The sequence below is a fragment of the Sorangium sp. So ce693 genome, assembly GCF_051521375.1.
GTDB lineage: Bacteria > Myxococcota_A > Polyangia > Polyangiales > Polyangiaceae > Sorangium > Sorangium atrum.
Genome location: NZ_CP150347.1, coordinates 12,807,613 through 13,036,229, shown reverse-complemented (window position 1 = coordinate 13,036,229; position 228,617 = coordinate 12,807,613). Strand labels below are relative to the sequence as shown.

At 71.7% G+C, this 228,617-nt stretch carries 181 protein-coding genes, 1 tRNA gene, 1 other RNA gene and 2 pseudogenes (1 of these 185 running past the window's edge); 89 read left to right on the top strand and 96 right to left on the bottom strand.

What is annotated here, in order from left to right; genetic code table 11:
• From WMF14_RS48750 to WMF14_RS48740, 3 genes are all read left to right on the top strand, one after another.
• Window positions 1-912, top strand: the 3' portion of a protein-coding gene (locus WMF14_RS48750) for a hypothetical protein (RefSeq protein WP_437797821.1). 99 nt of this gene lie to the left of the window's left edge; the window shows 912 of its 1,011 coding nt (coding positions 100-1,011); its start codon lies off the left edge, out of view; its stop codon occupies window positions 910-912.
• Window positions 812-2,269 (top strand): HTTM domain-containing protein, encoded by a 1,458-nt coding sequence (locus WMF14_RS48745; RefSeq protein ID WP_437797819.1) that lies wholly within the window; start codon window positions 812-814, stop codon window positions 2,267-2,269. Before WMF14_RS48750 ends, WMF14_RS48745 begins: the two co-directional genes overlap by 101 nt.
• 206 nt (window positions 2,270-2,475) lie before the next feature.
• Window positions 2,476-7,593, top strand: a complete 5,118-nt coding sequence (locus WMF14_RS48740) for an AAA family ATPase (RefSeq protein ID WP_437797817.1) — start codon at window positions 2,476-2,478, stop codon at window positions 7,591-7,593.
• 75 nt (window positions 7,594-7,668) lie between these two features.
• Here the strand turns inward: WMF14_RS48740 and WMF14_RS48735 are convergent, their stop codons facing one another.
• Together WMF14_RS48735 and WMF14_RS48730 are read right to left on the bottom strand one after the other, a co-directional pair.
• Window positions 7,669-11,196, bottom strand: coding sequence for a PHP domain-containing protein (locus tag WMF14_RS48735; RefSeq protein WP_437797815.1), 3,528 nt, complete (start codon window positions 11,194-11,196; stop codon window positions 7,669-7,671).
• 157 nt (window positions 11,197-11,353) lie between these two features.
• Window positions 11,354-12,862 (bottom strand): porin, encoded by a 1,509-nt coding sequence (locus WMF14_RS48730; protein ID WP_437797813.1) that lies wholly within the window; start codon window positions 12,860-12,862, stop codon window positions 11,354-11,356.
• A gap of 474 nt (window positions 12,863-13,336) precedes the next feature.
• Here WMF14_RS48730 and WMF14_RS48725 point away from each other — a divergent pair, with 474 nt between their 5' ends.
• Window positions 13,337-13,792: a hypothetical protein gene (locus WMF14_RS48725; RefSeq protein ID WP_437797811.1), complete on the top strand. Its 456-nt coding sequence runs from the start codon at window positions 13,337-13,339 to the stop codon at window positions 13,790-13,792.
• A 293-nt stretch (window positions 13,793-14,085) separates the two neighbouring features.
• On the opposite strand, the gene fumC is transcribed toward WMF14_RS48725, so the two are convergent.
• The gene (gene fumC, locus WMF14_RS48720; protein ID WP_437797810.1) at window positions 14,086-15,483 is read right to left on the bottom strand and encodes a class II fumarate hydratase; all 1,398 of its coding nucleotides are present in this window, start codon (window positions 15,481-15,483) and stop codon (window positions 14,086-14,088) included.
• A gap of 189 nt (window positions 15,484-15,672) precedes the next feature.
• On the opposite strand from fumC, the gene WMF14_RS48715 reads away from it, so the two are divergent.
• A complete protein-coding gene (locus tag WMF14_RS48715) occupies window positions 15,673-16,665 on the top strand; it encodes a fatty acid desaturase family protein (RefSeq protein WP_437797808.1) in 993 nt (330 codons plus the stop codon).
• 113 nt (window positions 16,666-16,778) lie between these two features.
• On the opposite strand, the gene WMF14_RS48710 is transcribed toward WMF14_RS48715, so the two are convergent.
• A complete protein-coding gene (locus WMF14_RS48710; protein ID WP_437797806.1) occupies window positions 16,779-17,633 on the bottom strand; it encodes a hypothetical protein in 855 nt (284 codons plus the stop codon).
• 147 nt (window positions 17,634-17,780) lie between these two features.
• Between WMF14_RS48710 and WMF14_RS48705 the strand changes: the two are divergent.
• The 3 genes and pseudogenes from WMF14_RS48705 to WMF14_RS48695 form a co-directional block, all read left to right on the top strand.
• A pseudogene (locus tag WMF14_RS48705) lies at window positions 17,781-18,209 on the top strand (hypothetical protein); the annotation flags it as partial.
• A gap of 65 nt (window positions 18,210-18,274) precedes the next feature.
• Window positions 18,275-19,399: an RHS repeat-associated core domain-containing protein gene (locus WMF14_RS48700; RefSeq protein WP_437797804.1), complete on the top strand. Its 1,125-nt coding sequence runs from the start codon at window positions 18,275-18,277 to the stop codon at window positions 19,397-19,399.
• A gap of 8 nt (window positions 19,400-19,407) precedes the next feature.
• Complete coding sequence (locus WMF14_RS48695) at window positions 19,408-21,843, top strand: hypothetical protein (RefSeq protein ID WP_437797802.1); 2,436 nt, start codon at window positions 19,408-19,410, stop codon at window positions 21,841-21,843.
• 112 nt (window positions 21,844-21,955) lie between these two features.
• Here the strand turns inward: WMF14_RS48695 and WMF14_RS48690 are convergent, their stop codons facing one another.
• Window positions 21,956-22,531 carry a TetR/AcrR family transcriptional regulator gene (locus tag WMF14_RS48690; RefSeq protein ID WP_437797800.1) on the bottom strand — a complete coding sequence of 192 codons (576 nt, stop codon included), beginning with the start codon at window positions 22,529-22,531 and terminating at the stop codon, window positions 21,956-21,958.
• A gap of 335 nt (window positions 22,532-22,866) precedes the next feature.
• On the opposite strand from WMF14_RS48690, the gene WMF14_RS48685 reads away from it, so the two are divergent.
• The 3 genes from WMF14_RS48685 (at window position 22,867) to WMF14_RS48675 (ending at window position 25,958) form a co-directional block, all read left to right on the top strand.
• Window positions 22,867-23,961 (top strand): NADH:flavin oxidoreductase, encoded by a 1,095-nt coding sequence (locus WMF14_RS48685; RefSeq protein WP_437797798.1) that lies wholly within the window; start codon window positions 22,867-22,869, stop codon window positions 23,959-23,961.
• A gap of 49 nt (window positions 23,962-24,010) precedes the next feature.
• A complete protein-coding gene (locus WMF14_RS48680; RefSeq protein ID WP_437797796.1) occupies window positions 24,011-24,862 on the top strand; it encodes a ketopantoate reductase family protein in 852 nt (283 codons plus the stop codon).
• A gap of 265 nt (window positions 24,863-25,127) precedes the next feature.
• A complete protein-coding gene (locus tag WMF14_RS48675) occupies window positions 25,128-25,958 on the top strand; it encodes a mobilization protein (RefSeq protein ID WP_437797794.1) in 831 nt (276 codons plus the stop codon).
• 140 nt (window positions 25,959-26,098) lie between these two features.
• Here WMF14_RS48675 and WMF14_RS48670 read toward each other — a convergent pair whose 3' ends face one another.
• From WMF14_RS48670 to WMF14_RS48650, 5 genes are all read right to left on the bottom strand, one after another.
• Window positions 26,099-26,581: a hypothetical protein gene (locus tag WMF14_RS48670; protein ID WP_437797792.1), complete on the bottom strand. Its 483-nt coding sequence runs from the start codon at window positions 26,579-26,581 to the stop codon at window positions 26,099-26,101.
• Between the two features lie 201 nt (window positions 26,582-26,782).
• A complete protein-coding gene (locus WMF14_RS48665) occupies window positions 26,783-28,027 on the bottom strand; it encodes a formylglycine-generating enzyme family protein (RefSeq protein WP_437797790.1) in 1,245 nt (414 codons plus the stop codon).
• On the bottom strand, window positions 28,024-30,249 hold the full coding sequence (locus WMF14_RS48660) for a M20/M25/M40 family metallo-hydrolase (protein WP_437797788.1): 2,226 nt from the start codon (window positions 30,247-30,249) through the stop codon (window positions 28,024-28,026). The genes WMF14_RS48665 and WMF14_RS48660 overlap by 4 nt, the downstream gene beginning before the upstream one ends.
• Window positions 30,246-30,626 (bottom strand): hypothetical protein, encoded by a 381-nt coding sequence (locus tag WMF14_RS48655; RefSeq protein WP_272096831.1) that lies wholly within the window; start codon window positions 30,624-30,626, stop codon window positions 30,246-30,248. Before WMF14_RS48655 ends, WMF14_RS48660 begins: the two co-directional genes overlap by 4 nt.
• A 294-nt stretch (window positions 30,627-30,920) precedes the next feature.
• On the bottom strand, window positions 30,921-33,611 hold the full coding sequence (locus tag WMF14_RS48650; RefSeq protein WP_437797786.1) for a HEAT repeat domain-containing protein: 2,691 nt from the start codon (window positions 33,609-33,611) through the stop codon (window positions 30,921-30,923).
• A gap of 228 nt (window positions 33,612-33,839) precedes the next feature.
• On the opposite strand from WMF14_RS48650, the gene WMF14_RS48645 reads away from it, so the two are divergent.
• Entirely contained in the window at window positions 33,840-34,385 is a 546-nt protein-coding gene (locus WMF14_RS48645) for a TlpA family protein disulfide reductase (protein ID WP_272096829.1), read from the top strand.
• A gap of 11 nt (window positions 34,386-34,396) precedes the next feature.
• Entirely contained in the window at window positions 34,397-35,560 is a 1,164-nt protein-coding gene (locus tag WMF14_RS48640) for an SUMF1/EgtB/PvdO family nonheme iron enzyme (RefSeq protein WP_437797784.1), read from the top strand.
• A 198-nt stretch (window positions 35,561-35,758) separates the two neighbouring features.
• Here the strand turns inward: WMF14_RS48640 and WMF14_RS48635 are convergent, their stop codons facing one another.
• Window positions 35,759-36,376 carry a leucine-rich repeat domain-containing protein gene (locus WMF14_RS48635; RefSeq protein WP_437797782.1) on the bottom strand — a complete coding sequence of 206 codons (618 nt, stop codon included), beginning with the start codon at window positions 36,374-36,376 and terminating at the stop codon, window positions 35,759-35,761.
• 56 nt (window positions 36,377-36,432) lie between these two features.
• Window positions 36,433-40,326, bottom strand: a complete 3,894-nt coding sequence (locus tag WMF14_RS48630) for an RHS repeat-associated core domain-containing protein (RefSeq protein ID WP_437804434.1) — start codon at window positions 40,324-40,326, stop codon at window positions 36,433-36,435.
• A 626-nt stretch (window positions 40,327-40,952) separates the two neighbouring features.
• Between WMF14_RS48630 and WMF14_RS48625 the strand changes: the two genes are divergently transcribed.
• Complete coding sequence (locus tag WMF14_RS48625) at window positions 40,953-41,825, top strand: helix-turn-helix domain-containing protein (protein WP_437797780.1); 873 nt, start codon at window positions 40,953-40,955, stop codon at window positions 41,823-41,825.
• A gap of 123 nt (window positions 41,826-41,948) precedes the next feature.
• On the opposite strand, the gene WMF14_RS48620 is transcribed toward WMF14_RS48625, so the two are convergent.
• Window positions 41,949-42,176 carry a hypothetical protein gene (locus WMF14_RS48620; protein ID WP_437797778.1) on the bottom strand — a complete coding sequence of 76 codons (228 nt, stop codon included), beginning with the start codon at window positions 42,174-42,176 and terminating at the stop codon, window positions 41,949-41,951.
• A 309-nt stretch (window positions 42,177-42,485) separates the two neighbouring features.
• Between WMF14_RS48620 and WMF14_RS48615 the strand changes: the two genes are divergently transcribed.
• The 6 genes from WMF14_RS48615 (at window position 42,486) to WMF14_RS48590 (ending at window position 45,612) form a co-directional block, all read left to right on the top strand.
• The gene (locus tag WMF14_RS48615; protein ID WP_437797776.1) at window positions 42,486-43,010 is read left to right on the top strand and encodes a hypothetical protein; all 525 of its coding nucleotides are present in this window, start codon (window positions 42,486-42,488) and stop codon (window positions 43,008-43,010) included.
• 235 nt (window positions 43,011-43,245) lie between these two features.
• The gene (locus WMF14_RS48610; protein ID WP_437797774.1) at window positions 43,246-43,758 is read left to right on the top strand and encodes a hypothetical protein; all 513 of its coding nucleotides are present in this window, start codon (window positions 43,246-43,248) and stop codon (window positions 43,756-43,758) included.
• Window positions 43,759-43,923: 165 nt separating this feature from the next.
• Window positions 43,924-44,127: a hypothetical protein gene (locus WMF14_RS48605; RefSeq protein ID WP_437797772.1), complete on the top strand. Its 204-nt coding sequence runs from the start codon at window positions 43,924-43,926 to the stop codon at window positions 44,125-44,127.
• Window positions 44,128-44,166: 39 nt separating this feature from the next.
• Window positions 44,167-44,643, top strand: coding sequence for a hypothetical protein (locus WMF14_RS48600; protein WP_437797770.1), 477 nt, complete (start codon window positions 44,167-44,169; stop codon window positions 44,641-44,643).
• Window positions 44,644-44,801: 158 nt separating this feature from the next.
• The gene (locus WMF14_RS48595) at window positions 44,802-45,134 is read left to right on the top strand and encodes an ArsR/SmtB family transcription factor (RefSeq protein ID WP_272096821.1); all 333 of its coding nucleotides are present in this window, start codon (window positions 44,802-44,804) and stop codon (window positions 45,132-45,134) included.
• A complete protein-coding gene (locus WMF14_RS48590; protein ID WP_437797768.1) occupies window positions 45,118-45,612 on the top strand; it encodes an SRPBCC family protein in 495 nt (164 codons plus the stop codon). Before WMF14_RS48595 ends, WMF14_RS48590 begins: the two co-directional genes overlap by 17 nt.
• A 48-nt stretch (window positions 45,613-45,660) precedes the next feature.
• Here WMF14_RS48590 and WMF14_RS48585 read toward each other — a convergent pair whose 3' ends face one another.
• The 11 genes from WMF14_RS48585 to WMF14_RS48535 all read right to left on the bottom strand — a co-directional run bounded on the left by WMF14_RS48585 (window position 45,661) and on the right by WMF14_RS48535 (window position 60,949).
• On the bottom strand, window positions 45,661-47,010 hold the full coding sequence (locus WMF14_RS48585; protein WP_437797766.1) for an ABC transporter permease: 1,350 nt from the start codon (window positions 47,008-47,010) through the stop codon (window positions 45,661-45,663).
• Entirely contained in the window at window positions 47,007-47,969 is a 963-nt protein-coding gene (locus WMF14_RS48580; RefSeq protein ID WP_437797764.1) for an ABC transporter ATP-binding protein, read from the bottom strand. The genes WMF14_RS48585 and WMF14_RS48580 overlap by 4 nt, the downstream gene beginning before the upstream one ends.
• On the bottom strand, window positions 47,966-49,372 hold the full coding sequence (locus tag WMF14_RS48575) for a TfuA-like protein (RefSeq protein ID WP_437797762.1): 1,407 nt from the start codon (window positions 49,370-49,372) through the stop codon (window positions 47,966-47,968). The genes WMF14_RS48580 and WMF14_RS48575 overlap by 4 nt, the downstream gene beginning before the upstream one ends.
• Window positions 49,369-50,658, bottom strand: a complete 1,290-nt coding sequence (locus WMF14_RS48570) for a YcaO-like family protein (RefSeq protein ID WP_437797760.1) — start codon at window positions 50,656-50,658, stop codon at window positions 49,369-49,371. The genes WMF14_RS48575 and WMF14_RS48570 overlap by 4 nt, the downstream gene beginning before the upstream one ends.
• A 58-nt stretch (window positions 50,659-50,716) precedes the next feature.
• Window positions 50,717-53,359 (bottom strand): thiopeptide-type bacteriocin biosynthesis protein, encoded by a 2,643-nt coding sequence (locus WMF14_RS48565; protein ID WP_437797758.1) that lies wholly within the window; start codon window positions 53,357-53,359, stop codon window positions 50,717-50,719.
• Window positions 53,356-55,905, bottom strand: coding sequence for a lantibiotic dehydratase (locus WMF14_RS48560; protein WP_437797756.1), 2,550 nt, complete (start codon window positions 55,903-55,905; stop codon window positions 53,356-53,358). Before WMF14_RS48560 ends, WMF14_RS48565 begins: the two co-directional genes overlap by 4 nt.
• On the bottom strand, window positions 55,902-56,681 hold the full coding sequence (locus WMF14_RS48555) for a nitroreductase family protein (protein WP_437797754.1): 780 nt from the start codon (window positions 56,679-56,681) through the stop codon (window positions 55,902-55,904). The genes WMF14_RS48560 and WMF14_RS48555 overlap by 4 nt, the downstream gene beginning before the upstream one ends.
• Window positions 56,668-58,473, bottom strand: a complete 1,806-nt coding sequence (locus WMF14_RS48550; protein WP_437797753.1) for a SagB family peptide dehydrogenase — start codon at window positions 58,471-58,473, stop codon at window positions 56,668-56,670. The genes WMF14_RS48555 and WMF14_RS48550 overlap by 14 nt, the downstream gene beginning before the upstream one ends.
• The gene (locus tag WMF14_RS48545) at window positions 58,470-59,210 is read right to left on the bottom strand and encodes a hypothetical protein (protein WP_437797751.1); all 741 of its coding nucleotides are present in this window, start codon (window positions 59,208-59,210) and stop codon (window positions 58,470-58,472) included. Before WMF14_RS48545 ends, WMF14_RS48550 begins: the two co-directional genes overlap by 4 nt.
• Window positions 59,188-60,504 (bottom strand): YcaO-like family protein, encoded by a 1,317-nt coding sequence (locus tag WMF14_RS48540; protein ID WP_437797749.1) that lies wholly within the window; start codon window positions 60,502-60,504, stop codon window positions 59,188-59,190. The genes WMF14_RS48545 and WMF14_RS48540 overlap by 23 nt, the downstream gene beginning before the upstream one ends.
• Before the next feature lie 88 nt (window positions 60,505-60,592).
• Window positions 60,593-60,949: a hypothetical protein gene (locus tag WMF14_RS48535; RefSeq protein WP_437797747.1), complete on the bottom strand. Its 357-nt coding sequence runs from the start codon at window positions 60,947-60,949 to the stop codon at window positions 60,593-60,595.
• Between the two features lie 429 nt (window positions 60,950-61,378).
• On the opposite strand from WMF14_RS48535, the gene WMF14_RS48530 reads away from it, so the two are divergent.
• From WMF14_RS48530 to WMF14_RS48520, 3 genes are all read left to right on the top strand, one after another.
• Window positions 61,379-63,439: a hypothetical protein gene (locus WMF14_RS48530; protein ID WP_437797745.1), complete on the top strand. Its 2,061-nt coding sequence runs from the start codon at window positions 61,379-61,381 to the stop codon at window positions 63,437-63,439.
• Between the two features lie 198 nt (window positions 63,440-63,637).
• Window positions 63,638-65,095, top strand: a complete 1,458-nt coding sequence (locus WMF14_RS48525) for a fibronectin type III domain-containing protein (RefSeq protein WP_437797743.1) — start codon at window positions 63,638-63,640, stop codon at window positions 65,093-65,095.
• A gap of 301 nt (window positions 65,096-65,396) precedes the next feature.
• The gene (locus tag WMF14_RS48520; RefSeq protein ID WP_437797740.1) at window positions 65,397-66,008 is read left to right on the top strand and encodes a hypothetical protein; all 612 of its coding nucleotides are present in this window, start codon (window positions 65,397-65,399) and stop codon (window positions 66,006-66,008) included.
• Between the two features lie 18 nt (window positions 66,009-66,026).
• Here the strand turns inward: WMF14_RS48520 and WMF14_RS48515 are convergent, their stop codons facing one another.
• Complete coding sequence (locus tag WMF14_RS48515; RefSeq protein ID WP_276597009.1) at window positions 66,027-66,251, bottom strand: hypothetical protein; 225 nt, start codon at window positions 66,249-66,251, stop codon at window positions 66,027-66,029.
• Between the two features lie 36 nt (window positions 66,252-66,287).
• Here WMF14_RS48515 and WMF14_RS48510 point away from each other — a divergent pair, with 36 nt between their 5' ends.
• The 3 genes from WMF14_RS48510 to WMF14_RS48500 all read left to right on the top strand — a co-directional run bounded on the left by WMF14_RS48510 (window position 66,288) and on the right by WMF14_RS48500 (window position 68,459).
• The gene (locus WMF14_RS48510; protein WP_437797738.1) at window positions 66,288-66,719 is read left to right on the top strand and encodes a hypothetical protein; all 432 of its coding nucleotides are present in this window, start codon (window positions 66,288-66,290) and stop codon (window positions 66,717-66,719) included.
• Between the two features lie 190 nt (window positions 66,720-66,909).
• Window positions 66,910-68,037, top strand: coding sequence for a hypothetical protein (locus WMF14_RS48505; protein WP_437797736.1), 1,128 nt, complete (start codon window positions 66,910-66,912; stop codon window positions 68,035-68,037).
• Window positions 68,031-68,459 carry a hypothetical protein gene (locus tag WMF14_RS48500; RefSeq protein ID WP_437797733.1) on the top strand — a complete coding sequence of 143 codons (429 nt, stop codon included), beginning with the start codon at window positions 68,031-68,033 and terminating at the stop codon, window positions 68,457-68,459. Before WMF14_RS48505 ends, WMF14_RS48500 begins: the two co-directional genes overlap by 7 nt.
• A 96-nt stretch (window positions 68,460-68,555) precedes the next feature.
• Here WMF14_RS48500 and WMF14_RS48495 read toward each other — a convergent pair whose 3' ends face one another.
• Genes WMF14_RS48495 through WMF14_RS48480 form a run of 4 tightly spaced genes read right to left on the bottom strand, consistent with a single transcriptional unit; the run spans window position 68,556 to window position 71,355 of the window.
• Window positions 68,556-69,722, bottom strand: a complete 1,167-nt coding sequence (locus tag WMF14_RS48495) for an NADH-quinone oxidoreductase subunit D (RefSeq protein ID WP_437797731.1) — start codon at window positions 69,720-69,722, stop codon at window positions 68,556-68,558.
• Complete coding sequence (locus WMF14_RS48490; protein ID WP_437797729.1) at window positions 69,719-70,267, bottom strand: NADH-quinone oxidoreductase subunit C; 549 nt, start codon at window positions 70,265-70,267, stop codon at window positions 69,719-69,721. Before WMF14_RS48490 ends, WMF14_RS48495 begins: the two co-directional genes overlap by 4 nt.
• Window positions 70,268-70,297: 30 nt before the next feature.
• A complete protein-coding gene (gene nuoB / locus WMF14_RS48485) occupies window positions 70,298-70,846 on the bottom strand; it encodes an NADH-quinone oxidoreductase subunit NuoB (RefSeq protein WP_012241670.1) in 549 nt (182 codons plus the stop codon).
• Window positions 70,843-71,355 carry an NADH-quinone oxidoreductase subunit A gene (locus WMF14_RS48480; protein WP_437797727.1) on the bottom strand — a complete coding sequence of 171 codons (513 nt, stop codon included), beginning with the start codon at window positions 71,353-71,355 and terminating at the stop codon, window positions 70,843-70,845. The genes nuoB and WMF14_RS48480 overlap by 4 nt, the downstream gene beginning before the upstream one ends.
• Before the next feature lie 168 nt (window positions 71,356-71,523).
• On the opposite strand from WMF14_RS48480, the gene WMF14_RS48475 reads away from it, so the two are divergent.
• Together WMF14_RS48475 and WMF14_RS48470 are read left to right on the top strand one after the other, a co-directional pair.
• The gene (locus WMF14_RS48475) at window positions 71,524-72,348 is read left to right on the top strand and encodes an undecaprenyl-diphosphate phosphatase (RefSeq protein ID WP_437797726.1); all 825 of its coding nucleotides are present in this window, start codon (window positions 71,524-71,526) and stop codon (window positions 72,346-72,348) included.
• A gap of 94 nt (window positions 72,349-72,442) precedes the next feature.
• Window positions 72,443-73,585: a mannose-1-phosphate guanylyltransferase gene (locus WMF14_RS48470; protein WP_437797724.1), complete on the top strand. Its 1,143-nt coding sequence runs from the start codon at window positions 72,443-72,445 to the stop codon at window positions 73,583-73,585.
• 5 nt (window positions 73,586-73,590) lie between these two features.
• Here WMF14_RS48470 and rsmI read toward each other — a convergent pair whose 3' ends face one another.
• Together rsmI and WMF14_RS48460 are read right to left on the bottom strand one after the other, a co-directional pair.
• A complete protein-coding gene (gene rsmI, locus WMF14_RS48465) occupies window positions 73,591-74,466 on the bottom strand; it encodes a 16S rRNA (cytidine(1402)-2'-O)-methyltransferase (protein WP_437797721.1) in 876 nt (291 codons plus the stop codon).
• Between the two features lie 3 nt (window positions 74,467-74,469).
• Entirely contained in the window at window positions 74,470-75,753 is a 1,284-nt protein-coding gene (locus tag WMF14_RS48460; RefSeq protein ID WP_272096792.1) for an RNA polymerase factor sigma-32, read from the bottom strand.
• A 137-nt stretch (window positions 75,754-75,890) separates the two neighbouring features.
• Here WMF14_RS48460 and WMF14_RS48455 point away from each other — a divergent pair, with 137 nt between their 5' ends.
• The 3 genes from WMF14_RS48455 (at window position 75,891) to miaA (ending at window position 79,536) form a co-directional block, all read left to right on the top strand.
• Window positions 75,891-76,562 carry a hypothetical protein gene (locus WMF14_RS48455; RefSeq protein WP_437797719.1) on the top strand — a complete coding sequence of 224 codons (672 nt, stop codon included), beginning with the start codon at window positions 75,891-75,893 and terminating at the stop codon, window positions 76,560-76,562.
• On the top strand, window positions 76,559-78,592 hold the full coding sequence (gene mutL / locus WMF14_RS48450; RefSeq protein WP_437797717.1) for a DNA mismatch repair endonuclease MutL: 2,034 nt from the start codon (window positions 76,559-76,561) through the stop codon (window positions 78,590-78,592). Before WMF14_RS48455 ends, mutL begins: the two co-directional genes overlap by 4 nt.
• A gap of 89 nt (window positions 78,593-78,681) precedes the next feature.
• Entirely contained in the window at window positions 78,682-79,536 is an 855-nt protein-coding gene (gene miaA / locus WMF14_RS48445) for a tRNA (adenosine(37)-N6)-dimethylallyltransferase MiaA (protein ID WP_437804432.1), read from the top strand.
• A 68-nt stretch (window positions 79,537-79,604) separates the two neighbouring features.
• Here the strand turns inward: miaA and WMF14_RS48440 are convergent, their stop codons facing one another.
• The gene (locus WMF14_RS48440; RefSeq protein ID WP_437797715.1) at window positions 79,605-80,336 is read right to left on the bottom strand and encodes a hypothetical protein; all 732 of its coding nucleotides are present in this window, start codon (window positions 80,334-80,336) and stop codon (window positions 79,605-79,607) included.
• A gap of 490 nt (window positions 80,337-80,826) precedes the next feature.
• Between WMF14_RS48440 and WMF14_RS48435 the strand changes: the two genes are divergently transcribed.
• A complete protein-coding gene (locus tag WMF14_RS48435; RefSeq protein ID WP_437797713.1) occupies window positions 80,827-81,279 on the top strand; it encodes a nuclear transport factor 2 family protein in 453 nt (150 codons plus the stop codon).
• A 12-nt stretch (window positions 81,280-81,291) separates the two neighbouring features.
• Here the strand turns inward: WMF14_RS48435 and WMF14_RS48430 are convergent, their stop codons facing one another.
• The 5 genes from WMF14_RS48430 to WMF14_RS48410 all read right to left on the bottom strand — a co-directional run bounded on the left by WMF14_RS48430 (window position 81,292) and on the right by WMF14_RS48410 (window position 89,520).
• On the bottom strand, window positions 81,292-83,664 hold the full coding sequence (locus WMF14_RS48430) for a methyltransferase domain-containing protein (protein ID WP_437797711.1): 2,373 nt from the start codon (window positions 83,662-83,664) through the stop codon (window positions 81,292-81,294).
• Between the two features lie 140 nt (window positions 83,665-83,804).
• Complete coding sequence (locus tag WMF14_RS48425; RefSeq protein ID WP_437797709.1) at window positions 83,805-85,094, bottom strand: DUF1552 domain-containing protein; 1,290 nt, start codon at window positions 85,092-85,094, stop codon at window positions 83,805-83,807.
• 100 nt (window positions 85,095-85,194) lie between these two features.
• The gene (locus WMF14_RS48420; protein ID WP_437797707.1) at window positions 85,195-86,520 is read right to left on the bottom strand and encodes a DUF1552 domain-containing protein; all 1,326 of its coding nucleotides are present in this window, start codon (window positions 86,518-86,520) and stop codon (window positions 85,195-85,197) included.
• Window positions 86,521-86,571: 51 nt separating this feature from the next.
• Window positions 86,572-88,305 (bottom strand): DUF1592 domain-containing protein, encoded by a 1,734-nt coding sequence (locus tag WMF14_RS48415; RefSeq protein WP_272096780.1) that lies wholly within the window; start codon window positions 88,303-88,305, stop codon window positions 86,572-86,574.
• A 672-nt stretch (window positions 88,306-88,977) separates the two neighbouring features.
• Window positions 88,978-89,520, bottom strand: coding sequence for an inorganic diphosphatase (locus tag WMF14_RS48410; protein ID WP_272096779.1), 543 nt, complete (start codon window positions 89,518-89,520; stop codon window positions 88,978-88,980).
• A 284-nt stretch (window positions 89,521-89,804) separates the two neighbouring features.
• Between WMF14_RS48410 and WMF14_RS48405 the strand changes: the two genes are divergently transcribed.
• Window positions 89,805-91,310, top strand: a complete 1,506-nt coding sequence (locus tag WMF14_RS48405) for a hypothetical protein (protein WP_437797705.1) — start codon at window positions 89,805-89,807, stop codon at window positions 91,308-91,310.
• Window positions 91,311-91,403: 93 nt separating this feature from the next.
• On the opposite strand, the gene WMF14_RS48400 is transcribed toward WMF14_RS48405, so the two are convergent.
• The 3 genes from WMF14_RS48400 to WMF14_RS48390 all read right to left on the bottom strand — a co-directional run bounded on the left by WMF14_RS48400 (window position 91,404) and on the right by WMF14_RS48390 (window position 96,260).
• The gene (locus tag WMF14_RS48400; protein WP_437797703.1) at window positions 91,404-92,735 is read right to left on the bottom strand and encodes a phosphoribosyltransferase family protein; all 1,332 of its coding nucleotides are present in this window, start codon (window positions 92,733-92,735) and stop codon (window positions 91,404-91,406) included.
• Window positions 92,736-92,874: 139 nt separating this feature from the next.
• A complete protein-coding gene (locus WMF14_RS48395) occupies window positions 92,875-94,080 on the bottom strand; it encodes a hypothetical protein (RefSeq protein WP_437797701.1) in 1,206 nt (401 codons plus the stop codon).
• Between the two features lie 188 nt (window positions 94,081-94,268).
• Complete coding sequence (locus WMF14_RS48390; RefSeq protein WP_437797699.1) at window positions 94,269-96,260, bottom strand: DsbA family protein; 1,992 nt, start codon at window positions 96,258-96,260, stop codon at window positions 94,269-94,271.
• A 170-nt stretch (window positions 96,261-96,430) separates the two neighbouring features.
• Between WMF14_RS48390 and WMF14_RS48385 the strand changes: the two genes are divergently transcribed.
• The 4 genes from WMF14_RS48385 (at window position 96,431) to WMF14_RS48370 (ending at window position 102,947) form a co-directional block, all read left to right on the top strand.
• Window positions 96,431-97,717 (top strand): GNAT family N-acetyltransferase, encoded by a 1,287-nt coding sequence (locus WMF14_RS48385; RefSeq protein ID WP_437797698.1) that lies wholly within the window; start codon window positions 96,431-96,433, stop codon window positions 97,715-97,717.
• Between the two features lie 63 nt (window positions 97,718-97,780).
• Window positions 97,781-100,636 carry a DUF4175 family protein gene (locus WMF14_RS48380; protein WP_437797696.1) on the top strand — a complete coding sequence of 952 codons (2,856 nt, stop codon included), beginning with the start codon at window positions 97,781-97,783 and terminating at the stop codon, window positions 100,634-100,636.
• On the top strand, window positions 100,633-102,198 hold the full coding sequence (locus WMF14_RS48375) for a hypothetical protein (RefSeq protein ID WP_437797694.1): 1,566 nt from the start codon (window positions 100,633-100,635) through the stop codon (window positions 102,196-102,198). The genes WMF14_RS48380 and WMF14_RS48375 overlap by 4 nt, the downstream gene beginning before the upstream one ends.
• A 143-nt stretch (window positions 102,199-102,341) precedes the next feature.
• On the top strand, window positions 102,342-102,947 hold the full coding sequence (locus tag WMF14_RS48370) for a hypothetical protein (protein WP_437797692.1): 606 nt from the start codon (window positions 102,342-102,344) through the stop codon (window positions 102,945-102,947).
• A 103-nt stretch (window positions 102,948-103,050) separates the two neighbouring features.
• On the opposite strand, the gene WMF14_RS48365 is transcribed toward WMF14_RS48370, so the two are convergent.
• Entirely contained in the window at window positions 103,051-104,556 is a 1,506-nt protein-coding gene (locus WMF14_RS48365; protein ID WP_437797690.1) for a sigma-54-dependent Fis family transcriptional regulator, read from the bottom strand.
• Between the two features lie 32 nt (window positions 104,557-104,588).
• Window positions 104,589-105,431 (bottom strand): MBL fold metallo-hydrolase, encoded by an 843-nt coding sequence (locus tag WMF14_RS48360; protein WP_272096768.1) that lies wholly within the window; start codon window positions 105,429-105,431, stop codon window positions 104,589-104,591.
• A gap of 549 nt (window positions 105,432-105,980) precedes the next feature.
• On the opposite strand from WMF14_RS48360, the gene asd reads away from it, so the two are divergent.
• The 3 genes from asd to WMF14_RS48345 are packed head-to-tail and all read left to right on the top strand — an operon-like array spanning window position 105,981 to window position 111,159.
• Window positions 105,981-106,703, top strand: a complete 723-nt coding sequence (asd, locus tag WMF14_RS48355) for an archaetidylserine decarboxylase (protein ID WP_437797688.1) — start codon at window positions 105,981-105,983, stop codon at window positions 106,701-106,703.
• A complete protein-coding gene (locus WMF14_RS48350) occupies window positions 106,700-109,084 on the top strand; it encodes a methyltransferase domain-containing protein (RefSeq protein WP_437797686.1) in 2,385 nt (794 codons plus the stop codon). Before asd ends, WMF14_RS48350 begins: the two co-directional genes overlap by 4 nt.
• 20 nt (window positions 109,085-109,104) lie before the next feature.
• Complete coding sequence (locus WMF14_RS48345; protein WP_437797685.1) at window positions 109,105-111,159, top strand: FAD-binding protein; 2,055 nt, start codon at window positions 109,105-109,107, stop codon at window positions 111,157-111,159.
• A 40-nt stretch (window positions 111,160-111,199) separates the two neighbouring features.
• On the opposite strand, the gene WMF14_RS48340 is transcribed toward WMF14_RS48345, so the two are convergent.
• From WMF14_RS48340 to rpmE, 5 genes are all read right to left on the bottom strand, one after another.
• Window positions 111,200-111,538 (bottom strand): histidine triad nucleotide-binding protein, encoded by a 339-nt coding sequence (locus WMF14_RS48340; RefSeq protein WP_012241641.1) that lies wholly within the window; start codon window positions 111,536-111,538, stop codon window positions 111,200-111,202.
• Between the two features lie 9 nt (window positions 111,539-111,547).
• The gene (locus WMF14_RS48335) at window positions 111,548-112,147 is read right to left on the bottom strand and encodes a hypothetical protein (protein WP_437797684.1); all 600 of its coding nucleotides are present in this window, start codon (window positions 112,145-112,147) and stop codon (window positions 111,548-111,550) included.
• On the bottom strand, window positions 112,147-113,244 hold the full coding sequence (prfA, locus tag WMF14_RS48330; RefSeq protein ID WP_437326626.1) for a peptide chain release factor 1: 1,098 nt from the start codon (window positions 113,242-113,244) through the stop codon (window positions 112,147-112,149). Before prfA ends, WMF14_RS48335 begins: the two co-directional genes overlap by 1 nt.
• Before the next feature lie 62 nt (window positions 113,245-113,306).
• The gene (locus WMF14_RS48325) at window positions 113,307-114,482 is read right to left on the bottom strand and encodes a DUF1385 domain-containing protein (RefSeq protein WP_437797682.1); all 1,176 of its coding nucleotides are present in this window, start codon (window positions 114,480-114,482) and stop codon (window positions 113,307-113,309) included.
• A 273-nt stretch (window positions 114,483-114,755) separates the two neighbouring features.
• Window positions 114,756-114,962: a 50S ribosomal protein L31 gene (gene rpmE, locus WMF14_RS48320; protein WP_012241637.1), complete on the bottom strand. Its 207-nt coding sequence runs from the start codon at window positions 114,960-114,962 to the stop codon at window positions 114,756-114,758.
• Window positions 114,963-115,530: 568 nt separating this feature from the next.
• Here rpmE and dnaK point away from each other — a divergent pair.
• The 3 genes from dnaK (at window position 115,531) to WMF14_RS48305 (ending at window position 120,299) form a co-directional block, all read left to right on the top strand.
• Window positions 115,531-117,450 carry a molecular chaperone DnaK gene (dnaK, locus tag WMF14_RS48315; RefSeq protein WP_272096762.1) on the top strand — a complete coding sequence of 640 codons (1,920 nt, stop codon included), beginning with the start codon at window positions 115,531-115,533 and terminating at the stop codon, window positions 117,448-117,450.
• 168 nt (window positions 117,451-117,618) lie between these two features.
• Window positions 117,619-119,646 carry a hypothetical protein gene (locus WMF14_RS48310; protein WP_437797679.1) on the top strand — a complete coding sequence of 676 codons (2,028 nt, stop codon included), beginning with the start codon at window positions 117,619-117,621 and terminating at the stop codon, window positions 119,644-119,646.
• A 149-nt stretch (window positions 119,647-119,795) separates the two neighbouring features.
• Complete coding sequence (locus WMF14_RS48305; RefSeq protein WP_272096760.1) at window positions 119,796-120,299, top strand: TraR/DksA family transcriptional regulator; 504 nt, start codon at window positions 119,796-119,798, stop codon at window positions 120,297-120,299.
• 166 nt (window positions 120,300-120,465) lie between these two features.
• Here the strand turns inward: WMF14_RS48305 and def are convergent, their stop codons facing one another.
• A complete protein-coding gene (def, locus tag WMF14_RS48300) occupies window positions 120,466-121,041 on the bottom strand; it encodes a peptide deformylase (protein WP_272096759.1) in 576 nt (191 codons plus the stop codon).
• 104 nt (window positions 121,042-121,145) lie between these two features.
• Between def and WMF14_RS48295 the strand changes: the two genes are divergently transcribed.
• Window positions 121,146-122,069, top strand: coding sequence for a hypothetical protein (locus WMF14_RS48295; RefSeq protein ID WP_437797677.1), 924 nt, complete (start codon window positions 121,146-121,148; stop codon window positions 122,067-122,069).
• Between the two features lie 91 nt (window positions 122,070-122,160).
• Here WMF14_RS48295 and WMF14_RS48290 read toward each other — a convergent pair whose 3' ends face one another.
• Window positions 122,161-122,949, bottom strand: coding sequence for a hypothetical protein (locus WMF14_RS48290; RefSeq protein ID WP_272096757.1), 789 nt, complete (start codon window positions 122,947-122,949; stop codon window positions 122,161-122,163).
• Between the two features lie 332 nt (window positions 122,950-123,281).
• Between WMF14_RS48290 and ffs the strand changes: the two genes are divergently transcribed.
• Window positions 123,282-123,371: signal recognition particle sRNA small type (gene ffs / locus WMF14_RS48285), an RNA gene on the top strand.
• A 91-nt stretch (window positions 123,372-123,462) separates the two neighbouring features.
• Here ffs and WMF14_RS48280 read toward each other — a convergent pair.
• Both WMF14_RS48280 and WMF14_RS48275 read right to left on the bottom strand, forming a co-directional pair.
• On the bottom strand, window positions 123,463-124,932 hold the full coding sequence (locus WMF14_RS48280; RefSeq protein WP_437797675.1) for a hypothetical protein: 1,470 nt from the start codon (window positions 124,930-124,932) through the stop codon (window positions 123,463-123,465).
• Between the two features lie 55 nt (window positions 124,933-124,987).
• On the bottom strand, window positions 124,988-129,343 hold the full coding sequence (locus WMF14_RS48275) for a serine/threonine-protein kinase (RefSeq protein WP_437797673.1): 4,356 nt from the start codon (window positions 129,341-129,343) through the stop codon (window positions 124,988-124,990).
• A gap of 378 nt (window positions 129,344-129,721) precedes the next feature.
• Here WMF14_RS48275 and WMF14_RS48270 point away from each other — a divergent pair, with 378 nt between their 5' ends.
• On the top strand, window positions 129,722-131,131 hold the full coding sequence (locus tag WMF14_RS48270) for a sigma 54-interacting transcriptional regulator (RefSeq protein WP_437797671.1): 1,410 nt from the start codon (window positions 129,722-129,724) through the stop codon (window positions 131,129-131,131).
• A gap of 78 nt (window positions 131,132-131,209) precedes the next feature.
• Here WMF14_RS48270 and WMF14_RS48265 read toward each other — a convergent pair whose 3' ends face one another.
• Window positions 131,210-131,650, bottom strand: a complete 441-nt coding sequence (locus WMF14_RS48265; protein WP_272096750.1) for a deoxycytidylate deaminase — start codon at window positions 131,648-131,650, stop codon at window positions 131,210-131,212.
• 320 nt (window positions 131,651-131,970) lie between these two features.
• On the opposite strand from WMF14_RS48265, the gene purD reads away from it, so the two are divergent.
• The 4 genes from purD to WMF14_RS48245 all read left to right on the top strand — a co-directional run bounded on the left by purD (window position 131,971) and on the right by WMF14_RS48245 (window position 135,660).
• Window positions 131,971-133,263 carry a phosphoribosylamine--glycine ligase gene (gene purD / locus WMF14_RS48260; protein WP_437797670.1) on the top strand — a complete coding sequence of 431 codons (1,293 nt, stop codon included), beginning with the start codon at window positions 131,971-131,973 and terminating at the stop codon, window positions 133,261-133,263.
• A gap of 9 nt (window positions 133,264-133,272) precedes the next feature.
• The gene (locus WMF14_RS48255; protein ID WP_272096748.1) at window positions 133,273-133,722 is read left to right on the top strand and encodes a hypothetical protein; all 450 of its coding nucleotides are present in this window, start codon (window positions 133,273-133,275) and stop codon (window positions 133,720-133,722) included.
• A 207-nt stretch (window positions 133,723-133,929) separates the two neighbouring features.
• Complete coding sequence (locus WMF14_RS48250) at window positions 133,930-134,808, top strand: FHA domain-containing protein (RefSeq protein ID WP_272096747.1); 879 nt, start codon at window positions 133,930-133,932, stop codon at window positions 134,806-134,808.
• A 3-nt stretch (window positions 134,809-134,811) separates the two neighbouring features.
• Complete coding sequence (locus WMF14_RS48245) at window positions 134,812-135,660, top strand: FHA domain-containing protein (protein WP_272096746.1); 849 nt, start codon at window positions 134,812-134,814, stop codon at window positions 135,658-135,660.
• Here WMF14_RS48245 and WMF14_RS48240 read toward each other — a convergent pair.
• The 3 genes from WMF14_RS48240 to WMF14_RS48230 form a co-directional block, all read right to left on the bottom strand.
• Window positions 135,551-136,213: a DciA family protein gene (locus WMF14_RS48240; RefSeq protein WP_437804430.1), complete on the bottom strand. Its 663-nt coding sequence runs from the start codon at window positions 136,211-136,213 to the stop codon at window positions 135,551-135,553. The genes WMF14_RS48245 and WMF14_RS48240 overlap by 110 nt on opposite strands.
• Before the next feature lie 277 nt (window positions 136,214-136,490).
• Window positions 136,491-136,573, bottom strand: a tRNA-Leu gene (locus WMF14_RS48235).
• A 185-nt stretch (window positions 136,574-136,758) separates the two neighbouring features.
• Window positions 136,759-137,622, bottom strand: coding sequence for a Crp/Fnr family transcriptional regulator (locus tag WMF14_RS48230; RefSeq protein ID WP_272096745.1), 864 nt, complete (start codon window positions 137,620-137,622; stop codon window positions 136,759-136,761).
• A gap of 377 nt (window positions 137,623-137,999) precedes the next feature.
• Here WMF14_RS48230 and WMF14_RS48225 point away from each other — a divergent pair, with 377 nt between their 5' ends.
• A complete protein-coding gene (locus WMF14_RS48225) occupies window positions 138,000-138,986 on the top strand; it encodes a hypothetical protein (RefSeq protein ID WP_437797667.1) in 987 nt (328 codons plus the stop codon).
• 11 nt (window positions 138,987-138,997) lie between these two features.
• Window positions 138,998-140,917, top strand: a complete 1,920-nt coding sequence (nadE, locus tag WMF14_RS48220) for an NAD(+) synthase (protein WP_437797665.1) — start codon at window positions 138,998-139,000, stop codon at window positions 140,915-140,917.
• Window positions 140,918-140,995: 78 nt separating this feature from the next.
• Here nadE and add read toward each other — a convergent pair whose 3' ends face one another.
• The gene (add, locus tag WMF14_RS48215; protein WP_272096742.1) at window positions 140,996-142,189 is read right to left on the bottom strand and encodes an adenosine deaminase; all 1,194 of its coding nucleotides are present in this window, start codon (window positions 142,187-142,189) and stop codon (window positions 140,996-140,998) included.
• A gap of 57 nt (window positions 142,190-142,246) precedes the next feature.
• A complete protein-coding gene (locus WMF14_RS48210; RefSeq protein ID WP_437797663.1) occupies window positions 142,247-143,641 on the bottom strand; it encodes a vitamin K epoxide reductase family protein in 1,395 nt (464 codons plus the stop codon).
• A 103-nt stretch (window positions 143,642-143,744) separates the two neighbouring features.
• Between WMF14_RS48210 and rnr the strand changes: the two genes are divergently transcribed.
• The 9 genes from rnr (at window position 143,745) to WMF14_RS48165 (ending at window position 153,179) form a co-directional block, all read left to right on the top strand.
• Complete coding sequence (rnr, locus tag WMF14_RS48205) at window positions 143,745-146,117, top strand: ribonuclease R (protein ID WP_437797661.1); 2,373 nt, start codon at window positions 143,745-143,747, stop codon at window positions 146,115-146,117.
• Window positions 146,118-146,500: 383 nt separating this feature from the next.
• On the top strand, window positions 146,501-146,983 hold the full coding sequence (locus WMF14_RS48200; RefSeq protein ID WP_012241614.1) for an MSMEG_0572/Sll0783 family nitrogen starvation response protein: 483 nt from the start codon (window positions 146,501-146,503) through the stop codon (window positions 146,981-146,983).
• A gap of 14 nt (window positions 146,984-146,997) precedes the next feature.
• Window positions 146,998-148,026: a Nit6803 family nitrilase gene (locus WMF14_RS48195; RefSeq protein ID WP_272096739.1), complete on the top strand. Its 1,029-nt coding sequence runs from the start codon at window positions 146,998-147,000 to the stop codon at window positions 148,024-148,026.
• Window positions 147,971-149,302: an MSMEG_0568 family radical SAM protein gene (locus tag WMF14_RS48190; protein WP_437797658.1), complete on the top strand. Its 1,332-nt coding sequence runs from the start codon at window positions 147,971-147,973 to the stop codon at window positions 149,300-149,302. The genes WMF14_RS48195 and WMF14_RS48190 overlap by 56 nt, the downstream gene beginning before the upstream one ends.
• Complete coding sequence (locus tag WMF14_RS48185) at window positions 149,199-149,705, top strand: MSMEG_0567/Sll0786 family nitrogen starvation N-acetyltransferase (protein WP_373372214.1); 507 nt, start codon at window positions 149,199-149,201, stop codon at window positions 149,703-149,705. Before WMF14_RS48190 ends, WMF14_RS48185 begins: the two co-directional genes overlap by 104 nt.
• Complete coding sequence (locus WMF14_RS48180; RefSeq protein ID WP_437797656.1) at window positions 149,705-150,730, top strand: sll0787 family AIR synthase-like protein; 1,026 nt, start codon at window positions 149,705-149,707, stop codon at window positions 150,728-150,730. The genes WMF14_RS48185 and WMF14_RS48180 overlap by 1 nt, the downstream gene beginning before the upstream one ends.
• Window positions 150,727-151,923, top strand: a complete 1,197-nt coding sequence (locus WMF14_RS48175; protein WP_437797654.1) for an MSMEG_0565 family glycosyltransferase — start codon at window positions 150,727-150,729, stop codon at window positions 151,921-151,923. The genes WMF14_RS48180 and WMF14_RS48175 overlap by 4 nt, the downstream gene beginning before the upstream one ends.
• Before the next feature lie 16 nt (window positions 151,924-151,939).
• Window positions 151,940-152,227: an MSMEG_0570 family nitrogen starvation response protein gene (locus WMF14_RS48170; RefSeq protein WP_012241608.1), complete on the top strand. Its 288-nt coding sequence runs from the start codon at window positions 151,940-151,942 to the stop codon at window positions 152,225-152,227.
• 40 nt (window positions 152,228-152,267) lie between these two features.
• Window positions 152,268-153,179 carry a methylenetetrahydrofolate reductase gene (locus tag WMF14_RS48165; protein ID WP_437797652.1) on the top strand — a complete coding sequence of 304 codons (912 nt, stop codon included), beginning with the start codon at window positions 152,268-152,270 and terminating at the stop codon, window positions 153,177-153,179.
• A gap of 77 nt (window positions 153,180-153,256) precedes the next feature.
• On the opposite strand, the gene WMF14_RS48160 is transcribed toward WMF14_RS48165, so the two are convergent.
• From WMF14_RS48160 to WMF14_RS48140, 5 genes are all read right to left on the bottom strand, one after another.
• Window positions 153,257-154,420 (bottom strand): flavin reductase, encoded by a 1,164-nt coding sequence (locus tag WMF14_RS48160; RefSeq protein ID WP_437797650.1) that lies wholly within the window; start codon window positions 154,418-154,420, stop codon window positions 153,257-153,259.
• 140 nt (window positions 154,421-154,560) lie between these two features.
• Window positions 154,561-154,929, bottom strand: coding sequence for a cupin domain-containing protein (locus tag WMF14_RS48155; protein ID WP_272096728.1), 369 nt, complete (start codon window positions 154,927-154,929; stop codon window positions 154,561-154,563).
• A gap of 14 nt (window positions 154,930-154,943) precedes the next feature.
• Window positions 154,944-155,393, bottom strand: coding sequence for a 1,2-dihydroxy-3-keto-5-methylthiopentene dioxygenase (locus tag WMF14_RS48150; protein WP_437797648.1), 450 nt, complete (start codon window positions 155,391-155,393; stop codon window positions 154,944-154,946).
• Window positions 155,394-155,464: 71 nt separating this feature from the next.
• The gene (locus WMF14_RS48145) at window positions 155,465-156,463 is read right to left on the bottom strand and encodes an FHA domain-containing protein (protein WP_437797646.1); all 999 of its coding nucleotides are present in this window, start codon (window positions 156,461-156,463) and stop codon (window positions 155,465-155,467) included.
• A gap of 34 nt (window positions 156,464-156,497) precedes the next feature.
• Window positions 156,498-158,486 carry a methyl-accepting chemotaxis protein gene (locus WMF14_RS48140; RefSeq protein ID WP_437797644.1) on the bottom strand — a complete coding sequence of 663 codons (1,989 nt, stop codon included), beginning with the start codon at window positions 158,484-158,486 and terminating at the stop codon, window positions 156,498-156,500.
• 407 nt (window positions 158,487-158,893) lie between these two features.
• Here WMF14_RS48140 and WMF14_RS48135 point away from each other — a divergent pair, with 407 nt between their 5' ends.
• Complete coding sequence (locus WMF14_RS48135; protein WP_437797642.1) at window positions 158,894-160,687, top strand: sensor histidine kinase; 1,794 nt, start codon at window positions 158,894-158,896, stop codon at window positions 160,685-160,687.
• 288 nt (window positions 160,688-160,975) lie between these two features.
• On the opposite strand, the gene WMF14_RS48130 is transcribed toward WMF14_RS48135, so the two are convergent.
• From WMF14_RS48130 to WMF14_RS48115, 4 genes are all read right to left on the bottom strand, one after another.
• Window positions 160,976-164,863, bottom strand: a complete 3,888-nt coding sequence (locus tag WMF14_RS48130; RefSeq protein WP_437804429.1) for a DUF4215 domain-containing protein — start codon at window positions 164,861-164,863, stop codon at window positions 160,976-160,978.
• A 425-nt stretch (window positions 164,864-165,288) separates the two neighbouring features.
• The gene (locus WMF14_RS48125) at window positions 165,289-165,498 is read right to left on the bottom strand and encodes a TOBE domain-containing protein (RefSeq protein WP_272096723.1); all 210 of its coding nucleotides are present in this window, start codon (window positions 165,496-165,498) and stop codon (window positions 165,289-165,291) included.
• A 134-nt stretch (window positions 165,499-165,632) separates the two neighbouring features.
• The gene (locus WMF14_RS48120; protein ID WP_437797640.1) at window positions 165,633-166,562 is read right to left on the bottom strand and encodes a phosphatase PAP2 family protein; all 930 of its coding nucleotides are present in this window, start codon (window positions 166,560-166,562) and stop codon (window positions 165,633-165,635) included.
• Window positions 166,563-166,601: 39 nt separating this feature from the next.
• Window positions 166,602-168,794 (bottom strand): beta-propeller domain-containing protein, encoded by a 2,193-nt coding sequence (locus WMF14_RS48115; protein ID WP_437797638.1) that lies wholly within the window; start codon window positions 168,792-168,794, stop codon window positions 166,602-166,604.
• Window positions 168,795-168,889: 95 nt separating this feature from the next.
• On the opposite strand from WMF14_RS48115, the gene WMF14_RS48110 reads away from it, so the two are divergent.
• From WMF14_RS48110 to WMF14_RS48085, 6 genes are all read left to right on the top strand, one after another.
• Complete coding sequence (locus WMF14_RS48110; RefSeq protein WP_272097940.1) at window positions 168,890-169,159, top strand: DUF4291 family protein; 270 nt, start codon at window positions 168,890-168,892, stop codon at window positions 169,157-169,159.
• 88 nt (window positions 169,160-169,247) lie between these two features.
• Window positions 169,248-170,171, top strand: coding sequence for a DMT family transporter (locus tag WMF14_RS48105; protein WP_437797636.1), 924 nt, complete (start codon window positions 169,248-169,250; stop codon window positions 170,169-170,171).
• Window positions 170,172-170,317: 146 nt separating this feature from the next.
• Window positions 170,318-170,473, top strand: a complete 156-nt coding sequence (locus tag WMF14_RS48100) for a hypothetical protein (protein WP_437797634.1) — start codon at window positions 170,318-170,320, stop codon at window positions 170,471-170,473.
• Window positions 170,474-170,509: 36 nt separating this feature from the next.
• Complete coding sequence (locus WMF14_RS48095) at window positions 170,510-171,223, top strand: hypothetical protein (RefSeq protein ID WP_437797632.1); 714 nt, start codon at window positions 170,510-170,512, stop codon at window positions 171,221-171,223.
• A 19-nt stretch (window positions 171,224-171,242) separates the two neighbouring features.
• Entirely contained in the window at window positions 171,243-171,758 is a 516-nt protein-coding gene (locus tag WMF14_RS48090) for a hypothetical protein (RefSeq protein WP_272096718.1), read from the top strand.
• A gap of 4 nt (window positions 171,759-171,762) precedes the next feature.
• Window positions 171,763-172,260: a hypothetical protein gene (locus tag WMF14_RS48085; RefSeq protein WP_437797631.1), complete on the top strand. Its 498-nt coding sequence runs from the start codon at window positions 171,763-171,765 to the stop codon at window positions 172,258-172,260.
• Between the two features lie 15 nt (window positions 172,261-172,275).
• Here WMF14_RS48085 and WMF14_RS48080 read toward each other — a convergent pair whose 3' ends face one another.
• Complete coding sequence (locus WMF14_RS48080) at window positions 172,276-172,704, bottom strand: MarR family winged helix-turn-helix transcriptional regulator (protein ID WP_437797629.1); 429 nt, start codon at window positions 172,702-172,704, stop codon at window positions 172,276-172,278.
• A 93-nt stretch (window positions 172,705-172,797) separates the two neighbouring features.
• Between WMF14_RS48080 and WMF14_RS48075 the strand changes: the two genes are divergently transcribed.
• The 4 genes from WMF14_RS48075 (at window position 172,798) to WMF14_RS48060 (ending at window position 177,472) form a co-directional block, all read left to right on the top strand.
• Complete coding sequence (locus WMF14_RS48075) at window positions 172,798-173,883, top strand: aldo/keto reductase (RefSeq protein ID WP_272096714.1); 1,086 nt, start codon at window positions 172,798-172,800, stop codon at window positions 173,881-173,883.
• A 93-nt stretch (window positions 173,884-173,976) separates the two neighbouring features.
• A complete protein-coding gene (locus WMF14_RS48070; RefSeq protein WP_437797627.1) occupies window positions 173,977-175,827 on the top strand; it encodes a DUF459 domain-containing protein in 1,851 nt (616 codons plus the stop codon).
• A 306-nt stretch (window positions 175,828-176,133) separates the two neighbouring features.
• Complete coding sequence (locus WMF14_RS48065; protein WP_437797625.1) at window positions 176,134-176,748, top strand: RNA polymerase sigma factor; 615 nt, start codon at window positions 176,134-176,136, stop codon at window positions 176,746-176,748.
• Complete coding sequence (locus WMF14_RS48060; protein WP_437797623.1) at window positions 176,735-177,472, top strand: hypothetical protein; 738 nt, start codon at window positions 176,735-176,737, stop codon at window positions 177,470-177,472. Before WMF14_RS48065 ends, WMF14_RS48060 begins: the two co-directional genes overlap by 14 nt.
• A gap of 157 nt (window positions 177,473-177,629) precedes the next feature.
• Here WMF14_RS48060 and WMF14_RS48055 read toward each other — a convergent pair whose 3' ends face one another.
• Entirely contained in the window at window positions 177,630-178,130 is a 501-nt protein-coding gene (locus tag WMF14_RS48055) for a VOC family protein (protein ID WP_437797621.1), read from the bottom strand.
• A 154-nt stretch (window positions 178,131-178,284) separates the two neighbouring features.
• Here WMF14_RS48055 and WMF14_RS48050 point away from each other — a divergent pair.
• Window positions 178,285-179,154 (top strand): annotated as a pseudogene (locus tag WMF14_RS48050) (PA4780 family RIO1-like protein kinase); the annotation flags it as partial.
• A 333-nt stretch (window positions 179,155-179,487) separates the two neighbouring features.
• On the opposite strand, the gene WMF14_RS48045 reads toward WMF14_RS48050, so the two are convergent.
• From WMF14_RS48045 to WMF14_RS48025, 5 genes are all read right to left on the bottom strand, one after another.
• A complete protein-coding gene (locus WMF14_RS48045) occupies window positions 179,488-179,829 on the bottom strand; it encodes a hypothetical protein (protein WP_437797619.1) in 342 nt (113 codons plus the stop codon).
• Window positions 179,829-180,782 (bottom strand): esterase/lipase family protein, encoded by a 954-nt coding sequence (locus WMF14_RS48040; protein ID WP_437797617.1) that lies wholly within the window; start codon window positions 180,780-180,782, stop codon window positions 179,829-179,831. The genes WMF14_RS48045 and WMF14_RS48040 overlap by 1 nt, the downstream gene beginning before the upstream one ends.
• 191 nt (window positions 180,783-180,973) lie before the next feature.
• Window positions 180,974-181,555 carry a hypothetical protein gene (locus WMF14_RS48035; RefSeq protein WP_437797616.1) on the bottom strand — a complete coding sequence of 194 codons (582 nt, stop codon included), beginning with the start codon at window positions 181,553-181,555 and terminating at the stop codon, window positions 180,974-180,976.
• An 879-nt stretch (window positions 181,556-182,434) separates the two neighbouring features.
• The gene (locus WMF14_RS48030; protein WP_437797614.1) at window positions 182,435-183,280 is read right to left on the bottom strand and encodes an alpha/beta fold hydrolase; all 846 of its coding nucleotides are present in this window, start codon (window positions 183,278-183,280) and stop codon (window positions 182,435-182,437) included.
• A gap of 184 nt (window positions 183,281-183,464) precedes the next feature.
• Window positions 183,465-184,253, bottom strand: a complete 789-nt coding sequence (locus WMF14_RS48025; RefSeq protein ID WP_437797612.1) for an SDR family oxidoreductase — start codon at window positions 184,251-184,253, stop codon at window positions 183,465-183,467.
• A gap of 118 nt (window positions 184,254-184,371) precedes the next feature.
• Here WMF14_RS48025 and WMF14_RS48020 point away from each other — a divergent pair, with 118 nt between their 5' ends.
• Entirely contained in the window at window positions 184,372-185,358 is a 987-nt protein-coding gene (locus WMF14_RS48020; protein ID WP_437797610.1) for a LysR family transcriptional regulator, read from the top strand.
• A gap of 19 nt (window positions 185,359-185,377) precedes the next feature.
• Here WMF14_RS48020 and WMF14_RS48015 read toward each other — a convergent pair whose 3' ends face one another.
• A complete protein-coding gene (locus WMF14_RS48015; RefSeq protein WP_437797608.1) occupies window positions 185,378-186,586 on the bottom strand; it encodes a winged helix-turn-helix domain-containing protein in 1,209 nt (402 codons plus the stop codon).
• A gap of 210 nt (window positions 186,587-186,796) precedes the next feature.
• Here WMF14_RS48015 and WMF14_RS48010 point away from each other — a divergent pair, with 210 nt between their 5' ends.
• Window positions 186,797-187,231 (top strand): VOC family protein, encoded by a 435-nt coding sequence (locus WMF14_RS48010; RefSeq protein WP_437797606.1) that lies wholly within the window; start codon window positions 186,797-186,799, stop codon window positions 187,229-187,231.
• A 195-nt stretch (window positions 187,232-187,426) separates the two neighbouring features.
• Here WMF14_RS48010 and WMF14_RS48005 read toward each other — a convergent pair whose 3' ends face one another.
• Both WMF14_RS48005 and WMF14_RS48000 read right to left on the bottom strand, forming a co-directional pair.
• The gene (locus tag WMF14_RS48005) at window positions 187,427-187,732 is read right to left on the bottom strand and encodes a hypothetical protein (RefSeq protein ID WP_437797604.1); all 306 of its coding nucleotides are present in this window, start codon (window positions 187,730-187,732) and stop codon (window positions 187,427-187,429) included.
• 319 nt (window positions 187,733-188,051) lie between these two features.
• The gene (locus WMF14_RS48000; RefSeq protein WP_437804428.1) at window positions 188,052-189,248 is read right to left on the bottom strand and encodes a glycosyltransferase; all 1,197 of its coding nucleotides are present in this window, start codon (window positions 189,246-189,248) and stop codon (window positions 188,052-188,054) included.
• A gap of 346 nt (window positions 189,249-189,594) precedes the next feature.
• Here WMF14_RS48000 and WMF14_RS47995 point away from each other — a divergent pair, with 346 nt between their 5' ends.
• The gene (locus WMF14_RS47995; protein ID WP_437797602.1) at window positions 189,595-190,707 is read left to right on the top strand and encodes a hypothetical protein; all 1,113 of its coding nucleotides are present in this window, start codon (window positions 189,595-189,597) and stop codon (window positions 190,705-190,707) included.
• Between the two features lie 8 nt (window positions 190,708-190,715).
• Here the strand turns inward: WMF14_RS47995 and WMF14_RS47990 are convergent, their stop codons facing one another.
• The 3 genes from WMF14_RS47990 to WMF14_RS47980 are packed head-to-tail and all read right to left on the bottom strand — an operon-like array spanning window position 190,716 to window position 193,315.
• The gene (locus tag WMF14_RS47990) at window positions 190,716-191,690 is read right to left on the bottom strand and encodes a metallophosphoesterase family protein (protein WP_437797600.1); all 975 of its coding nucleotides are present in this window, start codon (window positions 191,688-191,690) and stop codon (window positions 190,716-190,718) included.
• The gene (locus WMF14_RS47985; RefSeq protein ID WP_437797598.1) at window positions 191,687-192,199 is read right to left on the bottom strand and encodes a hypothetical protein; all 513 of its coding nucleotides are present in this window, start codon (window positions 192,197-192,199) and stop codon (window positions 191,687-191,689) included. Before WMF14_RS47985 ends, WMF14_RS47990 begins: the two co-directional genes overlap by 4 nt.
• Window positions 192,200-192,241: 42 nt before the next feature.
• Window positions 192,242-193,315 (bottom strand): ABC transporter substrate-binding protein, encoded by a 1,074-nt coding sequence (locus WMF14_RS47980; RefSeq protein WP_437797596.1) that lies wholly within the window; start codon window positions 193,313-193,315, stop codon window positions 192,242-192,244.
• 405 nt (window positions 193,316-193,720) lie between these two features.
• On the opposite strand from WMF14_RS47980, the gene WMF14_RS47975 reads away from it, so the two are divergent.
• Both WMF14_RS47975 and WMF14_RS47970 read left to right on the top strand, forming a co-directional pair.
• Window positions 193,721-194,569, top strand: coding sequence for an SDR family oxidoreductase (locus WMF14_RS47975; RefSeq protein ID WP_437797594.1), 849 nt, complete (start codon window positions 193,721-193,723; stop codon window positions 194,567-194,569).
• Between the two features lie 33 nt (window positions 194,570-194,602).
• Entirely contained in the window at window positions 194,603-195,169 is a 567-nt protein-coding gene (locus WMF14_RS47970; RefSeq protein ID WP_437797592.1) for a hypothetical protein, read from the top strand.
• Window positions 195,170-195,280: 111 nt separating this feature from the next.
• On the opposite strand, the gene WMF14_RS47965 is transcribed toward WMF14_RS47970, so the two are convergent.
• Window positions 195,281-197,302 carry a hypothetical protein gene (locus WMF14_RS47965; RefSeq protein WP_437797590.1) on the bottom strand — a complete coding sequence of 674 codons (2,022 nt, stop codon included), beginning with the start codon at window positions 197,300-197,302 and terminating at the stop codon, window positions 195,281-195,283.
• A gap of 345 nt (window positions 197,303-197,647) precedes the next feature.
• Here WMF14_RS47965 and WMF14_RS47960 point away from each other — a divergent pair, with 345 nt between their 5' ends.
• From WMF14_RS47960 to WMF14_RS47950, 3 genes are all read left to right on the top strand, one after another.
• The gene (locus tag WMF14_RS47960; RefSeq protein ID WP_437797588.1) at window positions 197,648-198,874 is read left to right on the top strand and encodes a hypothetical protein; all 1,227 of its coding nucleotides are present in this window, start codon (window positions 197,648-197,650) and stop codon (window positions 198,872-198,874) included.
• A gap of 220 nt (window positions 198,875-199,094) precedes the next feature.
• The gene (locus WMF14_RS47955) at window positions 199,095-200,018 is read left to right on the top strand and encodes a nucleoside hydrolase (protein ID WP_437797586.1); all 924 of its coding nucleotides are present in this window, start codon (window positions 199,095-199,097) and stop codon (window positions 200,016-200,018) included.
• 140 nt (window positions 200,019-200,158) lie between these two features.
• Window positions 200,159-201,841, top strand: coding sequence for a DEAD/DEAH box helicase (locus tag WMF14_RS47950; RefSeq protein WP_437797584.1), 1,683 nt, complete (start codon window positions 200,159-200,161; stop codon window positions 201,839-201,841).
• Window positions 201,842-201,868: 27 nt separating this feature from the next.
• Here the strand turns inward: WMF14_RS47950 and WMF14_RS47945 are convergent, their stop codons facing one another.
• The 4 genes from WMF14_RS47945 to WMF14_RS47930 all read right to left on the bottom strand — a co-directional run bounded on the left by WMF14_RS47945 (window position 201,869) and on the right by WMF14_RS47930 (window position 207,461).
• Window positions 201,869-202,450 carry a hypothetical protein gene (locus WMF14_RS47945; protein WP_437797582.1) on the bottom strand — a complete coding sequence of 194 codons (582 nt, stop codon included), beginning with the start codon at window positions 202,448-202,450 and terminating at the stop codon, window positions 201,869-201,871.
• Window positions 202,451-202,580: 130 nt separating this feature from the next.
• Window positions 202,581-203,939, bottom strand: coding sequence for an LLM class flavin-dependent oxidoreductase (locus WMF14_RS47940; protein ID WP_437797580.1), 1,359 nt, complete (start codon window positions 203,937-203,939; stop codon window positions 202,581-202,583).
• Between the two features lie 271 nt (window positions 203,940-204,210).
• Window positions 204,211-206,655, bottom strand: coding sequence for a cellulose binding domain-containing protein (locus WMF14_RS47935; protein WP_437797578.1), 2,445 nt, complete (start codon window positions 206,653-206,655; stop codon window positions 204,211-204,213).
• A gap of 596 nt (window positions 206,656-207,251) precedes the next feature.
• Window positions 207,252-207,461, bottom strand: coding sequence for a hypothetical protein (locus WMF14_RS47930; RefSeq protein WP_437797577.1), 210 nt, complete (start codon window positions 207,459-207,461; stop codon window positions 207,252-207,254).
• Between WMF14_RS47930 and WMF14_RS47925 the strand changes: the two genes are divergently transcribed.
• Entirely contained in the window at window positions 207,460-208,224 is a 765-nt protein-coding gene (locus tag WMF14_RS47925) for a hypothetical protein (protein ID WP_437797575.1), read from the top strand. The two genes, WMF14_RS47930 and WMF14_RS47925, sit on opposite strands and share 2 nt — an antisense overlap.
• 4 nt (window positions 208,225-208,228) lie before the next feature.
• Here WMF14_RS47925 and WMF14_RS47920 read toward each other — a convergent pair whose 3' ends face one another.
• Window positions 208,229-209,476 carry an MFS transporter gene (locus WMF14_RS47920; protein WP_437797574.1) on the bottom strand — a complete coding sequence of 416 codons (1,248 nt, stop codon included), beginning with the start codon at window positions 209,474-209,476 and terminating at the stop codon, window positions 208,229-208,231.
• On the opposite strand from WMF14_RS47920, the gene WMF14_RS47915 reads away from it, so the two are divergent.
• The 5 genes from WMF14_RS47915 (at window position 209,449) to WMF14_RS47895 (ending at window position 214,395) form a co-directional block, all read left to right on the top strand.
• Window positions 209,449-210,504 carry a LysR family transcriptional regulator gene (locus tag WMF14_RS47915; RefSeq protein ID WP_437804426.1) on the top strand — a complete coding sequence of 352 codons (1,056 nt, stop codon included), beginning with the start codon at window positions 209,449-209,451 and terminating at the stop codon, window positions 210,502-210,504. The genes WMF14_RS47920 and WMF14_RS47915 overlap by 28 nt on opposite strands.
• A 114-nt stretch (window positions 210,505-210,618) precedes the next feature.
• Window positions 210,619-211,839 carry an FAD-dependent monooxygenase gene (locus tag WMF14_RS47910; RefSeq protein ID WP_437797572.1) on the top strand — a complete coding sequence of 407 codons (1,221 nt, stop codon included), beginning with the start codon at window positions 210,619-210,621 and terminating at the stop codon, window positions 211,837-211,839.
• 189 nt (window positions 211,840-212,028) lie between these two features.
• Window positions 212,029-212,625, top strand: coding sequence for a DUF4291 domain-containing protein (locus WMF14_RS47905; RefSeq protein WP_437797570.1), 597 nt, complete (start codon window positions 212,029-212,031; stop codon window positions 212,623-212,625).
• A 31-nt stretch (window positions 212,626-212,656) separates the two neighbouring features.
• Window positions 212,657-213,340, top strand: coding sequence for a hypothetical protein (locus WMF14_RS47900; RefSeq protein ID WP_437797568.1), 684 nt, complete (start codon window positions 212,657-212,659; stop codon window positions 213,338-213,340).
• Window positions 213,337-214,395: an AraC family transcriptional regulator gene (locus tag WMF14_RS47895; RefSeq protein WP_437797566.1), complete on the top strand. Its 1,059-nt coding sequence runs from the start codon at window positions 213,337-213,339 to the stop codon at window positions 214,393-214,395. Before WMF14_RS47900 ends, WMF14_RS47895 begins: the two co-directional genes overlap by 4 nt.
• Here the strand turns inward: WMF14_RS47895 and WMF14_RS47890 are convergent.
• From WMF14_RS47890 to WMF14_RS47850, 9 genes are all read right to left on the bottom strand, one after another.
• Window positions 214,371-215,669: a tyrosinase family protein gene (locus tag WMF14_RS47890; protein ID WP_437797564.1), complete on the bottom strand. Its 1,299-nt coding sequence runs from the start codon at window positions 215,667-215,669 to the stop codon at window positions 214,371-214,373. The two genes, WMF14_RS47895 and WMF14_RS47890, sit on opposite strands and share 25 nt — an antisense overlap.
• Before the next feature lie 97 nt (window positions 215,670-215,766).
• On the bottom strand, window positions 215,767-216,546 hold the full coding sequence (locus WMF14_RS47885) for a hypothetical protein (RefSeq protein ID WP_437797562.1): 780 nt from the start codon (window positions 216,544-216,546) through the stop codon (window positions 215,767-215,769).
• Window positions 216,547-216,829: 283 nt separating this feature from the next.
• Entirely contained in the window at window positions 216,830-217,405 is a 576-nt protein-coding gene (locus tag WMF14_RS47880; protein WP_437797560.1) for a hypothetical protein, read from the bottom strand.
• A gap of 316 nt (window positions 217,406-217,721) precedes the next feature.
• Window positions 217,722-218,552: a DUF4328 domain-containing protein gene (locus WMF14_RS47875; RefSeq protein ID WP_437797558.1), complete on the bottom strand. Its 831-nt coding sequence runs from the start codon at window positions 218,550-218,552 to the stop codon at window positions 217,722-217,724.
• A gap of 126 nt (window positions 218,553-218,678) precedes the next feature.
• Entirely contained in the window at window positions 218,679-219,689 is a 1,011-nt protein-coding gene (locus WMF14_RS47870) for a UDP-glucuronic acid decarboxylase family protein (RefSeq protein WP_437797556.1), read from the bottom strand.
• Window positions 219,690-219,758: 69 nt separating this feature from the next.
• On the bottom strand, window positions 219,759-220,958 hold the full coding sequence (locus tag WMF14_RS47865; RefSeq protein ID WP_437797554.1) for a CgeB family protein: 1,200 nt from the start codon (window positions 220,956-220,958) through the stop codon (window positions 219,759-219,761).
• Window positions 220,949-222,139: a glycosyltransferase family 4 protein gene (locus WMF14_RS47860; protein ID WP_437797552.1), complete on the bottom strand. Its 1,191-nt coding sequence runs from the start codon at window positions 222,137-222,139 to the stop codon at window positions 220,949-220,951. The genes WMF14_RS47865 and WMF14_RS47860 overlap by 10 nt, the downstream gene beginning before the upstream one ends.
• Complete coding sequence (locus tag WMF14_RS47855; RefSeq protein WP_437797550.1) at window positions 222,126-223,418, bottom strand: TIGR04295 family B12-binding domain-containing radical SAM protein; 1,293 nt, start codon at window positions 223,416-223,418, stop codon at window positions 222,126-222,128. Before WMF14_RS47855 ends, WMF14_RS47860 begins: the two co-directional genes overlap by 14 nt.
• A complete protein-coding gene (locus WMF14_RS47850) occupies window positions 223,415-224,503 on the bottom strand; it encodes an SDR family NAD(P)-dependent oxidoreductase (protein WP_437797548.1) in 1,089 nt (362 codons plus the stop codon). Before WMF14_RS47850 ends, WMF14_RS47855 begins: the two co-directional genes overlap by 4 nt.
• Window positions 224,504-224,927: 424 nt before the next feature.
• On the opposite strand from WMF14_RS47850, the gene WMF14_RS47845 reads away from it, so the two are divergent.
• On the top strand, window positions 224,928-225,113 hold the full coding sequence (locus tag WMF14_RS47845; RefSeq protein WP_437797546.1) for a hypothetical protein: 186 nt from the start codon (window positions 224,928-224,930) through the stop codon (window positions 225,111-225,113).
• A gap of 167 nt (window positions 225,114-225,280) precedes the next feature.
• Complete coding sequence (locus tag WMF14_RS47840) at window positions 225,281-226,765, top strand: IS4 family transposase (protein WP_437792250.1); 1,485 nt, start codon at window positions 225,281-225,283, stop codon at window positions 226,763-226,765.
• Window positions 226,766-226,772: 7 nt separating this feature from the next.
• Here WMF14_RS47840 and WMF14_RS47835 read toward each other — a convergent pair whose 3' ends face one another.
• Both WMF14_RS47835 and WMF14_RS47830 read right to left on the bottom strand, forming a co-directional pair.
• Window positions 226,773-226,910 carry a hypothetical protein gene (locus WMF14_RS47835; RefSeq protein ID WP_437797545.1) on the bottom strand — a complete coding sequence of 46 codons (138 nt, stop codon included), beginning with the start codon at window positions 226,908-226,910 and terminating at the stop codon, window positions 226,773-226,775.
• 170 nt (window positions 226,911-227,080) lie between these two features.
• Window positions 227,081-228,436 carry a hypothetical protein gene (locus WMF14_RS47830; RefSeq protein ID WP_437797543.1) on the bottom strand — a complete coding sequence of 452 codons (1,356 nt, stop codon included), beginning with the start codon at window positions 228,434-228,436 and terminating at the stop codon, window positions 227,081-227,083.
• Window positions 228,437-228,617: the final 181 nt, after the last annotated feature.

The window sequence follows — 228,617 nt, the reverse complement described above, 5'->3', positions numbered from 1 at the left end:
ACCGAGGAGTCGGTCGAGGCTGTCCCCGTGGCCATCGAAGATCCGCTGACCGAGGAGCACGACGGCGGCTCGGTCGGGTGGGATTTCGCGCCCGATGGCACCGTGAAGGCGATCGTGAAGGCGCCTGACGGCAAACCCATCGACAAGGACGTGAGCGGCACGCTCACGTGGAAAGGGCCGAACGGCGACGCGCAGGCCCCGCTGGCGCTCGACGCGAAGACTGGGCTCCTCGTCGCGACAGGGCCCAAGCTCGAGGCCGATCTCACCGAGGTGAAGTACAACATCATCGTCGCCGGGAAGCCGTGGAACGGCACGCTCCACCTGCCCTCAGGGGGCACGAAGGTCATCGTCGAGGGCGCGAGAAAGGCCGAGAAGAGGCCCATCCCCCCGGGCAAGACGGGCCCGAACGGCGGCGTGATCCAGGTGGTCGGCGACGACACGATCGAGGTGGTCGCGGACAAGGCCTCCGGCCAGGTCAGGGTCTACGTCCTCGACGCGGATCTGAAGCCGGTCCCGGTCGGCGACCGCAAGATCAAGCTCGGCTTCGTGGGACAGGGCTCCGAGCTCGTCGTGCTCACCCCCGGCCCGGGCGGCCTGTACTGCGTCGGCAAGGTCGCGGCAAAGGTCAACCCGGTGAAGCTCACCGTCGTCGTGGCGCACCCGACGCACGCCGACGTGGTGCTCGTCGGCTATCGCCCCGGCGTGCACGTCATCGTCGGCTCGAGCGCGCCTGCCCTCAACGTCGTGGTGGCGACGACGTGGAACGTGGATGTGAGGGTCAAGACGACTCCAGGCGTGGTGGTGGTCCACGATGACGACGACGACGATGACGACGGCCGACCGGTCCACATCCACGTGCACGGCAAGCACAAGCACCACAAGCACGGGCACGCGCACGGGCACTGGAAGTGACCTCGCGCGGCGCTGGGCGGCCTACCTCACCGCCGAGGTCGACGCCGCCTCGCTCGCCGTCTTCCGCGCGAGTTATGGCGCCCTGATCGCATGGGAGGTCGTCCGATACGCCCTCCACGATCGGATCTACCGCTATTACATCGAACCAGGCTTCTTCTTCAGCTTCGTCCCCTTCGTCCGTCCGTGGGGCGGGACAGGGATGTACTGGCACTTCGGCGCCCTCTTCGTCCTCGCGCTGCTCTGCGCCGCCGGGCTCTTCTACCGGGTGAGCGCCGCGCTGCTCTGCGCCGCGCTCACGTACGTCTTCCTCCTCGACAAGGCACAATACCTCAACCACCTCTATCTCCTCTGCCTCCTCGGCCTGCTGCTCGCCGCCGCCCCGGCGCACCGCGCGCTCTCGCTGGATCGCCGCCGCGCGCGCCGCGCCTCGCCGGGCGGCGCGCCGCGTGACACGCCGGCGGAGTCCGTGCCGCGCTTCTATCTCTTCGCCCTGAAGGCCCAGATCGCCATCGTCTACTTCTACGGAGGCGTCGCGAAGCTGAACGGCGACTGGCTCCGGGGGCAGCCGCTCACCATGTGGCTCGCCGAGCACGGCGACGCGCCCCTCGTCGGGCCGCTCCTGGCCTCATCGACAACAGGGCTCGCGCTCTCGTATGCGGGGCTCTTCATCGACCTCTCGATGGGCTTCCTGCTCTTCTCCCGGCGCACCTTCCCCTTCGGCGCGGCGCTCGCCGTGGCGTTCAACCTCTCCAACGCCCTCCTGTTCAAGATCGGTATCTTCCCCTACGCGATGATCGCCGCGCTCGCGCTGTTCGGCGATCCCTCGTGGCCGAGGCGGCGCCTACCCTTCCTGTTCGAGGAAGCAAACGCCCCCGGCGACGAAGCCGGCGTCCCCTCGCCCGCCGCGCCGCGCCGGCCCACGCTGCCGCTCGCGCTGCTCCACGGGTATCTCCTGTTCCACCTCGTGGTGCCGCTCCGCCACTGGGCCTATCCGGGCGACGTCGCCTGGAACGAGGCCGGACACCGCTTCTCGTGGCGCATGAAGCTGCGCGACAAGAGCGTGAGTGAGCTTCGCATTCACGTGCTGGATCCGAGGACCGGCGTGCGCGAGCCGCTCGACGTCGAGGCGTGGCTCACGAGCCGCCAGGTCGGGGAGATGTGCACGCGACCCGACATGCTCGTCGACTTCGCGCACCACGTGGCCGATCGCCTGCAAGAGGACTCCGGGGTGCGGCCCATCATCACGGCCAGGGTCGTCGCGTCGCTCAACGGAGGTCCCCCCCGCGACCTCGTCGATCCGACGCTCGACCTCGCGTCGCAGCCGCGCGGCCTCCTCGCGCTCGTGCAACCCCCCTAGCTCCGCGTCGCCAGGCTGTTCCTTGCTTGCGCACACACCGTAGGCCCTCGTCCACGTTGCAGCGTGACACAGCACACGCCGAGCCCCCTTCTTTGCACTCCCTGGGTGAATCCACAGAAGACCGCCTTATACTGGTCTTCCCCGGACGTAATCGCCCGCACGATGCGCGCGGACGAGGCCATCACGAGGTGGAGCGCTAGCACGTCATGACCACCACAGCACCGTTCGATCTGCCAGGACACGTCGTCGAGCAGCTGATCCATGAGGGCGGCAAGACCCACGTTTACCGCGGCCGCCGCGCCGCGGATCAGCGGCCGGTCGTCATCAAGACGCTGAAGGGGGAGCACCCGAGCGTCCGCGATCTCGCCCTGCTGCGGCACGAGTTCGGCCTCCTGCGCGATCTGGACCTCGAGTCCGTGGTGAGGGTGTGCTCGCTCGAGAGGACGCGCGGCGGCCTCGCCCTCGTCACGGAGGCGGTCGAGGGCACGACGCTGAGGGCGATCCTCGACGATCGCCGGCTGGATCTCCGCGCGGCGCTGGCGCTCTCGGCGGCCATCGCCGACGCCATCGGCGCGGTGCACCGCTGTCACGTCACGCACAAGGACATCAATCCCAGCAACATCATCGTCAGCTCGGACCTGCGCCGCGCCACGCTCATCGACTTCGGCGCCTCGTCGCGGCTCAAGCAGGAGTTTCAACAGTCGACCTCGGCGTCCACCCTGCAAGGCACGCTCGCGTACATGTCGCCCGAGCAGACAGGGCGCATGAACAGGGGCATCGATTACCGCGCCGACCTCTACTCGTTCGGTGTCACGCTGTACGAGATGCTGACCGGAGCCCTGCCGTTCCCGGACGGCGATCCGGTGGACGTCCTCTACAGCCACATCGCGCGGCAGCCCGCCCCGCCGCACGAGCGCCGCGAGGACGTCCCCCAGCCGGTCTCCGAGATCGTCATGAAGCTCCTCGCCAAGGCGCCCGAGGACCGTTACCAGAGCGCGTACGGCGTCAAGGCAGACCTCGCGGAGTGCCTGCGCTCCCTCGAGCAGACGGGCCGGGTCCACCCCTTCCCCATCGGTCAGCGCGATCGCAGCCACGAGCTGCGCGTCCCGCAGAAGATCTACGGCCGGGACGAGGAGCGGGACCGGCTCCTGGCCGCCTTCGAGCGGGCCCGCGCGGGCGCCGCGGAGCTCGTGCTCGTCTCCGGCTACTCGGGCGTCGGCAAGAGCGCGCTGGTCCACGAGACCTACAAGGCCATCGCCAGGGTCGGGGGCCACTTCGCCCACGGCAAGTTCGATCAGCTGAACCGCGGCGTGCCCTGCGCCTCGGTCGTCCAGGCGTTCAGGGGGCTCGTGCAGCAGCTCCTCTCCGAGCGGACAGACGCGCTAGCCCACTGGAGAGCGGAGCTCGGCGCGGCGCTCGGCCCGAACGCCGGGCTCCTCGTCGACCTCATCCCCGAGCTCGCGCTCATCGTCGGCGAGGTGCCCCCCGTCGCGTCGCTCGGCCCCTCCGAGTCGCAGAACCGCTTCGACATGGTGTTCCGGAGCTTCCTTGGCGTGTTCGCCGCTCCGTCGCGCCCGCTCGTCCTGTTCCTCGACGACCTCCAGTGGGCGGACCCGGCGTCGCTCAGGCTGCTGCGGCTCCTGCTCACCGACGCCGATACACGCCATCTCCTGGTCGTCGGGGCGTACCGCGACAACGAGGTGAGCCCGGCGCACCCGCTCGTCATCACCCTCGACGCCATCCGCGCCGCGGGCGCGGCCGTGACCGACATCCCCCTCGCGCCGCTCTCGCACGACGACGTGACGGCGCTCGCCTCGGACGCCCTCGGCCGCGCGGCGCAGGACGTCGCCCAGCTCTCCGAGCTCCTCCACGACAAGACGCTGGGCAACCCGTTCTTCCTCGGGCAGTTCCTGCGCATGCTGGGCGACGACGGGCTCCTCCGGTGCGACCCGGAGACCGGCAGATGGACATGGGATCTCGCAGCCATCGAGTCGCGGGCCGTGACGGACAACGTCGCCGACTTCATGATCGCCAAGCTGCAGAGGCTCGCGCCGCCCACCCAGCGCGCCCTGACGCTCGCCGCGTGCATCGGGCACCGGTTCGACCTGCGCACGCTCGCGACGATCTCCGAGCAGCCGGCCTCGCGGGCGGCGCAGGATCTCTGGGCGGCCATGCAGGAAGGGGTCCTGCTCCCCATCGACGCCGACTACCGGCTCGTGCACCCGGAAGACCCGTCCCACGGCGAGACGGCGACCGACGCGTCGCTCGCCGTCTCCTACCAGTTCTTGCACGATCGCGTCCAGCAGGCGGCCTATGCCCTCATCGCGGACGAGCACAGGTGCGCCGCCCACCTGCGCGTCGGCCGCCTGATGCTGGCCAGCCAGCGCGGCGAGCCGCAGGAAGAGCAGCTCTTCGACACGGTAAACCATCTTAACTATGGCGCCGCCCTCATCGCCGATCCCGGCGAGCGCGATCTGCTCGCGCGCCTGAACCTGCGCGCCGGGAGGAAGGCCAAGGGCTCGACCGCGTACGGGGCCGCGGCGGAGTACTTCAGCGCCGGGCGGAGCGCGCTCGGGGACGACGGCGCCTCGGGCGATCACGCGCTGCGCTGGGCGCTCACGCTGGAGGCGGCCGAGTGCGAGTACCTGTGCGGCCGCTTCACCGAGGCCGAGGCGCTGTTCCAGAGGCTGCTCGAGGTGGCGGCGTCGAACCTCGATCGGGCGCGGGTCCAGAGCCTGCGGATGAAGCTCTATCAGGTCGCCGGCCGCTACGACGAGGGCGTCACCGTCGGGCAGGAGGCGCTGCGCCTGTTCGGCGTCGAGATCCCCGGGGCGAGCGAGGAGATCGGCGCCGCCGTCTCCGCCGAGGTCGCGCAGATCCCGGAGAGCATGGCGGGCAGGAGCATCGAGGACATCCTGCACGCGCCGCTGCTCGCCGACGAGCAGATGCGCGCGGTCATCAACCTGCTCGCCGACTGCGCCCCCTGCGCGTACATCGGGCGGCCGGGCGTGTTCCCGCTCATCGCGCTGAAGATGCTGAACCTGTCGCTGCGGCACGGCAACACCGAGGCGTCGTGCTTCGCCTACAGCGTTTACGGGTTCATGCTGGTCGCGGCGTTCGGCGATATCCCGTCGGGATTCCGCTTCTCGGAGATGTCGATCCGGCTGAACGAGAAGCTCGGGGACGTCTCGCTGCGGGGGACGCTGCTGCACCTCCACGGCGATCACATCAACTTCTGGGTCCAGCACATCCGGAACGATCTCCCCATCCTGGAGCGGGCGTTCCTCGCGTGCATCGAGGCCGGCGACCTCGTGTACGCGAGCTACCTGGCCTTCGAGACCGTCTGGCAGGTCTACGAGAAGGGAGATCCGCTGGCGGAGGTCCACCGCGTCGCCGAGCGCTTCGCGTCGTTCGCGCGCAAGACAGGCAATCACGCCGTCCTCGAGACGATCCGGCTGGAGCAGCAGTTCCTCCGCAGCCTGAAGGGGCTCACGGCGGCCGACGCCTCGCTGAGCGAGGAGGGCTTTGCCGAGGAGGAGTGCCTGGCCGCGCTCACCCGGGCGAGCTTCGGGTGCGGTATCGCCTTTTACCACATCATCCGGCTCATCCTCCTCTATTCCCACGGCCGCCCCGCGGAGGCGCTCGCCGCGGCGGAGGCGGCGCGCCCGGTGCTCGGGGCCGTCATGGCGATGCCGATCGAGGCGACATACCACTTCTATCTGGCGCTCACGCTGGTCGCGCTCGGCGAGCACGACGAGCGCGAGCGCGAGCGGCACGCCGGGGCGCTCTCCGCGTCGCTCGAGAAGCTCGAGCTCTGGGCCCGCCATTGCCCCGACAACTTCCGCGTGAAGCACGCCCTCGTCCTGGCCGAGGCGGCGCGCGCCTCCGGCCGCGACGTCGAGGCGATGGGGCTCTACGACGACGCCATCGACGCGGCCCGCCAGAGCGAGTTCGTGCAGTACGAGGCGCTCGCGTCGGAGCTGGCGGGCCTTTACTACGCTCGCAAGGGCCGGCGGCGCATCGCCGCGCTCTACCTGGACGCGGCGACGCACGCCTACCGGCAGTGGGGGGCAGAACGAAAGGCCACGGAGCTCGTCCGGCAGCACGGGCTCGACCCGCTCCCCATCGCTCGAGGGCCCGCGGCGGAGCACGAGAAGGCCGCCGCGCGATCGAGCAGCCTGTCGGTGAGCCACCCGCTCCTCCACAAGCTGGCCGACGTCGCGGCGGTGCTGCAGACGACGCAGGCGATCTCCAGCGAGCTCGTGCTCGGGAAGGCGCTCGACCGCGTGATGCGCGCCGTCCTCGCGAGCGCCGGCGGCCAGCGCGGCTTCCTGGTGCTCGCGCGCGAGGAGCGGTTGTTCATCGAGGCGTCCGTCACCATCGATCCTGCGTCGATCGAGGTGGAGCTCAGGCGTCCGCTGGAGGAGTCCTCGGCCCTGCCGGTCAGCGTGGTCCATTACGTGGCGCGGACGCGAGAGCTGCTCATCCTGGACGACGCCGCGGCGAGCCCTCGCTTCGCGGCGGATCCCTACCTCGCCGCGCACCGGCCCAAGTCGGTGATGGGCCTCCCGCTCGTCCACCAGAACCGGCTCACGGGCGTGCTGTACGTCGAGAACACGCTCGCGAGCGGCGCCTTCACCCCGGAGCAGACGGAGCTGCTCCGCCTCCTGGGCGCGCAGGTCGCGGCGGCGCTCGAGAACGCGCTGCTCTACGGCCGGCTGCAGGAGGCCTCCGAGAGGCAGCGCGCCATGAACGATCGGCTCGAGAGCGAGGTGCAGCGGCGCACCGAGGAGCTGTTCTCGGTCAACGAGCGCCTGTCGCAGAAGGCAGATGAGCTGAACCGGGCCAATGAGCTCTTGCTCGAGGAGCTCCGCGAGCGCGAGCGCGCCGAGCAGGCCCGGGCAGCGCTCCAGGAGGAGATCATCGGGGTGCAGCGGCTGCGCCTCTCGGAGATGGCGACGCCCATCATCCCGATCACCGATCGCGTCCTGGTCATGCCGCTCATCGGGACGATGGACGCGGCGCGCGCCGCGCAGGTGCTGGAGGCGACCCTCGCCGGCGTGGAGCGCCACAACCCGTCGATCGTGATCATCGACATCACCGGCCTGAAGCACGTCGACGCCGGGGTCGCCGACTCGCTGATCCGCACCGCCTCGGCGCTGCGGCTGCTCGGCGCGCAGGCGATCTTGACCGGGATGCAGCCGGAGGTCGCCCGTGCGCTCACGCAGGGCGGGATCGACCTCCGAGGCATCGTCACGCGCTCGACGCTCCAGAGCGCCGTCGCCCACGCGATCACGCCGTCCCCTGCCGCGCGATCCCGCTGAGCGCGCGGCGCGCTCCGCGGGCGCTCCCGCCCGCAGGTGAGGTCTGCGCGGCGGCCCCCGCCCGCCTTTCGCGCGCTACGGCGACGCCTGCTTGTCCTCGCAGCGGCCCAGCACGAAGATCCCGCAGACGCGCTCTTTCGCGAGGCACTGCTGCCCTTCCGGGCACTGCGATGGATCGAGCACGGCAGGGTCGCACGGCCTCGCGCAGAACGGGGGCGGCCCGCGCGGGGCGTCGTAGACGCCGTTCCCGTCGCGATCGAGGAAGATGGGGTTCGTGACCGCGTAGGGCGCCACCGGGTACCAGTCGGGGACCGGCGGCGACGCCGTGAAGAACCGGGAGAGCGCCTTGACCTGCGTGAACGCGAGGCTCGCGACCCGGGGCAGCTGGAGCTCGCCGAACGACACAGGCAGCGCGACCGGCGTGAGGAGGTCCTCGTCGCGCAGGCCCATCGCCACCACCACGACCCAGCCGTCCGACGGCGGCGCCGGCAACATGAGCCGCTCGTCGACGTCCACGATCGCCGACGGCCCCGAACGCGGCTCGAGCACCCGGACCAGGCGGCCGCTCACGTAGATCTCGACGCGATCCACGCCGAACCAGCTCGCCGTCTCGATCCGCAGGTCGAGCGGCACCGCGTCGCCCTCGACGCGCGCCACGCCGCCGAACGTCGCGCCGCCGACGCTCGCCCGGATGAAGGGTCCGTAGGTCGCGAACGCGCTGCCGGCGCGGAGCGACGCCGTCGCCTCGGCGAGATCGAGCGCCGCCGGCTGGTCGGTCCGCGCGCGGAAATAGGTGCGCGGGAAGCCCGGCTCCAGCGAGGCGCCGTGGCTGTCGCTGCTCCCTACCTGCGTCGGCGAGAAGCCGTGGTCGAGGTAGCGGAACAGGTCGTCCACCTGGCCCGCGTGGAAGGTGCACGGCCGATCCGCGTCCTCCGGCGGGACCGCGCCGCCCTCGCCTCCCAGGCAGAGCGCCTCCCCGTCGGCCGCGGTCCTGTCGAAGTCCCAGACGGCGTCCTGCTCCTCGGGCGTCCTCGTCAGGATCCGCTTGGTCACGCTCCAGGCCAGCGCCGAGCGGGCGCGCTGCTGGCACACCGCGTACCGCTCGCCGGGCTTGCACGCCGGCAGGCCGCCGGGAAGCTCGGCGCACGCCGCGCGGAGCGACGCCTCGTCGTGCGCGGCGTCGATCTGGGACAGGCACCGGTTGAAATCGACGACCTCCTGCACGGTGGGGGTCCGGAGCAGATCGAACCGCTTCGCGTTGAAGACCTCCATCGCGTCGAAATCGCAGCTCCCCGCCTGGAACAGCGGGTTGCTCGCCTCGAGCGTCGGGATCGACCGGCGCAGCGTGAAGGGGTCGACGCCGAGCTGGTCGATGTACCCGATGAACCCGTCGCGCGGGTGAGCGACGATCACGAGCGCGTCCTCGCCCTCCGCCGCCGTGCCGCGCACCCCGTCGATCACGTCCCCGCCCGCGCGGCAGACCCAGTCGAAGACGCCGTGATCCGGCACGTCGAGCTCGTCGTAGCGGAGCGGGAAGCCGATGAAGTGCCCGAGCTCGAGCGTCGAGACCTCGGCGCCGACCGCCGTCTTCAGGTGCTGCGCGAGCTGGAGCTGCCTCACCGCGGGCTCGAGATCCGTGTGCACGTCGTGGTCGGTGGCCACCGCGACGTCGAGCCCCTCGACGACCGCCGAGGTCACCCGCTCCTCGAGCGGCAGGCCGCTGTCGAAGCTCGGGCGCTGGTGCAGGTGCATGTCGATCGACATCCAGCCCGTCGAGTCGACCTCGCGCGGCACGACCGCCTCGATCCGCCGCACCTCCCCGGTGCGCACCTCGAGGTCGGGGACCTCGAACCGGCCGAACTCGGGCCCGCGCGTGGCGAAGACGCGGTAGCGCCCGGGCTCGATCTCGACAGCGCCCTCGCCCGTCGCCGAGCGCTCGATCTGCCGGACGCCGCTGCCGAGGCGGCCATGGCCGAGGTAGACCCGCCTCCTTCCGTCGCCCTCGAGCGGCTGCCCCGCGGCGTCGAGCGCGACGAACGTCAGCTTGGCGGGCGCGAGCCGGCCGCCCTCGTCGACCACCCGGTACGCGATCCGCGCGGGGCTCGGCAGCTCCGCCGCCACCGAGACCATGGCCCCGGCGCCGAGCGCCACGCGGATCGGCGCCGACACGGCGGTGCCCTCGGGGTTCTCCGCGACGAGCAGGTAGCCGCCCGGCGGGAGCCGCGCGTGGAAGTCGCCGTCCTCCACCGGATCGAGCCCGAGGTCGGCGTCGATGGAGCTGAGCAGCCCCACGTCCCCCGAGCGCGCGAGGTTCGCCTCGACCAGCGCGTCGACGCTCGCGAAGGCGGCGCCCGGGTCCGGGTCGCGGAAGACGTGGACGCGCGCGTTCGGCACGGGCGCGCCCGTCGACCGCCACCGCACGGCGCCCTCGAGCGCGCCGGTCGGCGTGCCCCGGGCGCCGTACACCACCTCGGCGACGCTCGCGACGTCGCCCTCGCCCACGGCGAAGTAGCGCTCGTAGGTGAACGCTCGCTTCCTGTCGCACGCCTCGTCGTCGGAGTCCGCCGCGAGGCAGCTCCGGCCGGCGCTCAGGAAGGCGGTCGCCGCGCTCGTGAAGACGGGGACGTTGACCGTGGAGGGCGGGCCGCCCTCTGTGGCCTTCGTGAAATAGCCGTAGCTGACGTCGCCGCCCGCCGCGGCGACGAAATCGAAGCTGAGCGGCTGCTGGAACGTGTCCCTGCCGGAGAAGAGGGCGTCGAACACCGCCTTCTCCTCGTCGAAGCCCATACCGGGGCCGAAGATGTCGTTCTGGTTGCCGAAGAAGACGAAATCTCCGGCGACGATGCCGCCCTTCCGCTCGGGATCTCCGTTCCGCTCGTCGCCAAGGATGCCCCTGAAGATGTCCGAAGGACCCGTGTAGTTGTCGAGCGAGAGCGGCTCTCCGCAGGCGCACGTGGGGCAGCCGTCGGCGCCTGCCGCGAGGCCGTCCTCGCACTCGAGCGCGCACGAGGCCACGCTCGGGCACCCGAGCACTTTGTCCGGCAGGAGGAGCGTCGTGCGGATCGTGACGAACCGCTCGCCCGGGCGCAGGACGTAGTCGGTGCGGAAGCGCATCGCCGGCTTGAGGCCGTCGAACAGGAGGCCGAGCAGGTCCTCCTGGGTCTTCAGCACGCCGAGCGCGTGGAAGAGGAAGCCGCCGTCGCCCTCGACCCGGACGATCGCCTCCTGCCCGTCCGAGCCGTCGTTGACCACGAAGACCTCGGTGGCGCCCGGGTCGGGCACGAGCAGGTTGGCGACCGGGAACGACTCGGCGAAGCGGTCGCGGCCCGACGCGCTCGCGAAGCGCGGATCGGGGCGGCGCAGGTCGGCGTCGACCAGCGAGCCGCCGTAGACGCCCGGCCCCGGCGAGTGGCGCGGGCCGAGGATCGCGACCCGGATCTCGTCGTTCTCCAGGAGGAAATCGCCGACATCGGCCATCGCCACCGGGCCGCCGACCAGCTCGAACCGGTTCTCGATCGGCTTGGCGCGCAGGAGGTTCGGCTCGTCGCAACCGACCAGGCCGACCAGGCCGAACAACGCGAGGGCGGAGCGGCGTTTTCGCATGGCGGGCCGCTAGAACGACAAGCGGGTTGAAGCCGCATGCAAACAGCAAGAAGTCGAACCGCCAAGGCGCCATAAGACGCCAAGATTTTTTTGTTTTTCTTGGCGTCTCATGGCGCCTTGGCGGTTCATCTCTCTGGTTTCCTAGCTGTTCGGTGCTCTAGAGGTTGAGCTGCAGCTGGAGCGCCACGGCGTCGTTGTCGAGCGCGACGCCGTGGCGCTCCTGCCGGTGGGTGAAGTCGGCCTGCGCCTTGAGGATGTTGTCGATGAAGTGGTAACTCGCGCCGGCGGTGAGGGCCCAGCTGTCCGTCTCGTCCGAGAGGTCGAGGTTGGGATCGAGCCACTCGAACCGCGCGTTCACGCCGAGCTTGATGCGCCTCACGAAATAGCCCACCTCGCCGACGAGCCCTATCGACGTGACCGGGGCGAGCTGGCCGAGCGGCTGCGTCGGGGTGCTCTCGGGGTTGCTCTGGTTCCAGAGGAGCTCGGCGAGCGCGTGTGCGCCCTCGACGTGGACAAGGAGGTCGGCGCCGATGCCGTGGATGTCGCGCGTCCCGCCGTCGCTGAAGAAGTAGCTCGCGCCTGCGCCGACGCGGAGGCGCGAGACGGCGAGGTCCTGCACCGAGCGAGGGAGGGGGCCGAGCGGCTCGGTGGCGAGCCGCGCGACATAGGCGATGTGGTCGAAGCGGTTGCCGAAGCTCGCGGCGTTTTCGACATAGCCGGCGAAGAACTGATCCGAGCGCTGGAAGCCGTTGAACATGCCGGCGAAGTAGCTGAACGCCCTGCCCCGGAAGTGCCCCTCGACGTGGAGGCCGACCTGGCGTGAGGGCGCCATGGCGCGCACGGCGAGCGGCCGCTCGATGAGCGCGCCCTCGCCGGCGCCCGCCATCGCGGAGCGGCTGAACGGCACGTCGTGCGCGCCGAAATAGAGGTTCGCGAACGGGAAGTGGGCGTAGCCGATCCACGCCTCGGAGAGCCGCGCCGAGCCGTCGGCGCCCCCGGCGAGCTCGCCCGAGACCGCGAACGGCACATATCCGGCGAGCCTCCCCGCAAAGCCGACGCGGGCGCGCCGCAGGCGGAACCCCTGCCCCTCGGCGACGTCGCCCGCCTGGAGGAAGGCGTCCTCGCCCACGTAGGGGACGGCCTGCGCCTGCACGAGCACGATGGGCGAGAGCACGAGGCGGCCGATCGTGAGCTGGAATGGCGGTCCGCCCGCGCCGCCTGCGACAGGCGCGGCGTCCGACCCGGCAGAGGACGGAGCGCCCGCGGCCGCGGCTGGCGGCGCGGCCCCGGCGGACGGCGCGGCCCCGGCGGACGGTGCGGTGCCCGGCGGCGCGGCGCCTGCCGGCGACGTGCTGGCGGCGGGTGCGCCGGGTGCCGCGACAGCGGACGGCGCAGCGCCGGCGGGCGATGCGCCCGGCGTGGCCGCGGGGGTGCCGGGCGCCGCGACGGCAGGTGGCGTGGCCGGCGTGGCGCCGGGCGGCGCGGCCCCGGCAGGTGGCGTGGCCGGCGCGGCGCCGGGGGGAGCCGCGGTGGGCGGCGGCGCGACAGGGAGGGTCGGCGCGGCGGGCGGGGGAACCGGAAGCGCGTCGGCGGCCGGAGGCTGGACCGGCAGCCGCTGGGCGGGTTGCGCGCTGGCCTGCGGACACCCGAGCGCCACGGCGGCCACGAGGACAGCGGCGATCGCAGCGCCGTCCGGCGCCGAGCTGCGTCCGCGGCGCCATGGCCGGGCACATCGAGGATCCGCACCGCGACGAGTCCATGCGCAAGGTGTCATTGGCGTCCGAGCTGGCCGGCGGGCGAGAGGAATCGCAACGAACACGGCGACAGCGCCGCTGGCAGGCGCCTTCGTCTATCCCACGTGTCGACAGGGTGTCAACGCGCCGCCTCGCACCCGCGCGCACCAGGCATGTTGCCCTTTCCGTGCACCTGCGATGGGCGTACACTGATTGCTCCCGAACCCCGCGGCGATCGACGTCGATCGCCGCCCGTTCCCGGAGGCGGGCTCGCCCCGCCGCCGCGCGGAAGGCCGGAATGACCGGCGCTCCGCGCGGTCGACCTCTCGCTGGATGTCCGTCAGCCGCGTCAAGGCGCGCAAAGGAGGTGGTGAATGAGGGTGTGCAGGAGAGCGCACGGAGCTGCCGTGGCGCTGCTTGCGGTGCTGGTTGCGCCTGGCCTGGCGCAGGCTCAGGAGGTGGTACCGCCGCCCCGGACGCCCGTGGAGCGGCCAGCGTCGGTGCTGTCCGACGCACAATTCAAGGCGCGGTTGGAGGCGCTCGCAGCGGAGCTTCCGTCCGCGCAGATGGGACGTAACTGGAAGCGTGTGGTCGACGAGGCGCTGCGGCGGGTGAGCGACCTGCCGCAGGCGAGCGCGCCGGCGCTTCCGTCCTCGGACATTCTTGTGGATCCGGGGGCGCAGGTGGAAATCGACGACCCGACTCAGGGGTTTCCGGAGGCGGGCGCGACATTCGAGTTTGGCCCCTATGAGGTCACGCTCGCCCCGGTGGTGCTGCCCGTGTCGCCGGTGGTCTGGAACCTGCCTGGCGAGCAGGGGATCCTTCCCGGCGCGCACGTCCGGCTGCCGTGGGCCGTTCCTTAGTCCAGCTTCCGGATTGAAAAGAATTCAGACCGGAGGGTCGTTTACGTAGTCGTGGTCGTGGTCGTGGTCGTGGTCGTGGTCGTCAACGGTAGGCCGTAAACGACCACGGCCACGACCACGGCCACGACCACGTAAACGACCACGTAAACGTTCGCGTTGGTGACCGATGGTGGGGCGGAGGGGAGCGGGCTTCGGGCGCGGAGCGTGACCGAACGAGCTTGGTTAACGCCTAGGCCCCCCTCTCCGAGCGCCGGGCAACTCGGTACGACCTCTTCTCCTTGGCATCCCCAGCCTCACCCGTTCCCGGAAGGCCCGATCATCCTCTCCGGCCGCACGATCTCGTCGAACTTCTCCCCGTCGAGGATCCCGAGCGCGACCGCCGCCTCGCGGAGGGTGCTCCCTTCCGCGTGCGCCTTCTTGGCGATCTTCGCTGCGTTGTCGTAGCCCACGTGCGGGTTCAGCGCGGTCACCAGCATCAGGCTCTCGCGCAGGTTCCGCTCGATGCGCTCGCGGTTCGGCTCGATGCCCCGCGCGCAGTGCTCCTCGAACGACGCGCAGCCGTCGGCGAGCAGCCGGATCGACTGCAGCACGTTGTGCACGATGAGCGGCTTGTACACGTTGAGCTCGAAGTTGCCGCTCGCCCCTCCGACGCCGACCGCGACGTCGTTGCCGAGCACCTGAGCGCACAGCATCGTCATCGCCTCCGCCTGGGTGGGGTTCACCTTTCCCGGCATGATCGAGCTGCCCGGCTCGTTCTCCGGGATCGAGATCTCGCCGATCCCGCAGCGCGGCCCGCTCGCGAGCCAGCGGACGTCGTTCGCTATCTTGGTCAGGCTGCAGGCGAGCACCTTCAGCGCGCCGTGCGCCGCGACGAGGGCGTCGTGCGACGCGAGCGCCTGGAACTTGTTCGGCGCCGTGACGAAGGGCGCCCCCGTGAGCTCGGCGATCTTGGCGGCGACCTTCACCGGAAACTCCGGGTGGGCGTTGAGCCCCGTCCCGACCGCCGTGCCCCCGAGCGCGAGCTCGTGGAGCGGCGGGAGCGCGCGCTCGATCGCGGCGATGCCGGCGTCGAGCTGCGCCACGTAGCCGGAGAACTCCTGCCCGAGCGTGAGCGGCGTCGCGTCCTGCAGGTGCGTGCGGCCGATCTTGACGATGTCCGCGAACGCCGCGCTCTTCTGCGCCAGGGTGTCCCGCAGCCGGCGGATCTCCGGGAGCAGGCGGCGCTCGATCTGGAGCGCGGCGACGACGTGCATGGCCGTCGGGAACACGTCGTTCGAGCTCTGCGACCTGTTCACGTCGTCGTTCGGGTGGACCGGCGATTTCGAGCCCATCACGCCGCCGCTCATCTCGATCGCGCGGTTCCCGATGACCTCGTTCACGTTCATGTTGGTCTGGGTGCCGCTGCCCGTCTGCCAGACGACGAGCGGGAAGTGGTCGTCGAGCTTGCCCTCGATGACCTCGTCGGCCGCCGCGACGATGAGCGCGCACCTGTCCGCCGGCAGGAGCCCCAGATCGCGGTTGACGAGCGCCGCCGCCTTTTTCACGGTGGCGAGCGCGGCGATCATCTCCCGCGGGAAGCGCTCGCCCCCGATCCGGAAGTTCTCGAGGGAACGCTGCGTCTGCGCCCCCCAGTAGCGGTCGTCCTGCACCGCGATCGGCCCGAAGCTGTCCTTCTCGATGCGCGTCCCCATGGCCGCGTCTTAGCGGCGGCGAACGCGCCCCTCAAGCGGCGCGAAGCCCTGTCGCCGGTCCCTGCGCAAGCGCGTAGGCGCATTCGCGCCGCGGGGGTAAAAAGCGGGCGTGCTCTTGTTTTCCCGCCTGTTTTTTGCGAAGTTCCGGGCCGCGCACGCGCGAGAAACACGGAGATCAGCATGGCCGGCATGGACACAGTACCGCGGGAGCTGCTGCAGGCTGCCTACAGGCGCAACCCGATTCACCTGCTCAAGATCCCGCTTCATTTCGGCATCTGGGCCGCTGTCACGTGGGTGCTCTACGCGACGCAGCACCACGCGCTCGCCATTCCGATCGGGGTCGCCTGCTCGTGGTTGATCGCCAACCTCGTCCGCGGCCTCGGCGCCGTGGCGCACGACGCCGTCCACGGCAGCTGCTCGCGCTCGAAGCTCGCCTCGTACGTCATCGCCCTGCTCTGCTGGGCGCCGACCGGCATGAGCGTGACGCTGTACACGAACTACCACCTTCATCACCACAAGATCGCGAACACGTACCCTGACGTCGACAACTTCGTCGTCACGGATTACACGCGGAACCCCGTCCTCGCGAGGCTCCTGCTCCTCGCCGTCTACACGTTCGCCTATCCGCTCTACTTCCTCGGCTGCATGGCGCGGTACGTGAAGCGGCTGTCGCCGCTCCAGCGCGTCAGGATGAACCTGGAGCTCCTCGGCTTCTACGGCCTCATGGCCTTCTTCTTCTGGGTCATGCCGCGCCAGGTGTTCTTCTTCTTCTATGTCCTGCCGTTCGTCTTCGGCGCCATCCTCGCCAGCGTGACCTCGATGATCGAGCACTACGAGATGCTCCCGGGGGAGGACGCCTACAGCTCTCGCACCTACGGGACGGGCGCGCGCGTCACGAACTTCCTCTGGAACAACGTCACGTACCACAACGAGCACCACAAGTTCCCGGGCATCCCGTTCTACAACCTGCGCAGCTTCCACGAGGCGGCGTATCCCCACTACGATGAGCGGGTGAAGTCGGCGTGCCACCCGACGATCGTCGGCGTCGCCCTCTCGCTGTACGGCCGTATCCTGAAGCTCGACATCGCGAAGCTCGACGAGCGGTACCGCGACCTCAACAAGGACGACGAGCGGCGGAAGATGATGGCGCTGAACGGCATCCAGCCCGGCGCGACCGCCTGAGCGTCCCGCGCCGCGCGGCCGAAACCCGCGCGGCGCCGTCGATCATCCGCAAGACCCAACGATGGACGGTCCCTGAGGGCGCAGCGAGGCCGCGCGCGCCCGACAGGCCGGCCTCAGTCCGCGGCGAAGCAGTAGAATCGGCCCGCGCCGCCCACCGCCACGAGCTGCTGCTGGCTGCACCCGGAGGGAGCGTGCACGGAGTTCCACGAGTTGTACGGGGCTCCGCCGTTCATGTTCGGACCGAGCCCGTCGGAGTGTCCCACCTGCGGCCCGGGCGTGGCGGTGGACGACGTCCAATCGTTGCACGTGTCGGCGAGGGCCGTACCGTCCGCTGCAGAGCCGGTGAGCATGTCGTGCTCGTTCGGCGTGGGAGAGCCCTGCCACTGGCCGTTGATGCGGTTGCCTTCGTGATCGACGAAGAGCTCCGGGTTGCCCCCGGGCAACGCATGCAGCGCCTCGACACTGGCGGCCACCGTGACGCCCTTGGCGTTGACCCAGGGCCCCTTGCCGATGCGATCACGGGCATTCTCCGTGCTCGTGCTCAGGTACGCGCGCCACGTGCGACCGCCGGCGCCCACTTCGGCCGCCAGCGCCTGGCAGGTCGCGTCCGCGCCGGCGATCCCTCCGAGATCGCCGCCGCTGTCGCTCGGGGTGGAAACGAAGAAACCCAGGGATGACGTGCCCGGGTCCCCGCCGGCCCCGGTAGCGGGCCCGCCAGCGGTCCCCGCGCCGCCCTCGCCGGCGCCGCCCGAGCCGCTCGTCGCGCCCGCCCCACCAGCACCGCCTTCTCCGACGCTCGAGCTCCCCGACCCGCCGCTGCCCCCGGTACCACCGCTCGAGGCGCTGCTGGTCGAAGCGCTGCTGCTGCTGGCCTGGTCATTACTCGTACCGCCAGAATCGGATTCATCCGAGCAGGCCGTAGAGGTGACGAGGAATGCTGCGGAAAGGACGAGGTAGATCTTGTGCACGGCAGAGCTCCTGAATGGGCGAATGGCGCGCACGATACCGACAGCTCGCCCTTTGCCGCAACCTCGAGCGCGAAAAATGCGCGAAACGCGCGGAAATGCGCGAACACGCCAGCGGGATTGAGACGGGCCGAACGAGGAGGCAGCGCGATGGGCCTCGAGGCTGCCCGGTCGGGTCAACGTGCTCTCCTGTGCGCCCGTGGAGAGTACGATGCGCATTTCCAGTGCTGTTGCCGCCCTGTTACGCTCGTTCCCATGGCGCGCACAGCCCCCGTCCCGAATATCCCCGCGATCCCCGGCATGAACCCCGGCGTCTTCATCATGGGCGGCGGCGGCAGCGGCGGAGGCGGCAATGGCAAGGGTGGCAAGGGGAGCGGCAAGGACCAGGGCGCTGACGGCTCCAACGGGGGTAACGGCGCCGACGGAGGGGGGAAGTCGGCCTGCGGCGGCGCGGGCGGCGACGGCTCCGGCTGCCCGAACCACCACGGGTCGAAGAAGAGCGGGAAGGTGTCGAAGGGCGACCCCGTCGACGTCGCCACAGGCCGCGTGTTCACCGATCCCGTGGTCGACCTCGAGCTGCTCGGCCCCCTCGGCTTGCGGTTCGTGCGCCGCTACAGCACGAGCAGCAGCGCGAGCTGTCGAGCGTGCGCTTCGTGTGGGACGGCGGCGTGCTGGTCCACGAGATCAAGCGCGTCGCGCAGGTGTCGGGCGATCCCGTCGTGGAGGAGCGCACGTACTGCTTCGAGGAGGCCCGGTACGCCCCCTGGGCCCACCGCGACACGCGCGTGGCAGGCGGCCGCCGCGAGGAGAGCCCGTGGTTCCATTACCTCAACGACGACGTGGGCGCGCCGGAGCGCCTGGTCGGCCCCGCGGGCGAGGTGGTGTGCGAGCTCGACCGGTCCGCGTTCGGCGCGAAGGTGAAGGAGGGCGGGCGGACCACGACGCCGCTCCGCTTCCCGGGCCAGTACGAGGACGAGGAGACGGGGCTCGTCTACAACCGCTACCGCTACTTCGACCCGGCGCTCGGCCGGTACCTGAGCGCGGACCCGGCGGGGCTCGACGGCGGGTTCAACGGCTTCGACTACGCAGGCAATGCGCCGACGCGGTTCGTCGATCCGAGCGGGCTGATGCCGTTCTCGACCGTCCGGAACGCGGCCGGGAACAACCCGGAGGGCAAGGATTTCACCGATCCGAAGAACCGCCGCGGGGTGCCGGGCGAGATCGAGGGCAAGAGCCAGCGAGAGCGCGGCGGGCCGAGCGCAGAGGCTCAGCGCAACAGGTACAAGGACCCGGCGATCACCGAGGCCGTCAAGAACGCGCAGAGGGCGCGCGACTCGAAGACGACCCCGACGGGAGACACAACGTGTGCAGAGGTGGACGCGCTGCACAAGATGGCGAGCCAAATCCGCGCCGAAGGAAACGCCCAGCGAACCGCGAAGGGGAAACCTGAAATGACGAATGAGGAGGTGCGCGCCGAGCTTCAGAAGCGCTTCAGGAACGGCGCGACGATCGAGACCACGAACGAGGATGGCGAGGGCATGGCGCCTTGCCCCATGTGCGCGCAGATCTTCCGAGAGCTCGGCCTCCATCCGGCCAACATCGGAGAGGACGCGAAGGGCGGCGTGATCGGCCCGAATCAAAAGAAAGAGACCAAGGTGAACAAGATGGGTCGGTGGGACGGTACTTTCACGCAGAGCAGCCAGGATACAAACTCTCGACGAGAGAACATCCGGACGGTGCGCTCCACGACCCCCCCGTTCACCACCTAACGCGTGCGATGACAACCCCCCCGCCCCGGATCCCCGCCCCCGCGCCCGTCGAGCGCGCCTTCCGCTGCGCCTGGCGCGAAGCGTCGCGCACCAAGCTCGACACCGAGGAGCACACCGCGCTAGCCGCGCTCGGCCGGTGGCTCGACGAGCCGGACCTACCCTATGCGATCTTGCACGGCCCGCGCCCGAGCCGACGCGCGGTCGTGGCCGCCCACCTCGTCCGTGCGCAGCAGCAAGGCACCGCCTACGCTGCGCAGCTCGTGCCGATCGGGCCTGATCTCAGGCTCGAGCGCGACCTGGTCGCGCTGCTCACCTCGCGGCTGCGCGCCGATTATGTGGGCGGCCCACCTCGGCTATTGCGCGCGCGGATCGCGGAAGAGCATCTGCGCGTGGGGCCGACAGAGGGCGAGCCGTCGCTGCTGCTCGCGATCACCGACGTCGAGGAGGCGGAACCGCTCGTCTCCTGGCCACCGCTGTTCTCCGCCGTGGGTCCCCGCGTCAAGGTGCTCGCCACCGTCGAGGGCGACGACGCCACAGCCCGCGCGTGGATCTCGCGCCTCGGCTTCGATCCGGCGCGCACGCGGATCCATCCGCTGCCGGTGCGGCCCTGGCCTGTGCCGGGCGATCCCGCGGAGTTCCTCGAGACCGCAGGCGCCGCATCAGCCAAGCTCCTCGGCCTGCTCTCGGTCGCCTACGGCCGACTTCGCGACGACGAGATCACGACCGCCCTCGGGGCCCGCATCGAGGGTGCCCTCCCCGGGATCGAGCCGCTTGTCACGGTCATCAAGGGCACGTACGCGTTCCGCTCGAACGCGGCCCGCCGCGACGTAGAGGCGCACCTCGACCACGACACGCGGGACGCGTCACGCCGCCGTCTACTATCGCTCCCGCCGGCCGGCTATCCGTGCGCCTACGCGCGCGCCCACTTGGAACAGGCCACCGCGCCGCTCCAGGCATTCGCCGCGCTGGTCACCGAGGAGCACCTCGCCCGCTGGATGGCCCGGCCCGAGGCCTACCTCGGCTTCGTCGCCGACCTCGAGCGCGTGCGCCGCCACGCCATCGAGCCGCTTCCAATGAGTCACGAGGCAACGGCCCTCGCGGTGCGCGCGGCCCTTGTCGAGGCGAGCGTGAACCAGTGCGCCCGCCGCAAAGACCACGGTGCCCCGGTGGGCGTCGAGCCGTTCGCTCGGAAGGCGCCGATCGCGGACGAGCGAGATCAGGCCAGGGCGCTCACCGCGCTCGGCGCGGCGATGACGGCCGGCCCGGCGCGCGCCGAGGTACTCGCGTGGGCCACGGACGCCGCACGGCGCACCCCGGCGGCCGAGTTCCGCGGGGATGGCCTCCTGAGCCTCGCCGACGTCGTCGGGGGCGAGGCGGGATACGCGTTCGCGCGGGAAGCGCTCGCCGCGTATCGGACCACGGAGAACGCGGAGGAGCGAGCGCGCCAGATGCTCTTCGTGGCGAAGTGGTTGCCTCCAGAGGAAGGGATCACCGTCGTGCGCGAGGCGCTCGCCGTCCTCCGTGACAGCGGCGGAGATCCTGGCGATCTCGACCTGTTCGCCGACCGCTACCCGCGTGCGGTCGCCGAGGCGCTCTGGCCCGACGCGGAGGCGCTGCCTGGGTCCGCGCGGGCGCGAGCGCTCGCCGCGCTCGCGCGCGGCCTCGGCGATCCCGAGCGCGTACGCGCCGCCTTCGCCGCGGTGGAGCAGCACGTCAACCCGTACGACCTGCTGATGCAACGGACTCTCGCGGAGCTCGTGCCGTTCCTTGACGCCCCGGAGACACGCCGCGCCGCAGCGCTCGCACCCCAATTCGGCGAGCGCGCCGCCGAGCTCCTCGAGAGCCTGATCCCGCGCCTCCGGGCGCTGGGCGATCCCGCCGAGGACCTGCTCGAGACGCTGCCGGAAGCGGCGCGCGTGCGGGCGCTGGCCCGCAGCCTCCCGTTCGCCGCGGAGCCGGCGCGGCTGCTGGCGCGGATCGACGAGGCCATCCAGCAGGCCGAGCCGCGCGAGCGCGGCTGGATGCTCTTCGACGTCTGCCCCTGGTTCGCGGCGACGGGCCAGAGCGACGCGCTCCTCGCCGAGGTCGCGCTACTCAGCGACGGTGGCCGCCTGGCCGCCCTCGCCACCCTGGCGCGCCACGATCCCGCGCACGCCCCCGAGTTCACGCGTCAGGCCCTCCCACTGGCCCTGCGCTTCGGCGCCGACGAGCCGAGCCGCCTGCTCGACCTGGTCCCCCTGGCCCGCCATTTCCCGCCCGAGGGCGCCGCCGCGGCGCTCGGCATCCTGCTCGACGCGCTCGCCGACGAATACCGCGGTGCCGCGCTCGCGGGCGACGGCGTGACCCTCGTGAAGCTCGCGCCGCTCATCGCCGCCCTCGCGGGCGACGACGGCCTGGCCGGCGCGGCGCGCGAGGTGGTGCAGGTCGCGGCGTGGTTCCCCTGAGCGCCGCGGTGGTCGTGGCCTGCCGTCATGGACTGCCGAGCACCCGCGTGCCCTGGCGGCGCGGCGTCGGCGCCCTCGGCGGCAGCTAACGCCGAGGCTCGGCACCGACCAGCTATCGCTTCTGCTTCGCCATCGCCTTCACGACCGCGTCGGCGGCCGTGACCAGCGAGTTCCTGAAGGCATGGAGCCGATGCTCCGCCGCCGATCCCTTCGCGGCCGGCTGGTTTGGCGCGAAGCTGAACCAGGACATCGACAGCCCGAGGAGGATGACGAACAGGTCCTCGGCGCACGGCTTCGGTGTCGCCCCGAGGTCGTAAGCCGCGGCGAGCTCCTGCACCTTGGCGGTCGCGACGTCGTGCTGCACCTCGTCGGGGAGCTCGAGCTGCCTCCACATCATCATCCGCACGCTCTTCGGATTCTCGACGAGGTGGTCGAAGACCCCGGCGACGAAGGCCGGCAGGTCCGACGGGTCGAAGGGCACGGCGTCGAACGCGATCTGACACCGCTCCTCGAGCACGCTGCGGAACAGGCCCTCTTTGGAGCCGAAATAGGCGTAGATGGCCTGCTTGTTCGCCGAGGCCCGCTCCGCGATGCGGTCCACGCGCGCGCCAGCCAGCCCTCGCTCGGCGAACTCGTCGAGCGCAGCGTCGAGGAGCCTCTTCTTGGTCGCCGCCGAATCGTAGGGCATGGGTGGATCCTTCATGGAGCACACGCCGTGGCGCGCGGCAAGGAGAGCGCACCGCCGACGTGCGAGCCGCAACCTTCGGCCTACCTCGCACGGCTCGCCCGCGGCCGTTCGCCAGGCGCAGCAGCGACGCCGCTCCGCCAGTTGACACGGCCCAGACCGCTCCCTATGATTTAAACCATCCAGTTGGTTTAACACAGAGGCGTGCGCTGGCGAAGGCGATGGCGTCGCGCGGTGTCGAGATTGCAGGCGCGGGCGTCGCAGGAGCGCCACGGGCGCACCCGGCCGCGGCGCGGTGATGACGACGACGCCCAGAGAACGGAAGAAGGGACGGAGCGATGGCGGATCCGCAACAGAACAAGAACGACGACGTCGGCGCGCTCTTCAAGCCATTCGAGCTGAAGGGGCTGAAGCTCAAGAATCGGTTCGTCATGGCGCCCATGACGCGCCAGCGATCGCCGGGCAACGCGCCTGGCGAACCGAACGTCGATTACTACACCCGGCGCGCTGCCGGAGACGTCGGGCTGATCCTGTCGGAAGGAACGGTCGTCGAGCGGCCGGGCAAGCTTCACCTCCGCGACGTCCCCCACTTCTACGGCGAGCGGGCGCTGGACGGCTGGAAAAAGGTCATCGACAGCGTGCACAGGGCAGGAGGGAAGATGGCGCCCCAGCTATGGCACGTCGGGCTCGCGAAGCAGGATCCGAACGGCCACGAGGAGCCCGCGGCCCTGGAAGGCCCGGCGAACATGTCGCGCGACGACGTGCACGCCACCGTGCGGGCCTTCGGCAAGGCGGCGGCCGACGCGAAGCGCCTCGGCTTCGATGCTATCGAGCTCCATGGCGCCCACGGGTACCTCATCGATCAGTTCTTCTACGAGGTGACGAACCAGCGCACGGACGAGTATGGGGGAAAGACCATCGGCGAGAGGAATCGCTTCGCCGTGGAGGTCCTCGAGGCCGTTCGAGAGGCCGTCGGGCCGGAGATGGTGGTGATCCTCCGCCTCTCGCAGTGGAAGATGGGCGCGTACGATCACAAGATCGCGAAGACGCCGAAGGAAATGGAGCAGTGGCTATTGCCGCTCGTAGAGGCGGGCGCCGATGTGCTCCACCTCTCCCAGCGACGCTACTGGGAGCCCGAGTTCGCCGGCTCCGATCTGAACGCCGCGGGATGGGCGAAGAAGATCACCGGCAAGCCCACCATCACCGTGGGGTCGATCGGCCTGTCCGGCGATCTCTTCGGGAACTTCGCAGGCGAGGCCTCCGTACCGCAAGGGCTCGGTGAGCTCGTGCGCCGCTTCGAGCGCGGCGATTTCGATCTCGTCGCCATCGGGCGCCCCCTGCTCAGCGACCCGGCCTGGGTGGAGAAGATCAAGACCGGCCGGACCTCGGAACTGACGGAGTTCACCAAGGAGAGCCTTGGTCGGTACTTTTGAGTCGGACCGTCAATCTATGGAGCTTCCCACAGGAGCTACGGTGTAACGCATGAAGATTGCCATTGTCGGCGCCGGTAGGATTGGAAGCACCTTTGCCTTTCAGCTCGCGCGAGCGGGGCACGAGGTGACGGTGATCGCCCGTGGAGAGCGGCTGGAGCAGCTGCGGCGGGACGAGGCGATCGTGAGCGCCGCGGGGGAGCGCGCGGCGGTGCGCGTGAGCGCTGCGCTCGATACGACGGCAGGGTGGGATCTGGTGCTCGTGACGGTGCTCGCGCACCAGGTGGACGCGGTGCTCCCTGCGCTGGCCGAGAGCGCGGCGAAGTCCGTGATGTTCATGTTCAACACCTTCGAGCCGCTGGGCCGCCTCCGAGATGCGGTGGGCCCGGCGCGCTTCGCCTTCGGCTTCCCTGCGATCCTGGCGACCCTCGAGGACGGCAAGCTGACGTCGAAGGTCGTCACCCGAGGCCTGGTCACCACGGTGACGGACGCGGCCTGGGCGAAGGTCTTCACGGACGCCGGCATTCCCGCCGTCGTGCACTCCGATATGGAGAGCTGGCTGCGCACGCACGCGGCGCTCGTCGCGCCGGCGATGGTGGCTATCATCAAGGCGCACGCGCGAAAGGCAGGCGTGTCGTGGGCAGAGGCGATGACCCTCGCGCGCGCCGTGGAGGAAGGGCTCCGCGTGGTGCGTCGCCTCGGAAACACCATCACGCCGGAGCCGATAGGGACGCTGAGCCGCTTGCCAACGCCGGCGACGGCCGCGCTCCTGTGGGGGCTCAGCAGGGTCGACGCCGTCCGCAAGACGGGCGCCGTCGGGCCTGGCGAGCCGCGCGCGCTGATCGACGCGATGGCCGCCGCGGCGCCGGGTCAAACGCCGACGCTGCTCGCCATCAGGCCCTGAAGAGACCAGAGAGAGCAATTCGACGACCCCGGTACGAGCGGTGCCGGCGGCGGAAAGACCGGGATGATGCGGCTCAGGGCGCCGGGCGCCCCCTCGGCGGGTCGAGCGCGTCGATCTTGCACGTCATCCCGAGCGTGCCCCGCCACGTCATCGAGCGAGATTGGCAGCCGTTCAATCCGCGCCGGCGGAGCGCGGTCGATCCAATGGGCCGCCGCGCATATCGCCGGCACGTGGCGACGCCGAACCGCCATTTGTAACGAATGGCTTGACTCCCGCGGCACGGTGGCCGAAGGGGAGGCGCATGAGCAGTTTACATTTTGTGGGCGGCGAGAAGGGCGGCGTTGGCAAGAGCGTGGTCGCTCGGCTGCTGGCGCAGCTCTTCATTGACCGAGCGCTTCCCTTCACGGCGCTCGACGCGGATCTGTCGCATCGCGCGCTCGCTCGTTATTACGCGGACTACACGCGGAGCGTGGATCTCGATCGGCTCGATAGCGCCGATCAGATCCTGGACAGCGCGCTCGGAGCCGATCGCCTGGTACTCGTCGACCTGCCTGCGCAGAGCCATCGGGCGCTCCAGCGCTGGATCGAGTCGACGGACGTCCTCAACTACGCGCGCGAAATGGGTGTCCAGCTGGTTTCCTGGCACGTCACCGACGGTGGTTTCGATTCGGTATCCTATATCGAGCGGGTCCTCGCGGCGCCGGGCGACGCGCTCCAGCATGTCGTGGTGAAGAACCAAGGGCGCTCGAAGGACTTCAGCCAATTCGACGCGTCCCCCGCGTACCAGCGCCTGCTCGAAGGCGGCGGGCACATCGTGACATTGCCCGAGCTCGACTCGTCGGTGATGTACAAGATCGACCGCTTCGGTTCGAGCTTCTGGGCCGCCATCAACACGAGCGAGGGGCAGCAAGCGCTGTCCGCCTTGGAGCGTCGTCGCGCCAAGCTCTGGTTGGAGCGCGCGCAGGCCGCGCTGGAGGCAGCGTGCAGCTTGCGGCCAGCGACGGAGCGCGTATCTGCCTCGGGCGCGCCGCAGCGTCCCGAGTCGGCGGAACAGCAGCTCGAACCGGCCGCGAGCAACGAATTGGTCGCGACCTGACCAAGGCGCCAGGGGCGCTTGCGATGAATCGGCCAGCGCGAGCGCGGGTTGGATTCCCGCTGTGAGGCGGCTTTCGCTGCGTCACAAGACAGGGGGGAGGTCACGCGTCACGAATCGATCAGCGCGAGACCAGGCGCCCGCTACTGCCCGCCGGGCACGCAGATCGCCGTCGCCGAGCCCGCGCCCATGCACGAGAAGCCCGCCGCGCAGTCGGTGTTCGCCGCGCAGGGGAAGGCGCACTTGCCCACGGCCGTGTTGCACTTGTGTGTGCCGCAGACCATGTCGTTCGTACACGGGAGAGCCAGCGGACCCGGCTGCCCCGTCGTCGCCGGAGCGGTCGTGCCCGGCTGCTGGTACTGCCCGGGTTGCTGGTACTGCCCGGGTTGCTGGTACTGTCCGGGTTGCTGGTACTGACCAGGCTGCTGGTACTGCCCGGGCTGCTGGTATTGCCCAGGCTGCTGGTACCCCTGCTGCTGCTGGTTGTACGCGTTGTACTGCGGATCCGACGGATCCTCGGCGTCTCGGCCCCGGCTGCACGCGGACGTCAGGAGCCCGAGGCCTCCGAGGGCAAGGACGACCGAGGCGGCCGAGCGCGCGCTGGTGAACCACATGGATCGCTTCATCAAGGTCTCCTCGAGATGCGGGGCTCTCCCCGCGTGAGCGACGGGCCGGTGCCGGCCCGCCGCTGAGATCTGAGCCCCGGCCCCCGGAGGAGGAACCGCAGGCCCTTCGCCGGCGAGCGCCGCGTCGCGGGGCCCGCTGGACAGGAGCGTACCCCCGGTCGGCGGCCGCGCGCCCCTCAAAAAGGACGCGCCACCGCGCGCTCACCGCGGAGCCGCATCCTTGCAGCAACGAAACCCTTGCTCGTAGCCGTAGTCCTCTTCCTTGTGGAACCCCACCGTCGGGCGGCAGCGGCCGCGCATGGGGCCCCACCAGCCGCCCTTCAGCCCGCTCCGCTCCGGCGACTTGTGGCCGGGCCGGACGACCCACTCGTTGATGTTGCCGTTGAGATCGTAGACGCCGAACGGCGACACACACGCCGGCATCGAGCCCGCAGGCTTGCGCTGATCGAGCCGCTCGAGCTCCGCCTTGCACTTGGGGTGCCGCATGCACCGCTCGTAGTGGTAGAGCGTGACCTCGCGCTGGCGAAAGGGCCGGTCGATGTTGCACTTGGTCGCGTCGCGGGCGTAGCCGTACGTGTACGGGAGCATCTCCTCGCCCTCGCAGGCGAAGTTGAACTCGTCCTCCGTGCAGAGGCGCTTGCCGACGCCCTCGCACGCCTTGACGGCCTGGCGCCACGAGACGAGCACCGCCGGGAGCTCGCCCTTCCTGTTGGGCCACTCGTAGCGGTCGACGCAGAACCGCATCGGCGCGCGCTTCTTCGAGAGGCACTCGGTCGGCCGCCTGTACTCGAGGCACCGCTCGCTGACGCTGGTCGGGCCCTCGGCCTCGTTGTAGGCCGTCGCCCGTCGCTCCTGGTCCTTCTCGTACTCCTTGTGGTGCTTCAGGCAGATCTGATCGACCACGGGGCAGTAGTCGCCTTCGACGAGGACCATGTCGCCCGGGCACCCCTCGGAGCTGCCGGGCAGCCCCGCGTCCGGAGCGCCGCCGTCGAGGGCTTCCGCTGCGGCGTCCGGCGAGCCGCCGTCGGGGGCTGCCGCTGAGGCGTCCGGCGAGCCGCCGTCGAGGGCCACTGCCGAGGCATCGAGCGCCGCCGCGGCGTACGACATCGCTGCCCCGGCGTCCGGCAGCTCCGCCGGGGTGTACGCCAGCGCCGCCGCGGCGTCCGGCGGCTCTGCCGGGGTGTACGCCAGCGCCGCCGCGGCGTCCGACAGCTCTGCCGCAGCGGCGTCGGGCGGCGCGGGCTCGGCATCCGCAGCGGCGCCGGCGCGCTCGGGCCCCCCGGGCGTCGCGGCGTCGGCCGCCGCAGGCGGCGGGCTGTCGCAGGCGAGGAGCGCGGCCGTGAGGCCGCAGAGGAACGCGAGGCGGACCGCGCAGGGCCCGCTCGGGGCCCTGCGCCGTCGAGGTGGCGCGGCCGGCGGCGCGGCGCGGCGAGGGCGCCGGCTCATCGGCCGGGGGCGGGGATGACCTTGAGCGGCACCCGGGTCCCGCCGCGATCCACCTCGATCTCGACCTCGCGGCCCGGCTCGAGATCGCCGAGCGCGAACATGAAGTCGTGGATGTTGGTGACGGCGTGGGCGCCGATGCGCACGATCACGTCCCCCGCCTGCATGCCGGCGCGGGAGGCCGGCGCGTCGGGCCGCACGCCCGTGAGCTTCACGCCGGGCCCCTGGTACGCGTAGTCCGGCATCGTGCCGAGCGACGCCCGGAAGCCGCCGCGCATGCTGCGGTGCGGGTCGGCGGGCGGATCGGTGAAGGCGAGGCGCGCGTCGCGCCGCGACAGGGCGAGCGCCATCCGCGCCGCGAGCACCGAGCACCGCGAGACGCCCGCGGCGTTGATCTTGTCCGCCGTGTCGCTCGGCCGGTGGTAGTCCTCGTGGACGCCCGTGAACAGGAAGGCGATCGGGACGCGCGACGCCGTGAACGACGCGTGATCGCTCGCGCCGAAGCCCTCGACGCCGAACTGGAGCGTGAGGCCGAGCCCGCGGGCGGCGTCGTCCACGATCAGCTGCCAGTCGGGCGAGGTCCCCAGGCCGTCGACGAGGAGTTTGTCGTCCCGCATCCGGCCGACCATGTCGGCGTTGATCATGGCCACGACCGGCTTCATCCCCGCGAGCGGGGCCGGCGGGTGATCGACGAAGTGGCGCGAGCCGATGGTGCCGAGCTCCTCGGCGCCGAACGCGATGAACAGGAGGTTCCGCGCCGGCCGCTCGGGGAGCGAGGCGAACCGCCGCGCCACCTCCAGGAGCATCGCGGTCCCCGAGGCGTTGTCGTCGGCGCCGGGGTGGACCGCATGCACGCCGGGCGCGCGCGAGAACGACGTGCCCCCGTAGCCGAGGTGATCGTAGTGGGCGCCGATGACGACGTACTCACCGGCGTGCGGCGAGCCGTCCTTCGCCGAGAGCAGGCCGATCACGTTCGACGCCGGCGCCGTCCGCGCGGTGACCTTGGTCGTGATCTCGACCGTCGTGCCGGCGAGCGGCTTCGGCGCGACGGCCTTGGTCGCGGCCGGCTTCACGGCCGCCTGCTTCTCCGGGGCCGCGCCTGCGGGCTTCACCGGCGGCGCGAGCCCGGCCGCCGGGAAGAGCGCGCGGGCCGCGGAGCGCGTGATCACCACGGCCGGGATGCCCATGCTCGCCGCGTCGTCCGGCACCCGCGGGAGCTCGTCGCCCGCCGCGACAAGGATCACCCCGGCGGCCTTGTGCTCGCGGGCGGTGCGGAGTTTGTAACGGACGCTGCCGAAGTCGCGGAGCGCGTCCGCCGGCCGCGCAGGATGATGAGGATCGTCGGGCGCAGCGCCGCCGTGCGCTGCACCGGCATGAGCTGCACCCCCGTGCGGACCCGCGGGCGCAGCGCCGCCGTGCGGACTGGCAGGGGCGGCGCCGTGCGGACCCGCGGGCGCAGCGACGCCGTGCGGACTGGCAGGGGCGGCGCCGTGCGGACCCGCGGGCGCAGCGACGCCGTGCGGACTGGCAGGGGCGGCGCTCTGCGGACCCGCGGGCGCAGCGACGCCGTGCGCGCCGGCGTGCGCCGCTCCACCCGAGCCGCCGTCCAGCGTGGGCACGCCGTCGAGCACGATCGCGATCTTCCCCTCGATCTCCCGGCCGGCGTAGTCGTCCCAGGAGAGCGCCGGCGCGGTCACTCCATGGCCGACGAGCACCGCGGCCCCGGACACCGTGCCGCTCGCGCTCCCGTCGGCCGTGACCAGCTTGCCGGCCTCGACGCTCTGCTTCCGGCCCGCGCGCTGCACCGCGAGGGCCGCGGGCGCCACGTCGGCGCCGACCCGCGCGTCGAACACCTGCCGGTACGCCTTCGCGTCGCTCCCCGGCCCGCCCAGCGGCGAGAGCTTGAGCTCGGCGAACCGGCGCGCGATGAACTCGGCCGCCAGATCGGCGCCGGGCTCGCCGGTCCCGCGCCCCGCGAGCTCGGGCGACGCGAGGTACGCGACGTCCGCCGCGATCCGCGCCTCCGCGGCGGGATCGAGATCGATCGAGGCCGGCGCGGCGGGCGCCGGCGCGGCCGGCTTCGAGGCCGGCGGCGCGGCAGGCTGGCGAGGCGGCGCTGCCGGCGGAGCGCACGCGGCGACCGCGGCAAGGAGGCCGGCGGCGAGGCCGCGGCGAAGACCCCATGCGCGGGACGACAGCGGGGCCGCGGCGCGCCGGGCGCTCACCACGGCGACGCCTTCTGCGCCGCGCGGACCAGCTCGAGCGCGCGACGGCCGATGTACTCCTCCACGTCGGCGGGCGCGATGTGGCGGTCCTTCGCGAAATCGAACTCGCGCGGCTTGCCGTCGCCGAACGTCACCCGGACGATCGCGGACTCCCGCAGGAGCTCCAGGGAGAGGCTGAAATCGCCGAGCGCGAGCCGGTGCTTGTCCTGCTCCTGGGTGAGCACGATGGACTGCCCCTTCTCCTGCAGCCTCTCGTGCGCGAACTTCAGCGACTCGGCCCCCAGCGACACGGCCGACTCCGCGGCCGCGAGCGCCTCGGCGACCCGCTTCTTGTGCCGCGCGAGCTCCTCGGCCTCGCGCTCCGCCTTCGATTTCACGGCTTCGATGAGCTCATCACGCCAGGTAGGCACAGTGCACCTCGGCGCGAACACTCTTCCGAAACGTGCGTTTTGTCCAGCCCGACACGCGCCGGTCACCCGGCCCCCCTGGCCAGACCGACGCGCGCCGGAGACGGAAATGGGCGCGCTGCCAGCACAAAAACAGGAAGCCCGGGAGCTCCGGAGAGGACGACCTCCTCTCGTGCGCTCCCGGGCTCCCCGCCCCTGCATCGCGCGCCGGGGCTTCGTGCGCGGGCGCGGTCCGCGAGATCGGCCGCGCCGCGCCGCGCGCCGCTACTGCGTGTCGTCGCCCCCGGCCTTCGCCGGGGCGAACTTGCTCAGGTCCTCGGCCACGGTGGCCTTCGGGTTCATGAGCTCGTGGAACGCGCGCTTCGCGAGCGCGCCGGTCTCGCCCTGCTCGTGCCGCAGCGCCATGAGCACGCCCTTCTCCTTCATGAACTTGAGCGTGTCGATCGCGCCCTTCTTCTTCGCGCCGTCGCCGCTCTTGGCCTCCTGGTAGAGCCGGTAGCGCAGCACGACGCGCGTCTCCGAGTGCGGGCCGTTGTCGTACTTCAGGTTGTCGAACTGGGCCTGGAGCCGCTGCCGCGCCCACTCCTGCGGCGCGTCGGCGACCTTCACCCGCGTGATCGCCTCGGCGTTCGCGACGTACCGGTAGAGGTTGCCGCGCTTGAAGTCCTCGTCCGACCAGTAGCCGAAGGCGCGGTAGTAGTGGTCCTTCAGGTCGTCGAGCGCGGACTTGTCGAAGTCGGCGTACATCGCGATCGTCCGCGCCGCGGTGTCGCTCGTGCCGCCGAGGATGAGCGCGAGCGCCGCTGCGTTCCGGACCTCGACGTCCTTCAGCTTCTCGAACAGCTGCCCCTGCACCGCCTCGTCGAAGCCGCCGATGCCGATGGCGCGCGCGATGGCCATGCGCACCCCGGGGTCGACGTCGGCCGCGAGGAGTGAGACGAGCTCGGCGGCCGCGCCGGGCACCGGCCGGAGCGCGAGCGACGACGCGTAGCAGGCGCCGATGAGCTGCTTGCGCGGCTCCTTCTTGCTCGCGAACTCCTTCGCCTTCTTCGCCACCTCGATCATCGTCTTGTCGTCGGCGCACCAGGCGACGGCCTCGCAAGCGGCCTGGCGGGCCTCCTCGTGCCACGTCTCGTCCTCGATGAGCTTCGTCAGCCTCTCCACCGCGCGCGGATCGCCCCACTCGGCGAGCCCCTGCGACGCGCCGTAGGCGACCGCGCGGAGCGCCATCCCCAGCATCGCGAGCCCCGCGCCCTGGAGCGCGTCCTGGGTGATGTCCAGCTTCGGGTCCTTCTTGCGGTTGAACTGATCGAGGAGCTTCGGGTACGAGGGCTCGTCCTTCATGCGCCCGATGTACCGGAGCGCGCTCTGCGCGGTCTCGAAGGCCGCGGGGAACGGCGGCTGCTGCCCCTCCTTGGGGAGCGGATCCGTCGGGAAGGCCCAGTCGCGCATGTCCTTCAGGATCTTCTCGGAGCGGACCGTGGCGAGGAAGCGCAGGCCGTTCGCGTGCGGCTGCGGGCGATCCTTGAGCCACAGGATGACCGGGGCCTCGGCCGCGGCCTTGAGCTCGGCGGCCTTGTCCGCGTGGATCACGGCGAGATCGGCGAGCATGCGGGCGCCGACGACGCGCGGCAGATCGGTGCGCGACAGGTGCCCGCCCTCGTCCGCCTCCCAGAACTTCTCGAGCTTGTAGAGCTTGAGCGGGTCGGCCAGCATCCGCTCGCCGATGAACTTGGCGGCGCGGATGTCGCCGACCTCGGCGAGCCGCGTCCCCGCCTCGCCCTGCCAGTGCAGCGGCGGCTTCCTGGCCTCGATCCACTTCACGAGCGGGTCGGCCGCCCGAGGATCGGCGAGCTCGCGCAGCATCTCCATGATCTGCTTCGTCTGGAACCAGGTCGTCTCCTCGGGATCCTGCTTCACGCTGTCGAGCGCGAGGACGAGCCCCTCGCCGCCGATGCCGTCGCGCAGCGCCTCGAGGAAGCGCTGGCGGCTGGTCTTGTCGGCGTTCGCGAGGGCCTCGAGGAGCGGGGCGCGCGCCGTCTCGTCGCCGATCCTCCCGAGGCCGTTCGCGGCCTCGCGCGCGACCTCGACGTCCTTGTCCTTCACGAGCGTGATGAGCGCGCTCGTCCACTTGGGCTCGGCGTTGCGCGACAGGACGGTCGCGACCAGCTGCCGCACCGACGAGCTCTCGTCGGTCGCGAGCTTCGAGAGCTCCTCGAGCGACACGAGGCCGGCGAGCTTCTCGGGGTCGAAGGCGATGCCGCCGCCGAGCCGCTCGACCTTCGAGAGGAACCCCTTCCTGTACTGGTCCATCGCGTCCTTGAACGCGGCGGGCTCCTTCAGCTCGACGAGGGCCCAGACGATCTGGGGCCGGTCGCTCTCGTCCGCGACCTTGAGCGCCTCGAGCAGCGCGTGCTTGGCGCCGTCGGCCTTGGGCGAGCCGTAGTACGCGAGCACCTGCGCGGCGACGCCCTTCACGCGGTGGTCCGAGAGCGCGAGCGCGTTCTGCGCGTGCGTGACGCCCTCCGGGTCGTCGGCCCACGCGAGCTGCATGAGCGCCTCCTGCTGGAGCGACAGCTCGGAGCTCGCGGCGGCCCACTTGCGCCACAGGGGCAGCTGGTCCTTCTTGGGCAGGACGAAGATGTTCTTCTTCTCCTTGGAGACGGCGTCGACCGTCATCTTCTGGCCGTCCTGCTTGACGCCGAGCCAGATGGCGCCCGCGGCGCCGAGCGCGACGACGAGGCCGACCACGATCGACACGGGGCTGAACCGGCCGCGCTTGAAGTTGCCGTCGTCCGCGAAGCCGCCGCCCGCGGGCGCCGGCGGGGCGCCGGGCAGATCGTTGTCATCGGGGGGCCACTTGGCCGCCTGCTTGGCCGGAAGGGGCCCCGGCGGCGGGCGCCGTCCGCGCGGCCCCGCGGGATTCTCTCGTGAAAGATTCGGACGATCGAGCATGGTTCCTCCAGCGCGCGGGCGACGACGTGACCCGAACGGCGGTGGCATCGCGCGGCGTGCCGCGCTGCGCCCCCGACCCCTCCCGGAAGCGGCGGCGTCGCGCGGCGTGCCGCGCTGCGCCCCCGACCCCGGGCCAGGCGGCGAAGCGCCCGGCCGGTCGAGGCGCCGGACCGTACCAGAGCCGCTCGGACGTAGGCCCAAAGATTTGCTATGAAGCCCAGGGCCCGTATGGCCGAACCCCAGCCCAATTCCGGCAAGATTCTCTATCCTGCAGTCGCGTTGCTCATCGCCCTGAGCGCGCTCTTCGGACTTGTGATCCTGCCGCGCCTCGCCCCCGGGGTCGGGGGCATGGTCGGCGCGGAGGCCCCCGACGTGACGCTGCCGGTCGCGGCCAACGGCGAGCCCGGCGCGCGCATGCAGATCGCCGAGCTGAAGGGCCAGCCGGTGATCCTGGACTTCTGGGCCACGTGGTGCGGTCCCTGCGCGGTCCAGGCGCCGATCCTCGACCGGATCGCGCGCCGCTACGAGAAGAAGGGGCTCGTGGTGCTCGGCATCAACGTGGACGACCCGCCCCAGGTGGCCAGCCAGTACGCCGTCAAGAAGGGCCTCTCGTATCCGATCCTCATCGACGACGCGAAGGAGGCCTCGGCTCGTTACGGGGTGGACAAGCTGCCGAGCCTCGTGGTGATCGACCGGCAGGGGAAGGTCGCGGCCTACCTGACGGGCGTCGTCGACGAGGCGAGCCTCTCCGAGATCATCGCGGCCGCCCTCTGATCTCGCTCCACGTGCCCCTCTCGCTCCACGTGCCCCCTCCCTCCCGTCCCTTGCACCTCGTGCTGGCGGCGCTCGCCGCCGCCTCGCCCGCCTGCTCCCGCGGCGACGCCGATCGCGGCCGCGACGCCGGCGCGCCGCCTTCGGCCAGCGCCTCCGCGCCGCCTTCGGGCCCGGCGGCCTCCGCCCCGGAGGCGCCTGCCCCACGGGCCTCCGGCGAGGCCGGCGCGCCCGATGCGGCCGGCGGCGACGCTGGCGCGCCCGGGGCGGTCGGGGATCCGATGGCGATCCACTACGAGGCGCGCGAGGATCTGGTGCGGCTCTTCTCGCTGAAGGAGTTCTCGGAGCGAGAGCGGAAGTTCAAGAACCCCGAGCTCTTCCTGGAGAAGAACTTCGGCGGCGGCTCGCCTGCCCGGCTCAACCAGGGCAACAAGGAGCTCGCGCGGCACACGCGATCGAAGGAGCAGTGCCTCGAGGGCCTCCGGGGCGTCGTCCTCCAGACGGAGGAGCAGCGCGCCCGCTGCGGCGGCCAGGAGAACATGGTGCCGGTGTACCGGCGCGGGAAGCCGGCGTCGGCCGAGTTCTGCATCGACATCTTCGAGTTCCCCAACAAGCCGTGCGAGCTGCCGATGGTATGGGCGAGCCCGACGCAGGCGGCGACCGTGTGCAGCCTGCAGGGCAAGCGCCTCTGCACCGAGGACGAGTGGAGCCTCGCGTGCCGTGGCGATCCAGAGGGCGGCAAGCCGAGGACGTACGCTTACGGCGACGAGCTCGATCTCGCCATCTGCCACACGCAGACGCCGCACCGAGACATCGACGGCAAGCCGTGCGACGGCGACACCGCGCGCTCCGCCTACCAGACCTGCGCGACCGACACCGAGCCTGCGGGGTCCTTCCCCGCGTGCCGCTCGCGGTTCGGGGTGTTCGATCAGCACGGCAACGTGGCCGAGATCATGACCCGCCGCGACCGCGACGACGGCAAGCTGTACAGCCAGCTCAAGGGGAGCGCCTGGTTCTACGTCGAGGTCGCCCGCGAGCACGACGCCCCGAGGCCGAAGGGCCGGGAGACCTACCCCGATCACTGCGCCTACAGCCCGCGCTGGCACGTCGAGCCGATGGAGGACGCGTGGCACGCGAATTACCACCTCGGGCTGAGGTGCTGTAAGACGATCCGCTGACGCGCCCCGCCCTGCGCGCGGCTGGCTCGCGCCAGCGTGCCGCCGGCGCGATCTTCCACCAGGCGGGTGGAGCACACCCGCGGGGTTGCGCCTGGCATCGTCGGGGCCGTCGACCTCCGCGGCGCGCGGCAGAGTGTCCGTGCGTCATCCGCCCGACGCCTTACCGGCGCGGTGCGGGACCGCCCGCCCCGCGAAGGGTTATACGACCTGCAGGGTCGGCTTTCCTCGCTTGCGCACGGCTTCCGGGACCTGCCCGAACTGCTCGCCATCCAGGTGAAGCCAGGAAAGCTTCGGTAGAGTCCATATCTCTTTGGGCAGAACCGAGAAGGGGTTGTCGACAACCCAGAGCTCGACGAGCTCCTTCATCTGCCCCACTTCCCGTGGCAAAAGCTTCAGCTGATTGCCGCTCAGCTCCAGCTTGCGCAGCCTCGGGAGGGCGAAGAGCTCCATCGGCAGTCGCTCAAGCTTGTTGAAGCCGATATCGAGCTCCTCGAGCGCGATGAGCGTGGAGATCGAGGCCGGAACGTCCTTGATGGCGTTGTCGCTCGCGTTCAAGCTACGCAGGCTGGTCAGGCCGCACAGCTCCGAGGGGAACCACTTCAGCTGATTCCGGCTCAGATCCAGCTTCGCGAGCTGGTCGAGCCCGACGAGCGACGGCGTTAGCTGTCTCAACGCGTTGCGGGACAGGTCGAGCTCCTCCAGCGTGGTGAGGGTCCCGATCTCCTCGGGCAGATCGTCCAGGCCCAGCGCGCGAAGATTGAGCGTCTTGCTCCCTTGATCCGCGGCGGCGGAGATCCGCTTGAGCGCGTCATTCACGGCGCCCTCTCGATCCAAGGGACCACCGGAGGATGATGCGCGTCTCGCAGCCCTCTTCATTTCTTCCTCTCGTTCTTCTGTTGCTGGCGCAGCTTTTCATAGGTGGCATCCGACTTACTGCTGAATGCGACACCATAATATCCCTGTGTCGTCGCGGCCTTCGGGTTGGCAGCAGCACCCAAGTCGTGGTCGTATCCTGTAGCGACCTCCTTGCCCGCCGTCCCCTTCCCCTTGACCTTGCACGAGCCGTTTGTGTTGCCCTTGTAGGTGACCTTGTTTTGCACCCCCTCTGGCTGCTCCCACATGTACTCCACAGTCGAGTTCGCGTCGGCCGCCGCGCGCATCAGCGCCGCATGACAGGTGGGGCACGGCGGGAACTTGCCTTCGAGCTTGTACTTGCGCTGCCGGCGCGGTAGTTCCCGCGCTTGCTGCGTCTTTCCGAACGCAAGCAATTCCTGGGCGAATTTCTGCTCGCCACATCCGTTGTTGCGCGGATTGAGGCCTGCCGGGGGAGCGTTCAGCCCCGGCGATGTCACGCCGCCGGACGGGAATCCGCCCGGGTTGCCCGCGAAGTTCTGGAACGCCGCCGGCGCACCTGTCAGCTGGGCGATGACCAGCCCCAGAGGGTCAGGCCAGCCGATCGGATTGGGGCCGTAGGTGAACAGGTTGAGCCCACCGAAGTAGCCGATGGGGTCAGGGCTGATGTACCTGCCAATCTCAGGGTCGTAGTAGCGATAGCGATTGTAGTGAAGACCGGTCTCGGCATCATCGTACTGGCCGGGATGACGAAATTGCGTCGTCTCCTTCGAGCCGGGAGCAGGCCGCGCCTTCCCGAAGACGGAGCGCTCGAGCCTCCCCAGCAACCGACCGGTCGCATCGATCAGATCCGTCGGCGCGCCAATGACGTCCTCTACATAGTAGACCCACGCGCCGCCTGCGGTGTCGCGGTGCCCGAGCGGCATCGGGTCATCGGAGTCCTCGAACAGGTATGTGCGGACAGACTCCGGCACCCCAGAATCACTGATCTTCACCTCGTGGATCAATGACATGAGGTCCCAGACATAGTGGTATCGAGCAGTGACGCGCCCATACCTTAGTGTGCGCTTGGCGACGCGACGCGCGAACGCGTCGTACAGGAACTCCACGCGCAGTCCGTCGGGACGATCGACGCTCTCCAGAAGACCATACGCGTTCCAGCTGTAGCGCCATGTCTCCAGCGTCGGAGATGCCGGGCTTCGCACCGTCTTCTTGATGAGGTAGCCCCGCGCGTCGTAGGTGTACTGGGTGTTCCCACGCGCCGTGAGGACGTTGCCCTGCGCGTAGCTGCGCTCGAGACCGCGGGCGCCGATCTCGTTGTAATTAGAGCACGGATCGACGTGAAACGTTTCCCGCGTTCCATCGGCACGCTGCCTGCAAACGAGTCGCTTTCTGGCGTCGTACTCGAACACATCGGACAGGCCGCCCGCGGTGGACATGCTACGGAGCTCGTCAACAGCGGTGTACTCGTAGCGGTGATCGACCATATCTGCGCGACCGACCCCGATCCACTCCGGCTCATCGCTTCGTTGACCGTCCTGCAGCCTCTCGACGTGGCGGCGCCGCAGGCGGTTGGCGGCGTCTCGTGCGTCGAGAATGGCTCCGCCGCCGGCGAGATCGATGCGCTGAATGGAGCCGAGCGGGCTTCGCGTGATAGACAGGACGCGACCGTCGCGGTCCTCCAGCGCTGCGACGCGACCGTTCGCGTCTCGCTTCACGCGCAACTCGTGGCCGAGCGACGTCCGAAGCGCCAAACGATCTCCGGCTTCGTTGCGCCAGCTCTGAACGACGTAGGTCGTCCCTTCCACGGTGATGGATTCCTTGGTAATCCGGCCCGCCGTGTCACGCTCGAACGTGAGCTCGACCTCCGCGGAGGACGCGAACATCAGCTCGCCGCGCGGGTCATACTCGAAGCGCCGCGCGGAGTTGTCGTGTGCAACGTGCTCCAGGATCTGCCCCGCCGGACTGAGCTTCAGTTCATGCAGACCGTCGCCTTCGTCGTATCCCGTGATGCGCCCGAGCAGATCCCGTTGGTAGCGGACGCTCGCGCCATGAAACTGGCGCTCCGAGGAGAGGTTCCCGTCTGCCAGGTACGAGCGCTCGGATTTCTCGCCTCGCTCGTTCAGATGGTACAGCAGCCATCCCTCGCGGTTGTAGAACGCGCGCAACTCGGAGCCATCTGGATGCACGACGCGCGTGAGCCAATTCAACCCACCGTATTCATACGTCGTCGTGCTGCCGTTCGGCTCGGTGGTTGCGACCAGGTTGCCCATCCCGTCATAGCAACAACTCGTGGTTCGGCCGAGCTGATCCACGATGTGCGTCACCCGCCCCGATCGGGTGTAGCGCAGATGTATTTCGTGACCGAGCGGATTCACGATCCGAAGCAGGCGTCCCCAGTAGTCGTACGTGAACTGGTAACGCGCCCCGTTCGGAAACGTACGAGCGGTGCAGTTCCCGTGATAGTCGTACTCGAACAGATGCCGCCCACCGCGTTCATCGATGACCTCACGCGCGAGACCTCGTTCAACATGACTGAACTGAATCAACCCATTTACCTGATCGCGCATCAAGACGACTTCGCCGAAGCGGTCGCGGTGAATCGTCGTGCTGCCTCCGGCGGGGTCGACGATCTCGATTTCTCGGCCTAGCGTGTCGCGCCGGACGTGGAGGACTTGGGCATCGGGATTCGTTTCCATCCCAATCTCATCCATCTCATCGTATTTCCAAATCCACGTCGCCCCTGTCGGATCGGTGAGCGAAATCATGCGTTCTCGCTCGTCGAAGACACGCGCCGTAACTCCGCCTCGAGCGTTCACGGCTTTGCCGATTTCATCGGCAGGACCACGAAAAAATCGCTGCAGCCGCACAGAATCGACAACCTCGGTGTAGTCGCCATCATATACAAATCGACAATGATAGATACCTTTCGCTGGGTGCCCGTCACGTAGGACAGGCGGCGCTTCGGAAGCCAGCGCGGCATCGGCGTGTCCCGGATAGTTTCCCCAGGTCTCGATGCAGCTACCCTCGTCGTCGTAGACGAAGTGAAAAACGATCCCGCTCGGATATTCGAGGCGCTGTAGGCGATGATGTTCGTCGTACCCGTAGCGGGTCGAGTAACCATCGGCGTCGATGGCCTCGATCAGGTCGCCATGAGCATTGTAGTCGAAGCGGGCGAAGATGAGCGAGTCCCCGTTCGGATCTGGCACGGCGATCGAGCGGATTCGACCCTCCTGGGTGCTGTGGAAGACGATGGTGCGCCCTGCCGAGTCCATAACGCATACCAGGCGCCCGGCCTCATAGTTCAGACGCAGCCAGCCACGGGCTCGATAATTGACCGCGACCAGCCTGTATACGGCGGACGTCGGCTCTGTCTTGGCGAAGTGATGGATGAACTCGTTGCCGGGCCGTACCGCATAGCCCATCTCAGTGCGTAGAATCCCCCAAGGCCCGACAGACGCCTGCTCGCCAGTGCCGTCCAGCGCCGGAAGGGTCTCCACGCCGCCGTCGCCTGACCGCAGAACGAGTCCGCGTCGGGTCTCTTCCAGCGTCCAGGCCAAGCTATGTCTCCAGCCGAATCCCAGTCCTACGTCCTCGTCGCGTCGAGCAGAGGAATATGCACGGGTGATATCGAGGTTGAAGAACCCCGGCAAGAAGAGGTCCGTCTCAGGGCTTGTGAAGACCTCTCCCGAAATGACGTCGACGGGATCTCCTCTGGAGATACTTCGGCTGCAGTTGGTGCATCCGCCGTTCGCGCCGGGGCTGCATCCTTTTGCGTCCTTGCCACCACCGCTGGCATCTCCCTTGCCATTCTTACCGCCTGCGCCTCGCTTCCCGCCACGCCCTCGCCCACCTTTTCCGCGGCCTCCGCCGCCTCCTCCGCCTCCACCAGCGATGAAGACGCCCGGGTTCATGCCGGGAATTGCGGGGATATTGGGTACGGGTGCGGTGCGTGCCATCGCTGTGTTTCCGGGATATCCGTGGTAGGCGGATCGTCGCACTCATGCTAATCAGGCCAGCGCAGCGACGCGACAACAAAACAAATAATGCATTCTCCTGAGGACGGAAGCCGCCTGCTCGTGGCGGAGGCACCGGCCCCGCCGCCCTGCCCAGCACAGGAGCGCCGCCCTCGACTGGGTCCTCACGTTCAGCGACATCAACATGCTCGTGGACATGGGGGACGCGAGCGCACGGAGGCCGATTGCCGCGCGCTGCTCGAGGCAGCGGCGCTCGGCGTGACGTGCGTGCGCTAGACGCCGAGCTTCTTCCGGATCTTCGAGGCGGTCCGGGCCTGAGCCCCCTCGCGAGGGCGACCCGTCCCGTTGCCGAGGCGCACCGCGATGATCTCCGCCAAAGGCTTCCAGAGACTCGCGCTGTCGCTGCCCGAGGCCGAGGAGCACGATGCCACCTCGGGCTGAGGTGCTGCAAGACGATCCGCTGACGCGCCCCGCCCCCGCGCGCGCGGCCCGCCCCGCGCGCGCGGCCCGCCCCGCGCGCGCGGCTGGCTCACGCCCGCGTCGACGTGTACCCTTCTCCCGCGATGGCGATGCAATCGCTGGCGCCTCGTGCACGGATCGCCCGCGGCAACTCCGGTGAGGGCCGCTGGGAGATCGCGACGCGGCCCCCGGCGCCGCACCTCCGGCCTTACATCCGCGACTACAGCGGCTACACGGAGGAGACGCCCGGGCCGCTGCGGCGGCGAGAGCTCCCGGCGCCGCAGATCGTCGTGATCATCGAGTTCGGACCGCCGCTGCGCGTGTTCGACGCGGGGAGCGATCGCCGTCATTCCTCGCACCCCGGCGGCTTCGTCGCGGGCCTCGACGCCAGCTTCACGATCACCGAGCACGACGGGTTCCAGTGCGGGCTCCAGGTGAACCTCACCCCGATCGGGGCGCGGCTCTTCTTCGGCGTGCCCATGGAGGAGCTGACCGGGCGCGTGATCTCGGCGCGCGATCTGCTCCCCAGGAAGCACGCCCGGCTGGCGGAGCGCCTCGAGGAGCTCCCGACCTGGGACGCGCGCTTCGACCTGATCGAGCGGGCGCTCGGCGAGCGCGTGGGCGAGGCGCGGATCGAGGTCGGCGTGGTCTCCTGGGCGTTCCGCCGGATCGAGGAGCGCGGGGGCGCGGTCGACATGCGCACCCTCGCGCGCGAGCTCGGCTACAGCCAGAAGCACGTGATCGGCCTGTTCCGCGAGCACGTGGGCGTCCCGCCCAAGCTCCTCGCGCGGCTCGTGCGCTTCGACCGGCTGGTGCGGCACCTCAAGACGGGCGCCACGGGGACCTGGGCGGAGCTCGCCCAGCAGTTCGGCTACTACGACCAGGCGCACCTCGCGCGCGACGTGAAGCAGTTCAGCGGGACGACCCCGACCCGGACGCGCGCGGCGCTCATCGACGTCGCCGGCATGAGCCCCTGATCCCTCGGCCAGCGCCGAGATCACCCGCGTTGGAGTCGACGGCCGACTCCTCACCCGCGCTCGGGGCGCCGATCCCGGCCCCGCATCGGGTCTCGAATGCGGCGGGGGCGCGGCGGCTGCGGCTCAACCGTCTCGTCGTCGCGCCCGAGCCAGGACAGCGCCGAGCGCCGACCCGAGCACCGCGCCCAGCAGCAGGCCGAGCCGGCCCGTCGCCTCGTAGCCCCGTAGCCCCCCTGATTCGAAGCCGGTCGCGAAGTTGCCTCCGAAGAGCGCTCCCAGGAGCAGCCCCAGGAGAGCCCCCGCCGCGGCTCCGAGCGCTGCGCCCATCGTCACCCGACTCACCCGTCCCATGGCGCGCAGCCTAGCGTCTTCGGGCGTGTGGTGAAGGGCCAAGGCCACCGTTCTTCGGGGCTCCGGGCGTCGCGCGCGCCGGGGTGGGACGTGGGACTTCCGATACGCGGCCCGGGCGGCGCTCGCGTGGAAAAAAGCTGCGCGCGCCGTTCGGGGAGGAAAGGAATCCTCTCATCGAACGTAGACCGATCTGAGCAGCGCAGTCGCCCGGAAGGCGCCCGCGCCCGGCGCTTCCAGGCGCTGTGGCGTCGCCTGGAGGGCGGCGCGGGTGTGCTCAAGGTGAACGTCCTCGTTCAAGGAGATCTCGACATGACACGGATGAAGCTTCTCGGGTTTCTGATGGCTGGTCTCGCGCTCGTGGCTTGCGGCGGTGATGAGGGTGATGGAGATGGCGGTAGCGGGAGCGACATCGAAGGCAAGCAGCTCGGCGCGCTGACGGCCGAGGAGGCCGACGGCCTCTGCGACGACCTCCGCGCGCAGACCGATACGATCTCGAAGGAGGACGAGTGCGAGGCCGAGGGGGTGGTTGGCTCGTTGTTCGGAATCGAGTGCGAGACTACCAAGCAGGCCTGCATGAGCGCTGCGGAGGAGTCCGAGGTGACGGGCGAGCTCGATTCGTGTGGAGCGTCCGAGTTCACCGGCTGCACCGCCACGGTCGCGGAGGTCAGGGCCTGCGTGGGCGCCATGGTAGGCACCATCAAAGCGCTCACGTGCGAATCGACGCTCGCCGACATCGCGCAGAAGCCGGCGGCGTGCGCCGCGCTCGAAGAGAAGTGCCCGGCGTTCTTCGAGGGAGAGGAAGAGGAAGACGAGAGCGCGGGCGAAGGCTCCTGAGCGGAGCGCCCGCCCCGCCGCGCGGCTCGGCTCGGCGATCGCGCGCGGCCGGGCTCGCGCCGGAGGCCGCTGCCTATTTTGTCTCCAGCAGGAAGAAAGATGGAACCGCGGTCGTAGTAGGTCCGGCCCGCGCGCCTGCCCGGTCGACGATGCAGCCCGCTCGCTTCCTTCGGCGGAGCCGTCCTCGAGCGTCGCGCGGACACGCTGGTGAACATTCTCGATGAGGGAGCGCTCGATGACACGGATGAAGCTTCTTGGATTGCTGATGGCTGGCCTCGCGCTCGCGGCATGCGGGGGCGACGACGACGGGGGCAACGGGGACACCGGGAGCCAGAGCGGAGGTGACCTCGACGGCAAGCAGCTCGGCCAGCTGACGGCCGCGGACTCCCAGGCGGTGTGCCAGGATCTCGCCGCGTCGATCAACGTCACGAAGGAAGACCTGTGCGAGGTCGCCGGCGCGTTCGCCGGCGCGTTCGGGGGTGACTGCGAGGCCACCAAGGCCGAGTGCATGAGCGCACCGGAGCAGCCCTCGCAGGGCGACGGCGGGTGCTCCACCGAGGGCTTCGCGGGCTGTACCGCGACGGTGGCGGAGTACAAGGCGTGCATGAAGGCCCAGGCCGACGCCGTCAAGGAGATCACGTGTGCAACGGCGCCCGACACCTCCGGGGAGCCCCCGGCAGGGTGCGCGGCGCTCACCGAGAAGTGCCCGGATATCGTCGGCACCGGGGAGACCGACGGCGAGGGCTAGCGCCCCGCTGACCGTTCGTCCTCTGGCGCCACGACATCGAAGCGCGCGATGAGCGCCACGACGTCGGCCAGTGACGGCCCGGGGCCCTTGGCCTCGCCGCCATCGCGGTGAAGCTCCCTGTCCGGAGCCGCGCCCGTTACGCCTCCTTCCCGACCAGGCCATGACATGCGGTGGGCCGAGCACCACCACGAGCCGCACGCGACCGGCTTGCCTCGAGCGCCATCCCGCGCTGTCGCCGATCTGCTCTTCACCGACGAGAGGGTCGACCGCGTGGCACGCAAGGCCGACGTGGCGATCCGGATGGGGGCGCTGCCCGACAGCGCGGAGCGCCGGTATCGTCGAGGCGACAGGGGCGCCTGCGGGTCCTGAACGGCCAGGAACGCACCTTCCTTGTCAAGGAGAGCTCGAATGAGACGGATGACGCTTCTCGGGGTCCTGGCGGCTGGGCTCGCGCTCGCGGCCTGCGGTGACGATGGGGGCGAGACCGCGATCGCCCTCGACGAGAGCCTGCAGCTCGGCGAGCTGACGAGCGAAGAGGCCAGCCAGGTGTGCGACGATCTCAAACAGCCGATGAAGCTCGCGAAAGCAGACCAGTGCGATCTCGTCGGACTGCTCAACTCCCGCGAGATAGAGGCCTGCGTGGCCATCTGGCGGCAGTGCCTTATCTCTCCAGGTGAACCTCTGACGTCGAGCAGGTGCTTCACGTACGAGTTCGAGGGGTGCGCCGTCACGGTTGCGGAGGCCAAGACATGCCTGATCGCCATGGCCGGCACCCTCAAGGAGCTCTCGTGCGGGTCCGACTTCGACCTCTTGCAGCCACCTGAGGAGTGCGCGGGCGTCCGCGCGATGTGCCCGTCGATCCTCGAAAACGGCGAAGGCTTCTGAGGTCGCCCCTCGCCCCGCTCACCGGCCGCTCTCGATCTCGCGGCACGCCCTGCGCCTCGCATCTTACATCGTCGCACCTGGAGCGGCCCGCGCCTGGATCTGCGCCGGCCAAGCATGCCGGACCTTGACAGGTGACCATTTGGTAACATATCAAGGGGGTGACGGACGACGATCGCGTCTTCAAGGCGCTGGCCGATCCCACCCGGCGCTCTCTCCTCGACCGGCTCTTCGCGCGTGACGGCCTCACGCTCACGGAGCTCGAGTCCGAGCTCGAGATGTCGCGGTTCGGCGTGATGAAGCACCTTCGTGTGCTCGAAGCCGCGGGGCTCGTCGTCACGGTTCGATCGGGCCGGAAGAAGCTTCACTACCTGAACCCGGTCCCCATTCGCCAGATCCACGATCGTTGGATCGACAAGTACACGGAGGGGCGCATTTCGGCGCTCGTCGATCTGAAGAAGCAGCTGGAGGAGAACAATGACGACGAAGAGTGAGAAGCCGGTCCACGTCTACCGAGTCCACATCAAGGCGACGCCCCAGGCCGTCTGGGATGCGATCACGAAGCCCGAGTGGATCGAGAAATACGGTTACTGCGCCCGCGCGGAGTACGATCTGCGCCCCGGCGGGAAATACCAGGCGTTCGCGAACGCGGAGATGTCCCAGCACGGCGGCCCCAAGGTCATCATCGATGGAGAGGTCATCGAGGCCGACCCTCCGCGAAGGCTCGTTCAGACGTGGCGCATCCTCTGGGATCCCGAGATGAAGGAGGAAGGCTTCAGGCGACTGACCTGGGAGATCGAGGTGAGCCCCTACGGCATCACGTCGCTGACCGTGACCCACGAGGTCGGCGACGCGCCCAAGACGGCTGCCATCACCTCGGGCGCGATCAAGGAAGCCGGCGGAGGCTGGAGCTACATCCTGAGCGATCTGAAGACGCTGCTCGAGACAGGCAAGACGCTCTCGGCAGCTTGAAAGCGCTGCGCCGCGCGTTCGGACAGCCGATCGCGCCGTCGGCCCGCGTCACCTGGCGCGGGCCCAGCGCCAGAGCTCACGGAGGCTCGGCGTCGCTCCATGGGAGAGCACGCCGATCCGGAAGATCCTTGCGGCGACCCAGATGAAGAGCAGCACGGTCGCGCCTGTGCCGCCGATGGCGACGAGGATCTGCCAGAGCGGCGGCTCGGAGACGAGGACCCGGACGAACATCACCATCGGGGCGTAGATCGGGATCATCGAGAGCACGACGGCGAGCGTCGAGCCGGGGTGACCGGCGATGATCACGAGGAAGAACGGCGGCGCGGAGAGCGCCATCGAGATAGGGCTCATCAGCTGCTGCGCGGCCTTCTCGGAGCTCGCGGCCGCGCCCCCGACGGCATAGACAGCCACGTTCACGAGATATCCCAGGAGAAAGAACACGACGAAGTACACGGCGACCATGGGACGAAGCAGGGTCTCGGCGTCGATGAGGCGCGGCCCTCCCAGCGCGCCGATCGCGGCGCCCGCGACAGCCGCCATCCCGAGCCACACGACGATCTGCGTGAGGCCGGCGGCGGCGAGGCCGAGGATCCTCCCGGACAGGAGCTCGAACGGCGTCACCGAGGAGAGGAGGATCTCCATGATCCGGTCCGACTTCTCCTGCACGATGCGGCGCAAGATCTCGCGACCGTTCAAGAGGATCGCGACGAAGAGCAGGCCGCCGAAGCCGAAGGCGACGAGCATGTCGAGGTCGCCGCCGGGGCCCCCAGGGCCGCTCGAGGAGAGAGGCGCCGGATCGAACGCAGGGGGCGACAGGAGGCCCTCGATCTCGGCGGCGTCGCGGCCGCGCGCCGTCCACCGCGCCACGGCGACGCCGCGCGCCACCGCCGCCGCGGCGCGCTCGACGGCGTCGAGGTCAGCCCCCCTCGCGTAGAGCGCGCCCCGCGCGCCGGGGTCCTCGAGCATCGCGGGCGGGAGCACCACCACGCCGTCGACGCCCGGCCCTCCGGCCTCGACGCCCGCCCTCGCGCCGTCGAGCAGCGCCGCGACGGCCGCGCTCGTGGCGGCGGCGTCCCCGGGGGCGACGTAGGTGAGCCGCAGCCGGGCGGCCCTCGGGAGCACCGCGCTGCCCATCGCGGCGCCGAGCGACCTCGCGGCGGACCGCGCCGACGCCTCCTCGGCGAGGCCCGCGGAGGCGGCCTCCACGACCCCGCGGAGCCGGCCTGTCCCGTCGACGACGACGACCGAGCGATCGCCGACGCCGACGGCGACGATGAGCGCAGGGAGCAGGCCCACCGCCGCGAAGAGGACGGGCAGGAGGAGCGTCGTGAGGGCGAAGGACGCTGTCTTCACTGCGGCGACGTACTCACGCTTCAAGACGACGAGGATGCGGCTCACGATGCCTCCAGCGCCGCGCCCCGGCCCGCGCGCGCCCTGTGGGCGAGCGGCGGCGGGGCGCCCTCGCCGACGACGCGAGAGAAGATGTCACCGAGCGACGGCGACGAGACCTCGAACCGCCGCACCCGGAGGCGCGAGATCGCCGCCGAGAGCGCCCGCTGCGCGTCGCCGGCGTCGCGCAGCACGAGCTCCGCCGCGCCGGGCTCGATCCGCGCGCTCACCACGCCGTCGACGCCGAGGAGGAAGGTGCCGTCGCCGTCGAACTCGATCCGCGCGGTGTTGCCGGCGAAAGACGCCTTCACCTCGCCGACGGGCCCCGCCAGGACGACGCGCCCCCCATCGACGACGACCACGTGGTCGGCCAGGCTCTCGGCGAGCGGCATGACGTGGGTCGAGAGCAACAGGGTCTTTCCGGCGGCGCGGAGCTCCCCGAAGAGCCGCTTCACGAGCACGGCGTTGACGGGATCGAGGCCCGACATGGGCTCGTCGAGGACCAGGATCTCCGGGTCGTGCACGAGCGCGCCGCAGAGCTGCACCTTCTGCTGGTTGCCCTTCGACAGCGTCTCGATCCGCGCGCGCGCGACGTGCGTGAGCTCGAGCGACCGGAGGAGCCGCGCGGCGCTCTCGCGCGCGCGGCGCGGGCGGACGCCCTTGAGCTCGCCGAGGAAGGCCAGGTGCTCGGCGACCGGCATCTGCTTGTACAGGCCTCGCTCCTCGGGGAGGTAGCCGACACGATCGCGGATCGCGACGCTGTCGCTCCTGCCTCCGAGCACCTCGACCGCGCCCTCGTCGGGGAGGAGGATGCCTGTCACGAGGCGCATCGTCGTCGTCTTTCCAGCGCCGTTCCGGCCAAGGAGCGCGGTGGCGCCGCCGCGCCGCACCTCGAACGACACGGCGTCGACGGCTCGGCGCGACGCGAAGACCTTCGTCGCCCCGCGGAGCGAGATCGCGGGCGTCATCGGCGCTCCGGGGCCGAGGCGCTCGCGGCCCGGTCGCCGGGCGCGGCGCGGCGATAACACACCTCGCGCAGCGCCACGCGCTTGAACTCGTCCGCGTCGGCGAAGCCGGCGGAGCGCAGCGCGCCCGCCGGATCGGGCGGCACGGGCGCGCCAAGGCATCGCTCGAAATACCACCGGATCAGGTCGCCTTCGGCCATCCCGGCGTCGGAGAAGGCGGGGTTCGACAGGCCGAGCTCGGCGAGGCGCTGCTGCTTGTCGCGGGCCCGAGAGAGCAGCTCCGCGTACTCGCCGGAGACCGAGAGGTGGTCGCGGACGTGGCCCTGCGCCACCTCGTCGGTCGCCTTCTCGACCCAGCCGATGAGCGCCTCGTCGCGGAGCAGCCGCGTCAGCTCGCCCCAGCCGACGCTGAACCGACGCATCCACCCCTTCACGTCGTCGGGCTCATAGAGCCGCCGCTCGCGGCGGAAGGCGTCGGACGTCCGCTCCAGCGCGGCGTTGTCCACGGTGAGGCCGCGCCGCTCGGCCTCCTGCAGCGCGAGGTACCGGAGCATGGCCCCGCGCTTCGCCCGGCCGTAGGCCGCCGCGTCGAGGCGGAGCTCGTCGAGGATGCCGTCGAGGGCGACCGTCTCATACGGCGACGGGTCGCCGGCGCTCGGGCGCTCCGCGGCGACCATCTCGCCGGCGGCCTGCTCGGCGCGGCACCAGAACTCGGTGACCTCGAACCTGTAGGTGACGGTCTTCAGCGAGAAGCCCGCCTCGGCGCGCGCGCGGAGGTGCCGGAGCAGCGCGATCGCGTCGTCGCGCTTCTGGTTGACGCGCCCCTTCGGGAGGAAGTCGCGCAGCGACGCGAGCTCGCCTTGCGGGACGCCATGGCGGGACGCGGCGTCGAGGATCACGGGATAGGCGCGGTCGGGATAGTAAAGAGACTTCGCGATCGCCGTGAGCGCGTCGCGCGTGGCGGCGGTGATCACGCCCGCGGCCGCCGCGGCGTCGAACGTCCTGCGGAGGTTGACCATCGCCTCGGAGCCGGCGCGAAAGCCGCTGTCCGCGGGGCCGTGGACGACGGCCACCTCGTCGTCATCCTCGATGAGGCCGTCGCGGTACCCCTCGAAGATGGCGCCAACGCCTTCCATGCCGAAGGCGGAGAGCTCGGCGGCGCGCAGCGCCCCCATGCTGGAGCTCCCGAAGACGTGGATCCCCTGCGCCATCGCGAAGAGGATCTCCTTGTGCCAGACCGCCGGGACCCGCTCGAAGTAGCCGTCGATGATCGCGATCGCGCTCGGGCGCTTCGCGCATGCCCGGTAGACGTCGCCCTGCGAGACCGGCGGAAGATAGATGGCGTCGAGCTCCGCCCGCGCGGCGTCGAGCGAGAGGGTCGGACCGATGAAGACGATGATGCTCATGCGATCTCCTTCCGGCTCGCCGCGCTCCCGCTCCGGCGCTCGAGCGCGCGGCGGAACCGACGGCCAGGGATGTAGTTCGGGAACGAGTGGATCCCTTCGAGCCCGGGAATCACGATCTTGACGACGGGGATGCCGAACTCCGGCTTCGTGAGATCGAAGGCGACGACGCTGTCGATCCCGACCGCGCGCAGCCGCTCGAGCTGCCAGGCGACGTCGTCCTCGAAGGTGTCGCCCGCGAACGTCGGCCCCGCGGAGAACGGGCGCTCTCCGCGCGCCGTCAGCAGCCGGCGGAGGTGCCGGACCTGATCGGGGCTCCGGTGGCGGTCGTACTCGGTCCGGAGGAGGTCGTCGCGCGCGCCCGAGATGACCGTGAGCCGGGTCTGCGCGGCCTCGGTGAGGGCGCGCAGCAGCGCGACGGCGCGCGACGGGTGGCAGCCTTGCCCGCCGGAGCCGTGGAGCGCCCGGACGGCGTCCTCCGTCCGCTCGGCGATCAGGCACTCGTACGAGGGGATACCGACGTCGGAGGTGGTCTCCCACGCGCCGACGGCGACCCCGGCGGCCGAGAATTTCTCGAGCACCTCGCGGCAGCCCGGGTCATCGATGCTGTCGAGATCGAGCCGCCTCGCGTCCCGCTCCTCGTCGGTGAGGGCCCCCCACACGGCCGTTGCGTCGCGCTCGACCACCTCGCAGATACCGTAGCTCACCGCCTCGAGGATCCCGTTTCCCGACGAGAGCCCGTTGGTCGAACAGCAGAAGATACCCGGGTTGACGCGGCCCGCCGCGGTGGCGTTGACGTGCACGAGCTCGTAGGGGACCCACACAGGGGCGCCGCGCATGAGGTCGTGGCCCTCGGCCCAGAGGAGCGGGGTGTCCTCGTCGAGCGGCGCGCTCGAGGTCCGCGGCAGCGCGGAGACGTCGGCTATCGCGTGGGAGCGCGAGAGCTCGCGAGAGGAGCCGAGGAGCAGCGGCCGGACGATGTTCTCGCCGTGATAGGCCTCGATCGACTCCATCAGCCCCGAGACCTTCGCCGCAGCGAGCGTCAGGCCCTTTCCCTGGCTGACCGAGAGAGAGCGCGAGTTGGGGCGGCAGACGACGACGACCGGTATCCCTATCGCGTCGAGCCCCGTGACGTTGGCGATCCGCGTGATCCCCATCGCCGGCATGAAGCCCTTGATCCGATCGAGGGTCTCCTCGGGCGAGGCCGCGCGGTGGGTGCCGTTCATGAAGCGCTTCTTCTCGGGGCCCGAGAGCCCAGGCATGGGCGGAAGCTTTGTCTGAGTCTCCACGATGCTTCTCCTTCGCTCTGCGCCCGCGGCGGGCGCGGCTCGAGTTCGTTCAGCTCGTTCACGTGTTTTGCAAACTTTGCAAACCGAGGACCACCGGCATGTCGCGGCGGCCGTCGCCGCGGCAGGCGTCGCGCCGCGCGCGGGCGATCGCCGTGACGAGCCGCCGCTCCTCCGGCGGCACGCCCACGGTGAGCTCCGCGGCGCGCGCGAGCGCGGCCGCCCTGCCGGCGTCGTCCCCCGCGGCGGCGGCGACGTCTGCCTCGAGGTGCGCCGCGGCGAGCGCGAGCAGGGGCGCGCTCCGCGGGGCGGCTCCACCGAGCGCGGCGAGGCGCGCGCGCAGGCGGTCGAGGTACGCCCCCGCCGCCGCTGCCTCCCCCCGCGCGAGGGCCGACTCGGCGCGCGCGTGGAGAACGGCGAGCTCGCCGTAGGGCGAGCGCCACACGCGGGCGCGCGCGGGCCGCGCGCCGTCGAGCCACGCGCGGACCGGGGCGGCGTCGCGGCGCGCGAGGCCGAGCGAGATCGCGTTCTGCGCGGCGAGCGACGCGAGGTCGAAGAGGCCGATCCACGCCGCGTGACGGGCCGCGATGTCGAAGAGCGCCGCCCCCTCGGCGAGCTCGCCCGCGGCCGCGACGCTGCTCGCGAGGCGCACGCGCACCATGAGGGCGCGGCGGAAATCGGCGAGCTCCTCGGCGAAGGCGAGCGCCCGGCGCTGGTGCGCGAGGCCGCGCTCGTGCTCGCCGCGGGCCGCGTGCGCGGCGCCGCGCCACGCGTGCGCGGCGGCGAGGCACTGCGGCGGCGCGTCGCCGCGCGGCGCGGCGAGCAGGGCGTCGAGCCGCGCCTCGTGCTCGGCGCGGCGCTCGTCGGTGGCGCACACGAGCGCGGCGTCGAGCTCCGCCCAGCAGCGCTCCGCGGCGGACGCGCCGGGCGCAAGGCGCTGCGGAGCGACCTCGTCCCGGAGCGCGTCGAGCGCGGCGGTCTCGCCCAGGTTGTGGAGCGCGGCGATGAGGACGCGCCGCGCGAGCGCGCGGCGGCGCTCCGGGAGGCCGAGGCGGAGCGCCGCCTCCGCCGCCTGCCGCGCGAGGGCCGGGCGCGACATGCGGAGCGTCGTCCTCGCGAGCGCCACGAGCGCGTCGGCCCGCGCCGCGGGCGAGAGGCCGGGCGACGCCAGGGCGTCGCCGAGGATCGCGGCGGCCTCGTGCAGCGCGCCGGCGCGGCAGAACGCTTCGCCCCGCGCGACCGTCGCGGGCCCCGGCGTCACCGCGGGGGCGGCGGCTTCGCCTTCGGGCGCGGGCGCGGTCGCGGTCGCGACACGGAGGAGCCCCGGCCCCTCCTCGATCTCGGCCACGATCGCGGCCCACCCGGGGCTCGGGCGCCCGCTCGTGGTGAGGACGAGGACGAGCGGCTCCGTCTCCAGGGCGCGCGCGAGGAACGCGACGGCGTGCTGCGTGTCGGCGTCGACGCCGTCGACGTCGCGGAGGACGAGCACCGTGGGCTCGAGCGTGTGCTCCGCGAGGAAGACGCGGAGCGCCTCGGCCACGGAAGCCGGGTCGGGCGGCAGCGGGCACTCCGGCGCGTCGTGCGCGACCTCGATGTGGCCGAGGGCAGCGAGGAGCGCGCCGCCCGCCGGGTGGGCGTCCGCGAGGGCGCGCAGCAGCGCGAACGGCGCGGGCATCCCGCCGGCGGGCGCGGCGGGCGCGATGAACCGGAGGCCGTCGCGGCGGGCCGCGTCGCGGAGCGCGTCGAGCGCGGCGCCTTCGCCGGGGTCGAGGAGCGCGGTGACGGGCCGGCGCTGCTCGGCCGCGCGGGCGAGGCGCTGCCACGCCTCGCCCGGCGAGACGCTCGGCGGGCGAGCCCGCGGCGGCTCGTGCGGGGCGCCTGCCTCGGCGAGCGCGTCCGCCTCGGCGAGCGCATCGGCCACCCACACCTCGAAGGCGAGCGTGAGCCCGAGGCGGTTATGGAACGTGTGGGCGAGGTTGGTGACGACGGTCCCGAGCGGCACGCCGAGCGCTCCGCGCCGCGACGCCTCGGCGAGCTCTGGCAGATCGGCGTCGAACGCGGTGAGGAGCGCGCGCTCGTCGCCGACGAGCTCGCCGAGCGCGGCGAGCCCCTCTCCCCGCACGAGCGCGCGCACCAGCGCGACCGACTCGGCGTCCGGCGCTGCGCAGGCGAGCTCCATGCCCGAGATCGCGCGGGCGAACGTGCGCCAGTGCCGCGCGTACCCCGCGAGGAACGACCGCCGCGCGTCGCCCGCGACGCCCGCGCGCGCGAGCAGCGCGTCGAGCGCGCACACAGCGACGAGGGCGCGCGCCCGCGGTCGCCCCGCCGTCTTCCGGATGCAGCCGAGCGCGAACCTGCTCGACGCGAAGAACTGCCGCTCCGCGATCTCCATCCCGACGAGCCCCCCGTGCTTCTCGAGCTCCGGCTCGTACGCGGCGGCCTCCGTGCGCGACACGGCGGTGCAGCACGCCGCCGCGGCGTCCACGCGCGCCGCCACGTCGACGGGGTCGCGCCCGGGCGCCACGCGCACGCGCAGCCGCAGGTGGTCGCCCCCTTCGGCGTACCGGAGGAAGAAGAAACGATCGATCGCGCCGCTCTGCTCGAGCCCAGTCACGAGCGGATCGATCAACCCGAGGAGGAGCGCGTCGGTCCCCTCGCCCTCGGGGCCCCGATCGTGGAACAGCTTCCGGTAGATCCAGCTCATCGCGCGCTCCTCTCGCCGTCGATCTCGACAAGCAGCTCCGCCGCGTGCGGCCTCCCGTCGAGGCACAGCCACGACGCCTCGGGCTCCGGCAGGAGCTCGGTGAAGACGAGGTACCCGCTCCTCCCGTCGCTGGGCCCGCCGAGCAGGCGAGCCAGCCCGATCAGCGTGAACGGGCTCTCCCAGTCGACGTACATGTTCGTCTCGGTGAAGCCGAAGCCGGCCGCCTCCCGCCCGACGTACCGGGCGAACCCCCGGCTCGGGATCTCGAGCTCGCGCCGCAGGCGCGCGATCGCGCGGAAGTACGACGCGTACGGCTGCTTCGGCTCCTTGCGCGGGACCGCGCTCACCGGGATCGCCCACCGCGCGCGCTCCAACACGACGCGACCGACCGTGAGGCGCGGGCGCCGCGGGGCCAGCGCGACGCCCCGGGCGAGATCGAGGCGATCGAGCACGTTGTAGAGGTCCGCCCGCTCCGCGACCGTGTCGTCGCGGAGCCGCGGCGAGAGCGCGCGGAGCAGGAAGTGCGGATCGGGGAGCGCGGCGTCCCGCAGGAAGCCGAGGTGGATCGGCTCGATCTCGCGGCCGAGGCGGCGCGATCGGAGCCGGAGCTCGACCGCCGCCGCGTCGAAGCGGAGGGAGAGATCGCGGAGCGGCAGGACCTTGTTGCCGGGCGCGCTCGGCTCCCACGGGAGCTCGAGCGCCCACTCCGTGAGGCGCGGGTGCACCTGGAAGTTGAGGCCGAGCGTGGGCGAAAGCTGGACGGGGAGCGGACCGTCCTCCTGCGCCAGGCGGCGGCGGACCGCCTCGAGGGCCTGAGGGGCGCGCCCCGCGGCGTCCGCGAGGTAGCGCGACAGGTACTTCGCGCGCCCGGCCTGCGCGCCGTTGAGCACGACGCGCGGCTCCCCGCCGTCGCGCGGGCAGGGAGGCGCGATCTGGAGGAAGAGCGCCATCGACGACGGCGCGTCCGGAGCGGCGAGCCCCTCGAAGAGCCCCGGATCGAGGCGCACGACGTCGCCCGTCGCCGCGGCGGCGACGAGGCCGAGCTCCGCGTCGATCCAGCGGATCGGCTCGGACGCGCCGCGAATGCGCGCGACGCGCTGCGGGTCCTCGAGGATCTCGGTCACGAAGCCGCCGACGTCGTCGCAGACGCCGTCACGACCGAACCGCTCGACAAAAGCCGCGCAGAGCCGGCGGTGCGCGGCCCCGCAGGCGCTCGCGCGCACGAGGCGCACGACCGGATCGAGCGCCGCGGCGAGCGCCCCGCGCGTGGCAGGGAGCTCCGCGCCGAAGGCGCCGTCCACCATGACATCCTCGAGCACGGCCGAGCGCCCGCGACCGCGGCCGAGCTCGGCGGCAAGGCGCGCGCGCGTCTCGACGTCGGCGGCCGCGTAGTCCTCGAGGCGCCGCGCGACCGAGCGGAGCTCGTCCGGCGCGCCCGCGCACCCGATCTCGCCAAGGGCGTCTGCCGCGGCGCGCAGCGCCGCAGGGGTCGGCCCCATCGGGACGCTCGCTGGCTCGAGCATGCCCGCCTCGACGAGCTGCTCGAGGACGTCGCGGCACGCTCGCTCGTCGGCGTCGTCCGACGCGAGCGCCCGGGCGGCGTCCTCGAGCGTGCGCCCCTCGGCGCCCTCGACGAGGCGGGCGACGGCGGGGGTCCACCCGAGCGACATCAGCTCGCCCGACCCGGCGCGCGAGAACACGACCGACGGTGCGGCGCCCGCCGCGAAGCGCCGGAGCGGGTTCATCCGGAGCGGCAGGCGCGCGCGTGCGTGGGCGTGAGCCGCCGGCTGAGAAGACATCGCGCGCGCGACGAGCTCCCCGGCGTGCGCGAGCGCGAGCTGCGGGAGGCTGCGCCACCGCGCCTCCTCGGGCGCATGCGGCGCGCGCGCCGCGTCGCCGACGCCTGGGGGCGACGCGGAGAGGTCGAGCAGCGCGACGCCCGCGAACCCCGCGAACGGCGTCGTCCGCGTCGTGGCGCGGAAGACGTACCGCGCGATCGTGGCCTCGCGGATCTGCTGCGCCGAGGTGAGCGGCGCGCCGCTCGGGATCTCCGCGAGCTTCTGCGCCGTTGTATAGTGGTCGGCGCTCGAGAGCAGGATCCCCCCGAGCAGGCGCGAGCTCCCGAGCGTCTGCCGGAAGCGCTCCGACGCGGCGATCCACTCCGCGGCGAACGTCGCCTCGTAGCGCTCCTCCAGCGCGGCGCATCGGGCCGCGCGCGCGTCGACGAGCGCGAGCGCGGCGCGCGCCCCTTCCGGAGGCGCGGTCCTCGCGCCCTCGAGCGCGCCGGCCGCCACGGCCTTTCCGTTGAACAGCCGCCGCTTCACCTCGATCGCCGCGCGGCGCAGCGCCTCGTCCTCGCACCCGCGCACGACGTCGAACATGCGCGCCGCCGCGTCCGCCCGCGCGGCCGCGAGCTCGAGCTCGGCCACGGCGAGCTCGCGTTCGACCGCGGGGCTCTCGCGAAGGCGGAGCCCGACGAGCGCGTCGGCCGGCATCCCCGCGACGCGCAGCGCGCCCCACGGCGCGACATGGAACCCGCGGCTCATCGCGGCTGCCCTCCGCGAAGCGCCTCGCGGGATGTCGGCTGGCGGTGCCCTCCGACGGCGAACGCGAAGAACGCCGTATGATCGCGGCCGTCGAGCCCGAGGACCTCGTCGACGACCGCGGGGGCGAAGCCGCCGGTCGCCGTGTAGGTGAGCCCGAGCGTCTCCGCGACGAGGTACAGGCGGTCGGTGAGCCACCCCGCCGCGAACGCCGCGCCCCGGTAGCCGCGATCGCCGAACGCCACGAGCCACCGCCCGATCGGGACCACCAGGAAGAGCACCGCCGCGCCCATGGCGTGCTCGCGCTGCAGGATCGCGGTCTCGGCCATCCGCGCGCGCGACGCCGGACCGATCGGCGCGAGGCGATGCTCGCCGCGGTCGTACCGGTGCGCGCCGGGCGGGACACCGTCGACGTCGAAGATCACGGGAAACAGCAGCGGATCGAGCGTCGCGTCCGCGAGCCCTGCCGGCCGCGCCGCGGCGGCCGCGAGCAGCGTCCCGAGCGTCGCCGCGTCGAGGGCTCCCGCCGAAAGCCTTCCGCTCCGCCGCGCGGCGATGACCGACGCGAGCGAGCGCTGGACCGGCTCGAGCGCGCGCGGCGCGGGCAGCGCGAGGGAGCGCTCCGCGTCCCCGGACAGCGGCGACGGCGCGGGCAGCGCCGGCTCCGGCGACGGCCGCGTCTCGGGGTAGCGGCTCGCGACGACGAGCTCGGCGACCCCGCGCAGGGGCTGCGTCGCCGCGGCGAGCGTGGACGAGATCCTGTGATCAGCGAGAGACATCGCGGGCCTCCGTGGCTGCGCCCCTGAGCGCGATGAGGAGATGCGGTGCGAGATCGATGCCATCGACGCCGACGACGCCTGCGACGACCTCGTCGTCGAACGTCCAGACCGCCGTCGCCGCGAGGCCGAGCTCCTGGGCGAGGAGCTCCACGCGGTGAGCCATCAACCCGGCGTCGAGCAGCGCGTAGGTGTACCCGCGCGCGTAGTACTTGGAGCACGCGCGCGCGACCGAGCCGACGACGACGATCACGGCGCCCGCGGACTCCACGGCCGCGGCGTGCTCGGCGCTCCCGCCCGCGAGCACGGCGCGCGCGAGGGCGCCCGCGGCCACGCCGGCGCGGAGCGGCGTGAGCGCTCGCGCTGCGAGCTCGAACCGGTGGACGCCCGCCGCGATCCCGGGGACCCGCGCCACGGCGACGTACGCCTCCGCCGAGCCGAGGTTCCCGGCCGACGCTGTGTTGCGACGCACGTGCGCCTCGCCCTCGGCGCGGCGCTCGACGCGCCCGCCGAAGCTCAGCTCGAGCAGCGCGCCGAGCGCCCCCGCGTCGAGCGTCCCCGTCGCGCCGCGCCGGCGCGACAGCGCGGCCCCCGCCGGCGCGCCGAACGCCGCGCCGAGCGGCGCGGTGACCTGCGCGCCGGCGCCCTCCGGAGGCCGCCGCGGCGACGGCGCGGCCGGCGTGCTCTGCAGCTTCCGCACCTCCGGGCTGATGTGCGCCTGCATCCCCGCGTGCTGGCCGATGTGCCAGGGCTGGACGACCGTCGTGTTGTGGAACATCCGCGCGAGGCTCTCCGCGTGGCCGGACGGGAGCGTCGCGGTCCGCGGCGGCGCGTCGCCGCCGCAGAGCGGACAGCTGGGCAGCCTGGTCATGAAGGGGTGGAGCGCCGTCTCGCCGGCGCCGGGCCGCCACACCTCGACGTGCTCCAGCGGGGCCACCGCGAGCAGCCCGCTCGCGTGGAAGATCACGTGCTGCGCGACCCGGCTCACGAGCGCGCGCCCCCAGAGCGCGCGAGCGGCGCCGTCGTCGAGCGCCGGATCCGCCGCGGCAGCGCCGATCTGAAGCCGGACGCACGCCGGGCACGCGGACGCCCCGGGGATCGTGAGCGGCCCGATCGTCCACGTGCCGGGGTTCGCCGCGAGCATCGGGACGCGCGCCGCGATGCACGCGCGCGCCGCCGCCTCGAGCGCTCCCTGGTCGCCGATCACCACGGCCAGATCCACCTCGCCCTGCGCGAGCTCCCCGGCGCTCGCGGCGAGGCGGACGTCGGCGACGCCCGCCTCGCGGAGCATCGTCACGAGCATCCCCGCGAGCGGCGCGTCGCCGTCCCCCAGCGCGCGCACGCGCGCGCCCTCGAGCGCCCGCTGCGCTTCCCCCCGGCTGCGGTTGCGCCCGGTCCGGCGGAGGTACCTGCTGAAGAACGCGCGCTGCGCCCGGCGCGGCTCCTCGGCCTCGTCGGCCGCGGCGCCCTCGCCCTCCTCGAGCATGCCGTGCATGTGCATCAGGTGGATCGCGTCCCGCAGGTCGGAGGCGACGACGCCCGGAAACGCGGCCTCGACGTCGCCGACGGTGCGCGTCCCGTCGAGCAGCGGCACGAGGTTCTCCATCACCCACGGGAGGGACGCTCCCTGGATGATCTGCGCCTCGCCGCCGAGGACGTGGAGCGCTCCGCCCGGGAGCGTCACGCGGAGGAGATCCTCGACGAAGCGCGGGCGCTCCGGGCAGCGGAGCTCCCAGTAAAGCTCGGCGAAGCGGCTGAGATCGCGGGCCTCGTAGGCATCATCGGACGGGCTCATCGGCCACCTCCCACGGCGGACGATCCGGCGATCGCGAGCGGGTGCTCGGCGAAGTACCCCGCGAGCGACGCCCCGCGCCCCGCCGCGTGCTCGCCGGCGGCGCACCGCCCGCACAGCCCGATCCGGGCGAAGCGCCGCGCGCGGAGCGCGCCCGACGTGACGTCGCACTCCCAGAAGCGCCCCATGCGCGCGGCTCCGGCGCGGGGCGGCTCCGGCGCGCCGCGCTCCTTGAAGAGCGCGAGCGCCTCCGCGGCGAGCAGCGCCGCGGCCTGCTCGGTGACGGCCGCGAGCTCGCCCTGGAACCAGGGGCGAAGGTCGCCCGAGGCCCCGAGCGCCTCGAGGGCGTCATGCGCCTCGAGATCCAGCGCGACCGAGCGCACGCGCCGCGTGAAGCAGGCGAAGCACGGCGTGCGGCCGGGGACGATCGACGGCCCGATCCGGAGCTCGTGCGCGAGCAGCGTGCCCGACGTCCACGCGACCCGCGCCGCGAACGCCGCCGCGTCGAGCGCGAGCGCGGCCGCGGGCCGGGGGCGATCGGTCGCGAGGACGGTCACCGCGTCGGGCAGCGCTTCGGGCGCGCCCGTGCCCAGCGCCGACGTCGTGACCCGCGCCCCCGCGCCGGTCAGGAGCTCCGCGCAGCGGGCGCCGAGCTCTCCGTCACGGATGACGTGCACAGCGGGCGCGCCGGCGGCGCGCTCCGAGGCCGGGCTCTCCTCAGGCGAACGGGATCGGATCATCGGTGATCGACTCCTCTGTGCGAGCGCCGTACCCGAGCCTCTCCGGCGCGTCGTACAGGCGAGGGTGCGCGAGGTACCGCGCGTGGTGGGTGAAGCTGATGGGCAGGAGCTCGGGCACGATCACCTTCACGACGACGATCCCGAAGTCGCGGACCTCGGGCATCGTCACGTCGACGGCGACCACCTCCATGCCGAGCGCGGCGAGCCGCGCGACGATCGCCGCGAGCGGGTCGTCGCCCTCGATCGGGCGGGGGAAGGCGGTCGCGACAGGCGCCTCCCGCGTGGCGAACTCGAACCGCGCCGGCCCGTCGGGTCCCGCGTAGAGGCGCCCGAACGACTCGGGTGTCTGATCGGCGTCGGTGAAGAACGACGCCCGGGTGACCGGCGGAGCGGGCTCGCTCAGCGCCACCCGCAGGCTCCCCACCTCTTCGAGGACGCGCGCCGCCGCGGCCTCGCCGTCGGGGCGGCAGGCCGCCATCGCGATCGCGTGCGGCGCGCCGTGCGCGCACGTCTGCACGGCGCCGATCACGGGGACGCCGACGTCGGTCGTGAGATCGAGGAGCGCCGTCTCCGTGCCCGCGGCCTCGGCGCTGCGAAGGAGCGCCGCGACGAGCGGGCTCCGCGCGCTCCCGGGCGCGATGCGCGGCATCCGGAGCTGGTGCAGCCAGAACAGCGCGAGGCTGTCGCGCTCGATCACCTCGCACAGGCCCGAGAGGATCGCCTGCCGGAAGCTCGCGCCCGCCGCGAACCCCGTCGAGAGCGGGAAGAGCGCGTGCTCGCGGATCGGCAGCGGCAACCCCATGTACGTCGCCGTGAGCGGCACCCAGATCGGGCGCTCGTGGGTGAGCGAGAAGCCGCGCACCCAGAGCTCGTCGCGATCCGGATCGGGCTCGCGCAGGCGGAAGGTCGACGGCGCGCGGGCCCGCTCGCGCGCAGAGCAGCGCGGCAGCCGCGCGGGGTCGAGCGCGCGATCGCCGAGCGAGCGCGGCGTCGCGCGCAGCACCCCCTCGGTCGGGTACATGACGCCGCAGTAGCGCTCGAGGGCCTCGCAGACGGCCCGGATCTGGGCGGTGGTCTCGTCGACGGCCGTGCCGGAGCCGGTGAGCGACCCGAGCTCCGAGCCCGTGCGGGACGGGCCCGGGTGGAGCGCCGCGGGCCTGCCGAGGAACGCGGTGAAGCCGTGCATCTGCCCCTCGAAGCCGGGGGGAAAAATGAAGCGCCGGACACGGCGGATGATCCCGCAGCGCTCGTCGATGAGCGGCGCGAGGCGATCGATGAGCGAGATCTCCGGCATGACGGCGGCTCCTTGAGCGGGGCGGGCGGCGCCCCAGGAGCCCGGACGCGCAACACGCGTCCGGGCCGCCCGGGGTGCGCCTACCGGTTCACTTCGTGTCGGCGCCGAGCTCGACGCCCTTGGCGATCGCGGCCGAGACGAGGGCGTCCTGGCCCATGACGTCGATCGCCTTGTCGTGCATGCGGATGACGCTCTCGAGCTGCCCCTCGTCGAGGCTGTCGAAGGACGAGCTCGACGAGACGCTGATCGAGCTGACCGAGGAGAAGCACCCGCTCGTACAGGCGGAGCTCAGCGGGACGGCCTGGAGCGTCTCGTTGCTCTTCTCGCTGATCTTCTTGAGGGTGAGCTCGAGACGCTGCACGCCGGCCTTCGTGTCGACGACGTCGGTCGTGCCGGCGGTCGTCTGCGTCTCGAACATCGACTCGGTATTCTGGATGGTGAGCATGGCAATCTCCTTACAGACGTTGACTACGTATCGACGCGCGCGGTCGCTCGCGAAGATTCGCGAACGACCGCGCGCGCCCTCTCGGATGCGCTCCGAAGAGTCCTTGAGGTCCAAGGCGGCATGTCGCCCGTGACACCCCGTGATCGTCGAGCCGGACAGCGAGCGTGCCTTCCGGCGCCGCTCCAGCCCCGAAGCTCGCGGTTCTTCAAACCTTCAAGCAACGCGCATGCCGCGGGGCCCGAGCTCACGACCGCAGCCCGGGACCGGCGGAGCGGCGCCCGGGGCGCGGGCGGCATCCCCACGATGCGGCCCTCGATGCGCAACTACGCGCGCAAGTGAGCGAGGTTTCGCTCAACATGCGCATGCGTGTCGCCGAGGGCGCCTCGGGGACGAGGAGCGCGTATCGTTCCCGCGAGGCACCGAAGCACCATGCGTCAACACCGGCTCTCCCTCTCTCTCCTGCAGATCGCGCTGCTCACTGCGTGCGTGCAGCGCCTTGAACCCGACGACGGCGCAGGGACGGACGCCGGGCCCGCGTTCCCGTGCCCACCGGGCGCGGTGGAGACCGCCACGGGCTGCGAGCCGGCGGGGGTCCCGCCCGGGCGGTGCGGGAGCGGCTTCACGCCCGACGGAGCGCAGGGCTGCGTGCCCGTCCTGCCGGCGGAGGCGGGCCCGCCAGGTCGGATGGCCGTCCCCGGCGAGGCGGCGTGGCGTGAGGTCGCTCCCTGCGGGACGGGCCCGTGGGGCGACGCGCCGATCGATGAAACGACCGAGTTCGTCGACGCGGCCTACGTCGGGGCGGACAGCGACGGCACGGAGGCCAAACCGTGGACGACGATCCAGGACGCGATCGACCACGCGGCCGAGGGCTCCGTGATCGCGATCGCGGAGGGCAGCTACGCCGAAGAGCTGCTGATCTCAGGGCAGCCCGTGCGGCTCTGGGGCCGGTGCCCCGCGCGCGTCGAGATCGTCGGGCCGCCAGCGGCGATCGCCGTCCAGGTCGACAGGGGCGCGAGCGCCACGGAGATCCACGACCTCGCTGTCCGCGGGCAGGGCATGGGCCTCGGTGTGGCGAACGCGCGCGATGTCTTGGTCGAGCGGGTCTGGATCCACGATACCAGCGATGTCGGCGTCCTCGCCGCAGGCCTGGAGTTCAACACGAGCCTGACCGTGCGCGGGGCGCTCGTGGAGCACACAACGGGCGCGGGCATGGTCGTGGCCGACGCCGCCGTGACGCTGGAGGGCACGGTCCTGCGCGATATCGATCTCGCCACCGGGGACCCGGGGCACCCGTTCGACGGCCATGCGATCGCGATGCAGGTCGAGTCGTTCGAGCGCCGGGCGAGCGTGACGGCGCGATCCGTCGTCATCGAGCGCGTCGGGGGGCTCGGTATCAGGTTCTCCGGGGCGGACGGCGTCGTCGAGGACAGCGTCGTCCGCGATGTCGCCTGGCTCGCGGAGGACCTACCGGGCACCGGGCTCGCTGCGACCCATATCCCGAGCTTCGATCCCGGAACCCTCACGGTCCGGGGCAGCGTCCTGGAGCGGAACCACACCGCCGCCATCGCGATGATCGGCGCGGAGGCGACCATCGAGGCGACGGTCGTGCGCGACACGGGCCTGGCGCTGACGGAGGGCGATCCGGGCCACGGAATGGGCCTCTACACCGAGCCGAGCCGCGTCGACGACCGCCCCGCCCGCGTGGCGCTGCGGCACGTCCTCGTCGAGCGGAGCCGCGAGAGGGGGGTCGTCGTCAACGGCTCCGACGTCGAGATCGATGGCCTCCTCGTGCGGGAGATCCTCCCCGGCGCGTCGGACTACGGCGCGGGGCTCGAGATCGCGCACGATCAGCGGCGCGCGAGCGCCCAGGTGCGCGGCAGCGCGGTGGAAGGCAGTTACGGGATCGGGATCGCCGTCTTCGGGGCCGACGCGACCCTGGACTCGACCGTGGTGCGGGACACGAGGCCGCTGCCGTCGAACGAGGAAGTCGGCCGGGGCGTCAACGTCCAGTCGCTGCCCGACCTCGGCGAGCGCGCGAGCGCGCGCCTGAGCAACGTCCTGATCGAGCGGAGCAGGGACGGCGGCATCTTCCTCAGCGACTCGGACGCGACCGTCGACTCGACGACGATCACGGACACCCTGGGCCGCGCGCTCGACGGCGAAAACGGCCACGGCTACGGCATCATCGCCTACAACAACGAGACGGGTCAGGCGGACGCCCTCGTCCGGGACAGCGTGATCGAGCGGAGCACCGCGGCCGGCATCTACAACGTCGGCGCGACGGTGCGGCTCGCGTCGACGACCTTCACGTGCGAGCCGCTCTACCTCGTGAGGTACGTCGATGAGCGCTCCCCGGCGGTCTACGAGGATCTGGGCGGGAACGTCTGTGGCTGCGATGGCCGCACCATCGACTGCAAGGCGGAGCCGACGCGCCTCGAGCCCCCCCGCGCGCTGCCGCCACCTCCGCCTCTGCCCGAAAGCGAGGACTGAGGGCCCCCGTCGAGGTCTTCGAGGCGTCGCATAGGCGTGAGTCTCCGAAGACCTTCGGCGCCGCGGCGCTCGCTGGTCTCGAGCTTGCATGAGTAGGAGCAAGGAGCAGCGAGCATCGCATCGCCCAGGTTGCCGACGAGGAGCGGGACGGTCTGCTCGCGTCGCCCGAGGCGATCCTCGAAAGAAGGGGACTACGTCATGTTCTCGAACCAGCACTTCAGCCGATCGGTTTCCATCATGTCATCACGGGAGGGACGGCGTGGTGCGCGCACGCTGGGATTGATGCTCACGGCGCTGAGCCTCACGGGCACCGCGTTTGCCCTGCCCCCGTTGCCGCCGCCCGGCGAGGGCGGGCCGGTGATCGACCCTGTCGATCCCTCGACACAGCCGCCCGCGGCACCTTCCGGTATCAGCGTCGGCACGCGCACCGCGACGACGGTCGCGCTGTCCTTCCGCGATTCTTCGCCCTACGAAACGGGCTATCAACTGCAGCGGCGCGGCGGGGGCTCGACCAGCTGGGTAACGCGACGCAGCTTTGGCGCCCTGAGCTCTGGCGCGACAGCTAGCTTCACCGATTCGGGCCTCACCCCGGATACGTCCTATTGCTATCGTGTGCGCGCGTACAATCAGTACGGCCAGCGCTTCTCGCCGGAGCGCTGCGTGTTCTCGCGCGACGGCCGGGGGTATCGAGTCTGGCGGGCGCAGCTCGAGGTGCGCGTGGCCGATCGCAGCGACGCCAACACGGATGACGCGGTGTTCGCGCGTCTGAACGGCGGCGCCGTGCCGTCCGGCAACATCACGTACATGGACTACGGGCGTGACGACTTCGAACGCGGCAGCACGTTCACGTACGACCTGAACCTCGACTCCATCGACGACATCGGAGACATCACGCAGATCACCCTGTCCAAGGAGGGCGATGACGCGCTCTGCGTACAGGGCTTCTCGCTCCTGGTGAACGGCATGGAGGTCTTCGATCGCGACTTCGGGGCTGCCTCCAGCTGCCACTGGCTCGATACCGACGGCGGCCATTCGCCGACGCTCACCGTCACCCATGCGGAGCTACGCGCCCATCCGGCCTGGGCGGGCTACAACCACACAGCCGCCCAGTTTCTGCTGGCGTTCGGCATCCCCAACGAGGAGCTGGTGAGCCGGGTCGAGGCCCTGGTCGGCGACTCGCTGCACGGGGAGGATCTGTACTGGGGCAACCTGTACGGCCCTGCCGTGGAGATCACCCGCGGTTGCCCGGCGAGCGAAGCCGAGTGCACGACGGCCCACGTCGACCTCGATCTGGCCTACAGCACATGGCTGCCCGACCCCGAGGTGGACGTCGATTTCGATCTCGATTTCGTGTGCGCTGACGGCGCGCTCAGCATCGTCACGAGCAACCTCGAGGTCGACGCGGACTCCGATTGGTACTATGAGGTCCTGGGTCTCGGCCTGCTCGAGATATTGGACTACAAGGTTCGGCGGGGCGTGGAGGCAGCCTGGGAGGAGATCTCGCAGACGCTCGACGTCGGCGCGGAGTGCCGCGTCAACGTGACACCCGAGGGCGGCCTCTCGATCGAGGCCGTGCCGAGCTCGGGCGGGCCCCGCGTGCGACCGGGGCTCGGGGTTTTCGGGGGCGCCGTCAATTCACCGGTCGTGCGCCCCTGATCGAGCTCGCGCGAACGCCAAGCCCCGAGAGAGCTGGCCTACTTCATCACCTCGCGCGCGCGGGATGACGGACGCCGAGATGCGCGGCCGGGAGAGCGCTTCGGCGGCGCGCGGCGATGCTCGCGCGCTTGGCGCTGTCTTTTTCCTCTGACAGGGAAGGAAAAATCGAGCGTGGCCGTAGTATGCTCACGCGCCGCGCGCCTGCCCGGTCGACGATTCAGCCCGCTCGCTTCCTTCGACGGAGCCGTCCACGAGCGCCGCGCGGATTCTCAGGTGAACATTCTCGATGATGGAGCGCTCGATGACACGGATGAAGCTTCTTGGAACGCTGATGGTCGGGCTCGCGCTCGTTGCGTGCGGCGATGATGGCGCGGAGAGCAATCCCTCCGGCACCAGCGGCACCGGCGGCACCGGCGGCACCAGCGGCACCAGCGGCACCGGCGGCACCAGCGGCACCGGCGGCACGGACGGCACCGGCGGCAACGGCGGCACAGACGGCACCGGCGGCGACCTCGGGGGCGACCTCGATGGCAAGCAGCTCGGCGACCTGACGGACGAGGAATCGCAGGCGGTGTGCGACGAGATCGCCGCGTCGGCGGGCGGCATCTCGAAGGAGGACGCGTGCGAGTTCGCCGGCTTGGTCGCAGCCGCGCTCGGCGGCGGCGACTGCGCGACCGCCAAGGAAGAGTGCATGAACGACCCCGAGGAGCCTTCGGAAGAGGGGACGTGCCCCACGGACCAGTTCGCGGGGTGTACCGCCACGGTCGCCGAGTACAAGGCGTGCACGGACGCTCAGATCGAGTTCGTCAAGTCGCTCACGTGTGAATCGACCCTCGACCCCTCCGCGGAGCCGCCTCCGGAGTGCCAGGCCGTCAGCGAGAAGTGCCCGGAGCTCGGCGGCGGGGAGCCCTGAGGCTCCCCCGTCGCCCGCTCACCGGTCGATCTCGGGCGCCACGACGTCGAAGCTCGCGATGAGCGCCACGAGGTCGGCCAGGAACAGCCCTGGGCTCTTGGCCTCGATCATCGCCATCGCGGTGAAGCTCCCTGTCCGGAAGCGCGCCCGGTACGCCTCCTCCGCGCCGCGCCCGATCACGTAACAGCCCATGTCGCCGCGGGCGCTCTCGATGCGAGCGTACGCCTCCCCGTCGGGCCGCATCTTCTTCGGCAGCTTGCCCAGGATGTCGTCCTCCGGGTGCTCGTCGATCTTGTCGAGCGCCTAGCGGGCCTCAGCATCTCTGTCCACCGAAGCGGGCGGCTCTCCGCCATTCGCGCGGGCGGAGCGGAGATCGCCTCCGAGTTTTCGCCCGCCGGCGAGATCCCGCTCGGGCAGTCCAGGATGCTGACGCGGAGGGTGGACACCGAGACGATCAAGGCGCGGTTCATGCAGGAGTGGCCGACCGCCCGCGTGCACTGGGAGGAGCCGATGTATGTGATGCCGGACAACAGCGAGGGTACAATCGAGCCGCGCTACGTGTTCGCCTTCTCGATAGAATCTATCTCGGACGGCCAACAAGTCCTGTCCCGGCGGCGGCACATCGGCTACTCGGTCGAGGATGCAGGCGCTGCCGCGCAGGACTATACGGAGCGGGCGAATCCGGATACGGCCGGCGATGTGAGGAGATAAAGGGTTACAGATGGTTCACGTGCGTGGGCGAAGATCGCGGCATTACGGCTCGGCGAGGCTCGTCGCAGCGCTGTGTCTCGGCGCGGGAGGGTGTGCGTCGACCGGGCACGACGTTGAGGTGAGCGGTGGCGGACCGCTCATCCATCGGAGCGTCGACCTGGCGTGGCTGCCTGCGCGGAAAGCGGCCTTCGTGACGGCGGTGCATGGGCTGCAGACCGTCGAGATCGTCACGCTAGAGCCTGGCCCGGCCATCACCGCCCTGTCCGCCCCGGATCAGGGCGGGTGCAAGCGATTTCCGGTGGCGCTCGCCTCCCATGACGTGAACGCGGACGGCCTCGACGACGTGCTGATCCTGGACCCCGCGTGCGGAAACTGGATCGCGCTCGGGCAGCAAGGAGGGGGGTTCGGTCCGGCAGCGTGGGAGGATGTGCTTCCCGCGCTGCCGCCGAACCCCTACCTCTATGCGATCCCGATACCGGGAGAGGAACGCCCCGCGATCGTCTCGTCCAACGAGGGGGCGATCGCGGTTGCCCGCTTCCGGGGCGCCTGGGAGCGTATCGACCTCTCCTTCCTCATGCCGTACATGAGCTCGCTGCATGCCTCCGATATCCTCGCGGCGACCGCGCCCCTCGACGCCGGAGGGATCGAAGTAGCGTTCCAGCGAGGCGAGTTTCTTACCATGCTTGCGCTCACGCCTGCGAGCGCGGCCGCAGCAGCCTCGTCCATCGAGGCGCGCATCGACGTTCCTCAGGAGCTCATCGGGGCCCTCAAGCCGCACATCGGGTACGACCATCTTACGAGCTTCGTGCCGGACGGATGCGAACTCTTCGCGCTCGGCGTCGGCCTGTACCCGCCGGAGGCAGGGGACGCTCCGCGCCGTGTTCACGCGCTCCGCCGCGCGGGCGGCTCGTTCGTCGCCGAGCAACTCCCGCTCTCGTGCAACGTGACGACGTTCGCAGTGGTCCATGGCGGGGACGGCCTGGAGCCCGTGCTCGGCGCGGTCGAGCGGTGCGGTGACGATGACGTCTTCGAGCTCGCGCGCATCGTCGGCTGCGGCGAGCGTGTCGAGGTGCTCAGCCAGGCCAAGATCGAGTTCAACTGGCGCGCCGCGCCCGCGCCTCCCAGCTATTCGCGGCCGACGCTGCCCCGCACGAGCGGGGTGAGGCTCATCGCGGATCGACCAGCGCCCACGCGAGTGCGCTTCGTCCATTATGATGGCTTCGATCTGCGGGTCTTCACTGCAGAGGACGGCGATGGCTGGACGATCCGATCCACGAAATCAAGCATGCACAACGATCGCGAGGACGTCTCATGGTAAGCAAGCATCTGCGCACCTGGTTCCCGCGCCTCGTGACGTTCGCGGCGGTCGCCGCGCTCGGGACCGGGCTCTGCTCGTGCAGCTCCAATTCATGCACGACGCACCGCGAGTGCCTACAGTCGCCGGCAGCCGAGGAGGTCGGGCGCTGCACGCCGAAGGAGGCCTATTGCGCCGATGGCGAGTGCGCCGCGTCGTGCGCGAAGCTGTGCACGATCGTCGAGCCGACGTTCGATCCGTGCGGCGCCGGCCTCCTATGCAACGAGTCCGCGTCGCGCCGCGTGGAGCTGCCGTATTGCACTGGCGCACCCATCGAGTGCTCCACCCCGGCGGATTGCCCCCTGTACCTGCCCAGCGATGCCGGCGCGTGGGCGTGCGTCGACGGCGAGTGTCGGTTCCCGGACTTCCGCTACGCGCACGAATGACAGCGCCCGCGCGAGGGGAGCTCTCTCTTTCTCTATCCCTCCGCCTCCCGGTCCCCCTGTCGATTTCTCTCGGGTTCTCGCGGCGTGATCGGTGCTCTACCGGTCGATCTCGGGCGCCACGACGTCGAAGCTCGCGATGAGCGCCACGAGGTCGGCCAGGAACAGCCCTGGGCTCTTGGCCTCGATCATCGCCATCGCGGTGAAGCTCCCTGTCCGGAAGCGCGCCCGGTACGCCTCCTCCGCGCCACGCCCGATCACGTAACAGCCCATGTCGCCGCGGGCGCTCTCGATGCGAGCGTACGCCTCCCCGTCGGGCCGCATCTTCTTCGGCAGCTTGCCCAGGATGTCGTCCTCCGGGTGCTCGTCGATCTTGTCGAGCGCCTGGCGGAGGATCTTCGCCGACTCGCGGCACTCCTCGACGCGGACGTAGAACCGGTCCCAGCAGTCTCCCACGGTCCCGTAGCGCCCGCGGCCCACGGGCACGTCGAACTCGAGCTCGGGGTAGACCGAGTAGGCGTCCTCCTTGCGGAGATCCCATTTCACGCCGGACCCGCGCAGGTTGGGGCCGACGAGCCCCCAGTCCTTCGCCTCCTCGGCCGTGACCACGGCGACGTTGGCGAGGCGCTTGATGAAGATGTCGTTCAGGCTGATGAGCCGGTCGAACTCGACCATGATCGGCTCGAAGCGGTCGAGCCAGCGCTTCACCTTGTCGGCCCACCCCTTCGGCATGTCGAACGACACGCCGCCGATGCGGTGGTAATTGAAGGTGAGCCGCGCGCCGCACAGCTCCTCGATGAAGTCGTTGATGTACTCCCGCTCTCGCAGCGCCCAGGGGAAGGGCGTTACCGCGCCGACGTCCATCGCCATCGCGCCGAGCGCGATCATGTGGCTCCCGATCCGGTTGAGCTCGCAGGAGATGACGCGGAGGTACTGCGCCCGCTTCGGCACCTCGATGCCCATCAGCTTCTCGCAGGCGCTCGCCCAGGCCTCGTTGGCGAACATCGCAGCGATGTAGTCGACGCGATCCGTGTACGGCATGAAGCCGCTGTACGTGCAGCGCTCGCCGATCTTCTCGATGCTCCGGTGCAGGTAGCCGACGTCCGGCACCGCCTTCCGGATGATCTCGCCGTCCGTCGAGATGACGAAGCGGAGCACGCCGTGGGTCGACGGGTGATGAGGCCCCATGTTGAGGGTCATCTCGTCTTCCATCTCGGCGCCCGGCTCCGCGCCCGCGCGGTCGACGCTGAAGATGATCTGGCTCATGACGCCTCCGCGTCCTTCTTCGGGAGCTTGATCTTGAAGAGCTCGACGGGGTTCGGCCGCTGCGTCGGGATGCCGTGGTACTCGGCCTTCTCCTGCCAGTCCTTGCGGAGGGGGTGCCCCTCCCAGTCGTCGGGCAGGAGCAGGCGGCGGAGGTCCGGGTGCCCCTCGAAGCGCACGCCGAGCAGGTCGAAGCACTCCCGCTCCTGCCAGTTCGCCGCCGACCACACGTCGACGAGCGTCGACACCGCCGGGCTCTCCCGGTCGAGGAACACCTTCAGGACGACCCGGTGCTTCTTCGCGTACGAGTAGACGTGATAGACGACGACGATCTTCTTGAGATCGGGATAGTCGACCCCGGTGATGCACTCCAGGTAATCGAAATCGAGCTCCGGCGCCTCGCGCAGGAGCCGGCACACAGGCTCGATCTTCGCGGGCGCGACCTGGAGCCAGGCGTCGCGATCCTTCGGGGACACGGGGTGGAAGTCGAAGACCGCGTCTTCGCCGAGCTTCGCCTGGAGCGCCTGGAAGATAGCTTCGGGTGACATGGAAGATCCGGGAGGTGTCGAGAGGAGGGCTCAGCCGCCCGTCGCGCCGCGGCGGCCGAGAGCCCGCTCGCTCTTGATCTTCTCCTGGATCTTCAGGAGCCCTTCGAGCAGCGCCTCGGGGCGCGGGGGGCAGCCGGGGACGTAGACGTCGACGGGGATGATCTGATCCACGCCCTTGCAGACCGAGTAGGCGTACTGGAAGAGGCCCCCGCAGTTCGAGCAGCTGCCCATCGAGATGACGAAGCGCGGCTCCGACATCTGGTCATAGAGGCGCTTCACGCGGGTCGCCATCTTGTACGTCAGCGTCCCCGCGATGATGAACAGGTCGCTCGACCGGGGGCTCGGCCGCGGCGCGGCCCCGAAGCGCTCTAGATCGCCGCGGGGGCCGCCGGTCTGCATGAGCTCGATGGCGCAGCAGGCCAGGCCGAAGAGCATGTACCAGACGCTGTTCGATCGGCCCCAGTTGAGCAGCCAGTTGACGGTCTGATCGACGCTCGTCGTGATGACGCCGCCGCCGTCGCTCTCGTACTTCGCTTCCCACCCGCGGGGCGGGGCCATCAGGTTCAGGTTCGATGTCATGACTCCGCACCTCCCTCGGCGACCGCCGCCTGACCCGGGAGGCCCGCCGGCGCGCCTTCGCTCGTGCCCGCGAGCGGCGCGCGCGGCTGGGCCCGGCTGCTCACGTTCTGAGCCCCGCGCGGATCCCCCTTGATGGAGCGGATCCAGTTGAAATCGCCCTTCACCCAGACATAGGCGAAGCCGAGCATCAGGATGGCCACGAAGAGGAAGATCTCGATCAGCGCGAAGAGCCCGTTTCCCTGGTCCACCCAGCGCTTGAACACCGCCGCGACCGGGTAGATGAACGCTATCTCGACGTCGAAGATGATGTAGACGAGCGCGATGATGTAAAAACGCGGGTTGAAGTTGAACCACGCGGGCCCGACAGGCGCTTCGCCGCACTCGTACGTCTCGACCTTCTCGGCGTACATGTTGTTCGGGCGCAGCAGCTTCCCGAACAGCAGAGAGCCGAGCATGAAGCCGATCGCCACCAGAAAGAACGCGGCAACGCTGGCGTAGGCCATCAACATCGGGCGGAACCTCGCTCGGCTCGCCCCCCTCGCTCCAGGCGAGGAGGGTCGGATCCAGGGTGGTTATGTAGGTGAAAAGCTGAACCGCGGCAAGCCAGCAGACCCTGGCCTCGCCGGCGGTGCTGCTCGGGATCGACAGGACGCGCCGGGCTGGGATATCGCTCGAGCGTGGGTCTCGTGGACGTGACGGTGCTCGCGGCCGTGCAGGGGGCGGCGCAGGCGCTGCCCATCTCGGCGACGGGGCATGGCGCGGCGGCCCGGCTCTGGCTCCGCGCGGCCGACGGCGACGGCTGGGTCGCCGCCGCGCAGGCGCTCGCGGCGGCGGCGGCGCTCGCGCTCGCCGTGCGGCAGCGGCTCCTCCGCGCGCTCGGCGAGGGTGCCCGGGCGCTCGCGAGGCCGTCGCTCTTCAGGGCGTCGCCGCCGGCGCGCGACGCGGCGGGGCTCGCGCTGGGCGCCGCCGTGAGCCTGATCGTCGCGGCGGCGCTCCGTCCGTACGTCGCGCCCTGGCGGGACACGCCGCTCGCGGTCGGGCTCGGCCTGCTCGCCACCGGCGCGGCGCTCGCGAGCACCGCGATCGCGCCGCGGCGGGACGGCCGCGACGAGGCCGACGCGCCGTCGCTCGCCTGCGCGCTCGCGGCGGGCGCGGCGCACGGGGTCGCGGCGCTGCCCGGCGCCTCGCGGATCGGGGCGGCGCTCGTCGTGCTGCTCTGGCTCGGCGTCCGGCCCGGGCGCGCCGTCGAGCTCGCGCTCGCGCTGAGCATCCCCGCGCTGCTCGCCTCGGCGCTCGCCGAGGCGCGCGCGTTCCACGGCCCGGCGCCAGGGGCAGGCGCCGTGGCGCTCGGCCTCCTCGCCGCCTTCGTGAGCGCCGCAGCGGCGGCTTACGCGCTCCGCGCCCTCGCCGAGCGGCGGCGCATCGGCGCGCTCTCGCTGTGGGTCGTCCCCCTCGGCCTCGCGATGGTGGCCTACGCACGCGCGCTGCCCGGCCTCGCCTGAGCGCCCCTCGGCGGCCGCACCGCAACCGTGCGACCCTCTTCGACGTCCAGACCGCCAGGTCCAAACCCCACGTCCACACCGCGGAGAAGCGCCGATGACTCCGACCGACCCCTCCCTCCATGTCCTGATCCTCGCCGGCGGCGCGGGCACCCGCTTCTGGCCGGCGTCGCGCGCCGCGCGCCCGAAGCAGCTCTTGCCGCTGCTCGGCGGCGAGCCGCTCCTCGCCGCGACGGCGCGCCGGGTGCTCCCGCTGTGCGCCCGCGGCGGGGGCGCGGGCTGGGAGCGCGTCTGGATCGCGACCGGCCAGCACCTGGTCGCGCCGACCCGCGCGGCGCTGCCCGAGGTGTCCGAGCGGCGCCTGCTGGTCGAGCCGGCGCCGCGCAACACGGCGCCGTGCATCGGCTGGGCGGCCGCGACCATCGCGCGCGACGACCCCGAGGCGGTCGTCGTCGTGCTCCCGAGCGACCACCACATCGGCGACGTGCCGCGGTTCCTCGAGGCGCTGGGGGCCGCCGTCGCCTCGGCCCAGGGCGGCGCGATCACGACGATCGGCGTGCGCCCCACGCACCCGGAGACGGGCTTCGGGTACATCGAGGCGGAGGAGACCGCCGGAGCCGAGGGCGCGGCGCCCGCGGAGCCCCGCCGCGTGCGGCGCTTCGTCGAGAAGCCGAGCCGCGAGCGCGCGGCGGAGTTCGTGGCGAGCGGCCGCTTCCTCTGGAACGCGGGGATGTTCATCTTCCGCGCGGGCGACATGCTGGCCGCGATCCGCGCCCACCTGCCGGCGCTCGCCGCCGGGCTCGACGAGATCGACCGCGCCGCCGCGCTCGGTCCGGACGCCGAGGCGGAGGCCGTCCTGCGGGTGTTCCCGGGCCTGCCGGCCGTCAGCATCGATCACGGCGTGATGGAGCACGTCGCCGGGCTCGCCGTGGTGCCCGGCGACTTCGGCTGGAGCGACGTGGGCAGCTGGCAGAGCGCCTGGGAGCTCGCCGACAAGGACGAGCGAGGCAACAGCGCGCCCGCGGGGTCGGTGCTGATCGACGCGCACGGCAACCACGTGGTCGATCTGCGCGCGCGCGCCGCGCCCGACGATCGCCGGGTGATCGCGCTCGTCGGCGTGGAGGGCCTCGTGGTCGTCGAGACCGACGACGCGCTGCTCATCGTGCCGCGCGATCGGGCCCAGGAGGTGAAGCACGCGGTCGACGAGCTGAAGGCGCGAGGGCAGGGCCGGCACACGTGAGCGCGCTACCCGCTCGGCTCGCCCCGCCGCGCCACCGCCCGCGCGTAGAGCTCGCGCCGCGGTAGCCCGAGCTCCACCGACAGCTCCTCGGCGATGTGCTTGGCCCGCCTCCCCTGGGCGAGCTCCCGATCGATGCGCGCGTCGAGCTCCTCGTCGCTCGGGCGCGCGCCCTCCGCGGCCGGCGCCGCGGGAGCGAGCACGAGCGTGATCTCCCCGAGCCACTCCCGCTCGATCGCCGCGAGCTCCTCCACGCTGCCGCTCAGGATCTCCTCGTGCACCTTCGTCAGCTCGCGCGCGACGACGGCGCGCCGCCCGGGCATCCGCTCGGCGAGGTCGGCGAGCGTCTCGCGGAAGCGCCGCGGCGACTCGAACAGCACCACCGCCTCCGGCGTCGACGTGACGAGGGCCAGCGCCTCGCGCCGCTCGCGCCCGCCGCGGGGCAGGAACCCGACGAAGCGGAAGCCCCCCGTCACCAGCCCCGACGCGCTCACCGCCACCATCACCGCGCTCGGCCCGGGGATCGCCACGACGCGCGCCCCGGCCTCCGTGGCCGCGCGCACGAGCGCCGTCCCCGGATCGCTCACGACCGGCGTGCCTGCGTCGGTCATGAAGGCGATCGACTCGCCCGCCGCGAGCCGCGCGGCCGCGCGCGCCGCGTCGGCCTCGGAGGCGTGCGCGTCGAACCGGTCGACCGGCTTGCCCGAGACGCCGAGGTGGCCGAGGAGCGCCCGGGCCCGCCGCGTGTCCTCCGCGAGGATGCGGTCCGCCCCGCGCAGCGTCTCGACCGCGCGCAGCGTGATGTCGCCGAGGTTGCCGATCGGCGTCGCCACCACGTAGAGGCACCCGCGGTCGCTCGACCCGCCTTGCTCGCCGCTCGACAAGGCCTAGTCCATCTCGACGGCGTCGCCGAGCTCCTCCTGGAGGTACGTCCGCAGCTTGGACTGGAGCCGCGCCTCGAGCTGGCGCACGCGCTCGCGCGAGATGCCGAACTCGTTGCCGAGCTCCTGGAGCGTGAGCGGATCCTCGGCGGCCATGCGCTTGTCGAAGATGATCACGTCCTTGCCCTTCAGCGTCTCGCGGAACTTCGAGAGCCGATCGTGGACGAGCCTGCCCATCTCGCTCGCCTCGAACGCGGTGTCCGGGCTCGCCCCCGACGACACGAGCAGCTCGACGCGCGGGATCGTCCGGCCCTCGAGATCGCCGACCGGGGCGTCGAGCGAGGCCTCGCCGCTCGAGAGGCGGCGGTCCATGTCGACGACCTCCTTCTCCTCGACCGACAGGCGCTTCGCGATCTCCGCCGCCGTGGGCTCGATACCCATCGCCGAGAGCTTCGCCTTCTCCTTGTTGAGGTTGAAGAAGAGCTTCCGCTGCGCCTGCGTCGTGCCGAGCTTCACGAGGCGCCAGTTGTTGAGGATGAAGCGGAGGATGTACGCGCGGATCCACCAGGCCGCGTACGAGGAGAGCTTCACGCCGCGGTACGGATCGTAGCGCTTCACGGCCTGCATCAGGCCGATGTTCCCCTCCTGGATGAGGTCCATGATGTTCTTGTAGGCGCGCCGGTACTCGTACGCGAGCTTGACCACGAGCCGCAGGTTCGCCGTCACGAGCCGCGCGGCGGTCGCGACGTCCTGCGTCTTCGTGTACTTGATCGTCAGCTCTTTCTCCTCGTCCGGCGTGAGCAGCGCGTGGCGCTGCACCTCGCGCAGGTAGGCCTGCAGCGGGTCCGTGCGCGACAGCGCGACGTCGCCGCCGCCGCGGCCCTCGCCGCCGCTCGCCCTCGCGGAGCGCGGGAGCTCGATGTCGTTCACGTCGAGGCTCGCGTCGTCGATCACCTCGCCGACGACCTCCACGACGTCGCCCTCCTCGACGTCGCCCGTCCTCGCGGCGCCGCTCTCGGGCGCGCCGTCCGCCTCGTCGTCATCCTCGCGCGGGCCCTCGTCGTCGCTCGCCGCAGGCTGCGCTTCGACACGCGCGCGCCCGCCGTCCTTCGCGGAGGAGCGCGCGCGGCGCTTCGCTGCGGGCCGGGGGCCCGCCTCCGAGTCGGGCCGGAGGTCCGCGCCTTCCTCCTCCGCTCCGGCCTGGAGCCCCGCCTTCGCCACTCCGTCGGGCTGGGGCGCTCCGGTCCCCTTCGTTCGCTTCGTTCGCGGCTCGCTCTTGCTCTTCGCCACCAGGACCTCGTCCTCGAAGTTCTAGTACAGGCCCGCCGCACCGCGCCACCTGCGCCGGCGCGCAGGCGCTTCGCGATCCGGAGGCTACCCGCTCCGAGATCCGCAGGTAAGGAAGACAGCGCGCGGGATCGGAGAACGTGCTACACGCCAGCCTCCTCCACGTGGACTCGCACCGCCCGCCGCGCCCGCGCTCGCTGCGCCCCTGGTACCTGGTGGCCACCATGCTGCTCACCTGGCTCATCGGCGTGCGCGGCTTCATGGCCGGGTGCGGGACGGCCATGTACCTGCGCGCCGGCATGGCCCCCGACGTCATGGCCGTGGCCGAGCAAGCGCGCGACCAGGGGGATCCGTTCCAGTTCACGTTCCTCGTGCTCGAAGCCGCGCAGGCGCGCGCGCTGAGCCTGTACCAGGACGTCTCCTTCCCCCTCAGCATCGCGAAGCTGCTCCTCGGCGGGCTGCTCGTCGTCGCGAGCGGCCTGGCGCTCGGCGGGCGGCCCGGCACGCGCGGCTTCGTCCTCCAGGTCCTCGCCGCCAACCTGGCCTTCGCCGCGGTCGAGTACGCCCTCACCCGGGGCGTCCGCGGCGCCTGGATCGACATGGTGGCGCAGGCGGGGGCGCTCCTCCCGCCGGACATCCCCGAGCGCGCGGGCCTCACGAACGCCGGCCTCTGGTGGACCGCCGAGCGGGTGCGCTTCGTGTTCTTCGAGCTGGCCGTCCTCGGCGCCGCCGCGCTGGCCCTGACGCGGGAGCGCACCAAGATGTACTTCCAGGCGGTCGCCCGGACGGTCGATCCCAGCGACGAGCCATGAGCACCGCGGAGAGGATCGCCGGCGCGGATCCTCGATCGACGCTCACGCAGGCCGAGGGGCGGAGGGTCGCCATCCTCCCGGACGACCTCGCCAACCAGATCGCGGCGGGCGAGGTGGTCGAGCGGCCGGCGAGCGTCGTGAAGGAGCTCGTCGAGAACGCGCTCGACGCGGGCGCGCGCCGCATCCGCGTCGACATCGAGGGGGGCGGCGTCGGCCTGGTGCGCGTCGCGGACGACGGGCGCGGGATGAGCCGCGAGGACGCCTCGCTCGCGGTGCTCCGCCACGCCACGAGCAAGATCGCCCGGCTCGACGACCTGCGCAGCATCCAGAGCTTCGGCTTCCGCGGCGAGGCGCTCCCGAGCATCGCCTCGGTGAGCCGCTTCTCGCTGCGGACGCGGCGCGACGGCGAGGCCGAGGGGACGGAGATCCGGATCGAGGGCGGCGGCGCGGCGCAGGCCATCCCCTGCGGGTGCGCCGCCGGCACCGTCGTCGAGGTGCGCGATCTCTTCTACAACGTCCCCGCGCGCCGCAAGTTCCTGCGCGCCGTCGGCACCGAGTCGGCGCACGTGTCCGAGATCGCGCAGGCGGTCGCGCTCGGCGAGCCGGGCGTGACGCTGGTCCTCTCGCGCGACGGGCGCGTCGCGCGGGAGTGGCTGCGCACCTCGAGCCGCGCGGAGCGGGCGCGCATGATGCTGGCGGGCGAGGAGCTCGCGACGTGCGCTGGCCAGCGGGGGCCGCTCACGGTCGAGGCGTTCGTGTCGCGGCCGGAGCGCGCCCGCTCGGGCGCCAGCTGGCTGTGGATGTTCGTGAACGGCCGGCACGTGCGCGACCGCTCGCTGGCCCGCTCGATCGCGCTCGCCTACGGCAGCGTCCTCGAGCCGGGCCGGTACCCCATCGGCGCTGTGTTCATCGACCTGCCCGCCGAGCTCGTGGACGTGAACGTCCACCCCCAGAAGGCCGAGGTCCGCTTCGCCGACGGCCGCGCCGTCGCCGACGCGCTTTACAAGATCGTCGCCGCGCAGGTGGCCGCGGCGTTCGGCCTGCCCGCGCCGGCCCCCGGCGGCTTCCAGGGCCGCAAGGGCAAGCTCTTCGAGGACGCGGCCGCACCGCCCGGAGACGCCTGGGTCTGGTCGGGTGGCCCCGCGGCGGAGGCGCCCGCGGCAGGCCCATCGACGCCCGCGGCGGGTGCGTCGATCGAGCGGCAGGGGCCGCCGGACGATCCGTGGGGCCTCGGCGGCGACCTCGGCGGGATCCCGCCGGCACGTCCTCACGCTGCGCCAGCCGGGCCAGCGCCGACGCAGCTCGGGGCGTGGGCCGACGTCGCGGCGCTCGGTCTACCGGCACCGGCGCACGGCGGGCCAGGCGAGCCGTCCGCGCCCGCGCCGGGGTCGCCGCCCGTCCCCTACCCGACCGGCAGCGGCCCGGTGCTCGCCGCGGCCGAGCGCGTGGTCGCCTGGCGGTCGCTGCGCTTCCTCGCCCAGGTGCGCAACACCTTCTTCGTGTGCGAGGGGCCGGACGGCATCTACTTCCTCGATCAGCACGCGGCGGCGGAGCGCGTGACGTTCCACCGCCTGCGCGCGTCGTACGACGGGCGCGACGTCGCCACGCAGAAGCTGCTCTTCCCGGTGATCGTCCAGGCGGCGCCCGCGGAGGTGTCGCTCGTCGAGGAGGCGCAGGAGGCGATCGCGCGGCTCGGGCTCGACGTGCGCCCGGCGGGCGCGGCGCAGCTCGCGGTGCACGCGGTGCCGACGCTGCTCCGCCGCGCGGCGCCCGAGCGCCTCGTGCGCGACCTCGTCGACGAGCTGAGCCACTCGGGCGAGCGCGCCTTCTCGGGCGCGGTGGATCTCGCGCTCGCGACGATGGCCTGCCACGGCTCGCTGCGCGCGGGCGACCCGGTGGCGCCGGAGGAGGCGCGGGCCCTGCTCGCGGCGCTCGACGAGGTCGACTTCGCCGGCCACTGCCCGCACGGTCGGCCCATCGTGATGCGCGTCGGCTGGCCGGAGCTGGAGCACCGCGTGGGGCGGCGGTGAGCGAGGCGGCGCTCGAGCTCGCCCCGGACGCAGCCGCGGCCGCCGCGCCGCCGTCGTGGGAGACGATCGCGCCGCCCGCGCCGGGTGAGCTGCTCGTCGTGGTCGGCCCGACGGCGAGCGGCAAGACCGAGCTCGCCATCCGGCTCGCGGAGCGGTTCGGCGGCGAGGTGGTGAGCGCCGACAGCGTGCAGATCTACCGGGAGTTCGATCTCGGCTCCGGGAAGCCGACGCCCGCCGAGCGGGCGCGCGCGGCGCACCACCTGGTCGACGCGGTCGATCCGCTGCAGGCGATCGACGCCCAGCGCTTCGCGGAGCTCGCGGAGGCGGCGATCGACGACATCCGCGGCCGCGGCCGGGTCCCCGTCGTCTGCGGCGGCACGTTCCTCTGGGTGAAGGCGCTCGTCCTCGGCCTCTCGCCCGCGCCGCCCGCCGATCCCGAGGTGCGCGCGCGGCACCGCGCGATCGCCGACGCCGAGGGGCGCGCCGCGCTCCACGCGCGCCTCGCCGCCGTGGATCCGGAGAGCGCGGCCCGCCTCGCGCCCAACGACCTCGTGCGCGTCAGCCGGGCGCTGGAGATCTACGAGCGCTCGGGCCGGACGCAGAGCGCGTGGCACGCGGAGCACGGCTTCCGGGAGCGCCGGCACGCCGCGCGCCTGCTCGCGGTGCACCGCGACCGCGCCGAGCTCGACCGCCGCATCGAGGCCCGGGTCGCCGCGTGGCTGGAGCAGGGCTGGGTGGAGGAGGTCCGCTCGCTCCTCGCCCGCGGCTACGGCGACGCGCGGGCGATGGGCTCCGTCGGCTACCGGCAGGTGCGGGAGCACCTGGAGGGGCGCCTGCCGGCCGACGAGCTCGCGCCGGCCATCGTGCGCGCCACACGCACCTTCGTGCGCCGGCAGCGCACGTGGTTGAGGGACGAGGCGGTCGCGCACGTCGCGCTGCTGTGATCCATAAACCACAACAATTACAATAATTTACACCAGAACCAACCGCCGGCGAGGCGCCGGGGCGCCGCTCATGCGCGCTCTTCGCCGGTCCCGCCGCTCCCGCGGCGCCGGCCCGCTCCGGCCATGGGAATGCGCCACCGGACCTCGCCGTCGCAGCGCGGGCAGGCCGCGGTGGACGGCCGCGCCTCCTGGGCGAACGCGACGCGCCCGCAGTGCGAGCAGACGGTCATGTGGCGCTGATAGAGGTCCGGGCTCGAGAGGATCGCCGCGGCGAAGAGGCTGAGCACGACGTCGCTCAGGAAGTCGCCCTCGCGCGGCGCCGGCAGCCAGCCAGATCGATCGCCCACCACGGCCCAGCGGACGCGCGCGCTGTACAGCGCTGCGCGGAGAAACTTGCCCTCGGGGTCCGGCGCCACGAAGTCGACAAGCGTGCTCCCCACGCGCCGGCGCGCGCGCGCGGTGAGCGCCGCGATCGCCTCGGGCCGCTCGTCCAGCTCGCGGAGCGCCACGGTCTCCGCGCCCGGCTCGCGCACAGCGCGCGGCGGCATCATCCACCCCGGAGCGATCACGTGCTCGTCGAGCCACGCCCTGAGCTCGTGGGGCTCCCAGGGGCGGGTCGTCACCTGCATGAACAGGAGCGCCCCGGCCAGGCTCGGGCTCGCGAGCATGCGCCCGCGCAGGGCGACGAACGATCGGGCCCTCCCGGCATCGGCGCGCGCGCTCCACCCGAGCCTCCTGCTTCGGCTCGCGAGGTCCGTCGGCGCGGCGCCGGCCATTGGGATCTTCAGGGAATTGCTCATGAGTTCCATGGGGTCTTCCGCTCCGCAGCGCGCCGCGGGGAGCGGCCGGCGAACCGGCGATGTGCGGCGCGGTAAGCGCCCGGCGTGCCAGCCGCCGCGGAGGCCTGGATCTCACCGCGCGCGCGGGCGGCGCGCGCAGATACGGCATGTTCGCGCGCGCCGGCGGCGCCGCTGAGGCCTCGAAACCGCCGTCCGGCGAGCGCGGTTGCGGGGTCCAAGCCTCAGGGGGCCGCCAGCCCGTCATCGACACCGCCGCTCGCGGCGCTTCACGGGCTCACCGCAAGGCGCGGGCGCGCGCGCCGGCGCGCGGCGCGAAGCTCGGGGCCGACAGCCTCGCTCGAACGACGTCGAACCCCAGAGGGCGAGGGGGCGGAGCCCTTCTCGCCTTTTTACGTCCATGCTAACCGCATCTCTCCTTCGGCCAGGAACGGTTCGAGAGAGCTCACCACGGAGCACGGCGCCACCTGCTCCACGCGACGAAAGGACGACCATGACGCGAGAGTCGAGTGACGTGCTGGCGATCCAGAATGTGGTCGTCCGGATTGCCCACCACATCGACAAGCGGCGCTGGACCGAGCTCCGCGGCCTCTATGCCGACGTCGTTGTGGCCGATTTCACGTCCGTCTTCGGGGGCGAGCCGCAGGAGCAGAAGACGGACGATCTTCTGGCGGGCTGGAGCAAGTTTCACGACGCCATCGACGCGTCACAACATTTCCTCGGCCCCCTCGATATCGAGGTGAAGGGAGAGCACGCCTCCGTGGAGTGCCATGTCCGCGCCCACCATCGGTTCGCGCGCGCGCCGGGCGGCGAGGACTGGCTCGTCGCGGGCCACTACCGCTATGAGCTCGCCAGGCACGCGGGCGGCTGGAAGGTCTCCAGGGTCAGGTTCGAGATATCGTACCAGACCGGCAACACGAACATGTTCGAGGAAGCGCTCAGGTAAAGCCGCCGCGTGTCACCGCGGGTGGGACGGCGAGATCGCCAGGCCGAGCGCGTGCGCCGCGCGCAGCGCCGCGACGCGGAGGTGGCCGTCCGGCAGGCGCTCTCGCCCCGCGACGAGCTCGATCAGCGGCACCCACGAGAGCCGCCGAGCGGCACCGGACCCCGGCGCGAGGTCGGGCGCGGCGGCCCCCGAGGCGGGCGCCCCGGCCGAGGCAGGCGCCGCTGTGACGACGAAGGCGAGCGGCTGCACAAGCTCCGGGGTCAGCCCTGCCGAAGGGCGGTAGGCACCTCCGAGCTCGACGGCCGCCTCCACCCGAACGCCGTACTCGACCTGCAGCCGCTCGCGTACGAACGCCTCGGCGGCCGCCAGCGCGCTCACGCTCCGCGGCAGCCGCCACGCCGGCGCGACCAGGATGCCGCTGTTGCCAGAGAAGCTCTGGGCGGCCGGCAGATCGTGATCGTCCACGCCGAGCACGACCTCCCCCGACGGCGCCCGCGCGAGCAGCGCCGTCGAGACCGTGAGCACCCCGAGCGGCCGAGGCACCACGTACTCCAGCTCTCGCGCGGCCACCACGCCGCCGTCCGCGGTCAGCTCCTCGAAGCGCGCCCGCCGCACCTCGAGGAACCCCGCGCTGGCGCCCGCGTCCACCCGCGAGAACCGCCGGCGGCTCGGGCGCCCGAGCAGCGCGGCGAGCGACGTCGGCTGCACGGCGGCCACCCCGCCGTCGTCGCCGGCCCCGGCACCGCCAGCATCGCCCGCGCCGCGCCGACCCGCACCGGCCGCCGGGAGCGGGATCTCGTCGCCGATCCACGGCCCGAACGGGAGGCCGAAGCGCGCCAGGAGGTCGTAGACGTTCAGCTCGAGCCGCGCGTCGGGCAGGCCGCCGACCTGCGCGGCGCGGAGGAGCTGGCGCGCCTCGACGGCGCGGATGCGCCCCGAGGTGCCGAATCCCGACACGTTCTCCGAGGGCGCGTTCACGAACGTGGGCTCGACCTCCACCAGCATCGAGCGCACCTCTTCGAGGATGCCGCCCGGCGACGGGTAGTACGTCGTGCCCGGGATCATGCGCTGGATCGCCGCCGCGCGCACCCCGGCCGCCCGCTCCAGCGCGTGCTCGACCGTGTGCCCGACAGGGAACTCGGTCTGCACGACCGCGATCGGCTCGGCCAGATAGTCGGCCGGCCCGCTGCCGTCGAGCGGAGGCGTCTCCTCGCGGCAGGCGCGCGCGATCGGCCGCGGATAGCTCGTCCGCGCGAGCACATACGCCGTCTCGCCCGCGAAGAAGAACGGCACGATGTCCAGCGTGGGGTGCGGCCGCGCCGCCAGGTCGAACACCTGCCCTGTCGCCCGATCCTGGTGGTGCTCGATCCGCAAGAACTGCTGAGAGCTCTCCGCGGGCGCGAGCCGGAACGCGACGCCTTGACCGGCCTTCACCTTCTCTCCGACGATCAGGTAGTTGGTGGGCGGATAAGGCAGTCGGGCGCCCGTGGTGTCCCGGAGCTCGAAGCGACCGACGAACCGGTTCCGCACGATCCAGGGGTTGCGCAGCGGCGTCGACGACAGCACGCGCAGGCCGAGGCGGGCGAAGAGCGCCTCGAACTGCGCTTGTGAGAAATAGGTATACTCCTCCTTGACCTCGGCTTCCCAGTCGGCGCGGTAATCCTTCCTCAACACGAACTCGACAGCATGCTTGTGGGCGAGCCGGTACCGACGCCACCCCATGCGCGGCGGTGGGAGCTCGCCGGAGGGCTCGCGCGCGACGCGCGCCAGCGGGAACCCCGGCTCCGGCGAGAGCGAGCGAAACTCGCCCGCGAACCGCTCGAGCAGCGCCGCCGTCGAGGCGCTGCGGGGGTCACGGCCGTCGTCGCCGTCCTCGGCGGGCACGTCCAGAAACACCGTCCCCGGCCCGGGATCGACGAAGTCCCTCACCACGAGCACCCCACCCGGCGCGAGCTGCTCCACCTGCGCCGCCAGCGCATCGGCGGCGTTCGCGTGGCGGTAACCGCCGTACGAGGTGACGTGGTGGAGCACCGACGAGTCGAAGATCCCGTCGAGGCTCTCGGGCGGGAATACCGTCCTGGCGATGTCGCCCAGCTGAAAGCCCAGGTTCGGCTGCTGATGAGCGCGGCGCGCGAGCTCGACGACCGTCGGATCGATGTCGACGCCGATCACCTCGAGGCGCGGGTAGAGCTGGGCCAGCGCGGCGCTGCCCTGCCCCGAGCCCATGCCCATGTCGGCGACGCGGCCCTCGCACAGGAGGTGCGCCGCCGTGAGCGCGACCTTCTGGCGCATCGACGCGTCCATCGCGGACAGGTACCGCGCGTACGCGGACAGGTCGTCTCGCCGCTGATCTGCCTCGTACCCCGCCGGCGCGCGCGTCGTCATGGTGACCAGTGTACGCCGGGCGCGGGACGAGGGTCGACGGCGGCGTGCGCCCGAGAGAGCGCAGGCGCCCGGGCGCGCGCGACGCGGGAGTCGCGGGGAAAACCGGAGCGCGCGCGCCGGGAAGCGGCGCGCCGGCCGCCTCAGCTGGCCGAGAGGCCCGGGAGCGGCGACTTGGACCGCAGGTTCGGATCGCCGAAGCCCGCGAAGTCCGTGACGCCCATCGCGTCACACAGGCTGAGCAGCACGCGCTCGTGCCGCTCGCCGCTCTTGATGTAGCGGCCGCCAGGGGCCGTCTTCAGATAGCCGCCTTCGCCGCTGGCCAGGACGAACTTCATCTCGTTCTGGTTGTGGTTCGGCGAGTCGCCCATGTCGCGGCACCACGCGATCAGCGTGTTGTCGAAGAGCGTCCCGGAGCCGTCGGCCTCCGGGATCGCCTTCAGCTTGTTGATGAGGTCGACGAACCGCTGCGACAGCCACTTCTCGAGCTTGATCAGGTCGAGGTGCGCCGGCGCCCCGGTGTGGATCATGGCGCCGTGCTCGTCGCCCTTCAGCCCGATGTCCTGGAGATCGACGTTCATGGCCTGATCCGAGCCCCACTGGATCGCGCCGACGCGGGTGATGTCGCACGCGAACGCGCCGACGAGGAGATCCATGTGGAGCAGGTTGGCCTGGAGCGGGTTGGCCGGATCGGTGGCGGGCTTCGTCGGCACGCTGCAGCCGCCGGTCTGGCCGGACGAGGCGTTGGACAGCCGCTCCTCGATCTGCCGGATCGAATCGATGTGCAGCTCCAGCTTGTACTTCTGCTCGGAGCCGAGGTTCCCCTCGAGCGCCTTGATCTCGTTCTTGAGGTGATCGAGGACGCTCTTGCGACGGCGCAAGAGGTCGTCGGAGGAGGTGTTCGACGGGATCGCCGAGCCGAACAGGGTGGAATAGGCGGACGTCGGAGAGGCGATGCCCGGCAGGTTGTCCTTGCGATAATACGGCGATCTCCCGCCGTTCACCGTGCTCTCGGCCCCGAGCAAGAGCGAGGGGATCTGCGTCTTCGTGCCGGCGGCGATCAGCTTGTCCGCGATGAACTGGTCGACGGAGATCAGCTTGGCGGGGTCGCTGAAGCCGAGCCCCGTCAGGGCGTCGGGCGCGCCGTGGTTGTTCCCCGGATTCCCGCTGGGGAGGCCGTCCACGAGCACGACGTGCTGCTTCACGTCGGCGAGCGGCGACGTCGACTCGCTGAACGTGGGGGTCTCGCCGGAGACGCTCGTGGGCTTCCAGATCGATGGCGCGGTCCCCATCGTACAGAACAAAAGGAGCCGCTTGGGCTTCCGCCCGGGCGCCGCCTCGGCGATGGAGTCGAGGAAGGGGGTGAACAAGAAGCCGGCGCCGACGCTGGCCCCCAGCCCCTTGAGGAAATCTCTACGACGATGGCTGCGCATGAACGACCCTTTCACGCTACCGATCCCGCGCCAACGGAGCTCGCCGCGACAGGTGCGTGGGGGCGCACCTGTCGCGGCGAGCGGCCTCGCGTCCTCGGTGTCAGGTCGCGGCGATGCCCGGGAGCGGCGACTTGCTGCCCAGAGCCGGATCCCCGAAGCCAGAGAAGTCCGTGACGCCCATCGCGTCGCACAGGCTGAGCAGCACGCGCTCGTGCCGCTCGCCGCTCTTGATGAAACGGCCGCCAGGGGCCGTCTTCAGATAGCCGCCGTTGCCGCTCGCCAGGACGAACTTCATCTCGTTCTGGGTGTGGTTCGGCGCGTCGCCCATGTCGCGGCACCAGGCGACCAGCGTGTTGTCGAGGAGCGTCCCGGAGCCGTCGGCCTCGGGCGTCGCCTTCAGCTTCTTGATGACGCCGACGAACTGCTGGTGCAGCCACTTCTCGAGCTTGATCAGGTCGAGGTGCGCGGGGGCGCCGGTGTGGATCATGCCGTTATGCTCCTCACCGGCGAGGCCGATCTCGCTCAGGTTCGCGTTCATCATCTGATCCGAGCCCCACTGGATCGCCGCGACGCGGGTGATATCGCACGCGAACGCGCCGACGATGATATCCAGATGAAGCTGGTTGGCCTTCAGGCCATTGGTCATGTCGCCGTTCGGCGATGCCGGGACGGAGCAGGCGCCCGTCCCTCCTCCTCCGCCTCCCGGGGTCATCGTGTTCGAGAGCCGCTGCTCGAGCTGGCGGATCGACTCGAGGTGCAGATCCAGCTTGTACTGCTGCTCCTTCCCCAGGTTTCCCTTGAGCGACGTGAGCTCTTTCGTGAGGTTGTCGAGGACGCTCTTGCGCCGCTTCAGCAGGGCCTCGGCGGCGCCGTTGTCGTTGCTGCCTTGGTTGTTGGACGGCGTGAAGCCCGTGAACACGGTCGAGTAGGCGGACGTGGGGGAGGCGATCGGCGACAGGTTGGTCCCCTTGTAGAACCCCGTCTTGCCACCCTCGACGGCGGCGCCGAGCAGGAGCGAGGGGATGGGCGTCGACAGCCCGCTGCCCTTCAGCTTCTCGACGATGTACTGGTCGACCGAGATCAGCCCGTAGGGGCCGTTGCTGTAATAGCCCATCCCGGTGAGGCCGTCGGCGGACCCGTGGTTGTTGCTGGGGCTCCCGCTGGGGAGGCCGTCCAGCATCACGATGTGCTCCTTCACCTCCTCGAGCGGCGAGGTGGACTCGCTGAACGTGGGGGTCTCGCCGGAGACGCTCTTGGGCTTCCAGATCGAGGGGGCCGTCCCCATCGTGAAGAAGATCAGGAGCCGCTTCGGCTTCTTCCCGGGAGCCGCGTTGGCGATGGAATCATAGAAGGGAGAGAACAGAAGGCTGGCCCCCAGGCTGGCCCCGACACCCTTGAGAAACTTCCTACGACTGTGGCTGCGCATGACCGATCCTTTCACTCGCTACCGATCTGTTCTTGGGTTGCAGCCGTGGGGTCACGGACCTTGAACTCTGCGGGTGAAGTGCGGCGCGCGCGTCAGCGCGAGCCACACGCTCTTGAGACGGAACTCGTCCTTCGCGGCGTCCTCCTGGACCTCCTCGTACGTGCATCCGTCCTGCTCCCAGGTGCCGCCGAACGCGTAGTACGACCAGTAACGGACCATGCACGCCTTGACGTCCTCGCTCGCCGCGAGGTAGTCGGCCAGCTCGGCCACGCCGTTGAAATTGAAATCTTCGCCGCTGGGCGGCTCGACGACCGTGCCGGTCACGTCGACGGGGATCCCGCTCTCGTCATTCCGCCACCGACCGAACGTGTCGTAGTGCTCGAAGCCGACGCCGATCTTGTCGGTGAACTTGTGGCAGCCCGCGCAATACTCGGCCTTCGTGTGCTGCTCGACCATCTCGCGCGTGGTCGCCGGGGTCCCCAGGGGCTTGACGTTCGGATCCACGCCGGGCGGCGGGGGATCGAGCGGCTGGCAGAGGAGGCGCGTGCGGACCATCTTGCCGCGCTGGGTCGGCGAGGACAGCTTCGCGCTGCCATGCCCCGTCAGGAAGCTGCCGTGGGCCAGGATGCCCCCGTCGCGCTGCCCTGGGGTGAGCGTCACCTTCGTCAGCTCGGTGCCCCCGGCGCCGCTGATGCCGTAGTGCGTACCCAGGCTGGCGTTGATGAACGTGTAGTCCGCCTGCAGGAGGTTGGCGAACGTGCCGTTCTGGTTGAACGCGGTGTCCACGACGAGCGCCTGCGTCTCGGCCATCATGTCCTTGCGCAGGGCGTCCGTGAGATCGAAGATCGTGTTGTCCTTCACCGCGGTGACGAGGCGGTTCAGCTGGAGCCAGCCGCGCATGAACCGCATCATCTCCTTCTCGGCGAGCGGCCTGGTCGCCGAGTCCTCCAGCAGGCGCAGCGCGTGCTGCGCGATCTGCTCGCTGGTCAGGTTGGCGCCCTGGGCGGCGGCCGCGTCGGCGGCCTGCAGCAGGGCCTCGTCCGGCATGGTCCCGGTCAGCAAGTACGAGAGGTTGCTCGCGATCTCGTGCGGGGTGAGCTCGTAGATACCCGAGCCGTTCGCATCGGTCCCGATCTCGTGGCGGTAGAGGAAGTACGGCGACTGGAGCATGGCGCCCACGACCACCTTGGCGCCGTCCTCGAACGACTTCTCCGCCCCGAACAGCGCGTCGTAGGACGCGACGCGCTCGTCCGTGAGCTTGTCGCGGAACGCGCGGCGGCCGAAGTCGCGGATGAACTCGGTCCGGCAGCTCGCATCCATGGTCCTGCACGAGGCCGTGGTGATGCTGGAGAGCTTGTTCGTCACCGCCCAGTCGGCGGTCGTCTCGGCCCAATCCATGATCTGCTGGGCCGTCAGGTCGCGAATCACCAGCGCGTTCGCGTCGGCCGTGAACCCGAGCACCTGCGGATCATTGAAGATGCTCGGGAGGGCGACGCTCTGGTCCTTGAAGAGATCGCGGACAGTGGCCTCGAATTGATCCACCGTCAGGCGACGCACCACGCGCGGGCCCGGGGTGCTCTTGTCCGCGACCTCGCAGTGCGACACATCCGGGATCTCCGTGGGCATGTCCGGCGGATCGCCGATCGGCGGGCCGCCGGCGTCGCCGCCGCTGCTGCTGCTGCCGCTGCCGCTGCCGTTGCCGCTGCTACTGGTCTCGGAGGGCGTCCCGTCGGGATTGCCGAGGTTGCCCAAGCAACCGAGCGGGCCGGCGAGGAGAAGCGCCACTGCGGAGTAGCGGCGACACGCTTTCGCCGAAACTAAGCTATTAAGCGTGCTCATCATTGCTTGAGAAAAGCTGATGTCTCTCATGTTGTCAAGCCCCGATCAAGCGGTGTCGCCCCGATAATCCATGCGCATACCCGCGCGCTTCAATGGCCTGTCACCGAATCGTCCGCGTCATGTGCGTTGTTTGAGTTGATTGAGTCGCCGCGTTCGAATCGTTTTCAGCGTCGTTTTCAGCGTCTTTGCCCTGCCCGCTCGCCCGCATGCGTCATGGTGGGCCCTTGGTGGCTCTCCCCGGAGCGAGGTCGAGTTCGACGCTCCGCGTCGAGCCGATTCACGGTGTCACCCGCCACGCCAGGGAGCTCGACCTCCCACCGGATCCGAGGTCGAACCGGAGCCGCTGGATCGCCAGGCGCGTTTCGACCTCAGGGCTCTGGGCGAGCCGCTGGGCAAGGCCTTCGTCGTCCATGAGCGTCGAGAAGCGATCCACAAGAAGCGGTTAAGCAACCCTCGTGCCGAGTGTTCTCGCGGGGTTACCTGGCGTCGCCGTGCCCGGTTTCTGGATTTTTTCGAAGATTGCGAGGGGTGGACGCCGAGGGGTCCAGGAAGGGCGATCCACCGCTTCCGCGATCCATCCGTGCGCCGCTGCAACCGGCCCCCCCAGGGCCAGCCGCGTCAGCCCTTGGACCAGGCGCTGATCGAGCGATAGCTCGCGACGGACTCCTCGATGACCTCCAGGGCGCGGTTCCTGTCGTACATCGTATCTACCTCTGCGAGCTTGTTCTCGAGCGTCTTGTAGTCGATGAAGAACCGCATGAGCTCCTTGGTCACGTGCGGCGGGAGCTCCTCGTGGGTCAGGTAATGGGCCACGGAGGGGTCGTCGACGGCGACCGCGATGATCTTGTCGTCGACGCCCTTGTCGTCGCGCATGAAGAAGCCGCCGATGGCGCGCGCCCTCACGATCGTGAGCGGCACGACCGGCTCCTGCATGATGACGAGGACGTCGAGCGGGTCGCCGTCGCCGGCGTGCGTCTGGGGGATGAAGCCGTAATTGGCCGGGTAGTGCACGGACGAGTAGAGCACGCGATCGAGCATCAAGAGCCCGGTCTTCTTGTCGAGCTCATACTTGCACTTCGATCCTTTCGGGATCTCGATCACCACGGGGAAGAAGTCGTGTCGGCTGTCGGGGAGCAAGATGTCGTGGAGCGGATGGGTCATTGAACCGTCCTGGGCTTTCGCCCCCGCCCGGGAGGCGGGCGAGGGGCGCAGAGGATACCAGGAGTTCGATTCGGTGAGACCGGGGTCAAGACACCCCCGCATTCCCGCTCTGGAACGAGGGGAGCCACACCGCCGAGGCCCTGCAGGCGCGGGCCGGCGGGGCGCGGGGGCGCAAGACCGACGTTGGCGAGCATGGGCAAGGGCGGTCGCTCGTGCGATGAGCTAGCGCGGAGCCGCCGGCGGCAGACTCGCCGGCGGGCCTCCGGACCCCTGTTGCGCTCCCCATGAGACCGTTCCCCACACACGCCCCAGCCACGCGACCGGAGCGAGCGCCCGCGCTGCGACGCAAGGCTCCCTGTGCGCTGGCGGTCCTCGCGCTGGCCGCGGCCCTCGGCGGCCCCCCCGCGGCAGCGGCGCGCGCGCCGGACGCGCCTTCGCCCGCTCCGCCCTCGCCCGTCGCGAGCGCGCAGGCCGGGGCGCCCCCCGACGACAGCGCCTCCGCGGCCGCCGCCCCGCCGGCCGCGGGCCGACCCGTGGTCTCGCCGGTGAAGCGCCCGGACGAGCGCGGCGCCCGCGAGGCCTCGCAGCGCGCTTGCTCCTTCACGCTGCCGGTCTGCGTGCACGCGCCCGCGGACGTCCCCGGCGCCGCCCTCCTCGAGAGCCTCGCCCACCTGGAGGCCGCGATGCGGGCCTACGACGCGCTCGGTCTGCCGCGCCCGCTCCCCGATGGCGCGCGGGGCGGCGGCCCAGCGTACGATCTCTACCTGGAGCGCGGCCCGCGCCGCGGCCCGATGCGCGTGGGGTACGACCCGCGGGCGCTCGGGGAGCGGTTCGACGCCGCGAGCGCGTTCGCCATCATCGCAGCGCCGGAGCGCGGCGGGTGCGCGAGCGCGTCCGACGCGGCCTACGCGCTCGCGCACGCCATCGCCATGCGCCTCGACGCAGGGGCGGAGCAGGGCGCGATCGCGATGACGGCGAGCTACCTCGCCGCCATCGCGGCGCCCTGCGCGGCCGAGGAGCTCGCCGCGGTCGACGCCTTCCAGCGCGCGCCCGAGCGGGCGCTCACCGGCGCGGCGCTCGGCGCGCTCGACGGCGGCCTGCTCTTTCCGTGGTACCTCGACGACGCGTACGGCACCGGGGCGCCCGCGCAGATCGCCACGTCGCTGCTCGCCATCGGGGCGCAGGCCACGCCCGCGGGGGCGGCGCGCTTCGATGCCGAGCCCGACACCTTCGATGCGCTCCGGGCGTCCCTCCGATCCCGCGGCGAGGACCTCGACGACCTGCTCCTCGAGTTCGCCGTCGCGCGAGCGTTCCTCGGCAGCCGCAGCGACGGCGCGCACCTCTCCGACGCCGAGCGCTTCGGCGATTTCGGCCGGGTTCGCTTCGAGTGGTCGCTGCCCTACGCCACGCTCCCGCGGCGGGTCGCGCCCCTGCGCCCGATCGAGCCGACCGGCGCGACCTATCTCTGGCTCGATCTCTCGGCCGAGAACGCGGCCGCTCGGCCGGACCTCAAGACGGCGGAGATCACCTTCGTGGCCGACTGGGAGCTGCCCGCGCTGTTCCGCTGGGCGATCGTGAAGGTCGACAAGCAGGGCGCCGAGGCCGGCCGCGTCGACGTGGCCGGCGTCTTCGGAAGCAGCCGCGCGCAGCGCACGGTGGTGGGGCTCGACGGGCTCTCCGGGCTGCTCATCGTGGGCGTCAACGCGGGGAGCATGATCCGGAGCCTCCCGTTCGATCCCGACGACGCGCCGTTCATGCCGCACGCGTACACCGTCTGGCTCTCCAGGTAGGCGCCGCGCCGGCCGGCGCTCCCGCCAGCGCTCCCGCCGGGCGCCGGCCGGCGGCGCGCTCGCCGCAGCCTGCGAGGGCGGCCGCCCGACGCGTCATGCCCTCGCCTCGTCTCCTTTCGCGATCAGGTGCCGCGCGAACCACTCGCCGGCGAGCCGGGCGACCGCCGCGAGCGCGCCCGGCTCCTCGAACAGGTGCGTCGCGGAAGGCACGACGGCGAGGCGGCGCGGGCCCGCGAGGTCGTCGAGGGCGGCCTGGTTCAGCGCCAGCACCTCGGTGTCCGCGCTGCCCACGATGAGCAGCGTCGGCGCGCGCACCATCGCCAGGGCCGGGCCCGCGAGGTCGGGCCTGCCGCCGCGCGACACAACGGCGCCCACGACGCGCGGCCGCGCCGCCGCGGCGATGAGCGCGGCCGCCGCGCCGGTGCTCGCGCCGAAGTAGCCGACCGCGAGGTGACGGAGCTCGGGGCGCGCGAGCGCCCAGTCCGTCACCCCGATCAGCCGCCGCGCGAGCAGATCGACGTCGAAGCGGAGGCGGGCGCCCCGGCGATCTTCCGCCTCCTCCTCGTCGGTGAGCAGGTCGAAGAGCAGCGTGGCCAGCCTCCACCGCCAGAGCGCCTCCGCGACCGAGCGGTTGCGAGGGCTCCTCCGGCTGCTGCCGCTGCCGTGCGCGAAGATCACGAGGCCGCCCGCCCTCTCCGGGATCGCGAGATCCCCGGGCAGCGCCGCCGCCCCCGCCTCGACGAAGAGGGGCCGCTCCGCCCCTTCCGCCCTCGGGACCTCGCGCTGCGCCTCGGCGAGCAGCGCGGAGACGGCGTCGTCCGACGTCTGCGAGAAGTCCTCGTAGTAGGCGCCGATCGCCTGGAGGCCCGGGTCCTCCTCGATGCAAGCGATGGCGTCGACCTCGCGGCGGAGCGACGACAGGCTCGACGGCGCGGCGACGGGCGCGGCGAGCACGAGCCGCCTCGGCGAGCGCTTGCGCAGATCGCGCAGCGCGGCCCGCACGGTGCCGCCGGTCGCGATGCCGTCGTCCACGACGATCACCGTCCGCCCCTCGACGCGCGGCATCGGCCTGTCGCCCCGGTACCGGCGCACCCCGCGCTCCACCTCGGCGGCCTGCTGCTCCGCGATCTCGGCGAGCTCCGCCTCGGAGATCCCCAGCACCGCGACGAGGCCCCGATCGATGTACACCTCGCCCCCCTCGGCGATCGCGCCCACGCCGAGCTCCGGCTGCCCGGGCGCGCCGAGCTTGCGCACGATCCACACATCGAGCGGCGCGCCCAGCGCGCGCGCCACCTCGTAGCCCACCTCGACGCCGCCGCGCGGCAGGGCGAGCACGAGCGGCGCCTCGCTCCTGTACCCCGAGAGCAGCTGCGCGAGCCGGCGCCCGGCGTCCCTGCGATCCTCGAACAGCTTCGCTCGCCCCATCGCCCCCTCCCCTCACGTCCGCTCCTGCGACCCCTTCAAGACCGGTGCCGCAGGCGCGCGCAGCGCGGGCTTGGCCGCGCCGCGGCGAGGGGTGGGGGTCGACCGCGGCGCGGGCTCGGCCGCGCCCGTCAGCGCTCCATCAACCGAACAGGCTCCACTCGTCCTCGATGAGCGAGAGCGCGTTGATCAGCTCGACCGCGAGCTCGCGCTCGAGCCACTCGTCGATGCGCTGGCCCGCGGCGATCGCGCTGAAGCCCGCGCGCGGGATGCGCTTCGCGAGGTGCGAGAGGCACGAGCCGGTCCGATCGAGGCGCGCGACCCAGTCGGTGTCGCGATAGGCATATCTGGCCTGGTGGAACAGCGAGTCGCTGAGCGCCGAGATCCTGTCGCGGACGACGTCGGCGGGCTCGGCGCGGGACGCGATCGCCTCGCGCACCTCGCCGATGGCGCGCAGCACGAGGCCGACCGGCGCGCCGGGATGGAACGAGGTGCGCTTCGGTGAGAACGTCAGCCCGTCGAGCGCGAGGAAGTACCAGGCCTGCGGCGAGGACACGCGATAGAGGTATGCGGCGTTGCAGGCGTCGGCCGCCCTCATCGCGATCTGCCAGGCGCCTTGCTCGTCGACGCCGTCCTGCTCCGCGGGCATCCCGTCGATGCGCCCGATCTCGGCGCCGCTGACGAGCGGGTCGGCCCACGCCATGACCAGGACCGAGGTCGCGCACGACCAGCTGCACAGGAGGCGTGCGCTCGCCTCGGCGGACACGCGCCCGTTCGGCGCGATCCAGACGAAGCGCCCCTCCTTGAGATCGGCGCGGTACTCGTGGAGCGCGGCGCCGTGGCCCTCGAGCTGCTGGAAGAGCTCCTCACCCCGCGCCGCCCAGCGCTGGGCGAGGACCTCCTCGGCGCTCTCGGACGGCGTGTCGTCCCAGTCGAGCTCAGGCGGCCGGGGCGGCGAGAGCTCCGCGTCGTCCGCTCCGCTCTTCGCCTTCGCGTTCCGGGGCCGCCGCTTCGGAGGCGCGGCGCTGGCCTTCTCGCCGGCGCGCGCTCTCGGGGGCCGCCCCTTCGGCGCCGCCGGTCGCTCGGCCGCGGCGCGCTTCTCCGGCGTCGCCGGTCGCTTCGCGACGGCGGTCTCCGCGAGCGAGGTCGCGGCCTTCGCCTTCCTGGGCCTGGCTCGCGAGCTCGCGGGCGCCCGCTCCTGCCTGTCGCGCAGCGCGGCCGGCGGGCCCGCCTTCGCGCCCGCGCGCTCGCCCGCCTTGCCCTGACGCCGCGCGCGCGCGGATCCGCTCGATGCCTTGACGGTGCGCCTGGGTTCGGCCGATGTCCCTCGACCGCGCGGTTTGGGCATTGCGACAGGCTATCACGAGCTCGAAGCGCAATATCGATGGAGGCGAGGCGCCCGAGAAGCAAACATGGCGCTCCGAGCGCCAGCTCACTCGGAGCGCAGGGCCGGGAGCCCGGAGCGCGAGCGCGCGCGGCAGGCGGCGACGCGCGTGTCGCGCGTGTCGCGCGTGTTCAGGTCGTGTTCGGTCGTGTTCAGTTCGCTTCGCCGAGGGCGCGCCGAACTACCTTCTTGAATTTCGCGAGCGGCTGGGCTCCGCTGACCAGGTAACCGTTGATCACGAACCCGGGAGTCCCGGTGATGCCGGCGCTCCGCGCGGCCTGCGCGTCGGCCTCGACGGCGGCGCGATGGGTGTGCTCGTCGAGCGCCTTCGCGAAGCGCGCCGCGTCGAGCCCGAGGCTCGCGGCGTGCTGCTCCAGGGCCGCGCGGTCGAGGTTCGAGGCGTCGTGGGCCTTGAAGAGCAGGTCGTGCATCTTCCAGAAGCCGGCCGGCCCCTTCTGCGCGAGCGCTTCCATGGCCGCCTCGGCGGCCAGCTGCGCCTCCGGGTGGAAGGGGAGCGGCAGGTGGCGGTAGACCACGCGGACCTTGCCCGGGAACGCCTTGATGAGCTCATCCATCGTGGCGGCGGCGCGCGCGCAAAAAGGGCACTGGAAGTCGGAGAACTCCTGGATGACCACCTTGCCCGCGGCCGCGCCCTTGCTGGGGTGGCCCTTGGGCACCGGCGGCAGGGACACCTTCGGCGGCGGCGCCGGCGGGACCGCCTGCTTCTGGATGGCCTCGTAGACCTTCGCGCGCGGCGTCCCCGCCACGACCATCGCCTCCGCCTTGGCGATCTCCTCGTCGATGATCGCCTGGAACTTCTCGATCGGCTGCGCGCCGACGAGGCTGCGGCCGTTGATGAAGAAGTACGGGGTCCCCTGGGCGCCGAGATCGTCGGCGAGATCCACGTCGGCCTCGATCTTGGCGGCGTGCTTGTGCGAGGCGACGGCGCGCTTCACCGCGGCGACGTTCAGCCGGAGGTCCGCGGCGACGGCCTCGAGGGCGGCGTCGTCGAGGGCGGCCTCGCCGGCGAGCAGGCGATCGTTGGCCTGCCAGAAGGCGTCGTTCCCCTTCTGGGCGCGGGCCTCGCGCGCGAGCTCTGCAGCGGGCTCGGCCCGGGGGTGGAACGGGAGCGGGTTGTCCTTCCAGACGACGCGCAGCTTGTCGCCGTACTGCGCCCTGAGCTTCTCGACCGTCGGCGTGACCCGCCTGCAGAACGGACACTGATAGTCGCTGAACAGCACCATCGTGACGAGCGCCGTATCCGCGCCGCGCACGGGCGAGTCCCCGATGGGCACGAGGTGCACAACGCCGCCGTCGCCTTCCTCTTCGGCGTCGTCGGGCTCCTCCGCAGGAGGGGCGAAGTTCTTCTTCGCGAGCGCCGCGTAGATCCGCTCCGGCGGCGTCCCCTCGGCGCGGAGCGCCTGCGCCGCGGCGAGCTGCGCGTCGATGATCTCGGCGAACCGCTCCGCCGGCTGCGCGCCGACGAGGAGGACGCCGTTGATGAACGACGCCGGCGTGCCGTTCACGCCGAGCCGCCCGGCGAGCGCCATGTCGGCGTCGACCTTCTGCGCCGCCCCGCTCTGCTGGACGAGCTGCTGGATCTGGCCGGGGGTCACCCCGGCCCGCCGGAGCGCGGTGGCCTCGAGCTCCGCCGAGAGCCGCTCGTCGGCCGTGAAGATGGCGTCATGGAACGCCCAGAAGGCCTTGGGACCAGCGTGCGCGAACACCGCCATCGCGGCCTCGGCCGTCGGCCGGGCCTGCTTGTGGAAGGCGAGCGGGAAGTTCTTCCACACGATCCGCAGCCGCTCCGAGCCGTACCGCTGCTCGATCTGCCCGAGCGTGCGGCCCAGATGCTTGCAGAAGGGGCACTCGAAATCGGAGAACACGACGATCGTCACGGGCGCGAGCCGGCTGCCGCGCGCCGGATCCGCGCGGGTCACAGGCACCGGACCGGGGTCGCCGTCCGCGACCATCACGTCATCGAGCGCGGCTCCCGGATCGGCGGCTGGGCCCGGCTGCCGCGCAGGGGCGCCGCTGGTCTTCACCTGCGAGGCGTCCGGAGAGGGCGGCGGCAGCGCGGAGCTGCAAGCCAGGGCGAACAGCAATGAGAGCCAGGCGACGGCGGCGATGGCGCGGCGGGACATCGCGCGAGTGTACTCCGGTTCCGTGATGACGCCTTCGCCGCGCGGGCGTCGCTGTGCCCAGCGCGGAACGCCTCGCCGCGTCGCCAGGCGCGATTGACGCCCTCGCCGCCTTCGGCCATGACGGGCGCGGCGCGCCGCTCTGCCGCGCCAGGAGAGCGCACCGGAAAGCCATGGAGAAGGTCTACAGCGCCGCCCGCATCCAGCCGGAAGAGCACAGGGACGTCCTCGCGCAGCTCTGGAAAGAGAACCTCGCCCACGGCGAGGTATCGCAGGAGCTCGTGGAGCGGCGGATGCGCTGGTTCCAGGAGCAGAACCCGGCCGGCCCCCCGCGGACCTGGATGGGCTTTCACGGACCGGAGCGGGAGATCATCGGAAGCGGCTCGTTCTACCCGCGCGATCTGTACGTCGACGGGCGCAAGCTCAAGGCCGGCGTCCTCGGCGATTTCGGCGTGACCAAGGCGCACCGCATCGCGGGGGCCGCCATGAGCATCCAGCGAGAGCTCGCGAGGGGCTGCCGCGACGCCGGGGTCGATTTCGTGTTCGGCTTCCCCAACAAGGCCTCATTCCCGATCTTCCAGCGCGCCGGCTACAAGAAGATCGCCGATTCCATCATCTGGGTCCGGCCCCTCATGGCGGCATACAAGCTGAACGAGCTCGCGGCCTCGTCGGCCGGCGAGCAGCGGAGCACCGTGAGCACGGTGGTGCAGCGGGTCGCCGAGCGGGCCGCGTCGGCGGTCCCCCACCCTCGCTGGCGCGCGCTCTGGGAGGCGGCGGAGCCGGGCGCCGCGCCCGCCCCGCTCGCGCAGGCGCTGTCGACCGCGGCGGAGCGCGTCGTCCAGCGGGCGACGGTGAAGCCGGACAACCTCCTGGTCCGGGCCGCGGGGAGCGCCATCGACGCCTCGATGGCGCTCCGGGACACCGCCGCGCTGCTCGCGAAGGGGAGCCGCGTGCGCACCGAGCTCGTGGACGCCGCCGATCACCGCTTCGACGCCCTCTGGTCGCGGGCGAAGCCCTGGCCGATCGTCGGCGAGCGGAGCGCCCAGTTCCTGAACTGGCGCTATGCGCAGCTCGGCAACGCCCGATACCGCTTCTTCTGCATGCTCGACAGGCACGACGGGCGGCTGCTCGGCTACGCCGTCTACTCGGTGCGGAACAACAAGGTCGAGGTCAGCGACCTGTTCTGCGAGGACAACGGCCCCACGTTCGACGCCCTGCTGCTCGAGTTCTGCCAGGCGATGCGGCGAGAGGGGCACGTCTCCGTGGGCATGCTCCTCGTGACGCCCCCTTCGTTCAGCGCCCGCCTGCGGGCGCTCGGGTTCTTCTCCCGGCCCCACCCGCCGAGCGTCGGCTCGCGGTGGCTCATCGTACACCTCGATCCCGCCTTCCCCGACGAGCTGCGGCGCGTGCTGCTCGACGCGGAGAGCTGGTTCATGACCGACGGCGAGCTCGACGTCTGACCCCCCGGGTGATCAACCCGATCCGCTGGACCACTTCCCGCCGCCGGTTACCCTTGCCTCTCCATGGATAACGAGGCGCCGGCCCTGTCCATCGCGCGGCTGCGCTCCGTCTGGGATGCGGAGGTAGGCCCCTCCGCGCGGCGCGCGCTCACCGCGGCGGCCTGCGCAGGGCTGTTCGGCGCGGCGCACGTGGCGCGCGTGGGGTCCCCGCTCGCCCGCGGGCTCGCCGGCGCCGGGCTCGCGCTGCTGCTCGCGGCGATCGCCGCGCGGGCCGTCCTCGTGCGGCGGCGGCGCGGCGACGCCCGGCGCACGGTGCGCGAGATCATCGGCCGCACGGACGAGGCGCTCGGCGCCGCGACCCTGCGGGCGCTCACGCTCGCGGATCGCGCCGCGGCCGACGATCGCGTCGGCTCGCCGGAGCTCGCCGGCCTGCACCTCCGGCGGCTGCTCGGCCGCGCCTCGCAGGCGCGCATCATCGCGCGCGCGCGGCAGGCGGCGACACGGTGGGCGGGCGCGGGCCTCGCCCTCGGCGCGGCGGCGCTCGCGGCGGCGGCGATCGAGCCGTCGCGCGTCGTCGAGGGGCTGGACGTCCTCGCCGCCCGCGGCGGCGAGGCTCCCCTCGATCTGCCGTGGATCGAGGAGGTCGAGATGACGGCGGCGCCCCCCGAGTACCTGCACCAGGGCGCGGAGGAGCTCCTGCCGTTCGCGCCGACGATGCAGCCGCGAGGGACCGTGATCACGGTGCGCGGCCGCCCCGTCCGCGCGGGGCGCGCGCTCGTGCTGACGGACGGCGGCGCCGAGGTGCCGTTCGTCGACGACGGCAAGGGCGCCGTGGTCGCCCGCTGGACGCTCGGCGAGTCGACGACCCTCCAGGCGGCCGCGCGCTTCGGGCGGGTGCGCGTCCGGCAGGCCGACACGCAGCGCGTCGTGTCGATCCCGGACGACGCGCCGCGCGTCACGCTCGAGGGCGCGCCGCGCACGGTGAAGCTCCTCGACGAGCCCAGCATCCCGCTCCGCTACGAGATCACCGACGATCACGGCCTGCGCGAGGTCGATCTCGTCCTGCGCGCCGGAGCGAAGGAGGAGCGGCGGGTGCTCTCGCGGCCGGCGGCGGACGCGAAGGTCGATCGTGGAGGCTACGAGCTCCGGGCGCGCGATCCCTTCTTCCGCAGGACGTACGTGCCCGTCGAGGTGCGGATCGAGGCGCGGGACAACGATCCGATCGAGGGCCCGAAGTGGGGCAGGAGCGAGGCGATCCTGGTCGTCCCGCCGCAGGTGGGCGAGCCCGAGGCGCGGCGCTACGCCGCGCTCGTGAAGGCGCGCGACGCCCTCACGGATCTGCTCGCCGACCGCATCGGCCAGAGGACGCCGGAGGCGGGCGGCGCGGCGGCGCACGCGGCGCACGAGGCCGAGGTGCAGGCGACCGCCAGGGCGGTGGTCGAGGCGGCGCTCTCCGCGGATCACGGCGGGCTGCGGGTGCGGGGGCGCATCGCGTCGCTCGCCCGAGGTCAGCTGGCCCGGCTCGACGCGGCGCTCGCCGCCGAGCGGAAGTCGACGACCCGCGCGGCGCACCAGGGGCTGCTCGACGAGACCGAGGGCGCGCTGCTCGCGTTCGACGCCGGCCTGCGCGGCCTGGGCCACCGCGACGCCCGGGCCGTCGCCCAGCGGCTCGCCGACGTCGCGGACGAGGCGGCGGCGGCGGCCGAGCTGCTGGGCAGCGGCGACCGCGAGGGCGGCGAGGTCCGCCTGGAGGCGGCCGTCACGGTGCTGGGTGGCGGGGGGGTCGAGCTCGGCAAGCTCGGCGAGCTCGGCCTCGACCTCGGCGAGATCGTCGCGAACGATCTGCGCAGGATCGCGCGCGCCCGCGGCGTCGGCGACTGGCTGCACACCGAGCTTTCGGCGCGCGACCTCGCGGCGCGGCTCAGGCGGCCGGAGCCTTCGTTCGGCGGCGGCGGCCGCGGCGGGGTGGAGTCGGGCGCGCCGCGCGGGCCCGACCCCGGGGACGCGTCGAACGCCGACGAGAGCGTCGCCCAGAGCGAGCGGGATCTCGAGGAGCTCGCGCGCGATCACGCCGCCGAGACGAACGCTGTCGCCGAGGAGCTCTCGCGCGCGTCGCGGCCCGAGGACATCGCGGCGCTCCGGGAGGAGGCGCAGAAGCACGCGGAGGCGATCCGCGAGGCCGTGCGGGACCTGCCGCAGCCGGGCGCGGCGCCGGGCTCGGCCGAGTCCGCCGCGGCGGCTGGCAGAGAGCAGGCCGAGGCGATGGCCGGCGCGCTGGAGCAGGGCCGGCCCGAGGAAGCGGTGACGAGCGGCCGTGGCGCGATGCGCTCGCTGGGCGACGCCAAGCGGCTCGGCGCGCAAGCCGGCGGCTTCTTCCCCGAGGAGCGCGCCGCTCGCGAGGCCGCCGAGGCGCAGCAGCCGCTCGCCGAGGAGCTCGCCTGGGCCGAGGAGGCGCTGCGCAAGCTGCGGCAGGCGGCGGCAGAGCGGGCGCGGGACGGCCTCGGGAAGTCGAGCCAGCGCGAGGGCTCGCTCGCCGACCGCGCGCGCGATCTCCGCAAGCGGGGCGAGCGCGGCGACGGCCGCATGCCGGAGGAGACGCTCGATCGCCTCGACGAGGCCGAGCAGGCGATGCGCGACGCCCAGCGCGCCCTCGCCGAGGGGGACGGCGAGGGCGGCAACGAGCGCCAGCGCGACGCGCAGCGGCTGCTCGAGATGTCGAGCAGCGAGGACCAGGGTCAGGAGGGCGACGCCGAGTCGGAAGGGGAGCGGAACATGGCGAGGAAGGCCGACATCCCGGACAAGGACAAGCACAAGGGCCCCGAGGAGTTCCGCCGTCGCGTGCTCGAGGGGCTCGGGGGGACCTCGGAGCCGCGGCTGCGAGAGGCGGTCAAGCGTTACGCGGAGGGGCTCCTGAAATGACGCGCACCGGCGGCGGGGCAGCCCCGGCTCGGCGCGGGGCGGCGGCGATCGCGAGGCGCGGCCTCCGGGCGGCGATCCTCGCCGGGCTCGCGACGGCGTCGGCGACCGCGTCCGGCCGCCTCACGGTCGGCGATCTCGATCGCGCGGCCCGGGCGCGGGCCGCGATCCTGGAGATCGACGTCCCCGCGGCGCGAGACGCCCTGAAGGACGCGGATCCGGCGGACCTCGCGCTCGCGCTCGAGCGCGGCCGCCTCGCCATCTACGAGGGCGACTGCGACGCCGCCTCGGCGATCCTCGCGCGCCCCGATCTCGCGGCGACGGCCGAGGGCGCGGCGCTCGGGGACATCGCGCGCGGCTGCGCCCGGGCCACCGCGGCGACGGTCGTCATGAACGACGAGGAGCGCGGCGTCTGGGTGCGGCTCCAGGACGACGACGATCGCGCGCTCGTGCCGTTCCTCGTCGACGTCGCGGCGAGGACCCGCGACGTGCTCGCGAAGGACCTCGGCGTCGAGCTCCTCCGGCCGCTGCGGATCGATCTCGTCCGCGATCAGTTCACGCTCTCCGCGATGACGGGGCTGCCCGAGGACGCGGCGCGGACGACGGGCACGGTCGCCATCGCCAAGTGGGGGCGGGTGACGATGCTCTCGCCGCGCGCCACGCCGAACGGCTATCCCTGGCTGGACACGCTCGCGCACGAGATAACGCACCTCGCCCTGTCGCGCGGGACGCGCGACAACGCCCCGCTGTGGCTGCAGGAGGGCGTGGCCAAGCGCGAGGAGGTCCGCTGGCGCGAGCCCGACCCGCTGGACGACGTGCCGTCCGCCGACGCGATCGCCTTCCTGGGCATCCAGAAGGGCCTCGGGCGGCCGCTCGACAAGATAGGCCCCTCGATCGCGATGCTCCCGAGCGCGGAGGAGGCGGCGGTCGTGTTCGCCGAGGTCGCGAGCTTCATCCGCTACTGGACGAGGGAGGCGGGCGACACGGCGCTGCCGCAGCTCTTGCGCCGGCTCAAGGACGCGAGCAGCGACGCGGACCTCGAGCGGGCGATCGCCGAGATCTCCGGCGCGGATCTCGCGGCGTGGGACAAGCGCTGGCGCGCCTACCTCGCCAGCGTGCCGGCCGACGTGCCGCCCGACCTCGCGCCCGGCGCGGACATGCCGCACCGGCAGGAGGTGAGCAAGCGGGTGCGGCTCGGCCAGCTGCTCCACGACCGCGGCCACCACGCCGCCGCCGCGGTCCAGCACGCGCGCGCGCAGGCGCTCGCGCCGCACGAGCCGGCGGTGCGCTGCTTCCTCGCCGCCGCCCTGCTGGCGTCGGGCGAGCGCGCGAGCGCCTCGCCGCTCGTCGAGCGGGTGGAGGACGTGAACAGCCGCTACGGCCGGTGGTGGTCGCTGCACGGGCTGCTCCACGGGGGCCCCGACGGAGACCGCTCCTTCTCGGCGGGCACGGCGCTCGACCCGCTGAACCCCGACGTGGCCTGCGAGGAGAAGCTGCCGCCCGATCTGCCCGGCGATCTCCTCCGTTCGGCCCTCTGCGAGGCCGCGCGCCGCAGGGCGCGCTAGCCCGCCGCATCCGAGATCCAAAAAAAGACGGCGAGACGAGGAAATAGCGCCGCTCAACGCAATGGCGCGCGAGCGGCGGTTTGTGCGTGAGCGCGCCCGCTCCGGATTCCGTCGCGCCGGAGCGCGCTCCTACGGTGCGCGGGATGCCGAACCCTGGTCGCATCCCCTTGATGATCGCGCTGGGCCTCGCCCTGCCGGCCCCGGCCTACGCCCACGGCGCGCAGCGCGCGCCGCAGCCGCGTGTGCACGGCGAGCTCAGCGCGTCCTCCGTGCTGGCGTTTGGCCTGACACCCACGGCAGGCGTCGGCCTCTCGCCCGCCGTCGCTCTCCGCTGGTCCGACCTGTCCGTGTCGCTCGAGGCGCGTGCGATCGTCGCGCTGGGCAGCGCTCCGAGCGATCTGCCGAGCGCCGGGCCGCGGCGCATCGGCGCCGGGCTGGGGGTCATGTCGCTCTGCAGGCACCGGGACGGCGTCTTCCTGTGCAACGTCTTCCAGCTCGGCGCTGTCCGCGCGCCCACCGCAGAGAGCATCACCCAGGCGGAAGACGGCGTCCTCTGGCTGCTCACCTCCGGCGCGCGCGGCGGCGCCGAGTGGCGCGTCGCGCGGTACCTCCAGCTGCGCAGCTTCCTCGAGCTGCACATCGTCATGGCGCGCCCTCAGCTCTCGGCCGGCCCGGCCGCGAGGTGGAAGACCTCGGCCGTCGCGGCGATCGCCGGGATCGGCCTGACGTTCCCGGTGGACCCGGGGTGACCCGAGGTGAAGCGCGTCGCGCCTGCGCCCCGCGGCGCGCGCCTCCGCGGGCCTCGCGCGGCTCAGGCGCCGCGCCGGAGGAGGTCGCGTGCCCCGCGCGGCCTCAGTGCTTCGCGCGGAGCGCGCGCGCCAGGGTGTTCCTGCCGACGCCGAGCCGCTTCGCCGCTTCCGTCTTGTTCCCCTCGCACGCCCGGACCATCGCCTCGACGTAGCGCCGCGTCACCTCGTCGAGGGTGAGCCCGAGCGGCAGCGCCACCCGCGCGTCGCCCTCGGGCGCGGCGGCGGCGTGCGGCGGGGCGCCTTCGCCCCGCCGTGTCGGGAGGTGCCCCGCGGAGATGCGGCCGTCCGGCGCGAGGGCGATGGCGCTCTCGACCCAGTGCTCGAGCTCGCGCACGTTGCCTGGCCACGTATGAGCGCGGATGTGGCGGAGCGCGTCCGGATCGAAGCGCGGCGACGGCCTGCCGTACCTCGTCGCGTAGACGTCCGCGAAGTGCCGGGCCAGCGTCTCGATGTCCTCGGGGCCGCGCTCGCGCAGGGCCGGCAGATCGATCTCGACGACGCGCGCGCGGTAGTAGAGGTCCTTCCGGAAGCGCCCCTCGGCGACCGCGCGCTCGAGGTCGCAGTGCGTGGCGCACACGACGCGCACGTCGGCGCGGAGCGACTGGCGACCGCCCACGCGCTCGAAGGAGCGGTCCTGCAGGAAGCGGAGGAGCTTGCCCTGGATGTCGAGCGGCAGGTCCCCGAGCTCGTCGAGGAACAGCGTGCCGCCCTCGGCGAGCTCCACCTTGCCCGGCACGCGCCGGTCCGCGCCGGTGAACGCCCCCCGCTCGTGGCCGAAGAGCTCGCTCTCGACGAGCTGCGCCGGCAGCGTCGTGCAGTCGACGGTGACGAAGGGCTTCGTCTGGCGCCTCGAGTTGACGTGGATCGCCCGGGCGAACAGGCTCTTGCCCGTGCCCGTCTCCCCGCGGAGGAGCACGGTCGCGTCGGTCTGGGCCGCGAGCTGGACCTTCTCGTACACGGCGGCCAGCCGCTCGCTCCGGCCGACGATCCGGTTGAACGGCCCCTGCAGCACGACCCCCGGACCGCCGCCCTCGGCAGCGCGGAGCGTCGTCAGCGAGAGGGCGCGGGCGAGCTGCGTCGCGAGCGCGACGAGGTAGCGCTGGTCCTCGTCGTCGAAGGGCGCGCCTGCGCGGTTCAGCAGCTGGACGACGCCGCGGACCGGCGCGGCGCCGTCCTCGCGGATGGGCGCGACGAGCATCGAGCGCGTCGTGTAGCCCGTCGCCCGGTCCGCCGACGGATCGAAGCGCGGATCGCGCGAGGCGTCGTCGACGCGCACGACCTGTCCGGTCGTGGCCACGTGCCCCGCGATGCCGCGCTCGAGTGGCTGCCGGAGCGAGGGGAGCTCGGGCAGCAGGGCGACGCGCGTCACGAGGTCGCCGCGCTCGGCGTCGACGAGCCAGATCGTCGCCCGGTCGGCGCGGAGCGCCTTCGCGAGCCGCTCGCACGCCGTGCCGAGGAGGGCGTCGAAGTCGACCTCCCGGGCGAGGAGGGAGGCGAGATCGACGAGCAGCGAGAGGCGCGACATGGATAGCGGAGCAGTGTCCAGCATAGAGGGCGCCGCGCTTGTCGTCATCCGCGTCATCACGCGGCCCGGGCGAGGGCCTCGACGTGGATGCAGAGCCCCTCGCGCGCGGCGACCGAGGCAGGGAAGAGCTCGCGGGAGAGGCGCTCGATCTCCGCGACGCCGGCGTCCGTCCGCTGCGGGTCGTGGTGGAACAGGACGAGCTTCCGCGCGCCGCACGCCCGCGCGATCTCCGCGCCCGCGACGTACGTCGAGTGCCCCCACCCGACCTTCGAGCGCCCGCCGTCGCCGCGGTACTCCTCCGGGGTGTACTGCGCGTCATAGATGAGCACGTCGGCGCCGTCCGCGAGCGCGCGCAGCGCCGGATCGACGCAGGCGTAGTGCTCGGTGTCGGTCGCGTAGACGACGCTGCGGCCCTCGTGCTCGACGCGGTAGGCGAGGACGCCGCCCGGGTGGTTGAGCTTGGCGATCCGCACGTGGACCTCGCCCACGTCGAACGCCTCGCCCGGCCGCGCCTCCCGCACGGCGATCTGCGCTCCGAGCTCGTCCATGCGGACGGGGAAGCTCGGCGCGGCCATCTGCGTCGAGAGCACCTCGCGGAGGCTCCCGATCCCGTGCGCGCTGCCCACGATCGACAGCCGCGAGCTCGGCAGGTACGCCGGCACGAAGAACGGCAGGCCCTGGATGTGGTCCCAGTGCAGGTGCGACAGCAGCACCGTTGCCTCGACCGGCCCCTCCCGGAGCAGGGCATCTCCGAGCTTGCGCACGCCCGTCCCTGCATCGAGGATGATCCGCGACGAGCCGCAGCGAACCTCCACGCAGCTTGTGTTTCCGCCCACCGCAGCCGTCTCCGGCCCAGGCGAAGCGATGCTCCCGCGAACTCCCCAGAACTTGATCTCCATCGTTGTTGCGAGCCTCCTCGGCCCTCTTCAGCGAGCGGCGTGCCAGGACGCAGGCCCTTGAAACCGCTCTGCTTTTCTGCTGCGCCCGCGGAGGTCGATCGAAGTTGCAGCGCGAGGTCCGGATCGCCGCTTCAGAATGGAGCGCGCCGACGGGGCGGGCGGCGGGCTCTCGCGCCCCCATTTGCGCGGAGCGGCGCTTCGCGATTGACGCGCTCGCAGCGACGTGGAGAAACGTGGGGCGCGGGGGACGGGCCTGGCGTCGCGCCTCGGATCGCGCTGTGCGTCGCGTCAAGGCTGAGCTCTCTCGCTGGATGGGGATCGCGCCGACGCTGGAAGGTTCGTCTGACCCGAGCGTTGACCAAGGTCCTTCCTGAGGCCTAGCATTCCTGCACCGCTCTCTTTCCCGCATCGTTACCGCTGCTCCGCACAATGACCGTTGCCACCTACGCCGCCGCACAGCTGTTGCGGGTGCTTCCGCGAGAGCGCATTACCCGGGCCGTTGGCCGCCTCTGCGACGCCAGGGCACCCGCCGCCGTCTTGAACACGGTGGTGAGGCTCTACGCGCGCGCGTACCGCGTCGACATGGACGCCGCCGAGGTGCTGACGAGCCCTTACGAGAGCTTCGACGCGTTCTTCACGCGCAAGCTCCGCGAGGGGATGCGCCCTGTCTGCTCCGATCCCGGAGCCATCACCAGCCCTGCCGACGGACGGGTCGAAGCGCTCGGCCCCGTGACCGACGGCGGTCGGCTGACCATCAAGGGGCAGCCCTACCGCGTGGAAGACCTCGTGGGCGACCCCGCGGAAGCCACGCGTTATGACGGCGGGCAGTTCGCGATCGTCTACCTGTCGCCCCGCGACTACCACCGGGTCCATTCGCCCGTCGCCGGGCAGGTGAGCCTCATCCGCTCGATGCCGGGGGAGCTGTTCCCGGTGAACGCGATCGGCGAGCGCCACGTCCCGGGCCTCTTCGCGCGCAACCGGCGCGTCGCGATCGTGATCGACACGGAGCGCCAGGGCCGCGTTACGGTGGTGATGGTGGGCGCGATGATCGTCGGACGGATCACGGTGAGCGCCGTCGACGCGCGCGACGTGCCGCTCGGCCTGCACACGATCTCGCCGGCCCTCCCGGTCGCGGCCGGCGAGGAGATCGGCAAGTTCCACCTCGGATCCACCGCGGTCATGTTCGTGGAGCGAGGGGTAGCGCCCCCCTGGAGCAGGGCTCCTGGGCCGATCCTCTACGGCGAGCCGCTGGGCGGAGGGGACCAGCGATGACGAGCGAGCGGCCGCGCAACCCCCTGGCTACGCCCGCCCAGGAAGGCGGCGCCTCCGGAGAGCCCGGCGCGCCGCTGCCGGGCGAGGCAGGGAACGCGGCCGCATCGCCGCCGCAGGGCGAGCAGGGCTCGCTCCCCGCGCGATCGTCCGCTCCGCGGCCCGAGCGCGCCCCCAGCGTGCGCCCGCAGCTCGCGACGACGACCCCGCTGCCGCTGCCGCGCCTCGACGTCATCACGGGCATCGCGGACGGGAGCTCCGGCGGGCAGATCGCGGAGATCCCGGATCTCGATCTCGACCCGCGGATCGCCGGCCCCCCCACGGAGCGCTCGCGGCACGGCGCTCCCCTGCCGGCGAACCCGAGCTCCAGGCGGTCCTGGCAATCGCTGGCTGCGGAGGTGGAGCGGGCCGCGGAAGTGGAGCGCGGTGAGGGCGCGAAGACCGGGCGGCGGCGCTCGCGGCGGCTCGTGAACGTGTCGGGAGACGCGGCGCAGCAGGCCGACGATCAGGCCGCCACGCAGGACCGCGCCACCGTGCCGGAGGATTCCGCGACGCCGCGCTCGCACGCGCTCGACGACGCGGACGACGACGGGTGGCCGAGCGCCTCCGAGAGGCGGCCCAGCTACCCGACGCTCGAGGCGCCCAGGCATCCCAGCGAGCCCGCGCTCGATGGATCCAGGCCCGCCAGCAAGCCGGCGGCTGCGACGGCGACGGCGACGAGCCTGGCGGAGCTGGTCGCCCCCCGTGCGGTCCCGCGCCCGTCCCCGAAATCCTCGAGCCTGCCGCCGATGCCGGCGCCGAGTGGGCTCATCATCGATCCCGATTCGGTCGCGGTGATCCGGCCGCTGCAGATCGTCAGCATCGAGTCGGACCTGCCGCCGGTGCCGCCGATCACCTCGGTCGCCGAGCCCGCCAGACCGCCGCTCTTGACCGATCCGGCGGAGCACGAGTGGCCGCCGCTCCAGTTCAGGATCCAGCCGGACGAGGCCCCGACCGGGATGGGCCTCGAGTCGTTCCAGGAAGGCCTCTCCGAGGGCCCGCCGACGGCGCGCGACGCCGCCTTCGACGCCCTCCAGCCGGAGCCTCGAAGGCGGCCAAGGAGGCAGGCCTCGGCGCCGGAGATCGACGCGCGCCCCCTGGACTGGCCGCTGGGAGCGGGCGCGGACGAGGTCGCGGAGGTCGAGCTCGAGTCCGGGTCCGTCAACGAGGCGAAGGCCCTTCTATCGGACGCTCCTCCCGGAGGAGGCGAACGCCAGCAGGGGCAGGGCGATCCGACGCGCATCACCGTGCCGCCGAAGAGCACCGAGGTCGAGCTGGAGGAGGTCGAGCCCGAGCGCGAGGCCGAGCTGGCCGACGCGAGCTCGGCCGCGCAGACCGACCCGCACGCCGCGCAACCCAAGAAGCCGCCGCCGCCTCCCTTGCCGCCGCGGCGCCCGCGCGCGCAGGCGCTGGCGTCGCCGGATCTCGCGACGTTCACGAGCTCGGTGCCGCCGCCGCCCGTATCGGCGCCGCCCGTGTCGGCGCCTCCGTCTCCCAGCGAGCCGTCCGCGGCCGCGCGGCCTGCCGCTCCCGCGGCGGCGCCCGCGGCGAAGCAGGTCGAGCACGATTCCGGGCCCTCGACCGAGCCCGCCGCGCGCCGGAAGCGCCCGTGGTGGGAAGAGCTCTTCGGCGACGACTTCCTCCGCACGCTCGACAAGATCGACAGCAAGGTGGTTCGCCGCGAGGTCGATTTCATCGAGGAGCGGCTCGGCGTCGAGAAGGGCGCGGTGATCCTCGATCTCGCGTGCGGCGCAGGCGGCCACGCGATCGAGATCGCCAGCCGCGGCTACAGCGTGGTCGGCTACGACCTGTCGCTCGCCATGCTCGCCCGCGCCGCCGACGAAGCGCAGGATCGCGGCCAGAAGCTGAACTTCCTCCAGGGCGACATGCGCGAGATGACGTTCGAGGAGACCTTCGACGGCGTCTACTGCTGGTCGACGAGCTTCGGCTACTTCGACGACGAAAAGAACGCGGATGTCCTCGCCCGCATCCGCCGCGCCCTCCGCCCCGGCGGAATGCTCCTGCTCGACATCGTCAACCGCGACTACGTGGCGTCCCGCCAGCCGAGCCTCGTCTGGTTCGAGGGGGACGGCTGCGTCTGCATGGATGAGATGCACGTGGATTTCTTCACGAGCAGGCTCAAGGTGAAGCGCACCGTCATGTTCGAGGACGGCCGCTCACGCGAGCTCGACTACTCGCTCCGCATCTACGGGCTGCACGAGCTCGGCAAGGTGCTCCACGAAGCGGGCTTCAAGGTCACCGAGGTGACCGGGCACCCTGCGCACCCCGGCGTCTTCTTCGGCTCCGAGTCGCCGCGGCTCATCGTCCTTGCCGAGCGGAGCTGAGGCGCTAGGGCTCCCCGCGCATGAGCTTCGAGGCCGCGATCGCGCGCGCGTTGCCGGGGATCCCGCGCAGCGCATCCCCCGTCGATCAGATCGCCTACGCCCGCGATCTCTGGCCGCGGCACCACCTCGCGGTGACGGAGGGCCGCATCGCCGAGCACCGGCCCGGGATGATCGTCTGGCCGTCCTCCACGGAGGAGGTCGCCCAGGTGGTGCGCTTCTGCGCGGACGAGGGGCTCCCGCTGGTGCCCTTCGGGGCGGGCTCGGGCGTGTGCGGCGGCGTCTTGCCGGACGAGCGCACGGTCGTGCTCGATCTCAAGCGGCTCTCCCGCCGCCGCTCGCTCGATCGTGAGGCCCCGTCGGTCGAGGTCGAGGCCGGCGCGCTCGGCATCCGCTTCGAGGAGGAGCTCAACGCCGAGGGCTTCACGCTCGGCCATTTCCCATCGTCCATCCTCTGCTCGACCGTGGGGGGCTGGGTCGCGGCGCGCAGCGCCGGCCAGTGCTCCGGGCTCTACGGCAAGATCGAGGACATGGTCGCCTCGCTCGAGTGCGTCGTCGGCCGCGGCGAGATCGTCCGCTTCGATCGGCGCGCGCGAGGCCCGGATCTCACGCCGCTCCTCATCGGCAGCGAGGGCGTGCTCGGCGTGGTCACCGCCGCGACGCTCCGGCTGCACCCGGCGCCGCCGGCGCGCGCCTTCGCCGCGTTCTCGTTCCCCAGCGTCGAGGCCGGATGGGACGCGATGCGGGCGATGTTCCAGGCCGGCCTCCGCCCGGCGGTCTCGCGGCTCTACGACCCGTTCGACTCCTTCATGGCCCGGCTCGGCGCCGTGCGCCGGCAGCGGGCCCACGCCGGCGCAGCCGATGACTCCTCCGAGGGGGCGGCCGCGCGGGGGCACGGCGCGCGCGGCCCCGGGGCCGGCGCCGCGGTGCTTCGCGGCCTGCTGCGCGCGCCGGGGCTCCTCAACCAGATCGTCGACGGCGTCGGGTCGCGCGTGCTCCGCGGCGCGACGCTCATCCTCATCTTCGAGGGCACGGCGCGCGCGAGCGCGGACGACCTCGCCCGCGCCGCGGCGATCGCGGAGCGCGGCGGGGCCAGGCCGCTCGGCGAGGAGCCCGCGCGCCACTGGCTCGCGCACCGCTACAGCGTGAGCTACCGCCAGGCGCCCGTGTTCATGGCCGGCGCCTTCAGCGACACCATGGAGGTCGCCGCGCCCTGGTCACGCCTGGACGGGCTCTACCGCGCGGTGCGCGGCGCGCTCGGGCGCCACGTGTTCGTGATGGCTCACCTGTCCCACGCGTACCCGGACGGCTGCAGCATCTACTTCACCTTCGCTGGCAGCGCGCCGAGCGTCGCGGCGGCCGAGGCGAAGTACGACGCGGCCTGGCGGGCGGCCCTCGACGCCGCGATCGACGCCGGCGGGACGCTCTCGCATCACCACGGGGTCGGCCGGAGCAAGGCGCCGCGGCTCGGCGCCGAGCTCGGCCTCGGCGCCGACGTCATCCATGCGCTCCGCGGCGTCTTCGACCCCGCGGGCGTCATGAACCCTGGCAACCTGCTCCCGCGCGAGGGCTCCTCTGCCGCGCGCCGCCCGCTGCCGCCGCCGCCCGCTGGGCCGGTGCTCGACGGCGACTCCATGCTCGTGCACGCCGCCGGCGCCGCTCGCCTCGGCGAGATCGAGCGCGCCCTCGAGCAGCGCGGCCTCACGCTGGCGATCGACTTCGGCGCGACCTCGCCCGAGCTGACGGTCGACGCGTGGATCGCGGCGGGCGCCCCCGGCGCGCCGGATCCGTGGAGCGATCCGGTCGATCACCTCGTCGCCGGGTTCACCGCGCGGCTCGCGTCCGGCGCCGAGCTCGCGGTGCGGCCCGCTCCGCGGCGCGCGGTGGGCCCGGATCTCTTCGCGCTGTTCCTCGGCGTGGGTGGGCGCGTCGGCGCCGTCACGTCCGCGCACCTCCGTGCCCACGGCGCGTCGCGGCCCCGCGCCCTGCCGACCGCGCTGCCGCGGCAGCCGTCGCTCCGCGACGACGAGGCGGCGTGGCTCGACGCGGTGGTGAGCGCCGCCCGCGACGTCCGCTGAGCGCGGTCGGCGCGGCGCTCGCTCGGAGCGCGGCCAGCGTTCAGCCGGGAGGCCAGGCCATCGGCCTTCCGCCCATCACGTGGACGTGGATGTGGAAGACCGTCTGGCCGGCGTTCGCGCCGCTGTTCACCACGGTCCTGAAGCCGCTCTCCGCGATGCCGGTCAGCTCTGCCACCCGGCGCGCTGCGAGGAGCAGCCGGCCGAGGACGGCCTCGTCCTCGGGCGTGGCCTGGGCGATGCCCGCGATGTGGCGCTTCGGGATGACGAGCGCGTGCGTGGGCGCCTGCGGGTTCACGTCGTGGAAGGCGATGACGTGCTCGTCCTCGAACACGACCTTCGACGGGATCTCCTTGTTCGCGATCTTGCAGAAGATGCACATGGCCGCCTCCTACTCCCAGGGTGCTTGCGAGTCACGCTGCGCCCGGTCACGCGGCAGCGCCCTGGTCCCGGGGTCCGGCTCTCCCGGCGCCCCCTCGCCGGGAGACTCCAGCGCTCCGCCGTGCTTCCCCTCGGGCAGCAGCCGGGCGAGCGCGCGCTCGATCCGCGACGAATCTGCCGGCTCGGGGAGGAGATCGTGCGGCAAGGCGGCGGCGCCTGTCGCCGAGCTCGGCGCGGCGTCCCCGCCTGCTGGCTGCTCGGCCCGAGGGACCGCTCCGCGCGCGACCGCGATGCGGAGCACCGCGAGCTCCAGGGCGTCGAGCGCGGCGGTGCGCTTCAACCCGAGCGACGGCACGTCGTAGGTGAGCAGCGCGCCGCCGCTCGCGGCGGGCGCGAGCCCGGCGCGGTCCGCGCCCGCGACCAGCTGCCGCACGATGCTCCTGAGCAGCGCCGCCCGCCGCCGCACACGGCGCGCCTGCGGGTCGGCGTACAGCGAGAAGAAGCGGTTTCGCGAGAAGGTCGACGGCGCCAGCACGAGCGCGACGAGCAGCGCCTCCGGATCGACGGCCGGCGCGTCGATGGGCGGCGCGCCGATGGGCGGCGCCCCCATCACGTGGCGGGCTCCAGCGCGCCGGGCCCCGAGAGCCCGCCGCGCCGCAGGAGCTCCGCCTGGCGGTGCGTGCGCAGCGCGCCGATGAGCTCGTCGAGATCCCCTTCGATGATCTTGTCGAGCTTGTGCAGCGTGAGGCCGATCCGGTGATCCGTCACGCGGTTCTGCGGGAAGTTGTAGGTCCGCACCTTCTGCGCCCGCTCCCCCGTGCCGACCATGGTCCTTCGCTCGGCGCTCTGGGCCTCCTCCTGCCGGCGCTGCTCGAGCTCGAGCAGCCGGCTCCGGAGCACCTTCATCGCCTTCGCCTTGTTCTTCAGCTGGGAGCGCTCGTCCTGGCACTTCACGATCATGCCCGTCGGCAGGTGCTTGAGCTGCACGGCGCTGTTCGTCGTGTTGACGCCCTGGCCGCCGGGGCCGCCCGACGCGGCGATCGAGATCTCCAGGTCCTTCTCGTCGATGTGCACGTCGACCTCGTCGGCCTCGGGCAGCACGGCGACCGTCGCGGTCGAGGTGTGGATCCGCCCCTGCGTCTCCGTCGAGGGGACCCGCTGAACGCGGTGGACGCCGCCCTCGTACCGGAGGTGGGAGTAGACGTCCTGCCCCGTGATCAGCGCCGCGACCTCCTTGTAGCCGCCGGCGGAGGCCTCGCTCAGGTTGAGCACCTCGACCTTCCACCGCTTCGTCTCCGCGTAGCGGCAGAGCATGCGGAAGAGATCGGCCGCGAAGAGCGCCGCCTCCTCGCCGCCCTCGCCGCTGCGGATCTCGATCACGGTGTTTCGCGTGTCGTTGGGGTCCTTCGGCAGGAGGAGCACCTCGAGCTCGGCGGCGAGCCGCTCGCGCTCGAGCTCGAGCTCGGGCAGCTCCGCCTGGGCGAGCTCGGACAGGTCGGGATCGCTCAGCGCCTCGCGATCCTCGGCGATGCGCCGCTCGACGTCCCGCAGCCGGGCGAAGGCGACGACCACGGGCTCGATCTCGGTCCGCTCGCGGTTGAGCCGCTGGAGCTCGGCCGGCGCGGAGAGCACCGCCGGGCTGCACATGAGGTGCTCGAGTTCCTGAAAGCGGCGCTGAACCGCCTCGAGTTTCGCGATAGGTAGCATCTGCAATCCGAAGACGACGCGGGGTTGGACGGCGGCGAGGGGCGCGGCGGAGCCGGCGCGCGCTAGCCGTGGGCGCCTGCGTAGCCGGGGTCGGCCAGCAGCTTGGAGTAGTCGGCGAACACCCGATCGGGCTGGACTGGAGCGGCCACCGAGGCCTCGCGCCAGAGCGTCGCGCGGAGCGACGCGAGGGCGATCTCCAGCTGCGCATCGTCGGGCTCCGCCGTCGTGATCTTCTGGACCAGGAACCCCGGCCAGAGCAGCACGCGGAGCGGGCCGGTGGTGCAATAACGCGCGAAGATCCGCTGGATCTCGAAGGTGACCGCGGCGATCAGCGGGAGGAACGGCAGCTTCATCAGGAAGAAGGTGACGCTCTCGACGAGCCGGCCGCCGGGCAGCTTGGGCAGGAGCGCCCCGAGGGACGCCCCGGCCACCGAGAACACCACGATCGACACGAGCGCCACCATGACGAGGAACGTCGTCCCGCAGCGGGGGTGCATGGCCGTCTTCCGGCGCGCGTTCTCGACCTCGAGGACCTCGCGCGCCTCGTAGGTGGAGATCGCCTTGTGCTCGGCGCCGTGGTACTGGAAAACGCGTCGAACCTCGGGGATCTGGCGGATCAGGAGGAGGTAGCCGACGACGATGGCGAGCTTCGCCACGCCGGTGATCGCCTGGAACGCCGGCGACGTGACCTCGAGCCCGAGGCCCAGGAGCTTGTTGACCAGCTCGGCGCCGGCCTGGGGCGCCGCCACGAAGAGCAGGACCGCGAAGAGGATCGGGATCATGCCCATCCCTCCCCCCCGCTTCTTCCCCTCGCCCTGACCGCCCGGCGCGGGGCTGCCCGTGATCTGCGCGGGCTCCACGTCCTGCGCCGCGATCGCCGCCATGCTGAGCGCCAGGGAGGTGAGGTTCACCCCGCCCGCCTGCCCAGCGCTCGAGCGCTTGGACTCCGGCCCCTTGGCCGAGCCCGCCTCCTCGGCCGAGAGATCTTGCTCGTAGAGGTCCGCGGACCAGCGGAGCGCCTGGGATCCCAGGCGGAGCGACTCGACGAGGGTCGCGATACCCCGCACGAACGGCCAGGTGCGCGCCCCCTTCGAGACGGCGGTCATCGGCTGCTCGCGCACGACCAGCTCTCCCGAGCGGCGCCGGCAGACGATCGCGACCGAGCTCGGCGACCGCATCATGACCCCTTCGATGACCGCTTGGCCGCCGATATACGGACGTGCAGGCTGATCGCTCATACGCGTTCCAATCTAGCGCATAACACGGCCAGCGCATCGGCCCGACCGACCAGCGCCGCACAGATGAACGCGCCGGCGTCGTTTGATCCGCGTCCGATCTGCGTCCGATCCGTGTCCGCCCGCGTCCGCGGCGCGCGACGTCTCGGCCGCTCACGCTCCGCAGGGAGCGAGCTCGGGGCGAGCCCATCCTTCCGCCACGCCCCGGGCGGGCGTGGCGTGACGGGCGAATCCGGCAAAGAAGGGATATCGGGGCGAGGTGGACGATCGGCTCGGCTACTTGCCTGCGGTCGCGTACTTCTTGCGGAAGCGGTCGACGCGGCCGGCGACGTCCATGATCTTGTGCTTGCCCGTGTAGAACGGGTGGCAGGCGGAGCAGACGTCGGTGGTGAAGCTGCCGCGGGTGGAGCGGGTCTCGACGACGGCGCCGCACGCGCAGGTGATCGTGGAGGCCTTGTACTCGGGGTGGATGCCGGGCTTCATGGTGAGTCCTTCGGGTGTTGCGAGGGAGGGCGCCTATAGCTCAGCGCGTCTTGGACCGCAAGAAGCCCCTCAGACGCGCCCGCTCTTCTGTCTCTCGTCCGGTTCTCGTCCGGCCCGCTCGCCGTCGTTTTCGCGATTCGCGAGGTTGCGCGAGTTTTCGCTGATTTTCGCGAGGCCGCGCAGCGAGGCGGCCCTGGCGCTGCCGGCCGAGCCCGCCGCGCTTCCCCCAGGAGCGAGGCCCCCGGATCGAGACGCTGGCGGTGCGAAGCGCGGACACCTTAGGTGCGGCGTGACCTGGCTCCGGTCAAGGTCCGGGCAGCCCCAGCCCGCGCGCACGGCAATTGCTAGAGGCGGCGTTGACGCTCGGGCGCACATGGTTAGCTTCGCGGTCGCGAGCCAGCGAGCTCGCGAAAACTCGGCGAAAGTATCCGGATTCCCAGCGGTTTTTGACGGCTCTGGAGCGGTGGCTCGCGGCAGCTGTCAGCTGAGCCCTGCTGGCCGGTCGGGTCTTCTCGCCCCCCGTGGTCATCAGGCCGTCGCGCAAACAGTTCTCGGAGGGTTCAACGTCATGGGCAAGATCATCGGCATCGATCTCGGCACGACCAACAGCGTCGTCGCGGTGATGGAGGGCAAGGAGCCCAAGGTCATCGTGAATGAGGAGGGCTCGCGCCTCACGCCGTCCGTCGTCGCCTGGGACGACAAGGGCGAGGTGCTCGTCGGACAGATCGCCAAGCGCCAGGCAGTCACGAACCCCACCAACACCATCTACTCCGCCAAACGCTTCATGGGGCGCCGCTTCGAGGAGGTGCAGGAAGAGGCGAAGCGCGTCCCGTACACGGTCAGCAAGGGCAAGAACAACGACGCCTCGATCGCCGTGCGCGGCAAGCAGGCGTCGCCCCCCGAGATCTCCGCGAAGGTCCTCCAGAAGCTGAAGAAGGCCGCGGAGGACTACCTCGGCGAGAAGGTGACCGAGGCCGTCATCACCGTGCCGGCGTACTTCAACGACTCGCAGCGCCAGGCGACCAAGGACGCGGGCCGCATCGCGGGGCTCGACGTGAAGCGCATCGTCAACGAGCCCACGGCCGCCGCGCTCGCGTACGGGCTCGACAAGAAGAACGAGCAGGTCATCGCCGTCTACGACTTCGGCGGCGGCACGTTCGACATCTCGATCCTCGAGGTCGGCGACAACGTCGTGCAGGTCATCTCGACCAACGGCGACACCCACCTCGGCGGCGACGACGTCGACCACCTCGTGATGGACTGGCTCGCGGCCGAGTTCAAGAAGGACACCGGCATCGACGTCTCGAACGACAAGATGGTCGTGCAGCGGCTCAAGGACGCCGCGGAGCAGGCGAAGATCGAGCTCTCGAACGTGCAGGAGACGACGATCAACCTGCCGTTCTTGACCGCGGACGCCTCGGGGCCGAAGCACCTCCAGAAGCAGCTCACCCGGGCGAAGCTCGAGCAGATGATCCGGCCGCTCATCGACCGCACGCTCGAGCCGACCCGCAAGGCGCTCGCCGACGCGAAGAAGTCGCCGCAGCAGATCGACGAGATCGTCCTCGTCGGCGGCTCGACCCGCATCCCGCTCGTCCAGGAGACGGTCAAGAAGTTCTTCGGCAAGGAGCCCCACAAGGGCGTGAACCCGGACGAGGTCGTGGCCGTCGGCGCCGCGGTCCAGGCGGGCGTGCTCTCGGGCGACGTGAAGGACCTCGTGCTGCTCGACGTCACGCCGCTCTCGCTCGGCGTCGAGACGCTCGGCGGCGTGATGACCGTGATGATCTCGAGGAACACCACGATCCCGACGCAGAAGAAGGAGATCTTCTCGACCGCGACCGACAGCCAGCCCAGCGTCGAGGTCCACGTGCTCCAGGGCGAGCGCACCGAGGCCCGCTACAACCGGACCCTGGGTCGCTTCCACCTGGAAGGGATCATGCCGGCGCCCCGCGGCGTGCCGAAGATCGAGGTGACGTTCGACATCGACGCGAACGGCATCCTCTCGGTGCACGCCAAGGACACGGCCACCGGCAAGGACCAGCGCATCACGATCACCGCGTCGGGCGGCCTGAAGGAGGACGAGATCAACCGGATGGTCAACGAGGCGGCGACGCACGAGGCCGAGGACAAGCGGCGGCGCGAGGAGATCGAGCGGCGCAACAAGCTCGATAACCTCTGCTACACGCTGGAGAAGACGATCAGCGAGAACAAGGACAAGCTGCCGGAGGGCGACGTCTCGGCGCTGAACGGGATCATCGCCGAGGGGCGGTCGGCCATCGAGAAGCAGGACGACGCGGCCGTGAGCGCGGCGCTGGAGAAGCTCGAGAAGGAAGCGCACCGCATCGCGAGCGTCATGTACGAGAAGGCCGGCCCGCCCCAGGACGGCGGCGGCGCCGCGCCCGGCGGCGCGCCGGGAGGCCAGCAGCCGCCCCCCGCCGGCGGCAAGGGGAAGGATTCGGTCATCGACGCGGAGTTCGAAGAGTCGAACTGATCGCCGCGAGGAGCCCGCTCCTCGACGGTGTGCGACGAGCGCGGATTCCTCCGCGCTCGTTCGCATTTACGTCGACCTCCGCGCAGGACGCGGGCATGCAGCCGTCGCCTGCGCAGCGCGCTCCTTGGGCGTCGACTCGGATGTCCGGGAGCCGTATAACCGGCGCTCATGCGAACTCTCCTGCCGATCGCCCCCCTGGTCCTGATGGCCGGTTCCCTCGCCTGCGGGCCGTCCCCCGCGCCTGTCGCGCCGACAGCAGGACAAGGCGAGGTCAAGGCCGGGCCGGCCCAGGTCGCCACCAGCCCGGCGTTCGATCTATCCCCCGTCGCCGAGCCGGCCGACATCGTGGGCGTGCTCCGCTGGAGCAACCCCGCGGCCACGCTGTCGAGCATCGCGACGTGCGCCGGGCTGCCTCCGGCGCTCGCGGAGACGGGCGCGCAGGCGTTCTCCTCGGGTGTGCTGAGCGAGCTCGTGAGCCCTTCCATCGACACGGACCAGCTCGCCGCGGTGCTCGCGCTCGACGCGCCGGTGCACCTGATCGTCGCGCTCGATGACAGCTCGAAGCGGGGCAAGCCCGTGGCGGCCGTGTCGCTCGGGCTCACGTCGCTCGAGCGGGCGAAGGGCGCGCTCGAGGCGGGCGCGTCCCTCACCGAGGTGAAGCCCGGCATGTGGAAGATCGGCGGCAAGGAGCCCTCGGCGTCGAGCTGCTTCCTCGCCGCGTCCGCCGGCTCGGCGCCCGCGCGGCTCCTCTGCGGCGATCGGGACCGGGACGTGACGGCGCTCGGGCCGTACCTCGCGCGCACGCTGCCGACGCTCGCGCCCGAGGCGCGCGATCTCCACGGCGAGGTCCGCTTCGTCCCGCTCAGCGCGAAGTTCGGCGGCATGGCGAAGCAGCAGCTCGGCGGGCTCCCGATCCTCGCGCAGAGCCAGCTCTCGATCGGGCAGCCCCAGTTCGACCGGGCGCTCACCGACGCGGCGACCGGCGTCCAGCAGGAGCTCGAGGCGCTCATCAACGACGCGAGCAAGGCGGTCGTCGATCTCCAGGTCGACAACCAGTCCTGCGTGAACCTCACGGCGGCCCTGGAGCTCCGGGGCCAGTCGTCGTGGCTCGCCAAGACGATGGCCGACAGGGCGAAGCGCGCCGGGGCCGCGCCGGAGCTCTACTGGCGCGCGCCGAAGGACAGCGCCGGCGCGTTCTTCGACCACGGCTACGACCCGGCGCACTACGGCGGCATCCTGAAGACGCTGCGCGAGATGCTCGAAGGGTGGCTGGAGAAGGAGAAGATCGGCAAGCCCGCCGATCGCAAGGCGCTCGCGGACCTCCTTTCGCTGCCGATCAACCAGGGGCCGAGCGTGTCCGCCCACGGGTATGCCGACGCACCTCCTGCCGCTACCCAGGCCGGGAAGCCGACGCCGAACGAGGCGCTCGACAAGATGATGGGGGGCTTCGTCGGCTGGAACCTGTTCGGGTTCGAGGAGACGCCCGACGCGCTCATCAAGTACGTGAAGAACGCCGTCACCGCCTACAACACGCCCGGGCTGCGCAAGCGGCTCCCGGAGATCGACGTCGATCCGAAGGAGCTGCCGACGGTCAAGACGGTTCAGGCGCCGAAGGAGCTCGGGAAGACGTCGCTCGCCGTCGAGATCCAGATCGTCCGCGATCTCCCGCCGCTCGACGGCGACGCGGGCTCGACCCCCGCCGCCAAGGGCAAGCAGAGGCCCAAGCTGACGATGACGCTCCACCTCCTCGTCATGGGTGAGGAGAAGACGACGTGGGTCGCCTTCGGACACGACAAGGGCGACCTGCTGAGGCGGCTCGCCACGGTGAAGGCGGGCGCGCCCACCGCCGCGACGCTCGCGTCACGTCCGGGGCTCGAGAAGCTGAAGACCGGGAAGTTCGCCTGGGGTGGATTCTCGACGCTCGCCCCGATCACCCGCACGTTTCAGAGCGTGCTCTCGACGCTGGATCAGCCCGGCGCGGCGCCGGTGGCGCTGCCTCAGGAAGCCCGAATCTTCGGCGAAGCGCTGGCAAAGCTCCCCCACAAAGGGGAAGGGCTGATGTTCGTCACGACCCAGCAGCAGGGCGGCGCCGCGCCGCGGGCCGAGATCTCGATCAACGTGTCGAAGCCCGTGCTCGAGGACATCGGCGCGCTCGTCGCGGCAGGGCTTCGAATGGCCGGCATCACGAAGCCATAGGCTCGTGGATGCGCTATCACCACAGCCAGTAACCTGGCGCGGCTGCTCCTGCTCGGTCGTGTTCCCTGGTCACCACGCCACGCGCGTGCTTCGTCCGCCCACGTTCAAGATCGGTACGCGAATTGCCACCGAAAAGATGAGAGGAAACAATGAACAACCGTGAAGGTGCGAGTCGCGACGGAATGAACCCGGCGCGGCCGGAGACGTCCGCCACGACGGCAGCCGCCATGCCGAGGCCGCCCGTACGCCGCCCGGCGCCCGAAACGGACGACTCCGATCTGCCCGATCTCACGCAGGAGCAGCTTGACGAGCTCCGGCAGGCGCTCGAGGAGCGCCGGGCGAGCCTCGTCGCCAACATCGATGAGCGGCAGCACGCAGAGCGCGACATCTCGCGCGAGGTGGGCGACGAGATGGACGAGGCCAACGCCGAGGGCGCGACGTCGCTGACATCGAAGCTCCTGGAGCGCGATGTCCGCGTGCTCGCCGAGATCGATCGTGCTCTCGCCAAGATGAAGGAGGGGAGCTACGGGATGTGCGAGGGCACCGGCGAGCCCATCGGTTACCGCCGCCTCAAGCTGCGTCCCTGGGCGCGCTACAGCGTCGCCTACCAGGAGCAGATCGAGCGCGAAGAAAGGACCGGCGGCGGCTCCTGATCGCTCCCCGCCGGCAGACACCGCACGTCCCTCCCCGCCAGCGCGGGCGAGAGACGTGCGGCCGGCGCTAGCGGAAGCGCATGTCCACGAGGGCGCTCGAGCTCGTGCCGAGCGCTCAGGTCCGCGCGATCACGCGCACCGCGCAGGGCGCGCGCGACGAGGCACCTCAGCCGCCCATCCGCTGGATGAACGGGACGATGCGCTCGACGAAGGGCTGCTTGTGATAGCGGTCGAACTCCGCCCAGGTGCAGAGCGTCCGCGGATCCTTCACCCGATCGACGAAGAGCACGCCGTCGACGTGATCCTTCTCGTGCTGGAAGGTGCCCGCCGACAGCCCGCGCACGATGCGGTCGATCGGCCTCCCGTCGCGATCGAGGCCGGTGAGCCGGATCTCCGTATAGCGGTCGACAACACCCCTCAGGTTGGGGACGCTCAGGCACCCTTCGTAGTTCTCGAACGTCTCCTGCGTGAGCGGCTCGATCACCGGATTGACCACGACGGTGAGCGGGATGTTCGGCTTGTACGGGTAACGAGGGTTGTTCTGCACCTCGACCGCGAAGATGCGCACCGGCGCATGGACCTGAGTGGCGGCGATGCCCGCGCCGTTCGCGTCGCGCATCGTCTCCACCAGGTCGTCGATGAACGCCTGCATCGCAGGGGAGGAGAGCTCTTCTGGCGTGACCTCACGCGCTCGCTGCCTGAGGACGGGGTTGCCGATGTGGGCGATTTTCAGGAGCGTCACGCGGCGATCGTACCATGGACGCGCGCCGTCGGCCTGGCCGGCCATGACGGCGCCCAGGCGCTGGCCCATGCGGCGCGCGGCGGCGTCAGCTATGGAGACGGGGCATGCATTACTTCCCTGACGAGCCTTGCGTCCCCGAACAGCAACAGGCGACCGCCGTCATGCACCTCCGCTTCGAGGATGTCAGCCAGACCGGACGGGTGATGCTGGACGCGCTGCCGCACGGCCTCGGGCCCGCGGTCTGGGTGAAGCTGCTGCAGGCGAGCCCCGTCGAGGCGCTCATGGTCACGCAAGGGATCGTCCCGATCCTCACCCGCCTCATCATCGAGGGCGGAGAGGGGCCGATCGCGACGCGGGAGCCGCTGCAGCTGCAGGGCCGCTACCAGCTGGCGCACACGGAGGACGCCACCTCCCAGGTGAACCGGCTGATCCTCGCCATGTGGCTCTCGGCCAGCGGGCGCCGCAGCCGGACCTACGGCCCGCCGCCGCCCGGCGCGGGCGAGCCGATCCAGGTCGGTCGCGTGTTCGCGGAGCACGTCTTCACGCGGCCCTTCGCGGCGCCCGAGGCGCGCAAGGTGCTGCGCTTCGAGTCCCCGGATCTGCCGGCGGTGCCGCCCGAGCGCTACGACTTTCGCTCGCCGGCGGCGTTGATGGGCCTGCCGGAGGGCGCGGAGCCGCTCGACGCGGAGCCGACCCTGGATCCGATCCCGGTGGCGTTCGGCCTGGATCACACGGACGGGAACCAGCACGTGAACTCGCTCGTGTACCCGCGGCTCTTCGCGGAGGCCGCGCTGCGGCGTCTCTCGGCGCAAGGCCACAGCACGGCGGTGCTCGCCCGGAGGGTGGAGATCGCCTACCGCAAGCCGTGCTTCGCGGGCACGCAGGCGAGGATCCTGCTGCGCACGTTCACCCTCGGCGGCGCGCTCGGCGCGCTCGGCGCGTTCGTGCCGGACTCGCCGGAAGACCCCGCCAGCGCAGCCCCCGGCGCGCGCGCGTACTGCTACATCCGCACGCTGTTCCAGGGCTGAGCCGGCGCGAACGCGAAGCCGGCGCGCCCTCCGGAAGGACCGGCGTTCCCCGTCGGCGCCGCGCGAAGCGGCGCGCGCGATGACCAGCCCGCTACGCGCTCGCCGGGCGGGGAAGGCCGGCGCGATCGGCGATCTCGTCGTGGAAGGCGCGGAACGTCGACTCCTGGGGCCAGGAGGGCGCGTCGGCGAGGAGCTCCTCGACGCGGGTGAGCTCGCCCTCGTCGATGGCGACGACGGCCGCGGCATAGCGCATGGCCCAGAAGACGAGCGGGCTGGCCTCGCTCGCGCGCTCCAGCAGCGCGCGGTCGCCCGGCACGCTCGTGTGGGCGAAGGCGCGGGCGAGCGCGCCGGCCGCCGACCGCAAGGTGACCACCCGGCTGCGGAAAGGCGAGCTGATGTCCGGGAGAGGGAGGCGCGCCAGGCGACCCGCCTGCGCGAGCGCCGTATCGCGATCGCCCTCGAAGGTGCAGAGGAGCGTGTCGAGGAAGAGGCGGTGCTCGAGGGCCGCTTCCCACGCGGGCCCCCGCTCGGCGGCGGCCATCGCCGCGCGCGCCTTCTCGACCCAACCATAGGCCGCGAACGCGGTCGCCGTCATGAGCGGAGCCATCGTGGCGGGGTGCGGGACGCGGTGAAGCGACGACGACCAGCGCCGCAGCACCGAGCCCACATCGCCCGAGCGCAGCAGCCGGCGCAGCTTGCGGCGAGCGAGCCAGCGGGCCGCGCCGAACGCGAGAACGACGCTGAGCACCGCCCCCATGATCACCGGCTGCTGCCAGGCGAACCGGAGCGCGGCCGCTGCCAGCGCTGCGGAGCCGATGAAGAGAAGCACCGGAGTCAGCCGGCTGCCCCGTCCCTCGTCCTCGGAATCGAACGGATCCACGACACCTCTAAGCGTACGGGGCTTCCTGAACGAGGCAAGTCCCGGCCGATGCCGCTCCGGATCGATCCATCGGACCGCGCTCACACCTCCACCCTGAGCACACCTCGATCGCATCTCACGCTCACACCTCACTCGCACCGCGCTCACCCCGATGGCTCCGAGGAGGGAACCAGAGGCGTAGACGTGAGACGTGGGTGGCGTAGGCGGCGCTGCGTTCGCCAGGGAGCCGGAACGCCATGGCCCACGAATCGCCGCCGCACGCGTCGTGGGGCTCGACATGGGGACGAGGTTCGACTACGAAGTCCCTGCATCAGGCGAAAGCGCCTGGGACCTCATGGGTCCGCCGACAGCGCGCCGTGAACCCCGCCAGGCCCGGAAGGGAGCAACGGTAGCGGAAAGCGAGTGTGGCGGGCCCACTTACTTTTTGTCGGTCCAGTCGTGGACCCGACGCGCTCCTGCGCTCATCTCGGGGTGCGGTCCCAGAACCGGGCCGTCGCCGCGGTGATGCAGGCCTCAAGGGGCGTCGAGCGCCGCGGGCGCGATGGGCGCGACGGGCACGGAGAACAGCGCGTCAGGGCTCGTCACGATGCGCGGGACATCCGCGCCGCGCAGCGGGCCGACGCCGCCAGCCGGCAGACGCTGCTGCACGATGCCCGCCGCTTCGTCGCCGCCCTCCAGTGTCACGGCGGAGAGGCGGCTGTCCGGGCCGACGCCGCCGTCGATGAGCACGCTCGCGCGGCGGGACGGGCTGATGGAGGGGTTGAGGGACTCGAGCCCGTTGCCGCTCAGGACGAGCCCGAAGATCGCGGCCTGCGCGCGCTCCTGCCAGCTCACGCCGTCGCCCACGACCTCCTGGGCGAGCCCGCCGTCCGCGCTCACCACCGCCGAGTCGGCGAAGGTCCCGGCGATGCGCATGCCGTCGATGATGATGCCGTGCGCGTCGCCGCTCATCCCCAGGCCGATGGCCCGGTTCTTCTCTAGGAGGCCTCCCGTGAGCTGGACCGTCTGCTCCGGCGTCGTGTTCTGGATCCAGATGCCAGGCTGGTTGCCGCTCACCTCGAAGCCCTCGCCGCTCTCGCCCAGGGCTGCGTTCGCTCGATCGATCAGGAGACCGAACCCGGTGTTGTCGGCGATCGTGAGGGCCGCCGCGTCGAGGGTCGAGCAGCCGGACGCGGAGATGCCGCCGCTCGGATCGAACCCGCTCAGGCCATTGCCGCTGACCTCGACGCGAGACATCGTCGCGCGCGCTCCGACGAGGGACACGCCGATCACCTTGCTGTCGCGGACGAGAGCGTCCTCGACGTGGAGCTCCACCGGCGCCTCGCAGTCACAGCCGCCGGTGCACTGCGCCCACAGCCCTGGCCCCTGCGAGCCCGAGACGACGGACCGCACGACGGCGACGCGGCCAGCGTCGAACGCGCTCAGGCCGTACCGCGCGGAGCCCTCGATCGCCGACGCGACGAGGTCGAGCGACGCGCCGAGGCCGAGCGTCACGCCGTCGGACGCGCTGCCGACGACGCGCACCGCCTCGATCCGCGCCCGCGCGCCGGCCGCGATCCGCACGCCGCCCTCGCCCACCGTCAGCCCCCGGAGGACGGCGCCCTCGCCGGCCGCGAGCGAGACCGCCGCGACGCTCACGGAGCCAGCGCCCCGGCCGAGGAGGCTCACGCCGGGGGGCAGATCGATCGGGCCGTAGGCGCCAGGGCCGAGCGCGATGCACGCCCCAGGTCGCGCGGCCTCGGTGGCCTGCGAGAGCGCGGCGGCGCTCGAGACCTCGACGACCTCGGCGCAATCGATCGAAGCGGCGCAGAAGTCGCTGTCGCAGAGCGCTCCCGCGGGGACGCCGATGCACGCGCCAGACGCCGCGCGCGCGCCAGGGCATCCGCCCGGCGGCGCGGGATCCGACGCGCACCCGAGCGCCGCCGAGCCGAGCGCGGCCGCGGCGATCAGAACGAGAGCTGCCTGATTCCAAGCCTTGGTCATGACGAACGTCTCCCGCGCGACACGTCGCGCTACCTGACGAGAAAGGGTCAGCCCCTCAGGGATCCGAGAGCAGCGCGCGGCACTCGCCCGCCCGCGCCGCGAGCTCACCGTCCCGGAAATGCGCCCCCAGCGAGGCGGAGAGCTGCGCCGCTGCTGCCTCGGCGCGGGGGCGGGTCGAGGCATCGCGGAGGGCCGCGCGGCAGATCCGCGCGAGGCCGAGCGCCACGTCCGCGAGGTACACGCGCCCGCCGCCCACCTCGGCGAGGCGCAGCGCCGCGCACCCGGACTCGAGCGCCTCGCCGACGTGGCCGGCCGCGAGGAGCGCGGCGGCGAGGTTGCGGTGCGCGTCCGGGAGATCGGCGCCGGCGCCGGCCTGCTCGCCCAGCCTCACGGCGCGCCGCGCGTGCTCCAGCGCGGCGTGCGGGCGCGCGAGGCGGAGCTCGACCTCGGCGAGGTTGTTGTGCCCCGACGCGATCGCCTGGAGATCGCCGAGCCGCTCCTTCAGCGCGAGCGCTCGGGCGAACACCTCCCGCGCGCCGCCGAGATCGCCCTTCGCGAACAGCACGGCCGCGACGCCGTTCAGCGCGAAGCTCAGCGCCTCGGGGTACGCGCGCTCGTCGACGGCCCGCGCAGCCTGGCGGTAGCAGCGCTCGGCCTGCACCAGCCGACCGCGCGAGTAGAACACGGTCCCGAGCGCGAGGAGCAGCTGCGACGCCGCCGCGCGGCGGCGGTCGTCGCCTCGAGGCAGCGTCCGGCAGATGCGCAGGCTCCGGAGCGCGACCGCGCGACAGGCGTCGAGATCGCCCGCGCGCCGGTGGAGCGCCGCGAGCAGCCCGTACATGGGGAGCGTCTCCGGGGCGGCGCCGCCGCGCTCCGCGAGCGCGATCGCGCGCTCGACCAGCGCGCGCGCGTCGTCCGTCGCGCCGCGCACCTTGAGCGCGAGGGCGAGGCGGAAATCCACGCGCGCATCCCAGAACAGCGCGGCCTCCGGGCCTTCCGCGGGCGGCGCGGAGGCGCGCCGCTCTACGCGGAGGATCCGCGTCCGCGCCTCGATGTACGCGCGCTCCGCCTCGTCGAGGCGGCCCGCCCTGCGGAGGGCGTCGCCGACGTCGAGCAACAGCGCCGCGCGCTCGTGCCAGGCGAACAGCCGGCGCTCGTCTCCCCCCGGCGCGGCGGCCGACGGGGCGCGCGCCGCGGAGCCCTTCCCCGGGGCGCCGTCCGCCGCGCTCGCGTGGATCTCCCGGGCCCGCTCGAAGTGCCGCAGCGCCTCGGCGTTCTGCCCGAGCGACGACGCGCTCGCCGCCGCGCGCGTGTAGGCGCGCGCCGCGGCGAGCGCGTCGCCGCCGCGATCATGGTGGAGCGCCGCGAGCGCCTCCCCGAGCCCCCGCGGCGCGCGCGCAGGCGAGCGCCCCGCCGAGACGCCGTCGACCCAGGCGGCGACCGCGCGGTGCATGGCCCGGCGCACCTTGAGGCTGAGCGTCTCGTAGGCGATCTCCTGGGTCGCCGCCTCGGCGAAGACGTACTCGCAGTCCTCGGGGAAGGTCGACGCGTCGCGCGCCTGGATGAGCTGCTGATCCCGGAGCCGCCGCAGCACGTCCGCGGTGCTCGATCCGCCGCCGTGGAGCGGCGCGGCGCCGCGGAGGTGGTCGATCGCGCCCTTCCAGAACGTCCTGCCGACCACGGCCGCCTGCGCCAGGACCGCCCGCGCCTCGCCGTCGAGCCGATCGAGCCGCGCCTGGACGATGCCCTGGATCGTCGCCGGCAACGAGAGCCGGGCGAGCTGCTCCTCGTGCAGGATCCAGGGCTCGCCGAGGCGCCGCTCGAGCGCGCCCGCGTCGATGAGCAGGTACAGCGTCTCGGTCAGCGTGAGCGGGTTGCCCTCGGCGCGCTCCGCCAGGGCGCGGAGCGCCTCGGCGGAGCAGCCCGCGACGAGGCGGAGGCGCTCGCGCGCCATGTCCTCGATGTGCCGCCGCGGCAGCGGGCCGAGATCGAGGCGCGCGTGGCTCGCTTTCCCTTCGCCCCAGTGCGGCCGCCGCTCGTAGAGCTCGGGCCGCGCCGCGCCGACGATGAGCAGGGGCGCGTCCGACAGGCGCACGGCGAGGTCGTCGAAGAGGTCGAGGCTGGCGTCGTCCGCCCAGTGGATGTCGTCGAGTAGCACGACGACGGCTCCGCGCGCGGCCATCGCCCGCAGCAGCATCGCGACGGCCGCGGCCACCCGCTTCGCCACCTCGGCGCCGCCCTCGTCGGGGGCGATCGCCGTCGCGGGCGCGGCTCGCGCCGCCGGGCGCGGGCAGAGCACGGCCGCGACCTCCGCCAGCGCGTCCTCCAGGGCGATCGGGTGCGGCGCGCCGCCTGCCTCGCCTCCGGCGTCTGCGCCTGCGACGCCGCTCGCGAGCTTGCGCAGCACGACCTCGCGCGCGTCGCCGTCCTGGATGTGGAAATGAGCGCGAAGGAGCGACGCGGCGAGGTGGTAGCTCGCATCCATCGACAGCGACGAGCACGCCGCGCCGAGCACGATGCACGGCTCCGCGTGCGACAGCGCCCTCGTCCGCACCTCGGCGAGGAGGCGGCTGCGGCCGATGCCGCCCGCGCCGATCACCGAGACGAACATCGCGCGCCGCTCCGCGATGACCGTCTCCAGCGCCTCCGAGAGCCGCTGCACCTCCCCCGCCCGCCCGACGAAGCGGGTGTCGAGGCCGAGGAAATCGGATCCCGCGCCCGATCCGCTCGCGAGCTTCAGCACACGGAAGCCCGTCGCGCCGTCGCCCTGCGGCTCGACCTGGAAGAGCCCGGCCACCTGCCGGAACGTCGGCTGAGCGATCAGCACCGCGCCGGGCGCGGCGGCCTGCTGGAGCTGGGCGGCCGCCTTCAAGGCCTCGCCGGAGGCGTCGACCGGGGCGCCCCGCCCGGTCGCGCCGCTCACGAACAGCCTCCCCGTGCTGATGCCCACGCGCAACATCGGCCGGGAGCGCGGCGGCAGCTGGACGGGGAGCGACGCGGCGTCGAGCGACGCGAGCTCCAGCCCGGCGCGGACGGCGCGCTCGGCGTCGTTGTCGCTCGCGCGCGGCGCGCCGAACAGCGCGGTGACGACGCCGTCGCTCCTGCCCTTCACGACGCCCCCGAGCGCCTCGACGCGCTCGCGGACGAGCTCGCGGCACGCCTCGCGGAGCTCGAGCTCCTGCTCGGGATCGAGCGGCTCCTGCCCCTCGTCGCCGGCGACGATCTCCGCGGAGAGCACGGTGCAGACACGGTACTCACCCGCGGGCGCCGCGACCTGCGCCGCGCCCGCGGGCGCCGTGACCTTCGTGGCGTCGGCGGGCGACGGGGCGGCCGGGAGCGCCGCGCTCGGACCCCGCGGAGACGCCTGGTCGGCCCGCGGCGAGATCGTGGAGAGCGGGGCAGCCGGCTGCCGATGCGACGCGCCGGCGCGCGCGGACGCGAGCGCTTCTCCGAGCTCGCGCGCGTCCCGGAAGCGCGCCGCGGGATCGACCGCGACGGCCCGCGCGACGACCGCCTCGAGCGCGGGGCTCGCCTCGACGCCCAGCCCCGCGAACGACGGCCGCCTGCGCGGGTCCACGGCGGCGAGGTAGAGCTCGGCCCAATCACGCCCGTCGATCGGCGGCTTCCCCGAGGCCAGCTGCAGCAGGACGAGCCCGAGCGCGAACACGTCCGTCCAGGGCCCCGTCGCGCCGAGCTTCGGCTCGAACTGCTCCGGAGCGCCGTAGAGCGGCGTGAACACGTGCAACCTCGACGACGTCACGAGCACCTGCGTCGTGTCGCTGGCGCTCACGCCCTGCGGCGCGGCCACGGCTCGCCTCGTCTCCGCGAGCGCCTTCGACAGCGGCATCGACGCGTCGATCACCTTGGCGATGCCGAAATCGACGACCTTGATCGTCGTCGCGCCGGGCGTCTCGACGAGGAACAGGTTCGCCGGCTTGACGTCGCGGTGAGAGACCCGCTCGTCGTGCGCCATCGCGAGCGCCCCCACCGCCGGCGCCAGGAGCTCGATCGCCTCGTCGACGGAGTACGGCGCGCGCCCGGACGCGCGCCGCGCCTCGATGTGCTGCGCGAGCGTCTCGCCCTCGAGCCACTCCATGACGATGTACGGCGTCCAGCAGCCCTCCGGCGAGGTCGCGGCGGAGACGTCGAGCGCCTGGACGATGCCCGTCGTCCGGCGCGAGAGCCGGTGCAGTAGCCGGGCCTCGCGCTCGAACGTGTCGAGCAGCGACTGTCGCTCTTCCGGCAGGAGATCTGCGGGGATTTTCAGGCACTTGACCGCCACCTGCTCCTGGAATCCCAGGTGGGTCGCCCGGTAGACCACGCCGAACGTCCCCTCGCCGGCCACGGCGTCCACCAGCAGCTTGCCGCCGATGGTGCTGCCCACCCAGCCGAACGGGTCCCGCGCGATCATCCGCGGAAACTCTACTGCCCGCGCCGCGGCGCCGGGAGCGCGCCGCCTCGCCGCGATGACGATCGCCGCCCCGCGCGCGCTGGACCACCTCGACCACCGCGGCTGGGGAGTCCCGCGAGCCCCGCGAGCGCGAGGTGAGCGCGACGGAAGTCGCCCTGCGCGCGCGTCCGTGCTACGCCGCCGGCTGCTGGGCGCGCCCTCGGTCCTGGCGACCGTCCTGCGAACGCTGCCGCAACGGTCCCCGGAGCGGATCGCACACGCGCAGCGGCGGGGCGCCGCTCGTCGTCCGGCGCGACTCTGGGGTGCGATGTGGCTGAGCCGGAGATTTTTTCCCGCGAGGATGGCTCGCTCGAGCTCCTGATCATCACCCAGAGCTCGATGAGCACCCGACAGCTGCCGGGCTCGGGCAGCGTCGTCCTGGGCAGGGACGAGGACGCCGGCATCTGCGTCCCCGACTCCTCGGTGTCGCGCCGCCACGCGGTGCTGCACCTCGGCCCGCCGCTCCGGATCGAGGACCTCGGCAGCAGCAACGGGACCCGCGTGCGCGCCCGGCACTGCAGCGCGGCGACCGAGCGCCTGATCGACGTCGGCAAGGGCGCGTCCGCGCGAGGCGCTGCGGTCGAGCTCTCGCCCGGCGACGTCATCTACCTGGGCGCCGCGCGCGTCGTCCTCCGCCAGAAGGGCGGCGAGCGGGACGCGGGCAAGGACGTCATCGTCGAGGACGACGCGATGCGCGCCGTCTACGAGCTGGCCGAGCGCGTCGCGAAGGGCCCGATCAACATCCTCCTCCTCGGCGAGACGGGCGCCGGCAAGGAGGTGCTGGCCGAGTCGATCCACAGGGCCTCGCCGCGCGCGAGCCGCCCGCTCCTGCGCCTGAGCTGCGTCGCGCTGTCCGAGTCGCTGCTCGAGAGCGAGCTGTTCGGCCACGAGCGCGGCGCCTTCACCGGCGCCGTCCGCGCGAAGCCGGGGCTGCTCGAGACGGCCGAAGGGGGCACCGTGTTCCTCGACGAGATCGGCGAGCTGCCGCCCTCGATCCAGGCCAAGCTCCTCCGGGTCATCGAGGAGCGAAAGGTGATGCGGGTCGGCGGGCTGACCCCGATCAAGATCGACGTCCGCTTCGTCTCGGCCACGCACCGCGACCTCGAGGCCGAGGTGAGCCGCGGCGCGTTCCGGCAGGACCTGTATTTCCGGCTGAACGGCGTGACCCTCGTCATCCCGCCGCTGCGCGAGCGGCCCGGGGAGGTCGCGGCGCTGGCGCAGCTCTTCGCGGAGCGCACGGCGAAGGAGCTCTTCCCCGGCGAGGCGAGCGCCTTGGCCGTTCCGATCTCGCCCGCGGCCCTGGCCGAGCTCCAGCGCCACAGCTGGCCAGGCAACATCCGGGAGCTGCGCAACGTGATCGAGCGCGCGGTGATCCTCGCCAACGGGGCGCCCATCGAGCCGGAGCACCTGCTCCTCTCCCCTCTGGCCGATCCCACCCGTCCATCGCATGCCATTCCCCTTCCGGTGCGCCCGCCGCAGGCGCCCTCGGACGCGAGTGCGGCGGCGGCGGCGGCGAATACGAATGCGAGGAGCGTGCCCGACGTCGCGAAGAGCGCGCCGGACGGCGTGGACCCGGGCCCCACGCGGCTGCGCGACGCCATGGAGGCCCACGAGCGCGAGCGCATCGTCCAGGCGCTCGAGCAGTGCATGGGGAACCAGACGCGCGCCGCGGCGCTGCTCGGGATCTCACGGCGCACGCTGGTCGAGCGGATCCGCGTGTACGGGCTGCCGCGGCCGCGCAAGGCTTGAGCGTTGCGCAGGTCGCCGCGCAACCTGGCGTCGACTGCGCGAGGGCTCGCTCAACCGAGCGCCCGCCCGCGCAACGCCTCAGGCGGGCGTCTCGCGCCGCTCCAGCGGGGCGAGCTCGATCCCGAGCTCCGTGGCGAACCGGAAGATGCGCTCGTCGCGGTAGAACTCGCCGAAGACGACGCGCGAGAGCCCCGCGTTCGCGATCATCTTGAAGCACCCCCAGCAAGGCGAGGCCGTGACGTAGACCGTCGCGCCGTCGATCCGCACCCCGTTCCGCGCGGCCTGGATGATGGCGTTGGCCTCCGCGTGGATCGTGCGCACGCAGTGGCCGTCCTCGATCAGGTGCCCCTCCTCGTCGCAGTGAGGCAGCCCCCGGATCGAGCCGTTGTACCCGGTCGCGAGGATGCTCTTGTCGCGCACGATCACCGCGCCGACGTGCTTCCGATCGCAGGTCGCCCGCGACGCGACGACCTCGGCGATGCGCATGAAGTATTCATCCCACGAAGCCCGATGCGTCATCGCTCACCTCCACGACGGGGGATCCGCGCCCGCCGCCCCCTCGACGTCCCCTCGACGTCGAGCGAGCCGCGCTCGCCGATCTCTCCAGAATGTTCAGGGATCCGCCCTCCGGTCCCCCTCGCGAAGGGCCCGGCGGCGCGCGCCCGCGGCCCCGGCTGAGCCGCGCCGCGCCGCGCGGGCGCTTCTATCACGACGCCGGGCGCCGCGGAGCCCCCCGCGGGCACGGGACCGCGCGAGGCGCCTCGACAGCGAGGCCCGGCGCGTGGTAGCGCGCGGGGGTGAGCTCCGCCGCCCCCCGAAGGTCAGATCGCCGCATCCTCGTGCTCGGCTCCGGGGGGCGCGAGCACGCCCTCGCGCGTGCGTTCGCCCGATCGCCCTCGGTCGCCGAGGTGATCGTGGCGCCCGGGAACGCCGGGACCCACGCGCCAGCAGGCGCCGGCCGCGCCCCGATCCGCCGCGTCGACCTCCCGTCCCTGTCGCCCGCCGAGGCGACCCGGCTCGCCGTCCGCGAGCGCGCCGACCTGGTCGTCGTCGGCCCCGAGGCGCCGCTCTGCGCCGGCGTCGCCGACGCGCTCGCCGCCGAGGGCGTCGCCGTCTTCGGGCCGAGCCGCGAGGCGGCGCGCCTCGAGGGGTCGAAGGCGTTCCTCAAGGAGTTCGCCGCCCGCCACGGGATCCCGACCGCGCCGTTCCGGATCGTGCGCTCCTTCGACGAGGCGGCCCGCGTCATCCGCGAGCGCGGCGCGCCCATCGTCGTGAAGGCCGACGGGCTCTGCGCCGGCAAGGGCGTCGTCGTCGCGACGACCGTCGACGAGGCCCTCGCGGCCGCGAAGGACATGCTCGTGGATCGCCGCTTCGGCGACGCCGGCGCGACCGTGATCCTCGAGGACGCGATCCAGGGCGAGGAGGCCAGCGTGCACGCCATCAGCGACGGTGAGGCGATCTTCGTCCTGCCGGCGGCGCGCGATCACAAGCGCGTCGGCGAGGGCGACACCGGGCCGAACACGGGCGGCATGGGCGCGTTCGCGCCGAGCGCCCGCGTCACCCCGGCCCTGACCGCGCGCGTCGAGCGCGAGATCCTCCGGCCGACGATCGACGGCATGCGGGCGGAGGGGAGGCCCTTCCGCGGGGTGCTGTTCGCGGGCCTGATGATCACGCCCGCCGGGGACCCCATGCTGCTCGAGCACAACGTCCGCTTCGGCGATCCCGAGTGCGAGGCGCTGATGGAGCTGATCGAGGGCGACGTCGCCGAGCTCTGCGCGTCTGCCGCGGCGGGCGCGCTCGCTCCCGGGGCGGCGCGCGTCGCCCCCGGCCGCCACGCGCTCACCGTCGTCCTCGCGGCGCGCGGCTACCCCACGGCGCCGGTGACCGGCGACGTCATCCGCGGCCTCGACGCCGCGGCCGCGGTCGAGGGCGCCTTCGTGAACCACGCGGGCACGGCCGAGCGGGACGGCGCGGTCGTGACCGCGGGGGGCCGCGTGCTCGCCGTCACCGCCGCGGGCGACTCGCTCGCTGAAGCGCGGGAGCGCGCCTTCCGCGCCGCGGGCGCCATCGACTTCGACGGCAAGGTGCTCCGCCGCGACATCGGGGTGGACGGAGCGCGCGCGGCCGGGTGAGGGGGCACCATGGAGCCCATCGTCGATCTCGCCCCAGGCGCTGAGGAGAACCCGCTCGCCGCCTACCTCGGCCAGCTCATCCGCGAGCACCTCGCGCGCGACCCGAAGCGCGCCGCCGATTTCCGGGCGCTGCGCGGGTCGGTGCTCGTCGTCGCCCAGGACGCCGACACGTCCATGACGATGCGCTTCGACCACGGGCGCCTCACCATCCACGACGGCGCCATCGGCATCCCGTCCGTCACGTTCTGCGGCGACGAGTCGGCGCTCCGCCGGCTCCCCGACGTCGCGTTCCACCGCTGGCTGCGCCTCCCGAAGCTGGGGGTGCTGCACCGCCGCCAGAGCGGCCCCCTGCGCGACCTCGCGCGCCTCGTGGCCAGAGGGGAGCTCAAGGTCTACGGCCTCGTCGCGCACCCAAGGCTCCTCCTTAGGCTGCTCCGGGTCCTCTCTCGCCTCCCCTGAGCCTCCCCGAGCCGGTCGCAACGGCGCGCGACGCCACGCCACGCCACGCGACGACGACAGCGACGACGATAACCGGTGTGATACTGTAAGACGGTAACAGACCTCCCGTCCGTAGTGCACGGCCCTTCTTGTGGGCTTGCAAACCAATGCTACGCGGCCCGAAAGCTGTCTTTTGACGGCCTGTTGGGCTGTTGGTATGGCTCGATCATGGGCATCCGATTGCGCTACCTCGCCCACGATCTCGAGGTGCCGCTCGGCGAGTTCTTCATCGGACGGAGCGCGGACTGCCAGCTGTCGCTGGACGACCCGCTGGTGTCGCGCAGGCACGCGCTGCTGACCGTCGGTGAGGGCGGCGTCGCGATCGAGGATCTCGGCAGCCGCAACGGCGTGCTCATCAACGGGGCTCGGATCGCGGGGCGCCAGATCCTGTCGGACGGCGACAAGATCGCGATCGGGGGGCAGGAGATGTTCCTGCTCGGGGCCATCGAGCCGAGCTCGGCGCACTCGCCGCGGAGCGCGCCGCTCTGGACGAGGCAGCAGAACGCGCGCACGGTCGACATGAGCGAGATGCCCGGGGGCGAGGACGACGGCGCGACGGCCATCGCCTCCCGGAGGTCGCTCCCCGGGCTCGTCCCGCAGCACCCCGACAAGCGCGTGCACGCGCTCAGCCTCATCGGCAGCGTCGCCGACAAGGCGCTCGCCCTGGGGCGCGTGGATGAAGCCGAGCGCATCCTCCAGCGCTCGCTCACCGACATCCTCACGAAGGCGCGGGACGGGGGCGTCGGCGCTGTGCAGCCCGAGCTGGTCGAGAAGGCAAGCATGTATGCGGCCCGCCTCGCCTCGGCGACGGGTCGCGGCTCGTGGATCAACTACATTTTCGAGCTGAATACCCGGCTCGAGCTCCTCCTCCCCGCTTACCTCGTCGATGAGCTGTATAGTGTCCTGCGCAAGGTGAAGGCCGTCGACATGTCCATTCTCCGTGGCTATGCGAAGCGGCTCCGCGAGCGCGCAGGCGAGCGTACGCCGGCGGAGCGGTTCATCCTCCAGCGTATCGAAGGGCTCGAGCGCCTCGGCGCACTGAAATAGACCATGCCTTTCCGCCTCCGGTACTTGGCGCACGATTTCGAGCTCCCCGAAGGGCCCTTCGTGATTGGCCGGAGCGGCGACTGCCAGCTCTCGCTCGACGACCCGCTGGTGTCGCGGCGCCACGCGACGCTGCAGGTGCGCAGCGACGGCGTGGCCCTGCACGATCTCGAGAGCAGGAACGGCGTGTACGTCAACGGCACGCGCATCTCCGGCCAGCGCGAGCTGACCGACGGCGATCGCATCATCATCGGCAGCCAGGAGATGCTGCTCTACGGCGGGGAGGAGTCGCGCCCCCACGACGCCTACGGGGTCGAGTTCCGGCGCGCGACGGCGACGCTCGGCGCGATGGCGCTGACCGAGATGCGCAAGATGTCGGACGACCCGACGGAGCTCACGAGCCCGACGGGAGACGGCGGGTCCAAGGGCTTCCAGTCGCTGCGCCTGCTCGCGAGCCTCGCCGACAAGGCGCTGGCGATGGGCCGCAGCGAGGAGGCCGAGCGCATCCTGCAGACGGTGCTTATCGACATCCTGAGCCGCGCGCGGACGAACGTGCCGCTCGAGATGCCGGCCGCGGAGCTCGCCGCGCGCTACGCGGCTCGCCTCGCGGGCGCCACGACCAAGGGGACGTGGGTCAACTACGCGTTCGAGCTCTTCACGATCGCGCGCCGCCCGCTGCCCGGCCCCGTCGTCGACGAGCTCTACACCGTCGTCCGGCGCGTCAAGACGCTCGATATCCAGCCGCTCAGGATCTACCTCGACGACCTGCGCCGGATGGCTCCGTCGTTCGGTCCGACCGAGCGGTTCCTGATGCAGCGGATCGAGGGTCTCGAGCGCCTCGTCGCGGCGAAGTAGCCGCCGCGTCGCCGCCGGGCGTCGCGGGAGCGGCGGCCTCTGGCGACGCGCGCGACACGCGCGGGACCGGCGGCTGCGCCGCGCGGGCGGCCCCGTGTGGGGCAGGCGGCGGCGACACACGTGGGGCCGGCGCCGCGGAGGGCTGGAGCGGCGGCGGTGCGTTGCGGGGGCGCGCGCCCGCCTCGGCTTCCTGCCAGCCGAGGTTCCTCGCGGCGGCCTTCGCTATCGCCTCGCGCAGCTCGGTATCGGCGACCTTCCCGAGCTCTCGGCGCACCTCGACCGGGAGCGGCGCCTCCTTCGGGGTCGGGCGGACCTCCTCGCGCCACGGCGGCCGCGCGACCGGCTCCACCTTGCCGACGCGGAACCGGAGCGACTGCACCGGGAGGCCGCGCGACCGGAGCTGCGCGGTGATGGCGTCGCCGAGCAGCGAGAGCTCCTGCGCCCACATCGAGCTCGCCGCGCGGACGTGGAGCACGCCGCGCTCCAGCTTGAGCGGCCGCGCGCGCGCGGCGATCCGGGACCCCACGGCCGCTTCCCAGTCTCGGAACGGCATCGGCGAGGTGTCGACCTCCCCCGGCGCCGAGAGCGAGGACTCGCGCTGGATCAGCGCGCCCAGCCGTTCGAACCCACCTCCGCTCCGACGCGACATGCGCGCCGAGCGTAGCAGCCCGACAGCGCCGTGCTCCGGCAGAGCGCGCCGTCCAGGCTCGCCCAGCGTCACGGACGGTCAGCCCCTACGGCGCCGCCTGGTGACCAGGACGGTCGCCCGCCAGAGCGGACCACCCGTCCTCGACTGCCTGGCGACGAACGATCGTGAGAGGCGCTCTCGGTACCGAAGGTGGGACTCGAACCCACAAGCCCTTGCGGACAGCGGATTTTGAATCCGCCGCGTTTGCCATTCCGCCACTTCGGCTCAGCGCTGCGATGTCAGCGAGCTCCTGGAACCGTAGATCACCGGGCACGATCCTGGCAACCGTCTGAAGCCTGAAGCCTGAAGCCTGAAGCCTGAAGCCTGAAAGCCCGAGCGCCTGAAAGGAGCAGCGCCGCCGCGCCGCGGCCGCCGCGCACCGAGGCGCGGCCCGCGAGCGCGGCGAGAGGTCACACCACGAAATCCAGCATCTGGAGGCGTGTCAGGTAGTCCTGGAGCGCGGCGGCGTACTCGTCGATCAGGAGATCGAGCTTCACCAGCGCGCCGTGATCGTCGACCGCGTCGATGGTCCCGCTCACCGGGATCTCGCGCCCGGGCAGGACGAGCACGCCGCTCCAGTGCGCGTCCTTCGCGACGTCGCGCAGACCGGCGAGGCGCAGCCAGCCGTCCGAGAGCTCGACGACGGTGACGAGGGCGCCGCTGTCCAGGCGGACCGAGCTCTTCAGCGTGTGCGCCGGCTCGACCATGTAGTGGGAGCGCCGGTTCTTCTCGATGAGCTCCTCCAGGGTCGCGCAGATGACCTTGCTCAGCGGCGTCTCCTCGCTGTCGAGCACGAGATCGAGGAGCCGCTTCATCGCCTTCTGCGTGCGGATCAGGTTCGCGCGGGTCTCCTCGAGGCGGCGCGCGTCGCGCCGGATCTTGCCGGCCACGACGTTGAGCAGGTTGTTGTAGAAGGGGTACGCGACGTCCCCGTGGTCCTCGAAGAAGTTCTGGAGCTCGGCGACGCCGATGCGCCAGATCTCCGAGGGCTGCGTCGTCACCGCCGTCGTCGTCCGCCGGAAGCCGGTCAGCGCGCCGAGCTCGCCGATGGGCGAGATGGGGCTCAGGCGGAAGCGCGTCTCGCCCGCGTCGAGCAGCGCGACCTCGCCCCGGACCAGGAGGAACAGGTGCGCCGGGGCGCTCCGGGCCTCGAAGAGCACGTGGCCGGACGGGACCTCCTGGCGCTGGAACGCCTTCATCAGATCATCGAGGTGATCCTCCGTGATTCTCTCGAACAGGGGGATCGCGTGCAGGTCGGATGGGCGGACCGCCATGGGATGACACTCCTCTTCAACATGGGTCGGGCTCGGCGTCCGCGGCGTCGCGCGGCACGGAGCCTTGCGGCGCGCACGAGCTCTGCGTGGACCGCGGGAGCGGCATCCTACTCCAGGTCCCGAGCCGAGGAAGAGGGATGGCCTCGCCGCAGCGAGGTGCGTGCGCAGGACCGCGAGCCCGCGCACCTTCTCGCATCGTCGCCGTGCAGCGCGTCGTCGCGTCGCGCGTCGACGAGCGGCGAACGACGATCGAGCAATCGGTCGGTGGACAGCCGGTGGACAGCCGGTCGATCGACGGGCGCCGACGCACACCCGGGCGCCGAGGAGGTTTGCCCCGCTGGCAGGATCGGGTAGGTGCCGGTAACGTCGCCCGGGTGATGTCGTCCGTTCGCCAAGGGCTCCTCGCCGCGATGCGCCGCTCGCCGCTGCGCCGCTCGCTGCTGCGGCTCGTCGTCATCGGCCTCGCCCTCCTCGTCGCCTCGTGCGGCTCCGCGTCGTCGGGAGCGCCGGTCAGCGCGGAGGCGCCGCCGCCGCCGAAGCCGCGCAACGCGGCCGCGATCGCGCAGTCGATCGCCGGGGGGAAGGTCTCTGTGCTCGTCTACGGCGACAGGACCCGGGGACACCCCATCATGGCGCGGCTCGCGGCGCTCGATCTGTGGGGCCCCGTGCTCGCCGGCACGGGGCTCGATCCGGAGCGGGACGTCGAGCGCGCCTTCGTCACCGCGCCGCGCGCGGACGCGGCCCACGAGGCGGTGGTCGTCGTCCAGCACAGCGTGCCGCCGGACAAGCTGGCGTCCGGCCTCGACGCGCTCCTCTCGCGCAGCCAGCCGCCAGGGACCCGGGAGACCGAGCTCGGCGTGCCGGCGGTGCGCGTGACCATCAAGGGGCACACGCGCGTCGTGGCGACCGTGGAGCCCGACTTCCTCGTTGTGTTGCCGGCCGCGCGGGCGCGCGAGGCGCGGCGCTTCCTGGGCACGGGCGGCTTCCCCGATCCGACGGGCGACGAGGCCGCGATCGCCGCGGCGATCGACCCGGCGCGGACGCTGAAGGGACCGCGGGAGGCGCCCCGGGTGCCGCCCACCCTGAGATCGCTCGAGGCCACGGTGACGCTGACCAAGGACGGCGGCGCCACGGTCGCGCTCGACGGCGCGAGCGAGAGCCCGGAGCTCGCCGCCCGCGACGCGGCCTTCCTCAACGAGGAGATCGAGCGCGCGACCTCGTTCCGCATCGCCATCGTGACGGTCCGCGTCGTCGACCCGATCGTCTTCTTCGCCGAGGGGGACCGCGTGAAGTCGAACCGGCGCGTGACCCCCGGGGAGCTCGACAAGCTCTTCGGCCTGCTCAGCGCCGTGCTGCCGCGGTAGGCTGCCGCCCGATGCGACTCGTCAAGATCGGAATCGCCAACGTCAACGCGACCGTCGGCGCCGTCCGCTCGAACACCGACCGGTGCCTCTCGCTCGCCCGGGCGATGGCGCGCGACGACGTCACCCTGGCGGTCTTCCCGGAGCAGGTGATCGGCGGCTACGCGGCCGAGGACCTCGTGCAGTGGCCGGCGTTCGTCGCGAGCCAGCAGCGCGAGCTCCGCCGGTTCGCCGCGGGGACCGCGCAGCTCCGCACCGTGTTCGTCATCGGCGTGACCGTCGGCGTGGGAGGCGACCTCTTCAACGCCGGCGCCATCGTCCACGCCGGCCGTGTGCTCGCCTTCTCCCCCAAGGAGAAGCTGCCGACCTACAACATCTTCTACGAGGCGCGGACGTTCTCGCGCGGCATGCCGTTCATGGAGCTCGACGCCGACGGCGTGCTCTGCGGCGATCGCGTCTACGCCTTCGATTTCGGGACGATCGCCGTCGAGGTGTGCGAGGACATCTGGTCGCCCGACGGCCCGATGCGGCGCCGCTGCTACGCCGGTGCCGAGATCGTCTGCAACATCTCGGCGTCGCCGTTCCGCGCCGGGGTGACGGGCACCCGGCGTGAGATGATCGCGACCCGCGCCTCGGACAACCAGTGCACGATCGCCTACGCGAACCTGGTCGGCGGCAACGACGGGCTCGTCTTCGACGGCGGCGGGTTCATCAACCAGAACGGCCGGCCGATGCTGGAGGCGCCGCGCTTCCGCGAGGGGTTCTCCGCGGCCGTCGTCGACCTCGACCGGACCACCCGCTGCCGCCGCGAGGCGAGCACCTGGCGCAGCGATCTCGAGGAGTTCCGCCGCGCCTCTGCCCGCATGGTGCAGGTCCTCCGGATCGGCGAGGAGACCGCGGACCGCGCGCGCCTCGCCTACCCCGCCCCGCCGGCCGGCACGACGCCGTTCCTGCCCTCGGCGGCGCTGCCCGCGATCTCCGCGCGCGACGAGCTGCTCGACGATTTCTACGAGGCGCTCGCGCTCGGCGTCGCCGACTACTACCTCAAGATCGGCGCCTTCAAGAGCATCGGCCTCGCGCTCTCGGGCGGCCGCGACTCGCTCCTCACGCTGCTCGTCGCCTGGCGCGCGGTGCAGCTCATCCACCCGGGCCTCGAGGGCGCGGCGCTGCGCGAGCGGATGGGGGCGTCGCTCCACGCGTTCTTCATGCCCTCCCGCTACTCCAGCGACGCCACGCACCGCGCCGCCGCGCAGATCGCCGACGATCTCGGGGTGTCGTTCGCGGTGATCCCGATCGAGGACGCGTTCCCCCGGGAGCTCGAGGCCGCCCAGGCGATGGTCGGCGAGGGCGGGCAGCTCACCGAGCTCACGAAGCAGAACGTGCAGGCGCGCATCCGCGGCGGGCGCATGTGGAACTGGGCGAACACGAGCGGCGCGCTGTTCCTGCAGACGGGGAACATGAGCGAGAAGGCGCTCGGCTACACCACGGTGGGCGGCGACCTCGAGGGGGCGTTCAGCGTCATCGCCAACCTGCCGAAGACGGTGGTCATCGCGCTGCTCGAGCGCCTCTCGCAGCGCTTCCGCTTCCAGGGCATCCAGCAGACGCTCGCCACAACCGCCGGGCCGGAGCTCGCCGAGAACCAGTCGGGCGAGGCCGAGCTCATGCCCTTCGAGGTCCTCGACGCGTGCCTCCACCTCTACGGCGCCGAGAAGCTCGCCGCCGACGAGGTCGCCAGGGCGCTCCCGAGCCTGTTCCCCGACAAGGACCCCGCCGCGCTGCGGGCCTGGGCCGAGAAGTTCGCGACGCTGTTCTCGAGGTCGATCTTCAAGTGGGTGCAGTCGCCCATCGCGATCCACCTCGGCTCGCTCGATCTCGACCGCGAGCGCGCGCTGCAGCTGCCCGTGGTGCAGCGGACCGAGTGGAAGGGCGGCTGAGCCCGCCGCCAGGGGGCGGCCGCCGCCGCGCGATCAGCGCATCGATCCGCGGCGCGCGGCGCGTCGACGGGCAGCGCGTCAGTTGGCTGCCTCCTCGACGGAGGCCGGGGCCCCCTGCCTGCCGTCCTTCCCGTCCTTCGAGGCGAGCTCGATCCCGTCGTGGCTGGCAGCCATCCCAGGAGCCATGGGCGCCACCGCGGGGCGGATCGAGCCGTCGGCAGAGAAGCGCTCGAGATCCTCGGTGACGCGGCGGAGATAGGCCTGCTTGATGTGGAACGGCAGGAAGGCGCTCTTGAAGCCGGCCACGATGGTCGCCTTGATCTCCTTCAGCCCGAACCCCATCTTCGTGTGGCAGTGCCAGAGCTCGTGCGACACCGTCGTGTCGGTGACGAGCCGGTTGTCGGTGTTGACGGTCACGCGCAGGCCGAGGCTCTGGTAGAGCTTGAGCGGGTGCGAGGCGAGGTCGCGGACGGCGCCGGTCTGCACGTTCGACGACGGGCAGCACTCGAGCGGGATGCGGTGATCGTTGATGTAGTGGAGGAGGTCGCCGTCCTCGCGCAGGCGACAGCCGTGGCCGATCCGGTGCGCGCCGCAGACGTGGAGCGCCTGCGCGATCGACTCGGGGCCGTACGCCTCGCCGGCGTGGATGGTGCAGTTGATGTTGTTCTGCCGCACGAGCTGGAACGCGGCCTTGTGGTGCTTCGCCGGATGGTCGTACTCGGCGCCGGCCAGGTCGAACCCGACGACGCCGCGGCCCTTGTACGCCACCGCGAGCTCCGCCATCTCCAGCGACGACTCCGGCGAGATGTTGCGGATGCCGCAGACGATGACGTTGCTCTCGATGCCCAGCGCGTCGCGCGCCGTCCTGAGCCCGGAGAGCACGGCCTCGACCACGCTCGTGAGCCGCAGGCCGAGGCGGGTGTGCAGCATCGGCGAGTAGCGGACCTCCATGTAGCGCACGTTCTCGCGCGCGGCGTCCTCCGCGAGCTCGTAGGCGACGCGGTGGAGGGCCTCCTCGGTCTGCAGGACGCGCAGCGTGATGTCGAACGCCTTGAGGTACTCGACGAGCGAGCCGCAGTTCTGGCCCAGGTTCATCACCCGGCGCAGCTCCGCCGGCTCGTACGTCGGGAGGTTGACGTGGTGGCCGCGGGCGAGGTCGATGATCGTCTCGAGGCGCAACGAGCCGTCGAGGTGGACGTGCAGATCGGTCTTGGGTAGTTGCCGGAAGAACTCCAGGGGGAGCTTGCCGGCTAGCTCGGGGTGATCACTCATGAGCTATTCTGTCACCCGGCGACCAGCCGCGAAAGGCAGCGCGGGGCGCGACATCGCTCACGATCGCTCTGGCGAGGACGACGAGGGCGCGGCGCCGCCCTCGTCCGCCGCGCCGCGCGAGCGATCCCTTCCGCCCACGAGCACGGCGACGGCGGCCGCGCCGAAGAGGGCGACGAAGAGCCACGGGAGCGGCAAGCTCATGTCGTCCCCGGCGGCCTCACGGCGCAGCGCATCGCGGATCCGCTCGGGGTTGTACGCCACCACGAGCCGCCGGCCGACGTAGGTCGTCGGGAGCCCGCGCGCCTCCATCCGCCCATACAGCGCGACGTCCGCGTCGATGGCGGCCTGGGTCTCGGGCGCGGCGAGGCAAGCCGCGAGCTCGGCGGCGGAGAGGCCGAGCGGCGAGAGGACGGACGCGACGCGCTCGTCCGTGAGCTTGCTCGGCGGCGCGCTGTAGAGCAGCGCCGCGGCCTGCTCGCGCTTGTCCTCGGGCGTGCAGACGTAGGCCTTCGCGGCGGGGAGCGCGCCGGGGTGGATCGGGAGCGGCACCATCTTGCGCACGTGGCGCACCCTGTCGCCGTAGGGTTCCTCGATCTTGCTCAGCTCGGGGTGCAGCCTGCGACAGAAGGGACACTCGAAGTCGGTGAAGGCCACGATCGTGATCTTGCCCGGCTCCTGCAGCGCCGCGAGCTCCGGCGGGAGCGGCGGAACGACCGGGTGGCTGCCCCAGAGGAACGGCAGGCCGACCGCGGCCGCGGCGGCCGCGCCCCACACCGTGACGCCCAGCGACCCGCCCTGGGCAGCGCGCTCGAACGCCCTGGCCGGCATACGCCACGCCTGCCGCGCGACGAGGGCAGACGTGATCGCGGCGGCGAAGGCCGCGAGATCGACCGCGACGCACCACGCGCAGAACGCGCCGATCACGAGGCTCTGGAGCCCGAGGAGCGCCGCGGCGGCGAGGCCGCCGACGGCCGACGCGGCCGCGATCGCGACGTGGTGCCAGCGCGCCCGCGCGAGCAGCGAGGCGGTGAGGAGCGCCGTGAAGGAGGCGAGGCCGAGGTTCGGCAGCGGGACGCCAAGGAAGCGGCTGTACGGCGAGATCCTGACGGCGAAGCAGCCCGACGTGACGCCGCAGAACGCGGGATCGCCCGCGTTCTGGTACTCGACGACGAGCGCCGCGCTCGCCGCGATGGCGACGAAGAGCGCGAGCCGGAACAGCGTGACGAAGAACCGGGCGCGCCCAGCCTGCCGCTCGCCGCTCGAGGGCAGCGACGCAGGCGCCTCGGGGCTCGCCTGAGACGCTTCCAAGGGCGCGCGCCCAGCCCGTCCGTCGCGTCCTTCACGTCCTTCACGTCGGTCACCGGCCGGACGCACCGCGAAGACGTTGCCCCTGCCGGCGAGGGCGACGAGGAGCACCAGCGCGAGGAGCAGGGCGATCGAGTTCAGCAGCATCGGTCGTTGCGGGTGCGTTGCAGGTGGAGGAGGGGTGGGTTCGAGGCATACCGGACCCGGGCGGAGACAGCCAGCGCGAGGAGACTCGTGCTAGTCGAGTTTCATGCGTTCTTCATCCCGTGGAGATCCCCCGACGGCCGCCTCCGGCGCGCGCCGTCGGGAGGCCGTGGTCGACCTGCTGTCCACGTTCAAGCGCGCCCTGCACGCGAACGAGATCGCCGAGCGCCTCGGGGTCGAGCCGAGCCGCTACGCGAAGCTGCAGCGGCTGCTCGAGGAGCTGTCGCTGGAGGGCAGCATCGTCGCGCTCCCCGGGCAGCGCTTCCGCACGAGCCAGAAGCAGGTCGAGGCGCGCGGCGCCGAGCGCGAGGGGACGCTGACGGTGCACCCGCGCGGCTTCGGCTTCGTGGCGCTCGGAGGGGCGGCCGAGGACGTCTACATCTCGCCCGAGGCGATGGGCGGCGCGCTCCACGGCGACACCGTCGTCGTGCGCGTCTCGACCCGCTCGCGGCGCGGCGTGGAGGGGGAGATCGTCCGGGTCGTCAAGCGGCGCCACGCGCGCGTGGCGGGCGTGCTGCGGCGGCGTGGCAGGAGCGCGTGGCTCGAGCCGGACGACGGGCGCGTCCGCGGGCCGATCGTGATCGTGCCGCGCGAGCAGGGCGGACCGCTCGTGCCGCCCGACGCGGAGGACGGCGCCGCGGCGGTCGTGTCGATCGCCCGCTTCCCGGACCTGGCCGACGAGAACCCGGAGGGCGTGCTCGAGGCCGTGCTCGGGACGCCCGGCGACCCGAACGTGGAGGTCGCCAAGATCCTGGTGCGCGAGGGCATCGAGGAGGAGCACTCGCCGGAGGCGATCGCCGAGGCCGAGGCGTTCGGGGGCGAGGTGCCGGCCGAGGCGCTCGAGGGGCGCACGGACCTCACCCACCTGCCCATGCCGACGATCGACCCGGAGGACGCGCGCGACCACGACGACGCGGTGTGGGTGATCCGCGAGGACGACGGCTCGTACCGCGCCTGGATCGCGATCGCCGACGTCTCGCACTACGTGCGGCCGGGCACCGCGCTCGACCAGGCGGCGCTCGGGCGGGGCAACTCGGTCTACCTGCCCGATCGCGCGATCCCGATGCTGCCGCGGGCGCTGTCGTCGAACCTGTGCTCGCTGCTGCCGGGCGTGATCCGCCTCTGCCTGTGCGTCGAGGTCGAGCTCGACGCGACGGCGACGGTGCGGAGGGCCCGCGTCATCGAGGGGTACATCCGCTCGATCGCGAAGCTCACCTACCCCGGCGTGGCGCGCGCGCTCGGCTTCACCCCCGAGCCGCCGCGCAGCCCCGAGGCCGAGGCGCTCAGGAACGACCTTCAGGTGATGTGGGACCTCGCCCGGCTGCTCCGCGGCAGGCGGATGCGGCGGGGCGCGCTCGACCTCGACCTGCCCGAGGCGAAGGTGGTGCTCGACCCGAAGACGGGCGCGCCCGTCGACGTGCAGAAGCGCAGCCACGACCCCGGCGTCGCGAAGGCCTACCAGCTCATCGAGGAGATGATGCTCCTCGCGAACGAGACGTGCGCGCAGTTCGTCGTCGATCAGGGCATCCCCACGGTCTTCCGGTACCACGCGCCCCCGGACCAGGCGAAGCTCGAGCGCTTCGCGACGATGTGCGGAGAGCTCGGGCTCGCGTTCGACCCGGAGGACGCGGCCGACCCCAAGCGGCTGTCGGTGTTCCTGAAGAAGCTCGACGCGCACCCGCAGAAGCAGGTGCTGCACATGCTGCTGCTCCGCGCGATGAAGCAGGCGGTGTACGACGTCGCCAACGTGGGCCACTTCGGGCTGGCCTCGAGCGCGTACCTGCATTTCACCTCGCCCATCCGGCGGTACCCGGACATCACCGCGCACCGGGCCATCCGCGCCGTGCTGCGCGGCGAGCGCGTCGACAGGAGCGAGGCGGCCACCGAGCGGCTGCGCGAGGCGGCCATCACGGCGTCGGAGCGCGAGCGAAAGGCGATGGAGGTGGAGCGCGAGGTGGTCGACCTGCACCGCGCGCTCCTCATGCGCTCCCGGCTCGGCGACACCTTCGAGGGCACCGTCACGGGCATCGTCGGAGGGGGCGTCTACGTCAACATCGAGGATCCCTTCGTCGACGTGCTCGTCCGCATGGAGTCGCTCGGCCAGGATCAGTACGAGATCGACGACGAGGGCCTGCGCGTCATCGGCCGCCGGTCGGGGGACCGGATCGCGATCGGCGACGCGATGCTCGTGCAGATCGAGGACGTGGCCATCCTCCGGCGCGCCGTCTATGGCCGGCGCCTCGCCGGCGAGCCGGCGTCGGACGAGGCGAAGCCGCGCAGGCTGCGGCGCGACGCGGCGGACGCACGGCCTCCCCGTCGTGTCAAGATCAGCAAGAGCACCAAGCCCCTGAAGGGCATTAAGACCACCAAGCGCACCAAGGGCGGCAAGAGCGCCAAGGTGCGAAAGAAGCAGCGGTAGCAGCCCGCCCGAGGGCTCGATTCCCTGCAGGCTTTGCCGCCCGAACGCACGAGCGCGCAGCACCTTCCCAGCCACGCTCGCTCTCGCGGACAAGCACGAAACCTCGTCGAAATCGCCGAGACGACCCGGCGAAACAGAACGAGTCGAACCCGTCGAAATCGTCGAAGCGCACGAAGCCGACGAGGCGCTCGAGACACACGCGGCGACCCAGGCAAACAGCCGACCGGGGCGCTGCGGACGTCGGCGCCAGATCCAAAGTCGCACCCCTCTCCGCGCCCCTCTGCGACTGACACCCGCTCAAAAGAAGGATGGCTCCTGCATTTTCCTTGCGTCCAGAAAACCACTATGTTCTCAACTAACTCATTCTAGGAGAGAGGTAACCAATGCCCAAGCCGACGTATCCCGCTTACAACGCTGGTGACTTCCTGGTCGATTACGAGGAGAAGGTCTTCGAAGACGTCAAGGCGAAGCCGGGAGAGAAGGCGCTGGTTACCTTTCACACGGTGGCCTTCGAAGGCTCGATCGGCCTCGTCAACGTGCTGACGGCGATCCGCCTGCAACGTAAGGGGTTTGAGACATCCATCCTGCTCTATGGGCCGGGCGTCACGCTGGGGCTCCAGCGCGGCTTCCCCAAGCTCGGCAGCGAGGCGTTCTCCGGGCACCTCGCGGTGAACCAGCAGATCGGCCGGTTCATGGAGGAGGGCGGCAAGGTGTACGCCTGCCGGTTCGCGCTGCAGGCGCTCTACGGCCACGGCGAGCACGCGCTGATCCCGGGCATCAAGCCCATCAGCCCGCTCGACGTGCTCGACATCCAGCTGATCCACCGCCGGGACAACGCGTTCATGGTCCACTCCTGGACGCTCTGATCCGAGCGCCGTCCATGGAGTTCAACCGCAAAGTCCGGGCGGCCGCGGTGCAGGCCAGTCCCGTCCTGGGGAGCCGGGACGGGACGACCGAGCGAGTCGTCGCCGCGATCGCCAGGGCCGCGAAGGAAGGCGCCGAGCTGTGCGTCTTCCCTGAGGCGTTCGTCCCCTATTACCCGTACTTCTCCTTCGTGCTCCCGCCGCCCGCCATGGGGAAGGAGCACATGCGCCTTTACGACGAGGCGGTCACCGTCCCCGGCCCGGTGACGCGGGCCGTGGCGGCCGCCGCGCGCGCGCACGGGGTGGTCGTGGTGCTCGGCGTGAACGAGCGCGATCACGGGACGCTCTACAACGCGCAGCTCGTCTTCGACAGCGACGGCTCCCTGGTGCTCCACCGGCGCAAGATCACGCCGACCTACCATGAGCGCATGATCTGGGGGCAGGGCGACGGCTCGGGGCTCAGGACCGTGGACACCGCGGCCGGGAGGCTCGGCGCGCTGGCCTGCTGGGAGCACTACAACCCGCTGGCGCGGTTCGCGCTCATCGCGCAGCACGAGCAGATCCATTGCAGCCAGTTCCCCGGCTCCCTGGTCGGGCCCATCTTCGCCGAGCAGATGGAGGTGACGATCCGGCACCACGCGCTGGAGTCGGGCTGCTTCGTCGTGAACGCCACGGCCTTCCTGACGCCGGAGCAGGTCCGGGAGGTCGCTCCGAACGAGCAGATCCAGGGCGTGCTGCGCGGCGGGTGCATGACGGCGATCGTGACGCCCGAGGGCGTGCACGCGTGCCCGCCCGTGACCGACGGCGAGGGGATGGCCGTCGCAGAGCTCGATTTCGCGCTGATCACGAAGCGAAAGCGGATGATGGATGCGGCGGGGCACTACGCCCGGCCCGACTTGCTGCGGCTTTGGATGGATACGGCGGAGCGCTCGATAACGCTCGGCGCGGGCAGCCCCAAGGCCTCCTCCCTTGCCCCTGCGGCGGTGGACCATGGATACCCAGACGCTGATCACCGAGCTCCAATCGTTCGGCCTGAGGCTGGCTGAAGCCCCCGAGGGCGCCCCCGAGGCGGGCGCCGCGCCCCCGCCGGAGCCCGCCGCCGGCGAGGCCTCCGGCGAGGGCGACGGCCGCCGCGCGGCGTGGACCTCGCGGCGCGGCGGCGCGGGGCCGACCCAGCACGTCGCGGCGACGCTGCGCGGGGCCACGGTGATGATCCCGATCCACACCGACCAGGCGGCGGCGTCGCCGTTCGTCGCGCGGCTCGGGCGCGACGGCGCGGGGACCGTGGAGCGGGACGGCCAGGAGCTCGCGCCCATCGCCCTCGTGAAGACGCCGCGCTTCTATGCCCTCTCGACGAAGGACGGCATCCCCTACCCCAAGATCGCGCTGCTGCACGGCGCGGACGTCCTCGCCTCGACGGTGCTCCAGACGTGCATCCGGTACACGGAGCGCGAGAAGGCCTGCACGTTCTGCGCGATCGGGCAGTCGCTCGCGGCGGGGCGCACCATCGCGAAGAAGACGCCGGAGCAGCTCGGCGAGGTCGCCGAGGCGGCGGCGCGGCTCGACGGGGTGCGGCACGTGACGCTGACGACGGGCACGCCGCGGTCGGCGGATCGCGGCGCGGCGCACCTCGCCGACTGCGCGCGCGGCATCAAGGCGCGCGTCGATCTGCCGGTGCAGGCGCAGTGCGAGCCGCCCGACGATTTCGCCTGGTTCGAGCGGATGCGCGCGGCCGGCGTCGACAGCCTGGGCATGCACCTCGAGGCGGTCGAGGACGAGGTGCGCGCGGCCGCGATGCCGGGCAAGGCCGAGGTGAGCGTGGCCCGCTACTTCGAGGCGTTCGATGCGGCCGTGCGCGTGTTCGGGCGCGGCCAGGTGTCGACGTACCTCATCGCGGGGCTCGGCGACTCGCTGGCCTCGCTGCTCGACGCGAGCGAGCGGCTCATCGCGCTGGGGGTCTATCCGTTCCTCGTCCCGCTCGTGCCCATCCCTGGGACACCCGGGGCCGATCGCGCGCCGCCCTCGGGGGACTTCATGCGGGCGCTCTACGAGCACATCGGCCCGCTGCTCGCGCGGGCGGGGCTGCGCTCGACCGACGTGAAGGCGGGCTGCGCCCGCTGCGGCGCCTGCTCGGGGCTCTCGGGCTTCGAGGCAGAAGGCCGGCCCGCGGCGCGGCCGGGACCCGGCGCGGCATGGACACCAACCTCGGAGAGCTCCGATGACGCCACGTTACAGCTTCGAGCTTGTGCAGAGCAGGGACACGTACCTCGAGTACCTCCGCTTGCGCCGGGCCATCTTCTGCGACGAGCAAGGGCTGTTTAAGACCACCGACGAGGACGACTGGGACGGCTCCGCGTTCCCGATCGCCGCCCTGGAGCACGGGGCGCCTGGGGGCCCGCGGCTCGTCGGCACCGTGCGCATCTACGAGGCGGAGCCCGGCCTCTGGTACGGCGGCCGGCTCGGCGTCGAGCGCGCCCACCGCAAGCAGGGCGTGGTCGGCCGCGGCCTCGTCCACAAGGCGGTCACCACCGCCCACGGCTGGGGGTGCCGCCGGTTCCTCGCGCTCGTTCAGGCGGCCAACGTCCCGTTCTTCGAGGGCATCCACTGGCGCTCCCTCGAGGAGCGATCGCACCGCGAGAGGCCGCACCACCTGATGGAGGCCGACCTCGACAGCTACCCGCCGAGCGACGAGCCCCGCCCGCCGCCCGGGCAGAGGTTCCGCTGATGCTCGGCGGCATCACGGCCGAGCTGCGCGGCGCGATCGGCATCCTCGCGAAGCGGGACGTGCAGATCCCGGCGCGGTACCTGTCCGGCGAGGCGGGCGCGGCCGGCGCAGCGCTCGCGGCCAGCGCGGGTGATACGGCTGCCGCGGCCGGCCCCGTCGCGCTGCCCGCGGCGCTCGGCGACGACTGTGCGGCCATCCCCGACGGAGACGGCTACCTGCTGCTCGCCGCCGAGGGGATCTGGCCGGCGTTCCTCGAAGGGGACCCGCGGTTCGCCGGCTACAGCGCCGTGATGGTCAACGTCAGCGACGTCTACGCGATGGGCGGCCGCCCCATCGCCGTGGTCGACGTCGTCTGGGGGACCTCGGCCGGCGCGCTGGAGCCGGTCTGGGAGGGCATGGTCGCCGCCTCGCGCGCCTACGGCGTGCCGATCGTTGGAGGGCATACGAGCGCGCGCAGCCCCTACAACGCCCTCGCCGTCGCCATCGCGGGCCGGGCGCGGCGGCTCATCACGAGCTTCGCTGCGCGCCCCGGCGACGTGCTCGTCGCGGCGATCGATCTGCGCGGCGCGATGCACGCGGAGCACCCGTTCTGGAACGCCTCGACGGGCGCGGACCCGGCGCGGCTGCGCGGCGACCTCGAGGTCCTGCCCGCCCTCGCCGAGGCGGGCCTGTGCGACGCGGGCAAGGACATCAGCATGGGCGGCGTCGCGGGGACGCTGCTCATGCTCCTGGAGACGTCCGGCGCCGGCGCGGTGCTCGATCTGGAGGCCGTCCCGAGGCCGCGCGACGTCCCGCTCGCGCGCTGGCTGCTCGCGTTCCCGAGCTACGGCTTCCTGCTCAGCGTGCGCCCCGGGGTCGCCGGCGACGTGCTCTCGGCGTTCGCGCGGCGGGGCATCGCGAGCGCGGCGGTCGGCGCCGTCGACGGCTCGCGGCGGCTCACCCTCCAGGCCGCCGGCGAGCGGCAGACGCTCTGGGACCTCTCCGCGGAGCCGCTCACCGGGCTCGCGCGCGAGGGCGCGCGATGAGCGCCCGCGCTGCCTCCGGCGCGCCGCTCTCGGTCGCGCTCCTCACCTACTCGACCAAGCCGCGCGGCGGCGTCGTGCACACGGTCGAGCTCGCCGAGGCGCTCCACGACCTCGGCGTCTCGGTCTGCATCTACGCGCTGAACAAGGACCAGGGCGGCTTCTACCGCGCGCCGCGCTGCCCCTCGGTCCTCGTGCCCGCCGCGCCCCCACAGGCGGGGATCGACGCGGTCGTGAAGCAGCGCATCGCGGAGTTCGAGGACGGGCTGCGCCGCCTCGGGGCGCGGCACGACGTCTGGCACTCCCAGGATTGCATCAGCGCGAACGCGCTCGCGGCGCTCCGCGCCGAGGGGCGCGTCCCGCATTTCATCCGGACGGTGCACCACCTCGACGACTACGACAGCCCGTACCTGCGCGCCTGCCAGGACCGCTCCGTGCGCGAGGCCGACGCGTGCCTCGTGGTCAGCGAGGCCTGGAGGGAGGCGCTCCGGGCCGAGCACGGCGTCGGCGCGGCGATCGTCCCGAACGGCGTGAGCCTGCGCCGCTACACGTCCACGCCCGACGAGCGGGACGAGGCGCTGCGCGCGCGCCTCAATGCCACCGGATCGCCGCTCTACGTGACCGTGGGCGGCGTCGAGCCGCGCAAGAACTCGATCGGCCTGCTCAAGGCGTTCCTGTCGGTGCGGAGGCGATTGCCCCGAGCCCAGCTCGTCATCGCCGGCGGAGAGACGCTGTTCGACTACGCGCCTTACCAGCGCGAGTTCGAGGCGATCGCGCGCGAAGGCGGTGTATGGCCCCCGCCCGCGGGCGCGTCGCCACCGCCGCTCGTCCTCGCGGGCGTGCTGCCCGACGCGCTGATCCCGCCGCTCTACCGGCTGGCCGACGCGTTCGTCTTTCCGTCCGTCCGCGAGGGGTTCGGGCTCGTCCTGCTGGAGGCGATGGCCTCCGGGGCGCCGGTGGTGAGCTCTGCGCAACCTCCCTTCACCGAGTTCCTCGCGGACGGCGAGAGCGCGCTGCTCGTCGATCCCTCGAGAACAGACGATCTCGCCGGCGCAATGGAGGCTATCCTGGACGAGGGCGTGAGGCGGCGCCTCCGCGCCGCGGGGCTCGAGACCGCGGCCCGGTACACGTGGGATCGATCGGCCCGCATCGCGGCCGGCGTGTACCACGAGTTCCTTGGATCCCGCCGAACGTAGGACGAGCGAGCGACATATGCCGGAGATGCGATTCGTTATCGAGTGGCCGAGCGGCGAGCAGCAGGTCTGTTACTCTCCGTCGCTCGTCGTGAAGGAGCACCTCGACGTCGGGGAGAGCTACGATCTCGACGACTTCGTGTCGCGTTGCCGGACGGCGCTCGATATCGCGAGCGAGCGGGTCTTCAAGAAGTATGGGTTCCCATGCAGCCTGGCGCGGGCCGAGGCGGCGCGCATCGCGAGCGCGGCCGCGCGGTTCCACGGCCGGAGCGGGGCCAAGGTCCGGGTCCTCAGGTTCGTCGAGTGACGGAGTCCTCAGGTTCGTCGAGTGACGGAAGGAGCAGGAGATGGTGACGAAGTCGAAGATGGAGCGCCTCCTCAGCGAGCGCCAGTTCCTCGTTTCCGCCGAGCTGACGCCCCCGCGTCACTACGATCTGGAGAAGCTGCTGAAGCACGCCCGAAATATGGCGGGCTGTGTGGATGTGGTGCAGATCAACGATCACCTGCTCTCGCAGGCGCGCTGCGCCAACATGGCAGTCGGCCATTTCGTGAAGCAGGAGGGGCTCGAGCCGGTTCTCCAGTTCTCGCTCCGCCACAAGAACAAGATCGCCCTCCAGGGCGACCTCCTCGGCATGGCGGCGCTGGGGCTCTCGAACATCATCGTCCTCGGCGGCTACCCGTGCGCCATCGGCTCCGATCCCGACGCGAAGGAGGTGAGCGACGTCGACAGCTACGCGGCGATCGAGCTGACCCGCCGGCTGACGCGCGAGGGGAAGCTCTTCAACGGCGACGTCGTCTCGCCGGCGCCCTACTTCCACGTCGGGACCATCGATTTCCCGTGCGCGGAGCAGGCGATCCCCGGGGCGATGGACCGGCTCGCCGCGAAGATCGACGCGGGCGCGAGCTTCATCCAGGTGCAGGCGGTGTTCGAGCTCGCGCCGATGCGCCGCTGGATGGCCGCGGTGGTCGAGCGCCGGCTGCACGAGCGGGCGCACTTCATCGCGGCGATCTTCCCGTTCGCGGGCGTGGATCGGCTGAGCTTCCTGCAGAAGGTGCCGGGCCTCGTGGTCCCCGAGCACCTGATCGAGCGCGTCCGCCAGAGCGGCGACGCGGAGGGGGAGAGCTACCGGATCACGCTGGAGCTCGTCCGGGGGCTCAGCGACATCCCCGGGCTCTCGGGCATCCACATGCGGTCCATCGGCGCGGAGGACTGGGTGCCCCGGCTCGTCGACGAGGCAGGGCTCCGGCGGGCGTCGTGAGCACCTAGCGCGGGGCTCCGCGCGCCGGACGAGACCGAGCGCCGGTGCGTGGCGACGGGTCGCTTCGAGGGGCGCGCTCAGGCCTTGCTGGCGATCCAGAGCAACGCGAGGCCGTTCATCCGGCGCTCGCGGCGGTCGACCTGGAGCCCTGCGCCGCCCAGCTCGCCGCTGAGCTTGTCCTCGGTGTGACGGTAGGTGACCTCCGCCGCGTCGGCCCACGCCAGCATCGCGTGGGCCGTCGACGGGTTGTACCGGTGGCCGCGCAGGTAGCCGGCCATCGTGGCGCGGCTCATCGTGGCCGCGGGCTCGAGCAGCGCCAGGCGGCCGCCCGGGCGGAGGACGCGCGCCGCCTCGGCCAGCACCGGGCCCGGCTCGGGCAGGTGCAGGAGCAGGTTCGACGCGGTCACCACGTCGAACGAGGCGTCGGGGAACGGGAGCCGCGTCGCCAGCGCCTCCCGGAACGTCACGTTGTCCAGGCCGAGCGCCTTCGCCCGCTGCGCGGCGCGCTCCACCATCGCCGCCGTCGCGTCGATCCCGATCGACTCGTGGCAGCGGCGACCCATCTCGCGCGTCAGGCGGCCCGTGCCGCAGCCGAGGTCGAGGCACCGCTCCTCGACGCCCGGATCGACGAGCGTGACGAGCTCGTCGACGAGCGTCGCATAGGGGCCCTCCGCCTGCATGCGATCGAAGAAGTCGACGAGCTCGTGGAACGGGGTCGCCTGCTCCCGCGCCGCATAGCGATCGCGCCATCGCCAGACGTCGTCGAGGGCCTGGTACGTGCCCCGGTAGTACAGGAGCGGCGCGCCCGCCTCCCCCCGGCCCGACGAGAGCACGCGACCGACATAGACGATGTGATCACCCCCGTCGTACGCGTGCTCCACCTTGCAGTCGAGGAAGGCCAGCACGTCCTTGAGGATCGGGCTGCCCGACTCGGCCACATGAGCCTCCGTGAGCACCGCCTGCCGATCGATGTCCGTGCCCTTGCCGGCGAACAGATCCGAGATCTCCCGCTGCTCCTCCCGCAGGATGTTCACCGCGAAGACCCCGGACGCCGCGATGGCCGCGCTCGTGCGCGACCGCCTGTCCGCGCAGAACAGCACGAGCGGCGGGTCGAGCGAGACGGCGCTGAACGAGTTCACGGTCATCGCGTGCGGCGTGCCGTCCTGCACCGTGGTCACGAGGGTGACCCCGGTCGCGAACTGGCCCAGCACCTTCCGGAACTCCGCGGGATCGAAGAGCATGGGACATAGTACGCGCTCGGCGCCCAGCAGGGATCCAGGATCTGCGCAGCGCGCGCGCCGTCACCGCGCACCCGCGATGCGCGGATCCTGCGGCGGCGCCGCGCAGATCACGCGCCGGTGCCGCGCGCGCACTGCGGAGCTCACTCGGCGTCGCGCCGCGCCAGGTCCGGCGCGAAGGCCGGTATGCAGAGCGCGAAGTACTCGCTCTCCTCGTCGAACGGGTTGCTGTAGCGGACGCGCTGATCGGGCTCCGTCCAGAGGGCCTGGCCGGCCGAGACGTCGACCGTCTCGCCCGCGATCTCGGCGCGCACACGGCCGCGGATCACGAGCGTCAGCTCGCCGAACGAAGGCGTCTGCGCCGGCTCGCTCCAGCCCGGCGGGGCCACCATGTGCGCCAGGCTGAACCCGTCCGTGCCGGTGTTCACGCGGCCGAAGAGCTCCTCGATCAGCTTGCCGCCAGGGACGGGGATCCGGGCCCTGGAAGCGACGAGACGGTAGGGATGCGCCATCGGGTACCTCGAGTTCACATCGCGCGCGTCCGATCGTCGGACACGCGGTAGAGCTGCATGAGCAGGTGACGGCCGCCGTACGGCTGCAGGTAACGGATCGCGCCGGCCTTGCTCGCCATGAAGCGATGGTAGCGCCGCGCCGGCACGGCGATGAGATCGCCCGCGCCGACCCAGATCCGCAGCCACTCGTCGTTCATGCAACGGACGTCGTAACAGCCGTGTCCCTCCACGAAGAGCCGCACCTCGTCGCCGAGGTGGCAGTGCTCATCCGCCTCTCTCGCGCTCTCCGCCTCGTCGCGCGGCTTGCTCCCGTCGCGGCGGACGTCCTCGTGCTCCGTCCATCCGCGGTCCGCGATCACGCGCTGCAAGGCGAGCGCTGCTGCGCCCGGGTCGAACGCGCCGCACTGGATCCCTTCCGCCTGAAGCTCCGCCTCGGTGGCCTCGCCCTCGCCGTCAGCTCTCATTCGGATCGCACGCATGCGCACCCCTCCGGGACTGCGCTCTTCGAACCCTGCGCGCGCGCGACGTCAAGACACTAAGAGCGCCCCAGCAGCCACAACAGACCAGCAATGCTGAGCGCCAGCACACCAAGCGCGAGCAGGGCAATGAGCGCCTCTGTGAAGCCCCATCCACTTCCCTGCGCCGCGCGAGACACCGGAGCCGCTTCAACGGGCTGCGCGAGCGGCGAACTCGTGCTCACCGAGGCAGGCGGAGGCGTCGGCGTGGAATGCGCTGCCTTCGGCTCCTCGAGCGAAGGCGGCTCGAACACCGCATCTGGACGGAGCGGCTCACACGGGCTGCGCTCGATCTCCGCGAGCGCCTCGGCGGCCGGGTGCTCGAAGACGAGCCGATCGCCCGAGATCGCGAGCACCTGTCCAGGACGCCAGATCGTATCGAACTGAGGCACTGGAGCGCCGTCGAGCGAAGCGCCTGAGCGCGATCCGAGGTCCTGAACCGAGAATTGATCGCCCCTGCGGGTAATGGCCAGATGACGGCGCGAGACGTCCGGGTCGTCGAGGACGAGATCGGTGTCCTTGGCGCGCCCGAGGATGTAGGGCCGCGCCGCCTCCTCGATCCGCAACGCGCGGCCGCTGTCGGGGCCGTCGACAACGACCACGCGCGGCGCCGGATCCTCCCCTTGCGCCGCGAGGCCGCGCGCGACGAGCTCGAGGGCGAGCTCCTTGGCGGCCGCCGCCGGCGCGGCCTTCGCGACCGCCGGCTCGATCCGGAGCAGGAGCCACACGCGCCCGATGCGGATGCGGTCGCCGGTCTTCAGCGGCATCGCCGTGCGCGGGGCGATGCGCGTCTTGCCGAGGAACGTGCCGTTGTCGCTGCCCTCGTCGAGGAGCAGGTACGTGGCGCCCCGCTGCCGGATCGACGCGTGCCGGGGGCTCACGCTCGTGTCGGGGAGGCGCACCTCGCAGCTCTCCGCGCGGCCGAGGATGATGCGGGGCGCGTCCAGCGTCAGGGAGAGCCCGCCCCCGTCCACCTTCCCCGCCCCGTCGGGCGCGAGCACCACGATCGTCAACGCCATCGATGCTGCCTGCGCGCGAGGGGGCGGCTCGGCCTCAAATCGCCGCCGTACGGCGCATCCGCTCGGAGGCGCTGAGGAGCTGGCGCACCGCCTGGTCCTGCTGCCGCGCCGCCTCCTCGATGCGCTTGCCGGCCTCGACGAGCTGCTCGCCGCCGCGCGTCTGGCTGCGGTGCGAGGCGTTGAGGCTGTGGACCATGTTCGAGATCTGCTCGATCGCGCTCGTGATCTGGCGCCCGCCGCGCGCCTGCTCCTGGCTCGACCGCTCCACGTGCTGCGTGATGGTCCGCATCTTCTCGGCGCTCTTCATGATGAGCTCCGAGCCGCGCGCCTGCTCCGCCGTGGCGGCGGCGATCTGCTGCACCGTCTCGGCGATGCGCCCGATCGCGTCCGTGACCTGCTTCGACCCCTTGGCCTGCTCGACCGTGGCGCGGGCGATGGCGCGCACCATGTTGGTCGACTTCTGCGAGCTCTCCAGGATCTTCTTGAGGGCCCGCTCGGCCTCGTTCGAGACCTCGACGCCGCGGTCGACGTTGTGAGCGCCGCGCTCGACGGCGGCGATCGCGTTCTTCGACTCGGACTGGATGGTCTTGATGAGCTCGGCGATCTCCTTCGTGCTGCCGCCGGCGCGCTCGGCGAGGTCCTTGATCTCGTCGGCGACGACGGCGAAGCCCTTGCCGTGCTCGCCGGCCTGGGCGGCGATGATCGCGGCGTTCAGCGCGAGGAGGTTCGTCTGCTCGGCGACGTCGTCGATGACGGCGAGGATCTGCCCGATCGCCTCGATGCGGAAGCCGAGGTTCGAGATGACCGCCACGGCCTCCTGGCTCGACTCCTTGATGCGGTAGATCTCGCCGATCGTCTTCAGGATCGCCTCGGCGCCCTTCTTGGCGTCGGTCGCCACCTCCTCCGAGAGCCGCGCCGTCTCGTTCGCGTTCGACTGGACCTGGTCGATCGAGACGTCCATCTGGTTCATCGAGGAGCTCGTCTCCTCGGCCGTCAGCGCGAGGGCGTCGACGTTCTTCGCGACCTCGCGGATGGAGTAGGCCATCTCCTCGATCGAGGAGACCGTCTCGCGCACGCTCGACCCGAGCTCGCCGACGTTCTCGGCGACCTCCTCGTTCGTGGCCGTCATCTCGAGGATGCTCGAGCTCGACTCCTCGGCGCTCGACGCGAGCGACTCGACCGACTGCGCGATGTTGGCGAGGGCGGTCGTCATCTCGCGGATGTACACGGTCGCCTGCTCGCTCGCGTGCATGACGCTGCTCACGCCGTCGCTGAGCTTGGGCAGCAGCTCGTCGAGGAGCACCGTGGCCTGCGCCAGCTCCGAGCGGCGCTGCTTGTCGCGCAGCTCCGCCTGGGTGATCCGCTCCGCGATGCCGCTGAGCTCGGAGTAGAGGCGCGAGAGCTCCTGCGGCGAGCCCGGCGGGACGCGCACCCGCTCGCCGGCGGTGGCGCGGAGCACGGCGTCCACGAGCGAGTCGACGTCGATGTCGGGGCCGCGCTGCGCGAGATCGTTCACCTTGCGGGTGAGCGTCGTGCACTCCCGCTCGAGGGTGTCGCGCTCCTTCGCGAGCCCGTCGCGCTCCCGGCTCAGGTTGTCCCGCTCTCGCTCGAGCGTGTCGCGCTCCTTCGCGATGCCGTCGCGCTCCCGGCTCAAGCCGTCGCGCTCCCTCGCGAGTTTGTCGCGCTCCTCGGCGAGCGCGTGGCGCTCCTCCGCGAGCTCGAGCTGGCGGCCGGCGATCTCGGCGATCTGCTCGTAGGTCTCGGCGACGTCGGCGGGGGCGCCCTCGGGGAGCTTGGGCCGCTTGCCCCGGGCGGCGCCGCGGAGCGCGTCGCGCAGGCCTCCGAGCGGGACGCCGCCCTTGGCCCCGAGGCTCGCGTACAGCACCGCCACCGCCGCGGAGAAGCCGAAGAACATGAACAGCTGGCCCGAGAACTCCGCCAGCGACTTCGACGCGAAGCTCAGCCCGAAGCCGATGAGCGCCAGGATTGCGGCGATGGGGATGGAGAGCTGCTTGGAGTTCATTTCGTGCGTTCCAGCGCGGTCGAGCTGCGGCGCGCGTTGGCCGGCGCGCCCTCGACGACCCCGAAGGACGACCGAGCGTAAGAGGCGAGTGCCCCCCGGTGCAAGGAGAGCGCGCGGCAGAGGCGCGGCAAGCTGCCGAGGGCAGGCGAGCCGCGAACCCAGATCTCCTGGGCAGAGGCGCAGGGGGCGGGCCCGCGCGGTTGGGGGAAACGCGATGAACTTGGACGATCTCGACCCGATGGCGTATGCACGGAGGTTGCGGCGGAGAAGGAGCCCGCCGCGGGGGCTCGGCGCGGGCGCCGTTTCCTCTAGGTTCGACCGCACCGACCCTGAACACCGCCGCGGACCGCGGCGGCCGCCCGGCCGTACCGGCGGCCGCGCGGCCGGGCGGGCGTGGCCGTCCTGCCATGTCCCTCGCCGCTCGCCTCCTGCTCGCCTTCGGGCTCGTCGCGATCATCGCGACGGCGTTCGTCGGGCTGACCCTCCGCGAGGCGTCGCGCGAGATCATCGAGGGCGACTTCGCCGAGCGGATCGACGCGGCGCATGCGGGCGTCCGGCAGCAGCTCGCGTGGGAGGCCGACGCGCTGCGCGATCTCCTGCCGCCGCTCTGCCGGCACGACACGTTCGTCGACAAGGCCCACGTCGAGCTCGAGCGCGCCAAGGGCGACCCGGACGCGATGGAGCCGGGGAGCCGCATCGCCCTCCAGCGGCTGGTCCCGAGCCAGGCCAAGGCGCTGCGCCTCGACGAGCTGTCGCTCGTGGCGGGCGACGGGAGCGTCCTCGCGGCCGAGGACGCCGCGCGCATCGGCGCGCGCGACCCGCGGCTGGCGGAGCTGATCCAGGCCCCCGGGGGCGCGCCGCGGCTCCGGCCGGCGAAGGCGGGCGGCGAGCCGTCGCTGGAGGTCCACTGCGCCCTGTCGAACCACGGGGTGACCATCGGCCTCGTCGGGTCGCGGCGGATCGGCCCGGTCCTCGCGCGGATCGGCGAGGCGTACCATGTGCGCCTCACGGCGGCGCGCCAGGGGGAGCTCGCCCCCCGGAGCAGCGAGTCGGAGGTCGTGCGCGTCCTCCATTTCACGGAGATCCCGGGCCTCGACGTCGTCGCCTCGGTGCCGCGCGATCCGCTGAGGCAGGCGCTCGCCCGGCTCGATCGCGCGATCGCGCTGACCGGCGCCACGGTGCTGGCGATCGCCGTCGCGATGGCCGTCGTGCTGGCGCGCAGCCTGTCGCGGCCGCTCGTGGCGCTGGCCCGCGAGACGCGCGAGGTGATGAGCGGGGCGCCGCGGCGTGTGGAGGGGCGCGGCGGGCGGGAGATCGCGGATCTCGCGGCGGCGTTCAACGCGACCATCGACGAGCTCGCGGCGATGCGCAAGCGCCTGGCCGCGACCGAGCGCATCGCGGCGCGGCGCGAGGTCGCGCGCCAGATCGCCCACGAGATCAAGAACCCGCTGGCGCCCATCCGGGCGGCGGTGGAGACGCTGCGCCGGCTCCGGCAGCGCGACGACCCGGCGTTCGACGACTACTTCGCGGAGGCGACGTCGACGGTCCTGAACGAGGTGCACCGGATCGCGAACATCGTGACCGAGTTCACCCAGTTCGCGCGCCTGCCGCCGCCGAACCTCACCCCCATCGATCTCGTCGCGGTCGCGCGCGGGGTGGTCACGCTGCACGCCGCGCCGGCGTCGGGCGAGGCGACCTCCGGCGCGGGGTCGACCTCGGGCGCAGGGTCGACCTCGGGCGCCGGCGCGCCGTCGCCGCGTGTGGAGCTCGTTGCGGATCCGATCCCGGAGGTCTCGGCCGATCGCGATCAGCTGATCCAGGTGCTCACGAACCTGGTCCAGAACGGCCTGGACGCGGCGAGCGCCGTCCGGCGCGACCCGCGCGTCTCGGTGACGATCGGCCCGCTGCCGAACGACCGCGTGCGCATCGTGGTGCGCGACAACGGCCCGGGCGTGGCGGAGGAAATGGTGTCGCGCCTGTTCGAGCCCTACGCGACCAGCAAGGACAAGGGGACGGGGCTAGGCCTCGCGATCGCGCAGCGGATCGTGTTCGAGCACGGAGGGGAGATCACCTACCGCAAGGCCAAGAAGGGGGGCGCTGTCTTCGAGATCTGGCTACCCGTCGCGGGCCCTCCCCTCCTCGAGAAGCCCCTGGGCGACACCACGGTGCGCCCGCGCCCGCCCGACGCGCCGCGCTCCTGAGCGCTCGCGCTCTCACCTGAGCAGACCCCCAAGCTGCTCTCCCGCCCCTCGTGCGCCCTCTCCCAAGCGACGGCGACGCTCGTGCGCCCTCTCCCAAGCGACGGCGACGCTCGTGCGCCCTCTCCCAAGCGACGGCGACGGCCGTGCGCCCTCTCCCAAGCGACGGCGACGGCCACCCGCAAAGGAGACGGGCCCAGATCGGCGTTTTCGGCGCGGAAGCGTACTCCTGTACGCTGAGCACCGAAAACGCCGAGGTGGGCCCGGATCCGCCGCGGGTGGCCGTCTCTTCTACTGAGGTTGGCCGTCGTTCTTGCAGGCCGAGCTGCAGCCGTCGCCGCTCTTGTTGTTCCCGTCGTCGCACTCCTCGTACAGGCTCTGCCGCACGCCGTCGCCGCAGTACGGGCCGTAGACGCACCCCGGCGCGCACTTGCCGTAGCCGCCGGTGTTCTTGCCGTCCCCGTCGTCGCACTGCTCGGGGCCGTTGACCACGCCGTCGCCGCAGCGCGGGCCGTACAGGCAGCTGGGGCCGCACTCGCCGTAGCCGCCGTCGTTCACGCCGTCGTCGCACTGCTCGCCGAGGTTGGTCTGCACCACCGAGTCGCCGCACTGGGCGCCGAGGCGGCAGTTCTCGCTGCAGCCGGTCGCCGCGTTCGGGGGATCGCACTGCTCACCCCAGTCCTCGTCGACGCGGCTGTCGCCGCACTTGGCCGCCGGCGTGCAGTCGGGGAAGCAGCTGCCGTAGAAGCCGTCGTTGACGCCGTCGTCGCAGGTCTCCGTGCCGTTGACGGCCGCGTCGCCGCAGTACGGCCCGTACGCGCAGTGCTGAGTGCACCCGTTGTAAGCGCCGTTGTTGTCGGCCTCGCCGACGTCGCAGTCCTCCTCGTCGGGCTGCACCACGCCGTCGCCGCAGCGCGGGCCGTAGAGGCACATCGGCGCGCACTCGCCGTATCCGCCGTCGTTGACGCCGTCGTCGCACTCCTCGCCGTAGCTCGCTTGCACCACCGCGTCGCCGCAGAGCGCTCCGAGCTGGCAGCCCACGCAATTCGGGTCGGCCGGGTCGTCGCACTCCTCACCCCACTCGTCGTCGACGTTGCCGTCGCCGCAGCGCGGGGCGGGCGTGCAGTTCGGGTTGCACGTGCCGTAGAAGCCGTCGTTCCGGCCGTCGTCGCACTGCTCGGGGCCGTTCGTCGCGCCGTCGCCGCAGTACGGCCCGATCTCGCACTCGCGCGTGCAGCCGCCGTAGCCGTTCGCCGTGTTGCCGGAGCCGAGATCGCACGCCTCGTACGGCGCGTTGACCGCGCCGTCGCCGCACCGGGGCGGGGCCACGCACCCCGGCGCGCAGGCGTTCGAGCCGTTGGCATACGCGCTGTTGTTGACCCCGTTGTCGCAGGTCTCCATGCCGTTCCTCTGGCCGTCGCCGCAGTACGGACCGAGCTGGCAGTTGTTGCACTGGCCGTAGCCCGTCCCGTTCTTGCTGCCGTCGTCGCACTCCTCGCCCGGCGTCACGACCGGCGGGTCGACCCCGCACTGCGGCGTGCACGCCGACGTGCCGGCGCTGAAGCCCGACAGCGTGAGCTGGTAGTTCGACCCGGTGACGTGGCGCTCGGCCTGGAACACCGCGATCTCGTAGACCTTGCCCGGCTCGAGGTTCAGGTCGACGTCGTAGGGCGTGCGGGCGCCCGCAGGGCAGGTGTTCTGGGTGCAGGGGGTCACGCGGGCGTCGCCGTTGTCCAGGATGGTCACGCTCTCCTGGAGCTGCCCGTGGATGCCGCCGATGTCCGCGGTCAGCGTGTTCTTGATGAACACCCAGACGTCGTCATCGCCGAAGAAGGTGAGCACCGGATCGGCCGCGGCGCCGTTCGGCGTGAACTGGAACCAGTACCGGACCTCGCTCGTGAAGTAGTAGTTGTGCGAGGGGTTGCTCTGCTGCGCCTTCTCCAGCCCGGCGGAGACCAGGTTGTTGAGCACGGGATCGCCGTTCGGCGGGGTGGGGTCCACGGGCCAGAACGGGCTCCGCTGGTACACGTACCTGCCGGCCTGCGGGGTCAGATCGATGGAGGTGACGAGCGTCCTGTTGTACGTCGGGTTGTCCCGGTACCACCACTGGAAGTTGTTCTGCCCCGTGGTCCAGCCGTTCGCGTCGCTCGGCGTGACGAAGCCGGGGCCGAACCTGCTGACGGGCTTGCCGGCGGCGTCGAGCGTCGGCTGGACCATTTGGTCGATCTGATTGCCGCTGGGATCGATCTCGAAATCGAAGTGCCCGACGAGGGTGTCGTTCAGGTTGTTGTCGCACGCGCTGTTGCTGACGGTGCGGTCGTACGAGGTCGGGCACCAGCCGATGAAGTCGCGGATGACCATCGGCAGCCGCATCTCGGTGGGCTGAACGGTGCAGGCGTAGCCCGGCTCGATCGTGCACGTGGCGGAGCAGCCGTCGCCGCTCGCGGTGTTGCCGTCGTCGCACGCCTCGGTGGGGTCGCCGGGCAGGAGGATGCCGTCGCCGCACCTCGAGATGCACGCGCCGCCGCTGCAGTTCGGCTCGCCCTTGCAGTCCGGCGTGCAGCCGTCGCGCCAGTTGCCGTTGCCGTCGTCGCAGGCCTCGGTGCCCTCGCGGACGCCGTTGCCGCAGACGGAGTAGCCCGTGCAGTCCTGGGGCACGGCGCTATTGCACACCCGCCCGGGCTCGATGCGGCACGTATCGTCGCAGCCGTCGCCGGAGAGGAGATCGCCGTCGTCGCACTGCTCGGCGCCGCGCTTGAGCCCGTCGCCGCAGATGGTCTTGCAGGGGAACCCGACGCGCGAGCAGTCCCAGCCCGTCTCGATCGTCTGGCAATCGGCGCTGCAGCCGTCGCCGCTGGCCGGCGGCTTCTGCCCGTCGTCGCACACCTCGGTGCCGCCGATCTTGCCGTCGCCGCACACGGGCGGCGGCGGCGGGGTGCAGCGCCCGCCGGCCGGCGGGCACGTCCAGCCGACCTCGATCTTGCACTGCGCTGTGCAGCCGTCGCCGCCCGCGGGGGACGCCCCCCCGCCGTCGTCGCACTGCTCGCCGAGCTGCACGACGCCGTCGCCGCAATAGGTCCTCACGGTGCAGGGCTGGCCCGGCCTGCAGACCCAGCCCTCCTCGAGCCGGCAGTCCGCGCTGCAGCCGTCGCCGCTCTCCGGCGGGTCATCGCCGTCGTCGCACTGCTCGTTGCCGCTCACGCGGCCGTCGCCGCACTCGTAGAGGGGGATGCAGGGCTTGCCCGGCTCGGGGCACACGTACGCCGGGTCCTTCACCTGGCAGTCAGCGCTGCAGCCGTCGCCGTCCGCGGCGTTGCCGTCGTCGCAGAGCTCACCCGGCTGCACCTTGCCGTCGCCGCACGCGATCAGCCGCACGCAGGGCGATCCGGGGGTCGGGCAGTTGTAATAGGGCTCCTGCCGGCACAGGCTCGAGCAGCCGTCGCCGCTCGCGGTGTTGCCGTCGTCGCACCCCTCGCCGGTCTCCTTGGCGCCGTTGCCGCAGACGGGCAGCCGCGTACACGGCTGACCGGGCCGGCTGCACTGGAACCCCGCCTCGCGCTTGCAGTCCGCGCTGCAACCGTCGCCGGACGCGGGCGGGTCGTCGCCGTCCTCGCACTCCTCCGAGCCGTTCACGCGGCCGTCTCCGCAGTCGTAGAGCAGGATGCACGGCTCGCCCGGCTTCGGGCACACGTACGAGGAGTCGACGTAGTAACAGTCGGCGCTGCAGCCGTCGCCATCGACGTTGTTGCCGTCGTCGCAGAACTCGCCGGGGTCGACGACGCCGTCGCCGCACGCGATGGTCAGCTCGCAAGGCTGACCCGGCGTCGGACACGCCCAGTAAGGCTCGACCTGGCACTGCCCGGAACAGCCGTCGCCCGGCAGCGTATTGCCGTCGTCGCAGGCCTCCGACGCCTGGTTCAGCGCCGCGTCTCCGCAGGCGGGCCCGGGAGGCAGGAAGCACTCGGGGGGCGGATCATCGACCTCGCACGGGTCCGGCGCACCGCCGCCGTTGCCGCCGAGCCCGATGCCGCTGCCCACCGTGAAATCGGGCTCACCGCCGGTGCCGCCGGCGCCGCCGACGCCAGGCCCGCCTCCGCCGGAGTTCGCGCCGCTCCCGGAGCCGGTCGCCTCGCTCGTGGTCGCGCCGCCCCCGCCGCAAGCGACCGTGATCTGAAGCAATCCCACCGCCAAAGCCAGATAAGAAGTCCTTAAACCCACGGCCACCTCGATAACGCACGTTGCGCTCCGCCCGAGCAAACGGCGCTAGATACACTTTATCGTAAAAGTGCACCCCGGCTCCAGGCGAAATCGGCGGCGCTGCTGTGCTCGGCGCAGGTGTTCATCGCGCTCGCCGTGCTCGCCATCGCGCTCGCCGCCGATAGCCGCCTCGGTTCTGCGCCTCGGCTTCCACCTCGGCTCTGCACCCTGGGTCTCGGTGCAAATTTCGATAATAATGTCTATTTCCACCGTGACTCAACTCGACTTCTGCCGAGGAGCTCGCGGCTTGATGTCGAATCGAGCACGGCCGGAGTTCGATCTTGACATCGCCGGGGTCGCTGCGGATCAGGGCAGCGGCGGCGAGGTCCACGCGGATCAGCCGGCGTTCACCCGGCGATCACCATGATCTCGGTCGCCTTGATGAGCGCCTGCACCTCCTTGCCGACCGCGAGGCCGAGCTCCTTCGCCGCGTCGCTCGTGATGACCGCGACGAGCTCCGTGCCCCCCGGCCCCTCCATCACGACCTTGGCCATCACGTCGCCCACCACGAGCTCCGTGATCTTCCCGGGGATCTTGTTCCTGCCGCTGATCTGCATCTCCTGCCTCCTCCCGCGCGATCGTAACGCGGGGCGGCCGGGGCGTCGGCCCGCGCGCGCCGCGGGCCGGCGGGCGCCGGGGCCGCACAGGCCGCCTGCGACTGGCCACCTCGGGCCGGACGCGACTGGCCGTCTCAGGCGGGCAGCGACTGGCCGTCGATCCGAGCCGGCCTGCGCCGCGCGACCTCGATCCCGGAGATGCAGACGGCCAGCCACACGGTGCCTGCGGCGAACCCCGCGAGCACGTCGCTCAGGTAGTGCACGCCGAGGTACATGCGGCTGAAGCCCATCGCCACGGTCCAGCCGAGCGCGAGCGCGACGAGCGCGAGGCGAGCGCGCAGCGTCCGGAGGAGCAGGAGGCCCAGGTACGAGAGCATGCCAAAGGCGACGAACGTGCCCATCGAGTGTCCGCTCGGGAAGCTCCACCCCGCGGCCACCGCGAGCGGATCGGCGAACGTCGGCCGCGGCCGGGCGAACAGCGCCTTGAGCGCGGTGTTGAGGAGCCCGCCGCCGGCGAGCGCGGAGAGCCACCCGACCGCGAGGACGCGCCGGCCCCGCCTCAGCAGCGCCGCGGCCACGACGACAGCGAGCAGCGCGAGCGCCCAGAAGGTGCCGAGGAGCGTGAAGGCGCGGAGCGCCGCCACGCCGGCGCTGCTCGACGACGCGTGGAGAGCGCGCGCGAGCGCGAGATCGACGCCCACGATCGGCTCGCCCTCGCGCACCCCCTCCGCGAGCCAGACGAACACGAGCGCGGCCATGCTGAGCGCCAGCCCGAGGCCGAGGTGGATCACGAGGTACTCGGCCGCGGAGAGCTCGCGCAGCACCCTCGCGACCGCGGGGAACCGGGCCGAGAGGCGCCGCGTGATCGGGTGCGCGGCCACCGCGGCGTAGGCCCGGACGGCCAGCGCCCACAGCGCCCGCGCGTGGCGGCCGGAGAGGCGCGCGACCGCGACGAGCCCGAGGAGCACCCCCACCGTCCCGGTCACGAGCAGCGCGAGCAGCAGAAAGGGCCGCGCGCCGACCGCCGAGGCCAGCTGCTCGGCGGGGAGGCCCAGCGCTTCCATGGAGGGGGCTCTAGCACGCGGCCGCGCCGCGGAGCTCGCTCAGGGGACGAGCGACACGACGGCTTCCGGCGCCGCGAGATCGCTGATGTTGGCGACCCGGATCTCGTCCTCGGAGACGGAGTAGACGTAGTCCTCCATGAAGACGCTCCGCTTCACGAACGACGTCGCGCTGCTCCACCAGTTCCCGCAGCTCGGGCCGTTCCCGTCCGCGCTCGCGTCGGGCAGCGGGTGCGGCACCCCGCCGACGGACGTGAAGCCCGCGCCGGGATCCACCTTGTAGACGAGCAGCCCGCTGAACGTCATCGTGTCGCCGAAGTCGCCGCCGCTCCCGCCCTCGCAGATGACCATGGGGATCCCGAGCAGCCCCCGCTGGGTGAAGTAGTTGAACGCGAGGTGGTTGGTCGCGGCGTCGCTCGCGGAGCCGCGCGTCCCGATCACCTCCTTGTGCGTGAGCGTCGGCGCGTCGAGATCCGTCACGTCGAAGATCTGGAGCAGGATCCCCTGGAACCACGCGAAGTCTCCCTGGTCGTCGGCGTCGTAGCCGATGCTCATGACGTGCCCCTCGTCGATCATGTGCATGTACGTCGAGAAGCCGGGGATCTTCAGCTCGCCGCGCACCCTCGGCGCCTCGGGCTCCGAGAAATCGATGGTGTAGAGCGGGTCGGTCTTCTTGAAGGTCACGACGAACCCGACGTCGCCGTAGAAGCGGGCGGATCGGATGTCCTCGCCGGGAGCGAGGTGGTCCACCATCCCCTTGACCACGAGCTCGCCGCCCTCCTGCTTCAGCGACGCGACGGTGTTGTGCGTGTCCGGGTCGGGCAGGTGCCCGGTGGTGGTCGCGACGCGGAGATACCCCTCGTGCTCGCTGAGGGCGAACTGGTTGAGCACGCGCCCCTTCACGACGCCGCTCCCCAGGTACGCGCTCGGCGCCGCGCGCTCGCTCAGCGCGAACTTGTGGATGGTCGTCGCGTCGGGCGTCGCCTTGCCGTCGTCGTAGAACCAGCCGTACGTCTGGCCGTACTGGTGCCGGCTCGCCACGTAGAGCGAGTCCGCGGTCGCGTAGACGGCGCCGGGCCTGCCCACGATCGTCGTCTGGCCGAGCGCCTCGGTGCCGAGCTCGGTCGAGACGACCGAGAGGAAGCTCTGCCCGTCGCCCGTGTTCGACAGGTAGAAGTTCTCGCAGCTCGCGAACGGCTCGTGGCTCTTCGGGGACGCCACGCCGTCCCGGTACACCGTGTCCTCCACGCTGGGCAGCTGGATGTCGAGCGGGGCCGCGTCGATGAGGGCGATGTTCTTCTCAAGGAGCTTGTCATACGCGCTGTTCACGGCGGCCACGGTGGACGGGTTGACCCCTTGGTCGGACAGGGAGCAGACATCGAGTCCCTCTGGCCAGGTAGAGAGTCCCTCCACCGTCGGCTCGCGGGAGGCGACGATCGTGTGCACCGCGGCCCCGATGCGCCGGGCGTTGATGAACGATCCGGAGAACTTCAGCGTCCGCACGACGGTCGGCGCCGTGAGGTCGCTGATGTCGAATTCGGTGACCAGGAGCGGCGTGCCGTCGCCCGTGAACTCGCAGTCGTATCCGTACGTGCACTCACCGCTGGAATAATAAGCGATCTCGCCGTCAGGCGACGAGGACGGGGACAGCGAGGAGTACACGAGGGCGCGCTTCTCGTGCACGAAGAGCTTCTTCGGCTCCCCCTCGATCGCGACCGACGCGACGCGGTGGATGTCGGCGGCGGGCCACGCGTCGAAGATCTGGAATTGCCCGTGGGCCAGGATATAGACGTTCTCTCCGTCGTTCTTGATGAAGTCGGCCTCGTCGACGTCGGCTTCCTGCGTGTTCGTCGTCGAGTACTCCTTGGCACCCCCGTCGTCGACACCCCCGCCCCCCTCCTCGGTCGGCGCCGAGACGGGCCCTCCCGAGGAGGCGGAGCCGGAGCTGGAGGCGCCGACTGGCCCGCCGTCCCCTCCGAACCAGACGCACCCGGCCTCGAGCTGCTGCAGGGCGGACTCCCGCTCCGCTTCGACCGACTTGGCCATGTTCTGCTTCAGCCGTTCGCGGAGCAGCGCCTCGACATCATCGCAGCTCGTCGCGGGCGTGAGGGCGCTCTGTGCCAGGCCCGTCTGCGCGGGTCCACCAGATCCGCCCGATCCGCTCGAGCAGGCGGCGAAGCCGGCGCCGAGCGCGAGCAGAGAAACAAGCGTACAACCCCTGTAAAATGATCGCATGTGAGTCTCCGTGTCCGTCTGTCGTTCGAATCGCTGGCCGCAGGAGAAGCACTCGACATGCCGAGCCATTTCGTTAGTGATTACCGCCAGATACAATCCGCACCAGTTGGCACATGCCGGCACATAGTGCGCCTCATGCCTGCTCGCGTCGAGTCGGCGCCCTCGGTCTGCGAGGCGCGATGCTGCGACGGTTCGCCGAGGAGTGGACGGTGGGCGTGGAGGACATCTCGGAGCTCGTGGCAGCGCAGAGGGAGGTGCTGCGCGGCCGGGGTGCCGGACAGCTCGAGATCCCGCGGGAAGAGGTGTATTGGCCGACAGCCGCGGAGGCAGCGAGGCGGGTCGGGATAGAGCGCTGGGAGGCGTAGCGCGCGGACGTCGTGCTCCGGACACGGCCCGGCAGCGCCAGGGAGAAGCCCTGGCCATGGTAGCGGCGCTCCCCTACTGTCCGCGCCAATGGCCTCCACCTCTCTCGGCTTCGCCGAGTCCCGCCAGCAGCGCATCGCCCAGGTCCTGCTGTTCGTCACCCCGGCGCTCTTCACGGCCAACATGCTGCTCGCCCGCGCCACAGCCGATTTCATCCCGCCGGTGGCGCTCGCGGAGCTCCGCTGGACGGGTGTCGTGCTGGTGCTGCTGCCCTTCTGCGGCCGCGAGCTGTGGCGCGCCCGCGCCGCGCTGCGGCGGGACTGGGCCCGATATTCCCTGCTCGGCCTGCTGGGCATGGGCATCTGCGGCGCCGGCGTCTATTACGGCGCCGCCACCACCACGGCCACCAACATCGGCCTGATTTACGCCGTCTCGCCGGTGATCATCATCCTGCTGTCCCGGGCCATGTTCGGAGAGCGGCTCAGCCGGCGCCAGGGCCTGGGCGCGGCGCTGGCGCTGGCCGGCGTGCTGGTCATCGTGCTGCGCGGCGACCCGGCGGCGCTGCTGGCACTCAGCTTCAGCACCGGTGACCTGATGATCCTCGGCGCCGCGATCTCCTGGGCGCTTTACACGGTGCTGCTGAAGCGCTGGCCCGATCCGCTGGGGGTCCAGGCGCGCCTCGCCGCGATCGCGCTGGCCGGGGCGATCCTCCTGCTGCCGCTGCTCGGCTGGGAGCTGGCCAGCCGCGGCGCGCCGCAGTTCGACCTGCGCACCATCGCCACCGTACTGACCCTGGTCCTGGTCCCGGGCGTCGGCGCCTATGCCACGTACGGCTATATCACCGAGCATCTCGGCCCGAGCCGGACTGGCCTGCTGCTCTATCTGTCGCCGGTCTATACCGCCGTGCTGGCCTGGCTCCTCCTCGGAGAGGCGTTTGCCCTCTACCATTGGCTCGGCGCAGCGCTCGTATTGCCGGGCCTCTTCTTCGCCACCCACAAGCCGAAGGCGACCTGAGCACCCCGCGCCTCGTTTGGCGCCGTAGTGCCCTGCGCCTCATTTGGCGCCATGGCGAGGGGGCCCGCTCCGAGCCCAGGAGCTCCGCCGAGCGGGCCGCGTCCACGACCTCGGCGAGCGGGTGCGGTTCGCGGAGGACGCCGGTTATGCGACCGCGTCGGGCGTCGGTGTTCGCGGAGACGAACGCGCTGGGCTCTGCCTGGAGGGCCCGGTCGGGGAATACCTTGCCGATCCGGATGTTCCAGCTCGGCGCGGATCCGTGCGCCGCGTTCGAGCTCGAGCGCACCGCCCCGCCTGCTTGACAGAATCCCCCGTCGGCACCAGACAGATTGTTCCAGATGATGAAGACCACCCTGCCCGTCGTGCTCTTGACAGCCCTCGCCGTCGCGACCGTCGGTTGCGATACCAGCGGCGGGCGGTCCAAGGATCGGTGGGCGACCACCGAGAACACCAACGTCGAGCTCGACTTCGACAAGGTCAACGAAGCCTACAAGGCGGCCGAGGGGCCCGAGGACTTCGAGCGGCGCGTCAACGAGATCTACCAGGGGAGCGAGGTCATCAGCGTCGCCGTACAGGACCTGGACACCAAGACGCAGGTCGTCACCGGGTTCTTCGACAAGAACAGCGACGGCAGCGTGCAGGACCCCGAGAAGGTGTTCACCATCCGCCGTGACGTCTCGGGCGAAGGCGCCGCGCAGATCCAGACGTCCGGGTTCGGCCACTACGGGTACTACCACTCGCCGGTGATGAGCCTGGCGTCGGGCATGCTCCTCGGCGCCATGGTGTCGTCGGCGCTGCGCCCGAATTACGTGCCTGTGTACACGCAGCCGTACGCCACGCCGCCCGGCCGCTCGCTCGATCTGCGATCGCACCGCGAGGCGTACCGCGCCTCGAACCCGTCCAGCGTCGACCACAGCAGGTCGTCGCAGACCGGGCGGCGCTACAACAACGCCGGCGGCAGCCGCTTCGGGAGCGGCAAGTCCGGCGCCGGCTCGCGCTTCGGCGTCCGCCGCGGCGAGCGAGGCCGCAGGCCCGAGCGCCTGGTCGCGTAGCCGCGCGCCGGCCGCCGCGATGCAGCCTCTGCGAAGCATCTCCGAGCTCCCGTTCCGCTGCCGTCCCGCGCTGGAGCTGCTGAACCTCGAGCAGCACCGCGACGAGCCGGACGTGGAGTCCACGCAGTTCGGCTGGTGCCGGGTGGACGCGCTCTGGCTGGATGGCCGCGCGGATCGAGGGCCGCTCCGGGTGACCGACGCGCTCGTCGTGGCCGTGCACTCCGCGGACGAGCCGGAGGTGCTGCCCGATGACGTGGAGCTCGAGTTCTTCGTCGAGGAGGTCGCCAAGGACTACTCGGTGACCGTGCTCCTGTCGGCGTTCCTCGAGCGCTGGCTGCCGGCCGCGTTCTCCGGCGAGCGCGCCATCGTGCTCGCCATGTGCAACCCCCACGCCGCGCGCATCCGGCGGCCGGAGGCGGCGGGGCGCACCCCCGTGTACTACGCCGACGGCGACGTCGACGCGTGGCTCGACACCGACCCAGACGGTCGCCGGCACATCCGCCTCGAGGCCGATGCCTGGCGCACCGCGGAGTGAGGCGATGTTCGAAGGACGCAGACAGCCTATCGTGTCGCGCGAGCAGAAGCTGGTCTATGCCGGCATCTACGTGCTGAAGAAGATGGACCTGAAGCCCGCCGATGGAGGCATGGAGATACCGCTCGTGCTGCCGTCCGAGCTGAGCCCGCTGGAGGACGTCCTTCAGGAGCTCGTGAACGCGGACCTCGTCGAGGTCAACCGCCGCAAGGCGCGGTTCGAGCTCACCAAGAAGGGGCTGGCTTACCTCGGCGAGATCATCGATGAGGCGGAGGCGCTTGTCGACGAGTTCGACGACGAGTCGCTCGAGGACGCGGTGGCCGAGCTCCGCAGGCGAAACGTGGACGTGCTGCGGGCCCGGTTTTTGTGGGGTTGGTACGACGGCGAGCTGGACGATCTGGTGCTCTTCCAGCAGCGCCGGGGCACGACGCCGGTCGAGCAGTGGTGGGCAGACTACCTCATGAGCGACGCGTTCTACGAAGAGCTGAGGCGCGACTACGGGTGAGCGCGAGGGCGGCCGTCAGCGCGGACGGGCGCGCTCCCCCATCAGCCGCGTGAGGAGCCGCGCCAGCTCGGCGCGCTCGCCTGCCGAGATCCGCGCCAGCCGTCGCCCGAAGGCGTCGTCGAGGATCGCCCGCGCCGCCTCCATCGCCTTGCGCCCCGAGCGGGTGAGCGTCAGGCGAAAACGCCGCAGATCGCCCGCCTCCGTCTCGCGCTGGATGAAGCCAGCCGCCTCCATCCGCTTCACCATGAAGGTGATCGAAGGCTTGGGCGTGAGCAGCGCGCGCGAGAGCTCGGCAGGGTAAGGGTGATCGTCGAGCTTGCCGAGGAGGAGGAACTCCTTCATCTCGAGCCCCAGCGCGCGCACCTCGGGCTCCACCTCGGCCATGACCGCCATGCTGAACTCGAAGTTCAGCGTCCAGAGCTCCCAGGGCGAAGGCTTGTCCATGTTCTCTCTGCTCGCGCTTGACGATGGAGCGGTGCAGCGCTACTAGTTTAATATTGAACTGTTCGAAATGGAACAAGTTCCGGAGGTGATTCGATGCCGCTCGATCATTATGTCACGCTCGGTCGCTCGGGTCTGCGGGTGAGCCCCTTTTGCCTCGGCGCCATGACGTTCGGCGAAGACCTGGGCTGGGGGAGCAGCGTCAAGGACTCCGAAGCCATCCTCGACCGCTTCATCGAGCTCGGGGGGAACTTCATCGATACGGCGAACCTCTACACCAAAGGGCACTCGGAGAAGATCATCGGTGATCACCTCGGCCACGACCGGCAGAAGCGCGACCGGCTGGTGATCGCCACGAAGTTCAGCGGAAACCTGTACGTCGGCGATCCCAACGGCGGCGGCTCGAACCGCAAGTCGATCCTCGCCGCTTGCGAGCAGTCGCTCCGCCGGCTGCGCACCGACTACATCGATCTCTACTGGCTGCACAACTGGGACAAGTTCACGCCGATCGAGGAGACCATGGCGGCGCTCCACGATCTCGTCCAGTCGGGGAAGGTCCGTTATATCGGCGTGTCCGACACCCCCGCGTGGAAGGTGACTCAAGGGCAGCTCATCGCTCAGTTCCGCGGATGGGCGCCGTTCATCGGGCTGCAGATCGAGTATTCGCTCCTCGAGCGGACGGTCGAAGGGGAGCTGATTCCCATGGCCCAGGAGCTCGGGCTGGGGGTGACGCCGTGGTCGCCCCTGCGGAGCGGGATCCTGAGCGGCAAGTACACGCGGAAGAACGCCGCGACGGTCAAGCCGGAGGGGCGGCAGTGGACCGCGAGCTACCTCGACGAGCGGAGCTACACGGTGATCGACGAGCTCGAGCGGATCGCCAAGCAGCTCGAGACCACGGTCGCGCGCGTCGCCCTCAGCTGGGTGCAGGCGCGTCCGGCGGTGTCGTCCACGATCATCGGGGCGCGCACGCTGGCGCAGCTCGACGACAACGTGAGGGCGCTCGAGGTGAAGCTCACGCCGGAGCAGACGGCGGCGCTCGACGCGCTCACCGCTCCGAAGCTGAACTTCCCGGCCGATTTCCTCAATCTGGCGCACATGATCCAGGCCGGGGGGACGACGATCAACGGGCAACCGTCGCAGCTCATCCCCTTCGGCGTCACGAAGAAGGGGGATCACTACTGACGAGTAACCTCGGCCACGGCGCGATCCGCGCGACGCGAGCGCGCGGCATGGGAGGCGCCGCCCGGGCGTTTTGATAGTCTCGCCCCTCGCCTCGTGGACACGCCCGCCCGCCGCCCGCTCTTCCCTCACCTGCCCGCGCTCGACGGGCTGCGCGGGCTCGCCCTGCTCGGCGTCCTCTTCTTCCACGCGAACGGGATGCTGCGCGGCGGCTTCCTCGGCGTCGATCTCTTCTTCGTCCTCTCGGGCTACCTCATCACGTCGCTCCTCCTCGCGGAGCACGAGGCGCGCGGCGCGATCTCGCTCAAGGACTTCTGGATCCGCCGCGCGCGCCGGCTCCTCCCCGCGCTCCTCGCGCTCGTCCCGGTGGTCGTGCTCCACGGGCGCCTCTTCGGGCCGCCGAGCGCGCTCGCCGGCCTCCGCGCCGATGTCCTCGCGACGCTCGGCTACGTCGCGAACTGGCGCGCCATCTACGCGCACAGGAGCTACTGGGAGATCTTCACGTCGCGCTCGCCGCTCGAGCACACGTGGAGCCTGGCGATCGAGGAGCAGTTCTACCTCGTCTGGCCGCTCGTCATCGTCTTCGTGCTCTCGCGGTGGGCGCGCCGCGGCGTGCTCGTCCTCACGCTGACGCTGGCCGCGCTCTCCGCGATCGCGATGCTCGTCCTCTTCGCGCCGGAGAGCACGACGCGCGTGTACATGGGCACGGACACGCGCGCCTCCGGCATCCTCCTCGGCGCCGCGCTCGCGACGGTGCTCACGCCGCGCGCCGCGCTCTCCCCGCGCGCGGTGCGCCTCCTCGACGGCGCCGGCGTCGCCTCGGCGATCGGCCTCGCGATCGCGTGGTCCGTGTTCGACGGCCAGTCGTGGCTCCTCTACCACGGCGGGTTCTGGCTGACGGAGCTCGGGGCCCTCGTCCTCATCGCGTGCGCGGTGCAGGGCTCGCGGAGCCTCGTCGCGCGCGCCCTCGCGTGGCGCCCGCTCGCGTGGCTCGGCACCATCAGCTACGGCGTCTACCTCTGGCACTGGCCGGTGCACGTGTTCGTGTCGAGCGATCGCCTGCACGGCCCCGCCCTCGCCGCGCTCCGCTTCGCGATCACCTTCGCGGTCGCGCTCGTCTCCTACCGCTTCCTCGAGAGGCCGATCCGCGAGCGCGGGCTGCCGAAGGGGCGCTCGTTCTGGGCGGTGCCGGCCGGCGTCACGCTCGGGCTGCTCATCGCCGTCCGTGCGACCCACGCGCAGGACGGCGAGGCGCCGAAGGGCTCCGCGATGATCAACGCGCTCGTCACCGCGATCGTGAAGGACGAGGCCACGTTCCGCGTCGTCGTCGTCGGCGACTCGACCGCGAACACGCTCGGCTGGGCGCTCCGCGGTCTGCAGGAGCGCGGGCTGGCGGTGGACCTCCACGGGCGTGACGGCTGCACCATCATGGCGGACCTCTGCGGCATGACCGAGTGGCCCGCGCTCCTCGCGCAGGCGAAGCCCGACGCCGCGGTCCTCTACCTCGGCGGCGCCTTCATGCACGGCATCACGGTGAACGACGAGTGGACGAAGGCGTGCAAGCCGGCGTGGCACGAGCGCTTCGAGGCGAACCTCGTCACCAACCTCGACAAGCTCCGGAACCCGCACGGGCGCGTCTGGATGGCGACCGTCCCCTATGCGCTCGGCGACTGGGAGACGAAGGACGTCCATGAGCAGGTCACGTGCATCAACCGCTCGATCCGGAAGGTCGTCGCGACGCTGCCCGACGTCGCGCTCCTCGACCTCCAGGAGCACATCTGCCCCGCGGGCGAGTGCCGGCGCATGTACGAGGACGGGGCGATCCGGCCCGACGGCGTGCATTTCACGATCGAGGGGGCGCGCGGCGTGGCGAGGTGGACGCTCGCGGAGCTCCGCGCGAAGCCGCGCGTGCCCGGCTCCGCGGCGGACTCCGGGCCGCCCCGCTGAGCGGGCACGCCTCCTGGATGAGCCGCCGGGCCGCCTCGAGAGTCGGAGAAAGCGCGCCGTGAGGTGGAGCTGCAGAGATACGAGGCGCTGTTCCACGCATTCCTTGAGTACATGCCTGCCATGATGTTCGCCAAGGATCAGGACAGCAGGGATGTCGTGATCAACGCTCAGCGACCATCGCCATCATCGACATCACGGGGGTGAGCGCCGTCGCCGGGCGGTCGTCCAGGCCGGCCGCAGCCGACGAATCGACCGCTCGCCTGTCACCTTCCGGCGCCTCTACCGTAGAGGAGGGTGAGCCCCACGATGAGCTTCCTCTGGCCCTCCCGCGATGACCACCTCTGCGAGCTGATCGAGGCGTCCCGGCGCGGCGATCGCTGCGCGTTCCGGGCGCTCTACCAGGAGCTGTACGACCCGGTGGCGCGCTTCGCTTCGCGACGCGTGCGCCGGCGAGAGGACGCGGAGGATCTGGTCGCGCGGGTCTTCCACAGGCTGCTGGAGCGGCTGGGAGAGTTCGATCGGCGCAAGGGGACGCCGCGGATGTTCGTGCTGGCCATGGCCAGGAACCTGGTCATCGACCACCTGCGGGCGGCGCGGCAGGAGGCGCCGATCGACGATCTCGCGGGCGTGCTCGCGGACGAGTCCGGGACGCCGCTCGACGCGCTCGTGCGGGGCGAGGAGCTCCGCGCGGTCAGGGAGGCGCTGGCGGAGCTCGGGGCGGAGGCGAGGGAGGTGCTGGCGCTGCGGTACGGCGACGGGCTGAAACACCAGGAGATCGCGGAGCTGCTCGGGCTCCGTGCGGACGCGGTGAAGCAGCGGGCGTCGCGGGCGCTGCGCGAGCTCAAGGCGCGGCTCGGGGCGCGCGCCGAGCAGGACGCGGGTGAGTCCCGCGGAGAGGGTGTTTCCAATGCTGGACTTTGAGGTGCGACGAAAGCTGCGCCGGCTGCTCGGGGAGCCGGCGCCGCTGAGGCCAGAGCACGCGCGTGAGCTCGAAGGCGAGCTGATGGCGGCGTTCGGCCAGCTCTACCCCGAGCAGGAGGTGGTCCCGATGAAGCGGCTCTGGTTGCGCAAGGTGCTGGTGGTGGCGGCGGCGGCAGTCGTGTGCGGGGCGGCGGCGTGCGTGGCGCCGGCGGACGTGGAGGTGCCCGTGGGACGGAGCATCAGCATCCAGGTGGCGGACGGCGCCGAGCTGCCCGAGCCCGAGGCGCTCATGGCGGCCGTGCGCGGCGAGGGGAAGACGGCGCGGAGGGCGCGGGTCATGGTGCGGGGGCGGCGCGGCGGCGGGGCGACGACCCTGACGCTCGATGTGTGGGGCGACGAGGTGCCGGAGGGCGACGTGGCCGAGCGGATCCGGGCGGCATTCCCGGCGCTCGCCGGCGCGGAGATCCGGGAAGACGTGCTGGCGGGGACGGTGCGCGGGACGCTGGGAGCAAAGCTCGGGCACGAGTTGCTCGATCTGGACGTGCTCGACAAGGACGACGTGGAGGCGGCGCGGCGGCAGGTGATGGAGCAGCTCGCGGCGCAAGGCGTCGAGGGGAAGGTCGACGTGCAGATCGAGGGAGACGGAGAGAAGCGGAAGGTAAAGGTGCAAATAAAGCTGGACGGCCCTCCGCAGGACGAGGCGGAGATGGCGCCTCCGCGGTAGCCGAACGAGGCGGAGATGGCGCCTCCGCCATGGCCGCACGAGGCGGAGATGGCGCCTCCGCCATGGCCGCACGAGGCGGAGGGGGGTCCACGGAGCTCGGCAGCGCGCGAAGGTCACGCGCTCGTCGCCCGATGAATCCCGCGAAGACCGCGCCTCCTCACGCTTGCTCGGGCACGCCTCCCGGGACGCGCGCGGGCAGCGGAAGCTCGATGCCCTCGGACAGGTTGCCCTTGCCGGGCACGTGGTTGATCTCGAGCCGGATGCCGTCCGGATCCTCGAACAGGATCGAGTAGTACCCGGCCGCCCACGCGCCGTCCTGCGGCGCGTGCACGAGCTTGCCGCCGAGCGCGGCCAGCGTGCGCTCGAAGAACGCGTGGAATGCGTCGATATCCTCGCGGCTGCGGGCGCGGAAGCACAGGTGGTGCAGGCCGGGCTTGTACTGGTGAAAGCGGGCGCCGGCGTGCTCCGGGTTCACGGGGCGAATCAACAGGCCGGTCTTGCCGCCGATGTAATAAAGCATGGGCCGCTCGTTCTCGCTGCCCGGATCGTCGTACTGGCACTGCATCTCGAAATGCTCGCACAGCGCGCGGTAGAACGCGCGGCTGCGCGGGAAGTCCGTGACCGACAGCTGGATATGGGCGATTCCGGCGAGGTTCATGGCGATCACGGTAGCCCGGATCCGACCGGTGGAGCGCTCTTCGTGGTGTCGTCCGGGGTGTCCGCGGAAGCGGCGAGGACCAATCCAGTTGCGGCGCCCCAGGGGGTGTGGCTAAAAGGCGGAGAACGATCCCCGGCGGAGAAGCAAGAACGAGATGCGAATTCCCAGCAGCCTGATGTCTCTGGCCGACGAAGGGCTCATCGAGGAGGTCGTGCGCCCGCTGATGAGCGGCAAGGAAGCGGAGGTCTTCCTGGTGCGCTCCGGCGGCGAGCTTCGGGTGGCCAAGGTCTACAAAGAGGCGCAGGACCGGACCTTCAAGAACCGGGCGGAGTACACGGAGGGGCGCAAGGTGCGCAACAGCCGCGATCAGCGCGCGATCAACAAGCGCTCGCGCCATGGTCGTGCGCAGGACGAAGCGGCCTGGAGATCGACCGAGGTGGACATGATCTTCCGCCTGCGCGGCGCGGGGGTGCGCGTCCCGATACCCCACCATTTCATCGACGGTGTGCTGATCATGGAGCTCATCACCGGCGCCGACGGCGGCCCGGCCCCGCGGCTCGCCGAGGTGCGCCTGAACCCCGACGAGGCGGTGTGGGTCTTCGACCGATTGCTGGCAGAAGCGGTCCGGATGCTGAGCGCCGGGGTCGTGCACGGCGATCTGTCCGACTTCAACGTGCTGATGGGGGCGGACGGGCCGGTCATCATCGATTTCCCGCAGGCAGTGGACGCTTCCAGCAATCAGAACGCGCGAAAGCTGCTGCTGCGCGACGTCGACAACCTCCAGCGCTTCCTCTCTCGGTTCGCTCCCAATCGACAGCCCCGCCCTTACGCGCAGGAGATGTGGGAGCTCTACTCGTGCAGCCAGCTCACGCCCGAGACACGGCTGAGCGGCCGTTTCCAGGCGTCTTCGAGGCGGGTCGACACCGAGTCGGTCCTGGAGCTCATCGGCGATGCCAACCGCGACGAGCGCCGCCGCCGTGAGACGCAGGGGCTGAGCATGCGGGGCGTATCGTCCCCGCCTCGCAAGGTCGAGGTGGTGATTCTACCGAGCGGCCCGCGAGACCGCGCGCGCCGGAACGCTCAGGGAGCACAGGCGGGCGGCGCGGCCAACACGCGCCCAGCACAGGCGGGCGGCGCGGCGAACACGCGCCCAGCACAGGCGGGCGGCGCGGCGAACACGCGCCCAGCACAGGCAGGCGGCGCGAGGAACACGCGCCCAGCACAGGCGGGCGGCGCGGCGAACACGCGCCCAGCACAGGCAGGCGGCGCGAGGAACACGCGCCCAGCACAGGCAGGCGGCGCGAGGAACACGCGCCGGGCTTGACGCCTCCGAGCCGCTTGCCGGTTTTCACAGCGCTCAAATCGCCTTGTCGTCCGAGCTCCCGGAAGGCGCGTCCGGCGCGGCGCCCGCGCTGCCGGCCGGCGGCTCCGCCGGCCGTGCCTTCTGCTCCACGAGAAAGAGGACCACATCCACCGCGCCCCCCACGGCGCGGTTGACGAGGCGGATCGCCCCGTGGACGCCGGACAGCGTCGTATCGTGGATGATCCGGATCCCCCTCACGGGCGCCTGGATCGGGGGAATCTGCTCCAGCAGGTCGAAGGGCAGCTTCGCCGCGTGCTTCTGGAGGCGCTCCACGCGCCGGGAGCCGTGGTCGACCGCGTCCTGCACGAGGTCCTTCAAGCCGCGCCACCGGTCCATCACACCGCCTCCTCGCACCACGCGCGGATCTGCGCGTAGACGTCCGGGTCGTGAGCCAGGCGCAGGTGTCCGAGCGACGGCATGATCCGCGCGTGCTCTTGAGGGAAGGGCGAGCACCGGTCCTCGGCGACCGCCCGCCCCGTGGCGCTCCGCAGCGAGACCATCGCGTCCCCGAACAGGAGGGAGAGCCTCGGGTCGGCCGTGAGCGCGCCGGCGATGAGATGATGGCGAATGTGGGGGAGCAGGGGCACGGGATGGCGGCGATTCTGGAGCAGCGCGTTCGCGCTGGCGCCCTCCCAGTCCTCGCGGCGGAGATTGGCATAAGCCAGGTCCTTCATCCCGCCGCTGCGGAGGTTGACGATGTCGGCGATGAGCTTCGTGTACGGATTGTCGATGCTCGCGAGCGCCCACGTGACCACGTTGCCAAAGCGCTCCAGCGGGGCGCCGAGGTGCGGTGTGCCGAGATAGAAGGCCCGCTTGACGAGGGGCAGCCACCGTCGATCCTTGTCGCTCGCCGCGTGCGCGGCGCTGCGCGCGACGAGGCCGCCCATGCTGTGGCCGATGAGGACCAGCTCCTCCACGGCGACAGGATAGGCAGAGACGAGCTGTTCGAGGAGGACATCCAGGGCCTCGCCGTTCTCGGAGACACGGAGGCCGCTGTTGTACCGCACATAAAGCGGCGTGTACCCGAGGTCGCGCGCAAGGAGCGATCCGTAGGTCTCGCCGTCGGGCATCGTCCAGACTTCCTCGGTGCTCATCAGCCCGTGCACGAGCACGACGACGCGGGGCGTGGCCTGGGCAGAGACGGCCGCGGGAAATGCCCTGGCAAGCGGCACGGGGTGCCCGTCGCGGACGAGCTGCATCGCGGTCGCGAGGCCGTTGCTGGTCCGCTTCAGGTAGTCGCCGAGGACCCCGTTGAGCATCCCGACGACCCGCTCCAGGTGGTTTCCCATGCGACGATCCGGCCGCATCCTGGCACGGATCGGCGCCGGGGGCGACGCCGGGGCCCCGCTGCACAGGGGCCGCGGGCGCGTCGCCGGTCCGCATCTTCGCCGGCAGGTGCTCCGGGAGCCGCGTGTCCCCGGTGCAGAGCATGACGACGTGTGTCGCCGGCCGCTCGACGGCTTCCCGACGCGGTGCGCGCTCAGGAGCCGGTCGTCGCGAGCAGCTCCCTGGCGTCGCCGGCGGATGCAGCGCGGCGGATCCAGCGGTCCAGCTCGGCCAGGTCGGTGCTCGCGACGACGCGCTCCCGAACCTCGGCAGGGACCTCCAGCCCGCGGGCCTCGAGGACGGCCAGCACGGCCTGCACCTTCCCTTCGAGGAGCCCCTGCTCCCGGCCCTTCTCCACGCCCTTGGCCACGTAGCTGCGCGCGAATTCGCTCTGAAACTCGTATCCGCTCTTCATCATTGCCTCCAACATCCGCCTCGCCGCTGCGTTCAGCGAGGATAGCACCAGGTCTACGTAGACGGCGCGGCGCTCCTCATCGAGCCCGGCTGCCGCCGCCAGGAACGCCACGCCGATCGCCTCCCCCACCTCGCCCTGCCCGTGCGCCATGGCCGAGAGCACGACCACCTCGGGCGCCGCCCTCGCCTGCTCGGCATCGGCGACGCGCGCCTCCGTAAACGTCGGGACCGGCTGGCCGAGCGCGTCCTGGAGCATCTCGGCGGCCAGCGTCGGCCAGTTTTTGAACAGCTCCACCAGGGCTTCATGGGTCACGGAGGGCATCAGAGCGTCTCTCGGGGGGTTGCAGCCATGTTGAATCGTCAAGCGGCACGCCAAGCCCATGCGTGCGAGGACGCAGGGGCCGGAACAGCCGCCTCCACTGCTTCAATTCCGGGCAGCTCCCTCGAGTCGTCACGCCGTGTGACCTGCATGCGCCCCGACGCCAGGGCACGTCACGAACCGCACCGCGGCCCGGGGCAGCGCCCCGGCAGAGGGCCAGTCTCGATGGGCACGACCTGGTGCGCGCCCTCGTCTCCGAGGGCCGGCCCATCAACGTCCTGGGCTGGGTCGACAGCCAGGTCACGCAGGGTGAGCGTCGCGACGCCCCGGGAACACCCGAGCGCCCGAACCCACCGACGGATCCGCGACGCGAACAGGCGGCGCGCGAGGCGGAGCCGCGTGGCGCCCAGGTCGCGAACCGTTCAAGATGCCACGAAAGATGCGACCGACGGAGCGCTGGTGCTGACCCCGCCCGCGGCGCGGCAGCGCACCACTGAGCCGTTGGGCGGACCGACCGCATTGACAGGTTTTCATCATGGGGATGTTCGACTGGTATACGCCGGTGCCGCAGCTCGCTTGCCCCAGGTGTGGGACCACGGTCGACGGCTGGCAGGGAAAGGACGGTCCCTGCGGCCTGTTCGAATGGGTGCAGGGGATGCCTTCACCGCCGCGGCAACACGTCGACGAGGAATGTGCCCTACCCGCGTCCGACCGGGAGCGCTTCCGGCTGCCCGCGCGCTTCGAGCTCTATACCGAGTGTGAGCTCTGCCGCGCTTGGATCGAAGCCGAGGGTTCGTGTGAGGGCGACGTGTGGAGCCGCATCGAGCTCGTCGGAGCGACCGACCGAGGTCGGGGTAATGTCGGAAGAGGTTCTCGCTGAGCTCAGGCGCGGTCTTCCCTGAAAAACCCGCGCAGGGATCGCGCGACGAGCTCGGGGCTCCCTCCCCGATCGGCGTTCCAGGGAGCCTCGTGACCGACGCCTTCGAGCTCTGTCCGCTGGCCCCTGGGGAGGATCGTCTCCAGCGCATCGAGCGCGTTCTTCAGGTACCTCGGGCTCTTCGTGCCTCCGAGCAGGAGGATCTCGGCTTCGACGGCCTTGAACGAGGTGATGCTTCCTCCCCTGTCGACGACCATCTTGAAATCGAAGCGCATCGCCGGGAGCAGCTCGCGCACCGGCGCGTACTGCCCCGAGCCCCTCCTGTCGTCCAGGCGGAGAAATCCCCTCGTCGCCAGCGCGAGCAGCGGGCGCGGGACCGCGGCGAGGAACCCCGGGGCGAGACGCACGATGTTGCTCACCGTGACGAGCGCCGAGGCCAGCTGCCCGCGGCGGATCTCGTCGTTGAAGCGAGCGATCTCATCAAGGGGCACTCCCTCGAGATAAAACGGGGGCTCGTAGACAGCCGCCTTGCGGACGGAGGGCAAGGCGCGCGCGGCCTCGAGCGTGATGATCGCTCCCGAGCTGAGCCCGAACACGAGCTGGGCGCCGCTTCGTGAGAGGAGGCCATCGAGATCCTCGACCTCTCTCTCGATGGAGTGCCCAGCGTTGTACTCCCGCGGGCTCATGCCCCGCCCCCGCCGGTCAGGGAGGTAGACCGTGAAGTCGTCGGCCAGGGCCCTCGCGAGCTGGTCGTAGTTGGCGGCGGTCCCCATCGCTCCTTGCACCAGGATGACGCCGGGACCTCGGCCGATCTGGCGGTAGCCGATCGTGGTGCCGTCCCTGGAGGTCACGGCGCCCGCCGCGTAGGGTTCTTTCGATGTCGAAGAGCGGCCCACTCGGCCGCTTCGTGCTTCCGTCACCATCGCGCGCTCCTTCCCGGCCCTTTGTGACACGGCGGCCGATGAACCAGGCTTGCGCAGCGCCGGCGAGGGCTCCTCGTCCCGCCTGCCCCGCGCGGCATCCATCCATGGGCTTCTAGCTGCTCAGCTGCTTCATCTGCGCGAGCATCTGATCGACCGGCTTGCTGAGCTGCTTGAGGATGAAGCCCGGCGCGATGCGGCTCATGAGCTTGGAGACGTTCGCGAAGCCGACGCGGATCTCCGGGCGGTCTCTCTCGATCCCCTTCAGGGCCTCATCGACGAGCTTCGTGACGCTCATGAGCGGCGTGCCCCGGAGCTCGTCGGCGAACGTGTGGTTCAGGGGCGTGTCCACCGCCGGAGGTGCCAGCTCGAAGACCTTGACGTTCGTCTGCTTGAGCTGGACGCGCAGCGACTGCGTGAACGAGTGGATCCCCGCCTTCGTCGCGCCGTAGATCGGGGCGATCGGGTAAGGGTTGAAGGCGAGCCCCGACGACACGTTGACGATCGCCGCGCGTGCCTGAGCCTTGAGGTGCGGGAGAAACTGCATCACCATCCGGATCGAGCCGCTCAGGTTGATCTCGATCTCCTCCGTGATGCCCTGGAGATCGGCCCCGAAGGTCTGCGGGTTGACCTTGCGCATGATCCCTGCGTTGTTGATGAGGACGTTCATCGCGGGGAAGTCCTTCATCACGTGCTCGTGGAGGGCCGCGATCGCGTGGGGGTCTCGCACGTCGCTCTGGAGGGTCCGCAGCCCAGGCAGCCTCCGCCGCGCGGCGTCGAGCGCGCCTTGGTCGCGGCCTGTCACGATGACCGTGTTGCCACGACGGAGGAGCTGCGACGCGAGCTCGAAGCCGATGCCGCCGCTTCCACCGGTGATGAGGATGGTGTTGCCTTGGAGTTTCATGATTCGACCTCTTCTTCGAGCTCCGAGGGAGCGTTCACGCGTTCGGCGCCTCTGCCAGCGCCGCGATCCACGGAAAGGAGTACGGCGGCGAAAACAAAAATGCTAATGGATAGTCGTGATGGGGAACATAAACGATGGTTATGGTCGCGATCTCGACCTGAACCTGCTCCGCGTGTTCGTGGTGGTCGCGGAGGAAGGGAGCCTCACGCGCGCTGCGTCGCGCCTCTACGTGACGCAGCCGGCCGTGAGCGCCTCGATGCGGAGGCTCGCGACCTTCGTCGGCGCAGAGCTCATCACCCGTCAGGGTCGCGGCGTCGCGCTGACGACGCGCGGCGCCGAGCTGCTCGCGGCGGCGCGCGCGCACCTCACGCCGCTCATCGCCGCCGCGACGGCGGCGCCGCGCTTCGATCCGAGGCTCTCGACCGCCACGATCCGGTTCGGGCTCGCCGACGGGCTCGAGTCCGTGATCCTCCCGAGGTTGATAGCCCAGCTCCGCGCCGAGGCGCCGCGCATGCAGTTCATCGTGCTGCCCGTGCAGTTTCGGACCGTCGAGGAGAGCCTGCTCTCGAGCAAGATCGACTTCGCCGTCACCGTGGCGGACGAGCTGCCGAAATCCATCCTCCGCCAGCCGCTCACCGCGCACCCGAGCGGGCCGAATGCGTTCGTTTGCCTGTACGACGGGCGCTTCACCAGGCTCCCACGCCCGCTCACCGAGCGCGCTTACTTCGCCCAGGAGCATATCGTCGTCTCGTATGCCGGCGACACGCGAGGCGTCGTGGAAGACGCGCTGGGCAAAGCCAGGACGGTCCGCGTCTCCGTGCACTCCTTCGGCTACATCGCGGACCTCGTCGAGGGCTCTCCCCTCGTGGCCACGGTGCCGTCGTTGCTCGCCGGCCACCTCATCCGGGCGCGGTCGCATCTGCGCGCGGTCCCCGTGCCGTTCTCTCTCGAGGGCGCGCAGCTCGAGCTCTTGTGGTTGCGCGCCACCGACGACGATCCGGCGAGGCGGTTCATCCGCGACGTCGTGGCGAACGTCGTCGGATCGCTGGAGGGGAAGAGCGCAAAGCCGCTCGCCCGCTCCGGCGCGGTGAAGCGCACGCGGTGAAGGAGCGTGTTGTTCGTGGCTATCTGCCCGACAGGGCTTTCGCCAGCCGCTCCGCCAGGTCGCCCTTCGGCTCCACCCGCACGCGCTCCAGCCCCAGCCACGCGGCCATGGTCCGCAGCTCGCCCGCCAGCCGTTCCGGCGTCTGCGCGCCCGCCCAGGGCTCGGCGTGGCTTGCCTGCACGACCAGCACGCCCGCCTTGCGATCGGCCTTCAGGTCGACCCGCGCGGTGATCGCATCGCCCTCGAGGAACGGCAGCACGTAGTATCCGTGGGTCCGCTTCTCCGCGGGCGTGTAGATCTCGAGCCGCACCCGCACGCCGAACATCCGCTCGGTGCGCTCGCGGAACCAGATCAGGTTGTCGAAGGGCGAGAGGAGGGCGCAGGCCTCGATCCGCCGCGGCCGCCGGGCGGCGGGATCGAGGAAGGCCGGCTCCCGCCAGCCCTTCACGCCCACGGGGATCAGCTCACCGGCTTCGACGAGCTCGGTCACCCGCGCCTTCGTCTCTGCGACCCCCATGCGGAAATGGTCCCGCAGGTCCCGCTCGGTCGCCACGCCCAGGGCCCGGGCGGCGATGCGGATCAGCGCGCGCTGAGCGTCCTCGCGCGCGGGCGTCGGCGCCTCGACCACGGCCCTGGGCAGCACCTTCTCCGGCAGGTCATACACCCTCTCGAAGGTCCCCCGCCGGGTGGCGGTCGTCAGCGCGCCGATCCAGAACAGGCACTCGGCCGCCCGCTTGGCGTCGCTCCAGCCCCACCAGCCGCCCGGCCCCTTCGCGCCAATCTCGAGCTCGGAGGCGGCCAGCGGCCCGCGCTCGCGGATCTGCTCCAGCGCCCGGTCCACCACCGGCCGGTGCTCGCGCAGGAAGCGCGCCACACCCTTCCAGACGCCCACCCCGTCGTGCGCGTCGGCCATCCGCCAGCGCAGCAGCGGCTGGGTGGTGAGCGGCAGCAGCGAGGCCTCGTGCGCCCAGTATTCGAACAGCGGCCGCTTCCTCGCCCACGCGAGCTCCTCCAGCATCGGCCGCGGATAGGCCCCCAGCCGCGAGAAGGCCGGCAGGTAATGGGTGCGCGAGACGACGTTGACGCTGTCGATCTGCACAACGCCCAGCCGCTCGATCAGCCGGGTCAACTGCTGCTTCGTCGTCGCCGGCCCGGGTCGCTCCGCCCGGAAGCCCTGCGCCGCCAGCGCGATGCGCCTGGCCTCCGCCGCCGACAGGGTGTCCTTCATCCGCGCCTTCCGTCCGTTGGGGCCCGCACCCTAGCTGGCCGTGCGGACTTGGCAACAGATCATCGACGCCCTCCTCAACTCCGAGCCCGGTGCGGTCGTCGCCATTGCGCTGGAGCTCACGCCGACCGTCGCCGACGAGCCGCTCTCCTCACGCCCGACGTCCTGCCGGCACACCCGCACGAGCCCATTATCGACTACGCTGCCGGAGCCATGGCGATCGGCGGCGTCAACCACGTGACCCTCGCGGTTCGAGACCTCGACCGCGCCGTGCATTTCTACGTCCAGGTGCTCGGCGGAGAGCGGCGAGCGCAGTGGGCCAGGGGCGCATATCTCGAGCTGGGAACGCTCTGGCTCTCTCTGGAGCTGGACGCGCGCGCCGCGCGGCAGGGCGATGACTCGCACCTCGCGCTCTCGGTCGATGCACAGGGCTTCGCCTCCCTGGAAGAGGCCATTCGCCTGAGCGGCGCCCGGATCTGGAAAGAGAACCGCTCCGAAGGGGCGTCGCTCTACTTCGAAGACCCGGACGGACACAAACTCGAGATCCACGTCGGCGACCTCCGGACGCGCCTCGCGTCCTGCCGCGACAAGCCCTATGAAGGGATGGAGTTCTTCGACGACGGAGAGAGCGAGACGCCGGCGCGGTGAAGGTGCGCAGCTGCGCGGCGGCTCCGTGGGTGTCAAAGCGTCGGCGCTGCGCGCGCTGAGCTGCGCTTCGCGAGCCGCCGCGCACCTCGACGTCGACGTTCGACGCATGGCTCTGGCCGGGCGCCGGCGCTAGATCGGGTCGATCGCGCGCCAGCGCGCCGCGGCCGAGAGCCTGCGCTGACGTCCGGCGCCCGCTCAGCAGCGCCAGCAGATGACCCCGTAGTCCCCCGCCGTTCCACAGCACAGCTTCAAGCCAGGGGCGTTGGGACGATCGGAGCGCGCGGCGGTGCTCATCAGAGAGGCGTCGTCGGCATCGGTGACGTCACCTCGCGCATCGTCCGCAGCGCCGCCGAGCTCCGCCGACGCGTCCGCAGCCGTGGACTCGACCTGCACGGCGCTCGTGGCAGAGGTCGGGCCGGTCTCGGCCGCCGAGATCGCGGGGACGGCAAAGGCGGCGAGCATGAGGGGGAGAGAGCAGAGCGCGAGTCGGATCGTCTTCATGGTGATTGTCTCCTTCGGGCCTCGTGGCCCACGTGAAGGCGCCAGGGGCGCCGGCCGAGCACAGCCCGCTGCGGGCAAAAGCGCCCACAGCCAGGTGTCTCCCCGCGCCGCAGCGGCGAGCGGTACGCCTGCGAGCGCCCCGTAGGGCGCTGCTGTCGGCGTTGGCGGCGCGGAGATGCCACCTCTACGCGGCAGCGGGCGGGTGGTTTCACGGAAGCTCATCCTCCCGTCGTTCGTGCTCGGCCGGTTCGTTCGAGCTGCGCATCACCCCGGGTTGACCTGCTGACACGGCCCTACGAACACGGCCACCACCCGAGCTTCACACGGAGGCCCGCTCGACAAGGTCGGCGGCGACGGCCGTGCCATCCACCGCCACGGCGCCTGCGCTCGCAGCGGCGCGGGCAGCGACCCCGTTGTCGAGGGCGCCCTCCAGCGCGGCCAGGAGGGCCTCCGCGCTCAGCGCCCCACGGGCCACGGACGTGCCGATCCCGAGCGCCCGGACGCGCGAGGCCCAGTAGGGCTGATCGGCGAACATCGGGACGATCACCTGCGGGACGCCCGCCCGCGCCGCCGTCGTGGTCGTACCCGCCCCGCCGTGGTGGACTACCGCGGCGACCCTCGGGAACAGCGCCTGCTGGTTGACGTCGCCGATCGCGATGCCGTCGAGGGCGTCGTCGACCAGGCCGAGCTCGGCCCACCCCTGCGACAGCACGACGCGGCGCCCCGCCGCCCGCACGGCCTCGATGACCCTGCGACCGGTCAGCTGGTCGACAGGCATGCTGCCAAAGCCGATGTAGACGGGCGGCTCGCCGGCGGCGAGGAACGCCTCCAGCTCGGGTACGAGCGGCGCCTGATCCCGAAGGAGCCAGGCTCCCGTCTGCGTGACCTGCAGGCCGGGCGTCGCCGGCAGCGGCCCAAGGACCGAGTCCGCCGAGAGCCACGGCGCCTTGCCCAGGACATGGCTGAGAACATCGCTCAGCGGACCCAGGCCGAAGCGCTCCCGATGGGCGTTGAGCCGCTCGAGGAGCCGCTCGTTCCAGCTCCGCGATTCGTCCTGCCAGCGTCGGAGGTTGGATTCCGGGTCGCCCCCTGGCTCCCCGCCGGGCGCATGATCCGGCGACGGCAGGGCCACCGGCGCGTACACGGCGACCATGGACGGGATGCCCAGCCGTTCCGCGATGGACCGCGCGGCGTACTGGTGCGCTCCGCCGGCCACGATCGCGTCGCATCCCTCGGCGGCCGACGCTGTCGCGTCGAACTGGTCTCTCGCGAGGTGCTCGAGCAGCGCGCGGACCTGCTCCGGCGTCGGCGGGGAGGCCGGCGCGGCGGCCCCGCTCGGCTGACGCATCGCGATCCCGATCGGGGTCGCCGTGAAACCCAGGCCGCCCACCCAGTCGATGAAGTTCGGCGGAACGCACAGCCTCACATCGTGCCCCCGACGCCTCATCTCGACGGCCAAGGCCACCACGGGCTGCACGTCACCGCGAGTCCCCACTCCCGTCAGCAATACCCGCATCGTCTCTCTCCCTTCGACCACGCGCGTCGCGTGGATGACGGAGGCGACGATGGCATCGCAGACGCGTTTTTTCATCGTATCAACGCCAGAGTTCCGGTATACACGCTCAAGTGGGAGGCAGGGCGAGGACGCCCGTACCACGGATCATCCGTTCAGGCCGAGACGGAGCCCCCTGGAGCTGAGTTGGCCTGTCGGGCCGTGGGAGCGGAAGGAGCTCCTCCTCTGCGAGGGAGCAGGTGAATCCTTCTCCGCCCGACCAAGGCGATAGCCGATCTCGGCAGTGCTGCGAACGGGCTCGGCCTCGGCGCCCGCGGGGCGCGGAATGCATCTTGAACCGCCCTTATTCATGAGCGACGAGGCTGCGCATCCTGGTGACGCAGCGGGGGCCGCGGCGCTCCCGCTGCGCGAGGCGACGAGCGAAGCGGGCGTACACGTGCGCCCGGTCGATGCATGGCTCGCGGAGGTCTTGTCCAGCGCGGTGCGCCGCTACAACCGGCGGCCTCGCCCCGCGGCCATCTCGGCGTCGACCGGCGTGACGGAGCCGACCGATGCGCGCGCTGTCATCCGGCGCGCCTGCATCGGCTCGGCGCTCGCGGGCGGCGCGACGGGGGCGCTCTCGACCGGCGCGGCCGTGGCCACGGCCGAGACGAACGGGCTCGGCGGGCTCGTCGCGATCCCCGCGGCCATGCTCGCGATGGGCGCTGAGACGGTGCTCCGGCTGCTCCTGCACGTGCGGATGCTCTGCGAGCTCGCGGATCTCTTCGGGCGCCGGTTCGATCCGGACGAGCCGGCCGACGTGTGGGCGCTGCTCGCCCTCTCGTTCGGCGTCGTGGAGCACCCCCAGGACACGGACGATCCAGCGGGCGTTCTCGTGCGCGCGGCGCGCGGGCGCAGCTCGGAGGTGGCCAAGCAGCTCGCGGCGCGGCTTGCCGGCGAGAGCGTGGCGCGCAACCTGGTGCCCGTGCTCTCGGTCGCCTCGTCGTCGATCACGAGCTGGGTAGTCACCCGGCGCCTCGGGGATACAGCGCGCCGATACCTGCGTTACCGGTGCGCGCTCGACGAGGCGCTCGGCGACGAGACGCTGCGCCCGCACCTCGATCGGCTGTTCGAAGGGCTCTGGTTCATCTTCACCGCCGACGGGCGCCTCACGCCGGAGGAGTCCGCGCTGCTCGCGGCCGTGCTACGGCGGCTGCCGGCCCCGGCGCGCGTCGGCCTGAACGAGCGGCTCGCCGACGACATCACCTGGATCGAGCGCCTCCGCGGCGTGCCGGAGGGCGCGCGCGCCCCGCTGCTGCGCGCGCTCGAGATCGCGGCGGCCGCGGACAAGGTCGCGTCGCTGCGGGAGCGGAAGCTCCTCGTCCACGCCGCGGCGGCGCTCGGCCTCCGCGTCGACGAGGGCGGGCTCGATCGGATGATCCGCGAGTTCGAGGAGATCGGCACCCTCGGCGCGGCCGCGTAGCGCGGGCCTCAGCGCGCCGGCCAGGGAATCACGAAGTGGTCGAGGGCGGCGGCCTCTCTGCCGCCCTCGGGGAGCCCGTGGACCTCGACGGCGAGGCCCTCGGGGGCGGGCGCGATCAGCAGAAAATGAAATGGGCGGAGCGCCGGGCCGCGGGCGAGATCGTCGGGGTGGCGGCGTGCCGCGCCCTGGGCCAGCGCGGCCCGTGGGCCGCCGCCGCCGCCAGCCACGATGAAGAGCTTTCCGCCGCGCTGGAAGCGCTCGTGGTTGTGCACGTGGCCGCTGATCAGCGCCAGCACCTTCCGGGAGCGGAGGAGGGGCGGGACGATGTGGCGCTGCACGTGGGGCTCGTCGCCCGTCACCGTGCTGTTCGTGTACGGCGGATGGTGCGTGAGCACCAGCGCCGCGCGCGCCGAAGGATCGGCGTCGATGCGGCGGAGCGCACCCTCGTACCAGCGGATCTGGGCGTCCCACGCCGCGGGGGTGAGCTCGTCGATGTTGCTGTCGAGGACGACGACGCGGATGGGTCCATAGGCGACCTCGTACCAGTGGCGCCCGCCGAGGTGCGGAAAGCGCACGAAGAGGTGGCGCGCACCGCCGCGGCCGCCCCAGTATTCATGGTTGCCGAACGCCGCGAACACCGGGATCCCGGCGTCGCGCACCGGCGCCATCACGGCGTCGAGATCGGCCCAGTGCCGCGCCGAGCCGCCGTCGAACACCAGGTCGCCGATCACGAACACGGCGTCGGGGCGAGCGGCGGCGAGCGCCTGCACCAGCGCCGCGCGCTCGGGATCGTTCGACTCGCGCCAGAACTCCAGGTACGAGGTGCGCTGCAGATCGGCGATGACGGCGATACGGCCGCTCGTGGTCGTAAGCGGCACATCGAGGCTCCCCGCGAAGCGGCGCGGCGCGGGCAGCGGCGCGCACGCAGCGAGCAGCGCGCTCGCGGCGGCGAGCAGCGCGGCGGAGAGGGCCCGCCCGCTCACGGCCCCGACGATCGGCGGAGGGCGGGTCGGCCCTCCAGGAAGACGCCAACGAGGACGCCGAGGTAAACGCCGGCATGGAGCCCCCAGCAGACGAGGTATCTCGTGGCGGCGCCGCGGGACCACACACCGAGGCTCGCCTCGCGCACGCCGAACGGGTCGAGCGCCGCCATGAGGGCCGGGCAGAGCGCGAGCGCCGCGGCGACCGCAGCGATCATCCTGCCCAGCCAGGCGCGCCACGAGAACCGGTCGCAGCGCGCGGAGCGGAGCAGGCCCACGCCCGTGACGAGGGCGCCGAGCGGCAGACCTCCCCGGAACCCCGTCCATGCGACAGCGAGCCGGAACGGCAAGCTCGACGCGGCGAGGCCCTTGCCGTCGAGGAAATACTCTGGAGAGAGCGTTGCGGTGACCTGATCGAAGAGCGCGCCACAGGCACCCGCAGCCAGCGCGCCAGCGAGGATGGCCAGGTACTCGCGAAGACGGGAGGGCGAGGCGGATGGGCTAGGCCGCACGACGCCCACGATACGACAAGCGGAGGCGATCGCGCCGAGCACCTAACGAAGCCCGAGAGCCTCCCGCATCACGCTGTCGTCGACCAGCGGCGCGAGCTCCGCGCGGGTGCGCGGCGAGCGGTTGCTCTGGGCGGCGACCCAGCCCTCTTCCTCCTCGAGGACATCCAGGATGTCGGGCACCAGCGTGCCCTGGAACCGCTCGTCCTCCCAGACCTGCTCGAGCACGGAGGGCTCGATGCCGATCGCCTCCGAGATCCTCGGCCAGACCGCCTCTGGCTTGGTGCGATACAGCTCCTGCGCGCTCGCGAGCGATCGCACGAACGCGACGATGCCGCGCCGCTTCTCCGGATCCGCGAGCTTCTCGGCGGTGCTGTGGAGGTTCACGATCTCGCGGTAGAGCGAGCGATCCTGGAACACGACGGCGTCGCTCCCGATCGCGTTCGCCGCGAGCTGGGTCGAGGGCTCCCAGAGCGCGACGGCGTCCACGGTGCCCTCCTCGAGCATGGCCGGCAAGGTGTTCCTGCCGCAGGGCGCCGCCATGCAGATGCTCCCGGAAACCACCGTGTAGTCGGCGTCGGTCAGGCCCACCGTGCCCAGGTACTTGTGAATGAAGAAGGCCGCTGACGTGCTGGCGATCGAGCCGATCCGCTTGCCTCGCAGATCGGCGAGCGAGCTGATCCCCGCCGACCGGTTGGCCACGATCCGGTAGAACGTCTCCGTCACCGTGAAGATGATCCGCAGGTCCGGGTGAGCCACCGACTGCCTTAGCGTCTGCGTCTCCGCGTTGGTGCCGAGATCGACGCTGGCGTCGTTGAGCATGCCCACGATGCCGCCGGACTGGACGGTCGCTTCACCGGGATAGAAGTCCTGCGCCGCGATCAGCGCAGGAGTGAACTCGATGGACGCCGTGTCACTCGAGATCTTGAGCGGAGGAAACGACGCTGCTCCGCCCTGCCCCCCCGCGCCGACCTCACCGCCCGCGCCCGCGCCGGCCTGACCGCCTGTGCCCGCGCCGGCCTCACCGTCTGTACCCGCGCCGGCCTGGCCGCCGCTGCCGCTGCTCGCGTCGGCGGCGCCGGAGCCCGCGCCGCCCGAGGACCCCGCGCCGCCAGCCACGGCCCCACCCGTCGTGCTGGAGCCTGCCGATGCTACGTCCCCATGAGGATCAGACTTGCCGTCACAAGCGATCAATCCAATCGCAGAGAAAAATACGACGCGGAAGAGCGGACGCATGTTCGTCTCCTTCGACCGGCGGCTTATAGCGCAGTCTCCGGCCGGCAGGGCCGCCCGCGTGAGCGCTCGAAACGGTTCGACATCAGAGCGATCCAGCTCGGCTGACACAGCACTTCCAGCGCGGAAGGGCACGGCGGGCAGGCAACAAACGAGCAGAGTTATTCCAACACATTGGCACGTGATCCGACATGCGGGAGGCTTTGTCGCACGTTGCTCTTCGGACGCGGCCCGCCGACGAGGCGAGGGCGGCGCGTCATGGAAGGAGAACGCGATGAAAGGGAGCGTCAGATGATCCTCGTGACCGGAGCGACAGGGAATGTGGGCGGTGCGGTGCTCGAGCAGCTCATCGACGCGGGCCAGCCGGTCCGCGCGCTCGTGCGCGATCCGGCGAGGCTGCGAGAGCTGGGCGGCAACATCGCCGTCGTGAAGGGCGATCTCTCGAAGCCCGAGACGCTCGACGCGGCGTTCGCCGGCGTGGACAGGGCGTTCCTTGTCTGCGTGGGCGGCGACCTGCCGAAGCTCGCCGGCAACGCGGCCGACGCCGCGAAGAGGGCGGGCGTGAAGCACATCGTGCTGCTCTCGTCGTCGAGCGTCGCCCGCGCGCCCGACGTCCAGATCGCCCGCTGGCACCGCGAGGCCGAGGCGAGGGTCAAGGCGTCGGGCGTCGCCTGGACGATGCTCCGGCCGGGAGGGTTCGCCTCGAACACGCTCCGGTGGGCCGCGTCCATCAAGGCGCAGGGCGCGGTGTTCCAGCCCCTGGGCGACGCCAAGACGAGGCCCATCGACGAGCGCGACATCGCGGCGGTGGCGGTGAAGGCGCTGACCTCGCCGGGGCACGAAGGCAAGGAGTACGAGCTCACCGGACCGGAGGCGCTGACCGCAGCGGAGCAGGTGGCGAAGATCAGCGCCGCGATCGGCAAACCGCTCAGGTACGTCGACGTGAGCGAGGACGCCGCCCGCGAGGGGATGACGAAGGCGGGGCTCCCCGAGGTGTTCATCCGCGCCTTGCTCGAGGCGTTCGCGTTGATCAGGACCGGGAAGGGCGAGGAGCCCTCGCCCGCCGTCGAGCAGCTCCTCGGGCGCAGGGGGCGGACGTTCGACGAATGGCTGGAACGCCACGTGAGAGCGTTCCAGTAGGGCGCGGCGGAACATCGCCAAGGAGGAGAGAGCATGGCATCGAGAGCGACAAGGATCCTCGTCATCGGCAAGAGGGCCGATGTCCTCGAGCGGGGCGTGGCAGCGCTGAACGCGCAGGGGCACTCGGCCGTCGGCACCTTGAGCGCGTCGCCGGACACGGAGTTCCACGCAGGCGACTTCGACCTCATCACGCTCGGCGGCGGCGTGGACGCCGCCACCCGCGCGCGCCTCCACGCGCGCTTCAAGGCGCAGAACAAGGACGTGATGGTGCTGGACGTCTACGCCCCGATCGCCAGCCAGCAGATCGCCTGGGCGCTCAGGAGATCTTCCGTCGATGGAGAGCTCGGGAGCGCCTTCTCGGTGACGGAGGCCAATGACGCCTTCGTCGCGCGCGCGACGATCGAGCGCGCCTGCACGCTGCGCCTCGACATCTACAGCTACCCCGGCGGCGCCCTGGAACCGAAGGTCACGCGCGTCGTCGACACCTCCGTCACCCAGGGAACGCACGAGCTCAGGATCGAGAAGGAGCTCGCGCGTGAGGGGTTCATGGCGGTGCTGACCTTGAACGGCGAGGAGCACCACCTGCAACGCCTACAGTAGCAGCCAGGCTGAGCAGCGCGGCGCACGTGCCGCGCGGCGGGCGTGCGCTCTGCCGCCCTCACTCCGCTGGCATTCCCGCCCGTGGGACGCGCCGGCTCGACATCTCCCTCGCTACCTCTGCCCGCGGCGGCGCCGCGAGAGCGAGAGGCCAAGGAGCGCCACGGAGAGGAGGGCGACACCGCGGCCCGAGCAGGCTGCCTGACCGACGCTGCACGCGGCGGCAGCCGACGGCTCCTCGTCGGGCGCGCGGGGGCCGGCGTGCGTTGCGGCGCGTGGATCGCGAAATGACGCCAGCGAGGCGCCGGGCATGTGCAGGAGGTCCCCCGAGCGCGTCCATGGATCCAGGGGCTCGCCCGGCGCGAGCGCGGTGAGCGTGAGGTCGTGCTGCGCCTCTTCCTCGGCGTCGGCCCGCACCTCGCCCGGCGACGCGACGAGATGGAGGGCCGGCGCCTCGGCGCTCATCACCTTGAACAGCGTGTCACCGATGGCCACGTACCAGTCCCCATCGAACCAGCGCCCGTGTCCGAGGTCGCTGCTGATCTCCTCCGGGGCGGCACCAGGCCGCCCGATGTAACGCTTCTTGTCGTTGAGGAGCATGACCTCGCCGGTGTCGCTGATGCCATCGTGCCCGATGCGCAGCTCCTGCTGATCAAACTGGCTCGGCGTTGCGAAGTCGCTCAGCTGGTGCTCGTCGCCCGCGGGGGTCCGCAGCCACACCTGGTTGACGGCCCCGTCGCTCTTCAGGTAGGCCGCGTGCCCTGCGTGCAGCAACAGCCCTGCAGCGTCGCCGGTCTTCGACTCGCCGAGGAACACCTCCGCGCCATCGGGCGTGTAGAGATAGCTCGAGCTCACCGATCCGTTCCACCACCGGCCGGCGACGTTCGTCCCGTCGGTGATCGGCCGTTGCAAGTAACCGGGATGGTCCCCGAGGCGGATCTCGCCCGGCCCGCGGATCCACGGCTCTTCGTGCGTGCTGTAGTAGGTGTCGCCTGACGCCGTGATGTCCGCCTGGAACGGCGACGCGCTGCCAGGGTCGAGCCACAAGCTCGTCTCAATGCCTGTCGAGAACGTGTGCACGATGGCCTCGTCGTCGTCGGCCCTCGTCCACAGGAGCGTATCGCCGTTCACCGCGTCGAGGCGGCCCTGCCTGCGCGTCCGGTCCAGCGTGCCGTCCTTCCACATGAAGACGTATCCGTACCACGTTTGCATGGCGACGCCGGACGGCGTGAGCGCCCCGTAACCAGGCTTGTGCATCCAATCATAGTGGATCCGGAGCTCCCCGAGCCACGTCACCTGCTGAGTCACGCGATCGACGACGCCGATCTGGAGCGCGTGATCGATGAACAGGACGCGCGTCGCGTCGAAATCGAGGATGACGCCAGGGGCGCGCTGGACCGCGGTGAGCTTCGGGCTCCGCTCGACGTAGACGCGCGGGAGCGCCCAGTCGTAGAAGCCGAGTCCCCCGCCGATGCTCGGCCCGTACCAGACGGGTCCCACGCCGTCCATGGCCTCGAGCCTGACCGTGAGCACCTCGCCCGACTGGAGCGGCGATGACAGGGATTGCAGCACGTCCATCCTCCCCGGCACCGACGACGGGAGGCCCACCAGCACCTCGTCGCGCACCTGGCTCCGGACGCGCGCCTTGAACTGCGTGCAGGAATAGGGAGGGGTCCCGACGCACGTCGCAGCGATGCGGGTGTCCCCGGTCAGCGTGCGGTTGGGCCGCGGGCTCGTCACCCAGACGCTGGGCGGCGCGTACTTGTGCACGATGTACTGCCTCGTCCGCGCTTCCCCGCGCTTGTCGTACGCGATGAACGTCAACGTGTGAGGACCGTAGGGCACCGCGCTCGTGTCGATCTTCGCGTAGTAACGGTGGTTGTATTCGTTGAACGTGAGCGGGGTCGTCACCCCTGCGTATTCCGCTTCGACGGAGTAGACATCTTCGTACGGTATCGCGGCGATGCTGACGTCGATGACGTTGAAGTCGCATATTGCGCTCTTGTAATCTTTTCTCCACGTGGTTCGCCCGTAGAACTGAATCTGGTCCAGGACCACCTCTGCCGACGCGTTCGTGGTCGAGAGGGACATCCACGACGCAACGGCACAGCCGATGAGCGCACGATGGGAATGCATGGGGCCTCCATGGCTACACCGCGGCTCTGATGCCGCCGCGGTGCGCCCCATTCAGGCGGCTTGGCGTTCAGCACCACCGGCGACCTCGGGGCAATGCAGCCGCTCGCGCGCCGGCCATACCTGCGTTGTCGAGCTCGCTCGGCAGGCGCTCATCCGGCGTCCCCGCCAAACGCGCAGGGCTGCCGGCACACGTTGACACACGGTGACATGCGACGGGTACGGGAACCCACGAGAACCTCGCGGCGGCCCGGGGAGTCGCGATCGGCACGGAGTCTGCACAGCGGCGCGTGTCTGCACACGCCCGTGCGGGTTGACCCGCGTCGGGTCGCTTGAGGAGGAACTTCGATGCCTTATTCTCGTTTCACCGCGTTGACTCTCGCCGTCATGGGAGGCCTGGGCGCTCTCGGTATCTCCCGCCCGAGCTCTGCCTGCACGCCTGCGCCGGACGGCCCCTATGCATCCGCCGTCCCGCGCGCCGTGCCGCTCGACGGGATCATCGTGGCGCGGGTCTCCTGCTACTCCCACTGCCCAGAGAGCGCGCCCGAGCTCGTGGTGAAGGACAAGGACACGGGCGAGGCCATCAGCGGCGCCCAGGAGGAGGTCGCCGACGTGCTCATCGGCCAGGGCGAGCGCTTGCTCGCCTTTCGCCCCGCGGCCCCGCTCGTCGACGGCCACACCTACCAGGTCGAGGTCGAGGGACAGAACCGCAGCGTCATTGTCTGGGAGACCCAGGCCAGCGCCGCTGTCGACATGGACGTCGGCGCCGTCCCTGTCCAGGCCAATATCACCCTGGGAGAGCGCTGGCACGGCGAGACGAGCTGCTGCACCGCCGATCTGGGCCCGGGGAGCTGCGGTCCGCAAGAGAGCTGCGTGGCAGAAGAAATGGAGCGTTACGTCACCGTCTCCCTCGATGTGAGCGGGGGAGCGGACCACGGCGTGGGGCAATACGTGCAGATCTTCACCTTCTCGAGCCCGGACGGGAAGGAGCTCGCCAAGAAGACGGTCTGGGAAGGGCACCTGAGCCAGACATACGACGTCGCGGCGACGGAGTACTGCTACCAGCTCACGTACAAGAGCCTCGTCGACGGCGCGACGGTCGAGACGGAGCGCACCTGCGTTCCGCACGGCGACGCGGGCGCGACGGGCGTCTTCCCGGCCGACGCGACGCGCATCGGCGCGGCTGTCGCGGCGTGCGCGTCTCCGCCCGAGGGCTTCGAGGAGGCCTGGTGCGACGCGAGGGCGGCGTACTGCGAGGGGCGCGACAGCCTCTGCGCCGAAGATGACATGAGCTCCTGCGAGGACACCGGCGCGGGTGCCGGCGGCTCGGGGGGATCCGGGGCGGGCGGTGGCGGCTCCGGGGGATCCGGGGTGGGCGGTGGCGGCTCCGGGGGATCCGGGGCGGCTGGAGGCGGGGACTCTCCGGAGGACCCGGATGGCGGGGACGACAGCGGCGGCTGCTCGGTCAGCGCCGGCAGCGCGGGCCGCAGCGCCTCGCCGGGCTGGGCGCTGCCTGCGATCGGGCTCGCGCTGTCGCTCGCGAGCCGCGCGCGACGGCGCCGCGACCGCCGCTGAACGGTCCAAGCGTCGCGCCGGAGTCGATCCAGCGCGACGCGCGTCGCACGCAGCGGACGCTCTTTAGGGAGAGAATGGCAGCGGCGACGGGATGCGATTTCATGGCCTCTTGCGCCCTCGCGCCTTTGCCTTGAAATTCTCCTCGTCGCCGCCAGGCAGATCCCGGTCGGGCTCTCTCTCGCGCGCGGCGCCACCCCTCCGCGCTCGCAAGGAGCTCTTCATGACACGAACGCGCGTCCTCATGGATCACGACGGCGGCGTCGATGACTACCTCGCGCTGCTGCTCCTGTTGACGATGGACCACGTCGATGTCCTCGGCGTCGTCGTCACCCCTGCCGACTGCTACATCGAGCCTGCCGTCAGCGTCACGCGAAAGATCCTCGATCTGGTGGGCCGCCACGACGTGCCCGTCACCGAGAGCACCGTCCGCGGGCTCAACCCCTTTCCGCCCATCTTCCGGCGCGACGCCTTCTGCATCGACAAGATCCCCATCCTGAACGAGCGCGAGGAGCTCCTCACCCGGCGCGTCCCCGAGACCGGACAAGCCTTCATGGCGAGTGCCCTGCGCGCCGCCCCCGAGCCCGTGACGCTCCTCGTGACCGGGCCGCTCACCACCGTCGCCGCGGCGCTCGACATCGATCCTCGCATCGAGGGCAACATCCGCGAGATCGTCTGGATGGGCGGCGCGCTCAACGTGCCCGGGAACGTGCAGACGGCCTTCGAGAGCGGACAGGACGGCTCCGCCGAGTGGAACGTCTACTGGGACCCGATCGCCGCCGACCGCATCTGGAAGACCGCCATCCCGATCACCCTCTGTCCGCTGGACATCACGAACCTCGTCCCCGTCACCCAGGCGTTCCTCCGCCGCCTGTCCCGCCAGCGCCGATACCCCCTCTCCGATCTCGCGGGTACCTGCTACGCGCTCGCCGGCCACCAGGATTACTTCGCGTGGGACGTGCTGACGACCTCGTATGTCGGCAAGCCGGAGATGTTCACCCTCCGCGCCTGGGAGACGGAGATCGTCACCACGGGCCCCTCGCAAGGGCGCACCAGGGTCGTGCCCGGCGGTCGCCCGGTACGGGCGCTCGACCAGGTGGATCTCGAGCAATTCTACGGATACCTCTTCTCCCAGTGGTCGAGGTGACATCGATCGTTCGGGGACAGCGACGCAGTCCCGCCCGCGCCGCCCCCGGCACGCCTCGCCGACCACAGAGCGGACCGGGGCCGTGAGGCGTACGGACGGGGGCTCCGGGCTATGCTATCGCCACGCCCGCACGAGAGCTCATGACCATCCCCACGACCGTCTCTGCACCGGCCGGCCCCGGCGCGCCCGCCCTGCGCCCTTACCAGCGCGCCGCCGTCGACGCCGTGCTCGCGGCCCGCAGGCGCGGCGTCCGGCGCATGGTCGTGTGCCTCCCCACCGGCGCTGGCAAGACGGTCATCTTCTCCCATCTCGCCCGCCTCGCCAGGCGGCAGGTCCTCGTCCTCGCCCACCGCGAAGAGCTCCTCTTCCAGGCCAAGGACAAGATCGAGCGCGCCCTCGCCGGGCAGGCCACGGTCGCCGTCGAGCAGGGCGAGCTCCGCGCCCCGGCGGACGCGCGCGTCATCGTCTGTTCCATACGCTCCCTCCACGAGAAGCGTCTGGAGCAGGTCACCAGCGGCCGCGATATCGGCCTCGTGATCTACGATGAATGCCACCACGCCCCCGCCGAGGACAACCGCCGCGTCCTGCGCCAGCTCGGCGCCTTCGACCCCGCGTGGACAGGCACCCTCCTCGGGTTCACCGCCACGACGGCCCGCGGCGACGGCAAAGGGCTCGACGATGTCTTCGAGGCGATCGTCTACAGCCGCTCCCTCACCGAGATGATCGCGGACGGCTACCTCGCCCCCCTCACCGGCTACCGCGTCGCCACCGCCACCGACCTCTCCCGCCTCGACGCCGGCGGCCTCGACTTCGCCACGGAGGAGCTCGAGGAGGCCGTCGACCTGGAGGAGCGCAACGCGCTCGTCGCCCGATCGATTCAAGAGCTCGCCCGCGACCGCCGCACCATCGCCTTCTGCGTCACGGTCGCGCACGCCAGGAACCTCTCGAAGGCGCTCAACCACCTGGGCGTCCGATCGGCCTACGTCCACGGCGACATGCCCTCCGACCTCCGCGGCCGGATCCTCGCCGATTTCCGGGAAGAGCGCGTCCAGGTCCTCACCAACGTCGCTGTCCTCACGGAGGGCTTCGACGACCCTGGCGTCTCCTGCATCGCGATGGCCCGCCCCACCCGCTCGGACGGGCTCTATGCCCAGTGCGTCGGGCGCGGCACGCGCCTCCATCCAGGCAAGAAGGATTGCCTGATCCTCGATTTCGTCGACCTCTCCTCGCTCCAGCTGTGCACGCTGCCCTCGCTCTTCGGCATGCCCCGCGACCTCGATCTCGAGGGCCGGGACGCCTCGGAGGCGAGCCGCTTCTACCGGCAGGTGACGTTCGACTACCCCGGGTTCGAGGTCGAGGCGGGCCGCATCACGCTGCGCGAGATCCAGGAGCGCGCCGCGCACTTCGATCCGCTGAGCCTCCGCGTCGACCCCGAGGTGATGGCCATCTCGCGCAATGCGTGGGCCTCTCTCGGCCGCTTCGGCCTCGCGCTCCATTACGAGAGAAAGCCCGGCGCGATCAGCGAGGTCGTCGTCCTTGCCCGCGGCGGTCGGGGGAAGCGGTGGCACGTCCTGCTGGACGGCAAGCTGGTCGAGCGCTTCTCCACCCTCGAGGAGGCGGTGGCCGCTGTCGATTACGAGGTCGCGCGCCGCGGCCCCGCGGCCGGGGCCTCGGCGCGGCACGACGCGCCATGGCGCAGGGCAAAGCCCCCCGTGCCCCTGCCGGCCGAGCCCCCGAAGGGCTATCCCCCGCCGAGCACCGTGGAACAGGCCATGATCCTTGCGGTGTGGGCGAGGGTCACCGCGCCGCGCGAGGAGCGCTGAGTCGACCAGGACCTTCATCGCGGATGCTCAAGATCGCCTCTTCGCAGTCGCCTTCCCGCCGCTCTTCGCAGCCGACGTCACCGCTGCCTTCTTCGCCGGCGCCTTCTTCGCCGGCGCCTTCTTCACCGCTGCCTTCTTCGCCGCCGCCTTCTTCACCGCTGCCTTCTTCACCGCCGCCTCGCCCCGCTTCCGCCGCTCTCCCGGCACCTTCCCGATGCGCGGATCGCCCGCCTCGATGAGCGCGCACGCCCGCAGCGCGGCTTCCTCGAAATCGGGCGCATCCGCCGGGAGCACCTGCCAGCCTGTCACCCCGCTCCCGAGCACCTCGATGCTTCGCATGCTCGGAAACTCAGGGCGCAGGGCCGCGTGGTGCTCCTCCGTCGTGGCGAGCCAGACGCCGTTGTCCTGCGCGGGCGCGGGCTTGTCGCGCAGGATGAGGACGATCTTGTCCTCCACATAGACCGCCAGGCAGCCGAACATCGGCCGCGTCTCGGGCCCGAGCGGGGCGAGCGCGTCGAGCACGAACTCGTGAGGTACCGGCTTGCGCTTCCTCGCAGCGAACACGTCCTCCGCCGGACCACCTCGACCGCTCCTGCCGCGCTTGATCATGGCGGCCAGGATAGACGAACCGCGCGCCGCTCGGGCGGTCGACGACTCTCGCCTCGACGAGGCCGGTGTGAAAGGAGAACGCGAAGCACGCGATGGGCCTGAAGGCCGTGCCGGCGGTCCCGGGGCTCGCTCAGGCCGCGCCGGCTGCGCGCCGGGCGAATCGGTTCTCCGGGCGCGGCAGCCCCAGGTTCTCGCGCAGCGTGCGGCCCTCGTACTCGGTGCGGAAGAGGCCGCGGCGGCGCAGCTCGGGGAGCACCAGGGTGATGAAATCGGTGAGCCCGCCGGGCAGGTGGGGCGGCATCACGTTGAAGCCGTCGGCGGCCTCGTTCAACAGCCACTCTTCCATCAGATCGGCGATGGTCTCCGGCGTGCCCACGAGCTGCTTGTGCCCGCGCGCCCCGGCGATCCGGAGGTAGAGCTGGCGGATGGTGAGGTTTTCCCGCCGCGCGATATCGACGAGGAGGGCCTGGCGGCTCTTGCCGCCGTTGCTCGCGGGGAGCTCCGGTATCGGTCCGTCGACTGGGTGCTTCGAGAGGTCGAATCCCCCGATCATCCCCGACAGCAGCGAGAGCCCCACGGTCGGATGGACAAGGTCCTGGAGGGCGTCGAACTTGGCCTGCGCCTCGGCCTGGGTGCGCCCGACGACCGGGAAGAGGCCGGGCATGATCTTCAGGTGCTCGGGGCTGCGACCGTACTTGGCCAGGCGTCCCTTCACGTCCGCGTAGAAGGCCCGGGCCTCCGCGAGCGTCTGCTGGGCGGTGAAGATCACCTCCGCGGTGCGCGCCGCCAGCTCCTTGCCCGGCTCCGACGAGCCCGCCTGCACCCGAACCGGGTACCCCTGCGGCGAGCGCGCCACGTTGAGCGGCCCGCGCACGGAGAAGTGCTTTCCCTTGTGGTTCAGCGTGTGCGCTTTGTCCGGATCGACGAACACGCCGGACTCCTTGTCGCGCAGGAAGGCATCATCTTCCCAGCTGTCCCAGAGCCCCGTCACGACGTCGATGAACTCCTCGGCGCGCTCGTACCTGCGGGCGTGCTCCACGTGGGCGTCCAGACCGAAGTTCTGGGCCTCGGCCTGGTTGGCCGACGTGACCAGGTTCCAGCCGGCGCGGCCGCCGCTCAGGTGATCCAGCGACGCGAACTTGCGCGCCAGGTGATACGGCTCATTGTAGGTGGTGGTGACGGTCGCGATGAGCCCGATATGCTCCGTGACCGACGAGAGCGCGGACAGGAGGGTGATGGGCTCGAAGGCCGCGGCGTGGGCGCTCCGGGACAGGGAGGCGAGATCGGAGGCCCCTCCCCAGACGGCGGCGCTGTCGGCGAGGAAGACGGCATCGAACTTCGCTGCCTCGGCGGCCTGGGCGACGCGCTGGTAGTGCTTGAAGCTGTGACCTCCATCGGCGTGCGCGTCGGGGTGCCGCCAGGCCGCGACGTGGTGACCGGTGGCGGGGATGAACGCGCCGAGTCGAAGCTGCTTGCGGGGTGAGCTCATGACGAGGGTCCTGGGGCTGGGTCGTGAAGGGGGCAGCCGCCGCGGGCCCGGGGCGGGGCGGCGGGCTCGGTCGGCCCTGGTGGACCCACCGTCCGGGGGCCTGGGCAAGCGTCGTGCCGGTGCAGGTGCGCCTGAGTAGCCGCCGAGCGGCGCGACGAGAGCCCGTGGGGAAGCACAGGTGCTGCGGAGGTGCTTCCGGGGCAACACCTGGCAAGTTCCCTAATTTTGTCGTGATTTTCAGCGAAAAGAAGCTGAATAGGGAGTCTTCGGCTCAGGGAGCGAGCGCCGTCTTGTCGAGGTGACCGAAGTCCCAGGCCACGGAGGAGCCTGGACCGTAGTCGACCGTCACCGGCTCCTGCGCACCGAGGCGATCGAAGGCGGCGCGCGGGAGCAGGAATTGAACGGTGTTGAGATCACCGTTCGGATGCCGAGCCGCGATGCTTCGCTCGGCGCCGACGGTGAGCACCAGGTTGGTGGCGCGGAGGTCGAAGAACTCGGCGCTTGTGAGCGTGATCTCGACAGCGTCGGCCCCGCTGCTCCTCACGCTCTGGATGGCATTGCCCGCCACGATCCGCCGCTGCTCGGGGAGGGTCGTGCCGGCGGCGCGCGCACGGGAGGCGGGCGGCGCCGCGCTCGACGCGACGGAGGCGAGCTGCCCCGAAGCCGCCAGGGCCTCGGTGGTGACACGGGTGGCGCGGATGTTCGCCAGGTACAGGCTGTTTCCGTCGAGCGGCGTGGTGAAGGTCAGACGAACCCCGCGCACCGACGCGAGCGTGGCGCCGCTGAACGAGGACAGCGGAATGCGGGCAGTCGGCAGCGTGGTGCCGCCGCGCGGCGGTGGACCGAGCTCCAGGAACTCATCGATGGCGACGGCGCTCGACCGGTTATCGTCGGCGTTCACGAGCTCCACAAGGAACGAAGCCTCGGTCGGATCGGAGCCCCAGCTGCGGTCGGCGCGAAGATCGAGGGTGTCGTACCCCGTGAGATCGAAGCCGGTGCCGGCGGAGGACCAGTTCGACTGGAAGAACGTCGAGCTGCCCGCGACCACGTCGTGGATCCAGGCGCCCGAGAGCGAAGGGTCGTGTCCGCTCAGGGCCGTGTGCTCCACCGAGAGGGTGCCGCCGGTGGTGTTCGGCAGGCCGTAGGAGCTCGTGCCGGTCGGATTGATGAAATCCTCGAGCAGCAGGCTGTCGGCGGCGTCTCCGCCCGGATGATAGCCGCGGCGGACACGGTACGGGACATCCGGAAAGGGGAAGGCAGGGTCGAACAGGGCGTTCGCGGCCTCGTCGCGATCCGCGCCCACGTTCGCGGTGAAGAACTCGACGGCCGCCAGGCGACCCGTCTCGCGCTGCGCCGGCGAGCCGTACTCCAGCGGATCGAAGAGCTCGTCATGGTCGATGCAGCCCGTGATCCCGCCGCCGTTCCCGTCCGCGAGCTGCCACTCGCTGTTGTAGTAATTGTGATTGGCGCCCCACACATGATAGAAGGACTTGGAGAGGGGCTCCGGCTCGGCGATGCTCAGCATGCGATCGAACGGGCGCATTCCGGGCAGATCGCTCAGGTCCCAGTCGCAGGCCGGCAGGATCACGTTCCAGGCCGTCTGGTCGGCGTTCAGGCGCTGGCCATTCTGGCCCTGATCGGTCGGACCGATCTCGAAGATCCCGCGGATGCTCACGGGGCTGTCTATCAGCGCAGGCCAGGGGCTGCCGCTCCGGCGGTACTCGTTGTAGGCGAACCGCACGGCCTCGCCGCCGCGCGAGTGCCCCAGCAAGCCCACCTGGTCGAAGTCGATGCGATCGAGCAGATCCACGCCGAGCTCCGGGGGCGTCGGCTCTGCGCCGCTGTCCCAGCGGCTCAGCCGCTCCAGGTGGCGGAGCAGCAGGCGTCCGCGCGGCCCGATGACCAGCTCGTCGTCGGGCGTGCCCGACGCGGCATGGATACCCCGGTTCGTGTTGATGGACACCACGAAATAGCCGCGCGCGGCGAGGTCCTCGGCCATGTAGTCGTAGCCGCGATGGTTGGGGACGACGACGTAGTTCGCCGGGCACGTCCCCGTCGTGGCGTACTGGTTGTTGTTGTCCGTACGGGGATTCACGCCCGTGCCGCACGTCGGGTGGTTCCCGTGCATGAACACGAGCAGCGGATACTGCCGGCCGGCCTCGAGGCTCGCAGGGCGGTAGAAGGACGCCCAGAGCTCGGTCGCGTAGTCAGGGCTGACCATCGCGTCGATCGCGGCCGGGAACTTGTACTCCGTGATCGCCACGCCGCTGCCCATCGGCGGCAGGTCGCTGCTCACCGACAGCACGACCGGCTCGCTCCCCGGGCTCGGGGCGCTGGCGCAGAACCCGAACTGGCGGCTTCCCGACGGGGGGATCGCCGCATTGCCGCCCTGGGGCGTGACCGTGATCTGACCCGTGCTCCCGCTGAACGTGCCATCCCACGACGAGAAGATGGCGCCCGGGCCGACGTCGAGCGCGACGCTCCACGTCCCCGTCGTGGCGCTCGGGTGCTGGTTGCTCACCACGATGTGCGCGCAGTACCCCTGACCCCACTGCGAGTCGATCACGCGATCGGCGCTGATCCCGTTCGCGCCCTGCAGCGCGGCCTGCGATGTGCCGATCGGCTCCGCCGAGCCGTCGCTGCATGCCGGCAGCAGCGACAGCGCTGCGGCGGCCATCCACATGTCCCATCTGCTCTGGAAGCTGAAGTTGTGCATGGATCTTACCCAAGTTGGTGGTGAAGCGTCCGATCGTCGCGCCTCGTTCGGCAGGGCGACGAACCACCCCGTGCGCCACGCAGATCTGCTGACACTCGAACCGATCTAGCGTCCGGACTCATGGCCTGGCAAGCGCCGGAGATGACCCAATGCGCATGCCCGATGCCGTGATTCAGCGGTGATGCCGGGGCTCACACCTGCGCGACGCGCGCCGCGCTCGTACCGGCGTGGCGGGCCGTCGCTCTCGGTGCGACGAACGCTATTGGCAAATATAGGAGCCTTGTCAAGCTCAGCAATTCAAAATCATTTCTCCCATCGCCATATGGTCGACGGTGGCGCATTGCACAGTCGCTTTTCGGCACGTACGCCAGTAGGGTTCTTCCGGACTTCGCCATGGATCCTCATGCGCTTTGCGTGCCACCCACCCTCGGCGACATGGCTCCATGCAGGATGAGCGATCTCGTTGATTCAGTTTCGAAAACTATCGTGTGAAATAATGTAAAAAAGCATGAAGTTCATTACGTCCGAGCCTGAGGCCGCGCGGCCCCGCACCCGAGGCGCCAGGGCGACGCCGCGACGCCGGAGCGGGGACGCGGTCAGAGGGCTTCCGCGGCGAAGCCATCCCACGCGCCGCAGAGCTCCTTCTTCAGCCCGGCCTGCGTGGAGATGGCGAGATCGAGGACGATGTTCTCGTCGGTCTCCTCATCGTACCTCGGCCACGCAACGGCGTTTCCGTCGTTCCGGTCGCCGCTCTCCGCATGACGGGACCACGCGCGCGGCGCCGCCATGGCGTAGGATGAAAGCATGCGATCGACGCGCGCCTTGCTCCCGCTGCTCCTCGTTGTCTTCGCGGCCGCGTGTAGCGGCAGCGAGACCAGCCCCGGCAGCGCCACGGGCTCGGGCGGCGCCAGCTCCGGCAGCACCACGGGCTCGGGCGGCGCCAGCCCCGGCAGCGCCACGGGCTCGGGCGGCGCCAGCTCCGGCAGCACCACGGGCTCGGGCGGCGCCAGCCCCAACAGCACCACGGGCTCAAGCGGCGCCAGCCCCAACAGCACCACGGGCTCGGGCCAAGGCGCATCCGGCGGCGCGGGCAGCGCGGGGGGCGCAGGTGGCGCCGGGGGCATGGTCGAGGGACCGGGCACCGACACGACGGTGACCCCGTTCGACGAGACGCCCTTCTACTTCACCAGCGACGACGACCGGCGCGTGGTCGACGCGCCGGTGTCGTTCCCGAGCACAGGCACCTACGAGAGGATCACCTTGCATCTCTCGCTCGAGTGCCCGCCGGGCGGCTGCGATCCGTGGGCTCGCCTGGCGTCGCTCGGCGTCGTCACGGCCAAGGACCCCGCGGGTGACACGGTGATCGAGCTGATGCGCTTCTTCACGCGGGACCCATACGGAGCCGGGGTACGAGCTGTCGACGGTGCTGATCGGGTATCGATGATCCTCATGTCGAGGGGCCCTGTCCCGCCTGAGCGCACCGGCAGCGCTCGCTCTCGTCGCTGCGTATGTGGCCGTCCTCGTGATCCCTGGCCCGCGATTCGACATCATGGCCGTCAGCTCGGGTGAGCCGTCACGCGCGCGGCGGCGTGCGCGCCGCCGGCCAGAGCCGCACGAGGAGCGCGCTGGCCGCCGCCGACGAGGCGAGGGCCGTCACCGCCAGCCAGCCCCACCGGGCGAAGAGCACGCTGCCCAGCGCGGCGCCGGCGGCCATACCGACGAACATGCCGACGACCAGCACGGCGTTGACGCGGCTGCGCGCGCCGGGCTCGATGCCATAGACGATGGTCTGATGCGCCACGAGCGCGGCCTGGATGCCGAGGTCGAAGGCCACGGCGCTGGCGCCGAGCAGCCACAGCCGCCCATGGGCCGACAGCAGGGGCGACAGCGCCATGGCGGCGAAGGCCACGAACGCGAGGGCGGCGCCCATGCGCGTCACCCGTTCGGGCCCGCTGCGGTCGGCGATGCGGCCGGCCAGGGGCGCCGCCACCGCGCCGGCCGCTCCGGCCAGGCCGAAGGCGCCCGCCACCGCGCTGCCGAGGTGGAACGGCGCGCCGTGCAGCATCACGGCGAGCGTGGACCAGAACGCGCTGAACCCCACCGACAGCAGCCCCTGGGCCAGCGTCGCGCGGCGCAGGGCGCCGTGGCGCTTCCACAGCTCGGCCAGGGAGCCGAGCAGCGCGGCGTAGCTCAGCTGCGTCGTCGGCGCGAAGCGCGGCAGGCTGCGCCACATCGCCGCGCCGAGCAGGGCGATGCTGGCCGCGGCGGCGACGAACACCGCGCGCCAGCCGAAATTCTCCGCCACGAAGCCGCTGATCACGCGGGACAGCAGGATGCCCAGCAGCAGGCCGGTCATCACGGTGCCGACCACCTTGCCCCGATGCGCCTCCGGGGCCAGCGTCGCGGCGGCGGGCACGATGTCCTGCGCCAGGGTCGCGGCCAGGCCGGTCACCAGGCTGGCGACGAGCAGCGTGCCGATCGCGTGCGCCGCGCCGCCGAGCAGCAGCGCGGCCGCCAGCAGGGCCGCCTTGGCCAGGATGATGCGCCGCCGGTCGTAGCGGTCGCCGAGCGGCGCGAGCAGCAGGATGCCCAGCGCATAGCCCAGCTGCGTGAGCGTGGGCACGAGGCCGAGCGCGCGGTCGGAGGCGCCGATCTCGGCCCCCAGCACGCCGAGCATGGGCTGGCTGTAGTAGATCGAGGCCACGGCCAGGCCCGCTCCGGTGGCCAGCAGCAGCACCAGGGCGGCGGGCAGGGGCGGCGCGGACGCGGCGGGCGGCGGCTGGTTGGCGGGTGCTGTATGCGTCAACTGAATGGCGTGCATGGTACACCGAGTATGGGAAGCATCGCTCCAGCGCTGTAGTGGCATGCAACGCACGATGGTTATACCGTCGGCGTATGACCAGACCGGCGCCCCCCTCGCCCTCGTCGCTCGACCCCATCGGCTTGCTGCAGACCTTCGTGAGGATCGTCGAGGCGGGCAGCCTGTCGGCCGCGGCCACCCTGCTGGGAACGACGCAGCCCACCGTGAGCCGGCGCCTGCAGGCGCTGGAGCGCTCGCTGGGGCTGCCGCTGCTGCAGCGCACCACGCACACGATGAAGCTGACCGAGGACGGCGAACGGTGCTTCGAGCGCGCCAAGGCGCTGCTGGCCAGCCTGGAGGCGTTCGCGTCGGACATGCGAGGCGACCGCGACCAGCCCGACGGGACGCTCCGCGTGGTCGTTCCGCACGCGTTCGGCCAGCACCAGCTGGTCAAGCCGCTGGCCGACTACCTGCGCCGCTACCCGCGCGTCTCGGTCGAGTGGCTGCTGCACGACCGGCAGCCGAACTTCATCGCCGACGGCATCGACTGCGCGATCCTGGTCGGCGCGGTGGCCGATCCGGCCGTGGTGGCGATCCGCCTGACCGAGGTGCCGCGCATCGTGGCCGCCGCGCCCTCGGTGCTGGGCCGGGGAGCACGGCCGGCTCATCCATCGGACCTGGCGGACCTGCCTTGGCTTGCGCTGCGCACCTACTACCGCGACACGATCGCGCTGACCCACGCGTCGGGGGGTGAACGGGTCGAGCTCGCGATCCGCCCGCGCATGAGCACCGACAGCCTGTATGCGCTGCGCAGCGCAGCGCTGATGGGCCTCGGCGTCTGCGTGGCCTCGTCCTGGCTTTTGACCGACGACCTGGCGCAGAAGCGGCTTCTGCACCTCGCGCCGTCGTGGCAGGCGGATCCGCTGCCGGTCCACCTGGTCTACCCGCAGGCCCGCTTCTATCCGGCCCGGCTGCGCCGCTTCATCGAGGCGATGCGGGAGTCCGTGCCGGCGGTGGTCGACGGCGCCGCGGCGGCCCGTCGCGGTTGATCCGCCGGAGGTTCGCGGCCTACATGCGGGGATGGGATAGGCCATGCGCCGCGATGGATCGCGACGCCAGCAGGACGCTTCGCGCGGAACGTAAGACACAGGAGCTGATCATCCGTGGAACATCGTACTGTTTTGATCTCGGGCGCGAGCATCGCCGGTCCCGCCCTCGCCTTCTGGCTTGCGCGCTACGGATTCCAACCCGTCGTCGTGGAGCGTGCCGGCGCGCTCCGGCTCGGCGGACAGAACATCGACGTCCAGGGCGCGGCGCGGGAGGTCGCGCGCCGCATGGAGATCGAAGGCGACATCCGAGCCGCCACGACGGGGGAGCAGGGGCTCCGCTTCGTCGACGATCACGACGTGACCGTGGCCGAGTTCCCCGCGGCGACCTCGGAGAGGGTCGGGTTCACACAGGAGCTCGAGATCCTCCGCGGCGACCTCGCCAGGATCCTCTACGAGCGCACCCGAGACACGACGGAGTACCTCTTCGGCGACCAGATCATGGGCCTCCGAGATCACGGCGACCGGGTGACGGTCACCTTCGAGCATGGCTCGGAGCGCGACGTCGACCTCGTGATCGCCGCCGACGGCATCCGCTCGCGGACCCGTACGCTCATCGTCGGCGAGGAGCCCAGGATCCGCCCGCTCAACCTCTATGGCAGCTACTTCACGATTCCCCGCGGAGCGTCCGACAGCGCCTGGGCTCGCTGGTACCTCGCCCCCGGCAGACGATCGATCATCCTGCGTCCAGACAATGTGGGCACCACGCGGGCGTCGCTGTGGTTCCTGTCGCCCCCGCGCGGCTACGAGAGGTTGAGCTCCGCCGAGCAGAAGGCGCTCCTCGCGAGCGTCTTCGCCGATGCAGGTTGGGAATCGCCGCGGGTGCTCGCCGCGCTGCGTGACGCCGAGGATGTCTATTTCGATGCCGTCAGCCAGGTCATGGCGCCGCGCTGGTCCCAGGGCCGCGCCGCGCTCGTGGGCGACGCTGCGTACTGTGCGTCGCCGCTCAGCGGAATGGGCGCGAGCCTCTCCCTCGTCGGCGCTTACGTGCTCGCGGGAGAGCTGTCGCGGCACGCCGACCATCGAGACGCCTTCGCGGCCTATGAAGAGCTCATGCGGCCCTATGTCGACCGGGCCCAGAAGCTCCCGCCGGGTGTCCCCTGGATCGTGTACCCGAGGTCGAGGCTCGGCGTTTCACTCCTCCACGGGGTCCTTCGGCTCGCGTCCAGTCCCCTGTTGCGGCGCGGCGCGGGGTGGTTCGGCTCCTCGGCGGACGACGCGATCGAGCTCCCCGATTACTCGAAACCCGGTCCCTCAGCGCGGGCGCGAGCGCGGTGATCGGATCTCCGGCGGCCGCTCATTCGCGCGCTCGTCGAGGTCCACGCGCCTGGGCCGGCCGCGCGCGGCGGCGTGGTCGTGCGGCGCGCCGCGCGCGCGGACGCCTCATGCTCATCAAGTCCTTCGCCTGAGCGCCGCCTTCGGGGGTAGTCTCCCCTCGGACCACAGCGATCGCGACGAGCGGACCGCATGCCGAAGCTTCACGAGATCCGAGCGGACTACGACGCGGAGACCATCGTCATGTACCAGGCCTACGCGCCGGCCATCGCCGAGCCTGCGCTCGCTGCCCAGCGCTTCGTCGCCCCGTTCTCGTTCGGCCGCATGACATGGATCAAGCCGTCGTTCCTATGGCTCATGCACCGCAGCAACTGGGGGCGCAAGGCCGGGCAGGAGCGGATCCTCGCCGTCCGCATCCGGCGGACAGGCTGGGAGCAAGCCCTCTCCCTCGCCGTCCTCACGTCGCCCGAAGCGACGGTGTTCCGCTCGCCGGACGAGTGGAGCAAGGCGTTCGCCGAAGCCAAGGTCCACATTCAATGGGACACCGAGCGCAACCTCCGAGGCGGCCCGCTGCCTTGCTACAGCATCCAGGTCGGCATCGGCCGCGATCTCATTCGCGCGTACGCGGAGAGCTGGGTCGTCGGCATCGAGGATCGAACTCCCCTGGTCCGGAAGATGTACCACCAGATTCAGGCCGGCCACGCGGACAGCGCGGCCAAATCGCTGCCTCGCGAGAGGCCCTACGCCGTCGATGAGAGGATCGCCAGGCGGCTGCTCATCGACCCATGACGAGGCACACCGCCTCCGGACACCGAGGAGCATGCTCGCATTTCTTCATACTTCGCCCGTCCACGTCGAGACGTTCAGCCGCCTCGTCCGGGACGCGGACGACGCGATTCCGGTCCGGCATGAGGTTCAGGAGAGCCTCCTCGCGGATGCGCTGGCGGCCGGTGCGATCACCGACGGCATCCGCTCGGCCACCGCCGCCGTCGTTCGGGCGCTCGCGAACGAGGGCGCGAGGGTCATCGTGTGCACCTGCTCGACGCTCGGCGGCGTCGCGGAGGCTGTCCCCGTGTCGGACTGTCTCGTGATGCGGATCGATCGCCCGATGGCAGAGCAAGCCGTCGCGAGCGGCCGCCGGATCCTCGTCGTGGCCGCGCTCCGGAGCACCTTTCAGCCCACCGGCGCGTTGCTGGGTCAGATAGCCTCCGACGCGGGGCGCTCGATCGATGTCGTCGACGTCCTGTGCGAGCGAGCGTGGCGCCTCTTCGAGAGGGGTGACCATCCTGGTTATGCCGGCGAGATCGCCGGGACGATCGAGGCGACGGCGCTCCCGGGCGATCTCGTGCTTCTGGCCCAGGCGTCGATGGCCCCCGCGGCCGAGCTGGTCCGTCACCTCGGGATCCCCGTGCTGAGCAGCTCGAGATCGGGCGTGGAGGCCGCCGTGTCGCGTTATCGATCGAGAACGGAACACGATGTTTCCCAGCTCCACGGAGAGCCGTGAGCGACATCTCCGTGAAGGTCTTCCAGGCCGTCGTCGCCGGCGCGGCGGCCGACGGCGTGGCCCCCGCGGAGCTGCTCGCCGCCGCCGGGGTCGATCCGGGAGACCTCGCCGATCCGGACATGCGCTTTCCGCGGGCGATCGAGGCCCGGCTCTGGAGCGAGGCCGCCCGGCTCGTCCGCGACGACAGCTTCGGCCTGCGCCTCGCGCAGAGGCTGCCGGTGGGCAGCCTCGGGGCGCTGGGGTTCGCGGTGCGGAGCAGCGCCACGGTCGGGGAAGCCTACGCGCGCGCGGCCCGCTACCTCCGCGTCGTGGCCATCGGCCCTTCCCTCGACATCCGCATAGAGGGCGATGTCGCCCTGCTCCGCCACGAGCCGCCCCGGAGCAGCCCCGCGCCCTCGCGCCACGCGGTCGAGTTCTTCCTTGGCAACCTCGTCGTCCTCGCGAGGCGGGGCGCGGACCCGGCGTTCACCCCGCGCGCCGCGCGGTTTCGCCACGCCGCGCCCGCGCGCGTCGACGAGCACCGCCACCTCTTCGGCGCCGGCCTGCGCTTCGGGGAGGCCCACGATGAGCTGGTGATCGATCGCGCTCTCCTCGCGAGGCCCCAGGCGCACGCCGAGCCCCTGCTCTGCGAGGTGCTCGACCAGCACCTCGCCTCGCTGGCCGCAGCGCTGCCGGCCGAGGCGAGCTTCCTCGAGCGCGCGCGCTCCGCGATCGCGGCCGAGCTGGCCCACGGCGAGCCGGGGCTGCCGGCGATCGCGGCGCGCCTGCGCATGAGCCCGCGCAGCCTCCAGCGGCGGCTCAAGGAGGAGGGCACCTCGCTCTCGTCGGTCCTCGATCGGCTGCGCGCCGATCTCGCCGTGCGCTACCTGAGCGAGTCGCGCGACGCGATCTCGGAGATCGCGTTCCTTCTCGGGTTCTCCGAGGTGAGCACGTTCCACCGCGCCTTCAAGCGCTGGACCGGCGTGACGCCGGCCGCCTACCGCCGCGGCGCGGGGCGCCCAGCGCGAGAGCTCCCCCGCGCGGCGGCGCGTCACCCGTCGAACAGCACATCGTAGACGTACGGCAGCGCGTCGTGCGCTGTGAGATCGTCGAGCGTGTACGTCTTTCCGCCGCCGTACCAGGCGCCCTCGCTCGCGGTGAGCGGGTTGAAGCTCCGGTCGTCGCCCTCGAGCGGCGGCTCGTCCGCGTGCGTCTTCTCCCACGTATACCAGGTGCGATCGAGCTCGCCGTGGAGCATCCAGAACACGGGATCGACCGTCAGCTCGTTGAAATACGTCACGGTGCCGCGCACGTCCGCGTTCGCCGGATCGAGCCCGCCCGCCCACAGGTGCATCCGGACGTGGGGCATGAAGTTGAAGAGGCCATAAACATCCTTGACGGCGCCGACGAGCTCGGTGTCCGGCGCCGCCTTCTGCGCCTCGACGGCTCCGATCCAGCCGATCTCGAAGAGGGCGTTGGTCGTCTCCGCGCCCTGCTGCGAGCTGCTCGGGGGTCCGCCGAAGGCGTCGACGAGCGTCTGGACGGCCGCGCTGTCCGGCAGCTTCACCTCCAGCACATCCAGCGCCGCCCGCGCCTTGGGATAGTTCTCGATGCGGAGCTCTGGGGTGACGTCGAGCGCATCGTAGAAATCGGCGAACGTGCGCTCGGCGAGGATGCGCTCGACGTCTTCGGGCGCCTGCAGCGTATCGAAGACCAGGTTCTTGCCCGGCCAGCGCCCGAAGACGATGTCGTAGCGCTCGCCCACCGCCTTGCCGTACCCGGCGTGCCCCTCGGGCAGGCCGGGCGGCACGATGGCCGTCCCGCCCTTGGGCTCGAAGCCGTGGACCCAGTGCGGCAGGTCCTGATCGTGCGCCGCGTCCCAGTACGGAATGAACAGGAGATCGGCTTCGCTCGGGTCCATGCCCTCTTCCTGGTCTCGCTGGCGGAGGGCGGCGCGGAGCATCTGCTCCGCCTCGAGGAGGAAGGCCCGGTGCCACGGCAGGAGCCGGTAGCCCGACGTTTCGTCCATGACCATGATGGTCATCGGCGAGGTGGCCTGCAGGTCGGCGCCGTGGTGGCGATGCCGGTGGTGGTCGTAGTGCTCGTCGTTGAAGACGTCGAAGAAGCCGTTCGCGACGGCGTACTCGTAGGCTCGCTTGAACCTGTCGATCTCTTCGCTGGTCATCGCCGAGGCGCTCTTGCGGACGGTCGCCTGGGCTCCCGCGCTCGCGTCGCCGGCGTCCCCCGAGGTGTCGGCGCCACAGCCGAGCGAGAGCCCGAGCCACGCCGCCGCCGACGCCGCCGCGATCATCCCACGCACGAACGCTCGTCGATGCAACTCACGTGTCATGTCCTGCCTCCTTCGGACGAGAGCTCCGTCGTTCATGAGGCGTTTATAAAGACGCGAGCGCGCCCCCGCATTGGCCGAGCGCGACGAAAGCGTTGGCCTACCGCGCCAGCGGTCGGTCACGTCGCCGCGTGGGCGCGTCGTGCTCTCTCGACCGGGCAAATCGGATGGACAGATGGTCGCCGACGGCCAGCGCCGGACGACTCCAGTCCAGGCATTCGTCCGTGCGGTAGTCCCGCCCGCCGACCGAGAACCAGAAATGGCTGGGGACGTCGCTTCGCGTAGGTCCGGCCCAGGTGATCAAGGACATCACATGACCACGGCGCGGTACCCCCGCGACACAGACTCGCCGCGAGTTCAGCTCGACGAGGACGGCGCGCTCTGCGCGCGCGCCAGGCGGACGAAGAGCGCGGCGCGCCATCGCGGTCGCGGTCCTCGAGAGAAGGTCCCGGGCGCTCCGGGAGATGGTCGCGAGTTGCCTTCGTGGATCGCGCAGCATCGGCCCGGCGAACGCGCCCAGCGCGGTACGGACCTGGCGGAGCAGCGTGGCGCGATACGACTCGGCGCTCGGCGTGCGTTTCAAGGGGGGGTCGACGGTGTCGGCGTCGAGGACCTCGATCCCGATCTCGTCCCCGACCCTGAGCGCGCGGGAAGGCCACACCAAAAACTCTTGCCGGTCGGAGGCCAACCCGCCGATCCACACGTCGCCGTCCCTGAGCAGCGCCTCCGGAGAGCCGGCGCGCCGCGTGATGATGATCGTCAGAACGCCGGCCCGGCCGACGCCCGCAGTGCACACCTTCGTTCCATTGACCGAGACACGGAATGCGATCATTGCTCCCCCGCGCGCACGCTTTGTTAATTGTATATCCCAACGCGTCACGCGGTGCCATCGCCAGCTGGGGATGCCGTGAAGCGGGCGTCGCGAAGGCGATGAGGCGCTCGCGGAGAGCGCGGTGCTCTTCGCGCGGCTGAATCAGGAGAGAAACCGCAAGGGGCGCGAGGGGCGCAAGGGAACAGAGACGAAATCTCTTCCCCTTTTCCCCTTGCGCTCCTCGCGCCCCTTGCGGTTTCTCTCCCCCATCTGCTGTTTTTTTTCGAGATTTGACCTGATCGGTGCTCGAAGTGAGCGAACGCGCGTCACATGCGCACGTGACGCGCGTGGTTCAGCGGCACACCTGCTGGTAGTCGGGGCAGCAATCCCCGGACACCGTGCAGAGGTTGTCGCAGAAGCACACCGGACCTCCACCCGCGTCCTGAGGGCCGGCCCCGCCGCAGTAGTTCCTGGTCCTGCCGGCGCAGGTGTAGAGGTTGCTGCGCGCCTCGAAGCTCGTGGCCGTGCACGTGCCGCCGCCCCAGAAGGCGTTCGTGTGCACATGGAGCCTCGCGCGACAGTCGGCCGGATTGCCAGGGTTGACCCAGCCGGCGAACTCGCAGGCTCCGTTCCCGTTCCAGCTCACGTCGACCCTGACCCGCTCATACCCAGGAGCGCACATGCCGCCGAACTCCGGGTAATGGTCCTCCTCCACGATGTTCCCGCCGTAATGCTGGCTGAAGCTCGCACGCCGCCGCGGCGCGCCGACGGCGAGCGCCTCGGCGTCGCTCCCGACGGCCCCCTCGTCGGCGGCGCCGTCGAGCTCCGCGCGATCCTCATCGGGATCGCCCGTGTCTCCGGCTTCGACGGCGCACCCGAACCCGAGCAGCGAAGCCACAACGACCGCACACGTATTACGGATCAACATAGTTTGCTCCTCACGAAGAAGAAAATTGCGATGGTCAGCGCGACAGATCGGGCGCTCTTCAGCGCCCCCGTTCCTCGTGTCGTCGCGACGCAATGCCATTGAGCAACAGCCATGCCGGGTGTGAATTCGGCTGTTTTTCCGGTGCCCCGCTCGCCCCTGGGCTGCTCCGCCACACCGCCTCGTGGCTGCCATGCTCGCGGAGGCCCGACGCCGGGGCCCGCCTGGGTGCAACCGGGTGCAACCGGGTGCAACGGGTGCAACACCGCCGCTCTGAAGCCGCCACGCCGAGAGAGGTCTCAGCCGGGAGGCGCGGGCCCTACTCGCGATCGTCGAAGTCGGCGATCTTCGCCATGTCCCGCCGCAACTGGAGATCGCGCTCCACGAGGAGCTGGTCGAGCTCCTCTTCGGAAGCGTGCGCCAGCCTGCGATGGCGCTCCGCGACCCGGCTGTCGATCGCCCGGACCATCAGCACCGCGAGCCACGCAGCAGCGATCGACGCCGCGTCGGACGCAATGAACGCAACCCGGGACCGGATGAACTCCGCCACGGTCAGCTCCGGCATGACAGAGGCCAGCCACCCGAGTCCGCGGCTCGCGACATAGAGCCCCCACCACGCGCCGAGCGCTGCATGGTGCACCGCGCCGGCCCGCGGGGCGTGCGCCATCTCGACGCGCCGGTAACCACCCCCGCCGTCCAGGAGAGGGCGCGGCGCAGGCTCGGGCACGCCCGCCGGAGCAAGGCCGTCGTGCAGATCGCGCAGCACCCTGTACGGCTGCACCAGGTTCACGAGGGGAATGAAGAATCCCAGGACCGCCTCGGACGGCGTCCAGTGAAAACCCCGCACCGGATCCAGCTCACCCGCCAGCGCGACTGCCCTGGAGAGCCAGCGCAGGAACACAACGCTCGCAAGGAGCCCGAGCCCCAGCTCGAGCAGACCCCCGACCTCACGGAGCGTGTTGGCGAGCCGCCACGTCGGCGCCGAGACGTCCGTCGAGCCGAGCAACACGACGTGCCACGCCCCGACCAGCGCCGTGAACGCCGCCACCGCCCCCATCGCGATCAGCCCGGCAATCGCCAGACGAGCGCGCCGGCGCACGACGCGGACGTCGCGGCTCCACCCCTCCCGAGCTTCGGCCCAACCGCTCACGGTGAGCGAGGCTATCAGCGTAATGCGCCGCATCGCAACCGATGCGGCCGAGGAGCACACGTGGCAATCGTGCGCTTTGAGGCGCCCGCTCCTCCCCTGACACCGCAATCGCTGGGCGGCAATCCGTCAGCTCGCCATCGCCGGCTCCCCTCGCCGCGCGCAGTCGTCCAGCCCCGCCATCGCGCGCCGGAAGCTCTGTATTGTCGCGTAGAGCCCCTGCCGGAGCGGCACCCGCGGCTCGAACCCCAGCGCCCGCCGCGCCAGATCGATCGCCGGACGCCGCCGCATCGGATCCCCCTCCGGCAGCGGGCGGAACGCGATCCGGCTCGCGCTGCCCGTGAGCCGCACGATCTCCTGCGCCAGCTCGAGCACCGTCACCTCCACCGGATTCCCCAGGTTGACGGGCCCCACCTCCGCCGGGTGCTCCATGAGCCGCAAACACCCCTCCACCAGGTCGTCGACGTGACAGAAGCTCCGCGCCTGCGACCCGCTGCCGTACACCGTCAGCTCCTCCCCCCGGAGCGCCTGGGCGATGAAATTGCTCACCGCGCGCCCGTCGTCGATCGCCATCCTCGGCCCGTAGGTGTTGAAGATCCGCGCGATCCGCCCCGACGCACGCCCCTGACGGTGAAAGGCCATCACCAGCGCCTCCGCGCAGCGCTTGCCCTCGTCGTAACAGGCGCGCACGCCGACCGGATCCACCCGCCCGAGGTAGCTCTCCGGCTGCGGGTCGACGTCGGGATCGCCATACACATCGCTCGACGACGCCAGCAAGAGCCGCGCGCCGTGCCGCTCGGCGCACAGGAGCGCGTGCAGCGTGCCCATCACGTTCGTGAGCGTGGAGCGCACCGGATCGCCCCGCCAGCGCGCAGGGCTCGCCGGCGACGCCAGGTGGTAGACCCTGTCGACCTCGTAGTCGAACGGCAGGGCCACGTCGTGCTCGACAAGCCAGAAGCGGCTGCTGCGCATCAGGTGAGCCACGTTGGCCGGCGAGCCCGTCGAGAAATCGTCGAGCGCGATGACCTCGTGGCCGTCCACGAGGAGCCGCTCGCACAGGTGCGAGCCGATGAAGCCGGCGCCCCCCATCACCAGGACGCGCATGCCGCTCCCCACCGTCCTCCCGTTCGCGTCACCCATCGGAACACCTCCGTCGTCGCAACACCGCCCCTCGAGAACCGCCGAGACCGCCCTGCGCCGCGCAGCGCCTCACGCGAGCGGGCTCCGGTAGCGGCCCGGGTCGCAGCGGCGAACGCCGGACGCAGGGCCGCTCCGCTCCACGTCGTCGTCCGCCGCCTCGCCGAGCCGGTAATACGGCAGCAAGAGCAGCTCGTCGATCAGGTCGAGGAGCGTGTCCACGCGGTGCGCGCACGTGTGGCGCGCGAGCACCGTCCGGCGCCCGTGCTCGGCGACGCCGCGCGCGAACTCCGGGTCCGAGAGGAGCGCGCGGAGGTGCTCCGTCATCTCCGCGCCCGTGCGCGCGACGAGGTAGTCCCGGCCAGGCGAGAAGAGGCGCTCGACGTCGGTCCACGGCGCGCTCACGAGCGGGATCCCGCACGCGAGCGCCTCGAACGGCCGGATCGTGGGGATGCCGGGGAGCCACGCGGCGTACGGCCGCCGCGGGACGTGCACCGTGATCCGGGCGCGCGAATAGGCGTCCGGGACGCGGTGGTTGGGGAGCCAGCCGGCGTACTCGATGCCAGCGTCCGCGAGCGCCGAGAGCGCGCGATCGGGGTAACGCACGCCGTGCACCCGCGCGCGGAGCCCGAGCGCTTTCACGGGCTCGACGAGGAACTCGTGGAGCTCCGCCGTCCGCTCGCCGTCCCCCCAGTTGCCGATCCACACGAGATCGCGCTCCTTCTCGACCCCGGGCAGCGGCCGGAACAGGCGCACGTCCGCGGCCTCGTGCCACACCACCGCGCGCCGCGCGACGCCGCGGCTCAGGTAGAGATCGCAAACGCTCTTTCCAAAGCCGAGCACGCAGTCGTACCCCGAGAGATCGCGCCGCACGATCGCGGCCGGATCGGTGATGAGCCCGTGGTGCGTGTCGTGAAAGAAAAGGCGATAACGATCCGTGCGCGCGCGGTGCTCGCCGAGCCGCCGCACGAGCTCCGGGTCGCTCCGCTCGTGGACGAGCACGACGTCGACCCCGGCGAGCGCGGCGTCGAGGTCCAGCGTGGAGAGCGCGTAACGGCGCGGGCGGAGGCGCGGATAGGCGGCCGCGGCCTCGCGCAGCGCGTCCGGGCCGTACGCCGCGACGAGGCCCAGGGCGCTCCAGGCGTCCTCGGGCTCGAAGGCGAGGACGTCGTGGCCGCGCGCGTCGAGCTCGGCCGCGATCCCGCGGAGGAAGTGCGCGTCCGCGTGATCCCAGTCGGAGAGCAAGGAGTGGCAGAAGAGGGCTATTCGCATGGTGTCCCGCAGGGTGAAGGCGACGAAGGAGGGCAGACCCGCCGGGGGGCCGGCGGGCGGGCGGCGAGCGCGACGGCGTAGACGTCGAGGTAGCGGCGGGCCATGGCGCGCGGGCTGAAGCGCACGGCGCGCCGGCGGGCGAGCGCGCCGAGCGCCTCGCGGCGCGCGGCGTCCCGGACGAGGTGGTCGAGCGCGGCGTGGAGCGCGCGCGCATCGTCCGCGGGCACGTAGAGGGCCGCGTCGCGCCAGACCTCGCGCAGGCTGGGCAGATCGCCGAGCACGAGCGCGCAGCCGGAGAGGGCGGCCTCCAGCGTGGCCATGCCGAACGGCGCATACCGCGCCGGAGAGGCGTAGATCGCGGCGCGCGACATCCACCACGCGAGCTCCGGCTCGTCCACCCACCCGAGGGAGCAGAGGCTCTCCCCGGCGCGGCGGCCGACGCCGCCCGGCGCGACGTCGCTCCCGGCCACGATCACGGGCCACGCGAGGTGGGGCGCGACCTTCTCGAGGGCCGCGAGGTTCTTGGCCTCGTCCCAGAGCCGGCCGGCCGCGAAGACGAACGGCTCCTTCGGCGCCGGCCCGAACCGCCTGCGGTCGCGCGCGTGCGGGATGACATGGCCGCGGCCCAGGCCGAGCGCGCCGTACTCGCCCGCGAGGGCGCTCAGCATCGCCGCGCTCGGCGCGACGACAGCGTCCGCGGCCCGGAGGCCCTCGGCGACCCGCGCGCGGTAGCGCTCGTAGCGGACCGGCGCCGGCAGGCGGTGCACCGCGCGCCACCACGACAGCACGCAGGAGTGCGCGACGACGACGCGAGGCGCCCGGAACGGCAGGGCCGCGTGGCAGTAGCCGTTCAGGTGGACGAGGTCCGGCCGCACCCGCTCCTCGAGGTCGAGCAGCCAGTCGCCGGCGGCCGCGACGTCGTCCCACGGGTCATCCATCCACTCGAGCCGATAGGCGCTCTCGACGAGCTCGAGGCCCGGTACCGCGGCGGCCGCCGCGCGCGCCGCGGGCGACAGCGGCCCGCCCATGATCGCGAGCACCGTGGCCACGCCGGCGCGAGAGAGCGCCAGAGCGAGCTCGATCGCGACCGTCCACACGCCGCCCTGCGTGTCGGCCGTCATCAGCACCCGGCCGGGCCGCGGCGCCGCGGCGCCCGGGGATCCGCGGTCAATGCGCGCCATGCTCGAGCTCCGTGAGCGGCAGCGGCCGGCTGTCCGGCAGATCCCCGAACGTCCGGTGCTCGGCGATATAATGGGCGTGCGCCCGCTCCCAGGCGCCGTCGTCCGGCGCCCCCCACCGCCGGGTGTACGCGGGGGAGCCGGGGTACGGGAACGCGGGGACAGGCTCGTTGGCCCACACGCCGAGCCCGAGGAGGCGCTGCCGCCACGACGCGGTCTCGGCCGGATCGCCGGAGCCCGCGTCGCTCAGGTTGGCCTGCACGAAGGGCACGCTCCGCCGGGCGTGGACGAGCAGCGCGGTGAGCTCCTCGGTCGACGCGCTGCACCGCCTGGCGAGCGCGTCCATCCCATCGATCGACGGGCGCTCGACGCTGGCCTCGATCGAGACGCAGCCCGCGCGGCCGAGGAGATCGAGCATCTCGCGCGACCAGCTGTCGATCCTGAGCTGGACGCCGAACACCACGTCCCGCGCCCAGAGCTCCTCGAGCAGGGCCCGGTCGGGCAGGAAGCGCTCGTCGATGAAATAGACGTGGCGCACGCCCTCGGCGAGGAGCGCGTCGAGCTCGTCGAGCACCGTCGCGAGCGGGCGCTTCCGGAGCCTGTCGCGCGCGCCGTCCCTGGCGCAGGAGGCGCAGCGGCAGGGGCTGCCGCGCGAGGTCTCCATCTCGGCGCTCGGCCCGTCGGGCACGGCGTCGAAGCGGTGGTGGTGGTGGACGTGCCGCGCGATCGTCGCGCCGTCCCACCGCAGGGCCGGCAGCGTCCTCAGGCAGGCGGCGTAGGGGCCCCCTTGCACGTGATCGATGCCGTTCCTGCGGTAGGCGATCGACGGGATCTGCCAGAAGCGCGACTCGGTCGCGCCGGCGAGCATGACGAGGATCTCCTCGCACTCGCCGAGGACGATGACGTCCACGCCGAGCTTGCGGAGCGCCGCGCGCGGGGTCGCGGAGCCGTGAGGCCCGACGGCGACGAGGAGGCCGCCGTGGCCCCGCAGCGCGGCGACCGCCGCCATGGGCACGCGCAGCTCGGGCGGGGGGCTGCGCCACGAGAGGTAGCTCGGCGCCGTGGCGATCACCGTCATGTCGGGGCGGAGCGCCGCGACCTCGGCGCGCAGCGCGATGAGGTCGATCCCGCGCGCCTGGGCGTCGAGGAGCGCGGCCTCGTGGCCCGCGCGCTCGAGCAGCGCCCTGGCGTACCCGAGCTCGATCGGCAGGTGCGGCTCGCGGCAGCCGAGGTAGACGCTGCCGTGGAAGGTCCAGGGCGGGTTGACCAGCGCGACCTTCACGAGGCGGCCTCCAGCCGGTCCATCCGGACAGACGCGGGGATGTCCGCGTAGACGGCCCCGAGGCGCGCCTCGACGCCGAGGCGCCATTGATAGAGCGCGCGCAGCCCGTCGCGCAGGGCGACCCGCGGCGCCCAGCCGGTGAGCGCCTGGAAGGCGCGGCAGTCGGAGACGTAGTACCGCGGATCGCCCGCCCTCCACGCGGCGAGCGAGACGACCGGGCGGCGCCCGTCGAGCTCCGCGAGCAGATCGAGCAGCTCGACGAGGCTCACCGCCGTGTCCGGGCCGCCCCCGATGTTGAAGGCGCGGCCCGAGGCGGGCTTGAGCGCGCGCCGCGCGCGCAGGAGGGCGTCGACGAGGTCCTCGACGAACAGCGCGTCGCGGACCTGCAGCCCGTCGCCGTAGAGGGTGATCGGGTCGCGGCGGATGGCGCGCGCGACGAAGTGGGCGATCCACCCCTGGTCCTCGTTGCCGAACTGCGGGGGTCCGTAGACGCAGCTCACCCGGAGCACCGCGGCGTGGAGGCCGAAGGTGCGGGCGTAATCGAGGACGTACTGGTCGGCGGCGCCCCGCGAGCACCCGTAGGGGCTCCGGAGATCGAGCGGCTGGCTCTCGGAGATGCCGTGCTCGCGCGCGCCCTCGCACAGAGGTCGATACCGCTCCTCGCCGCGCTCGACCGGCAGATCGGGCAGCGCGCCATAGACCTTGCTGGTGGAGGCGAAGAGGAGCGGCGGAGGGCGGTCGAGCTTCCGGAGCGCCTCGAGCACGTTCAGCGTGCCGCGCGCGTTCACCTCGAAGTCGAGCGCCGGGTCCGCGACGCTCCTCGCGATGGCGACCTGTGCGGCGAGGTGGAAGACAAACGAGGCGCGCCGCACGGCGTCGCTCACGGCCTGCTCGTCCCGGACGTCGCACACCCGGACCTCCACGCCGGCGCCGTGACGCCCCTTGAGGCGCTCGACGTTGCGCTCGACGAACCCGCGCGAGAGGTTGTCGAGGACGAGGACCGGCTCCCCCTTTCGGAGCAGCTCGTCGGCCAGGTGAGAGCCGAGGAACCCGGCTCCCCCCGTGATCAGGACATGGTCAGGCATAGGATGCTCCGTTCCGGTCTGGACGAGCAGCGGGCGAGCGGGTGAGCGGGCGATGAGAGAGAGCGCCTCGCGGGCGGACGGCGCACGACGGCGCAGCGCGACAGGCAGACCGAACGCCCGCCCGCCGCGCGGGGTCCCCCCGGCTCTGCGCCTCGCTGCGCGGGAGTCGCTGAGGAGACACCGATTAACATGCGAGCTGGAGAGCCGCAATCGATCGAAGGAGCTTTGTTTGACGATCGATATCGCGACTTCCGCGGCTCCTGGAGAGGGTACGGCGCCGCCGGATGGCAGCGGAGACTCGATGTGTCGCAAAGGGGGTTTGTGGGGAGGAGCGCCCCTCGGACAGGCGATGAGAGCGGACGGGGACGGGGGGGAGAAGGGAGGCGCGCGCTCGGCGCGGGGCGGAAACGAAGGGGGGACCTCGGTGTTGACCAGGCCCGTTCAGTCGCGCTCGCCGCCCAAAGCCCGAGCCCCGGCATTGCTCGCCAACGCGGTCGTCGTCGTGAACGCGGTCGTGGTCGTGGTCGTGGTCGTGGTCGTGGACGTGAACGTGGTCGTGAACGTGGTCGTGAACGTGAACGTGGTCGTGGTCGTGGTCGTCAACGGCTAGGTCGTGAACGTGAACGTCACCCGGAAGTCGCGGCTCTCATTGGTTGACCAAGGTTTCGGCAGAACGTTTACGTCCACGTCGTGTCGTCGACGACCACGACCACGACCACGACTGAGGATCCCGCACATTTTTGATCCGTTTCGGACGCGCCAAGCGTCTGAAATATCATGGGAAATCCCGATGTACCGGAAGCGATGCCGTCGATCGTGCGCGAGTTCGAGACGGTGCAGCTGGGCGACGCGCGCCTGCATCAGCGGGTCCGGGCTGTGGTGGCGCGGCTGAGCGTGGCGCCGGGCGAGAGTTTCCCGGACTCGCTGAAGACAGAAGCCGAGCTGGAGGGCTTCTACCGGCTCCTTGGCAACAAGCGCGTGTCGTATGGTGCGCTGGTGCAAGCCCACAGCGAGCAGACCCTCGGGCGGATGGCCGGTCACGACACGGTTCGTGCGGTGCATGACACCACCGCGGTCGCCTTCGACGGCGACGGAGCACGCAAAGGGCTCGGTCCGCTCAACGGCAAGGACACCCAGGGCTTTTTGGCGCACGCGACGCTCGCCGTGGCCACCGACGCGATCAACCAGCCGCTTGGACTGCTGGGCCTTGCCTGCTGGGCCCGCAAAGCCTCCGCCCTCTCCAAGAGCCCACGCAAGAAAAACAGGACGGGCAGCGACTATGCGCGCGTGGCCGACAAGGAGTCGACGCGCTGGCTGCGGCAGGTGGAGGCGGCCGAGCAGGCCGTGGGCGACCGCACGTCGCTGCTGCACATCATGGACCGCGAGGCCGACGCCTACCCGCTTCTGTGCGCCATGGTCGAGCAGGGCCACCGCTTCGTCGTGCGCATGGCGCGGGATCGAAACGTGTCGGAACTGGCCGAGGACGAGGAAGAATCGCTCGACGACAGCGCACGGCTGCGGCTGAGCGAGGCGCTGGTCGAGCTGCCGATCCGGCTCAGTCGCGAGGTCGTGCTCACCCAACGCCGCGCCGGCCCTGTACCGGCGAGCAAACGCGCGCACCCCGAGCGCTCGGAGCGGATGGCCACGCTGGGCGTCGGCGCGCGGCGCGTGGCGCTGCGCCGTCCCTACTACCTGCCCGAGCTGGCCGAAGAGCTCGCGGTCAACGTCGTGGTTGTGCAGGAGATCGACCCGCCAGCGGGCGAAGAGCCGGTGGCGTGGGTGCTGGCCACCAACGAGCCCGTCGACACGCCCGACCAGATCGGAGCGATCGTCGACCATTATCGGGCACGGTGGCTCATCGAGGAGTTCTTCAAGGCGCTCAAGACCGGCTGCGCCCTCGAGACGCGCCAGCTCGAGAGCTTCCAGAGCCTGACGAACGCGCTGGCGCTGTTCGCCCCGATCGCGTGGCAGATGCTGCTGCTGCGCTCGCTGTCACGCCTTGAGCCCAACGCGCCTGCGGAACGAGCCCTGAACCCCACGCAGCTGAAGCTGCTGCACCAGCACCAGCCCAAGAAGTTGCCGGCTCAGGGGGCGACGGTAGTCGATGCGCTCTACGCCGTTGCCGGTCTTGGTGGACATCTGAAGCGCAACGGTCCCCCCGGCTGGCTGACGCTCGCGCGCGGAATGCAGACCTTGCTCATGCTGGAGACGGGCTGGAACGCCGCCCTTGCCAACGCAGCGAAAACTAAGGGGGAAATGTGATCAATCCTCAGACGACCACGACCACGACCACGTTCACGTTCACGTTCACGTTCACGTTCACGTTCACGACCACGTCCACGACCACGTTCACGTCCACGACCACGTTCACGTCCACGACCACGTTCACGTTCACGAACACGTTCACGTCGGCGTCGACGTTGGCGAGGGATGGTTGGGGACGGGGGTCAGGCTTCGTGCCCCGAGCGCGACCGAACGAGCTTGGCCAAGCGCGATGAGCGAAAGGTGATGAGGCGAGAGCGCGGGGGGCGCGGCTTGCAGGGCGAAGGGCTGCGCGGGAGCGAGCCCTCGTGAGGCTCAGCTCGCGGTCGGCTGGCCCGTCAGGCGCAGGTAGATGTACGCGAGCCCGATCGCGACGACCGGCCCGGCCACGAGCGTGCCGAGGCAGCAGGCGAGCACGCCCGCAAGCACGAGCGCGCAGGCGAGCAGTCCATAGACGAAGATGCCGCCCTTGTGGCCGGTCGTGATTCGCCAGCTCTCCTTCATGGCGTCGATGGCGCCCAGGTTCTTATCGACGATGACCAGCGTGGTCATGCTCAGGCCGAGCCCGAGGATGACGCCGGGGACGATCAAGAGGAGCGTGCCGACGCCGACAGCGAGGCCGGTCAAGAGCTGGGCGCCCAGGATGGACAGGAACCACCGCCCGCCGCCAAGGACGTCGCTGAACGAGTACGGCTCGCCGCGCGCGACCTTCAGGAGGAGGTTGTTCATGCCACCGGCGAAGTAGGCGCCGACCACGAGCGCGACGCCCTGCATCAGGAACTGGATGGCCGCCCCCGCGGAGGGCGCGTCCCTCGCGAGCGCCGCCTGGATGCCTCCGCCAATGCCGTTGGGGACGCTCGACGCGAGCCCGACGACCACGATGGCGCCGATGAGGACAGCCGGGTCGCGCTTCAGGCGCTCCCAGCCGAAGGACGCCGCATCTCCCGCTCCCCACGACGCCGGGCCGCCCATGCCCGGGGGTGAGCCGTAGCCCGCGCCGCCGCCCGGGGGCTGGTAGGGGTTGGCCCCACCCCAGCCGGCGCCGCCGCCCGGAGGCGGGCCGTAGCCGCCGCCACCGCCCGGAGGCGGGCCGTAACCGCCGCCTCCCGGAGGCTGGCCCCAGCCGCCACCCCCTCCCGGGGGCGGGCCGTAGCCGCCGCCTCCCGGAGGCTGGCCCCAGCCGCCGCCGCCCGGAGGCTGCCCCGGCGGCTGGCCGTAACCGCCGCCCGGCGGCTGCCCCGGCGGCTGGCCGTAGCTGCCGCCCGGGGGCTGCCCCGGCGGCTGGCCGTAGCCGCCGCCCGGAGGCTGCCCCGGCGGCTGGCCGTAGCTGCCGCCCGGGGGCTGCCCCGGCGGCTGGCCGTAGCTGCCGCCCGGAGGCTGCCCCGGCGGCTGACCGTAGCTGCCGCCCGGGGGCTGCCCCGGCGGCTGGCCGTAGCTGCCGCCCGGGGGCTGACCGTAGCCGCCGCCCGGAGGCTGGCCGTAACCACCACCCGGAGGCTGCCCCGGAGGCTGGCCGTAACCACCGCCCGGAGGCTGACCGGGGCCAGCGCCCCCGGGTGGCTGTCCGTAGCCGCCGCCCGGAGGCGGACCGTAGCCACCCCCCGGCGGTTGCCCGTAACCACCACCGCCCTGACCGCCCCCTGATCCCCCGCCCCAGCCACCTTGGCTCATCTTGTCTCCACTGGGTGTGAATACCGACTACCCCCAACCAACTACCCCCCACTATACGTGGAGGGCGCCGGCGCGGAACAACTAACTTCCGGCGCGCGGCGCCCCGGTGCGCGCCCGCACCGCGCCGCCGCGCGCCACGCAGGAGTGCGACGACCGAATGCCGCGCGCGCTCCGCGATTGC

Excerpts from the sequence above, each read along its gene's own strand:
- WMF14_RS48645 (WP_272096829.1), top strand. The coding sequence starts at position 33,840 with ATGGCCGAACCCCAGCCCAATTCCGGCAAGATTCTCTATCCTGCAGTC.
- WMF14_RS48395 (WP_437797701.1), bottom strand. The coding sequence starts at position 94,080 with ATGCCCAAACCGCGCGGTCGAGGGACATCGGCCGAACCCAGGCGCACC.
- WMF14_RS48225 (WP_437797667.1), top strand. The coding sequence starts at position 138,000 with ATGTCGTCCGTTCGCCAAGGGCTCCTCGCCGCGATGCGCCGCTCGCCG.
- WMF14_RS48520 (WP_437797740.1), top strand. The coding sequence starts at position 65,397 with ATGACACGGATGAAGCTTCTTGGAACGCTGATGGTCGGGCTCGCGCTC.
- WMF14_RS48135 (WP_437797642.1), top strand. The coding sequence starts at position 158,894 with ATGTCCCTCGCCGCTCGCCTCCTGCTCGCCTTCGGGCTCGTCGCGATC.
- WMF14_RS48350 (WP_437797686.1), top strand. The coding sequence starts at position 106,700 with ATGACGAGCGAGCGGCCGCGCAACCCCCTGGCTACGCCCGCCCAGGAA.
- WMF14_RS48090 (WP_272096718.1), top strand. The coding sequence starts at position 171,243 with ATGCAGCCTCTGCGAAGCATCTCCGAGCTCCCGTTCCGCTGCCGTCCC.
- WMF14_RS48735 (WP_437797815.1), bottom strand. The coding sequence starts at position 11,196 with ATGCGAAAACGCCGCTCCGCCCTCGCGTTGTTCGGCCTGGTCGGCCTG.
- prfA (WP_437326626.1), bottom strand. The coding sequence starts at position 113,244 with ATGCTACCTATCGCGAAACTCGAGGCGGTTCAGCGCCGCTTTCAGGAA.
- WMF14_RS48690 (WP_437797800.1), bottom strand. The coding sequence starts at position 22,531 with ATGCCCTACGATTCGGCGGCGACCAAGAAGAGGCTCCTCGACGCTGCG.
- WMF14_RS48160 (WP_437797650.1), bottom strand. The coding sequence starts at position 154,420 with ATGCTCTTCGATCCCGCGGAGTTCCGGAAGGTGCTGGGCCAGTTCGCG.
- WMF14_RS48335 (WP_437797684.1), bottom strand. The coding sequence starts at position 112,147 with ATGGGGGCGCCGCCCATCGGCGCGCCGCCCATCGACGCGCCGGCCGTC.
- WMF14_RS48145 (WP_437797646.1), bottom strand. The coding sequence starts at position 156,463 with ATGGCGTTGACGATCGTGGTGCTCGCGCCCGACGGGGCGGGGAAGGTG.
- WMF14_RS48165 (WP_437797652.1), top strand. The coding sequence starts at position 152,268 with ATGGTGACGAAGTCGAAGATGGAGCGCCTCCTCAGCGAGCGCCAGTTC.
- WMF14_RS47945 (WP_437797582.1), bottom strand. The coding sequence starts at position 202,450 with ATGATCAAGCGCGGCAGGAGCGGTCGAGGTGGTCCGGCGGAGGACGTG.
- WMF14_RS48550 (WP_437797753.1), bottom strand. The coding sequence starts at position 58,473 with ATGAGCCCGTCCGATGATGCCTACGAGGCCCGCGATCTCAGCCGCTTC.
- WMF14_RS48155 (WP_272096728.1), bottom strand. The coding sequence starts at position 154,929 with ATGGCGCATCCCTACCGTCTCGTCGCTTCCAGGGCCCGGATCCCCGTC.
- WMF14_RS48025 (WP_437797612.1), bottom strand. The coding sequence starts at position 184,253 with ATGAAACTCCAAGGCAACACCATCCTCATCACCGGTGGAAGCGGCGGC.
- WMF14_RS48210 (WP_437797663.1), bottom strand. The coding sequence starts at position 143,641 with ATGCTGCTGAACTCGATCGCCCTGCTCCTCGCGCTGGTGCTCCTCGTC.
- WMF14_RS48245 (WP_272096746.1), top strand. The coding sequence starts at position 134,812 with ATGCCTTTCCGCCTCCGGTACTTGGCGCACGATTTCGAGCTCCCCGAA.
- WMF14_RS48405 (WP_437797705.1), top strand. The coding sequence starts at position 89,805 with ATGAGACCGTTCCCCACACACGCCCCAGCCACGCGACCGGAGCGAGCG.
- add (WP_272096742.1), bottom strand. The coding sequence starts at position 142,189 with ATGAGTGATCACCCCGAGCTAGCCGGCAAGCTCCCCCTGGAGTTCTTC.
- WMF14_RS48085 (WP_437797631.1), top strand. The coding sequence starts at position 171,763 with ATGTTCGAAGGACGCAGACAGCCTATCGTGTCGCGCGAGCAGAAGCTG.
- WMF14_RS48590 (WP_437797768.1), top strand. The coding sequence starts at position 45,118 with ATGACGACGAAGAGTGAGAAGCCGGTCCACGTCTACCGAGTCCACATC.
- WMF14_RS48310 (WP_437797679.1), top strand. The coding sequence starts at position 117,619 with ATGCGAACTCTCCTGCCGATCGCCCCCCTGGTCCTGATGGCCGGTTCC.
- WMF14_RS48060 (WP_437797623.1), top strand. The coding sequence starts at position 176,735 with ATGCTGGACTTTGAGGTGCGACGAAAGCTGCGCCGGCTGCTCGGGGAG.
- WMF14_RS48540 (WP_437797749.1), bottom strand. The coding sequence starts at position 60,504 with ATGCCGGAGATCTCGCTCATCGATCGCCTCGCGCCGCTCATCGACGAG.
- WMF14_RS48625 (WP_437797780.1), top strand. The coding sequence starts at position 40,953 with ATGGCGATGCAATCGCTGGCGCCTCGTGCACGGATCGCCCGCGGCAAC.
- WMF14_RS48515 (WP_276597009.1), bottom strand. The coding sequence starts at position 66,251 with ATGCGGCCCGACGGGGAGGCGTACGCTCGCATCGAGAGCGCCCGCGGC.
- WMF14_RS48035 (WP_437797616.1), bottom strand. The coding sequence starts at position 181,555 with ATGCCCTCCGTGACCCATGAAGCCCTGGTGGAGCTGTTCAAAAACTGG.
- WMF14_RS48740 (WP_437797817.1), top strand. The coding sequence starts at position 2,476 with ATGACCACCACAGCACCGTTCGATCTGCCAGGACACGTCGTCGAGCAG.
- WMF14_RS48575 (WP_437797762.1), bottom strand. The coding sequence starts at position 49,372 with ATGAGCATCATCGTCTTCATCGGTCCGACCCTCTCGCTCGACGCCGCG.
- WMF14_RS47830 (WP_437797543.1), bottom strand. The coding sequence starts at position 228,436 with ATGAGCCAAGGTGGCTGGGGCGGGGGATCAGGGGGCGGTCAGGGCGGT.
- WMF14_RS48340 (WP_012241641.1), bottom strand. The coding sequence starts at position 111,538 with ATGTGCATCTTCTGCAAGATCGCGAACAAGGAGATCCCGTCGAAGGTC.
- WMF14_RS48385 (WP_437797698.1), top strand. The coding sequence starts at position 96,431 with ATGGAGAAGGTCTACAGCGCCGCCCGCATCCAGCCGGAAGAGCACAGG.
- WMF14_RS48630 (WP_437804434.1), bottom strand. The coding sequence starts at position 40,326 with ATGAACCCGGGCGTCTTCATCGCTGGTGGAGGCGGAGGAGGCGGCGGA.
- WMF14_RS48105 (WP_437797636.1), top strand. The coding sequence starts at position 169,248 with ATGGCCTCCACCTCTCTCGGCTTCGCCGAGTCCCGCCAGCAGCGCATC.
- WMF14_RS48565 (WP_437797758.1), bottom strand. The coding sequence starts at position 53,359 with ATGAGCTGGATCTACCGGAAGCTGTTCCACGATCGGGGCCCCGAGGGC.
- WMF14_RS48200 (WP_012241614.1), top strand. The coding sequence starts at position 146,501 with ATGCCCAAGCCGACGTATCCCGCTTACAACGCTGGTGACTTCCTGGTC.
- WMF14_RS48440 (WP_437797715.1), bottom strand. The coding sequence starts at position 80,336 with ATGAGCAATTCCCTGAAGATCCCAATGGCCGGCGCCGCGCCGACGGAC.
- WMF14_RS48295 (WP_437797677.1), top strand. The coding sequence starts at position 121,146 with ATGCATTACTTCCCTGACGAGCCTTGCGTCCCCGAACAGCAACAGGCG.
- WMF14_RS48230 (WP_272096745.1), bottom strand. The coding sequence starts at position 137,622 with ATGGCGGTCCGCCCATCCGACCTGCACGCGATCCCCCTGTTCGAGAGA.
- WMF14_RS48580 (WP_437797764.1), bottom strand. The coding sequence starts at position 47,969 with ATGACGCCCGCGATCTCGCTCCGCGGGGCGACGAAGGTCTTCGCGTCG.
- WMF14_RS48045 (WP_437797619.1), bottom strand. The coding sequence starts at position 179,829 with ATGGACCGGTGGCGCGGCTTGAAGGACCTCGTGCAGGACGCGGTCGAC.
- WMF14_RS48620 (WP_437797778.1), bottom strand. The coding sequence starts at position 42,176 with ATGGGACGGGTGAGTCGGGTGACGATGGGCGCAGCGCTCGGAGCCGCG.
- WMF14_RS48650 (WP_437797786.1), bottom strand. The coding sequence starts at position 33,611 with ATGCTCGATCGTCCGAATCTTTCACGAGAGAATCCCGCGGGGCCGCGC.
- WMF14_RS48600 (WP_437797770.1), top strand. The coding sequence starts at position 44,167 with ATGAGACGGATGACGCTTCTCGGGGTCCTGGCGGCTGGGCTCGCGCTC.
- WMF14_RS48000 (WP_437804428.1), bottom strand. The coding sequence starts at position 189,248 with ATGCGGGTATTGCTGACGGGAGTGGGGACTCGCGGTGACGTGCAGCCC.
- WMF14_RS48695 (WP_437797802.1), top strand. The coding sequence starts at position 19,408 with ATGACAACCCCCCCGCCCCGGATCCCCGCCCCCGCGCCCGTCGAGCGC.
- WMF14_RS48100 (WP_437797634.1), top strand. The coding sequence starts at position 170,318 with ATGCGACCGCGTCGGGCGTCGGTGTTCGCGGAGACGAACGCGCTGGGC.
- WMF14_RS48615 (WP_437797776.1), top strand. The coding sequence starts at position 42,486 with ATGACACGGATGAAGCTTCTCGGGTTTCTGATGGCTGGTCTCGCGCTC.
- WMF14_RS48125 (WP_272096723.1), bottom strand. The coding sequence starts at position 165,498 with ATGCAGATCAGCGGCAGGAACAAGATCCCCGGGAAGATCACGGAGCTC.
- WMF14_RS47925 (WP_437797575.1), top strand. The coding sequence starts at position 207,460 with ATGCGATCGACGCGCGCCTTGCTCCCGCTGCTCCTCGTTGTCTTCGCG.
- nuoB (WP_012241670.1), bottom strand. The coding sequence starts at position 70,846 with ATGACATCGAACCTGAACCTGATGGCCCCGCCCCGCGGGTGGGAAGCG.
- WMF14_RS48375 (WP_437797694.1), top strand. The coding sequence starts at position 100,633 with ATGACGCGCACCGGCGGCGGGGCAGCCCCGGCTCGGCGCGGGGCGGCG.
- WMF14_RS48435 (WP_437797713.1), top strand. The coding sequence starts at position 80,827 with ATGACGCGAGAGTCGAGTGACGTGCTGGCGATCCAGAATGTGGTCGTC.
- WMF14_RS48255 (WP_272096748.1), top strand. The coding sequence starts at position 133,273 with ATGGAGCCCATCGTCGATCTCGCCCCAGGCGCTGAGGAGAACCCGCTC.
- WMF14_RS48560 (WP_437797756.1), bottom strand. The coding sequence starts at position 55,905 with ATGAGCCGCGGGTTCCATGTCGCGCCGTGGGGCGCGCTGCGCGTCGCG.
- rpmE (WP_012241637.1), bottom strand. The coding sequence starts at position 114,962 with ATGAAGCCCGGCATCCACCCCGAGTACAAGGCCTCCACGATCACCTGC.
- WMF14_RS48040 (WP_437797617.1), bottom strand. The coding sequence starts at position 180,782 with ATGGGAAACCACCTGGAGCGGGTCGTCGGGATGCTCAACGGGGTCCTC.
- WMF14_RS48380 (WP_437797696.1), top strand. The coding sequence starts at position 97,781 with ATGGATAACGAGGCGCCGGCCCTGTCCATCGCGCGGCTGCGCTCCGTC.
- WMF14_RS47935 (WP_437797578.1), bottom strand. The coding sequence starts at position 206,655 with ATGCACAACTTCAGCTTCCAGAGCAGATGGGACATGTGGATGGCCGCC.
- WMF14_RS48075 (WP_272096714.1), top strand. The coding sequence starts at position 172,798 with ATGCCGCTCGATCATTATGTCACGCTCGGTCGCTCGGGTCTGCGGGTG.
- WMF14_RS48530 (WP_437797745.1), top strand. The coding sequence starts at position 61,379 with ATGCGTCAACACCGGCTCTCCCTCTCTCTCCTGCAGATCGCGCTGCTC.
- WMF14_RS47890 (WP_437797564.1), bottom strand. The coding sequence starts at position 215,669 with ATGACACGTGAGTTGCATCGACGAGCGTTCGTGCGTGGGATGATCGCG.
- WMF14_RS48345 (WP_437797685.1), top strand. The coding sequence starts at position 109,105 with ATGAGCTTCGAGGCCGCGATCGCGCGCGCGTTGCCGGGGATCCCGCGC.
- WMF14_RS48665 (WP_437797790.1), bottom strand. The coding sequence starts at position 28,027 with ATGAGCCGGCGCCCTCGCCGCGCCGCGCCGCCGGCCGCGCCACCTCGA.
- WMF14_RS47870 (WP_437797556.1), bottom strand. The coding sequence starts at position 219,689 with ATGGGTGACGCGAACGGGAGGACGGTGGGGAGCGGCATGCGCGTCCTG.
- WMF14_RS48120 (WP_437797640.1), bottom strand. The coding sequence starts at position 166,562 with ATGGAAGCGCTGGGCCTCCCCGCCGAGCAGCTGGCCTCGGCGGTCGGC.
- WMF14_RS48270 (WP_437797671.1), top strand. The coding sequence starts at position 129,722 with ATGAGCACCCGACAGCTGCCGGGCTCGGGCAGCGTCGTCCTGGGCAGG.
- WMF14_RS48150 (WP_437797648.1), bottom strand. The coding sequence starts at position 155,393 with ATGAGAGCTGACGGCGAGGGCGAGGCCACCGAGGCGGAGCTTCAGGCG.
- WMF14_RS48180 (WP_437797656.1), top strand. The coding sequence starts at position 149,705 with ATGCTCGGCGGCATCACGGCCGAGCTGCGCGGCGCGATCGGCATCCTC.
- WMF14_RS48240 (WP_437804430.1), bottom strand. The coding sequence starts at position 136,213 with ATGCCGTTCCGAGACTGGGAAGCGGCCGTGGGGTCCCGGATCGCCGCG.
- rnr (WP_437797661.1), top strand. The coding sequence starts at position 143,745 with ATGCGTTCTTCATCCCGTGGAGATCCCCCGACGGCCGCCTCCGGCGCG.
- WMF14_RS48250 (WP_272096747.1), top strand. The coding sequence starts at position 133,930 with ATGGGCATCCGATTGCGCTACCTCGCCCACGATCTCGAGGTGCCGCTC.
- WMF14_RS47965 (WP_437797590.1), bottom strand. The coding sequence starts at position 197,302 with ATGCATTCCCATCGTGCGCTCATCGGCTGTGCCGTTGCGTCGTGGATG.
- WMF14_RS48425 (WP_437797709.1), bottom strand. The coding sequence starts at position 85,094 with ATGCGCAGCCATCGTCGTAGAGATTTCCTCAAGGGGCTGGGGGCCAGC.
- dnaK (WP_272096762.1), top strand. The coding sequence starts at position 115,531 with ATGGGCAAGATCATCGGCATCGATCTCGGCACGACCAACAGCGTCGTC.
- WMF14_RS48325 (WP_437797682.1), bottom strand. The coding sequence starts at position 114,482 with ATGAGCGATCAGCCTGCACGTCCGTATATCGGCGGCCAAGCGGTCATC.
- WMF14_RS48420 (WP_437797707.1), bottom strand. The coding sequence starts at position 86,520 with ATGCGCAGCCACAGTCGTAGGAAGTTTCTCAAGGGTGTCGGGGCCAGC.
- WMF14_RS48140 (WP_437797644.1), bottom strand. The coding sequence starts at position 158,486 with ATGAACTCCAAGCAGCTCTCCATCCCCATCGCCGCAATCCTGGCGCTC.
- WMF14_RS48470 (WP_437797724.1), top strand. The coding sequence starts at position 72,443 with ATGACTCCGACCGACCCCTCCCTCCATGTCCTGATCCTCGCCGGCGGC.
- mutL (WP_437797717.1), top strand. The coding sequence starts at position 76,559 with ATGAGCACCGCGGAGAGGATCGCCGGCGCGGATCCTCGATCGACGCTC.
- WMF14_RS48430 (WP_437797711.1), bottom strand. The coding sequence starts at position 83,664 with ATGACGACGCGCGCGCCGGCGGGGTACGAGGCAGATCAGCGGCGAGAC.
- WMF14_RS48305 (WP_272096760.1), top strand. The coding sequence starts at position 119,796 with ATGAACAACCGTGAAGGTGCGAGTCGCGACGGAATGAACCCGGCGCGG.
- WMF14_RS47955 (WP_437797586.1), top strand. The coding sequence starts at position 199,095 with ATGACACGAACGCGCGTCCTCATGGATCACGACGGCGGCGTCGATGAC.
- WMF14_RS48535 (WP_437797747.1), bottom strand. The coding sequence starts at position 60,949 with ATGCTCACCATCCAGAATACCGAGTCGATGTTCGAGACGCAGACGACC.
- WMF14_RS48020 (WP_437797610.1), top strand. The coding sequence starts at position 184,372 with ATGGGGAACATAAACGATGGTTATGGTCGCGATCTCGACCTGAACCTG.
- WMF14_RS48190 (WP_437797658.1), top strand. The coding sequence starts at position 147,971 with ATGGATACCCAGACGCTGATCACCGAGCTCCAATCGTTCGGCCTGAGG.
- WMF14_RS47930 (WP_437797577.1), bottom strand. The coding sequence starts at position 207,461 with ATGCTTTCATCCTACGCCATGGCGGCGCCGCGCGCGTGGTCCCGTCAT.
- WMF14_RS47995 (WP_437797602.1), top strand. The coding sequence starts at position 189,595 with ATGAGCGACGAGGCTGCGCATCCTGGTGACGCAGCGGGGGCCGCGGCG.
- WMF14_RS48005 (WP_437797604.1), bottom strand. The coding sequence starts at position 187,732 with ATGAAGACGATCCGACTCGCGCTCTGCTCTCTCCCCCTCATGCTCGCC.
- WMF14_RS48275 (WP_437797673.1), bottom strand. The coding sequence starts at position 129,343 with ATGATCGCGCGGGACCCGTTCGGCTGGGTGGGCAGCACCATCGGCGGC.
- WMF14_RS47940 (WP_437797580.1), bottom strand. The coding sequence starts at position 203,939 with ATGAGCTCACCCCGCAAGCAGCTTCGACTCGGCGCGTTCATCCCCGCC.
- fumC (WP_437797810.1), bottom strand. The coding sequence starts at position 15,483 with ATGGGGACGCGCATCGAGAAGGACAGCTTCGGGCCGATCGCGGTGCAG.
- WMF14_RS48010 (WP_437797606.1), top strand. The coding sequence starts at position 186,797 with ATGGCGATCGGCGGCGTCAACCACGTGACCCTCGCGGTTCGAGACCTC.
- WMF14_RS47865 (WP_437797554.1), bottom strand. The coding sequence starts at position 220,958 with ATGCGAATAGCCCTCTTCTGCCACTCCTTGCTCTCCGACTGGGATCAC.
- WMF14_RS48610 (WP_437797774.1), top strand. The coding sequence starts at position 43,246 with ATGACACGGATGAAGCTTCTTGGATTGCTGATGGCTGGCCTCGCGCTC.
- WMF14_RS48115 (WP_437797638.1), bottom strand. The coding sequence starts at position 168,794 with ATGCGATCATTTTACAGGGGTTGTACGCTTGTTTCTCTGCTCGCGCTC.
- WMF14_RS48490 (WP_437797729.1), bottom strand. The coding sequence starts at position 70,267 with ATGTCACCCGAAGCTATCTTCCAGGCGCTCCAGGCGAAGCTCGGCGAA.
- WMF14_RS47880 (WP_437797560.1), bottom strand. The coding sequence starts at position 217,405 with ATGTTGATCCGTAATACGTGTGCGGTCGTTGTGGCTTCGCTGCTCGGG.
- nadE (WP_437797665.1), top strand. The coding sequence starts at position 138,998 with ATGCGACTCGTCAAGATCGGAATCGCCAACGTCAACGCGACCGTCGGC.
- WMF14_RS48280 (WP_437797675.1), bottom strand. The coding sequence starts at position 124,932 with ATGACCAAGGCTTGGAATCAGGCAGCTCTCGTTCTGATCGCCGCGGCC.
- WMF14_RS48065 (WP_437797625.1), top strand. The coding sequence starts at position 176,134 with ATGAGCTTCCTCTGGCCCTCCCGCGATGACCACCTCTGCGAGCTGATC.
- WMF14_RS47920 (WP_437797574.1), bottom strand. The coding sequence starts at position 209,476 with ATGCACGCCATTCAGTTGACGCATACAGCACCCGCCAACCAGCCGCCG.
- WMF14_RS48185 (WP_373372214.1), top strand. The coding sequence starts at position 149,199 with ATGACGCCACGTTACAGCTTCGAGCTTGTGCAGAGCAGGGACACGTAC.
- WMF14_RS48745 (WP_437797819.1), top strand. The coding sequence starts at position 812 with ATGACGACGACGACGATGACGACGGCCGACCGGTCCACATCCACGTGC.
- WMF14_RS48015 (WP_437797608.1), bottom strand. The coding sequence starts at position 186,586 with ATGAAGGACACCCTGTCGGCGGCGGAGGCCAGGCGCATCGCGCTGGCG.
- WMF14_RS48525 (WP_437797743.1), top strand. The coding sequence starts at position 63,638 with ATGTTCTCGAACCAGCACTTCAGCCGATCGGTTTCCATCATGTCATCA.
- WMF14_RS48055 (WP_437797621.1), bottom strand. The coding sequence starts at position 178,130 with ATGAACCTCGCCGGAATCGCCCATATCCAGCTGTCGGTCACGGACTTC.
- WMF14_RS48685 (WP_437797798.1), top strand. The coding sequence starts at position 22,867 with ATGGCGGATCCGCAACAGAACAAGAACGACGACGTCGGCGCGCTCTTC.
- WMF14_RS48390 (WP_437797699.1), bottom strand. The coding sequence starts at position 96,260 with ATGTCCCGCCGCGCCATCGCCGCCGTCGCCTGGCTCTCATTGCTGTTC.
- WMF14_RS47975 (WP_437797594.1), top strand. The coding sequence starts at position 193,721 with ATGATCCTCGTGACCGGAGCGACAGGGAATGTGGGCGGTGCGGTGCTC.
- WMF14_RS47970 (WP_437797592.1), top strand. The coding sequence starts at position 194,603 with ATGGCATCGAGAGCGACAAGGATCCTCGTCATCGGCAAGAGGGCCGAT.
- WMF14_RS48360 (WP_272096768.1), bottom strand. The coding sequence starts at position 105,431 with ATGGAGATCAAGTTCTGGGGAGTTCGCGGGAGCATCGCTTCGCCTGGG.
- WMF14_RS47950 (WP_437797584.1), top strand. The coding sequence starts at position 200,159 with ATGACCATCCCCACGACCGTCTCTGCACCGGCCGGCCCCGGCGCGCCC.
- WMF14_RS47905 (WP_437797570.1), top strand. The coding sequence starts at position 212,029 with ATGCCGAAGCTTCACGAGATCCGAGCGGACTACGACGCGGAGACCATC.
- WMF14_RS48410 (WP_272096779.1), bottom strand. The coding sequence starts at position 89,520 with ATGACCCATCCGCTCCACGACATCTTGCTCCCCGACAGCCGACACGAC.
- WMF14_RS48365 (WP_437797690.1), bottom strand. The coding sequence starts at position 104,556 with ATGCTGGACACTGCTCCGCTATCCATGTCGCGCCTCTCGCTGCTCGTC.
- WMF14_RS47850 (WP_437797548.1), bottom strand. The coding sequence starts at position 224,503 with ATGCCTGACCATGTCCTGATCACGGGGGGAGCCGGGTTCCTCGGCTCT.
- WMF14_RS48370 (WP_437797692.1), top strand. The coding sequence starts at position 102,342 with ATGCCGAACCCTGGTCGCATCCCCTTGATGATCGCGCTGGGCCTCGCC.
- WMF14_RS47960 (WP_437797588.1), top strand. The coding sequence starts at position 197,648 with ATGCCTTATTCTCGTTTCACCGCGTTGACTCTCGCCGTCATGGGAGGC.
- WMF14_RS48195 (WP_272096739.1), top strand. The coding sequence starts at position 146,998 with ATGGAGTTCAACCGCAAAGTCCGGGCGGCCGCGGTGCAGGCCAGTCCC.
- WMF14_RS48495 (WP_437797731.1), bottom strand. The coding sequence starts at position 69,722 with ATGAGCCAGATCATCTTCAGCGTCGACCGCGCGGGCGCGGAGCCGGGC.
- WMF14_RS48265 (WP_272096750.1), bottom strand. The coding sequence starts at position 131,650 with ATGACGCATCGGGCTTCGTGGGATGAATACTTCATGCGCATCGCCGAG.
- WMF14_RS48715 (WP_437797808.1), top strand. The coding sequence starts at position 15,673 with ATGGACACAGTACCGCGGGAGCTGCTGCAGGCTGCCTACAGGCGCAAC.
- WMF14_RS48080 (WP_437797629.1), bottom strand. The coding sequence starts at position 172,704 with ATGGACAAGCCTTCGCCCTGGGAGCTCTGGACGCTGAACTTCGAGTTC.
- WMF14_RS48555 (WP_437797754.1), bottom strand. The coding sequence starts at position 56,681 with ATGTCTCTCGCTGATCACAGGATCTCGTCCACGCTCGCCGCGGCGACG.
- WMF14_RS48170 (WP_012241608.1), top strand. The coding sequence starts at position 151,940 with ATGCCGGAGATGCGATTCGTTATCGAGTGGCCGAGCGGCGAGCAGCAG.
- WMF14_RS48605 (WP_437797772.1), top strand. The coding sequence starts at position 43,924 with ATGCGGTGGGCCGAGCACCACCACGAGCCGCACGCGACCGGCTTGCCT.
- WMF14_RS48670 (WP_437797792.1), bottom strand. The coding sequence starts at position 26,581 with ATGAAGCGATCCATGTGGTTCACCAGCGCGCGCTCGGCCGCCTCGGTC.
- WMF14_RS48400 (WP_437797703.1), bottom strand. The coding sequence starts at position 92,735 with ATGGGGCGAGCGAAGCTGTTCGAGGATCGCAGGGACGCCGGGCGCCGG.
- WMF14_RS47900 (WP_437797568.1), top strand. The coding sequence starts at position 212,657 with ATGCTCGCATTTCTTCATACTTCGCCCGTCCACGTCGAGACGTTCAGC.
- WMF14_RS48500 (WP_437797733.1), top strand. The coding sequence starts at position 68,031 with ATGGTAAGCAAGCATCTGCGCACCTGGTTCCCGCGCCTCGTGACGTTC.
- WMF14_RS48680 (WP_437797796.1), top strand. The coding sequence starts at position 24,011 with ATGAAGATTGCCATTGTCGGCGCCGGTAGGATTGGAAGCACCTTTGCC.
- WMF14_RS48175 (WP_437797654.1), top strand. The coding sequence starts at position 150,727 with ATGAGCGCCCGCGCTGCCTCCGGCGCGCCGCTCTCGGTCGCGCTCCTC.
- WMF14_RS47840 (WP_437792250.1), top strand. The coding sequence starts at position 225,281 with ATGGGAAATCCCGATGTACCGGAAGCGATGCCGTCGATCGTGCGCGAG.
- WMF14_RS48480 (WP_437797727.1), bottom strand. The coding sequence starts at position 71,355 with ATGTTGATGGCCTACGCCAGCGTTGCCGCGTTCTTTCTGGTGGCGATC.
- WMF14_RS48095 (WP_437797632.1), top strand. The coding sequence starts at position 170,510 with ATGATGAAGACCACCCTGCCCGTCGTGCTCTTGACAGCCCTCGCCGTC.
- WMF14_RS47860 (WP_437797552.1), bottom strand. The coding sequence starts at position 222,139 with ATGGCGCGCATTGACCGCGGATCCCCGGGCGCCGCGGCGCCGCGGCCC.
- WMF14_RS48545 (WP_437797751.1), bottom strand. The coding sequence starts at position 59,210 with ATGATCCGATCCCGTTCGCCTGAGGAGAGCCCGGCCTCGGAGCGCGCC.